This is a genomic window from Achromobacter seleniivolatilans, assembly GCF_030864005.1.
Lineage (GTDB): Bacteria > Pseudomonadota > Gammaproteobacteria > Burkholderiales > Burkholderiaceae_B > Achromobacter > Achromobacter seleniivolatilans.
In genome coordinates this window covers 3,716,880-3,943,068 of the sequence record NZ_CP132976.1, presented here as the reverse complement: position 1 = coordinate 3,943,068, position 226,189 = coordinate 3,716,880, and the positions used below count along the sequence as shown (strand labels likewise).

The window sequence follows — 226,189 nt, the reverse complement described above, 5'->3', positions numbered from 1 at the left end:
CACGCGTTCAATCTCTTGACCCAGCCAGGCGTGATTGATGACCACGTCGCGGATGCCGGCGGACGCCAGGCGTTCCAGATGCCAGACGATCAGCGGCTTGCCGCCGACCTCCAGCAATGGCTTGGGACACCGGTCTGTCAGCGGCCGCATCCGTTCGCCGCGGCCAGCGGCAAGAATCATGGCTTGCATCAGAACGTGTATCCGACGCTGACCTGGCGGTCGTCCAGCTTGTCCAGCAAGCGCAGCAGGGGCGTGAAGACGCTGTAGCGCTGGGCCACCTGGCGCACGTAACCGTTCACCCGCGGCATGTGGGCCAGGTAGTGCGCTTTGCCGTCACGATGGTTCAGCCGGGCAAAGACGCCCAGGATGCGCAGGTTGCGTTGCAGGCCCATCCACTCATAGGCTCGGTGGAAGTCGGCAAAATCGGCGTCGACGGGCAGGCCGGCAGTGCGCGCCATGTCCCAGTAACGGATGGCCCAGTCCAGTTGCTGGGGCTCTTCCCAAGTGGTGCGCGCGTCGGTAACCAATGACGCCAAGTCATAGGTAATGGGGCCGGCCAGCGCATCCTGAAAGTCGATGATGCCCGGATTGGGACCGAATCGCGGCTGGTCGCAAACCATCAGATTGGGCGAGTGGAAGTCGCGGTGCACCAGCACCTGCGCCTGGCCCCCATTGCTGGCCGACAGCAGCGCGAAGATCTTTTCCAGCGCGTTGGCGGTTTTGTCATCGAGTGTCACGCCATGGTGCTTTTGCACGTACCACTCGGGGAACAGCTTGAGCTCATCGGCCAGCCGGCCCGTATCGTAGGACGCCAAGCCAGCGGTGGATGCCTGTTGCAAGCGGACCAGCGCGGCCAGCGCTTCGCGGTACAAGGTTTGCAGCTGGCTGTCTTCCAGGCCAGTCTGAATGCGCTGGTAGTAGGTCTGCTCGCCCAGGTCGGACAGCAGCAGCAGGCCCAGACCCAGATCCTGCTCGAGCACTTCCGGGACGTTGAGACCGGCGTCAGCCAGCAACTGGCCCACGTGCAGGAAGGGACGGCAGTCTTCGTGGGCGGGGGGCGCGTCCATGACAATCAGGGTGCGCTCACCGGCGTCCAGTCTGAAATACCGGCGGAAACTGGCGTCGGCGGAAGCCGGGCGCAAGGTGTCGACGGACAGGTTCAGCGAGGCTGGCAGGCTTTCCAGCCAGTTGCGAATCTGCTCCAGGCGGGGGTCGTGATCGTTTTTCAAGGAAGATCCGTGTCGGAAGGGCAATATTGCTGAAATTTACGCTCGGCGCACATAAGGCTGGGCGTCTGGCGCGGCTTCTCTATAATACCGGCTCGTTTCAGTTAGCATTGGCCCTTCTTGGGCGCCGATGTCTGGTTTCCCCCATCGTCATAAAGGGCAGTTTTCACTCGTGCGCAAGGTTCGGTGGTTGATCCTCTCTGCTGTCAGCGTCGCCGCCGGAGCCGTTCAGGCTCAAGGCAGCCAGGGTTCGACTCCCGCTGCGTCTTCGTCGTCGGTTACCGCGGCGCCTGTGCTGCGTACGTCGCCTGGTTTGCGGCTGCACCGGTTGCCCGATGGCAGCATCCCTGCCTATATGGAAGCGGACAGCATTGAGGGCGACCCGGAATCCGACCTGACCCTGACAGGCAGCGCGCAAGTGCGCCGCATCGATGGCGTGATCAAGGGCGATCGCATCAACTACCGCAAGGACACCGGCGCCGTCGACGTAGAGGGCAGTGCCCGCATGATGCGCGACGGCACCTTGGTGACCGGTCCGACTGCCAAGTTCAACGTCGACAAGTATTCGGGCGAGATCGAAAAGCCAAATTTCTGGATGGGCGCCACAGGCGGGTTTGCCGTGGCCGACCATGCCGACATATTCAGCAAGTCGCAAATGCGGCTGCATACGGTGACGTACAGCGGTTGCGCGTGCGAGAAACCGTCCTGGTACATCAAGGCCAATACCGTCGATATCGACTTCGACGAGAACGAAGGCGTGGCGCGCAATGGCGTGCTGTACTTCAAGGATGTGCCGATCCTGGCATCGCCCTATATGACGTTTCCGGTCAAGAAAGAGCGCAAGTCGGGCTTTCTGATGCCGACGTACGGCACGACCAGCCAGGGCGGATTCGACTTTTCGTTGCCGTACTACCTGAATCTGGCGCCTAACTACGATTTGACGGTTCAGCCGCGCTACTTTTCCAAGCGTGGCACGCAGTTGGGCGGGGAGTTCCGCTATATCGGCCAGGGCTACGGCGGCATCATGGATGCCACTTTCCTGCCGCATGACAACGTCACCGGAGAAGACCGCTGGATGTACTGGTGGCGTCACCAGCAGACATTTTCCAATGGTTTCTACGCGGACTGGGATCTGGCCAAGGTCTCGGACGACAACTACTTCCGCGATATTTCCCAGCTGGGCCTGAATCAGGCGTCAACCACCTATCTGCCGCAGCGCGGCCGCGTGGGTTGGGGCTCCACTTACTGGAGCACGTACGCACAGGTCTACAAGTACCAGACCTTGCAGGATCCGGATGCGCCGTTGGTGCCGCCCTATGACAAGGAACCCGAACTCTACCTGCGCGGCGCGCGCTACGACTGGAATGGTTTCGATGCGGACTGGACGTCGACCGCAGTGCGGTTCCGCCGCCCTATCTTTGGCGCCACGCGCTATCCGGACGGCGATCGTCTGCAGAGTTATCCGACGGTGTCTTATCCGATCGTCCGGCCGGGCTGGTTCATCATCCCCAAGGCGGGCGTTAATTACACCCAATACCAGACGAAATGGTATGGGGTGGATGCATTAGGTCTGAACGGCGGCTCGGCAGATGGCCTGCCGGGTTCGCAGTCGCGTACGGTCCCCATCATGTCGTTGGATGCCGGGATGGTCTTTGAGCGTGATACGTCCTTGTTCGGCAAGGCGTCCACGCAGACTCTGGAACCGCGCCTGTACTACCTGCGCGTGCCGTACCGTGATCAGTCCAAGCTGCCTATCTACGACACCTCTTTGTCGGATTTCAGCTTTTCTCAGGCATTTGAAGAGAACATTTACACCGGGGGCTGGGATCGCATCTCGAATGCGAATCAGCTGACGGCCGCGTTGACGACGCGTTGGCTGGACGCCAATACCGGTTTCGAGCGTATGTCTCTGGCCGTCGCCCAGCGCTTGTACTTTGCCGACCAGCAAGTCACGCTGCCCGGCGAAACGCCGCGTGAAAACGTGCGTTCCGACTTTCTGGTGGGCGCTAGTGCAGCGTTGACGGACACGCTGAGCACCGATGTGGCGGCTCAGTACAACCCATATGACAACAACTGGGCGCGCGGATTGGTCAGCGCGCGCTGGTCGCCTCAGCGCCTGACGACCGTGGCTGTGTCTTATCGTTATCAGCGTGACCCCCCGGCAGGGGTTGCCTATCAGCCGCAAGGCCAGAACCAGGTTAGCCTGGCGGTGCAATGGCCGTTTACCAAACGTTGGTACGGCGTTGGCCGCGTGGACTATTCCTTGCGCAATGGGCCGTCCAGTACGGTTGCCAATACGATAGATTCCCCCCGCGTCACGCAGGCCATTGCCGGCCTGGAGTACAAGGGTGATTGCTGCTGGGTTGGCCGTGTGGTCTACCAGCGCTATGCCGTATCGGCGGCGGACACGAACTCCGCAGTGTTCTTCCAGCTTGAGCTGACGGGCCTGGGTTCCCTGGGAACCGATCCGATGAATCTGCTGAACAGAAGTATCCCCGGTTACTCGAACATCACCCCGCCTGTTCCGACCGGGACCACATTTGAAAGGTATGAATGATGCGTAGGTTGCACTCTTTGCGCCGCCTCTCTGGCAGTGCGCTGTTGCTGGCTCTTTGCGCCGCCTTGCCCGCCGCGCATGCGGCAGAGCAGAGCACCCGTGGCGCGAACAACGGCGCCAAGGCCGCTCCCGCCGCGCAGCAGAAAGCGCCGCCCGCAGCAAAGGGCGAGCAGTTTGTCGATGGTATTGCGGCCGTTGTGGATAAAGACGTGATCACGCTGCGCGAGCTGCGCGACGCGTCCAACCGGATTGCTGCGGAACTGAAGTCGCGTGGCATTCAGGTGCCTGATGATCAGACGTTGCAGCATCAGGTATTGCAGCGCTTGATCATGGAACGCGTGCAGCGTCACGAAGCGGATCGTCTGGGCATCCGGGTTGATGATGCGCAGGTTGATCAGGCGATTCAGACCATTGCCGGCCGCAACAAGATCAGCGTGGCGCAATTGCGCCAGGAAATTGAAAAATCGGGCACCCAATGGGATGCCTACCGCAAGTCGTTGCGCGATGAGATCCGTTCGGATCGTTTGCGTCAGCGCGCGGTGGATTCCACGATTGTCATTTCCGATGCCGAAGTCGATGCGTTCCTGAAAGACCAGCGCCGCAATCCGGCGTTCGCTGCGTCCCCGCAAGCCGGGCAGCAGCCGCAGGCGCAACCTGAGCCAGTCCCCGAGCAAGCTCAGGCCCCCTCGGGTCCGACGCTGTACGCGTTGGCTCAGATCCTGGTGCGTGTGCCGGAAGGCTCATCGCCGGAACAGCTGGCCGCATTGCGCAAGAAGGCGGAAGGTATTTTGGCCCGCGCGAAGAGCGGCGCTGATTTCGCCAGCCTGGCGGCGGCATCTTCGGACGGCCCGGAAGCGTTGCAAGGCGGCATGATGGGCGTGCGTCCGTTGGAAGGCTGGCCCGATCTGTTCGTCAAGTCCATCAGCAATTTGGAAAAGGGTCAGGTCACCAACCTGATTCAGAGCGGCAATGGTTTCCACATCATCAAGGTGATGGATAAAGGCACGGCGCAGCCGGCCCCCAACCGGACCGCGCGTGCTCCTGCCCCGGCCCCCGCGCCGCAGCCCGCCGCTCGTCCGCAACCGGCGCAAGCGCAGCAAGGACCTGTCGAAGTGATGCAGACGCGTGCGCGTCACATCCTGATCAAGACATCGACGGTCATGAGCGATGAAACGGCGCGTCAACGCCTGGAGCAGGTGCGCCAGCGTCTGGTCAGCGGCGGCGCCAAGTTTGAAGATATGGCGCGTCAATATTCGCAGGACTCGACCGCGCCGCAAGGCGGCGAATTGGGATGGTTGAACCCAGGTGAAACCGTGCCGCCTTTCGAAGCGGCCATGAACGCGTTGAAGCCGGGCGAAATCAGCCAGCCGGTGCAGTCGCCCTTTGGTTGGCACTTGATTGAAGTTGAAGAGCGCCGTCAGCATGACGCCACGGACGATCTGGCCCGCATGAAGGCGCGTCAGATTCTGTTCGAACGCCGTGCCCAGCCTGCTTTTGAAGATTGGCTCGATCAGTTGCGCGCTCAAGCGTACGTCGACAACCGTCTTGAAAAACAGCAGAAAATCCAGCAGAACAACCGCTAAACGCATTACAGGCTTTTCATGTCTCAACACCAGGCGCGCAAGCGCTTTGGCCAGAACTTCCTGACCGACGACGGCGTCGTCGAGTCCATCGTCCGGGCGATTGCCCCCGCCCGTGACGATGCCGTGGTCGAGATTGGCCCGGGTTTGTCTGCGCTTACCCGGCCGCTGCTCGAGCGTCTGGATCACCTGACCGCCGTTGAAATCGATCGCGATCTGGCAGCACGTCTGCGCAAGCAGTTCGACGCCAGCCGCCTGACTGTGATCGAAGCCGACGCGTTGACGGTCGATTTTTCTCAGTTTGGCAGTGCGTTGCGTGTGGTGGGCAACCTGCCCTACAACATCTCCAGCCCGTTGCTGTTCCACCTGACTGCGTGGGCGGATCATGTACGCGACCAGCATTTCATGCTGCAACGCGAAGTGATCGACCGCATGGTGGCGAAGCCGGGTTCCGGTGACTTCAGCCGCTTGTCGGTGATGCTGCAATCGCGTTATCGCATGCAGAAGCTGTTCGACGTGCCGCCGGAAGCTTTTGATCCGCCGCCCAAGGTCGTGTCCGCGATTGTGCGCATGGTGCCGTTGCCGGCTGACCGCCTGCGTCCGAAGAGCGACCGAGCATTTGAAACGGTGGTCGCACGCGCATTTTCACAACGCCGCAAGATGTTGCGCCGTGTGCTTGCCGACTGGGCCGCACAAGTGCCCTGGGAAGCTCTGGACATCGCACCGACCGCGCGTGCGGAAGATATCTCGGTAGACCGCTATATCCACTTGTCGGATGCGCTGGTCGAAGCGGGTGTCTTGCAGACCACCGCCTGACGAGCGCACGGGCTCTCTGCCAGCAGAGCCCCCCTTACAACATGCGTTTTTGTGCGCTCATCCAGAGTTGCATCACATCGCGCGCGCGATCGGACAAGAGCCGTTCTGCGTCCGTCAGCGCCTGTTGCAGCGTAATCGGTCCAGGCGCCAGACTGAACGCGGCGCTGATGCCGCACGCGTGCAGGGCTTCGTAGCCGGGGCCCAGTGAACCCGCCAGTGCAACGACAGGAACGCCCGCGCGTTGCGCGATGCGGGCCACGCCTGCTGGCGTCTTGCCCCGCAATGTCTGCGCGTCTATGCGGCCTTCGCCAGTGAATACCAAGGTGGCGCCTTCGATAGCCGCTGCGAGGCCGCCCAATTCCGCCACGATGTCTACACCCGGCCGGAAATGCGCTTGCAGAAATGCCTTGGCGGCAAAGCCCAGGCCTCCCGCAGCACCCGCACCGGGTTCATTGCGGTGGTCGGCGCCCAGATGCTGCGCGCAGATATCCGCAAAATGCCCCAGCATCTGATCCAGCGCCAACACTTGTTCCGGTGATGCCCCTTTTTGCGGGCCAAACACGTGCGATGCGCCTTCAGGACCACACAAAGGGTTGTCCACATCTGAAGCAATGTCGATGCGGATGTTGGCCAGGCGCGGATCGAGTCCGCGCGTGTCGATACTGGCAAGCGCATCCAACGCGCCACCGCCGGGCGGCAAGCTGCGGCCGTCTGCATCAAGCAGCCGCACGCCAAGTGCCGTCAGCATGCCGGCGCCGCCGTCGTTGGTGGCCGATCCGCCCAAGCCCAAAATAATGCGCGTGGCCCCTGAGTTGACTGCGGCCAATATCAATTCCCCGACACCGTGGCTGCTGGCGCGCATCGGATCGCGCTTGGATGGCGAGATCAGTTCCAGACCCGCCGCCGCAGCCATTTCGATGACGGCCGTGCCGTCTTCCAATAAGCCCCAGATGGCATCCACCTTGTGGCCTAGCGCGTCGTTCACGGTCAACTGCCGTTCCTTGCCGCCGGTTGCGGCCAACACAGCTTCAACCGTGCCTTCGCCGCCATCGGCCATGGGAACGCACACGGTGTGGGCGCCGGGGCAGGCAGCCTTGACGCCGCGCGCAATAGCCGCCGCCGCATCGGGCGCGGACACGCTTTCTTTGAAAGAGTCGGGAGCGATGACGATTTTCACGGGTTCTGATGGGCTCGTTGCGGGTCGTTGTGTTGCTCATAATACCCGCGTGGACGCAGGCGGCGTACCATAACGCTTTCGTTGTTTTTGCGAGAGTGGACCGTCATGCCTGTATTGCGCCGCACCAAAATTGTCGCCACCCTGGGCCCTTCGACTTCGACGCCTGAACGCATCGAAGCCCTGATCCGCGCCGGGCTGGATGTTGCCCGGCTGAACTTCTCGCATGGCAGCGCGGACGATCACCGCGAGCGCGCCCGTCTGGTGCGCGAAATTGCAGCGCGCCAAGGCCGCTTCGTCGCCATCATGGGCGACTTGCAAGGCCCCAAGATTCGTATCGCCCGTTTCACCGACAAGCTGGTGCAGTTGCAGGTCGGCCAGCCGTTCACGCTGTCGCGCGTGCATCCGAAAGATGCTGGCACCGCCAGCATTGTTGGTATCGATTACCCCGAGCTTGTGACGGATTGCCGCGTGGGCGACGAGCTGCTGCTCGATGATGGCCGCGTGGTGCTGGTCGTGGATCGCGTTGAAGGCGATGAAGTCCACACCACGGTGACGGTCGGCGGGCCGCTGTCGAACAACAAGGGCATCAATCGCCGTGGCGGCGGTTTGTCCGCACCCAGCTTGACTGACAAGGATCGTGTCGACATCAAGCTGGCCGCGGAAATGGAATTGGATTTTGTTGCGGTGTCGTTCCCGCGTTATGGCAGCGATATCGACGAGGCCCGCACGTTGCTGGCCGCAGCCGGCAGCCAGGCATGGATCATCGCCAAGATCGAACGTGCGGAAGCGGTGGCCGATGACGAGGCGCTGGATTCGCTGATCCGCGCTAGTGACGGCGTCATGGTGGCGCGCGGCGACCTGGGCGTGGAAGTGGGCGATGCGGAGCTGGTGGGTATCCAGAAGCGCATCATCCAGCACGCCCGCACGCTGAATAAAGTGGTGATCACCGCAACGCAGATGATGGAGTCCATGATCTCCAGCCCGATGCCGACGCGCGCCGAAGTATCGGACGTGGCGAATGCCGTGCTGGACTACACCGACGCCGTCATGCTGTCCGCGGAAAGCGCGTCGGGCCAGTATCCGGTCGAAACCGTGCAAGCGATGGCACGCGTTTGCCTGGGCGCTGAAAAGCACCCGACGTCGACGGTGTCGCATCACCGCATGGGCGAAACCTTTACGCGGTGCGACGAGACGATCGCCTTGGCGGCCATGTACGCCGCCAATCACTTCCCGGGGGTAAAGGCCATCATCGCGCTGACCGAAAGCGGCCATACGCCGTTGATCATGTCGCGTATCCGTTCCGGTGTGCCGATCTACTGCTACAGCCCCCACAGCCTGACGCAGAATCGAGTGGCGATGTTCCGCGGCGTCTACACGATTCCGTTTGCGCCGTCGGACTATGAGCCTGCGGACCTGAGCAATGCCGCTATTGATGAACTGCGCAAGCGCAATCTGGTGCAGGCTGGCGATTGGGTGATTCTGACCAAGGGCGACTTCTATCGCGACAGCGGCGGCACCAACGGCATGAAAGTATTGTTGGTGGATTGATCCGGCGGGTCATGCGGGGCGCTTGCCCCGCATGACTGCCATAAGTGTTCAGCCAAAGAACCAGTAGCACACGGCGATCGCGGCCAGCACGCCGGCCAGATCGGCGATCAGCGCGCAGCCCACCGCGTGGCGCGCCCGCAGTATTCCCACCGATCCGAAGTACACCGCCAGCACATAGAAGGTGGTTTCGGTGCTGCCTTGCACAACCGCCGCCAGCAGCGCGGGGAAGCTGTCCACGCCAAAGTGCGTCATGGTTTCCAGCATCAGTGCGCGCGCCGCGCTGCCCGAGAATGGTTTGACCAGAGCGGTAGGCAAAGCATCCACAAAGCGCGTGTCCCAGCCTGCGTGATTCGCGGCCCAGCGGATGCCGTCCAGCAAGAAATCCAGCGCGCCTGATGCTCGCAAGACGCCCACGGCGCACAGCATGGCCACCAGATACGGCAGCAGGCTCTTGGCGATGTCGAAGCCTTCCTTGGCGCCTTCGATGAAGGCTTCGTACACCGGCACTTTTTTCCAGGCGCCTGCGATCAAAAACGCCAGCAGTATGCCGAACAAAGTCAGGTTGCCCATGAGCGACGACAGGGTCGCGATGGCCGCTGCCGACATGCTGGCCAGCAGCGCCATGAACCCGCCCATGATCAGCGCCACGCCGCCCAGCCACAGCATGATGACCGGGTCTGCCAGCCGCAGCCGCTGGCAAGCAGCGACCGCAAGAAAGCCTGCCAGCGTCGACGCGCTGGTGGCCAGCAGGATAGGCAGGAACACCAGGGTGGGATCGGCCGCGCCCTGTTGCGCGCGAAACATGAACAGCGTGACGGGCAGCAGCGTCAGCGACGACGCATTCAGCACCAGAAACAGAATCTGCGCGTTGCTGGCGGTATCGGGAGTGGGGTTCAGCGATTGCAACTCGCGCATGGCGCGCAAGCCGATAGGCGTGGCGGCGTTATCCAGCCCCAAGCCATTGGCCGCAAAATTCAGGGTGATCAGGCCGATGGCAGGGTGATTGCGCGGCACCTCAGGCATCAGCCGTGCAAACAGCGGCCCCAGCACGTAGGCCAATTTTTCGACAAGCCCTGCGCGTTCCGCAATGCGTAGAAAGCCCAGCCACAGGGTCAGGGTACCAAACAGCAGCACCATCACTTCCACGGACACCCGCGCCATGTCGAACAGGCTGGCGACCATCAGGCGGAAAACGTCGGGCTCACCCAGGGCCAGCCAGCGGGTCAGCGCGGCCACGGCAGCGGTAAGGAAAAAGCCCAGCCAGAGTTTGTTCAGCATGCGAAAAGTGCCCGGATAGCGGTTGATTGCGCACCAGCGCGGCGACGCTCATTGTCGCAGAGTCGGCACTCTCCGGTTTGGCCCGCAGGGGTCAATTCTGGTACTTTGATCCGATACGCCCTGTGGCCATAACAGTGAGGGGAACTCATGGATTTCAATGCCTGGCGCCGGCGCCGCATCTCGGAACCCGCATACCGCTGGGCACGCAACGCCTTGCCCGCCATGTCGGCCACGGAGCGCGATGCCATCGAGGCCGGAGACACCTGGTGGGATGCCGATCTTTTCACCGGAAATCCCGACTGGAGAAAGCTGCTGGATGTTCCGGCCGCCACGCTTACCCGGGAAGAGCAGGCCTTTATCGATGGCCCCGTGGCGCGCTTGTGCGCCATGCTGGATGAATGGGATATCACCTGGAACCGGCGCGACTTGCCGCCCGAGGTCTGGTCGTTTCTGAAGTCGCAGCGGTTTTTCGGCATGATCATTCCGCGCCGCTACGGCGGCCTCGGGTTTTCACCCTATGCGCACTCGGAAGTCGTGCGCCGGATTTCTGCGTATTCCGTCACCGCTGGCGTGACCGTGATGGTGCCCAATTCATTGGGGCCGGGTGAATTGCTGATGCAGTTCGGCACGCCCGCGCAACGTGACTACTGGCTGCCGCGGCTGGCCGATGGGCGCGAGATTCCGTGCTTTGGCCTCACCAGCCCAGAGGCCGGTTCCGATGCCGCGTCCATGGTGGATACCGGCGTCGTGTGCCGCCAAGTGGTTGATGGCCGGGAATTGATCGGTATTCGGCTGAATTGGCACAAGCGATACATCACGCTGGGCCCGGTAGCGACGGTGCTGGGGCTGGCGTTCAAGATGTCTGACCCCGACGGTATTTTGGGCGGTGCTAAAGATATCGGTATTTCGGTGGCTCTGGTGCCGACCGAGGCGCCGGGCGTGGAAATCGGGCGCCGCCATCTTCCTGCCATGCAGGCTTTTCAGAACGGTCCCAACCGCGGCCAGGATGTCTTCGTGCCGCTGGATGCGCTGATCGGCGGCGCCGACCGCGCAGGTCAGGGCTGGCAGATGCTGATGAGCGCGCTGGCCGCGGGCCGCGGGATTTCGCTGCCCTCGTTGTCGGCAGCTGCGGCCGTGATGTGCGCGCATACGACAGGCATGTACGCCCGCGTGCGTGAGCAATTCGGCATTCCCATCGGAAAATTCGAAGGGGTGCAGGAACAACTGGCCAGCCTGGCCGGCAATGCGTACCTGGTGGAAGCGGCGCGCAGGTTGACGTGCGCTGCACTGAATCAGGACGTGAAGCCGGCGGTGGTGTCCGGCATCATGAAATATCACGCCACGGAGCGTATGCGTACCTCGGTCAACGAGGCGATGGACGTGCATGCCGGGCGCGGCGTGATCGACGGGCCCAGCAATTATCTGGGCGCGCTGTATCGCGCGGTGCCCATCGCCATCACGGTTGAAGGCGCCAATATCCTGACGCGCAACCTGATCATCTTCGGACAGGGCGCGATCCGCGCCCATCCTTATCTGATGCCGGAAATGATGGCGCTGGCCAATCCGGATGAAGAGCGGGGCATGGAGGTCTTCCACGATGTGTTCTGGCGCCATTTGCGCCATGCAGGCAAGAACACGTTGCGTGCGATCGGCCGCGCCTGGACGGGCGGCATGTTGGCGCCCGCGCCATCTTCCGGGCCCACGGCGGGCCACTACCGGCGTCTGGGCCGTTATTCGTCTGCGTTTGCGCTGCTGGCCGATGCCACGCTGGCGCAGCTGGGAGGCGGCCTGAAGCGGCGCGAGATGATTTCGGCGCGGCTGGGTGACATTCTGTCCGAGCTGTATCTGCTGTCGGCGGTGTTGAAGCGCTGGGAAGACGAAGGTCGCAAGCACGACGATCTGCCGTTGGTGCATTGGTGCATGGCCAAGGGTTACGCCACGATCGAGAACCGCATCGATCAAGTGCTGCGCAATCTGCCCGGGCGTGTGCTGGCCTGGGGCTTGCGGGCCGCTATCTTGCCGCTGCGTCTGGCCAAAGGTCCGGGCGACGCCTTGACGAGGGAATGCGCCGAACTGTTGCTGAAACCGTCACCGACCCATGTGCGGCTTGCGGCCGACTTGCATCGTGAGCCGGCCAGTGAACCGCTGGCCGGCGTTGTGCCGGGTGATCAACCTGTCAGGGACGATCCATTGGCGCGCGATCCGCTCGCACTGCTGACGCGCGCGTTTGCGCTGGTGGATGCCGTGCAACCTATCCGCGACCGGTTGCGGCAATCAGGCGTGCGCGACTGGCGTGAAGCCCACCAGCGCGGCGCAATCACGGACACGCAGGCCGAGCAGCTGCAAGCTGCCGAGGCCATCGTGTCGCGGGTCTTGCAAGTGGATGATTTCGCGCCGGAAACGTTGTCGCCACAAGCCGCGCAAGCGGCCTATGCAAGGGCGGCGGCGGATCAGGACGCTTAGTCGTCCTGGTTCGGGTCCATGCCGGGGAACAGGATTTCCGTGAAACCGAATTTCGTGAAATCCTGGATGCGCGACGGATAAAGGCGTCCGATGAGGTGGTCGCACTCATGCTGCACGACGCGGGCGTGAAACCCTTCCGCTTCACGCTCGACGAGCTTGCCGTAGGGATCGCGGCCGCTATAGCGGATGTGACGGTAGCGCGGCACCTGGCCTCGCAGGCCCGGCACCGACAGGCAGCCTTCCCAGCCGTCTTCCATCTCGTCCGACAGCGGCGTGATGACCGGATTGCAAAGTATCGTTTGCGGCACGGCGGGCGCGTCGGGATAGCGCTCGTTGCGGTCGAAGCCGAAGATCACCAGTTGCAGGTCCACGCCGATCTGCGGGGCGGCGAGCCCCACGCCTTGCGCCGCCGCCATGGTTTCAAACATGTCTTCGATCAAGGCGTGCAGCTCGGGAGTGTCGAACTGCGCAACCGGCGGCGCCACGCGCAGTAAGCGCGGGTCGCCCATTTTCAAGATGGTGTGGATCATGATTTCAAAGAATCAGTCTTGGCGATCTTTCTTCTGGATGAATTCGATCTTGTAACCGTCGGGATCTTCGACGAACGCAATCACCGTCTTGCCGTGCTTCATCGGGCCGGCTTCGCGGGTCACTTTGCCGCCGCGTTCCTTGACCTTGTCACAGGCTTCGTAGGCGTTGTCGACTTCCAGGGCGATGTGGCCGTAGCCGGTGCCCAAGTCGTATTTGTCGGTGTCCCAGTTGTGGGTCAGCTCGATGACGGCGCCTTCGGACTCATCGTGGTAACCCACGAAAGCCAGCGTGAATTTGCCGTCGGGGTAGTCGTTGCGGCGCAGGACGCGCATGCCGAGCACGTTCGTGTAGAAGTCGATGGACTTGTCGAGGTTGCCGACTCGCAGCATGGTGTGGAGCATACGCATGGATGTTTTCCTTAAGCGATAAGAGGTTGGGGAAAGAACCGAGGGGCGCCGGTGCGTTCCCGGGTGATGCCGATGTCTCGCAGCGCGCCGCCCATGGCGTCGACCGCTAGCTGCATCTGTTCAGCGCCAAAGGCGCCGATACAGCCGACTCGGAACGTGGGAGGTTCGGTGTTGTAGAAGTTGCTGAGTACATAGCCGCGGCGCTTGAGCGCGTCTACGAATAGTTGCAGGTTCCAGGTCGGCGCATCCGGCGCATGGACATTGACGACGATGGGGCCTTGCAGCGCGGGTGGCAGGTACGGGGTCAAGCCCAGTTCACTGACGCCATCATAAAGCGTGCGCATGTTGGCGGTGTAACGGGCCAGGCGCGCTTGCCGGCCTTCTTGCCAGAACAGGTCCAGCGCCACGGCCAGCGCGGCCAGGGTGGGCGCAGGGGGCGTGAATCGCGGTCCCGCGTTCGGGACCAGCGTGTGCTGATAGATATCGGACAGGTCCAGCGACCAGCTGCCGGCGTTGCCGCGATTGGCCTCAAGGCTGTCTACCCTGGCCACGACGAAGGCCGCGCCCGGCAAGCCTTCCAGACATTTGTTGGCGGTCAGCACCACGGCGTCAACCGCGGGCAGCGTACTCAAATCCAGCGGCAGCGCGCCGAATGCGGAAACCGCGTCGACAATCACGCGCCGGCCCAGCGCGTGGGCAATGCGTGCCAACTCAGGCACGTCGTGGCAGATGCCGCTACCCGTTTCGCTGTAGACCAGCGCCAGGTGCGTCAGCGTGGGGTCTTGTTCCAGCGCGGCGGCGACGGCTTGTGGATCCACGCGTTCGGTGGCGCCCACAAACAGCGGCACGGCAACGCGGCCCGCGTCCCCTGCCAGCTTTTGCAAGCGGGCGGCATAGGCGCCCGTGGACGGCGCCAACAAGCGGCCGCCCGGAGGCACAAACGTGCGGATGGCGGCTTCCACCGCGAAGTGGCCGCAACCGGGCAGCGCCAGTGCAGTGTGTTCGCCCGCCACTCCTTGCGCCACGCGCAGCACGCTATCGCAGACCTGCCGGTAGGTCTCGCGGAAATCGTTGTCCCATGGCGCATAGTCTTGCGCCATGGCGGCCTTCACCCGCGCATCGGTCGTGACCGGGCCCGGAATCAGCAGCAACATTTTTTGTCTCCGATGCGCCTCAGAACTGAGGCAGGGAAGCAGGGTCGTGACGCCGCAGGATATTTTTGGCGTCTTCGAAGTCAGGCAGGATCTGGCCCACTTCGCGCCAGAAGTCCTGACTGTGGTTCATCTCGCGCAGATGAGCAAGCTCGTGCGCGATGACGTAATCAATAATGCCGGGCGCGAAATGAACCAGACGCCAGTTCAGCATGATGTTGCCGTCGCTGGTGCACGATCCCCAGCGGGTGGCGGCCGACGACAAGCGCCAGCGGCGGATCTTTAAGCCGCTGATCTGCAAAAAGTGCGCCAGCCGGGCGCCAAACCAGGCGCCTGCACGTTGCTGCAACCAGGCTTGCGCCGAGTCGCGGATGCGGCTTTGGTCTGCTGAAGAGGGTAGCGCCAGCCATAAGGTGTCGCCGTCTTCCGGCGCATCGGCATCGCCTGACAGGTAGGTTTGACGGCTGTCGCCGCCTACGCCGATAAGAATACGTTTGCCCAGATACGGCAATTCGCCGCCCGCCTGCCAGCGAGTATGGGCCATGGCCAGCTGCTGTTTGCGGGCGTACCACTCACGCAGTTTGGCCAGAATCCAACGGGACTTTTCGCGTACGGCATCGTCAATTTGCGTCAGCGTGACCCAGTTGGGCGCGGTAACGCGCAAGCCGTCGTCCGTGATCACAAAGCCGATGCTGCGCCGGCGCGACCGCAGCAGGACGAAGCCGATAGGCTGCTGCTCGGTCGCGACCTCGCGCCAGCGCGCGCCTTCCGGCAGGGGGTCGGGACACGGCGTTGGAACCAGCGATGATGCGTTGGGGGACAGCGTCAGCAGCGGATCGCGCACTGAGGCGGCGTCTGGTGAGGTGTCGGGAAAGAGATTGGCCGGTTCGACCGGCTGCGGGGCGTCCGTCTGGGCAGCGGGGGGCTTGGGCGCCGGCCGGGTCGGGGCGGGCGCTTTCGGCGAGACGACTAGCGGCGACGCGCCCTTGGGCGCGTCGTCTTCTTGCACGCCGAACAACAGTTCGAGCTGATCAGTGCTGGACATACCTTTCAGGGTTGAGACGCCGCATTTCCCCTTCGATCCAGTCCTGAACCTTTTGATTCAGTTCTTCGGGGGAGAGACCCTTGGATTCTATCGCGGGACCGATCGACAGGGTGACCATGCCGGGATATTTCACAAAAGCATTGCGCCGCCAGCATTCGCCGGCGTTATGCGCCACAGGAATGACAGCCGCGCCCGTGCGCGAGGCCAGCAGCGCGCCGCCCATCTTGAAGCGCGCCGTCTTGCCCGGCGGCACGCGGGTGCCTTCGGGAAACAGCAGCGGCCAGCGGCCCTCATCAAGACGCGTCTGGCCTTGCTTGACCACTTGCTCAAAGGCGTCGCGCCCCTTAGCGCGGTCGATGGCGATCATGCGCAGCAGCGCCAGGCCCCAACCGAAGAACGGCACCATGTGCAGCTCTTTCTTGTAGACAAAACAAACTTCGCGCGGCATGTAGGCCGGGAAGAACAGCGTTTCCCAGGCGGATTGGTGCTTGGACAACACTACCGCGGGGCCGTCGGGCAGGTTTTCCCAGCCCTTGACCTGCCAGCGGATACCGCAGAAAACCTTGGCGCCCCAGACGGCCAGCCGTGGCCAGCCCACCGTCAGTTTGTAGCGCCAGTGCAGCGGCAGCGGCGCCCACAGGATGCAGGCAAAGGCGTAAGGGATGACCGTGATGGCCAGAAACAGAAAGTACAGCAGCGAGCGTAGCCGGGCCATCGAATCAATTGTCCTGAAGCAGGGCGTCGGCCACGGCCGACAGGTTTTCGCACACACGCGTGTTGTCGGGCAAGCCGCCCTTGGCCAGTGTTTTCTTGCCGTTGCCGGTTTCCACCAGCCAGGGCGAGCAGCCAACGGAGGACGACGCTTGCAAATCGCGCAGTGAATCGCCGACAGCGGGCACGCCCGTCAGGTCGATGTCGTAGCGATGGCCGATCTGTTCAAACATGCCGGGCCGGGGCTTGCGGCAGCTGCAGTTGTCATCCGGACCGTGCGGGCACAGGAACACGGCGTCGATATTGCCGCCCACGGCGGCCAGCTCGCGCCGCATCTTGGTGTGGATGGCGGTCAGCGTGTCCATATCGAACAGGCCGCGGGCCAGGCCAGACTGGTTGGTGGCAACCACCACCTTCCAGCCTGCCTGCGTCAGCCGTGCGATGGCTTGCAGGCTGCCGGGCAGCGCAATCCATTCGTCGGGATTCTTGACGAACGCATCGCTGTCCTGATTGATGACGCCGTCACGGTCTAGGATGATCAGTTTCACTGGGCTAGCCTGGAGATGTCAGCCACTTGGTTCATCAGGCCATGCAACTGGCCCAGCAGGGCCAGACGGTTGGCGCGCACGGCCGGGTCTTCGGCCATGACCATGATGTCGGCAAAGAAGGCGTCCACCGGTTCGCGTGCCTGCGCCAGCGTGGTAAGGCTGCCGGCGAAGTCGCCAGCAGCAAGCTGGGCCTCGGCCTGCGGACGCAGCGCGGCCACTGCGGCGGCCAGCGCCTTTTCGGCGGGTTCCACCAGCGCGGCGTCGTTCACCGCGCCGATCTCGCCTTCGGCTTTTTTCAGCAGGTTGCCGATACGCTTGTTGGCGGCAGCCAGGCTGGCGGCTTCGGGCAGTTGGGCGAAGGCGGCGGCGGCGCGCACGCGTTCCGCGACTTGATGCAGGGGCGGCGTCAGCGCAATGACGGCTTCTACCGCGTTGCGGTCGAATTCGTTGATGAGCTGATTGCGATAGCGCTCATAAATGAAGGTGCGCACTTCAGACAGGGTGTCACCGGGGATCTTGCCGGCGGGGAAGGTGCCCGCGGTCAAGTCCAGCAATCCGTTCAAGGACAGGGGGCCGTCCTGGCTGATCTTCAGCCAGCCGCCTGCGGCGAGCTGTTCAAAGGCGCTGATCAGACCCAACGCCGCACGGCGCAGACCGAAGGGGTCGCGTTCGCCCGTGGGCGCCTGACCAATGGCCCAGATGCCGACCAGCGTTTCCACGCGTTCAGCGATGAACAGGATGGCGGCGGTGAGCGTGTCTTTCGTAACCGGAGTGTCGTAGCGGTTGCGGTACTGGCTGCGCAGCGCTTGCACGACACTGTCGGGTTCGCCGTCACCGGCCGCGTAGTACGCGCCCATGATGCCTTGCAGCTCGGGGAATTCGCCGACCATGTTCGAACCCAGGTCGGCCTTGGCCAGCATGGCGGCCCGGTCAGCAGCGGAGGCGTCGCCGCCCAATTGTTCTGCTACGCCGCGCGCAATGGCGCGCACGCGCTCCACGCGCTCAAGCTGGGTGCCCAGCTTGTTGTGATAAACGATGGAACCCAATTGCTCGACACGCGCGGCAAGCGGCGTCTTGCGGTCGGTTTCGAAGAAGAATTGAGCATCGGCCAGGCGCGGGCGCACGACGCGCTGATTGCCTTCCACGATATGCACCGGATTGTCCGTGTGCATATTGCTCACGATCAGGAATCGGTGCGTCAGGCGGCCGGTGGCCGGATCGAACAGCGGGAAGTACTTCTGGTTCAGACGCATGGTCAGAATCAGGCATTCCTGCGGCACTTGCAGGAACTGCTCTTCGAACTGGCCCAAGTACACGGTGGGGTGTTCGACCAGCGCGGTCACTTCGTCCAGCAGCGCGGTGACTTCCGGGTCATCGCCCAGCGTGGCAGACAGGCGGCCAGCATGGTCCAGCAACTGGCGCTGGATCTCGTCACGGCGGCCTTCGAAAGACGCCATGACACGGCCCTTGTCAGCCAGGGTCGCGACGTAGGAGTCAGCGTCGGCAAACGACACCGTGCCCGTGCTCATGAAGCGGTGGCCCAGCGTATCGCGGCCGGCGGTAAGGCCCAGCGCAGACACGGGCACTACATCGGCGCCAAACAGGGCGACCAGACCGTGGGCCGGGCGCACAAACTTGACGGTGGTGACGCCGTCGGCCAATTGGTAACGCATGACCTTGGGAATCGGCAGGCTGTTGATCGCCGTGTCGATGCCTTCTTGCAGACCCGTGGCCAGTTGCGCGCCGGCGGCAGTGCCGCGGGCAACCAGGTAGTCCTGCTTGCCATCGGATTCGCGGTCCAGGGTGGACAGGTCGATGTTTTCCAGGCCCTTGGCCGCCAGTTTCTTCTGGAGCGCGGGCGTGGCCTTGCCGTCTTCGGTCAGGCCGATCTTTACCGGCATCAGCTTTTCGGCATAGGGCTGGTCGGGCGCCTGCGCCAGCACGGCGGACAGGTGCACGGCCAGGCGGCGCGGCGTGGAATACGCCGTCACGGCGCAGCCCTCGGCCAGCAGGCCGTGGCGTTCCAGGGTTGAGCGCACGCCTTCAGCGTAGGCCTGTCCCAGCTTTTGCAGCGCCTTGGGCGGGAGTTCTTCGGTCAGCAGTTCGACCAGCAGCGGGCGGATGTTCGTCGTCATTTATGCAGCCTCCCCGGCGGCCTTGGCGCGGCCCAGCATGGGAAAGCCCAGTCGTTCGCGGGAATCGTAATAGGCCTGGGCGACAGTGCGCGACAGGTTGCGGATGCGGCCAATATAGGCAGCGCGTTCGGTGACGCTGATGGCGCCCCGGGCGTCCAGCATGTTGAAGGTGTGCGCGGCTTTCAGCGCGGCCTCGTAGGCCGGCAGCGCCAGCGGCACATCCATCAGGCGCTTGGCCTCGGCTTCGTAGTCATTGAAGTGCGAAAACAGCATTTCCGCCGACGAGTGCTCGAAGTTATAGGTGGATTGTTCCACCTCGTTCTGGTGGAACACGTCGCGATACAGCACGCGGTTGCCGTTGGCGCCTTCGGTCCAGACCAGGTCATAGACGCTTTCGACGTCTTGCAGGTACATGGCCAGGCGTTCCAGGCCATAGGTGATTTCGCCGGTGGTGGGCGTGCAGTCCAGCCCGCCTACTTGCTGGAAGTAAGTGAACTGCGTGACTTCCATGCCGTTCAACCAGACTTCCCAGCCCAGGCCCCAGGCGCCCAGCGTGGGGTTTTCCCAGTCGTCTTCGACAAAGCGGATGTCGTGCTGCGTGGGGTCGATGCCCAGCGCTTTCAGAGATCCGATGTACAGGTCCAGGATTTCCGGGGGCGCGGGCTTCAGCACCACTTGGTACTGGTAGTAGTGCTGCATGCGGTTGGGGTTTTCGCCGTAGCGGCCATCCTTGGGCCGGCGCGAGGGCTGCACATAGGCGGCGCGCCACGGCTCCGGGCCGATCGCCCGCAGGAACGTCGCGGTGTGCGAGGTGCCGGCGCCGACTTCCATGTCGTAGGGTTGCAGCAGGGCGCAACCCTGCTTGTCCCAGTATTCCTGGAGCGTAAGGATGATTTGCTGAAAGGTGAGCATAGGATTCTTGGAATTCGGCCGCCGGGCAAGGCTTGCCCTGAGCGTGGGAAACCCAGCATTTTAACTGGCCCGCGCCTGTCCTGTTTCCGAAGGGCCGGTTGGCGGTTACATCTATGTTTTCAAGGTAGCGCTCTGGGGCTGCCAGTGTGCCCCAGGTGGACGCCCGCGCAGCCCCGGGGCTGCACCTGTAAACCAATGATCGTATGATCTTGGGTTGAGCCCCAAGTCTTATATAAAACCCGGAACATGATTCCGAGAAATCCCGGAAGGAGCAGTCCCCATGTCTGACCTGATTACGGTAGAAGTCACCGACGGCATCCAGATCATCACGATCAACCGTCCCGAGGCCAAGAACGCCATCAACCTGGAAACCGCAGTGGCCATGGCTGCCGCGCTGGACCAGCTGGATAGCCGCGACGACGTTCGCATCGGCATCCTGACGGGCGGTGGCGGCACGTTTTCGTCGGGCATGGATCTGAAGGCTTTCGCTAAATCGGGACAGCGTCCTTACGTGGAAGGCCGTGGTTTTGCCGGCTTGAACGAAAAACCGCCCAAGAAGCCGCTGATCGCAGCCGTCGAAGGCTACGCCCTGGCTGGCGGGTGCGAAATGGCCCTGGCTTCCGACCTGATCGTGGCCGCCAGCAATGCCAAGTTCGGTCTGCCTGAAGTCAAGCGCGGCCTGGTCGCCGGTGCGGGCGGTTTGCTGCGATTGCCGCGCCGCCTGCCGTACCACATCGCCATGGAAGTGATTCTGACGGGCGAAATGCTCACTGCCGAGCGCGCCTATTCCTTCGGTCTGGTCAACCGCCTGACCGAGCCGGGCGGCGCGCTGGCTGGCGCGCTGGAGCTGGCGCGCGCTATCGTCGAAAATGGCCCCATGGCCGTGCAAACGGCCAAGAGCATCGTGGCGCAGGCTGGCGATTGGGACCAGGAAGGCATGTTCGACCGCCAGCGCCCGCTGATTGCCCATATCTTTACGTCGGCCGATGCCAAGGAAGGCGCGACCGCCTTTGCCGAGAAGCGCAAGCCTGTCTGGCAAGGCAAATAATGGTTATCCGCTTGCCGCACTTGCTGCGCAAGCGTGCTGCGTTCCCGCGGCAAAAGAGTCTTTTTCCCGCGGCTGGCCGTGACGGCCAGCCGCAGTTCACATTTTCCATCCAGACCGTAAATCGCCATGTCCGTCATCATTAAAGAAGAAGACCTGATCCAGTCGATAGCCGATGGCATTCAGTTCATCAGCTATTACCATCCCGTTGACTACATCCGCCACTTGGCGCGCGCCTATGAGCGTGAGGAAAGCCCCGCCGCGCGTGATGCGATGGCGCAGATTCTGACGAATTCGCGCATGTGCGCCGAAGGCAAGCGTCCTTTGTGCCAAGACACCGGCATCGTCAACGTCTTCTTGAAGATCGGCATGAGCGTGCGCTTTGACACCAAGCGCACCCTGCAAGAACTCTGTGACGAAGGCGTGCGCCGTGGTTACCTGAACCCGGACAATCCCCTGCGCGCTTCCGTGCTGGATGATCCGCTGTTTGCGCGCAAGAACACGCGCGACAACACGCCCTGTATCCTGCACGTCGAGCTTGTCCAAGGTGACAAGGTCGACGTGCAAATCGCTTCCAAGGGCGGCGGTTCGGAAAACAAAACCAAGTTCGCCATGCTCAACCCCAGCGATTCGCTGGTGGACTGGGTGCTCAAGACCGTCCCGACGATGGGCGCTGGCTGGTGCCCCCCGGGCATGCTGGGCATAGGCGTCGGCGGCACCGCTGAAAAAGCCATGCTGATGGCCAAGCAGTCGTTGATGGAAGACATCGATATGTACGAACTGCTGGCCCGTGGCCCGCAAAACAAGCTGGAAGAGCTGCGTATCGAACTGTACGAAAAGGTCAACGCGCTGGGTATTGGCGCGCAGGGCCTGGGCGGCCTGACCACCGTGCTGGATATCAAGATCAGCACCTTCCCGACGCACGCCGCTTCCAAGCCCGTTGCGATGATCCCGAACTGTGCCGCCACGCGCCACGCGCACTTCGAGCTCGACGGCTCGGGCCCCGCTCGCCTGGACCCGCCGTCCTTGTCCGAGTGGCCGGAAGTGCATTGGGCCCCGGACTACAACAAGTCCAAGCAAGTCGACCTGAACACGCTGACAAAGGAAGAAGTCGCCAGCTGGAAGCCGGGCCAGACCCTGTTGCTGTCGGGCAAGATGTTGACGGGCCGCGATGCCGCGCACAAGCGCATCCAGGACATGTTGGCCAAGGGCGAGCCGTTGCCGGTGGACTTCACCAACCGCGTGATCTATTACGTGGGCCCGGTGGACCCGGTGGGCGACGAAGTGGTCGGCCCCGCAGGCCCCACCACCGCCACCCGCATGGACAAGTTCACCGACATGATGCTGGAGCAAACCGGCCTGATTTCGATGATCGGCAAGTCCGAGCGCGGCCCGGTCGCCATCGAATCCATCAAGAAGCACGGCTCGGCCTATCTGATGGCAGTCGGCGGCGCAGCCTATCTGGTGTCCAAGGCCATTCGCGGCGCCAAGGTGCTGGGTTTTGCAGATCTGGGCATGGAAGCCATCTATGAGTTCGATGTGAAAGACATGCCGGTGACCGTGGCGGTGGATGCCCAGGGCATCTCGGTCCATACGACCGGTCCGAAGGAATGGCAGGCCAAGATCGGCAAGATTCCGGTCGCTGTGGCGTAAAGCGCGAACGCAGTCTCTGCGTTGAAGATAAATCGGCCGCTGAATTCAGCGGCCGATTTCTTTTAGCACGGGCCTGATATGCGTGCCGGTGCGCGCGCATTTTCCGTGGATAGGCAGCGATCCCGCATTGGCTGATGCCGCCAGTCTCGCGTTGAATGGACGGATGGCGCAAGGCTATCCGTCCTGGCCGTGGCGTGTGGCGTTGCAAGGTCAGCTTGCTGCGAAGACCGGCTCCGGCATCCGCGCTTCCAGTACTTGCAGCACATTACGAGCCGCGCCCACGCCCATCTTCACATAAGCGTCCTGCGTGACTCCGCCTACATGCGGACTCAGGATCACTCCTGGCTGGCCCTGGAACACATGCTGGGATGGCGGCGGTTCCTGCTGGAAGCTATCCAGGCCCGCGCAGGCCACTTTGCCGCTGCGTACGGCGGCCAGCAGATCGGCTTCGTTGATCAAACCGCCGCGCGCGGTGTTGACCAGCAACACGCCGTTGCGGCATTGCGCCAACGTGGCGGCGTTGATCAATTCCTTGTTGGTGTCCGTCAGCGGGCAGTGCAACGACACCGCATCCGCTTCGGCCCAAAGGCGAGGCAGCTCAACAGATTCTATCCACGGCGGAACATTGTTGGCGTAGGGGTCATGGCCGATCACTCGCATGTCCATGGCGTGCGCAATGGTTGCCACCCGCAGGCCGATGGCGCCCAGCCCGATGAGGCCCAGGCAACGTCCCGCGAGTTCGATGCTTTTGTGCGTGGCCTTGTCCCAATGGCCGGCGTGCATGCGCGCATCCAACGGCACGACAGACTTGGCGCAGGCCAATAGCAGTGCAATCGCATGTTCTGCCACCGCCGCCGCATTGGCGCCGCTAGCGGCTTTCACTGCGATGCCGCGAGTCTGCGCGGCATCGCTATCGATGGTGTCGATGCCGCTGCCGTGTTTGGAAATCACCCGCAGCGACCGGGCTGCGTTGATGACAGCAGCGCTGACCCTGCCGTACCGCACGATCAACGCCACGGGATCATGTACGCGCACCAGGGCCAGCAGGTCATCCTCGGTTGGCCTGGCGCCTGCAAAGACCAGGTGATAGTGCTGCAACATGCGTACGGCTTCGTCTGCGAGGTCGGCGCCGGTCACGAGTACAACGGGTTTGGCTGCAAGATTCATAGCGCTTCTCCTGCTTGCAGCACGCCTGCCGCACGCAGCGCATCGGCCAGCCAGGGCGCGCCCAGTTTGCCCGCTTTGATTTCTGCGATGCGGCGGGCTTCGGCATCCACTTTTTGCTGGGCCAGCGCAAGGACCTCTTCAACATTTTCACGTGGCACCACCACGACTCCGTCGGCGTCGCCCACCACCAGATCGCCCGGGTTCACCGTGACGCCCGCCAGCGATACCGGCCAGTTGACGCGGCCGGGCAAGCCCTTGGTCGGCCCATTGGGATTGGTGCCTACCGAGAAAACGGGAAAGCCGCTTTCGATGATTTCCAGCGAGTCGCGCACGGCGGCGTCGACGACAAAGCCAGCCAATCCGCTCGCTTGCGCCTGCGTCGTCATGATGGTGCCGCAGAGCGCTGCCGTGCGGTCGCCTTTGCCTTCGACGACGATGACGTCGCCCGGTTGGGCCAACGCCAAGGCGGCATGAAACATCAGGTTGTCGCCAGGGCGCAGTTCCACCGTAAAGGCGGGGCCGGCCACTTTCATGCCGGGTGACAGCGGGGCAATACGGCCGCCCAGCGCGCCGCGGCGGCCGCCGACGTCGGCCAGGATAGCGGCCTGAAACTGACTGGCCGCTTTGACCTGTTCGGGGCTGACGCGTTGAATGTCGCGGCGGATGGCGGGCAAGGATTTTTCACTCATGGTGACGTTCCGGAAGATAGGTAAGAAAAGGGGGCTGAGTTCAGTCGATCTTTGCGCCCGACTGCTTCACGATGCCGGCCCACAACGCGTGGTCTTTGGTCAGGCGTTCGGTGAATTCCTGCGGTGTGCCACCCAGAACCTCGCCACCTTCAGTGCGGATTTTTTCCTGATATTCGGGGCTGGCCATAGCTTTGTTGGCCGCGACATTCAAGGCCTGGATGATGGCAGGCGGCGTGCCTGCGGGCGCCATCAATCCAAACCAGGTATTGGCGTCAAAGCCCGCATAACCCGCTTCGCTGACGGTGGGCACTTCGGGCAATTCGGCGACCCGTTTGCCGGAGGTCACGGCCAGCGCGCGCAGCTTGCCGGTGCGGATCTGGCCCAATGCAGTGGGAATCGATGCCATGAACAAGTGCACCTGCCCGCCGAACAAATCGTTGAACGCCTGATTGGAGCCCTTGTAGGGAATATGTTGCAGCTTGATGCCGGCAGCCTGTTGCAGCAGTTCGGCCGTCAGGTGCGCAACGGTGCCGTTGCCGGGGGATGCAAAGTTCAGCTCGCCGGGGTGCGCCTTGGCTTGTTTGACGACGTCATCGAGCGATTGGTAAGGCGAGTTTGATGCCACGACCAGCACTAGCGGAGCGGTCGCGACGAGCGCAACAGGCGCGAGATCCTTGGATGGGTTGTACGAAAGCTTGGAGTACAGCGAAGGATTGATCGCCAGGTTGCTGGTCTGACCCAACACCAGCGTGTAGCCGTCCGGCGCGGATTTCACGGCGGTCTCCACCCCCAGGTTGCCGCCTGCGCCCGGCCGGTTTTCGGCTACCAGGTTCCAACCGGACGTCTTGTTCAACGCCACGCCCAGCTCGCGGGCAATGATGTCGGTGCCGCCTCCGGGCGGGAACGGAACGATCAGGCGAATGGGGCGGTCGGGAAAGGTCTGTGCCAGTGCGCTGGCGCCAACTATCAGGCCAGCCGCAAGGAATGCGGCGCGTGCAAGCAGTTTCATTCTTGTCTCCAATCTTATGGGTGTTCTTGATTTGCCGGTCCGGCTGGTGCGGATCTTGGTGGCGGGGTCCACTATAGGAAGCCGTTTCACTGCATACAATGTCGTTTCGTCTGATGAAATGCAGACCGGCTAATGAAACGGGGGCAGCCCATGAAAAAGCAGACTGAATCCACGTCCGAATCGACTGAAACCCGGGAGTCCGGCGGCGTGATTGCCGTCGCGCGGGCAATGCGTTTACTGGAGGCGTTTCAGGTGGACGATGCGTTTGTGTCGCTGGCGGAACTGAGCCGGCGCGCGGGCATGCACAAGACGACAACGCTGCGCATCGCGCGCACCTTGGCCGAAGCCCGCTATCTGGTGCAAAGGTTTGAGGATGGCGCTTGGCGTCTGGGCCCGGCCACGGGGTGGCTCGGCGCGCGTTATCAGGCCTCGTTCGACATCAACAATGAAATCGAACCGACCTTGCTTGCGCTGACGCGAGAGACCGGCGAGAGCACATCATTCTTTGTCCGCGAAGGTGACGTCCGAACCTGTCTGGCGCGGGTGGAAGGCCCAAAGGCCATCCGTCATCACATCCGGGTGGGCGAAGTGCTGCCGCTGGAAAAGGGGTCTCCCGGGCGCGTTCTGCTGGCGTTTTCAGGCGAAGCGGGCGAACCCTACGAGACCATTCGCCGCGATGGTTTTTATATTTCGATTGGCGAGCGCGAGCCCGAGATCGCCAGTGTGTCGGCGCCCGTCTTTGGCACGAACTGGCGCCTTTTGGGCGTGTTGAGCGTGTCCGGACCCGCTGGCCGGCTATCGCAAGCCAAGCTGCGGGCCTATGCCAAACTCGTCAACCAGAAAGCCAGCCAGTTGTCGTATGCGCTAAGCGGCGGCGCGCAGCGCCATGCGCCCATGCGGACGCAATGGCACCCTACGCTTTGAAAGCCGCAATGGCTTCCGCGGATTTTCCAAGCACATCGCGCAGCACCTCTTCAGTGTGCTCGCCCAATAGGGGCGGCGCACGCCGGTAGACCACGGGCGACGCCGAGAAGCGCAGCGGACTGGCTGTCACGGGCGCCAGACCGCCTGATGGGTGCGGCAAGTCGCGCCGCAGCTGCCTGGCTTGTGACTGCGGATGCGCGAACGCCTGAGCAATGTTGTTGATGGGGCCGCAAGGCACGCCCACGGCTTCAAGCTTGGCGATCCAGTCATCGCGTTTGCCGGCTTGCATGATTTCGGTCAGGATGCCGATCAGCAATTCACGGTTCGTGACGCGCAAGCGGTTGGTGGCAAAGCGCGGGTCATCGCCCAGCTCCGGCACGCCGATGGCGCGGCAGTAAGCGCGGTACTGGGATTCATTGCCGGTGGCGACGATCAGATGGCCGTCGCTGGCGGCGAACACTTGGTAGGGCACCACGTTTTGATGCGCATTGCCGGCACGCGTGGGCGCCACGCCCGAGTTGAAATAATTGGAGTTCTGGTTGGCCAGCAGCGCCACGTGGCTATCCAGCAGGGCGATATCCAGATGTTGCCCCAGGCCGCTGCGATGGCGCTCTTGCAGCGCCGCCAGCACGGCAACCGTGGCGTACATGCCCGTGACGATATCGGTAACCGCCACGCCCGCTTTTTGAGGGCCGCCGCCAGGCAGATCGTCGCGTTCGCCGGTGATGCTCATCAGGCCGCCCATGCCTTGAATCATGAAGTCATAGCCGGGGTGTTTCGCGAACGGACCATCCTGCCCGAAGCCGGTAACCGAACAATAAATCAGCCGAGGATTGATGGCTCGCAGGCTGTCGTAGTCCAGCCCGTATTGGGCCAGTCCGCCAACTTTGAAGTTCTCAACCAGAATGTCGCTCACGGCCGCGAGTTCACGAATCAGCGCCGCGCCTTCCGTCGAGGCCATATCGGCTTCGACCGAACGCTTGTTGCGATTGGCGCTGAGATAGTAGGCGGACTCGTTGGTGTCCTGGCCGTTTCCATCCTTGAGAAACGGCGGACCCCAGGCACGCGTGTCGTCGCCCACGCGCGGCCGTTCGATCTTGATGACATCGGCGCCCAGGTCGGCCAGGTTCTGCGTGCACCAGGGGCCAGCCAGAATGCGCGACAGATCCAGCACGCGGATGCCCTCAAGAGGAGGCGGCCGCGTCATGATTGCACCGTGGCGGTGCCGTGGCTCATGACCACGATGTTGCGTTCTTTGGCCCGTGCAATAAAGCGGATTTGGCCATCGGGCATACGCCACATGTCGCATTGCAACGTCTCGCCGGGATACACCGGCGCAGAGAATCGTGTGTTCAAGCTGGTCAGGCGCGACGCGTCGTAGCCGCAGAAACTCTTCACGATGGCATGCGCCGCCACGCCATACGAGCACAGCCCGTGCAGAATAGGGCGCGGATAACCCGCCTTGTGCGCGACGTCGGGGTCGGCGTGCAGCGGGTTGCGATCCGCGCTTAATCGGTACAACAGCGCGGCGCTGGCCGGCACGCGCAGTTCGCAGCGCAGTTGCGGCTCGCCGTTAGGTGCGGCAGGCAGCGCTTCGGGGCTGGCATCGCCTTGTCCGAAACCGCCGTCGCCCCGGCAAAACGTGCTTTGCTGCAACGTCGCCAGGCAGGCTCCGTCTTCATCATGCAATGTGCGTTCGGTGACGATGATGGCCCCTTTGTCCGCACCCTTGTCCACGACGTGCGTATTGCGGATTTTTCCGGTGACGACACCCGCTGTTGGCAACGGGGCGTGCACGGTCAGGCGTTGCTCGCCATGCACAACCTTCACCCAATCAATGCCTGCCGCCGGTTCCCGCACCCAGAAGCCGGGATAGCCAAGCACGACGCTCATGGTGGGAAACGATTGAAGGTCCTTTTCAAACACATAGCGCAATTGGCCGGCGTCTTCGGGGTCTTGTCCCAAGCCTATGCCCAGTGCGTACAGCATGGTGTCTTTTTGGTCGTAGCGCTGACGCACATCGTCAAAGCGCCAGTTCTTCACAGTGGCGTAGTCCAATGGCATGGCGGTCTCAGATGGGGTCCCAGTCGATCACGTCGGGCGAGCGTTCCAGCGCATAGAAGTGCTTGCGCATGGCGGGCACGGCAATCTCGGCGATGCGTTCGGGCGTCCAGCCTTCGCTGTGATGCACGGTGCGCAGCGGGCGCGGCTGGCTCATCAGCATGATCTCGTTGGCGCGCACCGCGAAGATCTGCGCGGTGATTTCGCTGGCGGCATCGCTGGCCAGATAGACCGCCATCGGCGCGACCTTGCCGGCTTCCATCTTCTTCAGCTTTTCTACGCGGGCGCGCTCTTCGTCTGTTTCTGCCGGGATGGAACTGGTCATGCGGCTCCAGGCAAACGGCGCGATGCAGTTGGACCGCACGTTATAACGCGCCATGTCCAGCGCAATGGACTTGGACAGGGCCACGATGCCAAGCTTGGCCGCTGCGTAGTTGGCCTGCCCGAAGTTGCCGATGAGACCCGAGGTTGATGTCATGTGCACGAAGGCGCCGGACTCCTGCTCGCGGAAATAGGGCGCTGCGGCGCGGCTCATGAAGAACGAACCGTTCAGATGCACGTCGATCACCTGACGCCATTCTTCTTCGCTCATTTTGTGAAAGACGCGATCACGCAAATTGCCGGCGTTGTTGATGACGGCATCAATGCGGCCAAACGCAGCAATCGCCGTTTCCACCACGCGGCTGGCGCTGTCGTAGGCCGCCACGCTGTCCGTGTTGGCAACGGCCAATCCGCCAGCGGAAACGATTTCTTGCACGACAGCTTGCGCCGGGCCTTCAGCACCGCCTTCGCCGGTCAGCGATACGCCGATATCGTTCACGACCACCTTGGCGCCAGCCTGCGCCATGGCCAGCGCAATGCTGCGGCCGATACCGCCGCCCGCGCCCGTGACGATCACTACCTTTCCGGAAACGATGCCGCTCATTGCTTTGACTCCTGTGCCGAGGCGCGCGCGCCGCGTATGAAAAACAGTTCCGCATCAACCAGTATGGTTTGCGGGGATGCACCATGGTAGATTCGACTCGGCATTCGAAGAATTCAAAATTAGAAATGCCCCCCTTCTGCGTGGTGGAACATGAGACATGATTTGACTGACCTGCGTTTATTCGTAAACGTGGGTGAAACCCTCAATTTGACCCGTGCTGCCGAGCGCACTTTCTTGTCCTTGCCTGCGGCCAGCGCCCGGGTGAAGAACATGGAAGAAGCCTTCAAGGCGCGCTTGCTGATACGGCTGGCGACAGGTGTTGCGCTGACTCCGGCGGGCGAGGTTCTGCTGAAACATGCCAATGCAGTTTTCCGGCAGCTGGAGTGCTTGAATGCTGATCTTCAGCCCTATGCCAGTGGTTTGAAGGGGCGCTTGAGATTGCTGGCCAACACAACGGCCACCAACTCGTTCCTGGCCGATGCGCTGTCCACGTTCCTGGCGGAAAACCCTGATGTGGACGTGGAACTCGAAGAGAAAATCTCGGGCGATATCGTGATCGCGATTCGCGCAGGCGCCGGAGATCTCGGCCTGGTGGCGGGCAATATCGATGTCGAAGGATTGGACGTCACGCCGCTGTTTCGCGATGAACTCACCGTGGTGACCGCACTGGATCATCCCTTGGCAGCATCTGCATCCGCGCATTTCGTGGATTTGGTGGATGCCTATCAGTTCGTTGGCATTCATCCCAATAGCGCAATTCAGACTTTTCTTGAAGACATTGCCAGCGGTTTGGGTAAGCGTATCTGCCAGCGAGTCCACGTAGGCAGCTTTGAAGCCGTGTGCCGCATGGTGGAAGCGGGCGCGGGCATTGCTGTCGTGCCACGCGCTTGCGCGGCGCGCTATAGCCGGCCCAATGCGCTGCATGTGCTGAAACTGGAAGACTCGTGGGCGCTGCGCGATCGTTTGCTTTGCCGTCAGCGGGGCCGCGATTTGCCCAGTTTTGCCGAGTGCTTCATCGAACACGTGCAGCGCGCAGCGCGCGGACAGTGACGCAGCGGCAGGAAAAAACTGTCCGGTCAGCGAACTTGGCGCGGGCACGAAGAGGGGCTTTTGAAAATGTGTAGCGGCGAATCCGGCGGCACGGCAAATAATAAAAAAAAGCGGCAGGTAGAAGTTCTGAAAGCTTGACCGCGAATAACACCAAGATTCAGGAGACTGCCGTGATTGATCCTCAACGCCGCCGCGTTATTGCGGGGCTGGGCGCTGCCTGCGCCACTGCCGTATTGCCCTCGTTGTTGCCTTCCGTTGCCCGGGCCGCCACATGGCCCGGCCACGCCGTAACCTTCATCGTGCCGTTTCCGGCTGGCGGGCCGGTAGATACCACTGCGCGATTCACGACACAACCTTTGGGCCATCTATGGTCGGTGCCCACCGTCGTGGACAACCGGTCGGGCGCAGGCGGCATCGTGGGCGCGCAGTTCGCCGCGAAAGCCGAGCCCGATGGCTACAACTTCTTCTTTGCCTCCATCCATCACGCAGTGCTGCCCAGCCTGCGCGACAACCTGACCTACGACATCAGCCGCGATTTCGTGCCGGTGGGCATGGCGGCAGTGTTCCCTATCGTGCTGGTGGTCAATCCATCGCTACCCGTGAACTCGGTCGGCGAACTCATCGCGTACGCGAAGGCAAACCCGGGCAAGCTGTCGTTTGGTTCGTCAGGCACCGGTGGCGGCACGCATCTGGCTGGCGAGCTTTTCAACGCGATGGCCGGCGTAAAGATCCAGCACATTCCTTATCGAGGCAGTGCGCCTGCGATGCAGGATTTGCTGGGCGGGCAGGTTCAAGTCATGTTTGCAGATGGCCCGTCTGCCGTGCCGCACCTGAAGTCCGGCAAGGTGCGCGCGCTGGGCGTGGGCAACCCGGCAAGATCCGGCATGCTGCCTGATGTTCCAACCATTGCGGAGTCCGGCGTGCCGGGTTACGAGGCGTATTCGTGGAGCGGCTTGATGGCTCCGAAGGGCACGCCAGCGGCGATCGTCAGCCGCATGAATGCGGACCTGGTGAAGGTGCTGTCAGATCCGGCGACGGCCAAGGGTTTGCTTGCGGCGGGCGCGGAACCCAAGCCAGGGACCGCAGAAGAATTCGGCGCATTCGTGCAGGCGGAAATCGAGAAGTGGCGCGGTGTGATCAAGAAGGCGGATATCAAATTGGAGTGACGGCGAAAGCGTCGATGGGAGGTCTGCGCGGGTCAACCCGCGCAGCCTGCCCGCCGCCGCAATCAACGTATCCCGCTCCTTATCGCAGCACGCTTTCCCGAGCGCGGAAATATTCGGATTCCAGCTGCGCTACCAAGGTCTCTATATCCAGTATCTCTTGCGTCGCGCCAACGCCTTGGCCCGCGCTCCAGACATCTTTCCACGCCTTCGGCCTGGAATTCTTATCCATATTCGGCGCTGGCGCCTCGCCGTTCTTCGCAAGCGCCACCGGGTCCAGGCCGGCCGAGACCACGCTTGCAGACAGATAGTTTGCAGGTACGCCCGAGAAATACGGCGTGTAGACCACATCCGCGGCCTGTGCCTGCAACACCATCTCGCGGTATGCGTCGCCTGCCAGCGACTCCTGGGTAGCAATGAAGCGGGTGCCCATGTAGGCGAAGTCGCAGCCAAGAACCTGGGCGGCCAGAATGTCTTTGCCGTGGCTGATACAGCCCGACAGCGCTAGCGGGCCGTCATAGAACGCGCGGATTTCGTTGACCAGTGCGATCGGGTTGATCTGGCCGGCATGGCCGCCTGCGCCTGCTGCAACCAGAATCAAACCATCTACGCCGGCTTCCAGGGCGCGCTTGGCATGCCGCACGTTTGTCACGTCGTGATAGACCTGGCCGCCATAGGGATGTACGGCTTTCACGACGGCTTCGGGCGCGTGCAGCGACGTGATGATCAGCGGCACGCGGCGCTCGGCGCAGATGGCCAGGTCGCCTTCCCAGCGGGGATTGCTGGGATGAATGATCAGGTTGACGCCGTAGGGCGCCACTGTCGCTTTGGGGTCGGCCTGGCGTTTCGCTGCCAGGCCTTCTTCAATGCGGGTGATCCAGTCGTTCAACTGTTCTTGCGGGCGTGCATTCAATGAAGGGAATGTTCCGATGATCCCCGCTGCGCATTGCGCAACCACCAGTTCCGGGCCAGAGACCAGGAACATCGGTGCACCGATGATGGGAAGGCGGGTTTGAGCATGCAGCGCTAGCGGGGGATTCATCGTGTAACTCCGGTAGTTTTCAGTTGGCCTGGATATTGGCGCTTTGAATGACGTCCGACCACAAAGCGTATTCGCGGTCGATACGGGATTGCAGGGCGGTGGAGTCGCCCGTATTAATGGTGTAGCCGCCATCCGCCATGGCTTGGCGGAAGGCGGGGTCTTTGGTGACCTCGCCCAGGGCTCGGGTCAAACGGCTGGAGACAGCATCAGGCAGCTTCTTTGGCCCCACCAGCGCGTACCAGCCGACAACTTCGTAGTCCTTCATGCCGGCTTCCATCATGGTCGGCACATCCGGCAGTTCCGGGTTTCGTGTCTTGGATGTCACCGCCAGCGCGCGCGCCTTGCCGCTCTTGATGAACGGGATGGCGGTGCTGGTGATGTCGAACATGAATGTCACTTTGCCGCTGATGACGTCCATCATGGCGGGTGAGTTGCCGCGGTAGGGAACGTGCAGCATTGATGCGTCAGCCTGCTTCTTCAGCAATTCGGCCGACAAGTGGTTGGATGCGCCAATGCCGGCGGACCCGAACGACACCGCGTCGGGCCGCGCGCGCGCATAACTGACGAGTTCGCCAACGTTTTTGGCGGGGATCTGCGGGCCGATCACCAGCACGTTGGCATAGTCCACGACCAGACCGATCAGCGAGAAGTCCTTGCGCGGGTCGAACAGCGTGCTGCGTTGAACCAGCGGCGACATGGTCAGTGTGGGGCTGGCGGCAAAACCAAGAACGTAGCCATCGGGCGCGGCCTTGACGGTGGCGTCGGAGGCGATCATGCCGCTGGCGCCAGCGCGATTTTCGACAACAACGGTCTGGCCCAGTTTGTCGCCCAGATACTTGGCGAATACGCGGGCCGTCGTGTCCACAGGGCCGCCTGGGGCGTAACCCACCAGCAGACGAATGGGGCGTTCAGGGTAGGCTTCCGCCCAGGCGCTTTGCGCAGTGGCTATTGCTGCCACGGCGGATGCCGCGGCGAACAGATTTTTGATGTTCACGCTCAAGTCTCCTTGTGTATAAGAGGCGGGTCGTGGAGCGGAACCGAAGGCCCGCGCCTACGCCAGCCTTTCTTTCAGCGGTTGCTTCAGGATTTTTCCGCTGACGGTGGTGGGAATCGTCTCAATGGGAATGATCTGGGCTGGCCGCTTGTAGGGCGCCAGTTGCGCCCGCAAATGCAGCATCAGCAGGTGGGTATCAATCGTGGCCCCGGGCAGCGGCTCGACGAAGGCGATGACCTCTTCGTTCTGGTCCGGGGTGTTGCGCCCGACCACGGCAGACAGGCGCACGCCGGGAAAGGCATTGATGACAGATTCGACTTCAATCGGATAGACGTTGAAGCCTGAACGAATGATCAGATCTTTGGACCGGCCCGCGATGAACAGCGCGCCGCTTTGATCTACAAAGCCGATATCGCCAGTATTGAGCCAGCCCCCAGGCAGGATTGCTTGAGCGGTCTGTTCAGGACTGCGGTAGTAACCCAGCATGACGCCAGGGCCGCGGATCAGGATGTCTCCGCGTTCGCCTGGCGTGGGTGCGCCGTTGTCAGGACTGCCGATGCGAAACTCCACGCCGTCCACCGCATACCCAGCGGAACAATCGTCGCGGGGCGCGTCGATATCCGTGATGAACATGGACCCCGCATATTCCGTGATGCCATAGCCATGGTGCATCGGCACGCCAAAGTAGCGCTCGGCATCGCGCTTGAGTGTGGGGTCCAGTGCCGCCCCGCCCGTGTACACGTAGCGCAGCGCGGGCGCGGCGAGGCTTGCGCGCGGCGGCGCCACGGCCATCATGCGGCTGAACATGGTGGGCACGCCCTGCAAGATGCTGACGCCGGGATGCGCCAGGGCCTTGAAGGCGTCCTCTGCGTCAAACCGGCTGCGCAGCACGAGACTGGCGCCCGCATACACCGTTGCCATCAACACCGTAGCGATGCCGAAGATGTGGGACATGGGCAAGGCGGCGTAGCCGATATCGTGCGGCGTCAGGCGCCGGGACGCGGCAGAGACTCGCGCAAAATGCAGCAGCCCCCGGTGCGGCACCAGCACGCCCTTGGGCGCGCCCGTCGTGCCGGATGTGTAGATCACCGTAGCGACTTCAGCGGCGTGGCTGCCGGTGTCGGCTTGCGTGGGGCGCTCTGCCCGCGCTGCTTGCACGCCAGGGCCCCAGACGGCGGGGTCCGCGTCCAGGGCGCCAGCTGCGTCAGCATGCGTGGCCGCCGCCGGCGAGATGCCTGTGGTGTACAGCAGCAGTTCAGGCTGCGCGTGCTGGCGGATGTTGTCTACCTCGCGCTCCGACAGGCGCGCGTTGACGCCGACCAGCCATGCGCCCGCCATGCTGCATCCGAACAAGGCCGCGATCATCGCCGCACAGTTTTCACCCGCCATCATGACGCGGTGGCCAGGCTGTATGCCCTGGTCACCCAGCCAGCCCGCCACGGCCTGCACGCGCTGCCACAGTTGCGCGTAGGTCAGGATGCCTCCGCCTTCTTCGTACAGACAGATAGCGTTAGGTTGGCGCTGCGCTTGCAACGCCAGAACTTCGTGGATGCGGGTGATGGGGGCTGCGTGCGACATCGGTGTTGCCATGCGGTTCAAAGAGTGGCCTGGGTTCCCAGGATTGCGGTCGATTGGCTGGACAGCGTTCCGCCGTTGCCATGCACCAATGCCAATTGCGCGCCGGAGACCTGCCGTGCTTCGCATTCGCCGCGCAATTGCCGGACAGCTTCGATCATGATGAAGACGCCATACATGCCGGGATGCACACAGCACAGACCGCCGCCATTGGTGTTGACCGGCAGCCTGCCGCCAGGGGCGATGCCGCCGTTCGCGATGAAGTCCTTGCTTTCGCCTTTGCCGCAAAAGCCCAGGTCTTCCAGGAACAGCAGGGTATTGATCGTGAAGGCGTCGTAGAGCTCGACCACGTCAATGTCCTCTGGCTTCAGACCCGCCATTTCAAAGGCGCGCTTGCCGGATTCGGCGGCTGCCGTCACGGTCAGGTCTTCCATGGACGATATTTGCCGGTTCCATACCGCAGTGGCGTTGCCCAGCACGTAAACGGGCGGACGCGGCAGATCGCGCGCACGATCGGCGCGCACCAGCACATAGGCGCCCGCGCCGTCAGTGACCAGGCAGCAGTCGCGCACGCTTAAAGGGTCAGACACCATGCGGGCCGACAAAATCTGGTCCAGCGTGGCGGGGTCGCGCAGTTGAGCCTCGGGGTTCAACTGAGCCCATTGGTTGGCGGCCAGCGCAACTTGCGCCAGATGTTCGCGGCGCGTGCCGTACTGATGCATGTGCCGGGCCGCCGCTAACGCATAAGACGACAAAGGGCTTAACGGGTCGTAAGGCGTTTCATACGGTTGAGGATCGAACTGCTTGCGCACCCGGCCGACTTCTGCGCGGCTTAACGTGGACGTGCGCTGCGTGCTGCCATAGCAAACCAGCACGGCATTGCACTGACCCGATGCCAAGGCGTGCAGCGCGGGCATCAAGTGCGCCACGAAGCTTGAGCCGCCCAGCATCGTGCTGTCGATGAAGGTGGGGCGAATGCCCAGATGTTCGATCACCGGCATCGCCCACATGGGCGCGGCGACGCTGGCCGTGCAGATGCCGTCGATGTCGCGCATGGTGAGACCGGCATCGGCCACGGCGCGCTGCGCCGCCTGCACCAGTATTTCCATTTCCGTAAAGCCCGCGGCCTGTCCCAAACCGGCATGCCCCACGCCCGCCACCGCGACCGCGCCGCGCAAATCATTCAGCGTCATGGCGCCTCCTTGTTGGGAACGAAGACCACGAGGCCTTGGCCATTTTGTTGTGTTACTTGGGCGCGCACGGCCATGCCGATGCGTACATCGGCGGCCGCAATGCCTTCCACGCGGCTCATGAGCCTGACGCCTTCTTGCAGGTCGATCAGTGCCACGTTGTAGTCGCCGCCTGCCTCGGGCTTGCGGCGCACGACGGTGGTGGAATAGACGGTGCCGCGCCCGTCGGGTGTCGTCCAGCCGAGTTTGTCAGCGCCGCAATGCGGGCAGATCATGCGGGGATAGAACACGGCGCGGTCACAGCCTGTGCAGTGCTGGATAAGAAAGCGGCCCTCGTCGAGCGCCTGGCGGTATTGCGCCTCGACGCCCTGCGGCACGCTTTCCTTGTGATCGGAAACAGTCATGGTGCGATGGGATTCCAGTGGATGACGGATGCTAGTGTCGGCACTGGCGCTGGCTTCGGCCATTCTTCATTGCTGAAGCTGGCCTTTTGCGGACCCGTAGTGGTCTTCTTCGCCCTACATCCTGCGCGAAGCCAGTCTTCGGAATAGGCAGATTGTCCGGCGATCGGCGCCGTGGCTAGATACCGGTCAAAGGAGGTAGACCATGAACCTGACCTGGACGCCAGAAGAGCGCCAATTCCGCGACGAGGTGCGCGCATTCGCCACCGCCAAGCTGCCGGCCGATATCCGCAATAAGGTATTGCAGCATCAGCGCTTGGAACGGGACGACTACGTGCGCTGGCACAACATCCTGGCTGATCAAGGCTGGGGCGCGCCCAACTGGCCGGTGGAACATGGCGGAACCGGCTGGAACGCGTTGCAGCGGCTGATCTTCGAGGTCGAGTGCTTCAAGGCGGGCGCGCCGCGTCTGCTTCCTTTTGGTCTGTCGATGATCGGACCGGTGCTGATGAAGTACGCCAGCGCCGAACAACAGGCGCGGCTGCTGCCCCGCATTCCACGAGTGGAAGACTGGTGGTGCCAGGGCTACTCCGAACCCGGCTCCGGATCGGATCTGGCGTCGCTCAAGACTCGCGCGGAACGCGATGGCGATGACTACGTCGTCAATGGCCAGAAGACCTGGACCACGCTGGCGCAGTACGCCGACTGGATGTTCTGCCTGGTGCGCACGGACCCCGATGCGCGCGCGCAGCGCGGCATCTCGATGCTGCTGCTGGATATGCGCTCGCCGGGCGTCACGGTACGCCCCATCCGTACGCTGGACGGCGGCCATGACGTGAACGAGGTCTGGCTGGAAAACGTGCGCGTGCCGGCGGCCAATCTGGTGGGCGAAGAGAATCAGGGCTGGACCTACGCAAAGTATCTGCTGGGCCATGAACGCACCGGTATCGCCGGGCTGGGCCATTGCCACCGCGAACTGGGCATCTTGAAAGACATGGCGTCGCGTGCGGTGTCGCATGGCAAACCCTTGCTGTCGGATAGCCGTTTTTGCGACCGCATCTCGCGGATCGAAGTCGACATCATGGCGCTTGAAATGCTGCTGTTGCGCGTGGCGTCCAGCAACGACGGCACACCTGGTCCCGAGGCCTCGGTGCTGAAGATTCGCGGGTCCGAGATCCAGCAAGATCTGGCCATGCTGCAAATGGAGATTGCAGGTCCGGATGCCTGGCCCTACGACCCGGATTGGCTGGAGGCGGACGCCGGTTTTCACGGGCCGGGGCCCGAGATGGCGGCGGCGTCTGGCGCAGGCTATGCCGACATGCGCAAGACCTCGATCTACGGCGGCACGACCGAAGTGCAGAAGGGCATCATCGCCCGCCTGGTGTTGGGTCTGTAGGCAGGCTTCACGCGCAATCTGTAAGGAATACGCATGGATTTCATCTATACCGAAGAACAGCGCATGCTGGCCGACAGCCTGCGGCGTCTGGTCGACCAGTCTTGGACGTATGCCCAGCGGCGTGCCCGTCAGGCCACCGGCAAGCTGGACGCCAAGGCTTGGGGCGCATTGGCCGAGCTGGGGGTGCTGGGCCTGACCATCTCACAGGATTTCGGCGGATTTGGCGAAGTGCCCGCCAGCTTGTTGCCCGTGCATGTTGAGCTGGGGCGCGGCTTGGTCTCCGAGCCGGTGATCCCTAGCGCGGTCATGGGCGCAGCGTTGATTGATGCTTGTGACGACGCGGCGCGCGGACGTTGGTTGCCAGACATTGCATCCGGTGAATCCATCGTCAGCGTGGCCTACCAAGAACCTGGCCGCCGCTACGACACGGCCCCCCAGGATTGCAGAGCCGCCAAGACCGCCGAAGGCTGGCGGCTGAATGGGGCGAAACATCTGGTCTGGCACGGCGCTGCCGCTACGACGTGGCTGGTCAGCGCACGTGGTCCGGACGGGCAGACGTTGTTGCTGGCCGTACCAGCGGGAACGGCGGGCGTCGACGTCACCGACACCCCCACGCTGGATGGCGCGCGTTGCGCCCGGCTGGATCTGGATGGCGTCACGCTGCCTGCCGATGCCTTGCTGGCGGAAGGCGGCGTGGCAGACCATGCACTGGAACAAGCCTTGCGCTGGGGGACGGCAGCGCTGTGCTCGCATGCGGCAGGCGCGATGGAACGGCTGCTGGAAATCACGGTTGAATACCTGAAAACCCGTAAACAGTTCGGCCAGCCGTTGGCGTCGTTCCAGGCTTTGCAGCATCGTCTGGCCGAGATGCTGGTGGCAAAGGAATTGGCGCTGTCGATGGCGTATGTGGCGGTGGCGGCCTTGACGGAAACGGATGCCGTGCAGGCCCGCCGCATGATCGCGTCCGCCAAGCTGGAAGCTGCACGCGCCGGCCGCCAGGTAGCGCAGTTGGCTGTGCAACTGCACGGCGGCATGGGCATGACGGATGAATTGGACGTGGGGGATTACTTCAAGCGCTTGACCATCGTGGATCAGTTGCTGGGCGACACGGCCGAGCAACTGGCCGTATTGCAGGAGCTGTCATGAATGCCACGCTGACTCCCTCTGCCAACGGCGTTGCCAGCAGCGCTGATTACACGCAGATCCGTTTCACGCTGGAAAACGGCGTAGGCGTCATCACGCTGAACCGGCCTGAACGACTGAACAGTTTTACCGAGGTGATGCACGCCGAGCTGGCGCGCGCGCTGGATGCCATGGAGGCAGATGCGGGGCTGCGAGGCTTGGTCATCACTGGCGCCGGGCGCGGTTTTTGCGCAGGGCAGGACTTAAGCGAACGCAAACCCGCCACGGATGGATCGCGCCGCGACCTGAGCTTGATTCTAGAGAAATGCTATCGGCCCTTGATCAATCGTCTACGGGCCTTGCCCGTGCCAGTCGTGTGTGTGATGAATGGCGTGGCGGCAGGCGCGGGCGCCAGTCTGGTGCTGGCCTGCGATGTGGTGTTTGCGGTGGAGTCCGCAAAATTCTTGCAGGCCTTCAGCAAGATCGGCCTGTTGCCGGACGCGGGCGGGACGTGGTTTTTGCCCAGGCTGGTCGGATCGGCCCGGGCAATGGGGGCTGCGTTGTTCGGAGAACCTCTCAGCGCCGCGCAGGCGGAAGCCTGGGGACTGATCTGGCGCGCGGTGCCGGACGCCGCCCTGGCGGATACGCTGGCGTCGGTCCAGGCCACCCTGGCGGCAGGCCCCACGCGGGCTTATGCCGCGACCAAGGCGGCGCTGCATGCGTCCAGCGGCAATACGCTGGCGCAGCAATTCGATCTGGAATGCCAGTTACAGCGAGAGCTGGGCTACACCGACGATTACCTGGAAGGCATGCGGGCGTTTGCGGAAAAACGCCCGCCCGCATTTACCGGCACATGACGGATGGGTATCAAGGCGCCCGAGGCACCTGGATCTGTTCGATGAGTTCACGGGCGCAACCTGGCAGGGCGTCGATATCGCGCACCAGCAGTTTGCGTTCGCGCACCACCCAGGGCTCGTCCAGTTCGACCACGCGCAGCTTGTTGGCGTCCGAGCCATACCGGCGGGCGGCGGAGTCGGGAATGACGCCGATGCCGACGCCCGCCTGCACCATGCGGCAGATGGAGTCGAAGCTGTACAGCTGGATACGCTGGGGCAAGCGTTGGCCCCCGCGTTCCAGCTGGTCGCGCAAGAAAGCGACCAGTGTCGATCCTTCATGCATGGTGATGAACGGATAGCGCACGGCGTCCACCAGCTTGACCTTGTCCTGGTCTTGCAGGGGATGGCCGTTCGGCACCACCAGCACCAGCCGGTCGGTGCTGAAGTGGATGGTCTGCAGGTCGGGCGCGTCGACCGGGCCGGCCACGATGCCCAGGTCGGTGGTGCCGTCCAGGACGCCGCGCACGATATCGCGCGTCAGGCGTTCTTGCAGGTCCACCGTGACGCCGGGGTGCCCCGACAGGAACTGCGCCAGGATGTCCGGCATGAATTCGGTGACTGCCGTGGTGTTGGCAAAGATCCGGATGTGGCCCGCGTCGCCGTCGGCTTGCTCTTGGAAATCATGCTTCAGGTGATCTACCTGCCGCATGATGACCCGGGCGTGCTGCAGCAGCCGTTGGCCGGCGGGCGTGATTTCTACGCCCCGGCTGTCGCGGTAGAGCAGCCGGGAGTTGAGCTGGTTTTCAAGCGCCTTGATCCGCACGCTGACGGCAGCCAGGGACAGGTGGGCCCGTTTGGCCGCCTGCGTCAGGCTGGGGGATTCAGCGATATGGATGAACAGGCGTAGGTCGGCAAGGTCGAAGTGCATGGCCCCTATAGTACGGCGCGCAGCGCCGGGGGTGGGCGTGAGCAGTTGATTCAGGCACAGCAAACCCCGCCTTGAGCAAAAACGAATTCACAACGGGGACAGCTTGCGGGCATCCTTGCAACTGAGAAAACCCCACCAAAGGATATCGGCATGACTTCTACAGATCCGGCAGCATGGATCGGCAGCGGCGAACGCAAGGCGGACGCCATGGACCCCGGCCATGCCGCCCGCATCGCGGCCACGCTGGGGGGCGCCGCGCCTGCTCAGGGCGATGCCTTGCCGCCCTTATGGCAGTGGGCGTTCTTCATCAGCACGGTGGGGATGGACGGGTTGGGGACGGATGGCCACCCCTCGCGAGGCGGTTTTTTGCCGCCCGCTCAGGACCGCAACCGCATGTGGGCGGGCGGGCGGGTGGAATTCCGCCAGCCGCTCAAGGTAGGCGTGCCCGCCGAACGCGTGTCCTCCGTGATCGACGTCAAGGAGAAAACGGGGCGTACGGGGGCGTTGCTGTTCGTGACCGTACAGCATGAATACCGCCAAGCGGGCGAGATCGTCATCCACGAAGAACAGGACATCGTCTACCGCCAGCCCTCGCCTCCCAAGCTCACGGGCAGCGAACCTGCACCGCAGGCCGAGTGGCGAGACACCGTCGAACCGTCCCCTGTGCTGCTGTTCCGCTATTCCGCCGTGACCTTCAATGGCCACCGCATTCATTACGACCACCCCTACGTGACGGGCACCGAAGGTTATCCCGGTCTGGTGGTTCATGGCCCGCTGATCGCCACGGAAATGGTTGCCGCATTCACGCGCGCCCATCCCAAGGCGCGCCTGACGCACCTGTCTTATCGCGGACTGCGTCCGCTGGTCTCGCCCACGCCTTTCCAGGTGGCCGGCCGCTTGACCGAGCCGGGCGTCGCCCAGCTCTGGGCCGAGCAGGACGGCACGCTGGCCCATCAAGCTGAATTGAGGTTTACCCAATGAGCACGCAGGCATCCCGCCCGCTGGACGGCATTACCGTCGTCAGCCTGGAACACGCTATCGCCGCCCCTTTTTGCACTCGCCAGTTGGCGGACATGGGCGCGCGCGTCATCAAGATTGAACGCCCGGGCACGGGCGACTTTGCGCGGGGCTACGACGAGCGCGTGCGCGGCCTGTCTTCGCACTTCGTCTGGACCAACCGTTCCAAGGAAAGCCTGACCCTGGACCTGAAGCGCGATGAAGCCGGCGACATCATGGAACGCCTGCTGGAGTCCGCCGACGTGCTGGTGCAGAACCTGGCGCCAGGCGCCGCGGCACGCTTGGGCCTGTCGTTTGATGCCCTGCACGAAAAATATCCCCGTCTGATCGTCTGCGATATCTCGGGTTATGGCGAAGGCGGCCCCTACCAGGACAAGAAAGCCTACGACCTGCTGATTCAGAGCGAAAGCGGTTTTCTGTCTGTCTCCGGCACTAAGGATGACCCGGTCAAAGCCGGGTGTTCGATCGCGGATATTGCGGCGGGCATGTATGCCTATTCCGCGATCCTGAACGCCTTGCTGCTGCGCCAGCGTACCGGGCTGGGCAGCCGGCTGGACGTGTCCATGCTGGAAAGCATGGTCGAGTGGATGGGTTTCCCGATGTACTACGCGTTTGAAGGCGCCGCGCCTCCTGTGCGCGCGGGCGCCGCCCATGCGTCCATCTATCCCTATGGCCCGTTTCCCGTGGGGGACGGTTCAACCATCATGCTGGGCCTGCAAAACGAACGCGAATGGCGCGTGTTTTGCGCTCAGGTGCTGCGTCAGGCCGATTTGGCGGAAGACCCCCGCTTTATTTCAAACTCGCAGCGCACGGCCAATCGCGATGCGCTGCGCGATTTGATCGTGGCGGCGTTTGCCGGCCTGTCCATTGCGCAGGTCACAGAGCGGCTGGAAGACGCGCAGATCGCCAACGCCCGCGTGAACGATATGGCGGGCGTATGGGCGCATCCGCAGTTGCAGGCGCGCGGCCGTTGGAGCCAGGTGGACAGCCCCGCAGGCCAGATCCCCGCCTTGTTGCCCCCCGCCAGCAGTAACGCTTTTTCGCCACGCATGGCCGCCGTGCCTGCCGTAGGCCAGAATACTGACGCGGTGCTAGCATCATTGGGATACGCGCCGGATCAGGTGGCGCAATTCCATGTTTCGGAGGTCGTGTGACGCATCCCGTCGTTCGTAGCGCCCTGTTCGTGCCGGCCTCCAGGGCCGAGCGTATCCCCAAGGCCCTGGCTGCGGGGGCGGACACCGTCATCGTCGATCTGGAGGACGCGGTGGAGCATCTGGCCAAGGCGTCGGCCCGTGAATCGCTATGCGACTTTCTGGGAACGCATGGCGAGGCTCGTCTGTGGGTGCGTATCAACGATGCGTCTACGTCGTGGCACGACGATGATCTGAAAGCCTGCCGGGGCAAGCGCGGCGTCACCGGCATTCTGCTGCCCAAGGCTGAAAGCCTGGCGCAGGTTCGGCACGTGGCGCAGACCGGCCTGCCTGTCATCCCCATTTTGGAAACTGCTGCCGGGCTGCTCAATGCTGCCGAGATTGCCTCGACCCCGGGCGTTTCGCGTCTGGCCTTTGGCAGTCTGGATTATGGGCTGGACATGGGGCTGACACCCGATACCCCGGGCGCGGAAACCGTGCTGGATCATGCTCGCGTGCAAGTGTTGCTGCATACGCGGGCGGCAGGTCTGGCGCCCGCGCTGGACGGTGTTTTTCCCGGTGTGCACGATCAAGCTGGACTGGCTGCGGCCGCTGGCCGGGCGCAGCAGATGGGATTTGGCGGCATGCTCTGCATACATCCGACCCAGGTCGCCGTGATTCATGCGGCGTTCGTTCCGGCGCGGCAAGAGCTGGAATGGGCTAGGCGGGTCATTGCCGCCCATCGTGAAACCGCGGCAGGCACCTTCATGCTGGAAGGCAAAATGGTGGACGCGCCCGTCATTGCGCGTGCCCGGCTGGTATTGGCGCAAGCCGGCGAATCGGCAAACACACCCGATGCCTTGGTCAAAACACCCGGAAAGCCGGTGAACTCGTAAGATGGGTGCGGCGCGAGCCGCCGCCAAGGGCGCCACCCCAAATCGCGCCTGACCCATCAGGCAACGCCCGCAGCATCAGGCTTTCCCAAAAAATTCCGCCAGCGCTGACGGCCCGCAACCTTCCCCTTCGGCCGTCGCCCCAGTCCCCTCCCGTTCGCCTATCCTCTCGCTATTGCGACTCACCCAGACAGGCACTCACATGAGCGACGCGCTCTTCATCGGACATACCTACATCGACGTCACCATATTGGCTGACGAATGGCCTACGGGCGACGAGAAGAGCGTGGCGCGGGACTACGCCGTCTCGTTCGGCGGCAACGCTGTCACGGCGGCATTTGCGTGCGGGAAGTTGGGCACGCCGCCCGATCTGATCTGTTCGCTCGCCCCCGATTGGCTGGGCCATATGTACACGGACATGGCGGCAGCGCACGGTGTGACGCTGCATGCGCGCCACGTGCGCCGTTCATCCTTGTCCTTCATCATGCCCAACCATGGCAAACGCGCCATCGTGCGGGCGCGTGATGTGGACTACCTGAATGATTTTCCGCGCCTGGATGTCACCGGCTATCGCGCGTTGCATCTGGACGGCCATCAGCCCGACGCCGCTTTGCACTACGCGCGGGCCTGCCGTCAGGCGGGCGTACTGACGTCCTTGGACGGCGGCGGCGTGCGTGAAAACACCGATGAACTGCTGCGTTATATCGATGTGGCCGTGTGCGCGGAGCGCATGTGCGAACAGCTGGAACTGACGCCTGAAGGTTTGTTGGATCTGTTGAAAGCGCGAGGCTGCCGTATCGGCGCGGTCACGATGGGCGAGCGCGGCATGCTTTGGTATGACGAAACCGGGCGGGTCGATATCTTGCCGTCGCTGGACGTGCCGGGCAGCCGGATTGTGGATACTTCAGGCGCGGGCGACGTCTTCCACGGCGCCTATGTGTGGTCCTACCTGAATCGGCCGGAACAACCCTGGGTGGAACACTTCACCTTTGCGCGGGCGGCGTCCGCCCACAAGATCCAGCATCTGGGTAACGAAGCGGGTTTGCCGCAGGTGGAAGACGTGGAACGCGCAATGATGACGTTCGGGGTGAAGGGCGGGTGATGGGGCTGTGGCATAGAGGCTGATGGAGAAAACACATCGCGCTTAGCCACACATCCTGAAAGCGTTGCTACGAAACAATCCGCTCTATCGGCTGATCGTGAATCCCGGTGATCCAGTCATGCAGCCGCTTACCCTGCAAGACCATGCCGGATTCCAGATCCTGCAACGGCAGCAGCACGAAGGCGCGCAGGTGCATGCGGGGGTGGGGCAGGATCAGACGTTCGTGGTCCAGCTGCGTATCGCCGTACAACAGCAAATCCAGGTCCAGCGTACGCGGGGCATTCTTGAACGGACGCTGGCGGCCATGCTGGTTTTCCAGCGCTTGCAGCACGTCCAGCAAGGCCAGCGGTGCAAGCGTGGTGTCTAACGCGGCCACGGCATTCACGAAATCCGGGCCGGTCGCGTCAACTGGCGCGCTGCGGTAGAACGGCGACGCAGTGACCGCCATGACGCCCGCAGTGCCTTGCAGTTCGTCCAGCACGCGGCGCAAGGTGGCCGCGCTGTCGCCCAGGTTGGCGCCCAAGCCGATATAGGCGCGGACTGGCGTGGGCGACATGGATTACTCGGCGCTGGGCGCGGCGCCGCGAGGCGACGAGCGGCGCGGGCGGCGGCGCTTGCGCGGGGCCGATGCTGCGGGAGCCGAGTCGCCGGCTTCGCGCGGCAGACGGGATACTTCTTCGATCATGTCGGCGCGGGTGACGTCGTCGGCATTGGCCAGATCCATCCACCATTGCGCCAGCACGCTGTCGAACTCGCCGGCGGCGGCACGCAGTTGCAGGAAGTCGCAGGCGGCGCGGAAACGCGGCTGTTCGATCATGCGGAAAATGGTTTTGCCCATGCGGCGCTCAAAACGCGGCTGCATGAACCAGATTTCGCGCATGTCGGACGAGAAGCGCCGTTGGATCGCGAGTTTTTCGGTTTGCTCGTCCAGGACGGAATCGGCAGCCTGCGATAGCGCGGGAATGGTGTGCTCGCCTTGGGCGCGCAACTGTTTCCAGCGCACATCAACTTGCTGCCACAGCAGTGCGGCAAACAGGAAGCTGGGGCTGATGGTCTTGCCGGCACGCACGCGGGCATCGGTGCGTTCCAGCGCCAATTCCACGAAATGCTCTCCGCCTGGCTGCTCCAGCACCACGTCCAGCAAGGGCAGCAGGCCGTTATGCAGGCCATCTGCGCGCAACTGCCGCAGGCAATCCATGGCATGGCCGCAGGTCAGCAGCTTGAGCATTTCGTCGAACAGGCGCGAGGCCGGCACGTTTTCAATCAGCTCGGCCATCGTGCTGATCGGCTGGCGCGTGGCCGGGTCGATCGTGCCATTGAGCTTGGCGGCGAAACGCACGGCGCGCAGCATCCGCACCGGGTCTTCGCGGTAACGCTTGACCGGGTCGCCAATGATGCGGACCTGGCGCTTTTTCAGATCGGCCACGCCATTGTGGTAGTCAATGACTTCCTCGTTGTGCGGGTCGTAATACAGCGCATTCATGGTGAAGTCGCGGCGTTTGGCGTCTTCTTCCTGTGAACCGAATACGTTGTCGCGCAGAATGCGGCCGTGCTCGTCGGTTTCCTGGTCTTCCGAGGCCGGAGCGCGGAAGGTCGAGGTTTCGATGATTTCCTGGCCGAACACCACGTGCACCAGCTGGAAGCGGCGGCCGATGATGCGGGCGCGGCGAAACAGCGGGCGGATCTGCTCGGGCGTGGCGTTGGTGGCCACGTCAAAGTCCTTGGGTTCCAGCCCCACGATCAGGTCACGCACCGCGCCGCCGACGATATAGCCTTCGTAGCCATGTTGGCGCAGAACTTCGCAGACCTTGATGGCGTGGCGCGAAACGTTACGGCGATCAATGCCGTGCTTGTCGCGCCCTATGCGCAACGGCCCCTTGGGTGTCGGCGCGAACAGTCGGCCAACGAATTTTTTTATGGTGTCAGTGATCATTTAGGACTTCGAATCTTCCATGTGGTCGAACAAGTCGATCACTTGCCAGCCGCGTTCCTGGGCAATATTGCGCAGGGTAGGACTGGGGTTGGCGGCGATCGGGCGGGTCACCTTCTCGAGCAGCGGTACATCATTGACCGAATCGCTATAGAAAAACGATTCGGGGAAATCCGCAAGCCCCAAACCCATGCCGGCCAGCCAATCGTTCACCCGCACGACCTTGCCCTCCTTGAAACTGGGCGTGCCCAGAATGCGGCCGGTATAGCGGCCGCGCAGGTATTCGGCGTCCGTGGCCACCAGATGCGGCACGCCGAAGGCGCGGGCAATGGGGGCGGTGACAAAGCTGTTGGTGGCCGTGACGATGGCGCACAGGTCGCCGGCATCAAGGTGGGACTCCACCAGCTCGCGCGCGGCGGGGGTGATGGACGGACGGATCACTTCACGCATGAACGCTTCGTGCCAATCCGCCAGATCGTGAGGCGTATGGGCGGCCAGCAGACCGAGCATGAACTCGGCAGCTTGTTCGGCGGTGAGTTCGCCACGGTTGTAGCGGTCCATCAGGTCGTCGTTCTGGCGGCGGGCTTCGGCGGGGTCGCCTGCACGGCCTGTGCGTGCCAGATAGTCGGCCCATTGATAGTCGCTATCCAGCGGCAGCAGGGTGTGATCCAGGTCGAACAGGGCGAGACGTCGGGAAGTCATGAGCGTTGTGAATCAGGATCTGCGAGCATGGCCCGCAGCAATGGCAGGGTGATAGGACGGCCGGTGGCCAGGGAATAGCGGTCCAGCGCGTCAAGCAGCGCGGCCAGTTTTCGGATGTCGCGCTCGTGGTGAGTCAGCATCCAATTAATGATTTCAGGCGCCAGGTGCATGCCGCGCTCGGAGGCCTGGGCGGACAGCGCGGCCAGCTTGTCGGCGTCCGACAGCGGGTCCAGGCGGAAGACCAGGTCCCAGCCCAGCCGGGTGCGCAGATCTTCACGCAGCGGCATCGACAGCGGGGCCCGGTCGCCCGACAGCGCCAGCGCAAAGGCGCGGCCCGTGGCGGCAGACTCACGCCAGCGGTTATACAGGGCAAATAAGGCAGCCTGACGGCTGTCGTCCATGCGGTGCACGTCGTCCACGGCCACGAACTTGGGCATGGGCGACTTTGAATCGGCTTCAGCCAGGCGGCGCAGCATCGTTTCGCCGTTGGCGTTGTCAATGAAGACGGCGTCGGGCCGCGCGGTCAGGGCGCGCAGCAGATGGGTGCGCCCGCAGCCCGCCGCGCCCCAGATGTACAAGGCGCGGCCCGGGTTGAGCGCGCGCACGGCTGCCAGCGCTTCCCCGTTGGGGCCGGCGATATAGTTGTTCAGCGATGGCGCTGGCGCGGGAAGAACGTCGAGCAGCAGCTGGCGGTTCATGAGAGGTTATCAATCAGGCTTGTTCGGAACTTCCAAAAACCCTCGCGCGGACAGGCCCGCGCGGGTTCTCGCAGCGGCACGCAAAACGGGTGTAGAGGTGCCGGAAAAGCCAAAAAACAGGGCAGGTTACGGCTTTAGTTGCCAGAAACTGGCAAAATCAATACCGGCCAACCCAACACTTTAAACCACCTGGGGGGATAGTGTCGCGTCCGAGCGCTTTGCCTGGCTTGGGTTTGCGCCCTATTTACCCCTCGGATGGCGCTGCTGGTCCCAGCCGCTTTCGCAGCGCCGGGCCGTGCCCAACCCTGCTCAGGCCCGCAACAACGTAAAATGCAGGGCATTCCACCCCAATTCCCAGCAATTGTTACATACCCCACGGCATTTCTCATGACGAATCAACCTAAAGCTCCCTTGACCTACCGCGATGCCGGTGTCGACATCGACGCAGGCGACGCCCTGGTCGACCGTATCAAACCCCTCGCTGCGCGCACCATGCGCCCCGGGGTGCTGGCCGGTATCGGCGGTTTTGGCGCTTTGTTCGAAGTGCCGAAGAAGTACAACGAACCCGTGCTGGTGTCGGGCACCGACGGCGTGGGCACCAAGCTGCGCCTGGCTTTTGATTGGAACCGCCACGACACCGTGGGTATCGATCTGGTCGCCATGAGCGTGAACGACATCCTGGTGCAGGGCGCCGAACCCCTGTTCTTCCTGGACTACTTTGCCTGCGGCAAGTTGTCGGTGGATACAGCGGCGTCGGTGGTGGGCGGCATTGCCAAGGGCTGCGAACTGTCGGGCTGCGCGCTGATCGGCGGCGAAACCGCCGAAATGCCCGGCATGTACCCGGAGGGCGAATACGATCTGGCCGGCTTTGCAGTGGGCGCGGTGGAAAAGGCCGCGATCATCGATGGCAAGTCGATCAAACCGGGCGACGTGGTGTTGGGCCTGGCGTCCAGCGGCGCGCATTCAAACGGCTACTCGCTCGTGCGCAAGATTCTGGAACGCGCGGGCGCCAAGCCCACCGACGACTTCCACGGCCAGCCGCTGGTTGATGTCGTGATGGCGCCGACCCGCATCTACGTGAAGCAAGTGCTGGCCGCGCTGGCCAAGCATGGCACCAGCATCAAGGGCCTGGCCCACATCACCGGCGGCGGTCTGCTGGACAACGTGCCGCGCATCCTGCAAGCCGGCCTGTCGGCCAAGCTGAACCGCGACGGCTGGGAAATGCCCAAGCTGTTCCAGTGGCTGCAAGAGCAGGGCGGCGTGGAAGACACTGAAATGCACCGCGTCTTCAACTGCGGCATCGGCATGGTGCTGGTGGTGGACGCGGGGCAGGCCGATGCCATCGCTGCGACGCTGCGCGAGCAAGGCGAAACCGTCAACAAGATCGGCGAAATCGTCGAGCAGACAGAAGGCATGGCGCAGACCTTCGTGGTGTAAATCCACCCGGTTTGCTGGAAGCAAAATGCCCGCCATTGATTGGCGGGCATTTTTCATTGCGATTGAGCTTCTGTCTTGTGGACGCTGCGGAAAATTAGGATGCGTCCTATTGTGAGGGCAGGGTGGCTTTGGTGAAATCAATGGCACCCTCGGCGTTCGTAATACGGTCGCCGCCATCCTGATTGCCGACCCCCGCTCGATGTCCGAGCCGCGAGTCGCGCCTGCTACACAATCCATCAAATGAATCCTAAATCTGTACGGCTGACCCTTGCTCTCGTCGTTTTTCTGATCGCTCATTTTCAGTTCGGACTGGTCGACGACAAGATCGCCTTCTATATTTTTCTTGTTGTGCTGTCGGTGGGCGCGTTGTGGGAAATGGGCAAGATCTTCCTGAAGTGGAAACTCAAGCGCACCATCCCTGAATTCGATCTGAGCAAGTTGAAAAATCCTGCTCCGAAATTCGCGCTTCGCGCAGCGTCAGAGCGCTTCTCGGCCGCGGCTGAATCGCTCTACATGGTGACGGAAACCACGGGCGCGACTGGAGACTGCTACGTCAATTCGCTCGAAATCCTGAACTTTGACGATAAGGAAGCCAAGAAAATCCTGGGTTACAGCATGGAGTCTTCGTGGGATATCACCAGCGGCGCCACGGCCATGCTGCAAATCGACCACCTGCTGACGTCCGCAACCGAGGGCGCGCACCTGACGCTTGGCGATGTGCATGACAATGAAACGTTGCAACGCTTTCGCGACTATCTGGCCAGCCATCAATCAGCGGCGCTGCCGCAAGGCAATGAAGTCGTTACGGCCTTTGACCTTATCCGGGCATCCTGGCTGGCGCGCGCCTCGTTTTCCTGCGGCCATCTGACCGAGAACGAGGCCCAGGGTTATCTGGCCACGACCGGCATGCTCATCCAGCAGCAGTTCAGTTCATGGCGTGAATTGGCGGCGTCTTATTTGATTGGGTATTTGGCCTGGAATGGCGGCCTGGATGATGCGTTAAGCAGCGTCATGAAGGAATACTCGGCCAAAGAGCGGGTGCTGGGCGTGAATCTCGTGCTTGGCAACGAGGCAAGCCCGATTTTCAACCGCCCGTTTTCCTGAAACGGCATGCTGCGGCGCGGGCCGCGCTAAGACCGGCCCGCTAACGCCACCGCGACGGCATCTATGGTTTGCGCCACGGCATCGGCGGCCAGGCAGTCCACAATGACCCGGTCTGGCTGGGCGCGTAGCCAAGTGATCTGGCGCTTGGCGAGTTGGCGCGTCGCGGCGATACCCTGTTCGCGGGCGGTATCCAGATCGACCTCGCCATCCAGGTGCGCCCACATCTGGCGATACCCCACGCAACGAACGGATGGCAGCCCTGGGTGCAGATCAGGCCGTGCGCGCAGGCCACGCACCTCGTCTATCAGGCCGCGGGCTAGCATGGCATCAAAGCGTTGTTCGATGCGCGCATGCAGCGCTGCGCGGTCAGAGGGTTCCAGGCTGATGGTCAGGTACTGATTGTCGTTGTCGTCGGGCTTGCGCTGGTCACGTTGCAAAAGCGCCGACATGGGCTGACCCGTCAACTGGCATATTTCAAGCGCGCGCTGGATGCGCTGGCTGTCGTTGGGCGCCAGCCTGGCGGCGGTCGCCGGGTCCAGCAGCGCCAGCTCGGCATGCAGCGCTGGCCAGCCTTGGATGGCGGCACGCGCTTCCAACTCGGCTCGCAAGGCCGGATCGGCCTGGGGCAGGTCGTCCAGGCCATCACGCAGCGCCTTGTAGTACATCATGGTGCCGCCTGCCAGCAGGGGAATGCGCCCGCGCGAGCGGATGTCGTCGATCAGACGGAGCGTATCGGCGCGAAATTCTGCCGCCGAATACGACTGCGCGGGATCACGAATATCCAGCAGATGCTGGGGCACTTGCGCCTGCTCTTTTAGCGAAGGCTTGGCGGTGCCGATGTCCATGCCGCGATAAATCGTGGCGGAATCGACGTTGATGATTTCCATCGGCCAGCGCTCGGCCAGCGCCAGTGTGGATGCGCTTTTGCCAGCGGCGGTGGGGCCGGCCAGACAGATGACCGGCGGCGAAACAGGGGGCAGGGAAGACGACAAACTTATTGCCCGCGTAGAAAGAGCTTGTCGATATCCGACACGGACCACTGCACCCAGGTCGGGCGGCCGTGGTTGCATTGATCGGCGCGCTCGGTGGCCTCCATTTGGCGCAGCAAGCCATTCATCTCTTCGAGAGTGAGCTTGCGGTTGGCGCGTACGGAACCATGGCAGGCCATGGTGGACAGCAGTTCGTTGCGTTGTTCGGTCAACAGGCGCGACACACCCACGGCGCCAAGGTCGCGCAATACGGCGCGGGCCAGGGTTTCGATGTCGCCACGCGCCAGGATGGCGGGCACGGAACGCACGGCTACCGAGGTGGGCCCGGACGGGCGCATCTCAAAACCCAGGTCGCTGAGTTGCTCTTCGAATTCTTCAACGATGGCCACGTCCTTTTCCTGCGCGTGGAACACCACAGGCACCAGCAGGTCCTGGCGCGGCAGGCTGCGGGCGTCCAGCGCCTGCTTCAACTGTTCGTAGACAACGCGTTCATGAGCCGCGTGCATGTCTACCAGCACCATGCCGCGGCGGTTTTGCGCCAGGATGTAGATGCCGTGCAGTTGCGCCAGCGCCATGCCCAAGGGGTGTTCTTCATCGGCGGGCAGGCTGGCGGCCGGCGAGGGTTCGCGCAGCGGCGTGGTCTTGGCCGCCGCATCGTCGCTTAACGGGCGATAAAGCGATTGCCAGTCCGCGGCGGGGATGCCGGCGGGCTCGGCGTGCAAGCGGAACGGCACCTGGGTATGCGTGCGCTGCGGGGCCGGCGACGGACGCAGGCCGTAAGGCGCCGCGCTACCGGTATAACCTGGGCGTGGAGCAGCGGCTGACGGAGCTGCGCCCACGCTCTGCGTGGGGTAGGCGGGCGCGTGTTGCGAAGCGTCCGTCTGGGCCGTGCCAGACTCTTGCCCTGCGGCGGCATCCGAGGCGGTGGCGCGCGCCACCGTTTCAAATCCGCCGTCTTCGGCATCGTCTTGGCCCGCGGGCGTGACTGCGGACGAACCGCCTGTCTGTGCCAGCGTCTGGCCGACGGCGTGCGACACAAAGCGGTGCACGGCGCCGCTGTCGCGGAACCGGACTTCATGTTTGGCCGGATGCACGTTCACGTCCACGGCAGCCGGGTCAATATCCAGGAACAGCACATAGGCGGGCTGGCGGTCACCATGCAGCACATCGGCGTAGGCGGCGCGCAGCGCATGGCTGACCGTGCGGTCGCGCACGTAGCGGCCATTGACGTACAGGTACTGGCGGTCGGCCCGTGCGCGCGCGGCGGTCGGGCGGGTAATCATGCCGGCCAGACTGACGGCGCCCACCGAATGCGAAAGCAGCAGGCCGTGTTCGGCGAATTCCGCGCCCAGCACATCGCGGATGCGTTGGGGCGGTTCGGCGGGCAGCCATTGGCGTTGCGCCCGGTCATGATGGAACAGGCGGAAGGCGATTTGCGGATGCGCCAGGGCAATGCGTTCCATGGCGTCGACGCAGTGACCGAATTCCGTGGCTTCGGAACGCAGGAACTTGCGGCGGGCGGGCACGGCGTCGAACAGTTGGCGCACGTCCACGGTGGTGCCGGGGGGGCCGGATGCGGGGCTGACCTGCATGCTGCCCGCGTCGATCTGCCAGGCGTGCTCACCGTCCCGGGTGCGGGAAATGATCGTGACCTGGGCCACGGACGAAATCGACGCCAGCGCTTCGCCACGAAATCCCATGGACGCTACCGACTCCAGCTCATTCAATGACCGGATCTTGCTGGTGGCGTGGCGGGCCAGCGCCAGTGGCAGTTCCTCAGGCGGAATGCCGCCGCCGTCGTCGGTGACGGCAATGCGCCGGATACCGCCGCCTTCCAGCCGTACCTCGATGGCACGGCCGCCCGCGTCGATCGCGTTTTCAAGGATTTCCTTGAGCACGGAGGCGGGCCGCTCGATCACTTCGCCAGCGGCGATCTGGCTGATGAGCAGGTCTGGAAGCGCAAGAATGGAACGGCGTTCGGTCATTAGGCTCGAGTCTGATGTAGCTGTGTGGATGATTTTAGCGTCATGACCCGGTGGGCTATAGTCTGGGGCGATTCGTACCCTTCAGAACCAGGATTGCTTCAATGCTTGAATTTTTCGATATGGTGCTGCACATCGACAAGACGCTGGGCGTCTGGGTCGAGCAGTATGGCGTGTGGGTGTACCTGGTGCTGTTTCTGATCGTGTTCGCAGAAACCGGCCTGGTGGTGCTGCCCTTTCTGCCGGGGGATTCGCTGCTGTTCATCGCCGGCGCGTTCGGTGCCACGGGCCATATCGATCCTATTCTGATGGCCGTGCTGCTGATTGTTGCTGCCATCACGGGGAACTCGCTGAACTACATGATAGGCCGCTATATCGGGCCACGTGTGTTCTCGATGAATCTGCGCTTTCTGGACAGAGGCGCGCTGATGCGTACCCATGCTTTCTATGAAAAGCATGGCGGCAAGACGATCGTCATGTCGCGTTTTATTCCTGTTGTCCGCACGTTTGCGCCGTTTGTCGCGGGCGTTGCCGATATGTCGGTGGCGCGATTCCAGATGTTCAACATCCTGGGCGCGCTGTTCTGGGTGATCAGCCTGGTGGGCGCCGGTTATTTCTTTGGCAATATTCCGCTGGTGCGCGAACACCTGAACACCATCGTGCTGCTGGGCCTGGCCGCAGCCGTCGTCCCCGTGGTGGGGGCAGCAGTGTTCAAGCTGATCAAATCGCGGCGTGCGTAGACAGGTGAGGCGCGAGGGTTCCTAAAGGAACCCGCCCTTCCCACGCGTGTAAACGATGAGCGCTACATCCGTTCTGCGGGTGTAGCGCTCATTCGTTTTACCAATCAGCTGACGTCGAGGCGGGCGAGCGGCGGGTTGGCGGTGAAATAACGCTGGATGCCGGTCATCATGGCCTGGGCCAGCTTGTCCTGGTGAGCCTGGCTTTTCAACAGCGCCTCTTCCTGGGGGTTGCTGATGAAGGCGGTTTCGACCAGCACCGACGGGATGTCCGGCGCTTTCAGCACGGCAAAGCCGGCTTGTTCGACACTGTTTTTATGCAGCCGGTTGATCTTTCTGATTTCGTCCAGGAAGGCGTTGCCCACCTTCAGAGAATCATTGATCTGCGCGGTAGTGGACAGGTCCAACAGCACCTTGGCCACCTGGCGGTCGTGGCTGCCCAGGTTGACGCCGCCGATCAAGTCGGCCGCGTTTTCCTTATCGGCCATCCAGCGCGCCTGGGCGCTGGTGGCGCCGCGTTGAGACAGCGCGAACACCGATGAGCCGTTGGCCGAAGGTTTGACCCAGGCGTCGGCGTGAATGGAAATAAACAGGTCCGCATGCACGCGGCGGGCTTTCTGCACGCGCACATGTAGCGGCACGAAGTAGTCGTCGTCGCGGGTCAGGTAGGCGCGCATGAACGGCTGGCTATCGATCAGCGCCTTAAGACGCCGGGCAATGCGCAGCACCACGTCTTTTTCACGCAAGCCGCTGCTGCCGATGGCGCCCGGATCTTCACCGCCGTGGCCGGGGTCAAGCGCGATGGTCAGCATGCGCTGTTTGCCGCGGCCAGCCGTGGCTGGCGGTTGTTTGGGCGCGGTGGGCAGCGGGGGCGCGGGTTGCTGGCCGCGTACCCGCGGGGGCTCCGGAGGGTCGGCGCGGGTTGCCGGGTTGCGCTGGATGTCTTCCAGAATGCGCGCCAGCGGATCATCCGCGTCGGGACCGCTTTTGTTCAGGATGGCAATCAGCGGGTCCTGGGCGATCTTGGGATACAAGTCCAGCACCAGCCGGTACTGATAGTCGGCCACGGGCTTGAGCGTGAACACCTGGGGCGCCACGGGCTGCTTCAGGTCGAACACCAGCCGCACCACATTCGGGCGGTTTTGCGCCACGCGCAGGCTTTGGATGTAGGGATCGTCCGGGCGGACCTTGGACACCAGATCGTTCAAGGCCGCGCTGATCGTCAGCCCTTCGATATCCACCACCAGCCGGTGGGGGTTTTCAAGCGTGAACTGTTCAGCCTTCAGCTCGCTATCGAGCTCAAGCGTGACCCGGGTGTATTCGTCGGCCGGCCAGGTACGAACGGCCAGAATCGTTGCCGCCTGCGCCAGGCGCGGCAGTACCGGCAGGACGAGCAGGGTGGCAGCAACGCTGATCAGGCGGCGCCGGGTGGCGCCTGCCGAGGGAAGGGCGCCGTCTTGGGCGGGGGGGGGACAATCGCGTTCAACCATGTTTGTCCTCGAGCGGTATGCGCGGTCAGGGTGGCGTTGCGTCCCTCGCCTTCATAGGCCAGGGAAACCAGCAGGTCGGGAGGGGGCAAAAGGCCCTCGGCTCGCTCCGGCCATTCGATCAATACGACCGCATCTTCGCGCAGTAAATCTCGAAATCCTGCGTCCAACCATTCGCGCGCGTCACTAAATCTATAAAAATCAAGATGATAGAAGTATAAGTTAGAAACTTTATAGGATTCAAGCAGTGCGTAGCTAGGGCTTTTGATTCGGCCTGTGATGCCGCATTCCCGCAACAATGCCCTGGTGAAGGCCGTCTTTCCTGCGCCGAGGTCCCCTTGAAGGTGGATACAAGCGCCTGTCGGGCCGGTTTGGCCCGTGGAAACCAGCGGGGCAAGCTGCCGCGCCAAGCTTTCCGTGGCGGCTTCGTCGGGCAGGTGCAAGGTCAGGCTGCAAAGAGGGGCGGACATGGCGCTGGGCGAGTGGTAAAAAACGGTGGAGGGAATACGGATTTCTGCAATTATAGGAATGCGGGTTTCTGCTAACCTTATAAGTGATTGCTATTCTCAATATGTCGTGACGGCGGACGCCGCCGGCCGCGACTGACGCCGCCACGGAGTTGTACGCGCCATGAAGACCCGCATCGAAAAAGACACGTTTGGGCCGATCGAAGTCCCCGAGGATCACCTCTGGGGCGCCCAAACGCAACGTTCGCTGCATTTTTTCGCGATTTCCACCGAGAAGATGCCTGTACCCCTGGTCAACGCCATGGCGCGTCTGAAGCGCGCAGCGGCCAAGGTCAATGCCGATCTGGGCGAACTTGATCCCAAAATCGCCGACGGCATCATCCGCGCGGCCGACGAAGTCATCGACGGCAAATGGCCCAATGAGTTCCCGCTGTCCGTGTGGCAGACGGGTTCGGGCACGCAAAGCAATATGAACATGAACGAGGTGCTGGCCAATCGCGCTTCGGAGATTTTGGGCGGTGTGCGCGGCGAAGAGCGCAAGGTGCACCCGAATGACCACGTCAACCGCGGCCAGTCGTCCAATGACACCTTCCCGACTGCCATGCACGTGGCTGCCGCGGTCGAGGTCGAGCACCACCTGCTGCCGTCGCTCAAGGCGCTGCGCGCAACCTTTGCAGCCAAGAGCGCCGAGTTCTACGACATCGTGAAGATCGGCCGCACGCACTTGCAAGACGCGACGCCGCTGACCCTGGGCCAGGAACTGTCCGGTTATGTCGCCCAGCTGGATCTGGCGGAGCAGCAAATCCGCGCGACCTTGCCCGGCCTGCATCAACTGGCCATTGGCGGTACGGCGGTGGGCACGGGTCTAAACGCGCACCCGCAATTCAGCGTCAAGGTATCGGCTGATCTGGCGCACGCCACCGGCACGGCCTTCGTGTCGGCGCCGAACAAATTCCAGGCCCTGGCCTCGCACGAAGCGCTGCTGTTTGCGCACGGCGCACTGAAGTCTCTGGCAGCCGGCCTGATGAAGATCGCCAACGACGTGCGCTGGCTGTCCAGCGGTCCGCGTTCGGGTCTGGGCGAAATCAGCATTCCCGAGAACGAACCGGGCAGCTCGATCATGCCGGGCAAGGTGAATCCGACCCAGTGCGAAGCCATCACGATGCTGGCCGCGCAAGTGCTGGGCAATGACGTGGCAATCAATATCGGCGGCGCCAGCGGCAACTTTGAATTGAACGTGTTCAAGCCGCTGGTGATCCACAACTTCCTGCAATCGGTGCGTTTGCTGACGGATGGCATGGCCAGCTTCAACGAGCATTGCGCCGCGGGCATCGAACCGAATCACGAGCGCATCGCTGAACTGGTGGACCGTTCGCTGATGCTGGTGACAGCGTTGAATCCGCATATCGGCTACGACAAGGCCGCGCAGATTGCCAAGAAGGCGCACAAGGAAGGGTTGTCGCTGAAGGAATCGGCGCTGGCGCTGGGTTATGTGACCGACGCGCAATTCGCCGAGTGGGTCGTGCCGGGATCAATGACCAACGCCCATAAGCCGTCGTAATTTACGGCGCTGACGGTGAAATGGCCGCCCCTGTGGGTGGCCATTTTTCTTTGGCTGTCAGACGTGGCCGGTGAACAGCAGCCACATCGGAATCGTGACCGCTGAAAACAACGTGCCCAAAGAAATCAGAACGGCCACCATGCGGCCGTCGCCGCCCATGCGCATCGCCAGCACGTAGGCGGCGGACGCGGTGGGCAGCGCCGCGAACAGCAGCAGCATCTGCGCTTCCAGCGGCGGCAGGTTCAGCAAATGCGCCACCAGCAATGCCACGGCGGGCAGCGCAATGAGCTTGACTGCCAGCATCCACGCGATCAGCGACCCATAGCCCTTGCCGCCTTCCCACGCCAAACTGGCCCCCACGCAAAGAATGCCCAGCGCGATGGCGGCCGCGCCCAGCCGGACCAGCACGGTGTCGACGGGGCCGGGCAAATGCAGGCCAGCCAGATTGCAGGCCAGACCGGCCAGCGTGGAGATCACCAGCGGGTTGCGCGCCAGTTCGCGCAACAGATTGCCGCCGCTGTGCCGCGCCAGGCCATAGACCGCGGCCACATTGGCCATGGGTACCGCGAAGCCGATAATCAGCGCCATCACCGTCTGGCCTTGTGCGCCCGCCAGACTGGCTGATAGCGCCAGCCCGATATAAGTGTTGAAGCGGAAGCCGCATTGGGCAGAAGACGCCAGGCCCAGCGAGGACGGCCGCAGCACCAGTCCGGCAAGCCAGGCCATCGCTACGCCTGCCGCCACAACGGCCGCCGTTGCCTGCAACAACATGGCCGCATTGCCTGCCGTGATCGGCGTACGCAGAATGGATTGAAACAGCAACGCAGGGAACAGCACGAAGTACACAAGGCGCTCGGTGCCCGCAAAAAATTCACGCGTGAAACCCAGCTTGTGACGCAGCGCCCAACCCAGCGCAACCAGCATGAAATCAGGGAAAACCAGAAGGGCAACCGACATGTCTCAGGAGTGTTTTTGTAGAGCGTTGGCCGGGGATCGGCGCGCCTATGCGGGTGTAAGCATTTGCTGCTATTCTCCGTCATTCCGGCGGGCGCGTCTGCCACAAGCAACCTATAAACGCAGTGCGATTCACACTGTACAGATGCAATGCGCCCCCACCGTTATCTGCTGGCCCGTCTACAGACGCGACCATCTCAAAACGGTCCGTTTACATACGGGCTCGCAATCTTGGAGGAAACACACCTATGAATAAAGTTCGCTCCCTGGCCGTGGCTATCGCCGTGGCAACCGGCGCCGCCGGCACGCTTGGCGCCTCGGTCGCGCATGCTGCCGACAAGTACCCCAGCAAACCCATCCGCGTGATCGTTCCGTTCGCGCCCGGCGGTTCCACCGACATCATCGCGCGTCTGGTGACGCAGCGCATGAGCCAGGAACTTGGCCAGCCGATGGTTGTGGAAAACAAGGGCGGTGCGGGTGGCGCGATTGGCGCATCCGAAGCCGCGCGCGCGGATGCCGACGGCTACACGCTGTCCATCGCTACCGTGTCGACGATGGCTGTGAACCCGGCTTGCCGTCCGAAGGATCTGCCGTACGATCCGATCAAGGACTTCCAGCCGGTCACCAACTTCGCCAACACCGCCAACGTGGTGGCAGTGAATCCGAAGTTTCCGGCCAAGGACTTCAAGGGCTTCATCGAAGAACTGAAGAAGAATCCCGGCAAGTACTCGTATGGCAGCTCGGGCACTTGCGGCGTGCTGCACTTGATGGGCGAATCGTTCAAGATGGCCACGGGCACGGATATTGTGCACGTGCCCTACAAGGGCTCTGGCCCGGCCGTGGCGGATGCCGTCGGCGGCCAGATCGAAATCCTGTTCGACAACCTGCCGTCGTCGATGCCGCAAATCCAGGCGGGCAAGCTGCGCGCCATGGCCATTGCATGGCCTGACGAAATTGCGGCAGTCAAGGGCGTTCCGACGTTCAAGGAAGCTGGTTTCCCGGTGCTGAACCAGCCCGTCTGGTACGGTCTGCTGGCCCCCAAGGGCACGCCGATGGAAGTCGTGAACAAGCTGCGTGACGCTGCTGTCGTGGCCTTGAAGGACCCGAAGGTCATCAAGGCGCTGGACGACCAGGGCTCGGCTCCGTCGGGCAACACGCCGGAAGAGTTCGCCAAGGAAATCAAAGAGCAGTTTGATTGGGCGCAAGACGTCGTGAAGAAGCAGAACATCAAGCTGGATTGATGCTGCGCGGGGCAGGCCCTCACGCCTGCTTCTGCTGCTAAGTATTCAGGGGCGCCTTCGGGCGCCCCTTATCGTTTGGCGCGTCTGGCGCGCTCAGGTCATGTCTGCCAGCGCCGCCAGGCGTGTGTCGCAAGCGGCGCGCAGCCGGTCGATCAGGTCACGATGCAAGGCGGACAACGGATCTTGATTGCGGACCATGATGCTGAGTGGCACGCGCAACGCGGGTTCCAGACGGCGCAAGACCATGCCTGGCCGCAGCATGGCCTGCGCAGTAATGGCGTCGACGATGGCGTCGCCGCAACCGGCATCCACCAGCGCGCAGGCTACATAGTGGGTCTGCACCTGAATGGCGACGTCCGGCGTCAGCCCTTGCGCATCCAGCGCCAGCTGCAATAGCGCCCCGGACGCATCGCCGGCGTCCAGCACGATCAGCGTATTGCCAGACAGTGTTTGCAGTTCCGACAAGCGCATGGCGCCGGATGCAGGCTTGCGGCTGAGATAGACCAGCTCCGTATGGCCCAGGCCGATGCGGGTCAGGCCGGGATAGTCGTTCGTGTCGAAAGTGACGGCCAGGTCCAGTTCGCGCGTAAGCAGCCCCTGCACCAGTTCCGCGCTGTGATGGGTGTGGATATCGAATGTGATGCCAGGTTGCGCATCACGGCTGTCTCGGATGACGCCTGGCAACAGCCCCAGCCCGAGGGCAGGGGCGCAGCCCAGGCGCAGATGCGCGTTGGGCCGGTCTCGCAGGCTGGCGGCCAACCTGCGCACACTGTTCAAGTCCTGATTCAGGCGCGCGACTTCGGGCGTCAGGATCTCGGCCTCGTGCGTCGCGACCAGCCGGCCTTTGACACGTTCAAATAGCTTAAAGCCCAATTGGGTTTCGGCATGCGCGAGCAGTTTGCTGGCGGCGGGCTGCGAGATATGCAGCGCGGCGGCCGCCTCGGTCAATGAACCGGTACGGCGGATCGCTTCGAAGATCTCGATATGGCGCAGGCGCATGACTCGTCGGATGGCTAGGTCTAAACCGCGATTCTATGTCGGATGGGCGCCGGGGCACGAGCCAGCGGCGGCAAGACAGTGGCAGGCCGCTTGACTATCATGGACGTCTGCCGGCATGCCGGCGCTACTTTGGAGCTGACCATGCGCGCCTGCCGGCCCGTTGCCGCCTTCCTGCTTGCTGTCTTGATGGCTACGGCGCCCGCCGCATGGCCGCGGTCTTTCCGCGCGGCCGAAGACCAGAACCCCGAGGCTGCCAGCGGTGTCCGCGCGCGTGAAGTGGTCCGAGCTCAGCATTACATGATGGTGTCTGCCAACCCGCTGGCGACGCAGGCAGGCGACGAGATGCTAAGCCGGGGCGGCAGCGTGGTCGACGCCGCAATTGCGACTCAACTGGTACTGAATCTGGTCGAACCCCAATCCTCTGGAATCGGCGGTGGCGCGTTCATGGTGATGTATTCGGCCAAGACCGGACGCATCCAAACCTACGACAGCCGCGAGACCGCGCCCGCCGCCGCCCGTCCTGATCGCTTTCTGGATGCGCACGGCAAACCGGTGCCATTTGCGCAGGCAGTCAATAACGGGATGTCTGTGGGCGTGCCGGGCCTGTTGCGGGGTCTGGAACTAGCGCACAAGGACGGGGGCGTGCTGCCTTGGGCCGATCTGTTCCAGCCGGCGATACGCTTGGCTGAACAAGGTTTTGCCGTCTCGCCGCGTTTGCACACGCTGCTGGCCGGCAACAAGGCGCTGCCCAAGCAGCCTGCCGCCGCCGCTTATTTCTACGCGCCGGATGGCGCGCCGTGGCCAGTGGGGCATGTACTGAAGAATCCGGAATTCGCACGCACCTTGCGCGCCGTGGCCGAAGAGGGCGCTGACGCGTTCTACCAAGGCGGCATCGCACGCGATATTGTCGCCGCCGTGCATGGACACGCCACGCCTGGCGACCTGAGCCTGGCTGATCTGGCGGGTTACCGCGCGAAGACGCGCGAGCCCGTCTGTGGCGCCTATCGGGGTTATCAGTTGTGCGGCATGGCGCCGCCCAGCAGCGGGCCTATCGCCGTGTTGCAGATCTTGGGCGAGCTCGAGCAGTTCCCCATGGCTTCATATGCGCCCGGTTCGCTGCAAGCCGTGCACTACTTTTCCGAAGCGGGCCGGCTGGCTTTTGCGGATCGAGACTTTTACGTAGCGGACCCGGATTTCGTGCAGGTGCCTGTGCGCGCCATGTTGGACCCGGCCTACCTGCGCAAGCGGGGCGCCTTGATCCAGGCCGACCGCAGCATGAAGGTAGCACTGCCCGGAGACCCGGAAGGCAAGCTGCTGTCGCTGGGCCGTGACAATGCGCTGGAATTGCCGTCCACGAGTCATCTGGTGGCGGTGGATGATCAGGGTAATGCGTTGACCATGACGACCACGATTGAAAGCGAATTCGGCAGCAAGATCTTCGTGCGCGGATTTCTGCTGAATAACGAAATGACGGACTTTTCATCATCGTTCAAAGATCCCGAAGGCCGGCTTGTCGCCAATCGCATTGAACCGGGCAAGCGGCCGCGCAGCGCCATGGCGCCAATGATCGTGCTGCGCGATGGCAAGCCCTACATGCTGGTGGGCTCGCCCGGCGGAAGCGCCATCATCAACTACGTCGCCAAGACGCTTGTGGGTGTTCTGGACTGGGGGCTGGATATTCAGACGGCGATTTCGCTGCCCAACATGGGCAGTCGCAATAAAGACACCGAGCTTGAGAAAGGCACAGCGCTGGAAGCCTTGGCGCCCGCGCTTGAACGCATGGGGCACCCGGTGCACATCACCGAGTTTCCCAGCGGCATTCACGGCATCGTCATCGATGATCAGGGCCTGCAAGGCGGCGTGGACCCGCGCCGCGAAGGTCTGGCCAAGGGCGGCTGATAACACCTTTTCCAACGGGTTTTACTCTTGCGGCGGGCCCTTTGGCGAACCGTCAAAAAAAGCCCGGCGTGAGCCGGGCGAGAGACTACGCGTAGCGTCATTCTTGATGGGATAGCGGCGCCAGCGCAGGAGGTAATTTGCGCAACGATGCCGGGGTTCGAGACAGCTTGATCGGGGAACCCACGCCTCGGTATTCGCCGTGTTCAAGCACCATGCCGCGATGCTTGGTGTGCGGATGCGCCAAGGCCTGATCCACGGTCTGCACCGCAGCTGCCGGAACGCCTGCGCGCAGCAAACGGTCGGACAGCGCGGCGGCATCCTGATCTGCCAACAGTGCAGACAGATCATCACGTAATGCTTGGCGGTGTTGCAGGCGGTCCGCGTTGGAGGCGTAACGCGTGTCCGTCGCCATGGCTGGCGCGTTGAGCGTTTGCGCCAGCAGCGCGAATTGCCGGTTGTTGCCGACGGCCAGAAAGATCGGGCCGCTGGCAGTCGGCAGCGTTTCGTAAGGGGCGATGTTCGGATGCGCGTTGCCGCTGCGCTTGGGCACGTTGCCGCTGTAGAAATAGTTGGCGGCATGCGGATGCAACAACGACAGCGCGCAGTCGTATAGCGTGATATCCAGGAATTGCCCCAAACCGCTGCGGCCGCGTTCGTTCAATGCCAGCAGAATGGCAACAGCTGCGTTCAAGCCCGTCACCATGTCTACCACCGGCAGTCCCACACGTGTGGCATCGCCGTCGGCGTCGCCGTTCACACTCATCAATCCGCACATGGCTTGCGCGCAGGCGTCATAACCGGGCAGTCCCCCTAGCGGACCGTCTGATCCAAAGCCGCTGACGCGGCAGTGGATCAGCTTGGGAAAGGCCTCGTTCAAGGCGTCATAACCCAAGCCCCATTTTTCCAGCGTGCCTGGCTTGAAGTTCTCGACCAGCACGTCGGCATCCGCCAACAAGTGGCGCAGCAACTCTTGGCCCGATGGCTGCGACAGGTCTAGGGTCATGCCTTCTTTGTTGCGATTGACGCCAATGAAGTAGGACGCCGTGTCGCCCAGAAAGGGCGGGCCCCAGCCCCGGGTTTCGTCGCCGCCGGGCGGCTCGATCTTCAGTACGTCGGCGCCGTGATCGGCCAGAATCTGCGTGCAATAAGGACCGCCCAGAACGCGGGACAGATCGATCACTTTGCATCCGGCCAGGGCGCCGGCATTCGGTAGGGTTGGGGCCATGTGGGATTCAGCTTCAGTCAATGGAAACGTTGGCGCTGGTGATGAGGTCGCGCCATTTGGGCACTTCAGCGGTGATGAAAGTGGCCAAGCCCTGCGGGGTTTGGTCTTGGGCTTCGACAATGCCCTGCATGCGCAAGGTCTGCTCGACGGTAGGGTCGGAAAGCGCAGTCTTGAAGGCCTGATTCAAGGTGTTCACGATATCGTCCGGAGTGCCTTTGGGCGCGACGATGCCGAAGAAGACGCTAACGTCATAACCCTTCAGTCCCTGCTCCGACAAGGTCGGCAGGTCGGGCAGGGCGTCGGAGCGCTGGGCGCTGGCCAGGCCGATGGCGCGCAGCTTGCCCGCCTTGATGTAAGGCAGCGCGGTCAGGATGTCGGTGAAGGACATCGATACCTGTCCGCCCAACAAGTCGTTCAACGCCGGCCCCGTGCCCTTGTACGGAATGTGCATGATCTTGGTGTCGGCCATGCGGTTGAACAGAATGCCCGCCAGATGGGACGAGGCGCCGTTGCCGGACGAGGCGTAGCTGAGCCTGTCGGGGTTCTTCTTTGCGTAGGCGATCAGTTCCTGCGCATTGTTCGCTGGTACCGACGGGTTCACGACCAGGATATTGGGCAGATGGCCGATGCGGATGATCGGCGCGAAGCTGGTTTCGGGGTTGTAGTTCTGCTTCTTGTACAGACTGACATTGATCGCCAGCGGGCCCGACGTGCCGAACAACATGGTGTAGCCGTCGGGCTTGGCCGACGCCACGTATTCCGATCCGATATTGCCGCCTGCGCCGCTGCGATTTTCAACAATGACGTTCTGCTTCAAGGGCTCACGCAGTTTTTCGGCCAGCCGCCGCGCCAACGCGTCGGTGGGACCGCCGGGCGGGAAGGGCACGACCAGCGTGATGGGACGCGCCGTGGGATAGGCATCGGCGGCCATGGCGGACGACGCGGGGGCTGCAATGACGGCGGCTGCGAGCAGCAGGGGGGCAAAAAAGGGCTTCATGTTTGTCTCCTGTAGGGATGCGCCGGCTGTGCCGCCGGCGTTCTTTATCGCTGCGCTGCGCTCTGATAAAAACGTCTTCGTCAGAGGCAGTCAGCGTGTTTAGCGGCGCTTCTTACAGCGCGTACTGCAAGATGGTCTGGCAGGCCGCGCTTTCGTCTTCGGGGATGGCGAAGGGGTCGCGTGGCGCAAGGCGGTGGATCAGCACCTGATCGGCCAGCACAGCCCGGCTTTCCAGCCCGGCGCCTGTGGCTTCCCATCGCAGCGCGGCCATGGACACCGCGTGGTACAGCAGCGAGGCCGCCTGCCGCGCCAGTTCGGCGTGATCGTTTTGGGCCGCATGGTCGGCCAGCGCAAAGGTCTTGTCCAGCGCCTCTGCCTGTAGCGCGGCCAATGCCGGGGCGCAAGGCGCGCCTTCCGTCAGCAGGCGTTCGATGTGCGCCCGTAGCGCTGGCAGCGAGTTTTCTTTCTTGATGGCGCGCAGCACGTCCAGCGCCACAATGTTGCTGGTGCCTTCCCAGATAGAACCCAGATGCGCGTCGCGCACCAGACGGGGTTCGGTCCATTCTTCGATGTAGCCGCAGCCGCCGCGTACTTCCATGGCGTCGCCCGTTACCTTGCGGGCGTCGCGGCAGGCGCGGAATTTGATCAGCGGGGTCAGGATGCGGGCCAGCGCGGGATCGGCCGCGCCGTGGTCGGCATCGGCCAAGGCGCGCGCCGTTTGGAACATGACGCTGCGAGCCTGCTCTGCCCAGACGGTCATCTTGACCAGTTGGCGCCGCATCAGCGGCATATCGATCAGGCGTTTGCCGAAGGCGCGGCGGTGTTGCGACACGTAGATGGCTTCCGTGACCGCACGGCGCATCAGGCCGGCGGCACGCATGCCGTTGGACAGGCGCGAGTTGTTGATCATGTCGGCCATATGCTTGAAGCCGCGGCCGCGTTCGCCAACCAGCCAAGCCACGGCGCCTTCCAGCCGGATTTCACCGCTTGCCATCGACCGCGTGCCCAGCTTGTCTTTAAGACGCAGGATGCGGTAGTGGTTGTGTGTGCCATCGGCCAGGTCGCGCGGCAGCAGAAAGAGCGATACGCCTTTCAGGCCCGCTTGCGGTTCACTGCGAGCCAGCACCATGGCAAAACCCGCGTCCGGGTTCGAGCAGAACCATTTGTCGCCGTGGATAAGCCAGGTGCCGTCGCTTTGGGCTTCGGCGGTGACTTCGGTGGCGCTGACGTCCGAACCCGCGCCTTGTTCCGTCATGAACATGGCGCCTTGGCGCAGCGTATCGAAATCCTGGGACGTGACTTGCGGCAAAACGCGTTCGACCAGCGCCGGGTCACCGAACTTGCGCAGGGTGCGTGCCAGCGAATCAGTCATGCTGACCGGGCAGCACAGGCCAAATTCCGCCTGCACGAAAAGGTGGCTGAGCGCGTATTTCGCTGCTGCGGGCATGGGCTCGGGCCAGCCCAATACTCCGCCGCGATGGGATAGCGCTGCAAGGCCGAATTCGCTGTACGCCAGGCGTTCCAGTTCAACGTAGGCCGGGTGTTTGTCGACGCGGGACTCGTCCGTACCGGCCCGGCTGCGCACCGACAACGTGGGCGGATGCTTGTCCGCCGTCGCAGCAAGTGCGTCCATCGCGCCGCCAGCAAGTCCGCCCAGCCGTTCCAGATGCGGCAACAGGTGAGCGTGCAGTGCGGGGGGCAGATAGCGCTGGCTCAGGGCCGCCGCGTACGGATCGGCGTTGAACAAATTCAGCCCGCGGGAGTCTGGAACCGTTGTGACGGCGGGGGCAATAGTCTTGACGGGGGTATCCATGGCGGCATCCTGCACAAAACGGGGAAGATGGGCCGATGGTGCTAGAGTCGATTAATCTATACAAATACCGTTTCCGTGTAGAACTATCCATAAAAAATATAGATCGTGGGAGGGAACCTTGGACTTGGACCCGCGCTTGCTGCGTTATTTCATCGCCGTGGCCGAAGAACGCCACTTCAGCCGGGCCGCGATACGCCTGCACATATCGCAACCGCCGCTCAGCTATGCCATCCGGCAGCTTGAGGACAATGTGGGAGCCCGGTTGTTGGCCCGTACCAGCCGGCATGTAGAGCTGACCGACGCTGGTCATGTGCTCTACCGGGAGGCGCTGACCCTGCTGCGTCAGGCTGAAGAGGTCCGCACCCTGGTGCAACGGGTGGATTCCGGGCTGCACGGCAGGTTGCGCATAGGATTTGTGGGGTCGATGCTGTATCGGGGTTTGCCGGCGCTGCTCACGGCCATGCGGACCACGCTGCCCGACGTTGAACACGTACTGACCGAATTGAATTCCCACGATCAGATTGAGTCGGTTCGCCGTGGCGAACTGGACCTGGGTTTTATCCACGCGAATCCCGTTCCGGAAGGCGTGCTGGCGCGCGATCTGATGGCCGAACCGTTCGTGGTCTGCCTGCCCGAATCGCATCCGCTGGCGGGGCAGGAATCACTGAGCCTGACGGATCTGGCCGAGGATGATTTTGTGTTTTTTGCGCGCGCGGCGTCGCCCAGCTATTACGAAACGGTGTTATCGATGTGCGTGTCGGCAGGGTTCATGCCCGTCATCCGGCACGAAGTGCGGCATTGGCTGAGCGTGGCGTCCCTGGTGTCGCAAGGCTTGGGGGTGTCTATCGTACCGGCGTGCCTGTCGCGCAGCGGCTTGGCGGGCACCCGTTTTATCGCCTTCGAACATGAGGCCCGTTCGGTCAGCCAGGCGATCTGGCCCACGTTGGCGCGATCGCCCCTGCAGGACAAGGCGGTGGCGCTGGTGGCGCGGCAATTTCCGTCCAGCGCCCCGCCGGTGAGCATGTCTGGCGGGGCGGGTTGAGCATCAGCGGAACACAACCGTCTTGTTGCGGTTCAGCAGAATGCGGTGTTCGACATGGCTGCGAACGGCGCGCGAGAGCACCAGCGATTCGATGTCGCTGCCGACCTGGGTCAGATCTTGCGCGGTCATCGTGTGGTCCACGCGTTCGATGTCCTGGTCAATGATCGGGCCTTCGTCCAGATCCGACGTGACGTAGTGAGCAGTGGCGCCAATGATCTTCACGCCGCGCGCATGCGCCTGGTGATAGGGGCGCGCGCCCTTGAAGCTGGGCAGGAAGCTGTGGTGGATGTTGATGGCGCGGCCATTGAGCGCGCGGCACATATCCGCCGACAGGATCTGCATGTAGCGGGCCAGCACCACCAGGTCAGTGTTGGACTGCTCGACGATGGCCAGCACCTGTTGTTCTTGTTCCGCCTTGGTTTCCGCCGTGACGGGCAGGTAGTGAAACGGGATGCCATAGGACGCCGCCAGGCTGGCGTAGTCGTTATGGTTGGACACGATGGCGGCGACTTCGGCGTGCAAATGCCCGCTATGGACGCGGAACAGCAGGTCGTTCAAGCAATGGCCTTGCTTGCTGACCATGATCAAAAGGCGTTCCTTGCGGCGCGCATCATGCAGCTTGAGCTCCATGCCGTATTCCCCGGACATCGCGTCCAGGCGGGCGCGCAGGTCATCGGCAGCCACGCTGACGGGTAGGTCAAAGTGAACACGCAGGAAGAAGCGGCCCGTCTCTTCGTCGCCGAACTGCTGGGAATCCAGGATGTTGCAACCCAATTCAAACAACAGGCCGCTGACGCGGTAGACGATGCCCGTGCGGTCGGGGCAGGACAGGGTCAAGATGTAGTCGTTGTGCTGCATGGTGCGGGAATGGGCTGAATTAAGAAAAATTAGAGGCGGGATCAGGCTGCCAGCCGCGCCAGGGTCTCTTCGGCCAACGCCAGGCTGGAGGTCAGCCCGGGCGATTCGATGCCAAACAGATTGACCAGGCCGGCCACGCCGTGAACGCCGGGGCCGGCGATGACGAAGTCGGCGGCAGGTTCGTGCGGGCCGGAGATCTTGGGGCGGATGCCAGTGTAGCCGGGCGCCAGCGCATCGTCGGGCAAGGCAGGCCAGTAGCTGCGGACCGCTGCGTAGAACACGTCGGCGCGGGCCGGGTCCAGCGTGTAGTCCTCGGTGCCGACCCATTCGGTGTCGGGACCGAACTTGGCTTGTCCGCCCAGGTCCAGCGTCAGATGCACGCCCAGGCCAGCATGTTGCGGCACGGGGTAGATCAGGCGGGAAAACGGTGCGCGGCCAGACAGCGTGAAATAGCTGCCTTTGCACAAATAATCGGTGGGGATGCTTGCAGGCGGCACGCCGTCAATGCGGCGGGCCAAGGCCGGCGCCTGCAGTCCTGCCGAATTGATCAACACATTGCAAGTCAGTTGCATTGCTTCGTCGCCGCCGAATTGCAGCTCAAAGCCGCCTTCGGGGCGCACGCGGCCGGACACCAGCGGCGTATGGAATACGCATTGGGCGCCCGCGTTTTCGGCGTCGCCCTGAAACGACAGCATCAGCGCGTGGCTGTCTACGATGCCGGTGGACGGCGATACCAGCGCTGCCGTGCATTGCAGCGCGGGCTCCAGGCGCATGGCTTCTTCGCCGGAAATGTATTGCAGGTCATCCACGCCATTGGCGCGGGCACGCTGGGCGATGCCTTCCAGCTGAGTGGCTTGCTCGCGGTCGGTGGCTACGATCAGCTTGCCCAGCCGTTTGTGCGGCACGGCGCGCTCGGCGCAGTACGAATACAGCAGATGCTTGCCACGCACGCACAGGCGGGCCTTGAGGCTGCCCGCGGGGTAATAGATGCCAGCGTGTATGACTTCAGAGTTGCGTGAGCTGGTGCCCGTGCCGATGGCCTCGGTGGCTTCCGCTACCAGGACCTCGCGGCCGGATTGCGCCAGGGCGCGCGCAATCGCCAGGCCGACGACGCCCGCGCCGATGACGACGCAATCAACGTCCACGCTCATGAGGCTTTCCTTTCGGAGGGGGCGCCCGCCGGGGTCAGGTCGAAACCGCCCGCGTGGAAAACCAGCGGCGGTACGTTGCTATGGCCGCAGCGTTCCACTTCGCCCACCATGATGATGTGATCGCCTTCCACGTAACGGCTGCGGTTGCGGCATTCAAACCACGCGGCGCAGTGGCCATCCAGCATCGGCGTGCCGCCCGGCGCGTGGTGTACGGTCAGGCCGGCGTAGCGGTCGGGCGTCTTGCCCGTGGCGAAACGGCGCGCCAGCGCGATCTGGTCGGCGCCCAGTACGTTGACGACGTAGCGTTCGCACTGCTCGAAAGCCTCAAGCGAGGACGACGTCCGCGCCAGGCTCCACAGCACCAGCGGCGGATTGAGCGAGACTGAATTAAAGGAGCTGACCGTCAGCCCGATGGGCGCGCCATCAAGGCCGGCGGTCGTCACGACCGTTACGCCTGTGGCGTAACGGCCCAGCGCGGTGCGGAAAAAAGCGGCGTCAAAATCAGGGGAGGAGGCGGGCATGCAGTAGCTTAATTCGAGCGGGCGCGCAGGGCGCCCGGCATCACGGCGACAGCCGTTCAATTTTCCAGGCTGGGCCGTCCGCGACATAACGCAGGCGGTCATGCAGGCGTGATGGCCTGCCTTGCCAGAATTCGATGGCCGTGGGCTTCAGGCGGTAACCGCCCCAGTGCGGCGGACGCGGCGGCTGTTCGCCGAAACGTTCGCGGAATTCCTGCTCACGGGCTTCCAGCGCTTCACGGGTGATGGGCTGGCTTTGGGGCGAAGCCCAGGCGCCGATACGCGAGCCGGCGGGCCGGCTGTGGTAATAGGCGTCAGACTCTTCAGCCGCGACTTTTTCGACCACGCCTTCGATCCGGACCTGACGCTCCAGCGGCTGCCAGAAGAACAACAGGCAGGCACGGGGCTCGGCCACGAGGTCATGGCCCTTACGGGATTCGTAATTGGTGAAGAACGTGAAGCCTTGCTCGTCAAAGCCCTTGATCAGGACAATGCGGGCGCTGGGCTGGCCGTTTTCGTCCACCGTGGCCAGGGTCATGGCGTTGGGTTCGGGCACCTTGGCGGCCAAGGCTTCATCAAACCAGCGCGTGAATTGCTGGAACGGCGAGGCCGCAGCCTGGGTTTCCAGCAGGACGTTCTTTTCGTAGCTTTGACGCAGATCAGAGACGGACATGGGGCGTGGGGGTCAGCGTTGATAACAGGGAGTTTATACCGCTTGGGCTATTGCTCCCTTATTGACCCCGCTCAGGTCTCAAGCAAGTTTTCCGCATTGAGGCGGGCGGCGGGTGTTACGCGCTTTCCGGCAGGGGCCGCTCGTCCTGTTCCAGCAGGCGCGCAATGGCGTCCAGCCGGGCGTCATGGATGCCGGCGGCGCGCAGCGCTTGGGCGGTTTGCACCACGTAATCCGTGCAGGGGCCATAGCGGCCGGCGGCTCGGCGCACGATTTCCAGCAGTTCGGGTTCGGGCAGCGCGCGGATATAGGCCGGGTTGTCGCGGTTCATGATGAAGACCAGCGCGCGGACGGTGCCGGCATCAGTCGTGCAGTTGACCCAGCGGGGCAGGTACGCGCCCGTGGACATCTCGCGTTCCCAGAGCGCAGGGAAATAATTGGGGACCTGGCTGCCGGCCAGACGGTAGACCACGCCCCGGCACGAGCCGCCGCGGTCCAGGCCAAATACCAGGCCCGGGCATTCCGGCGTGCCGCGGTTGACGCGAGACCACAGGCACAGCGCCCGGTGGTGGCCGCGCAGGGTTGCCAGCCGACGCTCCATGAAGTCGAAATCGGGGCGCCAGATCAGCGAGCCGTAGCCAAATACCCATACGTCTTCACCCGATTGCCAGTGTTGCAGGGCCTCGTTCAGCGAAGCTTGTCTTTCCTCTTGCGTCCAGAGGCGAAAAGGCAGGCTGGCGCCGGCAATGCCAGCAGCGGGAGGAGAGGACTGCATATTCACGACTACGGTTTCCGGTCTGTATCGAGCGGGGGGTTACGGTTGGCCCAACCACCGGCCATCAGCGCCAGGGAGTAGGCCCAGAACAATGGGGCAACACCAATTACCGCACCGAGCGCGCCGAAGGTCAACGGCAGAGACACTTGCGAGCCATTGATCAGCGCCATCCGCAAACCCACGGCCTCGGCGGCGCGGCCCGGTGGTGAATGCTGGTGCAGCAGGGATAGCATACTTGGTTGGCAGCACCCCAACGCAAGTCCCAGAATGAAAGACAGCACGATCAGGATGGTAACGTCGGTGAACAGCGGGTAAAGCATGAAATCGATGGCGGCCGTGGCCATGGCCACTCGCACCAAAGTCCAGGATCGAACCCGGCGCATGATCAGCGGCAATACCAGGCGGATGACGAAAGTTGCCGCCGCGAAGGACGCAAGAATGATGCCGATCGTGGTTGCCGACAGGCCAATGGCTACGCCAAAAATGGGTACGACGAACAAATGCGTGTCCCAGGCGCCGGACAGAATGGTGTTGACCATCAGAATCCGGCGTAAGGCCGGCACGGCCAACAGCTCCGTCACGCGCCGGCGCTCGGCCTCCTTGGCCCCCGACAACTGCGAATCCACGGCCTTCAATTGGTGCCGCATGGCATACAAGCCGATGCCTGACAGCAGGGGTCCCAGCGCGAGCAGCCCGAAAGCGGTGCGCGTGCCCAGGTGGTCAATCGCCAGACCGGCAATCAGCGGCCCAGAAAATCCAGAGCCCGCCAGCGCCAGCGACATGAACGAGAAGTTGCGCAAACGCTGGACTGGCTCCGCGTGACCCAGCAAGTCCTGAGTCGCTACCTGATGCAGCATGAAACCGATGCCGATGCAGCAAGACGCAATCAACAAGGCGGTCTGTGTCTGGAAGATAAAGGGCAAAGCCGTGCCGATAGCGACCAATGTCGTCCCGATAACGAGAGGACGCACAATGCCGACTCGATCCACCCAGCGGCCCGCACGTACCGAGAACAGCATCGGCAACACGGCGAACACCGCGACCAGCGTGCCTACTTTGAACGTGGACAGGCCCATTTGCAGCGCTGTCAGAGAAACGGTGATCCGTCCCCCCGTCAGCGCCACATGATTCATCATTGCCAGCAGGCACAAAAGCACCGCCCCGGAAAATTCCGGGGAACTGGAAGGCGAGGAGGGGGATCTGTTGGAGGTAGACACGGCTTAACTGCATTCATTCTGTGCGTATCGTCGCCCTATGTCGAGGCGAGGTTATTTTGCAGTGCCGCAAATTGTTTCAGTCTGTGGTGACAAGATAGGCGCCATCTACCGGCCAAGTCGTGTGCTTACGGCGCAAGATGGCGGCACGTTCGCCGAAGGTCGGCATATAGGGGTTCTACCGGTGCGCCATAAGCGTTGTATCGTTCTCGCAACGGAACAATTCCATAGTGCTTGACTGTCATTCGCTGCTTTACTGTTTTTCACCGTTTAGCGACACATTGGCCATCGATTGGCCAAGCGGCCCGATTAGGATGGGCAGCTACTTCGCAATACTGGCCGCGGGCACTGCCCGCGTTCCCCTAAGATCAGGTTCAATGAAAAAGTCCCGCAGTAAGTTCAAGCGCAATGCGCTTATCGCCGTCGTTTTCCTGATAGCCGTATTTGGTGTGCGCGCCGCCTTTTTCTCCGCGCCGCCGCCGCCAACCTTTGCGGTGGCCGAGGTCACCCGGGCGAATCTTGAAGACAGCGTTTTGGCCAGCGGCACGATAGACGCCATTGAGCGCGTCAGCGTGGGCGCACAGGCAACCGGGCAGTTGAAGTCTCTGAAAGTGGCGCTGGGCGACCGGGTCAAGAAAGGGCAACTGGTGGCCGAGATCGACGACCTGACCCAGCAGAACGAACTGCGCAATGCCGAGGCGGCCTTGCAAACCCGGCGCGCCGAACGGGCTGCCAAGGTCGCCATGCTGAAGCAAGCCGAGCTGGCCTTCAAGCGTCAGCGTCAGATGTTGGCGGCCGATGCCAGCTCGCGTGAATCGTACGAAAGCGCCGAGGCCACGTTAGGCGTGACCCGTGCGGAAATTGCCTCGCTGGACGCGCAGATCGCCCAGGCCGAGATCCAGGTCGATACCGCCCGCGTCAATCTTGGCTACACGCGCATCGTTTCACCCATCGACGGTATGGTCGTGGCGGTGGTGACCAAGGAAGGCCAGACGGTCAACGCGATTCAAAGCGCGCCCACGATCATCAAAGTGGCCCAGGTGGATACGATGACGATCAAGGCCCAGATATCCGAGGCGGATGTGACTCGCGTCACGACGGGCCTGCCCGTGTACTTCACGATTCTGGGCGAACCGGATCAACGCTATCACGCCACATTGCGTGCGGTGGAACCGGCGCCGGATTCCATCCAGAAGGACGACGCCACGTCGTCGCTGACTTCCTCTGGCAGTACGTCGACGACAGCCGCGGTTTACTACAACGGCTTGTTCGACGTGCCCAATCCCGACGAAAAGCTGCGCATCTCCATGACCGCCCAGGTCTTTATTGTGCTGGGCGAAGCCAAGGACGCGGTGGTGGTCCCGGCATCGGCGCTGGGCAAGCGCGGCGAAGACGGACGTTATGCGGTGCGGGTAGTGCAAAAGGACAATAAGACCGAGGTGCGGCACGTCAAGATTGGCATGAACAACAACGTCCAGGCACAGGTGCTGGAAGGGCTGGAGGTGGGCGAGCGGGTCGTGTCGGCGGATTCCGCGCCGGCGGCCTTCGCGGCGCCGGGGGCCTGACATGAGCGGGCCTCTTATCTCGCTTGCCGGGGTGCGCCGCGAGTTTCCCGCGGGTGAGCAAACTATCGCCGTGTTGAAGGACGTCAACCTCACTATCGAGGCGGGCGAAATGGTCGCCATCGTGGGGGCATCGGGGTCGGGCAAGTCCACCCTGATGAACATCCTGGGCTGCCTGGACCGCCCCACGCGCGGCGATTACCGGGTCAGCGGCCGCAGCACGGGCGAGCTGAATCCCGACGAGCTGGCCGAGCTGCGCCGCGAGCATTTCGGATTTATCTTCCAGCGTTACCACCTGCTGTCCGATTTGACGGCGCAGGGCAACGTCGAGGTGCCGGCCGTGTACGCGGGTAAGCGCCGCGAGGAACGCCTTGAACGCGCCCAGGATCTGCTCAAGCGCCTGGGGCTGGCCGACCGCTCCGGGCACCGCCCGGGCCAGTTGTCCGGCGGCCAGCAGCAGCGCGTTAGTATTGCGCGCGCACTGATGAACGGCGGCGACATCATTCTGGCGGACGAACCGACGGGAGCGCTTGACACGCATACCGGTCAGGAAGTGCTGCGCATTCTGGAAGAGCTGAATGCGGCGGGCCACACCATCATCATCGTGACCCACGATATGAATGTGGCGCGCCACGCGCAGCGCATCATCGAGATCAGCGATGGCGAGATCGTCGCCGACAAGCGCAATCCCGATGCGCCGCGGCTGGAGATCACGCGTGATGAGCCGCCTGCTTTACCGAAGCGGCCAGCCTGGCAATCGTATCTGGATCGTTGCGGCGAAGCCTTGCGCATGGCGCTGCTGGCCATGAACGCGCACCGGCTGCGCACGTCGCTGACCATGCTGGGCATCATCATCGGCATTGCGGCCGTGGTGTCGGTGGTGGCGCTGGGTGAGGGTTCGCGGCGCAAGATTCTGGAAGACATCAGCGCCATCGGCACCAATACCGTAGAGGTATTTCCTGGCAAGGACTTTGGCGACGAGAAGGCCGTCAACATACGTACGCTGGTCGCGGCCGACGCTGACGCGCTGGCCCGCGAATCCTACGTGGACAGCGTCACGCCGGAAGTTTCCACCAGCAATACGCTGCGCTATCGCAACGTGTCCGTGAATGGTTCGATCCAGGGCGTGGGCGAACAGTATTTCCGCGTGCGCGCCATCAAGCTGGCGCAGGGCAAATTCTTTGACGAAACCAGCGTAGTGCGCCGGGCGCAGGAGGTCGTGATTGACGACGGCACCCGGCGTGCCTTGTTCGGCACGCATACCGACGCGATCGGACAGGTGGTGTTTCTGGGATCAATGCCGGCGCGCGTGATCGGCGTGACAGAAAAAAAGGACACGGTATTTGGCAACAACGACTCCCTGAATGTCTGGATTCCGTACACGACGGCACTGTCGCGCGTGCTGGGCCAGCAGCATTTAAAGAGCATCACGGTGCGCGTCAACGATGCGACGCCGCCGGCCGCGGCCGAGCAAGCCATCGTGCGTGTACTGACGCGCCGGCACGTGGTGAAGGATTTCTTTGTCTTCAACACGGACGCGATTCGCAAGACCATCGAACGCACCACGGCGACGATGACCCTGCTGGTGTCCTTGATTGCGCTGATCTCGCTGATGGTGGGCGGCATTGGCGTCATGAACATCATGCTGGTGTCCGTGACCGAACGCACCCGCGAGATCGGCGTACGCATGGCGGTGGGCGCCCGGCGCAGCGACATCATGCAGCAGTTCCTGATCGAAGCCGTTCTGGTGTGCCTGATCGGCGGGGCGCTGGGCATCATCCTGTCGTTGGCCTTGGGTGTGCTGGTGTCCAAGGCTACGGGCGGTTCGTTCCAGATGATTTACTCCACGGCATCGATGGTGGCGGCATTTACGTGCTCGACCCTGATCGGTGTGCTTTTTGGCTATTTGCCGGCGCGCAATGCGGCGCGCCTAGATCCCGTCGAGGCGTTGGCCCGGGAATGAAGACGATGAAAGCGGTTTCCTTTATCTGCAAACCTGCCGCCCTGGCACTGCTGCTGGCGCTGGGCGGTTGCGGCAGTCTGCTGCGCTCCGACTACGAGCCGCCCCTGACCGAAGCGCCAGCCGCATGGAAATATGCGGCGCCGGGCAATGCCATGGCCCCGTTGGCTGACGGCGGCGCCTGGTGGCGCAACTTCAATGATCCTGTGCTGGACGGTTTGATTGACGCGGTGCTGGCGCGCAACAACGATCTTGCAGCTGCCGCGATCCGGGTACGCCGCGCGCAGTATCAAGCAGGCTTGTCAGAAGACAAGCTGATTCCGCAATTGGGCGGCGATGCCAACGTGACGCGCAACCGTAGCCTATACGGTGATCGCGCCATCGCCAGAACCAATGCGGCCGAGCTGACCGTCAGCTATGAAGTGGACCTATGGGGCAAGCTGTCGCGCCAGCGCGATGCCGCACAATGGGAGGCTCTGGCGACCGAGCAAGACCGCCAGAGCGCCGCGCTGTCGCTTGTAGGCACGACTGCCACTCTGTATTGGCAAACGGCCTTCATCAATCAGCGAATCGCCAGCAGCGAAGAAAGCATTGCCTATGCGCGCAAGACGCAGGATCTGGTGCGCGCACAATACGCAGCCGGGGGCGCCTCTGCGCTGGAACTGGCCGAAGCCGAGCAGACGGTGGCCAGTCAGCAGGCGGCGCACACGCTGCTGGTGCAACAGCGCGTGGAATATACGAACGCGCTGACGATACTGTTTGATGGTCCGCCCGACCGCAGCATGGCGGACCCCGCAAGGCTGCCGTCTTATCCGATGCCCGAGGCCCGCGCCGGCGTGCCTGCCGAACTACTGGGCCGCCGCCCGGATCTGCGAGCGGCGGAGCTGCGCTTGCGCGAGTCACTGGCTACGGTCGACGCCACCCGCGCCAGTTTTTATCCGCCCGTGACGTTGACGGGCGCGCTTGGCAGTTCCAGCCCGACGTTGTCGAATGTTCTGCAAAACCCGATCGCGTCTTTGGGCGTGGGATTGACGCTGCCGTTCCTGCAATGGACGCAGATGCAGCTGAACATCAAGATTTCCAAGGCTGACTACGAAGAGCGCGTAGTCAACTTCCGGCAGGCTTTGTATCAGGCAATGGCGGATGTTGAGAACGCATTGTCGAACCGGACGCAGTTGACGCTACAGGCAGAGCAATTGGATCTGTCTTTGCGCGCGGCGCGAGAGGCCGAGCGTTTGTACGAGGTCCGGTATCGAGCGGGAGCCGTGTCGTTGAAAGATTGGCTGGACGCGCAGGAGAAGCGCCGCACGGCGGAAATCGCCCGGGACGAAAATGGTCTGAATCGCTTGGTGAATCAGGTGACGGTCTACCGGGCGTTGGGGGGCGATGATCAGGTGGCGGGCGGCGCTTGAAAAACCGCCAGAACACTGCCGGTCCACGCTGCCATAAAATGCACCTATGAACTCCCCCGAACACCCCCCTGAATCCGCTGACCTGGACCGCCGCTTTGGCGGTTTGTCCCGTTTGTATGGCCCGGAAGCGCCCGCTCGCCTTCGAAACGCCCATGTGGCCGTGGCCGGCCTGGGCGGCGTGGGGTCATGGACGGTTGAAGCCTTGGCGCGTTGTGGCGTGGGGGCGCTGACGCTGATCGACCTGGATCACATTGCAGAATCCAACGTCAACCGGCAACTTCATGCGCTGACCTCCACCTTGGGTCAGTCCAAGGTGGATGCCATGGCGGAGCGGGTATTGGCAATCAATCCAGCATGCAGGCTGACCCGGGTTGACGATTTTGTTTCGCCCGAAAATGTGGCCGAGGTGCTGCCGGGGCCGTACACCGTGATCATCGATTGCACCGACCAGGCGGCGGCCAAGATTGCGATGATCTTGCATGCGCGGGCGATGGGCGTGCCAATGATGTTGTGCGGCGGCGCAGGGGGCAAGACAGATCCGTTGGCATTGCGCGCAGGCGATCTGTCGGCGGCGGTCAACGATGCCTTGTTGGCCAAGTTGCGCAACAAATTGCGCAAGGAGCATGGTTTTCCGCGGGCGTCCGATCAGAATGGCCGTGCGCTCAAGCGCGTGCCGAAGATGGGCATTCATGCGTTGTGGTTCGATCAGCCCGCCATCCTGCCCGATGCCTGGACCCGGCCGACTGAAGGCGAAGACGACCTGGGCGCGTCGGGCCTGGCCATCGCGCCGCAGGGGTTGTCTTGCGCGGGTTATGGCTCGGTTGTGACGGTGACAGCGGCCATGGGCATGGCCGCTGCGAACGAGGCGTTGAAGCTGGCGGTTTGAAGCGCAAGCGGCGTGGCGCCTAGACCTCCACGTACACCATTCCGTCCTTGATGCTGACGGGATAGACCGCCACGTTGTCGCGCAAGGGGGAGCAGAGTGCGCGGCCGTCGCGCACGTCGAAGCGGCCCTGATGCAGCGGGCATTCGATCTCGTGTCCCGTTAAAAATCCATCGCACAGCCGGGCATTGCCATGCGTACAGAGATTATCGGTGGCGTAAACCTGGCCTTCGACTCCGTATAGCGCAATCTCGCGGTCGCCTGCTTGCACCGCAATCACATCGTCTTCCGGCACGTCCGTCCGGGCGATGGTCTTGATCCATTGTGTAGTTGTCGTCATCGGGGTGGCTGCCTGGTCAGATGGGATAGATGAGCGAATTCGGAATCAGCTCGCTGTCGAAGATGCACAGACGCGATTCGAACTTAAGACCGTCCGGCGTGCGCCGCACGACATCCAAATAGCGGCCCACGTTGTAGACCGTGGTCAGCTGGCTGGGCTTGGTGCGGAACACCGCGTAATTGGCTTCGGATTCAATGCGGTCGCCGTCGGCGGCCAGAACACGCGGCGCGCCTACGACATGGCGCTGGTAGTAGGGGTCGTGGAAGATCGTGTCGGTAGCGCCATAAATGCGGTCTTTCAACATGCCGCGGCTTTCAAAGGCCATGGTTGCCAGCGGATAACCACGCTCGTGGTTTTCTCGCGGAAGCACCTTGTATACGCAGTCTTCCACGAAGAAGTCAGGCCATTTTTCCCATTCCTCGGCGTCCAGCGCGGCGGCGTAGTCGCTATACAGGCGGGTCAGCTGGTAGTAGAGCGGAAAGTCCACCATGTCAGGCCTCCATCACTTGGCGCCAATACGCGTACATGCCGCGGATCAGCGTTTCGGTCACCATGTGATCCGTTTGCTCGGCCGTCTTGCCGCCCAGTTCCGCAACACTGCGATGCCAGGGTTTTTGCTCAAAACCCGATTGCGAAAACTCGATCACCTCGCCGTCGTCAGCCGAGACAAAACCGGCGGGACCAAACAAGTTGGCCTGGCGCAGGCGGCGTCGCGTCATTTCCGGGCTGTCGTCGGCAAAGCCGAAGTGCGTCCAGACGAAGTCAAAGGCGTCATGGCCTACGGGTTGGATATGGCGGGTGGATAGCGAATTCACCTGCTGTTGGATGATGACGCTGGGAAACAGCGTCATCAGCACTGCGGTGGGGCCGTTCCACCAAGGCTCTTGCACGATATCCAGAAAGCGGTCGTCGTTCAGCGACATCTGTTCCTTGAAGCTGGAAACGCCGCTGGTGACCGATGCCTTGCCGCCCTGGCCGCGAGTGGAAATCATGGCGGCGTGACGGAAATGGCGATCCATCTTCAACTCGGACCGATTGTCTGCGCGCCACAATCCAAAGGTGACAAACCAGGTGTGCAGCAGTCCGGGGTGGTAAGGATCTTTGATGTTCTCTTGCATCAGTTTCCAGTTGCCCGGAATGCGCTGACGGCTATAGCCGTGGATCACCAGCTGGCGGCCGTCGAACACGCGGTCGAAATAATGCAGGATGTCCGGGCCCAGGTAGTCTTCCAGCGGCTCGACATCGTGGTCGAAAGACGCGAAGACCACGCCGTTTCTACAGGCAACGGCCAGCTTGGTCAGGCCATGGTCTTCAGTCTTGAAGTCTGGCGGCATGCCGCCATTGACCTTGCCGTCCTGCTTCACGCCGCGCCGAAAAGGCACGCCGATCAGGTTGCCTTGCAGGTCGTAGTTCCACTGGTGATACGGGCAGACGAATTCGCTGCGATTGCCCGAGCGCTCGCGGCAGAATTGCACGCCGCGATGCGCACACACGTTTTCCACCACGCGCACCTGCCCGTCGCTGTCGCGCACCACAATGACGGACCGTTCGCCCACTGTCGTGCGCTTGAAGTCCCCCGGGTTGGGGATCTCGGCCTCCAGACCCACATAACTCCAGTGCGCCTGGTAGAAAAAGCGTTCCAGCTCGCGCTGATGCAAGGCGGCATCCGTGTAGACCCCGAAAGGAATGCGGTGTGAGCCTTCTTCCGGCCAGCGCGGAACGAAGTGGATGGGATGGTCCGGACCGTTCATGGGCGGCCACCCTGACTACAGGGCGTGGCAATACGATGCATGCAATGGCGCATGACGGGTCTCCTTGTTCCATCTGGCCGCGTCACGGCCGGGCAGAGCCAGCGCGACATGGGCGCGGGCGTTTGTTGCATCATCAGGCAGGCTGTGGAATAAATAAATAGAATCTGCTTGATGACATAAATCACCAAAATCAATATTGGTGGAGACAAACGCATGAACCTGAAAGACGTAGACCTGAATCTGCTGGTCGTCTTCAATGAGTTGCAAAAGCATGGCCGGGTGTCGGCCGTAGCGCAGAGCCTGGGCATTTCGCAACCCGGGGTCAGCAATGCGCTGGGCCGGTTGCGCAAGCTGCTGGGCGATGAGTTGTTTCTGCGCACGTCGCGCGGGATGGTGCCCACGCCTTACGCCGAGGCGCTGGCGCAACCTATCGCCGATGCGCTGGGCGCGTTGCACAGCACATTGAACGCCCGGAGCTCATTCGATCCGGCGCACAGCGCGCGTGCGTTTGTGATTGGCGTGAACGACGTGGGCGAAACCTACTTTCTGCCGCGCCTGATGCGGGCGCTGGATGACGCCGCGCCCGGCGTCACCATTCGCACGGTGCGCACCACGTCCATCGATGTGCGGGACGAGATGGAGCGCGGCCGCATGGACCTGGCCATGGGATTTCTACCGGGTTTGAAAAGCGGCTTTTTTCAGCGCCGGCTGTTCCGCCAGCCGTATGTGTGCATTTTCAGAAAGGACCACCCGCTGGCGCAGTCAGGCGTGTCTGCCAAACAGTTCCGCGTGGCCGAACATGTGGCGATCGTGTCGGAAGGCACGGGCCATGGCGTAGTAGACGAGGTAATAGAACGGGCCGGCATCCGCCGCCGCTTGCGGCTGACGGTGCCGCACTTCATGGCGGTGGGGCCGGTGCTGCAAGCCACCGACATGATCGCGGTGGTGCCACAGCGTTTTGCGGACTGCGCCTGTAAGCCCTTTGGGCTGGCGACCGCTCCGTGTCCGGTGAAGATTCCGGAATCGGTCATCAATGTGTTCTGGCATGCCCGCAACCACCGCGAACCCGCCAATCAATGGTTGCGGCAGGTCGTGGTGGACGAGTTCGCGGACCAGTAACCGCGGGTCAGGTTTCCCGCAGGTTGACCGGGAACCAGCCGCGCAGCGCGTTGGACAGGCGAATCTCGTCCGCAGCGTGCAAGTCGGCTAACGTCAGCACCCGTTCAGTGACGTGATCCAGGTCCAGCAGCTCGCTGCGTTGCACGCCAGGCAGGCAGCCGCTGTCCACGGGCGGGGTGTACCAGTCGCCGTCCAGGCGCAGATAGACATTGCTGCGGCTGCCTTCGCACAGTTCGCCGCGCTCGTTCAGGTAGAGCAGATCAAAGATATGCGGGTGAGCGGGCAGCCATTCGATCGTCTTGGTGTACCAGGGCCGATGCGTGGTTTTGAAGCGCAAGAGGGGTTCGGATGAGCGCAGGGCCTCGGGGGCGAGCATGACTTCCTGGTGCGCGGGCAAGGGCGGCAACATCGCGGTCTGGATATGCCGGCTGCCATCTCGCGCAACCAGCAGGCGCAGCCGGTGCGGGCCAGGCGTGGTCAGCCCCATCGCGGCAATCAGGATGTCGCCCTGCACGTCACGGCCGCCCCAGACATAACCGAGCGCTTTGCAAGACGCCTCCAGGCGCTTGAGATGGCGCGCCAGCAGCGGCACATTGCCTTCGGCATCGACCAGGATGGTCTCGATCAATTCGGGTTGCATGGGACTCTCCTGGGGTTGATGCTGCGGGACCGCGTTCTATGCTACTACCGCCGGCCGGGGATGGCGAAGGGCTTGGGTCAGGCGCGCAGGATTCGAGCCTTCCAGTGGCATTCCTGCCATTCTTCGGCGGGGTTTGAATCATGCACGATGCCGCCGCCGACGCTGTAGACGCCGTGGCCGGATTGGTCTAGCACCAGCGTGCGGATCGCGACGTTCAATGAGAAGTCGCCGTCCGGCGCCAGCCAGCCTACGCTGCCGCAGTACAGGCCGCGAGGCGCGGTTTCCATTTGGCGGATGCGGCGCATGGCGGCCACTTTGGGCGCGCCGGTAATGGAACCGCAGGGAAACAGCGCACGCAGTACGTCTTCCAGGCTGGCGTCCTCTGCCCGGGCCGACACCGTGGATGTCATGGTCCAGACGGTGGGGTAGCGTTCCAGCGAGAACAGCGCATCGACCTGGACCGAGCCTGGCTGGGCCAGCCGGCCCAGGTCGTTGCGCAGCAGATCCACGATCATCAGGTTTTCAGCGCGGTTTTTTTCGCTGGCCAGCAATTCCTGGCCCAGACGCTCGTCTTCGATCGGGTCCGGATGCCGCGGCGCGGTGCCTTTCATGGGGCGCGTCGTCAGACGCGGACCCTCGCGCCTGACAAAAAGCTCGGGTGAAAAAGACAGCACCGTCCGCGCGCCATCCTGGATGAATGCGCCGTGGGCCACAGGATTGCGGGCGGCAATGCGGCGATAGAGCGTGGCGGCATCGCCCTGGTATTGCAGATCCAGCGGTTGGGTGAAATTGACTTGATACAGCTCACCGTCACCGATCAACCCGCGAATGGCGTCGATCTGGCGCACATAGTCCGCCTCGGTCATGCGCGGGGCTGGGAGGCTGATGGCGGCGGGCGCGCAGCCGGCGTCCGGCGCGTCCCAAGGGGCTTCGTCGACTTTGCGCTCGAACACCAGCGCGGTCAGGCGGGCTTTGCCGTCATCGCGCGGCGGTGCCCAGGGTCCGGCGGGGGCAGGCTGCGTAGCTTCGGGCAACAACCACTCGCCCAGTTCGTAATCCAGCAACAGGGCGACCCAACGCCCCTGTTGCCGCGCGGCCTCAATTGCGGCCAACGCGGGCGCAACTTCCGAGGCGGCGCGCGCTTCGATCCGGGAGCAGAACCCCTCGAATCGCAGCGCGCGGCCCGCCAGCCGGTCTTCAAAACGACATTCCATGCTTATTGCTGCGGTTGATGTGCCAGGAATTCCGTCAGGACGCGCCCCGTGTGGGAGTGGTCAGCCAGGGTCATCACATGTTCCGGCGAGCCTTCGGCAACCAGCTGGCCGCCGCCCGTGCCGCCTTCGGGGCCCAGGTCCAGCAGCCAGTCGGCTTCGGCGATGACGTCCAGATTATGCTCGATCACAACGACGGTGTTGCCGGCTTCCACCAGACGGTGCAGCACATGGATCAGTTTTTCGACGTCAGCCATCGACAAACCCACGGTCGGTTCATCCAGCACGTACAGCGTGTGCGGGATGCGCGACGCGCGGCCGGTCTTGATCAATCCGTCGGTCAGGCGGGCCTTGGACAGCTCGGTTACCAGCTTGATGCGCTGGGCCTCGCCGCCCGACAGCGTGGGTGACGGCTGGCCCAGCGTCAGATAACCCAGGCCCACATCCTGCATCAGCTGCAAGGGTCGGTGAATCTTCGGGTGCGCCGCGAAGTAGCCAATGGCGTCGTCCACTTCCATGGACAGCAGCTCGCCGGCATTCTTGCCGCGCATCTGGATGCTGAGGGTGTCGTTGTTAAAGCGCGCGCCATTGCAGGCATCGCACGGCACCTTCACATCCGGCAGGAAGTTCATTTCGATGGTGCGCATGCCCTGGCCTTCGCAGATCGGGCAGCGTCCGTCGCCGGTGTTAAATGAGAAGCGCGCTGCCGTCCAGCCGCGCATGCGGGATTCCCGGGTGTCGGCAAATTGCTTGCGCACGTCATCCCAGAAGCCCACATAGGTGGCGGGGCACGAACGCGGCGTTTTGCCGATGGGGGTCTGGTCCACTTCCAGCACGCGGTCGATGGCTTCCCAGCCCTTGATGCTTTCGCAACCTGCCCAGCCCGGCGCCTTGCCTTGCGAGACGGCCTGCGACAGATTATCCAGCAGCACTTCACGCGCCAGGGTGGATTTTCCGGACCCGGACACGCCCGTCACCACACTCAAGCGCCCAACCGGGAACTTGGCGTCCACGCTGCGCAGATTGTGCAGACGGGCGCCACGGATCTCGATCATGGGGGTGTCGGCTTCGACCGCACGGCGTCCTTGCAGCGGATGTTGCAGCGGCGTTTTCAGGTAGCGGCCGGTGATGGATTCGGGGGCGTCCATCAGGTCTTGCACGGTGCCTTCAGCCACAACGCGGCCGCCTCGGATGCCCGCGCCGGGTCCGATGTCGATCACGTGCGAGGCGCGGCGGATCGTGTCTTCGTCATGTTCCACCACCACCAGCGTGTTGCCGTTTTCTTCCAGGCGGGCCAGCGCATTCAGCAGAATGCGGTTGTCGCGCGGGTGCAGGCCGATGGTGGGTTCGTCCAGCACGTAGCACACGCCCTGCAGGTTGGAACCCAGCTGCGCGGCCAGACGGATGCGCTGCGCTTCGCCGCCCGACAACGTGGGCGCGGCGCGGTCCAGGGCCAGATAATTCAGCCCCACTTCCTGCATGAAATTCAGGCGGCCTCGAATCTCCGTCAGGATGTCGCGGGCAATCTCGCCTTCGCGGCCGCGCGCCACCAGGCCAGTAAAGAAGGTGTGCGCGTCAGACACCGGCAGGGACGCCAGTTCGGCAATGGATTTGTCGCGCCACCGCACGGCGCGCGCGACGCGGTTCAGCCGTTGGCCATCGCACTGCGTGCATGCCTTGGCCTCGCCTTCATACCAGGCGTTCCAAGCGGTTTCTTCGCCGGTCTGCTCTTCGTCAAAGCCTTGCAATTGCAGGCCCGTGCCGAAGCAGCCCGTGCACCAGCCATGCTTGGAGTTGTACGAGAACAGGCGGGGGTCAGGTTCCGGAAAGCTGGTGCCGCAAGACGGGCAGGCGCGCTTGACCGAAAAGTGCTGTTGCTGCAATTCGCTGTTCAGCGCTTCGTGCAGTTTGTTCACCGGCCACACGACAGACATCACGCCCTGGCCATTTTCCAGCGCGCTCTTGACTGCGGCGCGCAGACCGGCCTCGTTGGCGGGGTCAACGACCACATCCGCCACCGGCAGTTCGATGGTGTGTTCTTTGTAGCGGTCCAGGCGCGGCCACGGCGCCACAGGAATGAACTCGCCATCCACGCGCAGATGCGAGTGGCCTTTGGAACCGGCCCACTTGGCCAGATCCGTGTAATAACCCTTGCGGGCCGTGACCAGCGGGGCCAGCAGGCCGATGTGTACGCCCTTGTGATCGCGCAGCAGGCGCGCCACGATCTGATCCGTGTTCTGCGGTTCTACTGCCACGTTGCAGTCCGGGCAGTATTGCGTGCCCAGCTTCACGTAGAGCAAACGCAGGAAATGATGGATTTCGGTCATGGTGGCCACGGTGGACTTGCGGCCTCCGCGGCTGGTGCGCTGTTCAATGGCGACCGTCGGCGGGATGCCGAAGATGGCGTCCACATCCGGCTTGCCCGCCGGCTGCACGATGGCGCGCGCGTACGCGTTCAGCGATTCCAGATAGCGGCGCTGCCCTTCGTTGAACAGAATATCGAAGGCCAGCGTGGACTTGCCCGAACCTGATACGCCCGTGATCACCGTGAACTTGTCGTGCGGAATTTCCACACTGATGTTCTTCAGGTTGTGTTCGCGCGCATTGCGGATTTCGATCGCCTTATTGCCTTGGCGGCGCGCACGCATCAGCGATTGCAGCGGGGTACCGGCGTCCGTGTCTGCGGTGGTGCCGTTGTACGTGGCGTCCGGTTCGGCGATGCGCGCCGTCAGGCCGGCCTGTTCAACTTCTTGCGCGTCGATGTCGCTCGTGACCACCACATCGGCGGGCAGAATGCTGACTTCGTAGTCGCGCAGCGCCGCGCCCGTGTGAGACTTGGGGTTGTCCATCAAATCTTGCGGCGTACCCACGCCCAGCACCAGACCGCCGGCATCTCCGCCGTCCGGGCCCAGATCGATCAGCCAGTCGGCTGCGCGGATGACGTCCAGATTGTGTTCGATGACCAGCAGCGTGTGGCCGGCGGCCAGCAGCTTGCGGAACGCGCGCATCAGCCGCGCCACGTCGTCGAAGTGCAGACCCGTGGTGGGTTCGTCGAACAGGAACAGGCTGCCCTTTTTGGCAACCTTGGCGGTGGAAATGCCGCTGCGCGCCGCTTCGGCCAGATGCCCGGCCAGTTTCAGGCGCTGCGCCTCGCCGCCCGACAGCGTCGGCACGGGCTGGCCCAGCCGCACATATTCCAGGCCCACATCGGCCAACGGGGCGAGGCCCGTTTGTACATCGCGCAGGCCCTTGAAGAAGTCCAGCGCTTCGCTCACCGTCATGGCCAGCACTTCGTCGATGGATGCGCTCTTGCCCAGATGTTCGACACGCACTTCCAGCACTTCGGGGCGGAAACGCTTGCCGTCGCAGTCCGGGCAGCGCAGGTACACGTCGGACAAGAACTGCATTTCCACGTGTTCAAAACCGGTGCCGCCGCAAGTCGGGCAGCGGCCGTCGCCACCGTTAAAACTGAACGTGCCGGCCGTGTAGGCGCGTTCGCGCGCAAGCGGGGCCTGAGCGAACAGCTTGCGGATGGCGTCAAAAGCGCCCACATAGCTGGCAGGGTTGGACCGCGCCGTCTTGCCGATAGGCGTCTGGTCCACCATGACGACGTCGGCGATCTGCTCGGCGCCCAGCAGGCGGTCGAACGCGCCCGGCGTTTCCGACGGCTTGCCCTTTTGCTTGAGCAGCGCGGGATACAGCACGTCTTGCACCAACGTGGATTTGCCCGAGCCGGACACGCCGGTCACGCAGACCAGCCTGCCCAACGGCAGTTCAACAGACACGTTCTTCAAATTGTGCGCATTCACGCCTTCCAGCAGCAGGCGCGGCGTGTTGGCGGCCACCGGCATGGGGCGAGGGGCTTCCACGCGCTGACGGCCGCCAAGATAGTCGCCCGTCAAGGTGTTGGCCGCGCGCAGTTGCGCAGGCGTGCCGTCAAAGACGATATAGCCGCCGCGTTCGCCAGGGCCGGGGCCGATATCGATGATGCGGTCGGCGGCCACCATGACCTGCGGATCGTGCTCCACCACGACCAGCGTGTTGCCGGCGTTGCGCAGCCGGTGCATGACTTCCACCACGCGATGCATGTCGCGAGGGTGCAGGCCAATCGAAGGTTCGTCGAGCACGAACAAGGTGTTCACCAGAGAGGTGCCCAGGGCCGTGGTCAGGTTGATCCGTTGCACTTCGCCGCCGGACAGCGTGCGACTCTGGCGGTCCAGCGTCAGATAACCCAAGCCCACGTCGCACAGAAACTTGAGCCGCGCGCGGACTTCCGTCATCAGCAGATCAGTGGCCGCGTCCAACGCGCCCGTGAATGACAGCTCGTCGAAGAAGCGCCGCACCCGTTCAATGGGCAGCAACATCACATCATGGATAGAGAGTCCGCCCAACGTGTTCAGCTGATCACGCGACCAGTTGGCGCCGACGGGCATGAAGCGCTTGTAGCGGCCATCTTCGGGCGGCAATACGGTGTCGGCTTCTTCTTTGGTGCCCAGGCGCCACAGCAACGCATCCGGTTTCAGGCGCGCGCCGTTGCAGGTGGGGCAGGGCGTATAGCTGCGGTATTTCGACAGCAGCACGCGCACGTGCATCTTGTAGGCCTTGGTTTCCAGCCAGTCGAAAAAGCGCTGCACGCCGTACCACTGGTGTTTCCAGGCGTCGTTTCCGCCCTTCCAGTCGGGCGTGCCGTACAGCACCCAGCGCTTGTGCTCTTCGCTCATCGCCTTCCAGGGCACGCCCAGCGGCACACCCGCGCGCGGGGCGTACTTTTGCAGCTCGTCCTGGCATTCCTTATAAGACGGCGTGGTCCAGGGCTTGATGGCCCCTTCAAGCAAGGTCTTGTTTTCGTCCGGGATGACCAGACCGAAGTCGATACCGATCACGCGGCCGAAGCCGCGGCAGGCTTCGCAGGCGCCCAGCGGTGAGTTGAACGAAAAGCTGCTGGGCAGCGGGTCGGTGTATTCGATATTGCAGTCGGCGCAGTGCAGGCGGTCGCTGTATTTCCAGATGCGCGAATTTTCACCTTCGTCGTTCATTACGTAGACGGCCAGGTGCCCGGCGCCCATGCGCAGCGCGGTGTCCAGCGCTTCCATTACGCGTTCGCGTTCGGTGCCGGCAAAACGGAAGCGGTCTTGAATGACGTGCAGAATGCGGCGCTCTTCGGCGGCGTCCTTGGCTGCTTTGCCTTTCTTGGCGCCCTTGGCGCCTTTGGCTGCGGTCGCGCGCGGGACGGCGGTTTCTTCGGCGTGCACGCGGGTGTAACCCTGCTGCTCGAGAAAGCCGCGCACTTCGTCTTCGGTGAAGTTGGCGGGCACGGCGATGGGAAACGTCACAACAAGACGCGGGTCGCCTGCGAAGGCGGCGCGTTCGGCCAGCGATTGATAGATGGAATCGGGCGTGTCGCGCCGCACCACCTTGCCGCAGCCACGGCAATACAGCCGTGCGCCGCGCGCGAACAATAATTTCAGGTGATCGTTCAGCTCGGTCATCGTGCCGACCGTGCTGCGCGAGCTGCGCACCGGATTGGTCTGGTCGATGGCGATGGCCGGCAGGATGCCTTCAATGCGGTCCACCTGCGGCTTGTCCATGCGGTCCAGGAACTGGCGCGCATAAGGCGAGAAGGTTTCCACGTACCGCCGCTGGCCCTCGGCGTACAGCGTGTCAAAGGCCAGCGAACTTTTGCCGGACCCTGATACGCCGGTCACGACGACCAACTCGCCAGTGGCGATGGTCAGATCCAGGTTCTTGAGATTGTTCTGGCGTGCGCCAACGATGCGAATTTGGGAGCTCATGGACGGTATCGTAGCCTGAGGATAGAGGCCTGCCCGAGCGACAACCGATCGCTGGTTCCGAGCGCGGCGATATGGAATAATTGCCTATATTGTGAGTCGCCTGTCCATAATATGGACAAACATAGGCTGACTAGCTGTACAAATAAACAGTATCGCAGATTCGTCTGATTTTCGCGCTAGCCGTCTTGCGCATTCTGCGAGTTCATTGCTACGGGTTCATTGTTCAAGGCTGATTGCCGTTAGTTGGGGACGTTCTTGCTGGAAACCAAGGTCGCGGGCGCTGCGGCGTTTGCCAAATTCATGACGGTGTTGCAGGCGGTGGCCGACGCTCCGGAACCGCCTACGGCGGCGCTGCTTGCGCGTAGCTGCGGTTACCCCCGTCCTACCGTGTACCGCATTGTGGCGGCGCTGGCCGAGCAAGGCATGGTGGCGGAAAGCGGCGGTGTTTACCGCCTGGGTACGCGCCTGATGTCGCTGGCCAGCCGGGCGTGGTCGCAATTCGACCTGCGCGCGGCCCTGGCGCCTGAACTTCAAACGCTGCGCGACGCTACCGGTGAAACCGTGCATCTGGCGGTACCGGCCGGCACTGAAATGATCTACATCGACAAACTCGAAAGCCCCGGCCCCGTCCGTATGGTGTCGCGGGTGGGTTCTTCGGTAGCGCTGCATTCCAGCGCGGTGGGCAAAGCCTATCTGGCCGCTTTGGACGAGCCCGCCCGCGAACGCCTGTTGCGCGGTTTGCCGCTGGACGCCCGTATGCCGGGCACGGTGACCAGCCTGCCCGCCTTGCGCGCGGTGCTGGCTGAAGCCGTGGCGCGGGGTTACGCCATGGACAACGAAGAAAATGAAGCCGGCATCGTCTGCTACGGCGTGGCGTTGTGCGACGCGGCTGGCCGGCCCGTGGCGGGCGTCAGCGTCAGCACGCTGCTGTTCCGGCGGCGCGACGATCCCCAAACCGCCTATATCGAACCTTTGCTGCGGCTGCGTGATGCCGCCGCAGCCAAACTTGCCGTCCTGCCGGTATCGTCCGGCGGCGTCTGACCGTCAGCCTCAGAGGAATTCCATGACCGCATCCGCTGCTCCCATCGCCTCCAAGCTTTCCGCCCTGCTGGCGGCCCGGGTCGTTCCCGTGTTGCGCTACACCGACGCGGCCACTGCCGCCTATGCCGCCGAAGTCGCCGTGGCGGCCGGTTGCACCACGCTGGAACTGACCTGGACGATTCCCGGCGTTACAGACTTGGTGCGTGCCCTGCGCGACAAGCACGGCGCCAGTCTGCTGCTGGGCGTGGGCACGGTGCTGGACGAAAGCCAGGCGCGTGAAGCGCTGGTGGCTGGCGCCGATTTCCTGGTGTCCCCGGCGCTAGCCACGGATATCGTCGATATGGCGCATGCCGCTGGGGCCTTGTGCCTGCTGGGCGCGTTCACGCCCACCGAAGTGCTGGCGGCCCGGCGCGCCGGCGTCGACGTGGTGAAGGTATTCCCCGCTGATACGGGCGGCCCCAAGCATCTGGCCGCGCTGAAGTCCGTTTACCCCGACACCATCTTCTGCCCCACAGGCGGCATTACCCAGGAAAACATGGGCACGTATTTCGCGGCGGGCGCGGGGCTGGTCGGCATCGGCAGCAATCTCTATGACAAGGCGGCATTTGCCGCGCGTGATACCGCCGCGCTGGTCGCGCAGATCACCCGCACCCGCGAGGCCGCCCATGGCTGATTTCGACATCGTCGCGCTGGGTGAGCCCCTGGTGGAGCTGAATCAGACCAGCAAAGACCAGCAGCAATACTTGCAAGGCTTTGGGGGCGATACGTCCAACGCGGTCATCGCCGCGGCTCGCCAGGGCGCGCGCTGCGCCTATCTGACCCGGGTGGGCAATGATGCGTTCGGCGCCCAATTTCTGGACTTATGGAAGTCTGAGGGCGTGGACACCTCGGGCGTGCAGGTGGACGACGATGCTCACACGGGGCTGTATTTTGTGCAGCACGGCCCCGACGGCCACGCGTTCAGCTATCTGCGCCGAGGCTCGGCCGCCAGTCTGATGACGCCCGCCACGTTGCACAGCGGTCTGATTGAACGCGCGAAATTCCTGCATGTGTCAGGCATCAGCATGGCGATCAGCACCAGCGCTTGCGACACGGTATTTGCTGCCATCGACCGCGCCCGGGCTGCGGGAACCCAGATCAGCCTGGATTCCAACCTGCGGCTGCGCTTGTGGCCGGTAGACCGCGCCCGCGCCATTTTGCGCGAGACCATGCGCGCTGCCGACCTGTTTCTGCCCAGCATGGATGACATGCAGCATTTGACGGGCAATGATGATCCGGAACGCACACTGGACTGGATACGGGATAGCGGCGCGGGGGGCGTGGTGGTGCTGAAGCTGGGCAAAGACGGTTCAATCATTGACGATGGCCGGACCCGTGTCGCCGTCGGCGCGCTGCGTGTAGACGCGGTAGATGCCACGGGCGCTGGGGATTGCTTCGCGGGCAGCCTGTTGGCGCGCCGCTGCCTGGGCGACTCCTGGGAGGATGCCGTGCGCTACGCCAATGTGGCGGCAGCGTTGTCCACGCTGGGTTACGGCGCGGTAGATCCGCTGCCGCGTGCCGAACAGGTGCAGGAACGCTTGAAAAACACGGCTGCTGGCACATAGGCGTGGAATAAAGCGGGTCTGGCGCGGCACGCAGGCGCGCTGGGGACTATGATGGGTCAATCTGTCCCGCATTATTGCCTCGCGTCGGCTGTTGGGTAGAGCAGGTCTCTTTTCCCTGCCTTTGGCGCGGTCTTTGGATTTCAGGCTAAAATGCCAAGTTATCCGAATTTTTCCGCCAGCCCGAATTCCGGTTGTGCGGTCACCTTTTTTCCGCAAATTCAACAGGAGAATCAACATGGCTGAACGCAAACGCGTGCGTCGTAACACCCTGGAACGCCGTTGCTTGGGCAAGGCTTTCAAGCGCTTGTTCGTCAAGTCGCCCAAGGGTGTTTTCAAGATGCTGGAAAAGATCAAGCGCGTCTAATTGACGTGTGGCCGGGGTTCGCCCAGGCCTGATCTGAAAAATCCCCGCAAGGCGCAAGCCTTTAAGCGGGGATTTTTCTTTGGCGGGGATTTTTCTTTAGTGGGCGGGCAATGGCTTACGGGTTTTGCGTGGAACCCATCAGGCAGGCTGCGCCGGCCCGAGCTTAGGCAGGATGAAATCCATGAAAGCCCGCGTTTTTGCCGGTTGGATGCTCGACGGATACACCACGTAGATCGAGATCGGGTCCACCGACCAGCCCGGCAGCACGCGCTTGAGCGAATTGCGCTTGATGATGGGGTCCAGCGCCTGACAGTGCGGCATGCGTGTGATGGCCAGATCCAGACCGGCCAGGGTGCCCGCAATGCTCATGTTGTTGGCCGCCAGATGGCCGCTGACCGGCACGCGTTCGCTGTGAGCGCCTTTGTGCAGGGTCCAGTGCGAATGCGCGTCGTCGATCGTGGTGCGCAGGCATTGATGCTGCGTTAAATCAGACGGTGTCTTGGGTTCGCCGTGGCGCTCAAGGTAGCGGTCGGACGCATACAGATAGTTGTCCAGAGACACCAGTTCCTGCACCACCGTGCCATTGCTGCGCGTAAGGGCCGTGCCGGCGGCATTGCCGTTGCCGGTATCGATGTCGGACAGCGGATAGTCGGTATTACGTCCAAAGCGCAGCACCACATCGAACGGCGTGCCTTGCGCGTCGGACGCGGTCATCATGCTCAGGTCAAATTCGCACTCGACTTCCGGGTAACGGTCGGTGAAGTCATTGATGGTTTCCGGCAGCAGCCAGATGGCCAGGCTGTAGGGCATGGATACCCGCAGGTTGCCGGACGGGCCGCCCGATAGCGACTGCAATTGTTCGTGCGCCAGCCGCGCTTCGTCAATCAGGCCCTGACAGCGGCGCATATAGGCCGCGCCAGCTTCGGTCAGGTCCAGCCGCCGCGTATTGCGGTTGATCAGCCGCAAACCAATGGCGCGCTCCAATTCGTTGATGCGGCGCGACAGCGTAGACGTGGGCATGTCCAGGGCGCGCGCCGCCAGGCTGAAGCTCTTGCGCTTGGCAACCTCTACGAACAAGGCAATGTCATTGAGCTGAACAGTCGAGGCTTCCATATACATTCCGAATTTGGCCGCCCGAGTTTACGCCACTACCGCTGGCGGTCCATGCCCGGAAATCGCTGCCGCGAGGCAAAAAAAGCACGTCTTGTCAGATTTGATTGCAAATTTGAATGCCATGCCATCGGTTAGCACAGGCATATCCCCTACACTTCAGGCGAAAACATAAAGACCAAGACCGCAGCGGTTGCATGAAGATCGCAAAGGGGCAAAGCAGGCATGACCGATACACCAGTCTTTTTCACCGTTCTGACGCCCACCTATAACCGGGCGGGCACGTTGCACCGGGTGTACGAATCTCTTTCCCAGCAAACATTCAGAGATTTTGAATGGGTGGTGGTGGACGATGGTTCCACCGACAATACCCACGAATCCATACTGGATTGGCAGACTCGCGCCGATTTTCCGATCCGCTATGTCTGGCAGAACAACCAGCACAAGAAGACGGCCTTCAATCGCGGCGTGCGCGAAGCGCAAGGCCAGATGATTGTCGGGCTGGACAGCGACGACGAAATGCCGCCGGATGCGTTGGCCACGTTCAAAGACGCCTGGGACAGCATTCCGCCGGGCCGGCGTGACTCCTATGTTGCGATAACCGGTCTGTGCGCGCGGCCTGACGGCAGCATCGTGGGCGACCGCTATCCGCAAGACGTGTTCGACAGCACGGCCGTCGACGTCTATTTCCGCTACCGCATCAAAGGCGAGAAATTCGGCTGTATGCGCACTGACATCCTTCGGAAGTATCCCTTCCCGGAAGATGTGGCGGGTTTTGTGCCGGAAAGCCTGGTCTGGTGGGCGATAGCGCGCGCAGGCTACCTGAGCCGTTTCATCAATCGCGTGGTGCGTACCTATCACGACACGCCGGGCGGTTTGAGCCAGGGCGCAGTGTCCGTGGCCAGCAATGCTCAAGGCCTTTATCTGCTGGCTTGGGACATGCTGCAACACCACCTGGAATTCTTCCGCTACCGGCCGCGTGAATTCATCATGGCTGCGGCCCGCTACACGCGCTTCCGGTTGCACCTGAAGCATTCCGGCGTGCCAACCGCTGTGCAGGCCTACAAGCTGACCAACCCTATGGCGACCTTCATGGTCGCGGCCATGTGGCCGTTGGGGTATGCGCTGTATCGCCGCGACAGGCGGCGCGGCGTGGCCTGACGCGCGCTGCGCGGCAGGCCAGGTCTGAATCTGCGGTTTACACGGGCGCCGCTGCCGGCGCTCCGTGCCCCAGTCCCAAATACACCTCGACCACACGCGGGTCCACCGCCACTTCGGGCGCGGGGCCTTCCAGCGTTACGGCGCCCGTCTCCAGCACATAGGCGTAGTCGGCCACTTGCAGCGCCGCCCGTGCGTTTTGTTCGATGAGCAGGATGGACACGCCCATATCGCGCAGGCGCGCCACGATGCGGAACACCTCGCGCACAATGCGCGGGGCCAGCCCCAGGCTGGGTTCATCCAGCATCAGCAGCCGGGGTTTGGCCATCAGCGCGCGGCCCACAGCCAGCATCTGGCGTTCACCGCCGGATAAGGTGCCGGCCAGTTGGGCGTGGCGTTCTTTCAGACGCGGAAAGAGTTCGTAGACCTCGGCCAAGGTTTTGTCCTGGTCGCGCACGCCGGTACGAAAGCGATGAAATGCGCCCAGCATCAAGTTGTCTTGTACCGTCATTTCGGCAAAGAGCTCGCGCTTTTCGGGCACAAGATTCATACCCGCGGCGACCATTTCTTCGATCTCGGCATGTTCCTGCTGCTTGCCGCCAAACACGATCTGGCCGCTTGACGGCAGCACGCCCATGATGGCGGACAGCAGGGTGGTTTTGCCGGCGCCATTCGGGCCGATCACGGTCACGATCTGGCCTTCGCCCACTTTCAGGCTGACGCCCGAGATGGCCTCGACCTTGTCGTAGGCCACGCGCAGGTCGCGTACTTCCAGCAGTGTCGCGCTCATCATTCGTCCACTCCGCCCAGATAGGCTTCCAGCACTGCGGGGTTGTGTTGAATCTCTGCGGGTAGGCCTTCAGCGATTTTCTCGCCGAAGTCCATCACCACAACGCGATCCACCAGCCCCATCACGAAGTCCATGTCGTGCTCAACCAGCAGAATTGCCATGCCTTCTGCACGCAGCTTCTTCAGCAGCTCGGCCAGCTCGCATTTTTCCTGATATCGCAACCCGGCCGCCGGTTCGTCCAGCAGCAGGATGCAGGGATCGGACGCCAGTGCGCGCGCAATCTCCAGAATGCGCTGCTGGCCCAAGGCCAGCGAACCGGCTTCATCATGCAGATGTTTGCCCAGGCCAACGCGTTCAACCTGACGGGCCGCTTCGGCCAAGAGACGCGCTTCTTCGGGGCGGTCCAGGCGCCAAGCTGCGGGCATGACTCCCCGGTGCCCTCGCAAGTGCGCGCCGATGGCCACGTTTTCCAGCACGCTCATGCGGCCCAGCAGGCGCACGTGCTGGAAGGTGCGCGACAGGCCCAGCCGCGCAATATTGCGCGCGCCGGAACCTGCCACGGGTTGTCCCAGCAGTGTCACGGTCCCCGACGTGGGTGTGTCTACGCCGGAGATCTGGTTGAACATCGTGCTCTTGCCGGCGCCATTGGGGCCGATCAGCGCCAGGATTTCGCCGGCACGGATTTCCAGGTTCATGGCGTTGTTGGCCACCAGCCCGCCGAACTTGCGTGTCACGTCCACAGCCTTCAGCACTACCTCGCCGCGCGGCGGCATGGGTTTTTTGGGCAGAGGCTCGGCGTCCATGTCCAGTTTGCGCGCTTGCTTCTTGACTGGAATCCAGCGGGTCAGCACCGGCCACAAGCCGCTGCGGGCGCGATGCAGCAGCAGCACCATGCCGAAGCCAAACACAATGACTTCGAAGTTGCCGGTTTGGCCCAGCACCTTGGGCAGCCAGTCTTGCAGCCATTGCTTGAGCACGGTGAATACGCCCGCGCCGACGAGCGCGCCCCAGACCTGACCCGCGCCGCCGATGACGGTCATGAACAGGTATTCGATGCCCATTTGCAGGCCGAACGGATTGGGGTTCACAAACCGCTGCATGTGCGCGTACAGCCAGCCCGACGCGCATGCCTGCAACGCGGCGATGACGAAGATCACCATCCGCGAACGCGCAGTGTTCACGCCCATGGATTCGGCCATGACGCGGCCGCCCTTGAGCGCCCTGATGGCGCGGCCTTCACGGGAGTCCAGCAGGTTCTGCGTGGACCATACCGCGATCAGCAGAAACGCCCAGATCAGGTAATAAATGTGGCCGCCCTGGTTCAGCGACCAGCCGAACAGACTGATGGCTGGAATATCCGGGATGCCCGTGTGGCCGCCCAGGCCTTCCATGGAGCCGAACGCGAAGTAGAGCGACAGGCCCCAGGCAATGGTGCCCAGCGGCAGAAAATGGCCTGATAGTTTCAAGGTGATCGCGCCCAGCAGGTACGCAATCACAAGCGTCAGCGCCAGGCCAGCCAGTAAAGTCAGCCACGGCGATGTGCCCAGCCACGCCAGCCACGACGGCAGCGTGTCGGCGCGTGTGGTCAGGATCGCGGTGGTGTAGGCGCCCACGCCTACAAAGGCGGCTTGCCCAAAGCTCGTCAGCCCGCCCACGCCCGTCAGCAGAACCAGACCGAGCGCTACCAGTGCATAAAGACCGATGTAGTTCAGCAGCGTGACGTAGAAAGGCGGCAGGGCCAATGGACCCAGCGCCAGCAGCGCCAGGAATGCGAAGAGGATATAGCGCGGGTTCATTCGTCTTCTTCCTCGACGTGATGGCTTTTCAGCGAGCGCCAGAGCAGCACGGGGATGATCAGCGTAAACACAATGATTTCTTTGTAGGCGCTGGCCCAGAATGACGAAAAAGCTTCGATCAGGCCGACCAGAATGGCACCCGCGGCTGCCAGCGGATAACTGACCAGACCGCCGATGATGGCGCCCACAAACCCTTTCAGGCTGACCATGAATCCCGAATCAAAATACATGGTGGTAATGGGCGCGATCAAAATTCCAGATACCGTGCCGATCAGCGCCGCTAGAAAGAACGTGGCTCGGCCGGCGAAAATGGGGGAAATGCCCATCAACCGCGCGCCCAGCCGGTTGAAAGCGGCAGCGCGCAAGGCCTTGCCGTACATGGAGCGTTCAAAGAACTGATAAAGCACCACGATCAGCACGGCTGACACGGCCACCACCCACAGCGCCTGGCTGTTGATGTTGATGGGGCCGAGCGCCAAGCTGGCGTCGCTGAACGGCGCAGTGCGGGCGCCCTCGGCGCCGAATGCCAGCAGACCCAACCCTACCAGCGCCAGGTGTACGGCGATGGAAACGATCAGCAGCACCAGCGTCGATGCCGACGCGATGGGCTGGTAGAACAATCGATACAGCTGCGGGCCCATGGGCACCACCAGCAACAAGGTCAACAGCGCCTGCACGGCCATCGGCAATTGCGCCAGCGGCAGTTTGTAGAGCAGGGCGGCAATTACCAGCGGGTAGATGACCTTGGCCGCGATACGCCACAGACCGCGCGCGCGGCCGGGTCGTTTGGCGCGCGCAATCAGGTCGGCGGCGGCTTCGGCCAGTGCAAAGGCCAGCAGCAGCCAGACCAGCAGCACCGGACGTCCAGCCTGGATGGCGGCCATGGTCAGCGCGCCAAAGGCGACGAATTCACCCTGGGGGATGAACAGCACACGGGTAACGGTAAAGACCAGCAGGATCGACAACGCCAAGAGCGCGTAAATGGCGCCGTTGGTGATGCCGTCCTGTCCAAGAATCAGGGCGATCTGAGCATTCATGCGAAATTCCGACAGAGACGGGAAACGCTGGACCGGCAAAGCGCCGGTCCACGTCACGCGAACGGCTGATGCCGCCCGCGTGACGTTCACGGCTTTACTTGACCAGCGTCCAGTTGCCGTCCTTGACGGTGATGAGTTCACGGCCGCGGTCGTCGAACCCGCTATGGTCGGCTGCGCTCATGTTGTAGACGCCTTGGGTGCCGACCAGCTCCTTGGTTTGTTCCAGCGCATCGCGCAAGGCGCTGCGGAACTCCTTGGTGCCCGGTTTGCCGGCCTTCTCGGCCAGCGGCACGGCCTTTTCCAGCAGCAGGCCCGCGTCATAGACGTTGGCGCCGAAGGTGGCGGGCTTGGAACCGTTGAGCTTTTCGTAGGCGGCGATGTAGTCGGTCGCGACCTTCTTGGACGGATTGCTGTCCGGCATTTCCGGCAGCACCAGCATCAGGCTGGCTGCCAGCACGGTGCCTTCGACCTTCTTGCCGCCCAGCTTCAGGAAGTCGGGCAGGGCTGCGCCGTGGGTCTGATAGAACTTGCCCTTGTAGCCCTGATCGAACAACGTGGTTTGCGGCAACACGCTCGCAGCGCCAGGGGCGGCGACGAGCACGGCGTCCGGCTTGGCGGCCAGAATCTTCAGCGCCTGGCCCGTGACCGAGCTGTCAAAGCGCAGATAGCGTTCATTGGCAGTGACCTTGATGCCCTTTTCGGTAGCCAGCGCCGTGAACACCTTGGACCAGTTTTCGCCGTACGGATCATTCAGGCCGATGAATCCCACCGTCTTGATGCCGGTCTTGACCATGTGATCCACCAGAGCGCGAGCAATGATGTCGTCGTTCTGCGTGGTCTTGAACACCCACTTTTTCTGTTCGTTCATGGGCAGCACGACCGCTGCCGTGCCTACGGGCGCCAGCATCGGCACACCGGCTTCGGCGGCAAACTGAATCACGCCCATGGCGTTGGGCGAACCCGACGGGCCGATCAGCGCGTCCACGTTTTGTTCCGAGATCAGCTTCTTGAACGCCGTGACCGAGTTGGTGGAATCGCTGGCGTCATCCAGCGAAATGTATTCCACCGTCAGGTCGCCGATCTTCTTGGGCAGAAGCGGCACGGTGTTCTTTTGCGGAATCCCGACCAGCGCGGTGGGGCCGGTGGACGAGGTCACGACACCAACCTTGACCTGGGCCAGGGCGGGCAGAGCGAACAGAGCGGCGACGGCGGCGGCCGCGGCCAGGGGGAGTTTCTTCGACAGCATGGCAAAACCTCCGGATAGGGGGCAGAGTGGGAGTGCGGCTGGAAAGCGGAGAAAACAGGGAACTGCGCAGGGAACAGCGGGAATTACTTGTTGCTTAAAATTTATATAAGGCAAGGATCAGCACTGTAGACCCGGTCCCCTGTGCTTACCTATCCGTCAAAACCCGAAGCGGGCGGATCAATCCCGGTCAGATGGTGATGGAGCTGACGCTGGCGCCGCCACAGACAAACAGGGTCTGCCCGGTGACGAAGCTGTTGGCAGGATCGGAGAAGAACATGACAGCGCGCGCCACATCGTCCGAACGGCCCAGGCGCTTGACCGGGATGCCGTTGGCCAATTGCTTTTCGCGTTCGCTGCCCGGTTCAATGACTTCGTAGAACATATCCGTCTGGATCGGCCCGGGGGCCACCACGTTGACCGTGATGCCGTAGGGTGCAAGTTCCAGAGACCACGTACGGGCCATGCCGACCATGCCGGCCTTGGTGGCCGAATAGGCGGTGCGCGTGGGCAGCCCCAGCGCGCCCCGGGACGACATCATGACGATGCGGCCAAACTGGCGTTCCTGCATGCCGGGCAACGCTGCCTGGACCAGACTGATCGCCGCGCCCAGGTGGATTTGCGTCAGGCCATGCAGTTCTTCCTGCGTGACTTGCGGCAGCAGGTTGGGCCAGATGACTCCCGCGTTGTGGATAACGTGGCTGATCGGAAACCGCGCTGCGGCCTCCGCGCCAGCCTGGGCGGTGGCGTTCGCATCCAGCAGGTCGACCTGCATATTGTGCAGGCGCGGGTGGCTGAAGTCGGCTGCGCGCCGCGCCATCGAAATCACCTCGTACCCCGCTTCCAGCATGCTGCGGCAGATTTCTGCGCCGATGCCGGCGCTGCCGCCGGTGACAAGCGCAACATTCGTATGCGTCATGGTTTCCCCTGTTCGTGGTTATCGTGGGGCCGCTCAGGCCTTGGGCGCCAGCGCCAGCACGCGCAAGGGGCTGCCCGAACCGCTGCGGATCTTCAGCGGCGCCGAAAAAATTACCGCGCCGGTGGGTGGCAACTGATCCAGATTGGTCAGGCACTGCAAGCCGTAGCGGTTGTTGCCGTGCATGTAGTAGTGGCAGGGGTAGGGCGGGTTCAGGTGGTGGGCCTGGCCGGCATCGGTGCCGACGGATTCGGTTCCAAAGCCATGCACGTCGCGTTCCTTGATCAGCCACGGCACTACATCGGCGTCGGGTCCGGGCGAGTGCGCGCCGTCGTCCTGCATGTTCAGGTATTCGGCGGGCTTGGCGCGCTTGGACCAGTCGGTGCGCATCAGCACCCAGGAACGGGCAGGGATGCGGCCGTGCTGCTCTTCCCACTTCTTTACGAAATCGATGGTCAGCAGGAAGTCGGGGTTGTCGCGGGCTTCGGCCGAACAGTCGATAACGCAGGCGCTGGCAATGAAGGCATCGATGGGAATGGTGTCCACCGTGTTGTCGGGCAGGTCCTTGCCCGTCACCCAGTGGGCGGGCGCATCGAAGTGCGTGCCCGTGTGTTCCGAGCACGAGAAGTTGTTCCAATACCAAGCCGGGCCGCGCTCGTCATAGCGCGAGATTTCCTCGATGCGGAACGGCCAGGCTTGGCCGAACTCGGGAGGCAGCACGATAGTGGGAAATTCCGGTGTCAGCGTTTCGGTCAGGTCTACCAGACCGATGCGTCCGGACACGAGTTCCGACATGAATTGGGCAAGAATGTTCTGGCTCATGCTGTTGCTCCTCTTGGTTCGTATGTATGCGGAATCGGGCCGTCAGGCGCCCAGTTCCCGTTCCAGTCCCTTGGGGTTTTCCGCCAATCTGGCGCGGAACTCCTGCGCGGCGTCGCCCACGTAGACGTCTTCGATCCCGTCTTTCAGCGCGCGCACGATGGCGGCGGCAATCGCCGCAGGCGCGACCCGTGGGGGCGGGGTGAGCTGTTCCCATTCATGGTCGACCGGGCCGGGGAACACGTTCACCACCCGCACGCCCGCGCTGCGCATCTCGGCGCGCAGGCATTGGGCCAGCGACAGGGCGGCGGCCTTGGATGCCGACCACATGCCGCGCGACGGCAGGTTCATGTGCGCGTAAATCGACAGCACGTTGACCCAGGCGGTAGCGCTGTTCACGCCGTCCGCAGCGCGGCCGCACAGCGCCGGACCGAAGCTCTGGGCCAGACGCATCAGCCCCAGCACGTTCACGTCCATGGCGTCGCGGGCGGTGTTTACGTCCTTGCGGTTCAGCAGACCGCCTTCGCGTTCAAGGTCCGCCGTGTTCACCAGGATCTCGACCATGCCGCCAATGGATGCCGCCACGCGTTCGACGGAATCAGTGTCGGTCACGTTCAGCGTCACCGTTTGCACACGCGGATCGGCCGCCAGCGCATCAAAGGCCGCATCGCGCTTCCAGGCTTGCGGATCACCCAGGAATACCGTGGGGCAACCGGCATCCAACAGGGCGCGCGCAACCGCGAGGCCCACGGCCGACTTACCGTCCGTGACCAGCGCACGGCGAAACTTTGGATCGCACGAGGTCTCGCGCAGCGTCTTGTCGTCTTCCATATTCGGCGTATTCCTTTCAGGCAGGGCGATCATGACGGCTTGGCCGCTACGGTCCAGTTTCAGTGTCAGACGTACGCGTGCGCGATCCGTGCAGTCCTGGTGGATGTGCGCCACGACAGAGGGGCCAGCATCCATGCGTACCGTGCCCACTCGCCAGGGCAGGCGTTCGCGGAAGTACAGATCGTTGCTGTGATGCAAGGTGGTGCTGACCAGCAGCACGCCGCAAGGATCGGCGGCGCGCCAGGGCAAGTGTTCGGACAGGCAGTGGCCGCAGACTTCGCGGGGGGGATACTGCACGGCGCCGCAATCGGCGCAGGTTTGCAAGTCGAAGCGGCCTTCGGCGGCAGCGGCAGTCAGCCCCAAGGCGCTGCGGCTGCGCCAGCCGGGCGGCAGCGTAGGCTGCCGGGTACGCGCAACCGGGTTCTTGCGGGGCGGTTTGGCTAGCGGCTCGGTCATGCGTCGCTCCTTGCCAGAATGGCGGCGGCGGTGCACAGCCCCCGGTCGTAATTGATCATGCCAAAACCGCTGACCATGCCTACGCGAGCATCCGCGACCTGCGTGCCGCCGGCGGTGCCGCTCAGTTGGCGCAACGCTTCGATCAGGCCCAGATAGCCGCCTGCGGCGCCAGCTTGGCCTACCGACAACTGGCCACCGTTGGTGTTGAAGGGAAAGCTGCCGTCCACCGTGAAGGTGTTGTTCCGCACGAAGTCCGGCGCGCTGCCTTTTTCGCAGAAACCCAAGTCTTCGATCTGCATCAGGTTGATGACGGGGTAATCGTCATAGGCCTGCAGGAAGTCCATGTCAGCGGGGGCGGCGTTGGCTTGGCCATACAGTTCGTCCACATCCATGGTCCAGCCGCCGCGTGTCTGGATGGGGTCGTCGATCCAGGCGTTGTGGCGTTCGATGGTGGACAGAATGCGGGCGTAGGGCAGCTTCAGCGCCCGCGCCCGGTCTTCGCTCATGACCAGGAACCCGTCGGCGCCCGCGCAAGGCATCACGCAGTCGAACAAATGGATCGGGTCGGTGATGACGCGGGCATCCAGGTACTGGGCGAGTGTCAGCGGCTTTTTCATGAGCGCATGGGGATAGCGCAGGGCGTTGTCGCGCTGCGCTACGCACAGTTTTCCGAAGTCTTCCCGCGTGGCGCCGGTGGTTCGCATGTAGTTCGCGGTCAACAGCGCGAAACTGGCGTTGGGGCCGCCCGCGCCATAGGGGTAGACAGCGTCCTGCGCAAAACGCGAAAACTGGCTGACCGTGTTGCGGAACGAGTCCACGTGGTTGGTGTCGCCTGCAATGCAGGCCACGATATTCGCATCGCCTGCCTGCACGGCGCGGGCGGCACGGCGTAGCGCGGCAACGCCGCTGGCGCCGCCCATGGGAATGTGGTCCAGCCAGCGCGGGCTCATGCCCAGGTGCTGGACCAGTCCCACGGCGGTATCCGGCGCCAGGGTGAAGCTGGACACGCACAGGCCGTCTACGTCCGTCTTCGCCACGCCCGACTGCCGGATCAGCGCGCCCAGCGCGCGGCCCAGCCACCAGTGGGCGGCGTGTGTCGAATAGCGCTCGTAGGGAATGGTGACGGGCAAGGCCGCCACAACGCCGTCGTAAGCTTTTCGCGTCATCGCGCTGGCTCCTGGCGTTTCTTCATGGAATTGGTATCCACGCAGCGAGCCGTGCCGGGCAGGGTTGGTGCCAGCGTCTTCATCTCGCCGCGCTGAATCTTGTTGGTGGTGGTCAGCGGCAGGCTATCCACGAAGGCGACATAACCTGGCGCCTTGTAATAGGCCAGCTGTTCCAGGCTCCATTGGACGATGCTGCGCGCGGCCTCGGCCAGGCCAGCGTCATCAGCGGGCAGGGTTTCCGCCACCACGCAGGCCAGGACCTCGTCCCCGCGCACGGGATCGGGCACGGCGGCCACGGCCACGGCTTTCACGAGCGGATGCTGCATCAGCACGCTTTCCACTTCCACGGCCGAAATGTTCTCGCCGCTGCGGCGGATCACGTTCTTTTTACGGTCGACAAAGCGCAGGGCGCCATCGGCTTCGCGGCGCACGATGTCGCCCGTATGGAACCAGCCGTCCTGCCAGGCTTCGTTGGTGGCGGCTTCATCTTTCAGGTAACCGGCAAAGAAGCCGTAGCGCGGATCGTCCCCCGCATGGCGCACGAGCAGTTCGCCGTGTTCGCCGGCGGCGGCGGGCGCGCCTGCGTCCGTCACGATACGCACGTCCACATCGTCTTCTTCGCGGCCGAAGCTGCTGGTGCCAATGTAGCGGGGTTCCTGATTGGCGATGATGACGGCGCCCGCGCCGGTCTCTGTCATGGCCCAGGCTTCCAGCAAGGGGAAGCCGAAACGTTCTTCAAATGGCGCATGCAGCTTGCGGTCCACACCTGCGCCAAAACCAAAGCGGATGGCGGGTTGCCGGTCGCCATCGGATGCAGGCGTTTTCATCAAAATGGCGGGCATTACGCCCAGATAATGCAGCACAGTGGCGCCGGACTCCCGCACGCTGTTCCACCAGGTTTTGGGGTGGAAGCGGTCCAGCGGGATCAGGCAGCCGCCTGTCAGCATCATCGCCATGGCCGAATACGCCATGGCATTCATATGCACCAGCGGCAGCGGCGTCAGCATCCGCTCCTGGCCGGGTCGCAGTGCTGCCAGGCCGCCAATACGGGCGTACCAGCCGCCTGCGTGCAAAAAATAGCGATTGGGCAAGATGCAGCCCTTGGGTCGTCCGGTGGTGCCGGACGTATAGAGCAGGGCGCATTCGGTCAGCTCATCAGGCAGGACGCCGGCCAGCGGTGCGGGCGACGGCGCAGCAGGCGGCGCATCGTCCGGCCCCATGACGCGCAAGCTGCGGCCTGCGCGTGCAGCGGCGGCCAGCAGGTCCGCATGGCGTTCGGGCAACGCCACGGCCAGCGCAATCTCCGAGTGGCCGGTCAGGTATTCCAGTTCCGCGGCACGCAGGTCGGGATTGATCGGCACGACAGATACGCCCAACGCGTTCAGTGCAAACCAGTGCAGAAAAAAGGCCGGGCGGTTTTCCAGCAGCAGCCCGGCGCGGTGGCCGTGGCCGTAACCCGCGCTGGCATAAGCGGCGCGCAGTGTCTCGATGGCGTCAGCCGCCTGGGCGTAGGATGTCTCGCCCGCCGCTATGCCATAGACGTTGGCGGTTTCGGGCAGGATGCACAGAAAGGGCTGGGCGCCGTGACGGGACGCGGTGTCGAGAAAAGCCTGATGGACGGTGGTGCTCACAAGCCGCTCCTACATGAACAATTGAATGTTGCCGAAGGCGGCGTCGCAGTTGACCAGGTCAACGCGCTTCAAACGGATGCGCAATGCGCCGTCCTGTTCGACCAGGTGGTGCGTGGTCCAGCCGGCGAACAACGTCTGCGCGTCCTGCCGGGTTTCAACGTAATGGAAGGCGGTGCGCACCACGTGGCGGCCCTCGGCAGGCGCCGATTCAGGGTGATCGCGTTCCACCGTGGGCGCTTGCAGCAGATGATGGCAGCGGCTTTTCGGCTGCTGCGAAAACGTGCGCTGGCCAGCCAGCCGTTCCACGCGTACGCGCAGCAGGAGCTTGTCTTCGTACATCAGCGACGCATGCAGCTTGGCGTCTGTCTGGCCATGAGCCAGCGGCATCCAGTAGTACCCGTCTTCGGTGTACAGATTCAGCCAGTCTTCAAAGCGCAGCTCGTCCAGCAAGCGCGCTTCGGCGTAGACAAAATCGATCAACTCGCGGTCGCTTGCGCTCATACCGACTCCGATCCGGTCATGTAGCGGCCCCATGCGCGGTACTGGTTGCGCATCTGCCATTCATTGGTGCCATTGGTGGTGACGTTCTTCTGGCCGATTTCGTCAGGCGAATACAGCCGGCCCACGTTCACCCAATCCCGCGCGCGGGAGTTCAGCCCGTCTTGCGCGCGCTCGTACATTTCCAGATCGTCATGGCCAACCACCGAGGTCGGGGCGTTGATCAGCCGGTTGTACATCAGCGTGCGTTCCAGCAGCAGGTCGGGCGCACCCACCAGGCGGAAGGTCCACGACTCGACCAAGGTGCGGTCAGCAGCGATGGGTTTGAAGATACGCAGCGTTTGAATCGGACCCTTGACCATGATGTTGGGGAAGTACACCGTGTTGTGGCGCACATCGCCCAGAATCTGCTTGGCGCGTTCTTCGCCATAGGCCGACACCATCGATTCCCAATAACCCGGCACGCCGGAGTACGACGCGTGTATGGAGTCCGACACGCCGGTATGCCCGTGGCCGTTTTCCCACACGCGGATGCCCATGTTTTCGAAGAACTCATAGGGCGAGATAAAGGGCGCAAACAGTTCGACGGCCATCGGTTTTGGCGTGCCGTCCGGCGCTTGTTCCCAGACCTTCACGGCGGTGCCTGCCGATGATTCGTGCGCCACCATCGGATGACAGGTGTCGGTCTGGTTGTCGACCAGCATCTTCCAGTTGCAGCGGTGCATGTAGCGCAATACGCCGCCCGCCACTTCCAGCCGGCCTTCTGGCGAGCGGTCCACCATGTTGTCCAGCGTGGACAGGGATTCGCCAAAGAAGTCCTCGAACGACTGGCCTTCCGGGTTCAGACGGCAGAACACGAAACCCCGATGGTTCTTCACGTCTTTGACGGCAGCCATGCCCTGGCTGGCTTCGCAGTTTTCCAGGCCGGTGTTTTCGTAGCCTTTCTTCAGCGGTATCGACAGCAGGCTGCCATCGGTCTTGAACGTCCAGGCGTGATACGGGCAACGGAAGAACTTGCCTGTGTTGCCGCAGGCTTCGCCCGCTACCATCGTGCCTTTGTGCGGGCAGCGGTTGTGCAGCACGCGCACGCTTTTATCGCTGTGGCGCACCATCACCACGGGCTGGTTGCCGACGGTGGTGGTGATGTAATCGCCCGAATTCGGCACCTGGCTGTCGTGGCCGACAAATACCCAGGTATTGGCGTAGAGCCGTTCCATTTCCAGGTCGAACAGTTCCTGGTCTATGAACAGATCCTTGTGCACCTCGGTATCGCGCAGCAGGGCGCGGATGGCGTCGGGGTTGTCGCGGTATTTGGCCATGGTCGCTTCCTTGTCGTGTGGGCCGCCGGCCTTACAGGTCCAGCACCAGGCGCGCCGACTTCGCGCGCGAGATGCAAATCTGAATGATCTTGCCGCTGGCCTTTTCGGTGTCCGAAAGGTAGTAGTCGCGATGGTCGGGTTCGCCTTCCAATACCGTGGCCTGACAGACGCCGCATTCGCCGCGCTTGCAGTCAAACATCGGATCGCAACCTTCTTCTTCCATGACGTCAACGATGGTCTTGTCAGCCGGGATGGTGAGCGTGCGGCCGGATTGGCGCAGTTCGACTTCAAACGGCTGGTCGCCGGCTTGCGGAGCAGCTGTGACGAAGAGCTCGAAATGCACGTGTGCATCAGGCCAATGCGCGGCCTTGGCGTTTTGTATGACGGCGTCAATCAGGCCCTTGGGTCCGCACACGTACAGGTGCTGCCGGGGCGACGCCGATTTCAGCAGCGCTTGCAGGTCAAAACGGCAGGACGGATCATCGTCGGCATGCAGGGTCAGATTGCCGCCCGCCAGGGCTTCCAATTCGGGCACGAAGGCCAGTTGATCTTTGCTGCGGCCGCAGTAGTGCAGGTGGAATGCGCGTCCGGCCGCTGCAAGGGCGGCAGCCATGGATGCCACGGGCGTGATGCCGATGCCACCCGCGATGAGCACGACAGGCTCGTCGCCAGCTGGCGACTCATGCAAGGGAAAATCGTTCTTTGGGCCTTCGACAGTCAGCGAGTCGCCCACTGCCAGCGCGTGCATGTGGCGTGATCCGCCTTGGCTGTTTTCCTCCAGCCGCACGCCCAGCCGATATTCCGTGGGTTGGGCGAACAGCCCGGCCTCGGGCGCGAGTTGCACCAGGGAATAGCAGCGCGGATCGTGCAAGCCCGGCACCGTAACCTTTACGTGCGCACCGGGGCCAAAGGCGGGCAAGGGGCCGCCATCTTCGCGCGCCAGGCGCAACGAGCGGATCAGGGGGGATTCTTGCCGGACTTCCCGGACGATCAGTTTCAGTGTCTGCACGGCGTTTGTCTCTGTCGGTAATCGGATCAGGCGGCCAGCTTGTCAGCCAGCTGGCGCTCCATCGGTCCGCATTTTTCGTTGGCCAGCGCGGTGTTGCGCAGTTCGCGCAGCGTGGCGGCGGCATCCGGCCGGCCTGCCAACTGAGCGGCTGCGGCGATCAACTGGCGGTATTTGCCGCCACCGCGCACATGCGTGTCGCTATAACCCTTGACCAGGCGGCGGCAATTGACGGTTTCGACTGCCAGCGCGTAGTCCTGCGGCGTCAGGCGGGCGATCAGGTCCAGCCAGTGTTCCAGCCCGTCCATTTCAATCTTGTGGCGCAGCGTGCTGCGGCGAAACCGCCGCATGCCCGCCAGCGTGTACAGCATCAGAAAACCGCCCAGCGTGCCGCTTTGCATACGGCGCCCCTTGCCCAGCCGGCGTTCAACAAAGCCGCTGAATGTTTTGGAGCTTTCCAGCCAACGGCCCAGCCCGGAGGGCAAGGTGCCGCAGATCTCTTCCAGCCGCGGGTGCATGAATTCGGTCAGGTACACCAGCTGGTCCGGACGCGCGCCGACTTCCTGGCGCACCCGGTCAAAACGAGTGCCGCGTGTTTTCAGATCGGCCACGCGGATTACATCGTCATAGGCCATGGCCGTGGCTACGTAGCGCGCGGCGGCACAGGTCAGCGCCCATTGCTGCGCGTCGCCACCGTGTTGCGCGTCCAGGTCGCGCAGCGTCTTCATGCGGCGCAAATAGTCTTGGGCATAGGCCGCATCCTGGAACTCAAGCTGGCGGCGCACGCCTGCGGTCAGCATGGGCTGCGCACAGGCGGGAAAGTCGCGTTTGATCGTATCCAGCAAGGCCTGCGTATGTGGGGATGCGGCGCGGTCGGGCGTCGCTGGCACCGGCCGGGTCAGGTCGATGTCTTCAGGTTGCGCAGGCGCCTGATCGGCGGCGTCGAAACCCAGCGCGAAAGCGCGCAGGCTGGCGTCTACGCCCAGACCCGCGCGCCGCACCGTGGCTTCGAAGTCTTCGCGGGTAAAGGGCAGCGCGCCGCTGCCGGCCACTGCACCGAACAGGCTGGCACTGATGACGCTGCCCGCACGATCTGCCAAATCTTGCAGGTCGAAACACAGAAAGCGCTTGGCGGCGGCGCGGCCCGCTTCCAGCACTTTGTTCGGGTCCGCGATGCCATTGCCCGGCGCGGATTTTTCGCTGACGGCGTAGCTGCGGTGAGACGACGTCAACAACACGGTGCGTTCGGGCGTGACGAGTCCGCGCTGGATGGCGCGGCCCCCTTCCATCAGTTCGGCTGCCACCACAAGGTCTACGTCGCCGGGCGTGGGCATCAGCGCCAGCGCGGGCGGACGGCCTGCACGCTGTACATCCGCTTCGGGCAGCAGTTCCAGGTAGTAGATGGTGGCGCCGGTGCGCTGCGCGACGCCGGGCACGGATGTGGTTTGCGCCCACCATCCGGCATGTTCAGCCATGTCGACGATCCAGTCGGCCAAGACGCCGCCGCCTTGGCCGCCCATGGCCAGAATGGCGATTTTTATCGGGTTGCCGTGTTGCATTGCCACCGGGTGCATGAACGTTGTCCTTTACAGCGCGTATTGAGTCAGGCGCGCCGCGCGGCGGCGTTGCAGATAACCGATCACGGCCCCGCGCACTCTCGCCAGGAAGCGGTCGCTGCCGGTCGGGTTGTGCACGATGTCGGCGCGGTAGAACGATGGGCACAACACGGCCGCGTGCGCGACTTCGCCGCAATTGCCGCAGCCCACGCAGCTGCTTTCCACATGCGCCACGGGGTCTTCTTTCAAGGGGTCGCCGCTGTCCTTGACGGTCAGGGACGGACAGCCGGACAAGCGGATGCAAGCGTGGTCGCCCGTGCAGACGTCGGGGTCGACACCGAAGCGTTCCTTCACCATACGGCGGCCTTCTTTGACGGCTTTGTTGAACAGCGGCTTGATGCGGCGCTGCTTGTTCAACATACATTCGGATTGCGCGATGATGACCTTCGGACCCTTGATGTCGGTGGTCAGCGCCTCTTCGATGGTGGCGCGAACTTTGGCGACGTCATAGGTGCGGTCCAAGGTGCGCACCCATTTCACACCCACGCCGCGCACGGCCTGGTCGATGGGATTGTTGGTGGAGCGGTCCGGGTTGTCGGCCCGGGATGACAGGATGTCTTGCCCGCCAGTCGCGGACGCGTAGAAGTTGTCCACGATGACGATGACGCCGTCGTATTTGTTGAACACCGCATTGCCTATGCCGGACGACAAACCGTTATGCCAGAAGCCGCCGTCGCCCATGATGGAAATCGGCCGTTTGGCAGCGGGCACGTTGAAGGCCGCGGCGCTGGATGCGCCCAGGCCATACCCCATGGTGGTCGCGCCCAGATTGAAGGGCGGCAGGATTGAGAAAAGGTGACAGCCGATGTCACAGGAAATATGGTGCTGGCCCAGCGTTTCCTGCGCCAGCGTCAGCGCGGAAAAAATGGGCCGTTCCGGACAGCCCGTACAGAAGCCGGCGGGACGGGGCGGCACAACCGCCGCCAGCCCTTCGACCTGCTTGTGAAACGTGATGGGCTGTTCGGTGGCGCGTACGGGCGCGGCAGGCTTGGGCCGCGAGACTTCCGTGATCTCCAGCTGTTTGGCAGGCGTAGATGTCGCGGCTTGCGCGTCTACGGCCACGGCGGGATGCGTTTGCAGGGACTCGGGGCGTTGCTGCTTCAGGAATTCGCGCAGGCCGTCGCGCATGACTTGCGTGGTGTATTCGCCCGCCATCGGCAGCACATCTTTGCCAGACAGGTGCGTCGTGACGCCCGCCTTGCGCAACACCGCGTGCAGGTTTTGTTCGATGTAATCGGGCTGGCCTTCTTCCAGCAGCAGCACGGCGCGTTTGTCGCGGCAGAAGCTGATGACCTCGTCTTCAATGACGGGGTAGGTCACGTTCATGACGTACAACGGAATGCGGCTGTTGCCGAAGTTATCGGCCAGCCCCAGCAACTGCAACGCGCGGATGACGCCGTTGTACAGGCCGCCTTGCAGGATCAGCCCGATGTCGGTCTGGTCGCCGTCGAAGTGTTCGTTGAGCTTATGTTCCTTGATATAGCGGATGGCGGCGGGCCAGCGTTCCTTGATCTTTTCCTGTTCGTGCAGGAACGACGCGGGCGGAAGCACAATGCGGCTGGTGTCGCGCGCCGGATTTTCCAGCGCTTCGGCCAGCGAGAACGCAGGCCGTTTATTTTCTTTGGCGATGAAGCGGCCATGCACATGACAGCCGCGAATGCGCAGTTGCAGCATCACCGGCGTCTTGCTGGCTTCGGACAGTTCAAAGCCGTCTTCCACTGCCTTGACCATGCTTTCCAGATTGGGGCGCGGGTCCAGCAGCCAGATCTGCGACTTCATCGCGAACGCATGCGAGCGTTCCTGCATGATGGACGAGCCTTCGCCATAGTCTTCGCCCACGATGACAAGCGCGCCGCCGGTGACGCCGCCCGACGCCAGATTGGCCAGCGCGTCGGAGGCGACGTTGGTGCCCACGGTGGACTTCCAGGTGACGGCGCCTCGAATGGGGTACATGACGGAAGCCGCCAGGGTGGCAGCTGCGGTGGCTTCGGATGCGCTGGCCTCGAAGTGCACGCCCAGCTCTTGCAGGATCTCGTTGGCGTCGGCCAGCACGTCCATCAGGTGCGAAATCGGCGAGCCCTGATAACCCGCGACATATCCCACGCCCGATTGCAGCAGCGCTTTCGTGACGGCAAGAATGCCCTCGCCACGGAACTCTTCGCCCGCGCCGATCCGCAACTGCTGGACTTCTTTCTTGAAAGACCTTTCAGCCATCTCGAACTCCTGGTCGGGCCGGTATTCGGCGCCTCAAGCGTTGCTGCGTAGCAGCATCATCACGTCATGAAAATTCCGTCTTAAAAATACTTTAGGAGTCAACGTTTTAGCTGTCAACAAAAAAGATGAAATTTCATGGAAATCAAAAAATATCACTTAAAAACAAGGGTGTATATACTGGTTGTCCTGTAGGGTCGCGCCGTAATTGCGGCGCTGTTATGGTGCAAAAACGGGTTGCGATTCGGGGTATACCCTGTGCTGCGCAACAGCATTGCGGCACGTCATGGCGCACGTTTGCGCCGTCGTGGTGCAATGCGCTTTCGGGCCATGGGCCCTTCTAGAATTCCGGTGCGTGGGAGCAAAGCAACATGCGGTTGGACAAGCAGCGGGACACTCTTCTTACCGGGCGGGGCACGGCGGGGCCGCGCTTTGTTGACGGCTATCTGGCTTACCTGCTGGCGCAGGCCAGCCAGCGCATCTCGGCCGAATTCCATTTGCAGGTCAAGGCGGCGGGTCTGTCCGTCACGGAATGGCGAGTGCTGGCCAGTCTTGAAGGCAGTCCGGGTGAGACCATCGGCACGCTTGCCGTGCTGGCCATCACCAAGCAGCCCACCCTTAGCAAGGTGGTGCAACGCATGGAAGCCGACGGCCTGGTGGCGCGCACCGGCGTGCGGGCGGACCGCCGTCAGACGCGGGTGTGCATCACCGCCAAAGGCACGCACCTGATTGCGGCTTTGTGCGAACAGGCTTTGCAGCATCAGAAAGCGGTGCTGGCACCGTTCGGCGAAGAAAAGGCCGCGCTGCTGATTCAGATGCTGGATGTGCTGATGACAGAGCACGTGCCGCTCGAACTGCCCATCGACACTGACGACTAGGCCGTTGCAGGGACGCACTCGAACATTGTTCGGTTCAATTATTTTGTTACAAGCATATGCGTCCCTTTTTGTTTTCCCTCTGTGAAAACTCCCTCCGGTACGCATAAACCCTGAATTGACGCGGGTCTGGCGGGTAGGCAATATCGCGCCGGTATTCAGACTAATGTCAGGAGTTAACCCTTATGCGCCGCACTTTGATTGCTATCGCGATCGCCGCCGCCGTGGCCGTGCCCTCGATCGGGCAAGCCAAGTCCTTCCGCTGGGCTGCCCAGGGCGACATCCTTACCTTTGATCCGCATTCGCAGAACGAAGGCATGACGATTGCCGCCAACAGCTACATCTATGAACCGCTGGTCGACTACGACAAGTCGTTCAAGGTGGTGCCGCGTCTGGCGACGGAATGGGAACAGCTGTCGCCCACGCTGTACCGCTTCAAGCTGCGCCCGGGTGTGAAGTTCCATGATGGCGCCGCTTTCACGGCGGATGACGTGGTGTTCTCGATTCACCGCGCCATGGCTCCTACGTCGAACTACAAGGCTTACACCACCGGCATCAAAGAAGCCCGCAAGATTGACGACCTGACGGTTGAAGTCGAGACCTCGGCGCCCAATCCCGTGCTGCTGCGCCAACTGACCAACGTGTTCATCATGAACAAGGCCTGGTCGGAAAAGAACAACATTGCCAAGCCACAGGACTACGTCAACAAAGAAGAGACCTACGGCGCCCGCAATACCAACGGCACCGGTCCCTACAAGCTGAAGACGCGCGAAGTGGACGTACGCACGGTCTTTGAAGAAAACAAAGACTGGTGGAACAAGGCCGGCAAGGTCGGCAACGTGACCGAAGTGGTGTTCACGCCGATCAAGCAGAACGCCACGCGTACGGCGGCCTTGCTGTCGGGCGAGATCGATTTTGTGCTGGACCCCGCCGCCCAGGATCTGGAGCGCCTGCGCCAGTCGCAAAAGGTGGTGGAAGGCAACGAATACCGCACCATCTACCTGGGTCTGGATCAAAAGCGTCCGGAACTGCAGTACTCCAACATCAAGGGCAAGAACCCGTTCCAGGACATCCGCGTGCGTGAAGCGCTGTATCGCGCCATCGACGTAGACGCCATCAAGCGCGCCGTAATGCGCGGCCTGTCCGCGCCCACCGGCACGATGATCGCGCCGCAGGTGCATGGCTGGGCGGAGTCCGTGCACAAGCGCGTGCCCTACGATCCCGAGAAGTCGCGCGCCCTGCTGAAAGAAGCTGGCTACGACGGCACGCTGAACTTCACGCTGGACTGCCCGAACAACCGCTACATCAACGACGAAGCCATCTGTCAGGCCGTGGTTGGCATGTGGGCCAAGGTTGGCGTGAAGGCCACGATGAACGCCATGCCGCGTTCCACGTACTTCCCGAAGGTGCAGTCGTTTGACACCAGCGCCTACCTGTTCGGCTGGGGCGTGCCCACGTTCGACGCCATGTACAGCCTGCAAAACCTGATCCGTACCAAGGGTGAAGGCGCCGACGGTATGTACAACCTGGGCGGCTACAGCAACAAGGAACTGGATGTGATCATCGATCGCATCAAGACCGAAACGGACCCCGCCAAGCGCGACGCCGACATCATCACCGTGCTGCAAGGGCACGCCAAGGATTTCGGCCACATCCCGCTGCATGACCAGGTCATCCCCTGGGCGATGCGCAAGAACGTCACGGTTATCCACCGTGCGGACAATCGCCTCGTTGCCGATTGGGTCAAGGTTGACTGATCCTGGCTAACCAAACGGCGTGGGGCCTATCCGGCCTCCGCCGTTTAGCTTTTTTTCCGCCGCGCCGTCCCTAAGCAAAAAAGGCTCTGGGGTGGCAGCAAGCGCGCTGTGCGTGCGCGGCGTGGGGTATTTCCATCTATGTTTGCTTATATACTGCGCCGCCTGTTGCAGGCCGTAGCGGTGATGCTCACCGTCGCGCTACTGGCCTTTGTGCTTTTTCAATACGTCGGCGATCCTGTCACCATCATGCTGGGACAGGACGCCACCGATGCCGAACGCATCGAGTTGCGTGAACGGTTGGGGCTGAACGAGCCCGCCATTGTTCAATTCGGCCATTTCGTGGCCAATGCCGCGCAGGGTAATTTCGGCATCTCCCTGCGCCAGAGCGAACCGGTATCCACCCTGCTGAAGTCGCGTTTGCCCGCCACGCTGGAGCTGTCCATGGTGGCGGCCTTGCTGGCGCTGGTGGTCGGCGTGCCGTTGGGCGTGTATACCGCGCTCAAGCGCAATAGTCTGGTGTCCCAGCTGTTGCTGGCGGGTTCGTTGCTGGGGGTGTCCCTGCCCACGTTCCTGATCGGCATTCTGCTGATTCTGGTGTTCTCCGTGCAACTGGGCTGGCTGCCCAGTTATGGGCGGGGAGAAACGGTCAGCGTGGGGTGGTGGTCGTCGGGCTTATTCACCGCCACTGGCTGGAAACACCTGATCCTGCCTTCCATCACGCTGTCCTTGTTCCAGATGACGCTGGTGCTGCGGCTGGTGCGTTCCGAGATGCTGGAAGTGCTGCGTTCCGACTACATCAAATTTGCGCGCGCTCGCGGTTTGAAGCGCCGCGCCATCCACTTTGGGCACGCGCTGAAGAACACGATGGTGCCGGTCATCACCATTACCGGGCTGCAACTGGGCGGCATCATTGCTTTTGCCATCGTCACTGAAACCGTATTCCAGTGGCCGGGCATGGGCCTGCTGTTCATCCAGGCGGTGCAATTCGCCGACGTGCCGGTCATGGCCGCGTACCTGTGCCTGATCGCGCTGGTGTTCGTGGTGATCAACCTGATCGTCGATCTTCTGTATTTTGTCGTGGACCCGCGCTTGCGTTCGGGGATGACTCGCGGCGGGGGGGCTCACTGATGCGCGCCGTACTGAAACGCTGGTGGGACAGCGACATTGCCTGGGCCTGGCGCCGTGCGCCGGTGGCCATTGTGGCGACCCTGCTTCTGGCCACCTTGCTGATCGGCTCCTTCGGGGCCGGTTGGGTGGCGCCGCACAATCCGTTCGACCTGACGACGGTGGAACTGCTGGATGCCTTGCTGCCGCCCGCCTGGGAGGCCAATGGCCAGCAGACCTATCTGTTAGGCACAGACAGCCAGGGCCGCGACTTGTATTCGGCCATTCTGTATGGCACCCGGGTGTCGTTGCTGATTGGTCTGGCGTCTGTCGTGCTGTCGATGTTGATCGGCATCGTGCTGGGCTTGATCTCGGGGTACGCAGGGGGGCGGGTGGATGCGTTCATCATGCGCGTCGCGGACGTGCAACTGTCATTTCCGGCCATCCTGATCGCGCTCTTGATCGATGGGGTCGCGCGTGCCGCCGTGCCGCGGGAAATGCACGAGCTGATCGCGTTTCCTGTTCTGATCGGCGCGATCGCGCTGGCGGGCTGGCCGCAATACGCTCGCACAGTGCGCGGTTCCACCCTGGTGGAAAAGAACCGTGAGTACGTGCAGGCCGCGCGCGTGATCGGCGTGTCCTCGCCCGTCATCATGTTCCGCCATGTGCTGCCGAACGTGCTGGGGCCGGTGCTGGTGTTGGCCACGGTGCACCTGGCTACCGCCATCATCACCGAAGCGACCTTGTCGTTCCTGGGTGTGGGGGTGCCGCCGACGGCGCCGTCGCTGGGGACGCTGATCCGCATCGGCAATGACTTCCTGTTTTCCGGAGAATGGTGGATCACCATTTTCCCCGGCGCGGCGCTGGTGCTGCTGGTGCTGTCCGTCAACCTTCTGGGTGACTGGCTGCGCGATGCGCTCAACCCGCGGCTGAATTGAGGTAACCATGAGCGCACTTCTAGAAGTCCGCAATCTGCGCGTGGAGTTTCCCACCCGCCGCGGCACGCTACGCGCCCTGGACGATGTGTCCTTTTCGATTCAGGCTGGTGAAGTCCTGGGCGTTGTGGGGGAATCGGGCGCCGGAAAATCGCTGACCGGCGCTTCCATCATCGGCTTGCTGGAGCCGCCCGGGCGCATCGCTGCGGGCGAGATCCTGCTGGCTGGCCGCCGCATCGACAATCTGCCCGACGAGCAGATGCGCCGCGTGCGCGGCCGCGAGATCGGCGCGGTGTTCCAGGACCCGCTGACATCCTTGAACCCCTTGTACACGGTGGGCCGGCAGTTGGCGGAAACCATCGTGACGCACCTGGACATGACGTGGTCGCAGGCGCGCAACCGCGCCGTGGAGTTGCTGGCGTCCACCGGTATTCCAGCGGCGCGCGAGCGCATCGACCACTATCCGCACCAGTTCTCGGGCGGCATGCGGCAACGCGTGGTGATCGCACTGGCTCTGGCTGCCGAACCCAAGCTGGTCGTGGCGGATGAGCCGACGACTGCGCTGGATGTTTCCATCCAGGCGCAGATCATCGAATTGCTCAAGCGCCTGTGCCGCGAACACGGCACTGCGGTGATGCTGATCACGCACGATATGGGCGTGATTGCTGAAACTGCCGATCGTGTGGCCGTGATGTATGCGGGCCGGGTCGCCGAGATCGGTCCGGTGGCGGATGTGATTCACAAGCCGCGTCATCCGTATACGTCGGGGTTGATGGGTTCGATTCCATCGCTGGATGGCCATACGGAACGGCTGGTGCAGATCGACGGCAGCATGCCGCGGCTCAATGCCATTCCACCGGGCTGTGCCTTCAATCCGCGCTGCGCCCAGCGCCTGCCGCGTTGCGCGACGGAGCGCCCTGAGCTGTTGTCCGCGGGCACGTCCCGCGCGGCCTGTTGGCTGCATGACAACGGAAATTCTCCCATGCCACTCCCGGCAGGCGGGTCAACTTCGCCTCAAGGGGAAGCGTTCGGTTCGGGACTGCCCGGCGGCAAAAGATCAGAGGAGGCCGTATGAGCACGCCCTTAGTTGAAGTGAAGGACGCGGCGCGCTGGTTTGACGTGTCGCCGCCGTGGTTGGAACGCAAGCTGGCCGGCAAGCCGAAGGTGATGCTGCGGGCAGTGGACGGCGTGTCGTTTGAGATTGCACGGGGCGAAACCCTTGCACTGGTGGGCGAGTCGGGCTGTGGAAAATCCACGGTGGCGCGGATGCTGGTGGGTTTGTACGGCCTGACGCGCGGCGATATCCGCTTTGACGGTCAACCGCTGTCGCGCATGTCGGAACCCGGCGGCCGCGCCCTGCGCAAACGCTTGCAGATGATTTTTCAAGATCCCTACGCCAGCTTGAATCCGCGCTGGCGCGTGGGCCGCATCATTGCGGAGCCAATGCTGACGCATACGAAAATGACGGCGGACGAGCGCGTGGCTCGGGTCAGCGAACTTCTTAAACAGGTAGGTCTGGACCCGGCGGACCAGGGCCGTTATCCCCATCAGTTTTCCGGCGGTCAGCGCCAGCGTATTTCGATTGCGCGGGCATTGGCGGTGAATCCGGAATTCCTGGTTTGCGATGAACCGACGTCGGCGCTGGATGTATCGGTGCAGGCGCAGGTGCTGAATCTGATGAAGGATCTGCAACGCGAGCTGGGGCTGACGTATCTGTTCATCTCCCACAACCTGGCAGTCGTGCATCACGTGGCCGATCGGGTGGGGGTGATGTACCTGGGGCGCATGGTGGAAGTGGCGCCGCGAGACGAGTTGTTTGCGCGGCCGCGGCATCCGTATACGCGGATGCTGTTGGAGGCCATTCCGGATATCAACGGGGCAGGCAAGCCGCGCACAGCCGTGGCGGGAGAAGTGCCCAACCCCCTGAATCCGCCGTCAGGATGTACGTTTCACCCGCGCTGCCCGCATGCGGATGATCGTTGCCGGGCTGAGGCGCCAGTGGCGATGCTGGCGGGAGTGTCGGTGGTGGCATGCCATGCCGTGCAGGAGGGGCGAATCTCGGTTTGATGGGTTGCGCGCTGCACCCATCGTACGTCCTGCATCAATGACGCGGCTCGTCCACCGAGTCGTAAGGCGTGTCGTCGTCTTCGTCATCTTCTTCTTCGTCTTCCGCCTCTTCTTCGCGCGGGTCCGCTTGCGGTTCTTCAGTCAGGGCGAAGGGCAGGACGTCTTCCAAGCTGTCGGACCAGGCGGATTCTTCTCCGTCGTGGTCTAGCTTGATGAAGCGTTCACCTTCGTTCAGCGAGATTTGAACGGCCCAAAGATAAAGGCAGTCATAGGTGTCGTCGTCGGCGTGAGGCAAACCGCCGCGGTTGCCCAGGATGCGGGCGCCGGGGCCGCCGAGCTGGACGTGAGTTTGTTCTTCGTCGGCCGTGGCGTTTTCGTCGATGGGGACGCCGTAGGTGACCCATTCGGTCCCTTCGTCGCCCAAAATCACTTCGGCCAGTACGGGCTTGCCCAGATAGGCGCTAAGCGCGTCGGCGGTCTTGGCCAGCATGTCCAGCTCGGAAGCGCTGAAGTGGGTCACGGAGGCGGGGGGTGTAGCAGAGGCGGACATGAGGGTTCCAGGGCGCGATAAAGCCGCGACGGCACGGCAAATACATAAAGTCAGACGCTATTGTCGCCCGATCGGCGTTGCAACGCATCGGACGCTTGGATGACGCGATTACCAGAGGATCAAGACACCGGCTGCATGCCGCGTTTGCGCGCGCTGTCAGGCGATTCGCCGGTCAGGCGCTGGAACATGGCAATGAAAGCGGATGGCGTGCTGTAGCCCAGGTCGCGAGCCACGGTTTGCACGGAATGGCCAGCATCCAGCAGGCCTAGCGCCGAGACGACACGCAGGCGTTGACGCCATTCGTTGAACGACATGCCCAGGTGCTGCTGGCAGTAGCGCAGCAAGGTGCGCTCGGTAATGCCGGCCGTAGCGGCCCAGTGCGTGGCGCCCCGTTTGTCGCCGGGGTTGCGTTGCAGCGCCGATAGAACGGGAGCCAGCACCGTGTCGGAGGTTGATGGCAGATAGCTTGCGTAGGCGCGCGCCTGGCGGATCTGGTCGATGACGACTTGGGCCATGCGCCGGTCTTCCGGGGTAGCCGGATAGCGGATGCCGCGCCGTTCGAAGTCGGCCAGAATCGTACGCATGACTGGGCTGATCTCCAGCGTGCAAGGCTTATCCGGCATGCCGTCGCAGGCCGCCGCAGGCACGCCGATGCAGGCATAGTGCACATCGCCCTCGTTCTGGCAGCAGTGCTCGACATGCGGCGGTATCCAGATGGCGTACTGCGGCGGCGACAAATAGGTCACGCCGCCGATACCAATTTCCATCATGCCGGACAACGCAAAATTCAGCTCTGCCCATGGCGAGCTGTGCCGGTCCATGACCGATTTAGGCGTGAAGTGCAGGATGCGGCAGGCTAGCGGGTAGGGCAGGTGGCCGGCCAGGATCGGCGCCGAGTCGGCAAATTCCATGTCGGAAGTCCGTGCGAATGTGTCTGTTTTTCATTATATACAGCGTGTCAGACACAACCTACACTTGCCGCCTGATTCTTTCTGGCACTTTCGCTCATGACGCGCGCTGACACTCCGCATTCTCCTGCCCGCTATCTGCTGTTTCCGCTGCTGGCTGCGCTGATCTGGTCGGTCAACATGATCGTGACCAAAATGGCCGCAGGCGTGATCTCGCCCGCAGTCATCGGCTTTTACCGCTGGGCGCTGGCTGGCGCGCTGCTCACGCCGTTCGCGCTGCCGGGCGTGTGGGCGCAGCGCCGCCTGATCGTGCCTTATTTGCCGAAGTTCGCGGTGTTGGGCGGTCTGGGCATGGCGCTGTATCAGGGGCTGGCCTACGTGGCGGCATCCACCACCACAGCGACCAATATGGGCATCATCACGGCCATGATTCCGCTGTTGACCATCGCAGTGGGCACGGTCGTCCTGCGCCAGCGGCCCACGCTGATGGCGATGCTGGGCGGCCTGTTGTCGCTGGCGGGTCTGGCATTGTTGATCGGTGAAGGCGACCCGTCGCGCCTGCTGTCGGTGGGAGCGAATCCCGGCGACCTGCTGATGGGCCTGGCCGCGCTGGCTTACGCGCTATATGGCGTGCTGCTGCGCCGCTGGGGGCTGCCGGTGGGGCCGTGGCAGTCGCTTTATGTGCAAGTGGGCTTTGGCGTGCTTTTCCAGCTGCCGGCCTTTCTGATGGCGGCGCCGTCGCCGTTGAACGCAGAGAATGTGCCGCTCGTCCTGTATGCCGCCGTGTTTCCGTCCCTGTTTGCGCCCTTTCTCTGGATGCAGGGGGTAAAACACCTGGGACCCAACCGCGCGAGCATTTTCCTGAATCTGATGCCCGTGGGCACGGTGGCGATTGCGTCGGTGTTCCTGGACGAAAAGCCCCATGTTTTCCACATCGTGGGCGGCGCGCTGGCGTTGGCCGGCGTGATGCTGGCGCAGATGCGCACCCCGCGTTTCGGCCGCGCTAAAACTGCTGGATAAGGGCGCCAAGACGGCTGTCAGATCCATCGGGACGGCGGGCAACCGCCTTTGCCGCGCGCCTGTCAGAGTTCCGGCCTACAATCAATGGTTTATCAGCTTTCTTACCCTGTGAGCCCATGGCCCAATACGTCTACACCATGAACCGCGTCGGCAAGATCGTGCCGCCCAAGCGGCAGATCCTGCGTGACATCTCGCTTTCGTTTTTTCCTGGCGCCAAGATCGGCGTGCTGGGCCTGAACGGCTCGGGCAAGTCCACGCTGCTGAAAATCATGGCTGGCGTCGACAAAGAGATCGAAGGCGAAGCCATCCCCATGCCGGGGCTGAACATCGGTTACCTGCCGCAGGAACCGCAGCTGAACCCCGAGCACACGGTGCGCCAGTCGGTTGAAGAGGGCCTGGGCGCCGTCGTCACCGCCAAGAAGCGCCTGGACGAGGTCTATGCGGCCTACGCCGAGCCGGACGCCGACTTTGACGCGCTGGCTGCCGAACAAGCCGAACTGGAAGCGATCATCTCCGCCGCCGCTTCCAGCGGTTCGGACGATATCGAACACCAGATGGAAATCGCCGCCGATGCGCTGCGCCTGCCGCCTTGGGAGGCCACCGTCGGCAACCTGTCCGGTGGTGAAAAGCGCCGCGTGGCATTGTGCCGCCTGTTGCTGTCCAAGCCCGACATGCTGCTGCTGGACGAACCGACCAACCACTTGGACGCCGAAAGCGTGGAATGGCTGGAACAGTTCCTGCACAAGTTCCCCGGCACCGTGGTTGCCGTCACCCACGATCGTTACTTCCTGGACAACGCGGCCGAGTGGATTCTGGAACTGGACCGTGGTTATGGCATTCCCTGGAAGGGCAACTACAGCTCGTGGCTGGAACAAAAAGAAGACCGCCTGAAGCAGGAAGAGTCCTCGGAATCTGCCCGCCAGAAGACCATCAAGAAGGAACTGGAGTGGGTGCGTCAGAACCCGAAGGGCCGTCAGGCCAAGGCCAAGGCGCGTCTGGCCCGCTTCGAAGAACTGTCGTCCTACGAATACCAGAAGCGCAACGAAACCCAGGAAATCTTCATTCCTGTGGGCGAGCGCCTGGGCAACGAAGCCATTGAATTCAATAACGTCAGCAAGGCCTATGGCGATCGCCTGCTGATCGACAACCTGTCCTTCAAGGTGCCGCCGGGCGCCATCGTTGGCATCATCGGCCCTAACGGCGCCGGTAAGTCGACGCTGTTCCGCATGATTGCGGGCCGCGAGCAGCCGGATTCGGGCGAGGTCATCATTGGCCAGACCGTCAAGCTGGCATATGTGGACCAGTCGCGCGATGCGCTGGAAGACAAGAAGACGGTGTTTGATGCGGTGGCAGACGGCGCCGACATCCTGACCGTTGGCAAGTTTGAAATGTCGTCGCGCGCCTATCTGGGCCGCTTCAACTTCAAGGGCGGCGATCAGAACAAGGTCGTGGGTCAGTTGTCGGGCGGTGAACGTGGCCGCCTGCACATGGCCAAGACGCTGATCGCCGGCGGCAACGTGTTGCTGCTGGATGAACCGTCAAACGACTTGGACGTGGAAACGCTGCGCGCGCTGGAAGATGCGTTGCTGGAGTTCCCCGGCAGCGTCATGGTCATCAGCCACGATCGCTGGTTCCTGGACCGTATCGCTACGCACATCCTGGCCTTTGAAGGCGATTCGCAAGCGGTGTTCTTTGACGGCAACTACCAAGAGTACGAAGCCGACAAGAAGCGCCGTCTGGGCGAAGAGGGCGCCAAGCCCAAGCGCCTGCGCTACAAGGCGTTGAAGTAAGCGTCAGCCAGTAAAGAGTCTGAGAAATCCCGGCCAATGCGCCGGGATTTTTTTTGGGCTGTGAGAATCAGCAGATGTATGAAAAGAGGTGTTTTTTGATTCATCTTCTGTTGCGAGGCAAACATGCGGACGACTGTGACGCTGGACGATGACTTGCTTGAAAAGGCGCGCGCCTACACCGGTATCCAAGAGGTATCGACACTGGTGCAGCAAGCGCTGATCACTCTGGTGCGAAAAGAGGCCGCCAAGCGGCTGGCGAAGCAGGGCGGCAGTTCGTTTCCATTGACGCTGACTCCCAGGCGGCAAACGGAGACCGCCAATGATCCTGGTTGATACGTCGATCTGGATTGATCACCGGGTACGCTGAAGCAGCTGCCGCAAATAGCCAGGGTTCGCCATGACGAGGCGCTGCATTTACGTTGAGCCGCCGCTATATCATTAAGTTTGCAGCGAAGGGTTTGCGCCCCTCGCTCTCGACTATTTCCATCCGCAGGATTGCCGGAGATTTCCTCATGCTGCTGCACGCCTCCGATTCCACCTTTCTCATCGTCGATATGCAGGGCAGGTTGATGCCCGTCATTCACGATGGCGAAGCCGTGTTGAATACCGCCCACAAACTCGCGCAGGCGGCCCGCCTGCTGGATGTGCCCGTCATCGCCACCGAACATCACAGCAAGATGCTTGGCGTTACCGTGGAGCCGCTGCGCGAGATCGTGCAGTCCACGTTCCAGAAGATGCATTTCTCGTCCGCTCGCGAACCCGGTTTTGAAGCGTGGCTGCCGGCCGCGCGCAAAACCATTCTGGTGGCGGGCTGCGAGGCCCACATCTGCGTGCTGCAAACCGTTATTGGCCTGGCGGACATGGGCTACAACGCGGTGCTGGTGTCGGATGCGGCAGGTTCACGCAAACCGTCTGATCATCACGCGGCATTGCGTCGCGCGCGTGCGCATGGTGCAGAGATCGTGACGTCCGAGATGGCAATATTTGAATGGATGGAGACTTGCGAGCACCAGCGATTCCGCGACGTGTTACGTCTGGTCAAATAGCGGCGGCCGCCTGCAACATTGTCCCGGGGAGATGAAAAGATTCACTCTCCGTTTGACACAATTCCTGGGTAAACCTAACACCCCCAGCATGAATATTTTGAGATCCTGAAAGCTCTAAACCCATATGGGGACCGCTCGCTCGCATCAAGTCCATTGGTGCGGCCCCGGGTACAAGAATAGGAGTCTCACCATGAAAATCGCATCGCTTTCCAAAATCTGTATTGCACTTGTAATGACCGCCGCCATGGCCGGCTGCTCTTCCTGGGACGGCATGAGCCATCGCCAAAAGAGCACCGTGGGTGGCGCCGCGTTGGGCGGTGTCGCTGGCGCCGTGATCACTAACGGCGGGATTCTGGGTACGGTGGGCGGAGCAGCGATCGGTGGGGTGATCGGCGATCAGGTCGGCAAACGCTGAGCCGCATCGTCAAAAGCAAACGCCTGGCATCGCCAGGCGTTTTTTTATCGTCAAGCGCAAGTCAATCGCGCTGGCGCGCCAGCGCGATTGACGAGATCAGGGCGCTTCGTTTTGCGGCATTTCGATCTTCACTTCCAACACTTCCAGCGTGTCCTGACGTTCCAGGTGCACCTTGATGTCTTCGGGGTTGATCTTCACGTACTTTGAAATGACGGCGATAAGTTCCTGCTGCAACTGCGGCAGGTAGTCGGGCGAGTCGCCGCGGCCCCGCTCGTGGGCCAGGATGATCTGCAACCGTTCTTTGGCAACGGAGGCGGAAGATTTCTTTTGACCAAGCAGAAACGACAGGAAGGACATTGCTTACTTGCCTCCGAACAGGCGTTTCAGGAAACCGGGCTTTTCGTAATCGGTAAAGCGCAGGGCCTTGTCTTCGCCAAGGTAACGGGCCACGACGTCCTTGTAGGCCTCGGAAACGTCGGTCTCTTTCAGGTGAATGGCCGGCAGGCCTTGGTTGGACGCTTGCAGCACAGCTTCCGACTCGGGGATGACGCCGATCAGCTTGATGCGCAGGATGTCTTCGATATCGCCCAGCGACAGCATTTCGCCTTCGACCACGCGCTTGGGGTTGTAGCGCGTGAGCAGCAGGAATTCCTTGACCGGCTCGGCGCCGTCCACGGCACGCTTGGACTTGGCGGCCAGGATGCCCAGGATGCGGTCCGAGTCGCGCACGGAGGACACTTCCGGGTTGGTCACGACCAACGCGTCGTCGGCGAAGTAGGCTGCCATCAGCGCGCCCGTTTCGATACCGGCGGGCGAGTCGCAGATGATGTATTCGAAACCCATTTCCTTCAGGTCATTGATGACCTTCTCCACGCCTTCCTGCGTCAGCGCGTCTTTATCGCGCGTTTGCGAGGCGGGCAGGATGAACAGGTTTTCAAGCTGCTTGTCCTTGATCAGCGCCTGGTTGAGGGTGGCTTCGCCCTGGATCACATTGACGAAGTCGTACACCACGCGACGCTCGCAGCCCATGATGAGGTCGAGATTGCGCAGGCCGACATCGAAGTCGATGACAGCGGTCTTGTGGCCCCGCATCGCGAGGCCCGCGGAAAAACTGGCGCTCGTCGTGGTTTTACCCACGCCGCCTTTGCCGGAAGTCACCACAACAATGCGTGTCATGACGATCAAACCCTTATGTTCGAATAAATCGCGTTATCGTAAAGCAAAAAGCCCTTGTAAGGCTTCTTACATAATGTGTTGAGACGTGCGCGGCGCTAGTAGACGCCGCCCAGGTTTTTCAGGCCTTCAGGGCCTCGATCCGCAAAGTGTCGCCATCCAGGCGGACCAATGCGGCCTGATTCTGCAAGCTGCGGTCCAGCTTGTCTTCCACCACCCGGTACACCCCGGCAACCGCCAGCAATTCGGCGTCCAGATGCGTGGTGAAAATGCGTGCGGACGTATCGCCGCGCGCACCGGCCATGGCCTTGCCGCGCAAGGGGCCGTAAATATGGATGTTGCCGTCGGCGATGACTTCCGCCCCTTGGCTGACCATGCCGATCACGACCAGATCCGTGTGGCGCGCGTAGACGCGCTGGCCCGAACGCAACGGCTTGGTAATGACCAGCGCTGAAGAGGAGTGCGGAGCAGCTTGCGTCGGGCTGGGCGCCGACGTGGTGCTGCTGGCTTCGCGCGCTGGCATCGGCTCGGTCTTGCTTGCGGCCGCGCCGGCCTTGGCCGTAACTGGCTTTTCGGTTTCCGCATCGGCTGCCGATGTGTCGGTCGGGGCCAACGCGGTTTCAACCGCCGCTGCAGGCACCGAGGGCACGGGTGTCGACACATCATTCGGCGGGGCCGTGTCGACCACGGGGACGGGCCGTGCGGCGGGCGTGGACAGCTCAACCGGCGTCAAGCCTGCCGCGCGTGCGGCCTCCAGGTTGGCGCCTTCGGCCACGACGCCGATGGGGGGCAGATTGTGTTCGCGCAAGGCGGCGACCAGCGCCGCCCAATCGATCTTCTCGTCCACACGGCTGGCGTCGATGACGACGGGCTCGTTCTCGAAGAAGCTGCCGGCGTCCGCCATGCGCTTGGCGAGCGCGGCGTTCAGGCGTTCAGGGTCGGCGCTGTGCAGAACCACCCGGATGGCATACAGGGTGGCGCTTTTGAAGTCCAGGGCTAGGGATTCAGTATTCATCTTGATATAGGCTGGCGGCTCGCGGGTCTGGAGGACGCGCGTTCAACCGGCTGCGGATTGTCGGGGATGATAACCCGCCCAGCCCGGTTGCAAGACCTTGATCACCAGGTGTGTCCGCCCCGTCTTCGCAGCGGATGGCGCGCTGTTCACCGTACGGGCACAAAAAAAGCGCCCAAGGGCGCTTTTCTCGCGTAGCCAGAGCCGGTCAGCCCTGTGTCCACGAATCGCGCAGGGTCACGGTGCGGTTCAGCACTGGGGCGTCTGCGGTGGATTCTTTCAGGTCAGCCGTGAAATAACCCAGGCGTTCGAACTGCCATGCGGCGCCCGGCGTGGCGACAGTGCCCGGTTCCAGCCAGGCCGTGACGGTCTGCTTGGAGTTCGGGTTCAGGCAGGTCAGGAAGTCCTTGTCGCCGCCATCCGGCCGCGCATCAGCGAACAGGCGGTCGTACAGGTGGATCTGGGCGGGTATCGCGTGGGCGGCGCTGACCCAGGTGATATTGCCCTTCACCTTGACGCTGTCGGCGCCCGGCGTGCCGCTCTTGGTATCCGGCAGGTACTCGGCCTGCACTTCAACCACTTCGCCTGCGTCGTTCTTGGTGAACCCTGTGCAGCGCACGACATAACCGTACTTCAGGCGCACGGTGTTGCCGGGGAACAGGCGGAAATATTTCTTGGGCGCTTCCTCGCGGAAGTCGTCGCGCTCAATCCAGAGCTCGCGCGACAGCGGGAATTCGCGCACGCCGGCTTCCGGGTTGTGCGGATTACGCGGCGCGGTGCAGGCTTCGGTCTGGCCTTCCGGGTAATTGGTGATCACCAGCTTGATCGGGTCCAGCACAGCAACCGAGCGGTCGGCGATCGGGTCCAGATCGTCGCGCACGGCTTGTTCCAGCAGGCTGTAGTCGATGCGCGAATCGGACTTGGACACGGCGGTGCGGTCGCAGAACAGGCGGATCGAGGCCGGCGTGTAGCCGCGGCGGCGCAGACCGAAGATCGTCGGCATGCGGGGATCGTCCCAGCCGTCGACGTGGCCTTCGCGCACCAGTTGCAGCAGCTTGCGCTTGCTGGTCACGATATAGCTCAGGTTCAGGCGGGCGAATTCATACTGATGGGGCAACGGTTGAGCCAGCTTGCCCAGTTCGGCCAGGCGCGTCAGTATCCAATCGTAGAACGGGCGCTGGTCTTCGAATTCAAGCGTGCAGACGCTGTGCGTGATGCCTTCCAGCGCGTCTTCCACGGGGTGCGCCCAGCTGTACATCGGGTAGATGCACCATTGGTTGCCCGTGCGGTGGTGAGTGGCATGGCGAACGCGGTACATGACCGGGTCGCGCAAATTGATGTTGGGCGAAGCCATGTTGATCTTCGCTCGCAGCACCAGGCTGCCGTCCGGGTGCTTGCCGTCGCGCATTTCGCGCAGCAGCGTGATCGACTCAGCCGCCGGGCGGTTGCGCCAGGGCGAGTCGTTGCCGGGTTCGGTCAAGGTGCCGCGGTTGGCGCGGATCTCGTCAGGGCTTTGCTCGTCAACGTAGGCGTGGCCAGCTTCCACCAGCGCCTCGGCGAACTCGTACATGTAGCCAAAGTAATCACTGGCGAAATACAGGTTTTCCTGGCCATTGGCGGCTTTCCAGTCAAAACCCAGCCAGCGTACGGCCTCGATGATGGCGTCGACGTATTCCTGGTCTTCTTTCTCGGGGTTGGTGTCGTCAAAGCGCAGGTGACAGACACCGCCGAAATCGCGCGCCAGGCCAAAGTTCACGCAAATGCTCTTGGCGTGACCAATGTGCAGGTAACCGTTGGGTTCCGGCGGGAAGCGGGTGCGGATACGGGCCGGGTCCGGCTCCCCCTGCTGTTGCACGGCGGCCGGGCCAGGCTTGCCCGCCCAACGTTTGCCCTGGAAGCGGTTGGCTTCAAGGTCGTCCTGGACGATGTTTAGCAGGAAATTGGATGCGGCTGGGGTCGGCGTCGTGGCGGTGGTCATTCTTGAAAGAATAGGAAAAAGCGGCGACAAAGCGTCAATTTTGCCACGTTCCGCAGGCGAGGCCTTTTCCGAGCCCCTGCAACCGGTTTCAAACTGCCCCCACAGCCTTGTAACTGGCTCTACACTACGGGCCATTATGGATATCTCCACTCTATCTCTGGCCCGTGCGCAGTTCGTGGCCAGCCTGAGCTTTCTGGCGCTTTTTCTGGCCGTTTCCCTGGCGCTTGCCTGGATTCTGCTGTTTTTCAAGATACGCGCGCGCTGGTCGGGCCGCAGCGGCTGGACGGCGGCTTACCGCTTCTGGGTGCGCATCTTTGCGCTGGCTTTCGTGCTGACCCTGGCAGCCAGCGTGCCGGTCCTGATCCAGTTGGGCAGCCTGTGGTCCGGGCTGATGGACAAGATCGGCAATGTGGCCGGCCCGTTGCTGGGCTACGGCATCCTGTCGGTCTTCATCCTGAAATCGTGTTTTCTGGGCGTCATGCTGTTCGGCCAGCGCCGGGTGTCCGACGGCGCGCATACGCTGGCGGTGCTGATGGTAGCCGTGGGCCAGTTGGTGGCGGTGTTCTGGGTGCTGGCTTTGCAGTCCTGGATGCAGACCCCGGACGGCGCCGTGCTGGTCGATGGGCGCTATCAGGTCTATGACTGGGTGGCCGTGGTGCTGAACCCGTCAGTGGGCTGGCGGATGGCCGTGGTGGCCGTTGGCGCGGCTCTGGCCGCTTCGTTTCTGATGATGGGCGTCACCGCCTTGCAGGCGCTGCGCCGCCCGCTGGGCGATGGCGAACGCAATTCCTTCAAGACCGCGCTGGTGATTGCCGTGGTGGCGGCTTTTCTGCAGGTGCCTGTCGCAACTGGCGCTGGCCAGATGATGGCCAAGCTGCAACCGGCCAAGGCCGCCGCTGCGGCGGGCTTTTGGGAAAGCGGCGCTGAACCGCAGTTGGTGCTTTTCGGCTGGCCAGACGCTCGCGCCCATACCAACGTGAATGATCTGACCTTCCGCAACGCCGGGGGCATGTGGCTGCATCGCAATCCGGACGGCACCTATCAAGGCCTGGACAAGTACTCGGGCATGCTGCCGCCGGTAGCGCTGACCTTCTGGTCGCTGCGTGTGGCGGTGGGGCTGGGCCTGTTGATGCTGGTGGTGGCGTGCATCACATTCCTGCGCACCTTCCGGCGCGGGCTGGATTTGTCGACGCTGCCGAAATGGTGGCATCGCATGCTGTGCAGCATGATGTTCTCGGGCGGTATCGCCGTGGTGGCGAGCTGGTGGGTGTCCATCATTGGCCTGCAGCCGTTTGCGGTGAACGGCACCATCACGCAATCCGAGGTGCTGGGTCCCACGGCTTCCAGCACTTTGCTGTACGGGCTGCTCGGCTACGGCGTGTTGTATGCGTTGTTGCTGGCCGCGTTTGCCGGCATGCTGTTTCACGCGGCCCGGTACGGTGTCGTGCCCGTGCGCAAACTGGGCGGGGGTACGCCATGATCGCCATGTTGGCGGCCTCGCAAGGGCTGAGTCCCGATGATCCTTCCTTCTGGATGCCGCTGGCGTTCATGGGCCTGCTGTTCGTGGTGATCGCCGCGGGCATGGTGCTGGATGGCTTTGACTTGGGCGTGGGTATTCTGTTGCAGCTGGCGCCTGAGCACGAACGCGGCCGCATGATGTCGCTCTTAAGTCCCTGGCGCGACGCGAACGAATTCTGGCTGCTCTTGGGCATGGGCTTGTTTGCGGCGGCCTTTCCGTTTGCCTGGGGAGCGGTGCTGGGCAAGCTTTACGGCCCGCTGACCTTCATGGTGCTGGGCGTCGTGCTGCGCAGCGTGTCGTTTGAATTCCGCATTCGCGCGCGCAACGAAATGAAGCCGCGCTGGATATTCGCGTTCTGGGCCGGATCAATCATCACCGCCTTCGGCCAAGGCATGTTGCTGGGGCGGATTGCAACCGGCTACCAATCCGACGCGGGCTATGGCTGGTTCGCTATGTTCGTGGGCTTGTGCGCGGTGGCCGCCTACGTGCTGCTGGGCGCATCGTGGCTGGTGATGCGGGTCGATGGCGATCTGCAACGCCGCGCCGCCAACTGGGCCCGCCACGCCATCCGCTGGACGGCCGTGGGCATGGTGGCGATTGCCGTGACGCTGGGGCTGGCCAATGCCGGTATCTTCTACAAATGGAGCAACATCGCGCACCTGAGCCTGGCCGCTACGGTCTGGGTCTTGATGCTGGCGGGTTTTGTTGCCGCTGAAATGGTGCTTGCCCGCTTGCCGGGCAAGGCGGACCGCTTCAGCTGGCTGCCGTTCGTGCTGTGTGTGGCCTTGTTTCTGCTGATGTTGAGCGGACTGGCCTACAGCCTGTTCCCCTACTTGATTCTGGACGACATGACCTTGTGGGATGGCGCAGGCGCGCTGAGTTCGATGCGCCTGGTGCTGGCCGGAGCCGTCGTGGGTATCCCCGTGGTGCTGGTGTTCAACATCCTGGCATACCGGTCCGTCTTCGGAAAAGAACGCGCCCCCGTGCCGCTACTGCCGCCGCCTTCGGCGTAATGCCTTGACGGCGCGGCGGCCGTGGGATGGTGTACCTACAGTACCGGTCTGGCGACGCGTTGCAGGATTTCTTCGCCGTAGGCTTCCAGCTTGCGTGCGCCCACGCCGCTGATGTGGCTTAACGCATCCATCGAATCTGGCTGGGCCAGCGCGATTTCGCGCAGCGTCGCGTCATGGAAGATGACGTAGGCCGGCACCCCATGGCTCTTGGCGACTTCGCCGCGCCACGCGCGCAGCGCTTCGAACACAGGCTGCAATTCGGAGGGCAGGTCGATGGCGGCCGGTTTGGGGCGGCCGCTGCTGGTCTTGCCCGCGCGTGTTTTCTTTTCGGATTCCCTGCGCAGCATCAATTGCCGTTCGCCCTTGAGCACGGCCCGGCTGCCTTCGGTTAACGCCAGGGTGCCGAACCCTTCGTTGTCCACCGTCAGCAGGCCCTGCGCCAGCAATTGGCGCAACACGCCGCGCCAGGCGGTATCGCTCAGATCTTCACCCACGCCAAACACGCTCAGCGTTTCATGGCCATGCTGTTTGGTGCGGTCTGTGACCTTGCCGCGCAGAATGTCGATGATGTGGCCCGCGCCGTAACGCTGGCCGCGTTCTTTCCACAAGCGGTAGACGGCCGACAGCACTTTTTGCGCGGCCACGGTGCCGTCCCAGGCTTGCGGCGGTTCCAGACAGACATCGCAGTTGCCGCAAGCCGTGATCTGCTGGCCGAAATAAGCCAGCAGGCGCACGCGGCGGCATTCCACGGTTTCACACAGCCCCAGCATGGCGTCCAACTGCTGGCCAAGGCGGCGGCGGTAGGATTCGTCTCCGGGAGACTCGTCGATCATGCGGCGTTGCTGCACCACGTCTTGCAGGCCATAGGCCAGCCAGGCCGTGGCGGGCTGCCCGTCGCGGCCGGCGCGGCCGGTTTCCTGGTAATAACCTTCAACGGACTTGGGCAGGTCGATGTGGGCGACAAAGCGCACATCGGGCTTGTCGATGCCCATGCCAAAGGCAATGGTGGCCACCATGACCACGCCATCTTCCCGCAAGAAGCGGGACTGGTTGGCGGCACGCACCTGCGGGCTGAGTCCCGCGTGGTACGGCATGGCGTCGATGCCTTGATTGCACAGGAATTCAGCGGTTTCTTCGACACGGGCGCGCGACAGGCCGTACACCACGCCGGATTCGCCATCGTGTTCAGTGCGGATCATCTCCAGCAACTGCTTGCGCACTTCGTTCTTTTCGATGATGCGGTAGCGGATGTTGGGGCGGTCGAAGCTGGACACGAAGTGACGCGCGTCGTCCAGCGACAGCCGCTGGGCGATTTCGGTGCGTGTGTCAGCCGTGGCTGTGGCCGTCAGCGCAATGCGCGGCACATCCGGCCAGCGCTCGTGCAACATGGACAGGCCCAGATACTCCGGGCGGAAGTCGTGACCCCATTGGGATACGCAATGCGCTTCATCAATGGCGAACAGGGCAATGCGGCCGCGCTCCAGCAGTTGCAGGCAGCGGTCGGTCAGCAGGCGTTCGGGGGCGACATACAGCAAGTCCAGCTCGCCCGCCAGGAACGCCTGTTCGACGTCGCGGGCCACGCGCCAGTCTTGCGTGGAGTTCAGGAATGCCGCGCGTACGCCAAGTTCGGTCAGCGCGTCTACCTGGTCCTGCATCAGCGCAATCAGCGGCGACACGACGATGCCGGTGCCTTCCCGGACCAGTGACGGAATCTGATAGCACAGCGATTTGCCGCCGCCAGTGGGCATGAGGACCAGCGCGTCGCCGCCGTCGATCACCTGTTCGACAATGGCTTGCTGGTCGCCGCGGAAGGATTCGTAACCGAAAACGCGCTGCAATACGCCGAGGGCGCGCGCGTCAGACATGGGGGTAGGCCGGAAGCATCATGGCGGGGATTTTAAGCCGCAAATCCCCAGGTCCCCTTTTGGCGGGATATTTCTGTCCGTATGACGGTCCCGCTACCAGCTGAACCAGGTGCCCCGCATGAACGTATCGACCGGCATGCTCAGGTTGGCGCGCCACTCGTAATTGCCCGAGATGATGTCCCGGTCCGCACCCACCGCCAGTTTCACCTTGGGCGCCACAAACATGCTGTGCGTCAGGCCGACCCGCTGCTCGGCCAGGGTCGAACCCTCATGCAGCCCGGAATAGGTGCCGCTAAGGGTGCCCCAGCCCGTGATGGGCACGCCGGCAGTCAGTGTGTTGCGAGTTTGCGGCACGGACGCGACGCCGCCCGAATAGGTCGATAAATCTCCAAAGCCCGCCCCAATCTGCTCATTGGTGTAGCCCAGGTTCACGGTGTCGGCCACATCGACGTTATAGCCAATGCGATAACGCCAGGCATTGGCCGCATCAAACGAGCTTTGTGTGGCGCCAGCCTGGAAGGTGCCGTAGTCGCCGGCTGCATAGGTGGTACCCATGCCCCGCGTGGTGAGGGACGGCGCGCTCTGCATCTGCCCTTCCAGCGTCAGGGCCGGTGTCAGGCCATAACGCACGGCCCCGCTGCCCACTGACGCGCCATAGTCCACGGCGCCCGAGTTGGCCGCGGGGTCCATATTGTTGAGCTTGCCCAGCGACGACGAATAGCCAAAGCTGCCTTCTGGCACGGTCGCGCCGGAACCTGCCCAGTTTGATATCTGCAATCCGCCCACGGGCGCGCTGCTGCCCCAGGTTGGGGCGTTGGCCGTGATATTGCCGATGGACACAGACGGGCCAGCGGTATTGCGATAGACCCAGTTGCGGCTGCCGCCGTAGCGCAAGCCGTCCTGGCCACTGACGGAAGCAAACCAGGGCCGGGTTGGGCGGGACACGCCGGATATCACCACGACGGGAACGCGGGGCAGGTCACCGTTTTCCAGTGCAAAATCGTAGTCAGGCGCGGGCTCTTCAGCCTGGCTTGCCGCCTGCTCGCAGCCCAAAGGCGCAGAATCCGCAGACCCGGACAAGGCTACGCCTGTGCCCGGGATCAAATCCGCCGCGCTGTTCTCTGTGCCCTGCAAGCTGGTATCGATAGCCGGTTCCGCCGCTTGCAGATCGCAGGGGGCGGGGTCCAGCGGCACGGCGCGGGATTCGATAGAGGGGGCAGGGCGCACCGGTAGCGGTTGCACCGGGGAAAGCACACCGATACCGCGCGCCATGCGTACCGCTCCGCCCGAAGGCGGAGAGGCAGAATTTAGGGGCGAAATCGGTGTGTCGGCAAGAGCGGGGGCAAGCGGGCTGCTTATGCCTGCCACGAGCGCCGTATGCAACAGCCGTTTGCGCCAGTTAGCGGGGGCGACCATAGAAACCAGTGTATATAGGGGACGCCGACGTAGCTGTAAACGATTTTTAGTAAACCGGACGAGCGGCAAAATCGGTTGATATTTTAGGGCCTGTCCCCACTCCGCAGACAGCGGGTACCAAAACCGTAGGAAATGACAGGCATCATCGTGCAACAGGTGTATTTCAGTTGATTTCTTGCCTCTTGCGGCGGGACGCGCCGCGCCGCACTATGACAGCCATGGACAATTCCCACACCAAGCTGCTGGTCGTAGACGACGATCCTGCCCTGCGCCAACTGCTGGCCGACTACCTGAATCGGCATGGCTACGACACCTTGCTGGCGCCGGACGCCACCGATTTGTCGTCCCGCATCACTCGTTACGCCCCGGATCTGCTCGTGCTTGACCGCATGCTGCCGGGCGGCGATGGCGCCGATGCCTGCCGCCGCCTGCGAGAACAGGGCGAAGACATTCCCGTTATCTTGCTGACCGCCCGCGATGAAGCCGTAGACCGCATCATCGGTTTGGAAGCCGGCGCGGACGATTACGTGGGCAAGCCCTTCGACCCGCGCGAGCTGCTGGCCCGCATCGAGGCCGTGCTGCGCCGCAAGCGCGGCCCCTCCGCGCTGACCAAAGATGCCCCGGTCACGTTCGGGCCCTTCCTGTTTGATCCCTCCACGCGCCAGCTGTCTCGCGAAGGCACTGTCGTCAAACTGACAGGCGGCGAAATCAATCTGCTGGAAGCGTTGGTGCGCAACGCCGGCAAGCCGCTGTCCCGCGAACGCCTGCTGGCGCTGGCGCGCGATGACGACGCCGGCGAACGCAACGATCGCGCCATCGACATCGCCATTCTGCGCCTGCGCCGCGTCATTGAAGACGATCCCAAACAGCCGCGCTGGATACAGACCGTCTGGGGCATCGGTTACCGGTTTTCCCCCTGATGCGTTTTTCCGCTGGTTTTCTGGTGCCGCGGTCGTTACGGGCGCGACTGATCCTGCTGATCTTGGGTTCCGTTCTGCTGACCCAGGCGGCTACTTTGGTCACGGTCTCGTATTTCCGGCACAAATTCATGGAAGATGTGGGGATCGGTTATATCGTCACCACCATCCGCACCCTGCGCGCCGCGGTGTCCCAGATACCTGCCGAAGATCGCGCCGATTTCGTGCGCTCTGCCTCGCAGAACCAATGGCGCCTATGGTCGCGCGTGCTGCCGGCTGAAGCGAAGTTGCAGCGGTTCAATGGCCGCCGTCCTCCGCCTCCGCCACGCGCGGCACAACGCCCGCCTCCTCCCCCGCCATCGGATGCCCGGCCGGGCGATCTCCCCGGCCCGCCGCCGCCACCGCCAGAAGTGCGAGGCGACGACCATGGCGCCGACGGAATGCGTGACGATCAGCGTACCGCCGAAGAACGCGATACCGATCGGGCGCGCGAAGAGCACATACGCCGCTATAAGCCTGAGCCGGATGACATCCGCCGCGACCTGCGGGTGCTGGTGCAGCAGCTGAATGAGCGCTTGAACGACGGCACCCGGGTGGCGCTGTCGCGTGGCCCCGCGCCAGAAATATTCATCTCGCTGGCGCCCAATTCCGCCAGCGAAGACGCGCCGCGTCTGCGTGAGTGGCTGGTGATTCCGCTGGACCGCCTTGATCCGCCCGTGGCGACGCCGTTCATCGCCGCCTGGCTCGGCGGGTTGGGGCTCTTGCTGTTGTTGGCAGTTGGGTTTTCCTGGCATATCACGCGTCCCATTACCCGGTTGGCCGACGCGGCCGACCGCCTGGCCGCCGGACAACCACAACGTGTCGAACCCTCTGGCCCGCACGAAACCCGGGCTCTGGGCGAGCGCTTCAACGCCATGCTGGATGCTTTGGCGGAATCGGATTCGGTGCGCCGCACGTTGCTGTCGGGACTGCCGCACGATCTGAAAGGGCCGTTGTCGCGCATGTGGCTGCGTATCGAGATGGCTGACGATTCCAAGCTGAAGGAAGGGCTGCGTACCGATCTGCAGGACATGCAGCACATGGTGGACCAGTTCATCGGCTTTGTGCGCGGCACGGACCCTGCAGCCTACCGATATGCCCCCATGTTGTTGTCCGACTGGCTGACCGAGCGGGTCGGCGCTTGGCAGGGCGCGGGCACCGATATCCACCTGACCGCGGCCGAAGACGACACCACGATGGTGGTGCAGGCGGATGCCGTGGCGCTGGGCCGTTTGCTGGACAACCTGATTGGAAACGCCCTGAATCATGGGGCGCCCCCGGTGGAGGTAAATTTGCGCCGGGAAGACCGCTACGCCGTTCTGGATGTGGCGGATCACGGCCCCGGCATCGTGCCCGAACGCCGTCAGGAGGCCCTGCGGCCCTTCAGCCGGCTGGACGATGCACGCACGCGCACGGGCAGCGTGGGGCTGGGGCTGGCCCTGGCGGAAGCCATTGCCCGCGCCCATGGCGGATCGCTGGAGCTGCTTCAAGCGGAGTCTGGCGGCTTGCGGGTGCGAGTAAAGCTTCCGCTGTCTGAGACGGCTTAGGGGCAGGGGCTGTATTGGGCAAGGCTTGTTGGGCGGGGTCGCCTGGATAGGTCCCCCTCGGCGGGCCCCCCTAGCCGGGCGCCCCTCGGCGGGCCCCCCTTACGGTACGATGCATCCTGCTTCGTCTTTTGTCGTATCCGCACCATGGCCATTCAGTCCGATTCCCTGTCTTCCCGTCCCGACGCCCCGCGCATTGTGGCGCCGCAGCCGGTATCGCCCAATGAAGAATCGATTGAACGCGCCCTGCGGCCCAAGGCGCTGGGCGAATACGTCGGCCAGCAGCGTGCCCGTGAACAGCTGGAAATCTTCATTGCCGCCGCCAGAAACCGGGGTGAGTCTCTGGATCACGTTCTGTTGTTTGGCCCCCCCGGCCTGGGCAAGACCACACTGGCGCACATCATTGCGCACGAGATGGGGGTGCAACTGCGTCAGACGTCGGGTCCCGTGCTGGAACGCCCGGGCGATCTGGCCGCCTTGCTGACCAACCTGGAAAAGAACGACGTCCTGTTCATTGACGAAATCCATCGCCTGTCGCCCGTGGTCGAGGAAATTCTGTACCCGGCGCTGGAAGATTTTCAGATCGACATCCTGATCGGTGAAGGCCCGGCCGCGCGCAGCGTAAAGCTGGACCTGCAACCCTTCACTTTGGTGGGCGCCACCACACGTGCAGGCATGCTGACCAATCCGCTGCGTGATCGTTTTGGCATCGTGTCGCGGCTGGAGTTCTACAACGCCACCGACCTGGGCCACATCGTGACGCGTAGCGCCGGCCTGCTCCACGCCGCCATCACACCGGACGGCGCGGGCGAAATCGCGCGCCGCGCCCGTGGCACGCCGCGTATCGCCAACCGCCTGCTGCGCCGCGTGCGTGACTATGCCGAAGTCAAGGCCAGCGGCACTATTGATGCAGACGTTGCTGGCCGTGCGCTGGCCATGCTGGAAGTCGACCCGCAAGGGCTGGACCTGATGGACCGCAAGCTGCTCGAGGCCATCATCCACAAATTCGATGGCGGACCCGTAGGCGTGGACAGCTTGGCCGCTGCTATTGGCGAAGAGCGCGACACCATCGAAGACGTGATCGAACCCTACCTGATTCAGCACGGCTACCTGCAACGCACGCCGCGCGGCCGGACCGCTACGCAGACCACTTGGCGTCATCTCGGCCTGACCCCGCCTGCCGGCACAACGGGCGCAAGCGCCGATCTCTTCTGCAAGTAATCAGGCAAGTCCGCCATCAGCGGGGGCGCGCAAACTGCGCGGCGGGTTTATGATCCCAGGGTTTCGACCTCCCCGCGATCAAAGGACCGGATTCCCATGCTGCCTGACTTGCCTACTTATGATGATGTCGTCCGCGCCAGCGAGCGCTTGGCCGGCAACGCCCATCGCACGCCCGTCTTGACCTCTACGACGGCCGATGCCATCAGCGGCGCATCGGTTTTCTTCAAGTGCGAGAATTTTCAGCGCATGGGCGCGTTCAAATTCCGGGGCGGCTACAACGCCATTGCGCGTCTGACGCCCGAACAGCGCGCTGCCGGTGTGGTGACTTTTTCATCGGGCAATCACGCGCAAGCCATTGCGCTGGCGTCCAAGCTGCAAGGCGTGCAGGCCACCATCATCATGCCGCTGGACGCGCCTGCGGCCAAACGCGCCGCCACAGAAGGTTACGGCGGCAAGATCGTCACCTATGACCGCTATACCGAAGACCGCGAAGTCATTGCCCAGCGTATTCACGCGGAAACCGGCGCTACGCTGATTCCACCCTACGATCACGAAGACGTGATCACAGGCCAAGGCACGGCGGCCAAAGAGTTGTTTGAGGAAGTTGGCGAACTGGACTACCTGTTCGTCTGCTTGGGCGGCGGGGGGCTGTTGTCCGGCTCCGCCTTGTCGGCATTTGCGCTCAGTCCGCGTTGTCTGGTCTACGGCGTCGAGCCGGAAGCCGGCAATGATGGCCAGCAATCGTTGCGTAAGGGTGAAATCGTCCGAATTCCAGCCCCCAAAACGTTGGCCGATGGCGCTGCCACGACCCATCTGGGCAACCTGACCTTTCCGCTCATCCAGAAGTATGTGCGCGACATCGTCACCGTGACTGACGCGCAATTGATCACCACCATGAAGTTCTTCGCCGAACGCATGAAGATGGTGGTCGAACCCACGGGTTGCCTGGGAGCCGCGGCAGTCATGCAGAACGTGGTGCCGGTGCGTGGCGCGCGGGTTGGCGTCATTATCAGCGGCGGTAATGTCGATCTTCCGGCCTACGGCAAGCTGCTGGCGTCTTGATCTTCAATCTGCGGTCCGCAAGTCGCATAAGACAGCGGACCGCAGATGCGCGCTTGCGGTAGTTGTCAGCGCAAGGCATTATCGGGATTGAATCCTGACGAACAGGGGCTGCTACATGCGTATCCTTGTCATCGGCGGCACTGGCTTTATCGGCCGTCATCTTATCGCCCGGTTGTCCGGCGATCTGCACCAGTTCATCGTACCTACCCGCCTCTTGGCGCGGGGCAGTGAACTGCAAGTTTTTCCCACGGTCACCCTGATCCAGACCGACATCCACGATGACGCCGCGCTGGACCGCCTGGTGCAGGGGTGCGACGTGGTCGTCAATCTGGTGGGCATCCTGCACGGCAACTCCGGTCAGCCGTATGGTTCAGATTTTGCGCGTGCCCACGTGCACCTGCCGCAGCGTATCGCGCAGGCGTGCCGGCGGCATGGCGTCCGCCGTCTGTTGCACGTGAGCGCCTTGGGCGCAGACTCCAAGGGCGACAGCATGTACCAGCGCTCCAAGGGTGATGGCGAGGCCGCCATCCAGAACGAATTTCATGCCGGCAACGAAGGCGGGTGGACCATCTTCCGGCCCTCCGTCATCTTCGGACCTGACGACAAATTCACCAATATGTTCGCCACTCTGGCACGCTGGCTGCCCGTGCTGCCGCTGGCGGGCGCGCACGTGCGCATGCAGCCGGTCTATGTGGGCGACGTGGTGTCCGCCATGGTGTCCGCATTGGGCAACTCACACACTTGCGGCAAGACGTATGAGCTGGGCGGACCGCAGATCTACACGCTGGGCGAAATTGCGCGGCTCTGCGCCGCATGGAGCGGCCACCCTCGTCCGGTAATCAACATGCCGATGGGCGTCGGGCGCATGCAGGCCCGGCTGTTCGAATGCATGCCCGGCGAACCCCTGATGTCGCGCGACAATCTGGATTCCCTGCGCCGCGACAACATCTGCACGGGGCCTATCGCGCCGGAGCTTCACGTGGTTCCAACGGGCTTGGAAGCCGTCGCCCCCCGCTACTTGTGATGGGTTTGGCGCAGGATGTCATCGCGCAAAACCCCTCAAGCAACGGTGGGGTTCCATGCCTGGGGCGAATGGACTAGCGCACCAGCGCCTTCAGCGCCTGCTTGATGCCGTCGGACACGCCTACGCCTTCCGGCAAGGTCTTCAGCGCCGACAACGATTCCTTGTCGGAGTATCCCAGCGCCAGCAGCGCGTTCAGAATGTCGGACTGGTTATCGGGCGTGGCGTGTGAGGACGCGCCAATATCCGCGCCCAGCTTGCCGCGCATTTCCAGCAGCAGGCGTTCGGCGGTTTTCTTGCCGATGCCCGGAACGCGCGTCAGGCGGCCGGATTCTTGCAAGGTAATGGCCTGGGCCAGATCCGCCACCGACAGACCCGACAGCACCGACAAGGCGGTGCGGGCGCCGATGCCGCTGACCTTGATCAGCGCGCGAAACGTGCTGCGTTCGCTGGCAGACGCAAAGCCATACAGAATGTGAGCGTCCTCGCGCACCGTCAGGTGCGTATACAACGTGACGCGGGCGCCCGTTTCCGGCAGCGAATACAGCGTGCTCATGGGCACGTCGATGTCATAGCCCAGACCGCCCACGTCCACACAGATGGTGGGCGGCAGTTTTTCGATCAGGGTTCCGGTAATGCGTCCGATCATGGTGATGAAGGCCTGGTAATGGTGAAGCCGCTGATTGCGCGGCGAATCCGGGGATTCTATACGGGCAGGGGCAGCATCGGGGCGTGGGACGGCAATGCGGCGCGATGCCGCTCGGAATGCGCGAAGAAAGCGATCAGCCGATCAGGCGGCCGTTGCGTATCCGCGTCTTGCCGCTCATGCGCAGCGAGGTGCCCAGGCGTTCCAGTTTTTCCTGCATCGGGCCGACATGGGCATGGCAGATGGCGCAAGCCAGCGCATCGGCCGAGTCGGCGGCAGGTTTTCCGTCCAGTGCCAGCAGGTGCTGCACCATCATCTGCACCTGCTCCTTGGCAGCGCGTCCGGTGCCCACCACGGCCTTTTTGATCTGCAAGGCGGTGTACTCGTGCACCGCCAGAGAACTGTCGGCCAGTGCGCACAACGCCGCGCCGCGCGCCTGACCCAAGAGCAGGGTGGACGCGGGATTGGTATTCAAAAAGATGATTTCCAGCGCGGCCACGTCGGGTTGCGTGTCGCGGGCCACCTGGCGCAGATTGTCCAGAATGACCTTCAAGCGTTCGGCCAGGGTAAGGGCCGGCGGGACCACAATGGTCCCGCTGGCCACATACCGCAGCCGCGGGCCGTCGACATCGATCACACCAAAGCCGGTGCGGCGCAAACCAGGATCAATGCCGAGGACGCGCATCAGTGACGGAAGTGACGGGTGCCGGTCAGCACCATGGCGATGCCATGCTCGTCGGCCGCTGCAATGACTTCATCGTCGCGCATGCTGCCGCCCGGCTGGATGACGCAGGTCGCGCCCGCAGCCACCACCACGTCCAGACCGTCGCGGAACGGGAAGAACGCATCCGACGCCACTGCCGAACCCTTGAGCGTCAGTCCAGCGTTTTCCGCCTTGATGGACGCAATGCGGGCCGAGTCGATACGGCTCATCTGGCCGGCGCCCACACCGAGAGTCATGCCGCCGCCCACGAACACGATGGCGTTGGACTTGACGTACTTGGCGACCTTCCAGGCGAACGTCAGGTCGTTCATTTCCTGCTCGGTCGGCTGGCGCTTGCTGACCACCTTGAGCGCATCACGCGGCACGTTGTAGGCGTCCGGGCTTTGCACCAGCCAGCCGCCGCCCACGCGCTTGATGTCAAAGGCGTTCTGGCCCGTGCCCTGCGGCACTTCCAGCACGCGCACGTTCTTCTTGGCTGCCAGGATGGCCAGCGCGGCGCCGTCATAGGCCGGGGCCAGCAGCACTTCCAGGAACTGCGAGCTCACGGCTTCGGCCGTAGCGGCGTCCACCGGACGGTTGAAGGCGATGATGCCGCCAAACGCCGACGTGGGATCGGTCTTGAAGGCTTGCTGATACGCGCCCAGCGTGTCGGCCGCTACGGCAACGCCGCAGGGGTTGGCATGCTTGACGATGACACACGCCGGCACGTCGAAGCTGCGCGCGCATTCCCATGCGGCGTCGGCGTCGGCGATGTTGTTGTAGGACAGTTCCTTGCCCTGCAACTGGCGATAGTTGCCCAACAGGCCGGCCGAACGTTGCGAGTCGACGTAGAAGGCGGCGGTCTGGTGCGGGTTTTCGCCGTAGCGCAGCGCCTGTTGCTGCTTGACCTGCACGGTCAGGGTGCCCGGCCATTCGGTGCGGGCCGGCACGGCTTCCTGCGCGGGCTCGGCTTCGGTCAGGCTGGTCAGATAGGCAGCGATGGCGCCATCATAGGCAGCCGTGTGCGCATAGACCTTGGAGGCCAGCGCCAGGCGCAGGCCGTACGAGGTGCTGCCGCCCTTGTCCATTTCCGTCAGCACGCGGGAATAATCGACCGGGTCGATCACAACCGTCACGCCGCCAGCTTCGGTGCCGTGGTTCTTGGCAGCGGCGCGCAGCATGGCCGGGCCGCCGATGTCGATGTTTTCCACGGCGTCAGCGAACGTGCAGTCCGGCTTGGCGACAGTTTCACGGAACGGATACAGGTTGACCACCAGCATGTCGATACGATCGATACCGGCCGCCTTGATCGTGTCCATGTGTTCGGCGCTGTCACGGCGGGCCAGCAGGCCGCCGTGAATTTTCGGGTGCAGCGTCTTGACGCGGCCATCCAGAATTTCCGGCGAACCGGTGTGGGCAGCCACTTCGGTGACGGTCAGGCCGGAGTCGGCCAGCAACTTGGCGGTGCCGCCAGTCGACAGCAGACGCACGCCACGCGCGGCCAGCGCGCGGGCAAATTCAACGATGCCGGTCTTGTCGGACACCGAAAGCAGGGCGGTTTCGATTTTCATGGTGGGGGACGGGAGTCAGGCGCGAAGCCTTTCTCGTTCAGGTCAGGATGGGAAATCTGAAATAGGGGCGGGCGGCGCCGAATCCGGGCCGCCCACGCGACAAAAGCTATACCTGGATATTGTGCGCGAGCAACTTCTTGCGCAAGGTGTTGCGAGTGATGCCCAGCATTTCCGATGCCCGCGACTGGTTGCCGCCCGACCGTTCCAGCGCTACTTCGAGCACGGGGCGCTCTACACAGCGCATCACCATGTCCCACATATCGTGGGGCTCGGATTCACCCAAGTCGTCGAAATAGCGCTCCAGGCTGGCGCGCACGCATTCTTCCAGGACATCTTTCTTGCTCATTTTGAGTACAGATATTTTTATGTTGGTGTTGAGGCGGTTATGCCGCCAGCAGGGCTTCTGCGACCGGCGCCGGGTTGGGCTCGCCGTCGCGCGAGATGATGTCGAACCATTCCGACACCGCCCGCCACTGGTCGCGGGTGTTGTCGATCAGGTTCATGCGGGCGCAGAACAAATCCGCGCCCGGCAGGCTGTCTAGATACCAGCCTATATGCTTGCGCGCCGTGCGTACGCCGGTGTGCTCGCCATAAAACTGATAGTGGTCGTCCAGATGTTCAAGCAGCAGCTCGCGCATTTCCCTGTAAGAGGGAGGGGCCAGTGTTTCGCCCGTGCGCAGGTAGTGGTCGACTTCGCGGAAAATCCAGGGGCGGCCTTGGGCTGCCCGGCCGATCATGACCGCGTCGGCGCCAGTGTAATCCAGGACGCGCCGGGCTTTTTCAGGCGAGTCGATATCCCCGTTGGCAATCACGGGAATGGTCAGCTCGGCCTTGACGGCGCGGATAGTGTCATATTCCGCCTCGCCCGTATAGAGGTCAGCGCGAGTACGGCCATGCAAAGTCAGGGCGGCGATGCCGGCGTTTTCCGCCAGTTTTGCCACGCGCAGCGCGTTGCGGCTCTCGCGGTCCCACCCGGTGCGGGTCTTCAGCGTGACCGGCACATTCAATGGGGCGCAGGCAGAAACGACGGCATCCAGAATGCGCACGATCAGGTCTTCATGGCGCAGCAACGCCGACCCGGAGGCCACGTTGCACACTTTTTTGACCGGGCAGCCCATATTGATGTCGATAATCCGGGCGCCTTTGTTGGCGTTGAACACAGCCGCCTCGGCCATCATGGCGGGGTCAGCGCCCGCAATTTGCACCGAAATGGGGGCAATCTCGCCGTCGTGGTTCAAACGGCGCGAGGTCTTGACGCTATCCCACAGTTTTGGATTGCTGGCGGCCATTTCCGACACGGCATAACCCGCCCCCAACTTTTTGCAAAGTTGGCGGAAAGGTCGGTCCGTCACGCCCGCCATGGGCGCGACAAGAACATTGTTGGGAAGGGTCCACTGGCCTATGTGCATGGTCACATTTTAACCGGCTCGATCGAACCCCCGTTTTCAGCTGGAAACAGCTTGGTAACAAGTGGGGACGAAAACCGTCGATAGCGGCCCGTTTCTGGGGCCGGAACACACCAGAATCAGGCCCGAAAGCCTTGCAGCAGATGTTGCGCAAGCGGGGCGCGCAGGGGCGATGCCAGATCCATCCCCAATAACGCCAGTCCGCAAGCATGTTCCACGGGCGCCAGTCCCGTTGAAAATACGCGGGGCATCAGGTCGGTCAGTCCGGCCGTGATGATCCGGTCGATGTATCGTGCTTGCGCGAAGTCCGCCAGCAACGGCGCCGGACTGGTTTCTGGCCGGGTCAGCCAGCCGGCCAGCGCCTGGGACAGCCGGGCCGCGTCGCGCAGGCCCAGGTTCAAGCCCTGGCCAGCCACGGGATGCAGCGTCTGGGCGGCGTTGCCGATGGCGGCGACGCGGCCTTGGACCTGTGCCCGGCGCGCGGACAGCGCCAACGGAAAGACATGGCGCGGCGCATGACTGGACAGTCTGCCCAGACGATCGCCAAAAGCGTCGGACAGCGCCTTCGAGAACGCCGCGTTGTCCAGCGCGGCCAGTTCGGCTGCCCGGTCCGGGGCGCTGCACCAGACGACTGAATAAGCGTCCGGTGTCTGCGGGTGCGGCAGCAATGCCAACGGACCTTCGGCGGTAAAGCGCTCCCAGGCCCAGCCGCGGCGAGGCAAAGTGGCATGGGCGGTGGTCAGCACGGCGTGCTGGTCGTAGTCGCGGCGCACATCGGTGCCGCCCGCGCCGTCCGATTGCACGGCGACCTGGCACAGCAGAGTCGCGTCGCCTTGCTGAATGCGCACGCCGTCCGCGTCCTGACGCTCCACCCGGGCTGGCGGGCCGGACAGGACGGTGACCCCACAGGCGGCCACGCATTCATCAAGCCGGGCATGCAGCCCCGAATAGCCGACCACGCTGCCCAGTTGCGGCACGCCAAAGTCGGTGTGTTGAATGATGGTGCGGCCCAGGCGGCCGCGCTGCGACACATGGATGTTGCGGATGTCGGCCGAACGCTCCGGCCAGGCATGCAATGATTCCAGCAGCACCCGGCTGCCGTGGTTCATGGCCAGCACGCGCGGATCGGCGGCAGGCACGGCGGCCGCTGGCGTGACCGGAGCGGGGGCGCTGCCCGCCAGCAGCGCAATGCGGGCCGGGTCCGGCGCCACGCGCGCCAACATCAAGGCCAGCACGCGGCCCACAGGGCCGGCGCCAAGAATCGCAATGTCGTAAGCGGATGCAGTCATGCCGGGATTTTAACCGTCCACTACAATTCGGGGCATCCGCCGCGGCTTGGCGCCCAGCTCCCTTTTCCGGTTGATTGATATGACGCAGGTTCAGGCCTCACCATCGCTGCCCGCCGTATCCGCCCGCAGCCCGCGCACCAAGGTTGCGGTGGGGCTGCTGGCCTGTTTGTTCGGCGCGGTGGGCGCGCACTGGTGGTATTTGGGCCGCCGCCATGCCTGGCTGATTACCGCCCTGGCGCTGGTCTGCCTGTTCTGCGCGTTCCGCTTTTACCCCATCTGGTACGACAACCCTGCTTTTTTCCTGATCTTCATTCCGATGATTGACGGGTTCATCGAAAGCGCGGTGTTCTCGCTCATGCCGGACGAAAAATTCGACCGCCTATACAACCCCGGTCTGGGCCGCCCGTCCGACACGGGCTGGGGCCCGGTCCTGGTGGCCATTTTGGCCTGCCTGGTCGGGGCCATTGTTTCCATGTTCGCCATTGCGATGGTGGTGGTCTACGTCTGGGTGGCCATGGGCTGGCTGGACGGCCTGGTGTTGTAAGCCGCGCGGCTTACTCGCGCATCAGGGCCTCGATTTCGCTGGCCTGTACCGGAACGCCCCGCGTGATCAGCTCGCAGCCTTCATCCGTGACCAGCGCGTCGTCCTCGGTCCGGATGCCTATGTTCCAGTAAGCCTCAGGCACGTCGTCCGCGGGCCGCACATAAATGCCGGGTTCGATGGTCAGCATCATTCCCCGTTCCAATTTGCGCCACGGCCGGTCGACGCCGTTGGCAGGGCCGGGCTGGCGATAGTCGCCCACATCGTGCACGTCCAACCCCAGCCAATGACCGGTGCGGTGCATGTAGAAGCGGCTGTAGTCACCGGATTCCAGTACGCCGTCCAACGAACCCTTCAATAATTTCAAGTCCAGCATGCCTTGCGCCAGCACGCGCAGCGCGGCTTCGTGGCCGTCGTTGAATCCGCGGCCGGGCGCGGTGGCTTGCGCCGCCGCTTCTTGCGCCGCGACGGTCAGGTCGTACAGCGCACGCTGCGGCCCGCTGTAGCGGCCGTTGACGGGAAAGGTCCGCGTGATGTCGCTGGCGTAGCTGTCGACTTCGCAACCTGCGTCAATCAGGACCAGATCGCCATCGCGCAGCACGGCCTCGCCTGCCGGGTAGTGCAACACACAGGCATTGGCGCCTGCGGCCACAATGCTGTTGTAGGCGACCGCTTGCGCGCCGTGGCGGCGGAATTCGTACAGCAGCTCGGCCTCAAGCTCGTACTCGTGCATGCCCGCGCGGGCCACTCGCATGGCGCGCGCATGGGCGCCGGCGGAAATCTTCGCTGCGCGGCGCATCGCGGCAATCTCCGCCGCGTCTTTGATAAGCCGCATATCCGCCAGCAGCGGGCGTATGTCCTGTTGGCGCGTAGGCGGCGCATGGCCTGCACGGCTGGCGTCCCGCGCTGCTGCCAGCCAGCGGTGCAGCCGGCCGTCGGTGCGCTTGTCGCCGGCCAAGGGGGCGTAAAGCGTAGGGTGGTCCATCATCAGCGCGGGCATCAATTCATCCAGCGCATCGATCGGGTGGGCGTCGTCAAAGCCGAAATATTCGGCAGCCGCCTCCGGGCCGAAGCGCTTGCCTTCCCAGATTTCGTGTTCGATATGGCGTGGCCGGCAGAAAAGCAGCGCGCGGTCGGTGGCGCCGGCGATCAGCACCAGCCATGCCCCGGGCTCGGTAAATCCAGTCAAGTAGAAGAAATCGCTGTCGTGCCGGTACGGATATTCCGCATCGCGATTGCGGATGGCTTCCTGAGCGGTGGGCAGGATGGCAATGCCGCCGCCATCGGCGCGCATGCGATCCATCAGGCGTTGCCGGCGTGCGGCAAAGGGGGCAATGTCGGCGGGAGGCAGGCTCATGGCGGGCTGGGGGCATAACCCCGCGAAAGATAGGGATGCTGGCTACTTTACCCTGCTACTTCCCGGAAACAACAGCCTGCGGGATTCATTGGACGGTAATGGAAGCGCTGCTACAATCGCGGCTCTGTCATTGGGGAGTAGCCATCCTTTGCCCCCAAAGGAGTTAGCGTCAACAGACTTGGTGGTTCGGGGCCGCGTAGCGGTTTTCAGAACTCCATGGCGCTAACGGTTTCCATGCAAGCGGCCCGCCCGCCGCATGGATCAGCCAGGCGAGACCTTTGGCCGCATTGCGTTCACCCTAGCCGGGCGAGCCGTGATGTCGCGCCAATTGGTTTCTGCTCGTCCGGCTGCGTCTATATGTTTCTCACCCTGTTTCTGTTTTTCCTGTCCGCGGCAGTGATTTACTTCGCCTGCGAATTCTTCGTCAACGGCGTTGAATGGGTCGGGCATCGCTTCCATTTGGGCGCCACCGCCACCGGCACCGTGCTCGCCGCGTTTGGCACGGCATTGCCAGAAAGCGCAGTGACCTTCATGGCGGTCTTCTTTGGCGAGACCCCTGAACAGAAAGACATTGGCGTGGGGGCGGCCATGGGCGGCCCCTTGGTATTGGCGACGCTGGCTTACGCGGTAGTGGGCCTGGCGCTCTGGCGCGCTCGCCGCGGTCAAACCACTTCAGCCAACTGTATTAACGCGGACCAGCGCCGGCTGGCCCGCGACCAAGCCTGGTTCATGGGCATCTTCGTCTTCAAGGTGGGTCTAGGGCTGCTGGCCTTTGCCTGGAAACCCTGGCTGGGCATTCTGTTCCTGGCCACCTATGGCCTGTACGTCAAGCGCGAACTGAGCAATGACGAGGAAGCGACGGACAGCGAAGATCTGGAGCCGCTCAAACTGCGCCCGCGGGACGGCAATCCATCCATGTTCTGGGCGGCCACGCAGACGATTCTGGCGCTGGTTGTGATCGCGGGCGCCTCGCACGTGTTCGTGAATCAGATCGAAGTGCTGGGCGTAGCCATGGGAGCCTCGCCCCACGTTGCCGCGCTGTTGTTGGCGCCGGTGGCGACTGAGCTGCCCGAAATCATGAATGCGCTGATTTGGGTGCGCCAGGGCAAAGAGCGCTTGGCGCTGGCCAATATTTCTGGCGCGATGATGATCCAGGCCACCATCCCCAGTGCTCTGGGAATCTTCATGACGCCCTGGCTGCTGGATGCGCCCCTGCTGGCGGCCGGTCTGATCACGATGTTGTCGATCGGCCTGTTGTGGTTGCGTTTCCGCCAGTCGGTCATGAGCGTGCCCGCCTTGTCGGCGGTCGGTGGACTGTATGCCTTGTTCGCGGCGTACCTGGGCTGGCATTTCTACGCCTGATGTCCAGGCAGTCGTAGCGTGATGCCGCAAGACCCGAGGGTCTTGCGGCTTTTTACCTACATATTGTGTGGTGTTTGCCGATTTAAATCGAAAGGCACCTTGTTCATCAGTAGAAACCCGCGTACACTTCGCCCGTTATCCATCCCAGGAGCAGTCTTCGTGAATACCGATTCCGGCGAAAGTAGTCGATCTTGCATCGACATCGCTGTCTGACAGGAACACGCAGAGCTCCATCTGCCGCATCCTGTCATACAGGTTGCGGCATATCCCAAGCCCCGGACTTACCTCCAGGCAATAGCGCAGGCCTTCGGCCTGCCGGGACATCCCCCAACATAATCCGCCAGAACCGCCGCTAGCCGCAGCGTCAGCGTTCGTGCACGTTTTGTGTCCGCCCGCCATGCGCCGCGCCGGCGTGCGCGCGTACTCGTGATTACGCTCCCCATTCTTGCAATGGAGGTCGTTATGCGTTTCTTCGACTTGTTCCTACGCCGCGCCGGCGTGGACCGCGCCACCGCTATGGGCCGCCGCCGCGGCACCTCGCGTTTGACGGTCATTTGCCCGCGCGACGAATTGGGAGCCTTGCGCAAGCAGATCTGTCTGGACTTCGGCGCCGCTGGCCTGGATGTCTCGCAAGTACAGATCGACCAAGGTCAAGACCCGAGCATGGCGTCGGCTTGCATCACCGTCAATTGCCCCCCGGAACTGCGGGCCGAATTGATGTCGCAAGCGCGCCGCCTGAGCGCCAACCCCGCTGTGCGTCACGTACATTTCGGCGCGCAAACCGCCGCGATGGCCTGAATCCAGCCATCCCTCCCAGGAGAGATCATGCCTAGTGCCTTAGACCCCGAGCCTCGATCGCGCCCCGTGTGCGGCGCCGGTATGCCTGCCTGACCTGTTTGCTCCCTGCGAGTCGACAGGCCGGACAGTCATTCCGGCCTTGACGGACTCCGCAGCATTGAATCACCGGCCCGGCCCACCCTCTGTGCGCCTCTCCCGCCGGTTCTGATTTCTCCGCTAGCTCCCCTTCCGTTTTCCGCACCCGGCGCGCCATCGACGCGACCTGGACACCGCCTGGACACCGGCAACATTGCCCCGGTGCTTGCGCACGCCTGTACGTGGCGGACTGACGGCTTTCCCGCGAAAGTCGCGGCCCTCTGCTGCCCGCGCGCAGCCCTAGGGCGGGTCGTCCGTGTCTCCAACAACAACACAAAAAAAACCGGAGCACTCCGATGTTTACCTTTCTGAAATCATTCTTCTCGTCCGCGGCGGGACTGCGGCGTTCGGGACGCCACTTCCGCCGCTCCCCCATTCTGGAACAAGGCGACGGCGCTGCCGCATCTTCGGCCGCCGCTACTGATGCATCGCGCCGCGCCAACCGCCGCATGCTGGACACGTCGCGTATGGGGCTGGATGCCTTGTTCGCACGCTTCGGCAGCGGCCGGGGCGGGTTGTCCCAATCCCAGGCCGAAGCTTCCCGTGAGCGCCACGGCGCCAACGAGGTGGATCACGAAAAGCCGCTGTCCTGGTATTTGCACCTGTGGATGTCGTACCGCAATCCCTTCAACCTGTTGCTCACGGTTCTGGCGTCCCTGTCATGGCTGACCGATGTGCATATGGCCGAGCCGGACGAGCAGTCCTGGACGGCGGTTGTGATCATCGGGTCCATGGTCGTGATTTCCACCGTGCTGCGCTTTGTGCAAGAGCTGCGTTCAAACCGGGCCGCCGAGGCGCTGAAGGCCATGGTGCAAAACACGGCCACCGTGTTGCGCAGCGATGCGCAGGCGCCTGTTGCGGGCGATGGCCGGCGAGTCTTGGGCAAACCCCTGCATGATTCGGGGTCGCATCAGCTGGAAGTGCCTTTGGCGAAACTGGTGCCTGGGGACGTCGTCCTGCTGTCCGCCGGCGACATGATTCCCGCCGACTGCCGCATTTTGAATGCCAAGGATCTGTTCGTCGCGCAAGCTGCGCTGACTGGCGAATCCTTGCCGGTTGAAAAGTTCGCCATCCAACACGTCGAAACCGAGAACGCACTGGAATTGGAGAACATGGCGTTCATGGGAACCAACGTGGTCAGCGGTTCCGGCAGCGCCCTGGTGGTGGCGACCGGCGCAAACACGTATTTCGGGCAATTGGCGGGCCGTGTCACGCAAAGCACGCGCGCTCCTACGCAATTCCAGACCGGCATTAATCGCGTGAGCTGGATTCTGATCCGCTTTATGCTGGTCATGGCACCGGTCGTCATGCTGATCAACGGTCTCACCAAAGGCGATTGGCTGGAGGCGTTGCTGTTCGCGCTCGCCGTCGCTGTTGGCCTGACCCCCGAAATGCTGCCCATGATCGTCACAGCGACGCTTGCCAAGGGTGCTTTGCGCATGTCGCAGCGAAAAGTGGTCGTCAAGCGTCTGGATGCCATCCAGAACCTGGGCGCCATGAATGTGCTCTGCACGGATAAAACGGGCACGCTGACGCAGGATCGAATCGTGCTGGAGCGTCACACTGACGTCTACGGCACAAGCAGCGATGATGTGCTGGCCTATGCTTACCTGAATAGCTATTACCAGACAGGGTTGAAGAACCTGCTGGACGTCGCGGTGTTGCAACACGCCGAAATCGAGCGCAGTCTTGACCTGGCCTCGAAGTACCGCAAGGTCGACGAGATTCCTTTCGATTTTTCGCGTCGCCGTATGTCGGTGGTGGTGAATGAAACCGAGAATGGCCGCGATCACCATGAACTGATTTGCAAGGGCGCGCTCGAAGAAATGTTGTCTGCATGCACGCGTTTGCGTGTGGGCAGCGAGGTGCATTTGTTGACCGATGCACGGCGGGCCGACATTCGCCGAGTCACGGCGGAATTGAACCGGGATGGCTTGCGTGTCATCGCAGTGGGTGTCAAGGAAATGCCGCCCACGCAAGAGACCTATGGCGTAGCGGATGAATCCGACCTGGTGTTGGTGGGTTACATCGCGTTCCTGGATCCTCCGAAGGAATCCACCGGCCCTGCGCTGGCGGCCCTGAAAGCGTCGGGTATCGAAGTCAAGGTGTTGACGGGCGACGTGGAATTGGTGACGCAAAAGGTCTGCCGCGAAGTGGACTTCGACGTGCGCAAGGTTTACCTGGGCGCCGAGATCGAAGCGATGGACGATGCCCAATTGGCCATTGCCGTGCGCGAAGCCAACGTATTCGCGCGGCTGACCCCGGCTCACAAGGAGCGCATTGTGCGCAGCTTGCGTGCACAAGGTAATACGGTGGGATTCATGGGGGACGGCATCAACGACGCCCCCGCCTTGCGGGCTGCCGATGTGGGAATTTCGGTGGATTCCGCAGTGGACATTTCGAAGGAGGCTGCCGATATCATCCTGCTGGAAAAGAGCCTGATGGTGCTGGAAGAAGGCGTAATCGAAGGCCGCAAGACCTTCTGCAATATGCTTAAGTACTTGAAGATGACGGCCAGCTCGAACTTCGGCAACGTCTTCTCGGTGTTGGTTGCCAGCGCTTTCCTGCCCTTCCTGCCGATGTTGCCTATCCATCTGCTGCTGCAGAATTTGATGTACGACATTTCGCAAACGGCAATTCCGTTTGACAATGTTGACGAAGACCTCCTGAAAAAGCCGCAGCAATGGGACCCGGAAGGTCTGGGCCGATTCATGGTTTTCTTTGGTCCGATCAGTTCTATATTCGACATCGCGACGTACGCGCTCATGTGGTACGTCTTCCAGGCTAACGCTCCCGAACACCAGACGTTGTTCCAGTCCGGCTGGTTCGTCGAGGGCTTGTTGTCGCAGACCTTGATCGTGCATATGATCCGCACGCGCCGTATTCCTTTCTTGCAAAGCCGCGCGGCATGGCCGTTGATGGTCATGACCCTGATGGTTGTGGTGGCGGGTCTGGTTCTGCCGTTCTCGCCTCTCGCTGAGTACTTCCACCTGCAAGCCTTGCCGTGGAGCTACTTCCCCTGGCTGGTAGGTATTTTGTTGAGCTACTGCGTCCTGACGCAGCTGCTCAAGGGTATCTGGGTACGCCGCTACGGCTGGCAATAGGTCTATGCACTGAGCGGCGGGCGATCAGCCCGCCGCCATTGTGGGAGAACAATATGAGATTTGCATTTTGTGCCGGTCTGTTGGGCAGCGCGTTGGGCCTGCCGGGCGCGGTATTGGCGGCTGATGACGGCTTCGGTGTACAGCTGTACGGCGTGGTGGATGTGGGTGTCGCCGTGACAAACGTGTCCGGACAGGGCAGCCATAGCGGTTTGCTTGACGGGGGCCTGACGGATTCTCTTTGGGGGCTGCAAGGCGCCGAGGATCTGGGCGGCGGCTGGCGTACGCGCTTTCAGTTGGAAAGCGGGTTTGATGCTTCCAGCGGCAAGACCGCTGAAGATAATCGTCTGTTCAATTACGGCGCCTGGGTCGGCCTGAGCCACGGTAATTATGGCGACCTGCGCTTGGGCCGCCAATACACCGTGGGCAAGACCTACGGCAACGAACTGGAAATCGCGTCCTGGAAGGACATGGGCATGGGCGCCACCTTCAAGGCGTCCGACAACTATCAGTTCAGCAACACCGTCAACTACTACTCGCCGACGTGGAATGGATTTCAGGCGGCGGCGGGTTATTCCTTCGATGCTGATGACCGCAACCAGTTCCGCACCAACCAGAACAACCGGGCGGTGAGCTTGGGGCTGAAATATGAAAGCGGCCCCTTGCTGGCGGTGGCGACCTGGGATCAGCTGCGGCTGGCCGATGCGCCTGATGGTGTCCAAGGCCGTCCCAAAGCGATTCAGCTGGGCGCTTCCTATGACTTCGAGGTGCTCAAGCTATCGCTGGCCTGGTCGCGTCAAAGCAACGGCTACGCCGGGCTGGACGGGGGCGACCCTGATGATCTGGGCCTGGGTCTGGGGCCATCGGCCTTCGCCCGTGGCGGCACGGTCAATGCCTGGCTGGTGGGCGTCAGCGCTCCCATGGGGCCGGGAACCGTGATGCTGCAATGGTCGCTGGCGCGTCCGGACTGGCAGTGGGACAACGGTATGACGGCGCGCAATGCGCAGGTTGTGACCTTGGGTTATACCTATGGTCTGTCCCCGCGCACGACGCTCTATGGCTTTGCCGGCTACGCGTCGAATTACACGCTGGACAACCAGTTTGACCCTGCCAATTCCCACACCACGCGTGTCGGGATGGGCATCTCGCACCGCTTCTAAGGGTTGTAGCGGCTGCGGGGCCACCGGAAGCCGGGGTCTACTACAATCGGCGGGTATCGGCGCATAGCGCCGGTCCTCGTCTACCCCCGGCGTTTATCGGATGGACCGTATGGATAGTCTTGAATGGCTCGTACCCTGGGAGTTCTCTCCCACGCTGGTTGCTTCCTTTGTGGTGGCGATCGTGCTGTTCGTGCGCGGCCAGCGAGTACACCATGTGACTATCGCGCGCCGCATTCTGTTCTGGACAGGGCTGGTGCTGCTGTATTTATCGATGCACACGCGGCTGGATTACTACGCCGAGCGCATGTTCTTCATCCACCGCATCCAGCACTTGGTCTTGCATCATCTGGGGCCGCTGCTGGTCATGGCCGCTTTCCCGGGGCAAGTCATGCGCGCCGGTCTGCCTATGTCGTGGCGCGTGCGGCTGCGTGATTTTCTGCGCACCGGCTCGGGCCGCGCTACGGTCGCTGTGTTGACGAACAAAATATTCGTACCGACGCTGTTCGTCTTCCTGGTGCTTGTCTGGCTGATTCCGTCGGTGCAGTTCTATTCCATGTTGGATTGGCGGCTGTACCGGCTGATGAACTGGTCGGTGGTGATCAGCGGTTTCATGTACTGGAACCTGATCCTGGACCGCCGCCCCGCGCCTCCCGCAGCGATGACGCCGGGTGGCCGGGTCATTTCCCCTGTACTGACGATGCTGCCGCAGATGGTGGCGGGCGCGGTCATCGCTTTTACTGAAAGCGATATCTATCCCTTGTTCGAACTGTGCGGCCGTGCGATTGCCATGTCGGCCCAGACGGATCAGACGATTGGCGGGCTGACCATGTGGATACCGGCTGCGCTGGTTGAAGTGATTGGTTTGATGGTGGCGCTGGGAACGCTGATGCGCCTGTCGGGTAAGGGGCGCTTGCGCAAGGCGGACCGCGATGCTCGCGCGCGAGCCAAGGCCCGCGCGGCGCTATCCGCCTAAATGCTTGCGGCCGCGCCTGCCGGTGGCAGCGCGGCCAGGCCGGCCTTATTCAGGCAGCAGGCCGTGATATTTCTTGCCCAGGGCCACCGTGGCCTGGAACATGCCCGCCTTATTGCCGCAGTCGTAGCGCACGCCGTCAAAGCGATGCGCAAACACGGCGCGTTCGCGCATCAATGATGCGATGCCGTCGGTCAGCTGGATTTCATTGCCCGCGCCCATCTTGGTGGATCGCAGGTGGTCAAAAATAGCAGCCTCAAGCACGTACCGGCCCACGACCGCCAGGGTCGAGGGTGCGGCATCCGGTTCAGGTTTTTCAACAATATGCGTGACGCGTTCCGTGCGGCCATCCGCGCGGGCTTCACCCTGGCGGGTAGCGACTATCCCGTATTTGCGGGTGTCTGCGCGCGGCACGTCCTGCACGCCCAGTACGCTTGCGTTCTGGGCAACGGCAATATCCACCAGTTGCTTGAGGCAGGGTGTGTCGGCGTCGATCAGGTCATCGGCAAGCAGCACGGCGAAAGGCTCATCGCCTACGGCTGGGGCGGCCGACAACACGGCGTGGCCCAGGCCCAGCGGGGCCGACTGACGGATGTAGAGGCAATTCACATGCGCAGGTAGAATGCCTCGCACCATTGCCAGCAGCTCGTGCTTACCTTTGCTTTCCAGGTCGGATTCCAGCTCGGGCGCGGAATCGAAGTGGTCTTCGATTGCGCGCTTGTTGCGTCCGGTCACAAAAATAAGGTCGGTGATGCCGGCGGCAACCGCTTCTTCCACGGCGTACTGAATCAATGGCTTGTCGACCACCGGCAGCATTTCCTTGGGCATCGCCTTGGTGGCGGGCAGGAAGCGAGTCCCCATGCCTGCGACGGGAAAAACAGCTTTACGGACGGGACGCATTGAGACCTCTTTGGGAGTATCGATGAAACATTTTAAGCTCATCGCTATCATAGGCTTATGAACCGCTGGAAAATGCCATCCATTTGCTCGATTGCGAAACAGAGCACGATCTTCGGCCTTTGCGCCACGCTGATCGCCCCTACTATTCCCGCAGCTGCGTGGGCGCAACCCGTCGGGTTGCCTTCGATGGGCGCAACCTCTGCCGCCGAGCTGTCGCCCATGCTGGAACGCAGCTTGGGCCAAGCCATCATGTCGCAGGGCCGGCGCGATCCGACCTATGTCGACGACCCTGAACTCAGTCAATACCTGACCACCATGGGCCGCAAGCTGGCGGCCTTTGCGCCCGGCGCCGTGCCTGAGGTGGAAATGTTCGGCGTGCGTGATCCTGAAATCAACGCTTTTGCCATGCCCGGCGGGTTTATCGGCGTCAATACCGGCCTGATCGTGTCGTCCGGCAGCGAATCCGAGCTGGCCGCCGTGCTGGCGCACGAAATCGGCCACGTGGTGCAGCGTCACATCGCGCGTGGCATGACCCAGCAAAGCCAAAATGGCATGTTGATGCTGGCCAGCCTGGCTGGCGCGCTGCTCGCGGCGTTGGCTGGCGGTGGCGGCAACCTGGCGATGGGTGTTGCGGCATTCGGACAGGCCGCAGCCATCAACCGCCAGCTGGGATTTTCCCGCGATGCGGAACGTGAGGCCGACCGCGCCGGTTTTCAGATGCTGACCAAAGCGGGATACGACGCCGAAGGCATGTCGCAGATGTTTTCTCGGCTGATGAATGCGTCGCGCTTGAACGAAGGGGCAGGGGGCGGCTCCTGGGCCAGCACCCACCCGTTGTCGATCGAGCGGATGTCAGATGTGCAGAACCGCGTGCGGTCCTTGCCGCCGTCCCGCCACGTGGATAGCGATGACTTTTGGTACGTGCGCGCCAAGATGCGGGTGGTGCAGGGGCGCGACGCCGTCAGCCTGCGGTCGGCAGGGCAGCAATTGCAGGACGAGGCCCAGGCCCTATCGGGTGTGCGTCAGTCCGCTGCCTATTACGGCCTGGCATTGCAGGCATTCCAGCGCAACAATCTGACCGAGGCAGACCGCCTGTGGAATCTGGCCTCTGCCAACGGCCGCAGCTCTGCCCAGTTGGCCAAGCTGAGCGTGGACATCGCGTTGGCCCGCAAGGACTATCCCCGCGCGCTGGAACTGGCCCAGGCTGCGACCAAACGCTGGCCGGAGCAGCGGGCGCTGGGCATAGCCTATGCGCAGGCGTTGCAAGCCATTGGCCGTCATGCCGAGGCGCAAGACTATCTTCGCGCCAAGATCAAGCAGTGGGGCGGTGACGAGCCCAGCCTGTACCAGATGCTGGCGCAAAGCGAAGAGCGCAACGGCAAGCCGGTGCAGGCCCGGCGGGATCTGGCGCGCTACTACGTCATGACCGGCGCATTCGCGGCAGCGGAATCGCAGTTGCAGCAGGCGCGCGGCTTGTCTACCGATTTCTACGAGCAATCGCAGATCGATGTGCAGATCAAGGAAGTGAAGGACAAGCTGGCGGAAGAACGTCAACTGCTCGAGCGCTTCAAGTCGGGCTGACGCCCTGAAGCGGCGGGTCTGGGGGCGCATCGCCCCCAGCAACCTACAAGCCTGTTTCGAAGAAGCGTCCCAGCCGCTGCGGCAGCCAGTTCAGGTGCGCCGGGAAAGCGCCCGTGGGAAAACCGGCATGCCCCCCATCACTGGGCTGATGCAACAGGATGCCAGGTGCGCAATCTTGGGGTTTGGGCAACGAGCTTGCCGGGATGAACGGGTCGTTGCGCGCGTTGAGCACCAGCGTCGGCACCGAGATTTTCGGCAGCCAAGGCTTGCTGGACGCACGCGTCCAGTAATCCAGTGCATTGCGGAAACCGTGCATGGGCGCGGTGTAGGTGTCGTCGAATTCGCGCAAATCATGCGCGTGCGCAATGCGCATCACGTCGATGGAGCCGGGAAAGCGATGCGCCTTTTCCAGCACTTTGTGCTTGAGCGTCTTCAGAAAATGGGCCGAGTACACGCGCCGGTTGAAGATGCCGGTGGATAAGGTTTTGCCGCAAGCGACCAGATCCAGCGGAACAGAAACCCCAGCGCAGGCGGTCAGCCAGCCAGTGTCTTCCTGGTGTTCACCCAGATATTTGAGCAGCGCGTTGCCGCCCAGCGAAACGCCTACGGCGTGCCAGCGGGCGTGGGGGATGCGGCTGCGTACGGTCTCGAGCAGGAAGCCGACTTCGGCCGAGTCGCCAGAGTAATAGGCGCGTGCCAGCCGGTTGGGCACGCCCGAGCAGCCCCGGAAGTGCGCAATCACGACTATCCAGCCGCGGGCGCGGAAATAGTGCGCAACAGACTGTGCATACCGGCTGTTGCTGCCGCCTTCCAGGCCATGGAACAGGATCAGCGCGGGCGTGTCAGGCGTATGCGGCAACGACTTCCAGTCCGCATCGGTCATCCACCGCGCAGCGGCTGTTTTGCCGTTGGCAACCGGTCCTTGTCCGCTGATGGACCCGCCATCAGCAGCCTTGTGCGGGAAAAGTCCCGGGCCCGTCCAGTCGAAATCCACGAAATCCGTATCCGGCGTTTCCACCCGGTCGCGTACGAACGCGATCCGGTGGTACTGCGCGAACAGGGACGCGTAAACCGTCTGGCTATCGCCTCCGGGCAACCAGGAGGGAACGGGGCAGGGCGATGTATCAAGACGAGCAGCGGCCAACTAAAGATCCACCCGATTCAATGCAGCATGTCGGGTACGTCGTGCAAGTCGAGCACGCCCGCTTCCGTGGGCGCCGGTGACGAATGGTGCATGACCATGCGCCAGCCGGTAGGGCCCTTGTGGTAGATGTTGGTTGCGTAGCAGTTTGCGAACTGCGTGCCTTCCCGTGTCCGCACGGCCACCTGTTCCACCAGCACGTGCACTGCGCACATCATGCTGAGCATGACCAGCGGGCGCAGCGGGCGAACATGGAGCGGGCCGTTGATCAGCACCTGTTGCCAGGACTCGTGCACCGCCGAGTGACCGACGATGCGCAGGCCTCCCGGGTGGATGCAGACGACCTCTTCGTCGTCGGCCCACACCTGCATCAGGCGCACGGTGTCCGCCTGTTCAAGGGCTTCGTAGAATGCGTGCTCGGCTTCTTCGGGTGTGGCAAACATGGCTGCTGGAATACGGTAGACGTTATGCGGCGAGAAGCTTAGTGCCCGTGGCCGTGCAGCACGGTGCCGGCCTTCAGGCGGTATTCAGCGCCACAATAAGCGCAACTGGCGGAGCCGGAGCGGGCCACGTCCAGGAAGACGCGGGGATGCATGCTCCAGAGCGGCGCCTTGGGGCCGGGACAGAACACGGGCAGGTCTTCGGCGCCGACCTCGATAACTTCGTGAGCGTGGGGGACGGCGGCCGGGGCAGCAGCGGTCATGGATATTCCTGAAAAAAGAACCGATAAACGGCAGGTTGGGGCAATGCGCGATCGCGTTATGAACGAGTCCGCGCGAATCAAACTTTACTTAGCCAGTGATGGTACTTCGGGTTGCGGCCATTCACCATGTCAAAAAACGCTTTCTGCAACTTCTCGGTGACAGGGCCGCGCTCACCAGTGCCAATCTGGCGGTTGTCGACCTCACGGATGGGCGTGACTTCCGCAGCGGTGCCGGTGAAAAAGGCCTCGTCTGCAATGTAGACGTCGTCGCGCGTCAGACGTTTGGTAACAACGCGCAAGCCGAAGTCGGCGGCCAGCGCATGGATGGTGCTGCGGGTGATGCCAGACAGGGCGGACGCGATTTCGGGTTCGCAGAGCACGCCGTCTTTGACGATGAAAAGATTTTCGCCGGCGCCTTCGGCCACAAAGCCTTCGGTGTCCAGCAGCAAGGCCTCGTCGTAGCCGTCTTGCAAGGCTTCGGTATTGGCCAGGATGGAATTGGCGTAGGTGGTGGCTACCTTGGCGCGCGGCATCGTGACATTCACGTGCTGGCGCGCATATGACGACACCTTGACCCGGATACCACGGGATAGCGCTTCTTCGCCCAGATAGGCGCCCCAGGGCCAGGCCGCGATGGCCACATGCACACGGGCGCCCTTAGGTGATACGCCCATTTTTTCGGGGCCGTAGAACACCAGGGGACGCAGGTAGCCGGACAACAACTTGTTTTCGCGCACGACCATACGTTGGGCCTCATTGATCGTATCGCGATCAAAAGGCATGGGGATCTGGTAAATATGCGCCGAATTGAACAGGCGGTTCGTGTGGTCTTCAAGGCGGAAGATGGCGGTGCCGATGTCGGTTTCGTAGGCGCGCAGGCCTTCAAAGACAGACAGGCCATAGTGCAGGGAGTGCGTCAGGACGTGCGTCGTCGCATCTCGCCATGGGACGAGCTTGCCGTCATACCAGATGAAACCGTCGCGGTCAGCCATCGACATGGTCTTCTCCACACAGAACGCGTCAACCTGCCGCGGCGCGTCAGATCTTTCGCGTTGGCCAAGAATCTTGAGGGGCATATTGTATCAAGCGGCGAGGTTACAATATGCGCCTATTCGCGCGCACTGGCGTGGTGCGTTCCGATCCGCGCATCGTGATTCCGGTGACCGAATGGCCCATCGTGCGGGTGGTCGTGTGTTTTCTTCCCCATAGAGTATTCATGTCGTCCTGTTCGAATCGCCAGAGGCCTGCCGTTGTCCTCTGAATCTGCGCTTCCTGAATCCGAAGACCCTGGCGTCGTCCGTCAGGAACGCCTGACTGCGTTCCGTGCGGGGGTGCACGCCATTGTGCCGGCCTTGATTGCCACGGCGACCTGGGGCCTTGTCACCGGCGTGGCAATGGTCAAGTCGGGGCTGACCGAGTCCATGGCGCTGGCCATGACCCTGCTGCTGTACGCCGGCTCGGCGCAATTGACCTCGCTGCCCTTGATCGCAACCGGGGCGCCCCTGTGGCTGATCTTTGCCGCCGGCTGCGTGGTGAATCTGCGCTTCATTATTTTTGGCGCGGCCTTGCACCCCTATTTCCGGCATCTGTCGTGGCCCAAACGCCTGGGCCTGGGCTACTTCACGACTGACATGGGTTTCGTGTTGTTCATGCCGCGCTTTGGCGATTCCGCCGAACGCGGCACGCGTGAGCAGCTCTGGTTCTTCTTGGGCGCCATCGGACCGGGCTGGTTCGTGTGGCAGACATCATCCATTGTCGGCATCTACCTGGGCACGATTGTCCCGGCAGCCTGGTCGCTGGATTTTGCTGCGGTGCTGGCGTTGCTGGCGATCACGGTGCCGCTGGCCAGCTCCAAGCCGATGCTGGTGTCCATGCTGGCCGCAGGCGTCGTCGCTTGGACCGGTCAGGTTCTGCCCTTGCGGCTTGGCTTGGCGGCGGCGGTCATCGCTGGCGTGGTGGCTGGCATGTGGGCTGAACGCTTCTTCAAGGCGCGCGCATGACGCTCTGGCCGTCCGAAATCTACGTCTATTCCGCCATTTTGCTGCTGGCGCTGTGCAGCGTGCTGACGCGCGCCGGCTTCATGCTGTTTGGCGATTACATTCCTCTGCCGGAAGGCGTCAGGCGCGCCTTGCGCTATGCGCCCGCGGCGGCGCTTACCGCCATTGTCGTGCCGGACCTGCTGCCCTGGAAGGCGGGATTGGGTCCTGTGTTCGACTACAAACTGGTTGCCGGGGTAGTCGCCATTCTGGTGTTTCTTCGAACCCGCAGCGCGGTGCTGGTGATCGTTGCCGGCATGATCATGTTGTGGGGTTTGCGCTGGTTGGCGGGCTGATCGTCCGTCTCTCGATCATAAATAGTCCGCCAGGTGGACGCTCTGAGTAGGCGTGGGGGGCGCATGTGCGCTACCTCCGGGGACTCTCGTACCCCCTAAGTACACATCGATTGACCGTGTGGTATGGCGGCTGAGCTAAAATTAGGTTATCCACAGCAATCCGGGCCTGGTACTGCCCTCATAAGTATCGAATCCAGAATGCGCCGACTGGCCTGCAAGGCAGGGTGCGGATTGGCCGCGAAATCCTTAGCGATTCGCGGCAGTTTGCGTGCCGTCGCGATGCGATCACGCGTATTCAGATTGCCTCGATGCGTATGTAGTGCAGTGCATGTAGCACTCTCGTTTTGTTCTTTTTCACTGGTCCCGGTATCTGCCAAACCCTGATGACTGAATCCAATCAATCCGTAGCACCCGCCGCCGACGCGCCCGCGCCGACGTTCACCGATTTTGGACTGCACCCCCTGCTGTTGCAGTCTATCGCCGAAACCGGCTACACCGTTCCGACGCCCATTCAGGCGCAAGCCATCCCTGTCGTGGTGGCGGGGCGCGACGTCATGGGCGCGGCTCAGACCGGCACGGGCAAGACGGCGGCATTCACGTTGCCGATCTTGCACCGCCTGATGGCGCTGGCCAACACCAGCGCATCGCCTGCCCGGCATCCGGTGCGCGCATTGATCCTGACGCCCACGCGTGAACTCGCAGATCAGGTGTTTGAGAGCGTCAAGCGCTACAGCAAGCAGACGCCGCTGCGTTCCGCCGTGGTGTTTGGCGGTGTGGATATCGGCCCTCAGAAAGAAGCGCTGCGCCGCGGTTGTGAAATCTTGGTCGCAACCCCTGGCCGCTTGCTGGATCACGTTGAACAAAAGAATGTGAATCTGAGCCAGGTCGGCATTCTGGTGCTGGACGAAGCGGACCGCATGCTGGATATGGGCTTTCTACCCGATCTGGAACGCATCATTCGTCTGTTGCCCGCGCAACGCCAGGGTCTGTTGTTCTCGGCCACGTTCAGCAACGAGATCCGCAAGCTCGGCCGCTCGTACCTGAACCAGCCAGTTGAAATCGAAGTTGCGGCACGCAATGCCACCGCCACCACGATTACGCAGATCGCCTACAAAATGCCGAGCGACGCCAAGCGCGCTGCCGTTGTGCATCTGGTGAAGTCGCGCGGCTTGAAGCAGGTCATCGTGTTCTCGAACACCAAGATCGGCACGGCTCGTCTGGCTCGTGAGCTGGAACGCGATGGCGTCAAGGCCGAATCGATCCACGGCGACAAAACCCAGGCTGACCGCATGAAGGCGCTGGAAGCCTTCAAGGCCGGTGAACTGGAAGTGCTGGTGGCCACCGATGTGGCCGCGCGCGGTCTGGATGTGGCTGGCGTGCCTTGCGTTATCAACTACGACCTGCCGTACAACGCCGAAGACTACGTGCACCGCATTGGCCGTACCGGCCGCGCGGGCGCATCGGGCGAGGCCATTGCCCTGTTCACGCCTGATGAAGAGCGCTTCCTGCTCGACATCGAAAAACTGATCAAGTGCGAAGTGCCGCGTGGCACGCTCGATTTGCCCGCTGACCTGGTCGCGCGCAGCACGCATCGCCGCAGCGAAGAACGCAGTGGCAGCAGTTCGTCGCCGCGTGAAAGCCGTGAGGGCCGTGACAGCAGCCGCGAAGGGCGCGACTCCCGTGGTGACCGCGGCCGCTCGTCGGATCGCCGCTCGGGCTACACGTCCAGCGGCCCGCGCCAGCCCGTCGATGATTTCTTCCTGAAGCCTTACGAGCCTTCGGCGTCTGCCTTGGCAGCCGAAGAGCAGGCGCCCGTCTCGACCGGTAATGCGTCATCGACGCCGAAGCGTCAGGTCGCTGTGTTGCTGGGCGGCAGCCGCAAGCCCTGAAAAGCAGCGGGTCCGCAGGTAGCGCGATTCGAGCGCTTTCTGCCCATGCAGTAAATTGAAAAACCCGCAATGCCAAGCTGGCCGTGCGGGTTTTTGTTTGGAAGCGGAGAGTGTCAGGCGGCTAGCAAGCGCGGCAGATCGGGTAAGGGGGTCGCGACCGCAGCGCTGGTTTCATCCACGCTTTCCAGCAGCCGTTCCAGGTGGCCGATGTGCGGCAACATAGGCCCGTAGAACACGACGCGTGAACCAATCTGAACCAGGAGCGTGGGGAAATTCTCGACGTCTTCGTCACCCAGCAACTCTGCGTGGTCCTCGATGTCGATCCAGGCGAACACGTGCTGGGGCAGGGCCGCTGCCAGCGCTTCCAGCTTAGGCTTGTATTGCTCGCAGGTGTCGCACCATGCCGCGCAGAAACAGGCTACCAGCCAAGGGCTGGGCGATGAACTCAGCCGCGCCCGCAGGGCGGCAAGGTCGGGTCCGGGTACCAGTAGAGACATGTGAGCAGATCAGGGCGTGTTTGACTATCATACCCGGGATGCCCACCCCTTATTTCTGCCCCAATGAACGCTTTGCGCACTGATTCCGCCACGCCGCCCAACGGACATGCCTCTGGCGCTGGAGCCGGCGCGGTCAGCGTGGGCCAGGCGTTCAAACGCGCCCTGGTGTCCCAATGCCATCCGACCATGCTGTTCGCGGTGCTGCTGCCATTTCTGATCGCCTTGGTCGGTGCCTTCCTGTTGCTGTGGTTGTTCTGGACGCCGTTGACTGACTGGTTGCGTGCAGAGGTCTCGCACTGGGATTTCGTGAACCGCATGGATGAATGGCTGGTTGCGGTGGGATTGTTCTCACTCAAAATCTACCTGATCCCCGTCATCGCCGCGGCCATCCTGCTGCCCGTTTCAGGCATTCTGGGATTGGCGATCGCAGCCGTCTTCGTGATGCCGCTGGTGCTGCGCCATGTTGGCCAGCGCGAATATGCCAGCGTGGGCCGCCGGGGCAAGTTTTCCACCGCCGTCAGTGTATGGAATGCCGTGTGGGTGTCCGCCGCGTTTGCGGTGGGCTGGCTGTTGACCCTGCCGTTATGGCTGGTGCCGCCCATGGCTATCGTGCTGTCGATCTTCTGGTGGGCCTTTGCTTTCTCGCGCATGATGCGCGTGGACGCCATCGTTGAACACGCCAGTCCCGCCGAGCGCAAACTGATTCTGGAGCGCAACAACGGTGGTTTCTGGACGATTGGTTTGATCTGTTCGCTATTGAACCTGTTGCCGCCCGCCTGGATTATCCTGCCGGTGTTCTCGGCGCTGGTCTATGCGCATTACGGACTGGAAGCGCTAAAGCGCTTGCGCCAGGAACGCGTCATTGACGTCTGACCGGCGTCTTCTCTCTTACCCTCTGGAATTGGACATGGCCGCAGAATCCGCCGCCCGCCGCATCGGCCTCATCATCGTTGGTGATGAAATCCTGTCGGGGCGCCGTCAGGACAAACATTTCTCCAAAGTCGTCGAGCTCTTGAGCGCGCGCGGCATGCAACTGAGTTGGGCCGAATTTCTGCCTGATGACCGCGACAGGCTGGCGGCGGCTTATCAGCGCAGCTTCGCCACCGGCGATGTGGTGTTTTCTTGTGGCGGCATCGGCGGCACGCCGGACGACCACACGCGTCAGGCTGCCGCTGCCGCCTTGGGTTTGCCGCTGGCTTTGCACCCCGAGGCCGAAACCGCCATTGCTCTGCGCACCGCCGAGATGGCTGCCAAGGGGCAGGGCACAGCCGACATGAGCGCCCCCGAGAACCAGCAACGTTTGCAGATGGGCGTGTTTCCAGAGGGTTGCGAGATTGTTCCGAACCCCTATAACCGCATTCCTGGTTTCTTCATCCGCGACCACACTTTCGTGCCCGGCTTTCCGGTAATGGCGTGGCCGATGTTGGAATGGACCCTGGATACTCGCTATCGTGCGCTGCAACATGTGCGCGCGCATGTGGAGCATTCCTTCCTGGTTTTCAGCATGCCGGAATCGCGCATCACACCGGCCATGGTCAGCGTGGAAACGCGTTGGCCCGACGTGCGCGCCTTCAGTTTGCCTAGCGTGGGCGAAGCCGGCGGCACCCCGCATATCGAGCTGGGCGTCAAGGGTGAACCGGCCGCAGCCGCAGAGGCGCTGGAGTTTTTGCGCGCCGAGGTGCTGCGCTTGGGCGGAAAACTGGCGCCGCCTGCCGCAACCTGACCGCCGACCTCAATAAACGGGTCCCGACCCCGTTTATTGAGGAAATACCGATTGCCAAACGGCCCGGTAAATTTCACAATACGGGAAAGAACTGTTTGCTGCGTTGCCGCAAGGCCGGTTTCTTTCGGCGTTGCGGCGCGAGCCCAATCCCCCTATGCCCCGTCTTACGCCCCCCCGCAATCCTTTGGACGCTGAAACAGAAGGCGCGTTACCCCATCCCATCGCCATTCAGGTCATCGACCGCGCAATGCGGCTGCTTGACGCCTTGGCTGCGCAACAAGAGCCGGTAACGCTCAAAGAACTGTCCGCGACCACCGGCCTGCATGCTTCTACCGCGCATCGCATCTTGAATGATCTGGTGGTAGGCCGTTATGTCGAGCGTGTCGATAACGGTCTTTACCAGTTGGGCATGCGTTTGCTGGAACTGGGTTCGCTCGTCAAGGGGCGTCTGAATGTACGTGAGGCCGCCATTTCGGCGATGCGATCGCTGCATAAGCTCACGGGTCAAACCATCAATCTGTCGGTCCAGCAAGGCGACGAGATCGTCTATATCGACCGCGCCTGGAGCGAGCGCTCAGGTATGCAGGTGGTGCGCGCGATCGGCGGCCGCGCGCCTTTGCATCTGACCTCCACGGGCAAGCTCTTCCTGTCCACCGGCGATACGCGTCAGGTCCGCGCCTATGCCTTGCGCACCGGCCTTGCTGGCCACACGCGCAACAGCCTGACGGATCTGGATCGCCTGGAACGTGAATTGGCGCTGGTGCGCCGCCACGGTTATGCGCGCGACAATGAAGAGCTGGAGCTGGGTGTGCGCTGCATTGCAGCTGGCATTTTCGACGATACCGGCAAGTTGGTCGCCGGCCTGTCGATCTCGGCCCCGGCTGAACGCTTGCAAGACGACTGGATCAAAGCATTGGTCGATACGGCCGCCAGTATTTCGGAAGCTTTAGGTTACGAACCATCGGTCTCGCCAGGTTTCAATGGGTTAGGGATGGCGGCGGAAGCTTTGCGTAGCTGAACGGCAGGCGCAAAAAAAGCCCCCGACGGGGCTTTTGGAAGCAGGGCGGGCGGTAGCCGCCCCTGACAACAGCGCCCCCTCGGGGGCGCTTTCTCATTACTGCTGTTCGACGCCAGCCTTCTTGAACAGCTCGGCCCACTGCGGCACTTGCTGCTTGACCTTGGCTTCCAGCCCTTGCGGGTTGGCTTCGGCAGTCAGGACGGTGGCGCCCAGTTGCTTCATGCGTTCCTGGAACTTCGGGTCAGCCAGGCCAGCCTGCAAGCTCTTGACGAGTTTGTCTACAACGGGCTTGGGCGTGCCCTTCGGCACCCACATGCCGTGCCAGATACCCACTTCAAAACCCTTGTAGCCGGATTCATCCATGGTGGGCAGCTTGGGCAGCGTGGGCACGCGCTGCAGGCTGGTAACGGCATAGGCCTTGACCTTGCCGCTTTCGATCTGCTGGGTGGTATTGGTGGTCTGGTCGCACATCAGATCCACCTGCTTGCCCAGCAGGTCATTCATGGCGGGCGCCGTTCCCTTGTAGGGAATCGTCAACAGCTGCACGCCCAGCGCTTCCACCAGCATGGTGCCGCACAGATGGCTGGCGGCGCCGATTCCGGCGTTGGCCAGCGACACCTTGTCCTTATTCTGTTTGACGTACTCCGCCAACTCCTTGATGTTGTTGGGCGGGAAGTCCGAGCGCGCAATGATGGTCATGGGCACGTCGACCACCAGGCCGATGGGCTCAAAGCTCTTGTACGGGTCGTATCCGGGATTCTTATACAGCGACGGAGCGGTGGAGAAGCCAGCGTGCATCAGCAGGACGGAATAGCCGTCCGGCTGGGCGCGAGCTACCTGGGTGGTACCGATGGTGCCACCGGCGCCGCCCTTGTTTTCGACCACGACCGTCTGGCCCAGAGTTTGCCGCATGGCTTCCGCTAGAGAGCGGGCGACGTTGTCCGTCGGGCCGCCAGCGGCGAACGGGACCACCATATTGATGGGGCGTTCCGGATAGTCCGCTTGAGCAGCGCCTGCTGCCAGCATGGCGCTGGCGGCGAGCAGGACCGAAAGCGTGCGGGGAATAAGGGTCATAAAGTCTCCAATTGCAGGGTTTTGCTTGCTGCGATTTTTTATTAACGGATGACTTGTCGTTAGTCGTTGTCTGTCATCAGCCTGAAAGCAGTTTAGAAAAGAATTGATACGCCGTCATGTCCGGTATTTCCCGAAGCAGTGCAAATTCTTGTGCAAGATCAAAGCCTGGGAACGTCATGCACCGATAAAGTGCAAATAGTTGTTGCGTTGCACAAAAACTGCTTGACAAGGATTTTCCCCGGTCTAGAATGTGAATTGTGCAGTGCATCAAACGGGCCGGCGGTAGCTTGTAGTACCAGTTTCCGCGCACGTTTCTATAGTTCGTCGCAGACAACCATCCTTACTTGCCGGATATACCGGCTACCCATAAAGGAGCAATTCTATGAGCGCAATTCCGCAACAAGTCCTGGACCGTCAGAAGGCCAGCATCAATACTTTCGTGGCAGCCCAATCCGCTGTCTTCGCTGGCTTCGAAAAGCTGGTTGAACTGAATCTGAAGGTCGTGCGCGCCACTCTGGACGAAGTCGCCCAGAAGTCGCAACTGGCCTCCGAAGTGAAAGACCCGCAAGAAGCTGCAGCGTTTGCCTCTGGCTTGCTGCAACCGGGCGCCGAAAAGGCCATGGCTTATACCAAGCACGTGTATGACATCGTTGCTGGCGTGCAAGGCAGCCTGGTCAAGCTGACCGAAGAACAGATCGCCGAAAGCCAGCAACAGCTGAGCGAAGCCGTCGATCATTTCTCGAAGAATGCTCCGGCCGGCTCCGAAAGCGCCGTTGCCCTGATCAAGTCCTCGCTGGCCACCGCGACCAGCGCCTACGATTCGGTCAGCAAGGCTGCCAAGCAGGCTGCTGAAGTCGCCGAGTCGAACCTGAATGCCGCCGCCAACGCGACCTTCAAGGCTGCAACGGATGCCGCCGATGCCGCTACCAAGGTTGCTAGCCGCAGCCGTCGCACCGCCTAAGTATTTGGCGCGCGATGCTGCGCAAATCGCAGTAATGTAGTACTGTTGAGAGACAGAGCAGAGCTGGAATTAGGGCCACCCATCGGGTGGCCCCTTTTTTTGCCTGTATTCAGAGGCAGTCGCCTAGCGTTGCGCCACGGCGCGCACGCACTCGCCAACCAGGGCGGGGCCGCGATAGATCAGGCCTGTGTATAACTGAACGGCATCAGCGCCCGCGGCCATTTTTTCCCGGGCCTGCTGACCCGACAGCACGCCGCCCACGCCGATGATGGCCAGGCTATTGCCCAACTGTTCCTTCAGGCGGCGAATCACCGCCAGCGACAACTCATGCACGGGTGCGCCAGACAGGCCGCCGGCTTCTTCCGCATGGGCCTGGCCCGCGACTGCATCGCGTGACAGCGTGGTGTTCGTGGCAATAACGCCGTCGATGCCATGGCGCGGCAAGGTGTCCGCAATGGCGTCGATCTGGTCCTGCGTCAAGTCGGGAGCAATCTTTACCGCCATGGGCACACGGCGCTGATACTGGTCTTCCAGCGCCCGGCGCTTGTCGGCCAGTTGCGCCAGCAGAGCCGACAATTCGTCGCCGCTTTGCAGCGCTCGCAGATTCTTGGTGTTGGGCGACGAGATATTGACCGTCACGTAGTCCGCATGGGGATACACGCCTTCCAGGCCGATCAGGTAGTCGTCGGCTGCGCGCTCAATGGGCGTATCCGCGTTCTTGCCGATGTTCAGGCCCAGGATGCCGCCTTGCTTGCGCCACTGGCTGCGCTGCACATTGGCCAGGAAAGCCTCCAGGCCTTGATTGTTGAAACCCAGCCGGTTGATCAGCGCATTGGCGCGTGGCAGGCGGAACATGCGCGGCTTGGGATTCCCGGGTTGCGCGCGTGGCGTGACGGTACCCACTTCAATGAAACCAAATCCCAGATTACCCAGCGCGTCGATATACGCGCCATTTTTGTCCAGGCCCGCCGCCAGCCCGATCGGGTTGGCCATCTGCATGCCCATCAGGGTGCAGGGCGCCTTGGGCTGCGCGTGCATGAGCTTGCGCGTAGCCCCGCATTCATAGGCGCGTTGCAAGCCCGACAGCGTAACTTCGTGGGCGGTTTCCGCATCCATGGCGAACAACGCCGGGCGGGCCAGGGGATAGGCGTGGAAGAGGATAGACATGGGGCAGAATTGTAGAGCGAATTCTGTCCGCTCTGCGCCGCCTTGGCGCGCCGCTGACGCTTGCGGCGATGGAAATCAGGGGGACGGAAGGTCTGCCTGATCGCGCCATTCGCCATCAAACAGGAACTGGGCCGGGTGAAAGCTGGACTTATAGGCCATCTTGCGGCTGTCAGCGATCCAATAGCCCAGGTACAGCCACGGCAGGTTCAGCGTGCGGCACTGTTCGATCTGCCACAGGATGCTGTAGGTGCCCAGGCTGCCTTCGATGTCGGGATCATAGAAGGTATAGACGGACGACAGGCCATCGTCCAGCACGTCGATGATAGACACCATCATCAGCGCCCCGTCGGCGTCGCGGAATTCAACCAGGCGCGTGTTGACACGGCTGGTCAGCAGAAATTGCGCATATTGCGTGCGGCTGTCTTCGTCCATGCCGCCGCCAGGGTGCCGGCCTTGCTGATAGCGCGTGTAGAGACGGTAATGTTCGGGCGACCAAGCCAACTCCGCCACAAAGGACTGCAAATTGCGGTGATCCCGCCACGCCCGGCGTTGGCTGCGGTTGGGCGCGAACTCTTGTGTGCCTACTCGTACGGGAACGCAGGCCTGGCAGGAATCGCAGTGGGGACGGTATGTGAATAGCCCGCTACGCCGAAAACCCTGCTCGACCAACTGGGAATACGTCCCCGCGTTGATCAGGTGTCCAGGCGCAGCGACCTGCGACCGGGCTTGGCGGCCCGGCAGGTAGCTGCACGGGTAGGGCGCGGTGGCATAGAACTGCAGCGTGGAGAAGGGAAGTTCTTTGAGCTTGCTCATCTGAAGTCGCGCGTCATGACGGTCGGGCCGTGACGGGGTGTCTACATATTAACGCCGAAGTTGGCGTCAAATGCGGCATCGGGTAACAGGCGGCCCGCGCTATCGAGTCTGCCGCGCGCCCATGGAATACCGGGCTGTGCCGTCGTCTGGCGCACATGCTGCAAGAAGCGCGCCCTGGAAATCGGACGCGCGCCCAGGCTGGCCAAATGATGGGTCTGCTGCTGGCAATCGATGCGTTCTACGCCTTGGGCGGCCAAGTAGCGCACCAGATAGGCCAGCGCGATCTTGGACGCGTTTGGCACTCGTGTGAACATCGATTCGCCAAAAAACATGCGTCCCAGGCTGATGCCGTACAGCCCGCCAGCCAGTTCGCCGTCGATCCAGGTTTCTATGCTGTGGACATAACCCGCCTGATGCCAAGCGGCATAGGCCTGCTGCATCGCGGTCGTAATCCAGGTGCCAGGTTGCCCGTCACGGGGCGCCGCGCAATGAGCCATTACCTGCGAGAAAACGGTATCGACCCGGACCTGTACGCGTGGGGTCGCATCGATCTCCTGGCTTGCGATCTGACGCAACAATTTACGCAGGGAATGAGACGGTGCAAAATCCTTGATGGCCAGCACCATGCGGGGGTCGGGGCTCCACCACAACACCGGCTCGCCCTCGGAATACCAAGGGAAGATGCCGCTGGAATAGGCCTGAATCAGGCGTTCCGGGGACAGATCAGCGCCCGCCGCAAGCAGGCCATCGGGTTCCGTCAGCGCAAATTCCGCGGGCGGAAACGGGGTGTCGACGGCAAGCCAGGGCAGCTTCAACGGTGGGATTCTAGGGTGTAGTGATGGGGACCGAAGACGCCTTGTTTGCGGTCTTCGAAGTAATGGCGCAAGGTCGTTGCCACGGTGCGAAACGCCAGGTTGTCCCAGGGGATATCGGCTTCGTCGTACCAGCGGGCCTCCAGGCTTTCGGGGCCGGGGTCCAGCTCCGGGCCGGTGGCCTGCGCCAGATAGAACACGTGCACCTGGTCGATCTGGGGCAGATCAATGATGGTGTAGAGCTCGCCCAACTGGATGCGGGCGCCGGATTCCTCCAGCGTTTCGCGCGCCGCGCCTTGCGCGGTGCTTTCACCCAGCTCCATGAAGCCCGCCGGCAGCGTCCAGGTGTTGTAACGGGGTTCGATCGCGCGCAAGCAGAGCAGTACGCGGTTTTCCCAGACCGGTACCGTGCCCACTACCAATCGCGGATTCTGATAGTGGATAGCGCCGCAGTGATCACAGATATCGCGCTCACGGTTGTCGCCTTCCGGTACGCGCCGATTGACGGGTGTGCCGCATTGGCTGCAGAAAAGCGATCGGCGGGGCGCGGGGAAGTATTCGATGGACGGTTTGGCGGTCATGGGTACGATTCTAACGGCTGCGGCGGGGACTGGCTTGCCGGCCGGGTTGGGCCGGGGCAGGGCTGCCGAAACGATCCTCCAGGTGTTCGACGAAAGATCGCACTTTGGGCGACAGGAAGCGCCGGTGCGGATAGATCGCATACATGGAGATGGGGGTATGGGCATAGTCGGCCAGCAGCGTGATCAGCCGGCCGGCGCGGATGTCGTCGCCTACTAAAAATTCGGGTTGCAAGATAATGCCGTGCCCGGCCAGCGAGGCGGTGCGCAGCACGTCGCCATTGTTGGCCCGCAATGCCGCGTTCACACGTACCAGGTGTGTCACGCCGTCTTTTTCGAAGTGCCATTCGTTGCCGGTGCTTGCATAGGCATAGTGCAGGCAGCGGTGCTGCTTCAGGTCATCAGGCGTGAGCGGCGTGCCGTGCTGCTTCAAATAGGCGGGGGCCGCGCAGACCAGCAACTGCTGGGGCGCTAGCGGCCGGGCCACCAGTGACGAGTCCAGCAGCGGCCCGATGCGAACCGCGACGTCGTAGCCGTCTTCCACCAAATCCACCACCCGGTCATTCAAATCCAGGTCTATGACGACATCGGGATAACGTTGCAGGTATTCGGCAATGGCGGGACCCAGATGCAAGATGCCAAACGATACCGGCGCACTGACGCGTAGCCGGCCGCTGGGGCGCTGGCCTTCTGCTTGTAGCGACAATTCCAGATCGGCCACTTCGGCCAGAATTGGGCGAACGCGCTCATAAAAGGCGCGTCCCGCGTCCGTCATGCTGAGTTTGCGCGTGGTGCGGTTCAGCAGCCGTACGCCGTACTTCTGCTCCAGATACGCGATTTGCCGTGTCACCACGGAACGGGCCTGGCCCATTTTGTCGGCCGCCGCCGCGAATGAGCCCAGTTCCACGACCTTGGCGTAGGTCTGCATAGCGGTATGGGTGTCCAAGATTGTTTCCTATCGAGGAACAATAATTTGCAATTCTGCATGTTTATCTTTGTTTTTGGAATCGCAAGAATAGCGTCCATGCAGAATCTTCCCGTCCTGGGCGATTCCCGTACCGCTCTAGGAGAGTGCAATGATTGATAACCGTACCGCGCCTTATGCTGCGCTGTTGCTCCGCGTGGCCCTTGGCGTCATGTTCCTGGCCCACGGCTTGACCAAGCTGCTTGTGTTCACGCTGCCGGGCACCGCGCAGTTCTTTGCCAAGATTGGTTTTGCGGGTTGGCTGGCATATCCCGTGACGTTTTTCGAAGTCGGCGCAGGCGTGCTGCTGATCCTGGGCATTGTGCCGCGTTGGGTTGCCGCCATTGCGGTCGTGCAACTGTTCGTGGCGTCGACCGTTCACTTCGGCAACGGCTGGGGCTTTGGCAACACCGGCGGCGGCTGGGAATATCCCATCTTCCTGACCGTGGCGGCCGCAGTGCTGGCTTTGCTGGGCGACGGCAAGTTCGCGCTGGTCAAGAGCGGCCGCGCCTGAGCACGGCGCACACGCGACTGATTACTGCGGCGGGCCGGGATTCGGATCGAAGCCCAGCCGCTGCGCGATGTCTTTCCGTGTGATGGTTTGCAGGGGCGCGGCCGGGTAGATATCCGGCCACGTCACCTGCAACGTTTCGTCTGCCGGCAACGGACCCAGGCTGTCCAGCAAGCTCGCGCCATTGCGGGTGGTCAGATTTTCCAGCAAGGCGGATAGATCGCGATCCAGCACAATGCCTGGGCCCAACGGCGTCATTGCATACAACTGCCCGGCGTCATCCAGCCACCAAGCGCTGACCGACGTCACAGCCTTCTCTGTATGGGTCAGCAATCCATGGCTGTCGTCGCTTAAGCGCAGCACATAGGGCGCAGCGTCCAATCGCAGGAACACGCGCTGGGGGCCGTTCTGGAAGTACCAGCGGCCCGCGTCATCGTGTTCGTAGTTGCGGTTGATGAAGTCCAGAATCTGGGTGTTGGTGATGGACTCGCCCGCGCCGCCGGCCGTGGCCTGGCCTTGCGGATGCAGGCGCCAGCGGCCTCGGCCATCCAGCGACAGCCAGCCGTACACCGCTGGCACGTCGGGCCAGCGGGCGATTGCGTCCTTCACCGATTGATCCATGGTCAGGGCCGGATGATGATCGTGGGCGGGGTGATGACAATGGCGGGCGCAGGCATGGGAACAAGCACTTGCTGGGGCATGCCATAGCCTTGGCGGTAGTCATCCCGGCACTTGCGCTTTTCCTGATATTCGCCGTTGCGCTTCCATTTGCGCTCGACCTTGCAAGCGCCGTCCCAGTACTTCTCTTTGTACTCCCGCCCATGGCGATGCTGATGCCGGTCGGAGTCCGCCTCAGCGGCGAGCGGCGCCAGCGACAATAGCGCAGCGGCTGACAGAGTCACTAAAGGGGAACAGGCGCGGGATTTCAGAATGGAGTGCATAGGATCGGCGTTAGTAGAAAACGGCGTCACCATAGCAATCATTCGATTGACCGGGCGTAGGGATGGGTAACCAGATGCAGGGGGAAAGCTGCTGGAGGCGCAAGCCGGAATCGAACCGACGTACACGGATTTGCAATCCGCTGCATGACCACTCTGCCATTGCGCCAGCACTTGCATGAAAAAAGGAAGCGCGGTGTTGGCCGTTGCTTCCTTTTTGTATTTGGAGCGGGAGACGAGTCTCGAACTCGCGACCTCAACCTTGGCAAGGTTGCGCTCTACCAACTGAGCTACTCCCGCGGGGGTACTGCTGAAATACTTTTGAGTTACTGCTGTTTTGGCGGGATCTCTATAAGAGGCCGTGTCCACCAAAGACAGCGATTATACACAGAAATCTGGGCTTGTGTAGCGCTGCGTGGGCAGAGGTGAGTGAAATAGTCACAATTTGACTGGAGAGTCACGCAGTCCAGTCGACGTCCTGACGCCGTTTGAGGAAAAGTGGTCTGCTTAAGAACGTAAATGTGGCATGAATAAGCAGTCCATTGTCTGCCTAGAATCAACGCCTTACCGCTGGCCCGCAGCCGGCGTATGCATTCTAGATAGGAAGTGATTCATGACCCATTTCACGTCCAGGCTTCGGCCCGCCGACTTCTTCCTGCCAACCGTTGCCGCACTGATTTCGGTGCTGGTCAACTATGGGGGCACGTTCGTTCTGGTATTTCAAGCCGCTGAACTTGGCCATCTGTCGCCCGCGCAGACGACGTCATGGGTGTGGGCAGTATCGGTTGGCGTTGGCATCACGGGGGCTTGGCTCAGTTTTCGCTACAAAGCGCCGATCATTACCGCCTGGTCTACTCCCGGCGCTGCCTTTCTGGTGACGGTCATGCCGTTCACCCCTTACGGTGAAGTGATTGGTGCATACATGATTTCCGCGCTGGGATTCATTTTGCTGGGATTGTCCGGCGCGTTTGAAAAATTGGTTCGCATGATCCCGGGCGGCATTGCGGCCGGCTTGTTGGCAGGCATCCTGCTTCAATTTGGAATCAACGCCTTTGGCGGCGCGAGCGTCGATCCGTTGCTGGTGATCGTGATGGTGGTTTCGTACGCGCTGCTCAAGCGCTTCACCTCGCGCTTCGCTGTCGTGGGAATTTTGTTGATCGGGCTGACATTGCTTGTCGTGCAAGGTCGAATCGACTTTTCGGCCATTCATCTAAGCGTGGCAACGCCGGTTTTCGAAATGCCCCGGTTCTCGTTGCAAGGCCTGCTGGGGGTAGCGTTGCCGCTATTCATCATTACGCTGACGGGGCAATACATGCCTGGCATGCTGGTGCTCCGGAATGATGGCTACACCACCAGCGCAAATCCTATCCTTACGGTGACGGGTTTGGGGTCCCTGATCATGGCGCCGTTTGGTTCGCACGCTTTCAACGTGGCGGCGATCACCGCAGCTATTTGCACGGGTAAGGACGCGCATGAAGATCCGCGTAAGCGATACATCGCTGGTCTGGCTTGCGGGCTGTTCTACGTGTTGGTGGGGACGTTTGGCGTGACATTGGCAACGCTGTTCATGGTGTTGCCCAAAGCGTTCATCACCACGCTAGCGGGCATTGCCTTGCTTGGCGCAATCGGCGGCAGCTTGGCCAATGCCATGGCCGATGCCCGAACCCGGGAGACCGCGCTGATCACTTTCCTGGCCACAGCTGCCAACGTCACAATGCTAGGCGTAGGCGGCGCCTTCTGGGGGCTGGTCGCCGGGCTTACCGCGCACGTCCTGATCCACGCGGGTCATCGCACGCTGATTGGCAGTGCGGCCAAGACATAAGAGGCCGCATCTTGCACACGCGTGTCTTGGCGCCTACTGGCTTAACGCACGCGACAAGCGCTGCATGGCCGTATCGATTTCAAAGTCGGTCAATGCGGCATAACCCAACAGCCAGCCGCTTTGCTTGACCGGGCCGGCGTACAGTCTGCTGAGTCCGGCCAATTGCACGCCTGCGGCCGCCGCTTGGCGGATGGTATTTTCCTCTGACCATCCGGGTGCCAGCAGGCACGGTATCTGCAGGCCGCCTTCTGGCCGGTACGCCGTGACGACACCGTTCAGATGTTTACTGACCGACGCCATCATGGCGTCCCGGCGGCTGGCGTACAGCTTTCGCATTGCACGGACATGCGAGTTGTAGTGGCCACCTTCCATGAAACTGGCCAGAGTCAGTTGAAGGATTTGCGGCGTGTGTCCGTCCATGATGCTGCGCGCATACGTGAATGCGCTGACCAGCGAAGGCGGCAAAACCATGTACCCCATCCTGAGACCGGGGTAGAGCGTTTTGCTAAAGGTGCCGACGTAGATGGTTCGTTGATGTTTGTCCAAGCCCTGCACACAAGCCGTGGGCAGGCCGTCGTAATGGAATTCGCTGTCGTAGTCGTCCTCGATGATCCACTTGCCGTTTTCCGCGGCCCAGCGTATCAGTTCCAGCCGGCGTTCAAGCGACAGCGTGACGCCGGTGGGGTACTGATGCGACGGCGTCACATACACGCAGTGCGCACCGCTGCGGTCGGCTCGCAATAAATCGGTGCGCAGACCCTGCGCATCCACATCAATGGGCACGACTCTGGCTTCGGCCGATTCAAAAGCCTTTCTGGCGCCGAAATATCCGGGGTTTTCCATCAAGATTGGCTTGCCGGCATCGGCCAGCAATTGCGCGCACAGAAACAAGGCTTGCCGGGTACTGCTCAATATCAGGATTTGCTCAGGGCTTGCCTTGGCCCCACGTTCCAGATTCAAGTATGCGGCGATGGCTTGCCGCAATGGTTCGGACCCCAGCGGGTCGCCGTGCAACAGCACCTGGCCGCGGTAGTCCTTTGCCGCCTGGCGTTGCAGCCGTTCCCAGGTGCTGGCCGGGAAGGTGCGAGTTTCCGGCAAACCTGTGGCAAATGCCCGAACCACCTGTTGATCCGAGACCCCGCGGGATTCGAAGATCATGCGGCCGCGCCGGCTCAAGCCTTCGCCAGCCGCCGTCTGGCCGCGCCCCTCGTCATGAGCCTGGACCCGTCTGCCCGCTGCGCCTCGCAGTTCAGCGCCCACGGTTCCAGACACATAGCTGCCGGACCCGCCCCGCCGGACGATGTAGCCGTCGCGCTGCAATTGCACGTAGGCGTTCTCCACCGTGTCACGTGCCATGCCCAGCGATGCCGCCAAGGTGCGGCTGGCGGGCAGTTTGATGCCAGGCCCAAGCGCACCGTCGAGTATCAACACGCGCAGCGCGCGCTGGATGCGCTGGTGTAGATCCAGGAATCGGAAGTCGGCATCGTTCAGCCGCATCTTCAACGTTTCCAGCTCGAACGTTTTCGCCATCGGTATTGGGTTATCAGGATGCAGGGGCTGGTCGCTAGGGGAAACCCCAGAGAGCCAGGATTTTAATATTTTTCTTATGCGGTTATTCCCGCAACAGCGTCAAGCTGAACCGCTTTTTTTGGACTCCATTGCGTGCACTTGGCCTGCGGCGCGGTAAGAGGAATGCGCCTTTGCTTTGTTTCGGAATGCCAATTGAATGGGAGACGGCCCGTACCATGGGTTTCGACATCACGTACCATCCGATCACCGAAAGTGAAATCCTCACTTGCTACTTCGACCTCATTGCCGACCCTTCGCTTCGGCAGAACGTCTACGACCGGTTCAATCTGACGCAAGATGATCGAGAACTCGTCAATTGCCGGCTGGACACAGACTTTACCGCTGAACCGTTCAATAGCGGCGTTGGCATGGCGCTGGCATCGGCAGCAGGTTTCTACCGGAAGTACTGGTACATACGGGGCGGCGCATTCAGCTTCATCCTGGAGGAATATCCTGAATTTGCAAGGTACTGCCGCAGCTGGGACCTTTTGCTTCCGAAAGGAAAATTCCCGGATCGCAGGCCGCATTTGCAGGCCAACTACATGGTGGGCTGCTATCTGAGCGAGGCGGGTGTATTAGCCTTGCGCGCGGATGCGAAGACCAACAAAGAAGTGCGGACCCTTCTGCACGAGCTTTTCTCGCACGGCCGTTTGCCGATCTTCATGCAGGCATTGGACTACGCCGCCGAAAACAAAACGGGCTTGATCGAAGCGTCTGAAATCGTGGAGCCTGATCCCTTTTCCCTGGAGAACAGCGGCTTCCGGTCCAATCCAGACAATTGCGATATGCAAGGCGTGTCGCTGTACGTCTCAGCGGCGACCGAGCAAGTCAGTCAGGCGATGGCGCAGCAGCAGAACGGGGCGGCGGCTCGGCCTGCCGGGTTTTGGCAATGGATAAAGCGTTGGTTTTGATCGCGATGCGGGCGAATCCCTCAGTCTCACGGTCACCCGCAATCTTCGGTAGCGCGCGTCTGGCGCTGTGCATCAAGAACGGCTGCGCCCCGCGCGAAACGCGTGCTCGTGACTTGCAGGCTGCCCGTGCGCTATCCGGCGTGTATACGGTCGGCAGCCGCCAAGATGACGCACGCATCCTTAAGGCAGCACGGGGCCGGTATTGAACCGGAGAACGCGCTTCCGTCTCCGTTCCCATGGCCAGTCAGGCGGCAAGCCCCTCCACACCTTGCCATAGGGCGCTAGATAGCTCTTTGATCACGGGATCTCTGAGCGCGTGCTGAGACTGATAAAGGACGATTTCCACTTTCGGAGGAGGTGGAAATCCTGCTGCCGCAGGATCCAAGGCAACAAGCCCGGCTCCAACGGAAGAGGGCAACAGTGCCGCGATTGCCGAGCCTGATCTGACCGCCGAAAGCAGCGCGGGCGTGCCATGGCTTTCCACGGCAATTCTCGAAGCAATCGCTGCCCCATCGAGCGTTGCTACGACTTGTTCTCTCCAGATGCAGGGCGCTCCATAGACTGCCAGAGGAAGAGGGCGCTGACGCGCATCAAAATCTGGCGACGCCGCCCAGACGAGTGGGACTGAAGCGACAGAGATTGGCTCTATATCCCCAAGTGGGGCGCGCAATCTGTCGCCGATGAGCATATCCACCTTGCCGGCCCTGAAGGCCTCCTCAGCCTGAGGGCCGGAGTCGAAGTTCAAATCGATCTTGATGGGGTCGAAGAGTCGTCTGATGCGTGCGAGCCCATGATCGAGTGCAGCGATCGATGACAGGTCCTCAATCATCCTAATCCGCCTTGGACGCTTGTCGATCGGCATCTTGTGTCGCGCCATGAACTCGTGCGCTTCGATACCCAGCGCCAGGATACGTTCGGCGTATGGCAAAAACTCCAGGCCACCGGTAGTCAGTGTCACGCCACGCGTGGTTCGGTTGAACAGCGGCTGATCCAGAATTTCTTCAAGACGCCGGATTTGCAACGTGACAGCGGCCTGGGTTCGTTTCATCGCAGCAGCGGCCTGGCCGAAGCTACCGCGCCGGGTCGCCTCTATGAAGGTTCTAAGCAAAATCTCATCTAAGACCGGCGCCATAAATAATCCTTATTAGTGCATTAACAAAATTGGGAGTTCTCTGTTTAACGCCGCGTTGCTAAATTGGCCTCATGGAAAATAAGTGGAGGTAGTTTATGAGTCCGTGGATTTATTTAATTGCAGCTGGGGCGCTAGAAGTCGTGTTTGCTACCAGTATGAAATACGCCGATGGTTTTTCCAAGCCGGTAGCGTCCGCCATAACACTGATCGCCGCGATTGGTAGCGTGGCCTTGCTGACAATGGCGCTCAAAGCAATTCCGCTGAGCGTCGGCTACATCGCCTGGATGGGTATCGGTGCGGTTGGGACGGTAGTTTTCGGCTTGGTTTTGTTTGGAGAGTCGATGACTCTTACAAAACTGCTCAGCCTCACGGTCATTGTCATCGGGGTGCTCGGCCTCAAGATCAGTGCGGACGCCTAAGGCCAAGCGTCTTACCCGCCGTAGTATTCACGGCACCTTAATTGATATTACACATCGTCCAGTCGCCTAGCTGCCCTTTAGAACAAGTTCGCAGCCTGTGTTACCTATTTTCAGATATTTCTCAACAGTGTTTTTTTGCATCGCCCATCAAATACCGTGGTGATGCGTGTGTTGTATCTGGCAGCCAGGCATTGGCAAAGGGAGATTGGGATGCCTATCGGAACAAATATCAATCAACCGGTGCTTCTTGGCGTGGAGAACACGCCGCTTATAGCAAACCATGAACAGAGGGAACACTTCGGGGAGCACATGACAATTGACGGCTATGGGGGAAGCCAGGCCAAACTGGATCATTCGTCCCATATCCTGCAAGGACTTTCCCTTCTTGTGGATCGGCTCGGCATGAAGCCCCTCGCCGAACCCGTCATCTACTACGCCAAGGGCAATGACAAAAAAGACCCTGGTGGATGGACCGGCATTCTTGCTATCGAAGAAAGCCACATCAGTATTCACACGTTTCCTGCCATCGGTTTTGTCACCGCAGATGTCTATACCTGCCGAAATGGCATGGCTCAGAGAGAAATCGTCGATTTTTTCAGAGAGCACTTTTCTCTGAAAGAAATTGAAGTCAACTTTCTGCGGCGCGGAATGCACTTCATGGCATTGGCGATGAGCCGAAGCTCCTTGGATGCCCAAAAGCAAAAGGTGGCAGCCAATGCGCAGCCATGATAACTCCCACAGTTCATTTCAGCGGTGGGGCGACGAGGAAAGAGCCGCTATCCTAAGTTGCGCGCAGAAGAGACGCCCATTCTTGACCGCATTGACCATTGTTCTGGTATTTGGCGGATATACGACGGGCATCCTCATAATCACCGTAAGTGAGATGTTCATCGCCACGCTCGGGGTCATTCCCCTCAGCATGTCCATGATTGCGGCATGGTATCTGAGCCATGAAGCTGCGCACCAACTGGTGCTGCGCGGGAAAAGGCTGAATAACGCGGTGGGCGAAAGCCTTTCGCTGATAAACGGCGGCTTCTATTTCCCATTCAAGGACTATCGAACCGATCATCTCCGCCACCATGCGGAAAATGTCGATCTGCTAGGCGTGGACATGAACGTACTGCTAGGGGACAAGCGCTCCTTGTTTCGCCGCATTGCCCTGCGCCTGGAATACTTTTACATCCCTATTTGCCATGACCTTATAAGGCTGGATGCCGTTGTAGATGCGGTAAGGGGCAACGGTAAAGCGAGGTTGCGGATCGTATTGTCTTTTGCTTTCGATGTGGTGTTCATTGCGCTACTGGCCGTTGTCTCTTGGTTTTCGCTGATTCCTTATTTACTTGCTCGTTGCGCCAAGATTCATTGCGTGAGGTTTGTGGATGCCTTTCAACATAGCTATCCCCAGCTTTCACCTTTGTCCCGGCATGCCGCGTCTGGGGTGGCATTCGAGCAGGCCAATACGTTTTCGTTTCCCGTAGCCCGAAAATTCAAGTTCCTGAACTGGCTTATTTTGAACTTCGGCTACCACAACGCTCATCACGCAGCTCCTGCCTGTCCGTGGTACCACCTTCCTGAACTAAACAGAATTCTCTTCGAGCATGACGCAGCCCAGGACGCCCTGCGAGAAAAATGGAACGTGATGGGAACGGTGAGCGTCGTTGAACTGGCCCTGGCATACCACCGAGGGCGCGTCAGGCGTATCACAGAGGGTTCGGCTGGCGAACCAATTTCAAATGGCAAGGATTTCTCTATTGCACATTTTGGCGGCGCTTTCACCGACAACTTGTTGGGATAGGAGCCAGTACAGAAGCATTGGCATAACCGAACAGTACGAGAACGAGATGAATGAGAATAGGAAAGCAGTACGCTCAATCCCGGTCATTGATGTTCAAGGGCTCAGGGTTAATCAGGGCATTTCATCAGACCTGGTAAGTCAGGTTGACCGCGCTTGCCGAGAGATCGGTTTCTTTTCCGTCGTCAATCATGGCATCGACGCGTCCACCATCGACTCCGTGCTGGCCCAAGCGAAGATCTTCTTCAATCAGCCGAAGCACTTGAAGGAGGAAATCGAGATCCACAAATCTCCGTACATGCGCGGGTACTTCAGCGAAGGCGCAGATAAATCAGACGGAGTGCTCGGTGACATCAAGGAGGGGTTCGACATGGCATCCGAGATTGCCCTCGAGGATGCGTACGTCAAGGCCAACCTGCCGTTCTACGGACCAAACGCCTGGCCAGCGTCAATGCCGCACTTCAGATCGGTGATGCTGGGTTACCACGCGCAGGCCCTCGATCTGGGGCGGCGCCTGCTGCGAGTGTTTGCTCTGGGTCTCGGTATGCCTGCTCACCACTTCGACGACAAGTTCGTCAAACCCATGGCTCAGTTGCGCGTGCTGCGCTATCCGCCGATCGAATATGCGGAAGGGCAGCCGATTGGTGCAGGAGAACATACTGATTTCGGGTGGATCACAATGATTGCACAGGATTCCGTTGGGGGCCTTGAGGTCAGGAACGCGGAACACGAGTGGATACCGGTGCCCCCAATCAAATCGGGCTTTGTGGTCAATATTGGCGACCTTATGTCCCGGTGGACAAACGACCACTACCCGGCAACTTTTCATCGCGTGGTGAATACCAGCAACAGAGAGCGGTACTCCGCTGCATTCTTCATGGACCCAGACTATTACGCATCTGTGGAATGCCTATCGAGTTGCGTGTCACCAGAGCGGCCTGCACGATATCCCCCCACCATTGCCGGCGAGTATATGGACCGCCGGTTTCTTGAAACCACCACATTCCGCGAAAGCCAAAACAACAGATAAGAGGTATTGGACATGCTGGAAAAAGGCTCGGTTGCATTCTATTTATCAGCTGCGGCGGCAATTGTCGGAACTGTTGGCTATCACATGCTGATGAAGAAGGTGCCCAGTGCCATCAATCCAATAGTTTCCTTGCTGGGAATATATGTCGCGATTATTGCGATTTCAGCGTTGTTTCTCCCGTTCGTCATGGGCAATGGCACTCTGGGCGAGAGCTTGCGTCAAATGACCGGAGTACAGGCCGGCATTGCCGTTTGCATCATATTGATGGAGATAGGATTTCTGCTGATGTACAGGAGCGGTTGGGATCTGAGCACAGGAAACGTGGTCACGGGGGCCATCGTGAATATTGCCTTGATCGTTGTAGGCGTTCTCATACTCCGTGAAGATCTATCTCTGCTGAACATGCTCGGAATTGCATTGTGCGTGGCTGGTGTATTTCTGATTGGCTACAAAAGCGCAGAGCCTGATCCGGTCGCCGCTTCAGCAATTCATGGCCATGCCCCCCCTGCGCAAGCCGCGCTACAAATCAAAAATAGTCGCCCTTCGGGGGAATGACTCAAGCCCCACGACGGGGATTGGACGAAGAGATGAGACGCCCCTTCTATGCCGCTTGCCTTGCTTTGGCATGCAGTTCAGTGAATGCCCAGGATCTTCCGTCAGGCATCCCCTTGGCGGAGACCCACAACGTCAGCACGCTGACCGACAACCCTCGCAGATTGTGGGTTCTTGATACGTCGTTTCCCGCGCCACAAGCAGCCAAGGTTTGGATCCTCGACGGTAACAGTGGCCAAGTCGAGGGCATGTTCAACATGGGGTATTGGCCAAATCTTGGGCTCTCGCCTGATAAGTTGGAAGTCTATTCCGTCGACAGTTTTTGGGAAAAGCACACACGCGGCGCCAGGCACGACTATCTGACTACCCGCAATATCCGAACGCTTGAGGTTACGAGCGAAGTTGAATTGCCCAAAGGCCGTGCGCTGATCGTCACCAATAAACCTAATTTTGACGTTACTCCGGATGGGAGATTTGGGCTTTCGTTCAATCTCGCGCCGGCAACCACTGTGAGCGTCATCGACCTGAACAAGAAGGCCTATCTCGGTGAAATTCCCATCCCTGGTTGCGGCCTCATCTTCGCCTCGGCACCAAGCAAATTCACGAGCGTCTGCTCCGATGGAACGCTGCAAACGGTCACCTTTGATATTCGCGGCGAGGCGATCAGCAGTACGACAGAACGAACCGAGGCGCCAGTCTTCGACGCCGAGCAAGACCCGGTGTTTGAGCACGCCGGCCTGGATCGGCGCAACAGCAAGATCTATCTGATTTCCTACGGAGGCAGAGTTGTCCCCATTGATCTCTCGGGTAGTGCTCCGAAGCCCGAACCGTCGTGGTCGTTGCAAGGAGACGCCGAGAAGGCGGCGCACTGGCGGCCTGGAGGATGGCAGATAGCGAGTTTCAATCCCGTCACGCAGCGGCTCTACGTTCTTATGCATCAGGGGAATGCATGGACCCACAAGGACCCGGCAACAGAACTCTGGGTCGTGGATGTCACCACGCGAAAGGTCGAGCAACGCCTCAGGCTTCAGGACAAGACGCTGTCCGTTGCCATCTCTCTTGACGCCGAACCGTTGCTCTACACCATCGCTGAATCCAACGACATCGTCATCTACAACACCATTGGGCAAGTCGTAGCGCGCCAGGAAAAGCTGGGGCTGTCACCACTTGTGCTCTATGTTTCCGGGGAGCATTGAATGATTGATCCTATTTTTCAGTACGCCTCCGCCTTCTTGTTGGCACTGGTGACCGGGTCTGCGGCTGCGTCGAAAGCCGGCCAACGGGACATCCTTGAAGGAGTGATTGCCAACTATCGGGTACTGCCCTCGATCTTGGTCCGCCCAACCGCATATGTTTTGCCGATTGTGGAATGTGCGATTTGCCTCGCCTTGCTGTTTCCCATGTCCCGGCATGTCGCCGCGGCCGCAGCACTCGTCCTGATCGGAATTTTCACTATCGCAATCGGCGTCAATCTTATTCGTGGCCGGACCTGGGTCGATTGCGGCTGTTTCAGCTCTACATTGCGGCAGCCGATCTCCTGGGGAGTGGTGGCACGCAACGCGTTCTTCATGATCGCAGCAACGCTCCCCTTGGTCAGCTCCAACGAGAGGGCGGTAGCGCTGGGAGATATAGCAGCCGCTGCGGTGATAGCGATGGCTCTATTTGTGCTCTCGCTCGCCTTCAGCCTCATTGCGCCAGGTCGTCCGGACCGCGATAGGAAAAAGTCTCATGCATTTGAGACTGTTCTACGCGCCAGGTAAACGCACTATGAACACGACCGCACTTACCGCTACCGTAGCGCTGCTCGGTGTCATCACACTTTTGTTGACTGTCATGGTGTTCGGCCTGGCTCGTCAGATTGGCATCTTGCATGAACGCATCGCGCCGATGGGCGCCATGGTCAATGATCGTGGCCCTGCAATTGGCGAATTGGCGCCAGTCATAACTGTCACCACCATAGATGGCCACACCGTGCAAACGGGCGGTCCTCAACCGGAAGACAAAGCCCAACTGGTGCTGTTTGTTTCTCCGAGCTGCCCCATCTGCAAAAAACTCCTGCCCTTGCTCGAATCCTTTGGCGCAAGTGAGCAGCTAAACGTCCTGCTTATTGGCGACGGCGACCCGGCCGAGCAAGCCAAGATGAGAAAGGCATTCGCGATCGAAGGCATTCCCTACGCGAACTCGGTCGAGATTGGCCAGACGTTCCGAGTCAGCAAGCTGCCTTATGCAGTCTTGATTGACGAGAGCGGCATCATTCGATCCAAGGGTTTGGTCAATAGCCGGGAACACCTGGAGAGTTTGGTGATTGCCAAGGAATCGGGCTACGGAACGATCCAGGACTACCTCATAGGCGAGGGTGGGGTTGCCCCACCGAAAGGCCACAAGGCCGTGCAACACTGAGGAACTCAAATGAAACGCATCATGAAATCTCTGGATGGCAACCTTGAGCGCTTGTTTCGTCGCACCGCGCAACGAACATCAAGGCGCGGCGCGCTTGCAAAAATAGGCGGGCTGCTGGCGGGAGCCGCAAGTGTGCCACTGTTGCCGGTGAGTCGAGCGGCCCAAGCGGCACCCGATCATGCTGCCCATGCATCTGATTTTTCCAAGACAGCGCAGACGGAGGATCCAACCGCGTGCAATTACTGGCGCTACTGCTCGACCGATGGCTACCTTTGCTCGTGTTGTGGAGGCACCGCGTCGAGCTGCCCTCCAGGAACGACTCCGTCTCTGACCTCATGGATTGGAAGCTGCATCAATCCAAGCGATGGAAAGACCTACCTCATCTCCTACCAGGATTGCTGCGGTCAAGATGCATGCGGGCGATGCGCTTGCCTGGGGCAGGAAGGAGAGATGCCGACGTATCGGCCACAGCTCAATAACAACATCATCTGGTGCTTTGGTTCGTCGAGTATGGTCTACCACTGCTCAAGCGCACTGTTGGTCGGCTTGGCGGAGTAGTTCCATGCTGCATTCGAGTCCTGCCATGCTCAGCGCTACTGCATTTTCGCTAGCGTGTCTGCTAGCCGCGCCTGCTTTGTCGGCGCGTGCCGAGCCAGTCCCAGCTGTCATTGAAAATGCGGCGGCAGCGCGCGACGTACCTGATTCATTGCTTCAAAACAGCTCGGCACCCTTGGCTCGTATCCTTGGGCCTGCACAGGACTATGCCAACAATTGCCAGGGTTGCCATGGTGCAAAGGGTGTTTCTGTAGCCGAGTTCCCGGCGCTGGCAAACCGAATAGGCTATTTTCCGCGTATTCCGGAAGGGCGCGACTATTTGATCCAAGTTCCCAACGTGGCGCTCTCGCAGCTGAGCAGCGCTCGCCTGGCCGAGCTGATGAACTGGATGCTGCAGATGTATAGCGCTGCACAACTTCCCCGCAGCTTTGAACCCTACACTGCGGCTGAAGTAGACCGCCTTCGCATCAGCCGGATCGACCCCGTTGCGGAGAGAGAAAGGATCATCGTTTTACTAATCGAGCGCGACCATCTTGACGCGCCAGAAACCCTCGCCCTCAGCCCTTTCCGAAACTACTGAACGATGACGCTGAACCGCCACCGCCGGGCGCTGTTGGCAGGATGCTCGGGTATTGGCGTGCTCGGGTTGGCAGGATTCTCGTGGAGCGGCTTGACGGAGTCCGGGCGGCGTCCGGAGTTACCGGCCCTGGTTGAAGCTCCCATCGTTCGATGCCAGCAAGGTCTGGCGACTGTCCAATTAAGTGCGGCGCCGCTTCAAAGCGCAATCGCAGGGAATATCCTCGGCTATTCAGGCTCCTATCCCGGGCCGCTGCTGCGATTGCGTGAACACGAGCGCGTGCGGATCAAGTTCCACAACCAGACAACCTCAGCCAGCAACCTGCACTTTCACGGCCTGTCCGTTACTCCCGGAGGAACGGGGGACAACCCGTGGATCGTCGTACCTCAGGGTGAACGATTTCATTATGAGTTCGATATACCGGCTGGTAACGCCGGGTTGCACTGGTACCACCCCCACTTGCATGGGCAGGTCGGCGTCAGCGCCCACATGCAAATGCGGGGATTGGTCGGTGCAGTCCTGATTGAGTCAACCGAACCCGACGCCTTACCTCCTTCAGACGATCGTGTCGTCGTTCTTCACGACATGGCGATTCGAGACAACCTGGTACGCGCCCCAAGCGCGGGTGATTGGATCGTTGGCTTGGAGGGCGCCAGATTGTTGGTCAACGGTGTCGAGCGGCCGAAAATCACCGCTCGCAAAACATGGTTGCGATTGCGGCTGGTCAATGCATCCAATGCACGCTACTGGCGCCTCGCGCCGTCCGATGGCGGCCCCATGTTCCTTATTGCTCAGGACGGTTCCCTTCTGACCGGACCGGAGGAAGCCAGCGAAATATTCCTTCCGCCAGGCGCGCGAGCCGAAGTCATGATCCCCGTCGGGGGTAGGCCTGACTTCTATCTGATGTATCGCCCGTATGCCCGAATGGGGGTTGTTCATACAGGCAACCTTCCCCTGATTCAGATTTGTTCCAGTGTGACCGAATCGCGTGTTGCCGCGTTGCCGGCACGCCTCTCCGACTGGCCGCCACTCGATCCCTCGGCAATCAGCCGGCGACGCGACATACCCATTGCGTTGATGAACATTTGTGGTCAGCCCTACAACAGTGCCAGGATCGACATTCAGGCGCAGGCGGGTACGACCGAGATCTGGACTGTCCGCAATGTCGACCTGATGGACCATCCGATGCATCTACACACCTGGCGATTCGAAGTCATCAGCCTGAACGGGGTTGCCACAAATCGGCGTGCTCGACTCGACACCTACAACCTGCGTCCGGGAGATAGCGCCGAACTTGCGATTCGGTTCGATGTGAACCGCGGAAAGTCCCTCTTCCACTGTCACATCGTCGAACATGCCGACCAAGGAATGATGGCGGTTGTCGAGGTCTAGATCCGCCAATTCCATTTCAGGATAGAGACATGACCAGAACGTTCCTCGTTGGGGTAGTAATGCTATTTATCGCCTTGCCTGCTGCCACGCAGGATCTGGCCAAAGCACGCGAAATCTATGCCGTATGCAGTTCATGTCACGGTGAAAATGGCCGAGCGACAACGGTGCCGCAATACCCGGTTATCGCAGGTCAGAACAGAGCCTATCTCAGCAATGCTCTCAAGGCCTATCGAGACGGCAAACGGCAAGGCACATACGCCTCAATGATGGCTGCCGCCACCAGAACGCTTACGGATGAAGAGATTTCGGCTCTGGCCGACTACATCGCTGCATTGAAGTAGCGCTCGTTAGGGGCGCTATCTCGTCGCTCCTGAATGAAGTCTCTGCGCCTGATGGCCAATCTGTTGTAACGCCTGGGCGATCGCGGCCGGATGCGCTTCAGTACCCCGACGCAGGGTGATGTCGAATGCAGCAACTATGTGCCCGGTACTGAGTTAGCCCTGCAAGCAGATACGGATGGCCAGGTGTACAGGTACACCTCGGTTGACGCACGAGCCGGTGCGGAACGCAGTTTCCCTGGGATCACGAACAGATGGTCGGTATGTCGCCCGCTGCCGCCCAGCGACAAGACACTTCAGCCCGCATCCGTATCGATGGACTAAAAAGTGCTGGCTGCTGCTGGATTACGGTGGGGCTTGCAGAAATGAAAAAGGGGCTTTCGCCCCTTATTTCAATGACCTGCAGAAGTCGATTGAACTCTGCAAATCTATATTTGGAGCGGGAGACGAGTCTCGAACTCGCGACCTCAACCTTGGCAAGGTTGCGCTCTACCAACTGAGCTACTCCCGCATTTCGCTTTGTGGCCATTTTCCAGCAATGCCTCATTTGATTCTGGTCATCTGAGTTTTGCACCTCCCGGATCAGCTTGATCGCGGGTTGAATTTGGCAAGCGAGGCGGAAGTATACCCAATTTTTTGAAAATTGCACGCAAGCGCGGCCGACACGCGCGTTTTCCTGCTGTCTGCCCGCGCGCCTGTGGCCCGCTTCGCGCTTGCCGCTTCTGCGCAACCTGGAGTTGAGGGCTGTGTGAATCAGATTTTTATTATTTGTTCACCGTCCCGGGGAAGGTAGCGTGTGGAAAAAAAAGGGGGGCTGATGCCGCCGCCTCTTACGCCGAACGCCGTCGTGCGAAATGCATGGCTCCCGGGAACGAGGATCTTGGCGCCTCTGCCCTTCTCAAGACCCCGCAACGGGTCTTTGCTTAAACAGCGGTAAAGACATTGATCACTCGAAATGGTGCGCAGACAGAAGTCTTGCGTCGTGGCGTCTGTCGTCCCTGTCCACCCATTGTGTGGACCTGCAACGTGCAGTTTCTTTGCCCTGAGTCACTCCTGATGCCGAAGGCACGCTTGCGTTCCCTTACGGCAGCAATTCGTCTTGCTCTTGCCTGGTTGTTATTGCCCAGTGCGGTGGCGGCTCAATCCTACGACCAGACGATAGACACGGATCAGAGCTCGACGGTGTTTCTGTCCAAACCGGGCACCACCGCGTTGATTGATACGGGCGTCAAGATCGCGCCGGCTTCAGGAGATGGGGTGGTAGTCAGATTTGGTGACTACTGGGAGATCACCAACCGCGGAACGATTCAGCCGGCAAGAGGCAATGGGATCTTTTTAGGAGGGAAGGATAACCGTGTTACCAACCTGCATGTCATCAGCGGTGGCAATCACGGTATTCAGGCGCCTAACGGCGGGACGGTGATCAACGGGCCTGTAGCGTCCATCTTTGGATATACGGGCCTTGCGGGTTCAGGGTCCCTGGCGCTGAACAACGCGGGCACGATCGAGGGCATCTACAACGGTGTCAATTTCTCAATATATGGTGACGAAATCTTCGCAAATATCGTCAACAGCGGCGCCATATTGGGCACGGGCGCAGGCATCTATCTGATCGGGGGCGGAGGCAATATTCGGAACCTGAATGGCGGGCGAATTTTCGCCGCGGGACCTGCAGGCGATGGCATATCAATGCTGGCTGGCGGCAACTCCATCACAAACGATGCGGGCGGAACCATTGAGGGTTCCCGCGTCGGTATTTCGGGTACCGATCTCAATACTCGAGTCAGCGTCATCAATTCTGGCGCTGTCGTTGGCGGCACAGGCGCCGGGGTCAGGTCCTTTGGCGGAGGACCCATTTCAAACCTTGCCGGCGGGAGCATTACGGGTTCCGGCGGAGTGGCCTATGTGCGCAGTTTGTATAGCGTGACCGATGTGCTTATCAACGGTGGCAATATTGCCGGCACCTACGATCGCTTTGTCGCGGGCAGTGGTTGGGACGCGGGCAACGGCACGGGCGTGTACGTCGGCGGCGCAAGCCAGCCAGGCGCAATCGTAAAAAACCTGGCAGGCGGTGTTGTCCAAGGCAGCGTGTACGGTATCTACAGCGGCGCTGCACGGTTTGCCGTCGATGCCGGCCCGGTCACCGTGAGCAACATGGGCACCATCCAGGGACACACGGGCATTTCGTTAAACGGCGCCAATGGCACGGTGATCAACCACGGCATCATCACGGGCAGCGGCGGCGCCGCTATCGAGTTCGATCAGAACGCGCCATACGCCAATTCATTGACGCTTGCCACCGGTTCGGTGCTTAACGGCAATGTGCAGGGCGGCGCCGGCACCAACGATCTGATCCTGCTGGGTATCAACAGCGAAGACCTCTCCAGGTTTCTCCAGATGCAGACCCTGTCGATGCAGGGCGAGGACTGGACTCTGACCGGCGATGGCGGCTTTGCGGCTCGCGCAACGGTTACCCGGGGCACGCTGCGAATCGATGGCAAATTGACGACGCCAATCACTACTGTTCAGCCGGGCGCGGAGCTGGCAGGCAGTGGCACGATCGCCGGCGATGTCGTGAACGCTGGCACGCTGGCTCCGGGCGGCTCAGGCAATCCGATCGGTACGCTGACGATCACCGGCGACCTTACGTTGGCCCAAGGTGCCGTCCTGGAGTATCAACTGGGCCAAGCCGAGAGGGCAGGTGGCGCATTGAATGATCTGATCAATGTCGGCGGCAACCTGACGCTGGACGGCACGCTGAATGTGTCGGTCGCGCCGGGCGGCACATACGGACCCGGCCTGTACCGGCTGCTCAATTACGACGGGGCTTTGACCAACAATGGTCTGGAGCTGGGCCGCATGCCTGAGGGCAGCGACAATACCTTGCTGACGACAATTCCAGGCCAGGTCAACCTGGTCAATCGCGCAGGGCTGCGTCTGACGTTTTGGGACGGCGACAGCGGTCCGAAGCACAACGGCGCGGTCGATGGCGGTGATGGGCGTTGGCACGGCGCGGCGAGTAATGACAATTGGACGAGCGTCAGCGGTGCCGTAAACGCTGCTTACGACAACGGCAGTTTTGCGACCTTTGCGGGCGTCCCGGGTGTCGTTGAGGTAGACAACAGCGGCGGCGGCATCGTGTCCTCGGGCATGCAGTTCGCCACTGACGGCTATCGGGTGCAAGGCGATCCGATCAGTTTGTCCTTGAGCAACAACATACTTCGAGTGGGTGATGGCTCGGCCGCTGGCGCACAGTTCCGCGCCACAATTGCCGCCCCGCTGGATGGGGCAGGCGGTATCGAAAAATCCGACCTGGGGACGCTGGTGCTGGAAGGCGCCAACGCCTACACCGGCAGCACGATCATTGCGGGCGGCGTCTTGCAAGCCGGGGCGGCGGACGTTTTTGCACAGAGCCACGATGTGGCCATCCACCGCGAGGGCACCTTGGACCTCAACGGTCATGACCAGACCGCCCGGCAATTGTCTGGCAGCGGATTGGTCCTTCTTGACGGCGCCACCCTGACCGCTGACAACGCGAGCTCTGCCCATAGCAGTGATTTCCAGGGTGTTTTCAGAGGCGCGGGGAGCTTGGTCAAGACTGGCGCCGGCATGCTGACGCTGGCGGGCAGCGAATCGCAAGTGGGGGCTGTCAATGTGCAGCAAGGCACGTTGCGGTTCGAGCATGGCGGGGCGTTTTCGATCACGGGCAATTACGTCACGCGGGCGGGCGCCAACACGGTGATCGGCGAAAAAGCGACCACGCTTTCGGTCGGAGGCAGCTTTGTCCAAGACAGCGGCGCCAGCCTGACCGTCACGCTTGGCGCATCCCCTGAAATTACCGCGCAGACTGCAACTCTGGATGGTCACCTTACCGTGACGGGGTTTGACGCCGGCAACCAGCCTGCGCGCGCAAGCGGCGTCCTGGGCCAGACCTACACGATGCTTAGCACTAGCGGCGGGATCAGCGGCGACTTCACCAGCAATTCCCTGCCTGACCTGGGTCCGGATTACTTGCCCGCCACGGGCGCCATTTCCGCTGACGGCAAGGACTACAACCTGGGCTTTCGTCTGGCCTGGACCGAGGGCGGGCAAGCCCTGGGCACAGGCACCTTCACCCTGGCAAAGAACACGGCGTTTGATGTGGACCTTGAACTGGGCGATCAGTCGGGCCCGTTCGCCAGCGATTGGGACGGCAGGAGTCTGGTTAAGGGAGGAGACGGCCTGCTGGTGCTTTCCAGTTCAGAGAACACCTATAGCGGCAGCACGTCCGTCAACGGCGGCACGCTCCAGGCAGGCACGGACAACGTCATTGCGCGCAGCAGCGATGTGATGATCAATTCAGGCGGAACATTCGATCTCAATGGCCATGACCAAACCGTCAACCGGCTTGCGGGCGCTGGCGAGATCGCTCTGGGTGACGCCCGGCTGACGGCCCGCAATGCCGCAGCCGAAGACAACTCGACGTTCAGCGGCCGCATCACCGGCCCCGGCAGCCTGACCAAGACAGGCGCGGGGACGCTGACGTTAAGCGGAGACACGGCATACCGTGGCGAAACTCATGTGCAAGGCGGTCAACTGGTGTTGGACGGCGTGCAAGGTGGCGCGCGCCTGCAAAGCGGCGTCACCGGCCAGCCCGGCAGCGAACTTGCGCTGAGAAATGGCGCGGTGCTGACCGGCACCGTCAATGTGCTGGATGTCAGCGTGGATGCGGCCAGCGCCTGGAACATGACGTCGAACCCGGCGGTCCGGCAGCTGCGCAACGCTGGCGCAATCGGGTTTGCGCAGCCGCCGTCGCCGATCTCTGCGGTCCGCACGTTGACCGTCAACGATCTGACCGGACAGGGCGGCATCATTAGTCTGTATGCGGGAATGGGCAAGGACGGCATGTCGGCTGATCATGTCGTGATTGATGGCGGCCAGGCAAGCGGGGTGTCGCGGTTGCAGATTCAGAACGCGGGTGGTCTGGGCGACCGGACCACAGGCGGCGGTATTCCGGTGGTTGTCACGGCCAACGGCGGCACAACCACCGCCGCGGCCTTTGAGCTGAGCGCTCCGGTCGTGGCCGGCCCCTATCGCTACAGCCTGCTGCGCGGCAGCAGCGAAGCGCCGGAAGACTGGTTCCTGGTCACGGGCGCAAGCGGCGGGGCAATCGACTATCGCGCCGAAACCTCCTTGTACAGCGCGCTGCCCACGCAGGCCTTGCGGTACGGCGATGCGGTAATGGGCAGCTTCCATGAGCGCCGTGGCGCCGGCGCTGACCTGGGGCTGGGCCAAGCCCGGCACGTATGGACGCGGGTCATGGGCCAGAATGACCGCAATCGCGGCGCCAGCAATGGCGTGCTGGGCCGCCGGGTGCGCGACGAAGCCAACATTGCCGCCTGGCAATTGGGCGGCGACCTCTATCTGGCGCCATCCGAAACGATGCAGACCCGGGTGGGTATGTACGGCGCAATAGGCCAAAGCCGCGGCACAGCCGATCACGTTGATGCTTGGGGGGGGCGCTCACGCGCCGGTACCAATAACTTCACCGGCTACAGCCTGGGGCTGTACCGGACCTGGCTGAACGGCCAGGGGAGCTACGTGGATGCGGTGGTCCAAGGCACCTACTACAACGTGAAGAGCCGTTCGGATACGGGCATGGCGTTGTCCACCAGCGGCTACGGGGCCTCGGCCTCGCTTGAGGCCGGGCGCCGCTACACGCTCGCGCCCGGCGTGCATCTGCAACCGCAGGCCCAAGTGACATACCAACATGTGAACCTGCGCAGCGCCTCGGATGCCGCCAGCCGCGTGAAATTCCCCAGCGTCGATACCGCAACACTGCGCGTGGGCGCACGCCTGTCCAAAGACCTGCAAGGCGGGGGGCGGGAGCCCGGTACGGCATGGAGCGGCATAGATGTGCTATATCGGGCGGGCAGCCGCACGCGAACGCGTTTCAGCACCTTGACCCAGGGCGACGAACAACTGAGCAATGATCTGCAAGGAACGTCCGTGCGCCTGCAAGCCGGAGTAGAAGGCCAGATACGTAGGAACGTGTCGCTCAATGCGCGTGTGGGCGTGGAGCGCGGGCTAAACGGTCCGGGCGTGACCAGCCTGAATGGGCAGGTCACGCTGCAGATCGCATTTTGAGCCGGTCCATTGCAAGACGGCGCCAGACATTGCCAGGCTCACTTGTAATAGATCTCCAACGTGGTTGCGGCGCTGAAATCACCTAGCTCGGCGGTATTGCTCATCCACACCAGTTGCGCCGTGAATGGCACAACGGTTGAATGAGCGCCAGGCGCTTTTACCAGTTCGAAGATGGAATTGAAGCCGGTTGGGATTTTGTTTGGTCCCCGGAATAATTTGATGCCGACGGATTTGTTGTTGGGAGGGACCAGGACCGTTGACTGAAAAACGGTGCCGGCCGTCGGTTTGAATGTAGCGTCAAGGCCATAGCCAGCACCGCAGGTGCGCGTAGCGGTAACCGTCAACGGCAGCTCTTTGATCGGTTTGTCGGGCTTCATGGCTGCGGCAGGGATTTGTCCAAAGTTCAGAACTCTGGGATTGATATTGATGGTTGAAGAGCAGCCTACGTGGCGTATCTTCAGTCCGGTCAAATACAGCCTGAGGTTCTTGTCATATATCGGATTCAGCCAATTTTCGCCATCGATCTGGGCGATAAAGTACTCGGGGGGGAAGGTGATTGGTCCACCTGGTTCCGTGCTTGGCGGGCTTTTTTTGGATAGAAATAAATTAAATCGGAGGGTGACGCGCCGCTGTTTATCTTTGCAACCCATAGGATCGTTGCAACCTGCAAAATCAGGAACGTCCAGCTTCACTTTGCACTCGTTCATCTGTGAGCAGCGCGTGTCTTTTCCGTTGATGCTTATTCCCAATTCGATATGCGGCCCAAGGAGCGGTCCGGTCGGATCGAAGGGGGTGAGGTAGAGATACACCGTTTCACGTTCCGCGACTTCAGATTGCCAGCACGAAAATGAGACGGCGAACTCGTCCGACCTCCATATCATCGATCCGTAGGGAAGATCGCTAGGTACGGCGACGGTTTGATTGACTTGCAGGTGATGCTCGAAGATGTCTCCGGCTTTCAGGCACGTTATTGCAAAGCTCCGTCCAGAAAACAGCAGCAGCATCGCCAGAATAATAAGGTTTGCAAACTTGTTCATTACGATTTCTTGAAAGGTCAGCTCTGACTACCTGGCTGCTTGGTTGATGAACGCCACCGCACGCGGATAGGCATGGCGCCGCTTGCCTACTCGCAAGCTACGGAAAGTCTGTCGTAGTAGCGGTCCGGCAATCGTTCTGGCAGGCTGTAATTCACCTGGCACAAGCCTTCTTGCCACCGCACGCTCAACTTGCCTGCATCCTGAGCCAGCAGCAGCAATGCTTGGCCGCTCTGATCGATCAAACCGACCTGCCGGGCGGCTTCATCTTCCACGGCAGCGCCGATGGGCAGCTTTCCGCCCGGCCAATGAAATCGCATTTGCACCCGCCGTCCTGACGTGCCTTTAAACGTTGCCGCGACTATCGCTCCACGCCTGGGCACAACCGTTTGAGTAATGGAGTCAAGCTCGGTGTCGGCGCCCATGCCGCTGACGTTCAATGCGATGGTGTTCATACGGTAAGGCTGCGCATTGGGATAGACGACATACGAGTTATATCCAACGGTGGGCAACCCCTCGCCGACACTGACGTCTTTCACGCCATCGACATGCACAAGCGCAAAGCTGTCGCCAACCTCTCGGGTCAGGTTGACGCCTCCGGCGTGTGCAACGATGGCGCCGGCCGCGCTCACGTTGTACGAATGGAAGTCGCGTCCGGTGCTAAATGATCCGCCCACTCGGGCCAACGGCAGCGCACTGCTCAGTCCGATCGAACCTGAGTTGTCGCCGTTTTCTCCGCGGCTGGCTTGCAGTGAGTAGTTGGTATGCTCCATCCCGGGCACATATCCGCTCAAGCCCGTGGTGCTGGCCGTTCCGCGGCTGCTTCTGGCGCCATTCATATACAGCGTTGGCGCGTAGCGATCACGGCCCAGCGGTATGGATAACGACAGCATGACGCGATTTTGGCTTTCGGATTTGCCATTCGTGTTGCGTACCTTAGATTGCTGAAAGTTGATGTTGTACGCAACGCGGCCCCAGTTGTTGCCATAACCTGCGCTGATGCTGGTGGAGTTCTGCGAGTTCCAGTAGTTCTCATGCGTGGAGTTAAGAAACACGCTGCCATACCGGGCATCCTTGCCCAAGGTTTGGTTGATCGTAAGGTCCAGGCGCGACCGCGAACGGTGGTCGCTCTGTTGCAGATTCCACCCGTCTTTTCGCGCTTGCACGTCATGGATGTGGTTCTCGAAGGTGCGAAACTTTTCTGTCGAATAGCGGTAGGCGGCCAGCGTGAATGTCGTGCTGGTTGCTGATAGCGTTTTAGAGTAAAGCGCACGCAGGCTCTGGCCCTTCAGCGTTTTCTTGGCCGCCTTGCTACGTGAATGCGTCAGGTCAAATGACAGCGCACCGATCGGGGTGTTGCCCCCGAAGCCCATGTTGATTGCCTGGTAACCGCTGGACGCCTGAACGCCGCCCACCAAGGACAGGTTTTCCGTCAAGCCATACACGCCCGAGACCGCGCCGAAAGTCGGCGTTGGCTGTTCGCTCGCCGTCGACTTGTACTGCCCGAGATCGGCGCTATACCGCAGCCGGCCGCGCTGTACCATCAACGGCAAGATGGAAAATGCCTGCCGAAAAATCTGCCGTCTGCCATCGGCTTCAATAACCGTGACGTCCATGTCGCCATTCGAGCCGTTCGGATAAATATCCGATATGGCGAACGGGCCAGGGGGCACGCTTACGGTAGTCAGCAGATAACCGTTCTGTCTGACCTCAACAGTGGCGTTGGTATCCGCCACGCCGCGGATGACAGGCGCAAAACCGCGTTCACTATCAGCCAGCATGGCTTCGTCAGAAGCCAGTTGGATACCGCGGAATCGCAGGCTGTTGAAGACGTCGGAGCCGCTATACAACTCCCCGGCCGAGAACTGGCTTTTCAAGCGCGTCACGTCATGCTGGGCAAACGTGCGATTGCTCATGAACTTTGTACTCGCGCCGTTTGACTGGGTCAGGTTCGATTCGTTGCGCAGCCGCCATCCGCCCAGATTCAGTCCATTTATCAGTCCCAGATATGAAGAACGGCTGGTCCTCCCGAGTGACGATGAAGCGAAGCTGTTCGCTCGATAATTGACAAAGCCCGCATTGACGCCGTGGTCCCACAGGCTCTCGTCAACAAAACCTCGGCGCCCGCGTTCCAAGAGCGCTTGCGGTATGTCGAAATGCATTTGCATCTGCGCAGCATCATAGAAAACGCGGGCATGTTCATCGAGCAGGTTCAGGTCAAAGCAAGGCCCAGCGCCTTGCTTTTCCATGGCATCCGTATAGGTCTTGACAATACCCAGACGAAGAATGAGGTCAGACGTAAGGCATGGTTTGGGCATGGAGCCGTCGGCCTTGATCAGTTGAACATCCTGCTTCCCAATGGCATCCCTGTTGATGAGAATGTCGAAGGGATAGGTGCCCGGAGGCAGGCCCCCTCCCGTATCCGAAAGCAGATTGCTCAATTCCACACTGGTGCCGCCGCGAAGCAGGCTGGCGTCGAACATTTGGGAAAATGAGTCCGCATCGGTTGCAAGCTGTTTGGCCGCACGGGCGTCAGCCATCAGCATGATCAGCACGCAACTGACATGCAGAATCAACCCTCGTAGACCAGAGATGGTACGAACCATGAAAACACCACAATGATGGCTAGAGCTTGCAGGCCCGGGGCGCTTTTCGTTCCCTCAACGAGGGAGGACTTTGCCTTGAGCAGGCTTGTCGCTGGATAGTTCGACGCGGTACTGCTCATGCGCCCCGAAGTCGTTTACCGAAGTAAATGAGATCGTGCTTTTTGCAGTCAGGCCGGATGCGGCGTCGCCTTTGGGCGCGACCGTTTGGGTTTGGCCGGGACCGAGTACAAACGAATCCGAGAGGGATTTTCCTTGGCTAGTGAGAGAAGCAATCGTCACGTGGAAAGCCGTTGGATTTGAGATGTGAAGCTGGCCGTTGGAGTAGCTCCAGGCAATATTCCGGGCGGCATCAAGTGCCTTGCCTGGAAGACCTGAAGGCCGGTAGAACACCTTGATGCGGTGTCGGACCGCAAGCTGCAAGATGCCGCTTTGCTGTGCCTTTTGAGGAATCTCTTGCACGTTTAACCAAAGCATCAACTCTTTGTTGGACGGGGCGCCCACGCCTTCGTACAAGATACGCACCCGTTGCTCACTGGCCGCCATGACCCGAACCAGCTGTGGTGTCAATGTGAAGTGCTTTGCGGCTTCTTCTTCATCGTGCGCCTCCAGCCAGGACTGAACGAGTATGTCGGCACCCATGTTCTGCACGCCGAAGGAAGCTTCATTTTTGCCGTCTTCGATGATCACGCGGGTGGTTTTCAGTGCAATGCTAGCGAGGGCGGATTGTGCCCCTAAGGACAGCATCGTTGCCACGCACCACAATACGATGCGAACCATAGTTTCCTAGCCTTAAAACGGTAGGCGGGCCGCGTGGCCCGCCTAGGGAAATAAAATCTGCTTGACTTAATCAGTTGTCAAAATGAAAGGCAGCGTTGCGTTAGCGATACCAGCGGTTGGATCGCCCGCGCCCTTTACATACGCTGCCCGGAAGCTGAGTTCGAAAGTGCCGCCGCCAGCCCCTACGCTTTGGGCGGCCGTCAGGAGCTTGCCGGTAGCCAAGTCGTAAGCGGTTAAGGAACCCATGGGGTAGACAGCAATGCCAACGTTTTGCGCGTAGCCGCCGCTAGGGTTGCCATTGTTGACACGCAGTACCTTATTGCTGTCGGTCAGTTGACTTCCGGGTGCTTGGAACTGCAGGTTCACCTCGGTCGCGTCCTTGTTCTCGCAGTGCACGGTGAACGTGGCACCCTCCGATGCGGAGCCCGAAAAAATAGGCGCGGCAGTCGTGCTGGTTTTTACGGTGCTTACAGTCACCGTTCCCATGTCGATCTTCACGGTGGTTGCATCGCCGGTCGGGCTGCTGACGTAACACGTTTGTGCAATGACGGTGCCTGTGAATTCGACGTTGCCGGCGCCTATGGTTGCCGCATTGGCGTTCGCCGCAGCCAAGGCCAATGTCAAGCCTGCGATTGCGGATATACGATGGGTCATGATGATTCTCACTAGTTGATTTAATACCGTAGAGCTCCGCCGCGTGCGTCTGTATTGGACGGCCGCATTATGAATAGTGGTTAGCGCAATAGCAGAGTTGGCGGACGGCACCGGAGCGGTGTGTATTCAAGCTGTTGATCAAGCGAAACAGCGTCAGGTCCGGCTGAGTGAAGATATCGGGTAGCCAATTCAATCAACATCAAATTTTTCTTATTTCTTGTCGATGCGCGTGCAGATAGAGTGTCTGACTACGTTGTTTTTCAACGATATTCCCGATTTCGCGAACGCCATGATGCCGATGGCATCACTTTGAACCACCCAATGATCACGATGTTTTTTCACTTGCCCGGTACGCGCGCCCCGGCCTGGTCTCACGCTGTGCGCTTTGCCAGGATTGCCTTTCGCACCGCTGGCCAGTTCTGCGCGTTTGCGGGACTTCGGGCGCTGCTGTTGCTGCTGGGAGCCGCAGGGCTGCCTCAACCTGCTTTCGCGCATCTGGATTTTGAAGGGATGAATCGATTCATCTTTCCTTCTGACGTGCAGCGGTTACCGGTGTTCATTACGAACCGCGGGCAAGATCCGACGCTACTGCAATCGACATTGGTGTGGGGGGATGGGCAGACGGCAGATCTGCCGCTTGCGTTGTCAAAGCCCCTGCAGGTTGTGCGGCCTGGGCAGAAGGGAGATATGGAAATCTTTTACGAAGGGCGGGGATTTCCTGACGACCGGGAAAGCTATTTGATGCTGAGTGTTCTGGACGTGCCCAAGCGGCCCCAGGAGGCCAATCTTGTGCAAATTGCCATTCAACATCACTTCAAGCTTTTTTTTCGGCCAGCGCTCAATATGACCACTGGCGAAGCGATCGCCAAGCTGACCTGGACTTTGCCGTCACAGGATTCCGCCGCGCTGTTGATCTCGAATCCGTCGCCTTACTACATCACGTTGAGTGACATAGCGCTGACTGATCAAGCGGGTCAGGCGTGCGGGACCATGATCGACCATGTCATGGTGGCGCCGTTTTCAGAGGCAGCCGTCACGGCTGCGGACTGTGGCAAGAAGATGAGTGGGGCGAGCTATCAGTACGTGAGTGATGACGGAACCCCGCGGGCCTATCGGGTCCGCCTGGAATTCGGCACAGCGAGCCCGGGAAGCCCCGCGATTTGAGATGCCGGGGGCAGGGGGTGGCCATGGTGCGGCAAGATGACTTTGCAAGAAGTCCGATTGGCCCAAACGAGCCGATTGGCCCAAACGAGCATCTGCGCTGGCGCTGAAATGAAAAAAGGGCCTAAAGGCCCTTGATTCAACGATGTGCAGCACCCAATAGTGCTCCACATCAAAATTTGGAGCGGGAGACGAGTCTCGAACTCGCGACCTCAACCTTGGCAAGGTTGCGCTCTACCAACTGAGCTACTCCCGCATTTCGTTGCGAATCCAGCGCCTGGATCTGACTGATCTTGGCTTGGATTTTTGCAAGCGAGGCAGAAGTATACCCAATTTTTAGAAAAATGCACGCGGGAGCTTGAAGACCCCTGCTTTTTGCCACGTTGATGCTCAAGACGCCAGCCCTCGTGAGGGCTGGTCCACGCTTGCCGGATGGGTCGTTCGCGTCTGCTCCGGCCGCCTGCGCCAGCCCATGCGCGCCAGGGTGCCATCGCGGACGACGAGGTGATGCCAGAGCGCGGCGGCCACATGCAAGGCCAGCAGACCATACAGCAGCCAACCCAGCACATCGTGGGCAAGCACCGACGCTGCGACAGTGCCGGAGTTCTCGCTTACCAGGCGCGGAAACTCTAGCGTCGTGAACGGCACCGGCACCGCGAGACCCTTGGCGTTAACGATGATCCATCCGATCAGGCATTCCGCCAGGACGAAACCATAGATTGCCAGGTGTACGGCGTGAGCACAGGTGTCTTGCACGCAGCGTGTGGCGCCTGGGGCGCGGCGCTGCGCTATCCGTACACCCGCACGGATCAGGGTGACCGCCAGTAACGCCATGCCGCAAGCAATGTGCGCAATCATCACCGCACGCATGCTCAGGGCGGTATAGGCCGTGATCAGATGGCGCAATTCGCCCGCCAGTATCAGGGCGATCATCAGGCTGGCGCTCAGCCAGTGCAGCGCGATCTGGCTGCGGGTATAGGCCGGGCTGGCCGGGGCGGCGGAGGCTGGATTCATGGGATTCCTTCTAGCGTGGCTTGGCCGCGCCGATAGGGCGTGACGCAAAGACAAAGAGGCGAGATTCAATCGCCGTGCACCGTCTCTCGCCAGCTTCCTCAACACATCTTTAAAACGTGTCCCGGCGCTGTTGATGATCTCTTTAGAAAGATTGAGGAGGCCCGGAGCGCGTGAAAGCATGCAGCCCTGCGTAGAGTCTTTCTGCGTTTGAAGGGCGCGGCGCAGCCTGCCCTGAAGTCCCGCTGTGGCACACGGTGCAGGTCTCTCTACACGCTTGACAACGGATTGCCGCAGGCCGGTGATCCCACCTACCGAAAACCGAAATCATGAAGACTCTTACCTTCCAACGCCGTCCTGGCTTGCAGCGGGGGTTCACCCTGCTGGAATTGCTGGTCGTTCTGCTGATCATTGCCTTGCTGGCGGGTTATGTCGGCCCCAAGCTGTTCTCCCAAGTTGACCGCGCCAAGGTGAAGGCGACGCAGGCGCAGATGAAAACGCTGGGCGACGCATTGACGCAATACAGGCTGGATGTGGGCAGCTACCCCAGCACTGAGCAGGGCTTGCAGGCCTTGGTCAAGCAGCCGCAAGGCGTGAGCAATTGGTACGGTCCTTACCTGGCCAAGGACGTGCCCGCCGACGCATGGGGACGCCCCTATCTGCTGAATGTGCCTGGCCGCAGCGCCGAAGCCGAAGTGGTGTCTTTTGGTGAAGAAGGCCGTGCGGGAGGCAGCGGTGAGCTGGTCTACGGCCTGTAAGGCCGTGCTGGCGGCCTGGGCCTGCCTGGCTTGCGCCGCTGCCCATGGCAACTGCTGGCGAGAAGCCGGCGGCCGCCATGGCGTTGATCCGTTGCTGCTTTATTCGATTGCCAAGGTCGAGTCATCACTGAATCCCAAAGCGGTCAATCACAACCGCAACGGCACCCAGGACATCGGCCTCATGCAGATCAACAGCATTCACCTGCCAGGGCTGGCGCAGCGCGGCATCACGCGGCAACAGTTGCTGGACGACCCTTGTTTATCGATTGAGGCGGGCGCAGAGATCCTGGCGGGTTTCATCAAACGCTTTGGCTATACGTGGCGCGCCGTGGGCGCCTATAACGCGGGCGGCGCGGACAATCGCGAAGACCTGCGCAAGCGATATGTCGGCCGAGTTTGGCAGCACTACCTGAAGTTGGCGCAGGTGCGTGAAGCGACGCGCCGCCAGGCGCAGTTGGTCCGGCAGTGACATGAACGCGTATCGGGTGAGTGTGCTCAGCCAGGGCGAGCTGCGGGTGCAGACGGTGCGTGCATCCAGCGAAAGTGCGGCGCGCGCGCAGATCGGCGATGCGCAGGGGATGGTGCTGGATGTGAAGCCGCTGGCGGAAAGCCGCCAGTTGAAAGCGGCGGGCAAGCGCGGGTTCTCGCTGGGCCTGCTATTGCAGGAACTATCCACGCTGCTGGAGGCCGGATTGGCCTTGATCGAAGCGCTTGAGGCATTGAGTGAGAAGGCGGGTCAGGGCAACAAAGCCCTTCAGTCGGCATTGGCGGGACTGTTGCGCGCGCTCTATCAAGGCCAGCCCTTGTCCAAGGCGATGCAGGCGCAGCCTGCGGTATTCCCCGCGCTGCTGGTGGCCACCGTTGCCTCGGCAGAAGGCAGTGGGCAATTGCCGGCAGTCCTCAAGCGCTATCAGTACTACGAGCTGCGCATCGAGAGCATTCGCAAGAAGGTAGTGGGCGCGCTGGTATACCCGCTGGTCGTCATTGCCGTGGGGTTTGCCATCCTGCTTTTCATGCTGTTTTTTGTGGTGCCGCGTTTTGCCGTGGTGTTCGAAAGCATGCGCGAATTGCCGGCTACCGCCGAGGCGATGTTGTGGTGGGCGCGGCTGGTGCAGTCGGACGGTGATCTATTGGGTGCGGGCATCGGCGCTGTGTTCGTTCTGGTGGCTTTGCTGTTGCGTACGCGGCAGGCAAAAAGCGCGTTGATGCGGCTGTTCTGGCGGCTGCCGAAATTGCGGGATGTGGGCAACCTGTTCGTGCTCGCCCGCTTCTATCGCACGGTTGGCTTGCTGATTGAAGGCGGGACGCCCGCTTTGCAGGCGTTGGAGCTGTCCGAGCGCATCTTGCCGCCAGCTTATGCAAGGCGGCTGGATCTGGCGCTGCAGGAGTTGCGCGCGGGACGCTCGGTGGCGGAGACGCTGGCGCGCCATGGTCTGACCACGGCGGTCGCCGAGCGCTTGCTGCGGGTGGGCGAACAGAGCGGAGACCTTGGCGGCATGTGTGAACGCATCGCGATGTTTCATGACGGCACGCTGGATCACGCGATCGAGGTCTTCGGAAAGGTATTCGAGCCTTTGCTGATGCTGGTGGTAGGCGGCCTGGTAGGCGCCATCGTGATCTTGCTTTACATGCCCATCTTTGAAATGGCTGGCAGCCTGGGGTAAGCGCAATGCGCGCAAACATCATTCATCAAGAGGATTCAGCGGTGGAAAACATGACGGTCGCGGGCGAGGCCTGGTGGCAGTGGCGCGAGCAGGCGACCGAGCAAAGCCTGTCGCTGGCCGACTATTTGAACGAAAGCCTGACGCGCCAGCCGCAGCTGTTGCCCGTGTTGTCGCAGGCGATGGGTATGACGGCCTTGGACGGGGATCAGGTCCGCCGCGCCGTCCCGCGCTTTGACGCGTTGCCGCTGACCGAGGCCATGAATTGCCGCGCGGCGCCCCTGGATGTGGACGGCGAGTTGTTGCTGGCCATGTCTGACCCGTTCTCGCGCACCGCGCGCCTGAAGTTGCAGGCAATGCTGGCAGGCCGCCGGGTGCGTTTTGCCCTGTGCCCGGCGGGCGTGGTGGATGAATGGTTGAAACAGGCCGAGGCCAATGAGCGCGTGCTGGACGGCGTGGCCGTGGACATGGCGGACGACACCTTGGCCAAGGCGGTCGAGTCGATTTCGCTGGCCTCGCTGGCCAAGGACGAAAGCCCCGTCATCCGGCTGGTCAACATGACGCTCTATGACGGTCTTCAAAGCCGCGCCAGCGACATACACCTGGAGTCCGACGAGAAAGGCCTGTTGATCCGCTACCGCATCGACGGGGTGATGTTGCGCATCCGGCAAGTGCCGGGACAGGTGACTGCCAACCAGGTGATGTCGCGCTTGAAAGTGCTGTCCAGCCTGGACATAGCCGAAAAGCGCGTGCCGCAGGACGGCCGGTTCAAGGTGGTGCTTCAGGGCAGGGAGGTCGATTTTCGCGTGTCGATCATGCCGGGAAACTACGGCGAGAACGCGGTGCTGCGCTTACTGGACCGGTCGCAGCGCGGCGGCACGCTCAGTCTGGATACGCTGGGATTTCCCGCCGACACCGCACGCCGCATACGCGCGCTGACGCAATTGCCGTATGGGCTGACGCTGATCACGGGTCCGACAGGCAGCGGCAAGTCCACCACGCTGTACGGCGCCTTGGCCGAATTGAATACTGGCGAAGAAAAACTGATCACCATCGAGGACCCGGTGGAGTATGAAATGGCCGGCATCCTGCAGATTCCGGTCAACGACAAGAAAGGGCTGACCTTCGCGCGGGGCCTGCGGTCGATCCTGCGCCATGACCCCGACACGATACTGGTGGGCGAAATCCGAGACGCTGAAACCGCCGCCATCGCGGTGCAGTCGGCGTTGACGGGGCACCGCGTGTTGTCGTCGGTGCATGCCAACGACGCGTTCAGCGTGATTGACCGTTTTCTGTACATGAGCGTCGAAGCCGCCACTTTTCTTGAGTCGCTCAACGGCGTGGTGTCGCAGCGGCTGGTTCGGCGCCTGTGCCCGCATTGCTCGCCTGCGCGGGATCGCGTGACGCAGGCTGGACCCGGATGCGAGGCCTGCCGCCACACCGGTTTTCTGGGCCGCATCGCGCTGGCGGAAGTGTTGCGCCTGGACAGCCGCATGAAGACGGCCCTGCTGGACAGGTCGCCCGAGCGCCGCCAGGAGGCGCTGGCGCATTGCGCCGACTATCAATCCCTGCGCGATGCCGCGCACGACGCCGTGGGTAGCGGCTTGACCACACATCAGGAGGTCTGCCGTGCAGTCGCTATGGAATGAGCAAGCGGTATTGATCGACGCGGATAACGTGACATTGCTGTCGCCTGAACGCGCGGCTGCCGCACGCCTGTCGTGCCGGCATGAGGGGAACCCTGCTGCAGCGGTGACGGCCCTGCTGGGAACCCTTAGCCTGCGCAGGCCGCAGTGGCGCAACCGTCTGCACGTCTGGCTGGGTTATCCGTGGGCGCATGCGCAGTTCTTGCCGTGGCAGGCGAACCTGCCCGTAGGCGCCGACCATTGGCGCGCCTATGCGCAGGCCCTGTTGCGCGAACGTGGCATCACCGCGGAACTTCGGATGCGTCTGAGTCCCGCGCGCCACGGCCGCGCCAGGCTGGCGTTTGCCGCCGACGCTACGCTGCTGGACACGCTGGAGCGCCAATTGCGCGAACAAGGATGGCGTCTGGGCGCATGCCGCGATCTGTTGTCCGCCACCCTGCTGCGCTATGGCCGGCGCGTGCGTGGTCCGGCTGGCGGGCTGGTGTTGGCCGAGCCTACGGCAATGACCTGCCTGTGGCATTCCGCACAGGGCTGGGATGACCTGGTAACGCTGGAAACTCCGCCGTGTCAATCGGCCGACGCGGCAATAGCCGCCGCCGAGGCGCTCTGCGGCAGACCTGCAACGCTCGCCTATGGCTGGGCTTCGGCGTGCAGCCAGCAACAGTTACCGCCGCCGCCGCAAGCGCAGTGGCTGGGTTTTCCACATCCGATGTTGGCGGTCAGATCGTGCGCCGTTTGAATTTCCACACACCGGATTTCGCCAAGCGCCAGGGGGTAAGCGTGTGGGCCATGCTCGCCGTCGGCCTGCTGCTCGCCGCCTGCCTGTTGAGCGCCTGGCGGCAATGGGGGCTGCTGGACTTGAGGGCGCAGGTGAATGCGTTGGAGGATCGTCTGGCCGAACAGCGCATGATGCAGGAGCGCGCATTGCGGCGCGTGCAGGCGCAATCGCCCGAAGAACGCAAGGTGCAAGCGCTGGTATTGGCGCAGAACACACAGGACCGTTTGCGTCCGGAGCTGTTGCACGCTATTGAGCAGGCTTGGTCGCCCCGGCTTGCCATCATGAGTCTGAAGCTGGAAGGCGCGGGGCAGGCCGCGAATCTGGAGATGTTGACCGCCGATCTGAAAGAGGTCTTTGCGTTCGTGGCGCGGCTAAACATTGAAGATAGCGGCGTGCGCGCGATGGTGCTGAGGCACAGCATCAGATCGGGGGACCCCAACCTGGCCACGCTGGCCAATGTCAAGGTGGAGAAGCGATGACACGGCCCTGGATGGCGGCCCTGCGCCGCTTGCGCGCTGAGGACCAGGCGTCCTGGCGGACGCGCTTGCGTTGGCATGTTCAGCACTACGTGGAATTGCTGGGCCGTGGCGGCGTGTTGGCGCTGGCGGCGTCCCTGATCGTGTTGGTGCATTGCGCGCTTGCGCTATGGCCGGAAAAGGATGAGCTGCTGCGCCGGCGTGTGGAACTGATCGCCGAACTGCATGCTTGCAGCCCATCTTTGGGCTCACCGGGCGCCGACATGGACACGCTGCGGGCGCAAATGCGTGTGGACCCGGATCAGCGCAAGCTGGCGGTGATGGAGCAGTTGCAGCTTTCCGGCCTGTTGCTGGTCGACATCCAGTATCTGGGAGAGGAAGCCGTGCAGGGCCGATTGCGGCGCACGGCTGTGGATATTTCTGCCGTGGGGTCCTATCAGGATCTGACCGCGGCTTTGCGCGAACTGACGGAAGAACCCTTGTTGCGCCTGGAGGCATTGGCGCTGGACAGACAGCAGCCCGAGAACATGCTGGTCAACATCAAGATGCGGCTAAGCATGCTGGGAGTTGTGTGATGACGTTTCGCATCTTGATCTTTCTGGCGTCATGGGCGTTGGCCGCTACAGCCGCAGCGTCGTCCACTGAACCCCGCGTGGACCTGTTTCCGTCCCAAAGCTGGAATTCGCTGCGAATGATGCTCACGGCGCAAGACGGCGGGCTGCCGGCGCAACCGGATTCGGCAGACCTGCCGACCACGGTGGCGACAGAGACGAAGGCGGAAACCGCGTTGCCGTTGCCGTTTCAGGCGGTGGGCGTATGGGTCGAGGCGGGTCAGCGCGTGGCCGTGCTGGAACGCCAGGGCCAAACCTTTCTGCTGTGCCAGCGTTGCCGCATTGGGACCGCGTTGCGGCCCGGGGCTCCGCTGATGGACGGCTACCAATTCAAGGAGCTGGCGCCAAAGAGCGCTGTGCTGCTCGACCCCCAGGGTCGGAAACTGAACATCGATCTGGCGCTGCCAGCGCAGTAGGCGCGTGCCCTGGCGGGCGCGGCCGGCTGCCGATTCAATTAAGGATGGTGAATCATGTACTACAAACCTGCCATGTTGGCGGTGACTATGAGCCTGCTGCTGGGCGGCTGCGCGGCGCCCGATGCACTCAAGAGAGCCTTGGGCGGCAAGCCGCCGCCAACGGCCGCCGAGCGTCTGGACGCGAACAAGGCGCGCCAGGCGCTGGCGCCAGACGATATCGAGATTAATAAAAGCGTGGTCAACGACGGTGTGGCGGTGGCGCGGGAGGTCCTGCAACGCGTGCGCGTGAAGATGGATAGCGGCGAGGAACAGGCGGCGCTAGACGACTTGCAGGCCTTGTTGGCCATCCAGCCGGGAAACATGCGAGCCCAGCAGCTCAAGGCGCAGCTGGAACAGCGGGTGCACCTGAAGCACGAGCTTGCGCTGGCGGAGAGCCTTCAGGACGATCATCCGGCCGAGGCCTTGTACAAGGTCAACCGCATTCTGCAAGAGCAGCCGGGATTCACGCAGGCCGAAACGCTGCGCAGCGCCTTGCAGCGCCGTGCCGCGGGCCGGAGCGCGGCGCGGCCGCGTCTGGCGGACGCCATGCGCAAACCCGTCACGCTGAATTTCAAGTCACAACCCATCGTGCAGATTCTTGACGCGATTTCGCAAGCGGCGGGGGTGGATTTTGTGCTGGACCCCGAGGTGCAGACCACGCTGCCAGCCAGCATCATGGCGCGGCAGACCACAGCCGAAGACGCGATCAATGTGCTGTTGCGCACGCATCAGCTGGAAAAGAAAGTGCTGGATCAACACAGCCTGCTGATTTATCCGGCGCGCGCCGACAAGGAAAAGGAATATCGCGAACTGATGGTGCGCGTGTTTTATCTGAATCAAGCCAACGCCAGCACCGTGCTGGCTGCGCTGCGGCAGATCAGCGCGCCCAAGAATGTGCATCTGGACGAGCGGACCAACGCGGTGCTGGTGCGCGACACGCCGGAGGTGCTGGCCGTGGCCGAACGGGTGGTGACCGCGCTGGACATCGCCCAATCGGAAGTCACCATGGATGTGCAGGTGCTGGAAGTCAACGCCAGTGATGAACTGGAAGTGGGAGTGGACTATCCCAGCGATCTGCGGTTTTCGATCCTGCCGCAGGGCGAGAGCGGCCGGGTCACCGTGGGCGACCTTCTGAATCTCAATCAAGGAAAAATTGGCGTGGGCAGCCGCAACGATCTGTCGGCAGCTTTAAACCTGTTGCAAAAGCGTGGCAAGACCAAGGTGCTGGCCAATCCGAAGATCCGCGTGCGGAACCTGGAAAAGGCCAGCATCAAGATCGGCGAAAAAGTGCCCGTGGTGACGACGACCAATGCCAATGGCGTGGTGACGGAATCCGTCAACTATCAGGATGTTGGCCTGATCTTGCAGGTGGAGCCCCGTGTCAGCCTGAACAACGAAGTGAGCGTCAAGGTCAGCATGGAAGTCAGCAACATCAAGGGCGAGGTCAAGACGGCGGGCGGCGGTATCGTCTATCCGATGAGCACGCGCAATGCCGAAACCGTGATGACCGCACGCGACGGTGAAACACAGGTGCTGGCCGGACTGGTCAATCAGCAGCAGACGCGCAGCAGCAGCGGCCTGCCGGGCCTGAGCGTGATGGGATGGCTGGGCAGTCTGTTTGGCGGGCAGAAGAAGACCGATCAGAACACCGAGATCGTTTTGCTGCTGACGCCGCATATCGAGCGCTCCATGGCCTTGCCATCGGCCGCCGATAGCTATTTTTCGTCAGGTACTGAATCGCGCGTCACGGTAATGCCCATGACGATGCAGACGCCTGCCGCCGCGCCCGCGCCCGCGCTGGATGCCGCGCTGGCCAAACCGCCGTACTGAGGCCCGTCATGCGCAAGCAATCGGGTTTCACGCTGATCGAGATGATGGCTGCTCTGACGCTGTTGGCCTTGCTGCTGAGTGTGGCGCTGCCGTTTTCCGGCTTGGTCAAGCGGCGAGCGCAAGAGCAGGAATTGCGGCACAGCCTGCAATTGATCCGCCACGCGATCGATGCGTATTACCAGGCCAGCATCGAAGGCCGGATCGACAAGTCGCTGGACCGCAGCGGATATCCGCCCGATCTGGACAGCCTGGTCAAGGGCGCTCAGGACAAGACCAATCCAAACGGCGGCAAGTTGTATTTCCTGCGCAGGCTGCCGGCCGATCCGATGTGCGAACGTTGTGAAGGGCGCGCCGCAGCGGATACCTGGGACACGCGCAGCTATGACAGTTCGGCGGATTCGTTTTCTTCTGGCCGGGACGTGTTTGACGTGCGTTCAAAAAGTCTTCGAGAGGGCATCAATGGCACGCGATACAAGGAATGGTAAGCGCGGTTGCGCCGGCTTTACCTTGATTGAACTGATGGCTGTCATGGCTATTGTGGGTGCGCTGATGTCGCTGGTTGCGCCGTCGTTCTTTAAAAGCAACGACCGGGCGCGCGAAACGGTGCTGCGCCACAACCTGGTGGCGATCCGCCACGCCATCGACGACTACCGCGCGGACCACGGCGGCAACCCGGACACGCTGGAAATCCTGGTGTCCGCGCGCTACCTGCGCGAGATGCCGCTGGACCCGGTGACGGGACGGCGCGATAGCTGGAAGGCGATGGCGGGTGAGGCCGGTGGCGTCAATGACGTTATCAGCGGGGCCAAGGGCAAGGGCCTGGATGGTCAGGACTATGCAAGCTGGTAGCGGCAGGCCCAGAGCCCGTCAGACGGGCGTCGCCTATCTGACGGTGCTGATGCTGGTGCTGGCGGTGGCAACCGGGCTATCGGCAATGGCCAGACCATGGGCCTTGCAGATGCAGCGCCAACAGGAATCAGAGCTGCTGTTTGCCGGGCAGCAATTCCAGCGGGCGCTGGCGTCTTATTACCGGTCCGGCACGGCGCCCGCCTACCCCAAGACGCTGGAGGCCTTGCTGAAGGATGACCGCGTGTCGTTCACTCGCCGGCATCTTCGCCGCATCTATGTGGACCCGATCACCGGGACCCGGGAGTGGGGCATCGTCAAATCGCCGGACGGCGGAATCATGGGGGTGTACAGCCTGTCGGAAAAAGCGCCGGTCAAGCAGGATGGTTTTCCAGGGGGCGTGGGAGACATGGCAGGGAAAGGCAGCTATCAGGATTGGAAGTTTGTGTTCATGGATAGGCCTTGATGGTCGGGGCTCTGACGGCCATTAATGCGTGGTTTTCAATTGTCAAGACGGATTTCTAATATTCGAAGATCGAAACATCTGATATTTCTTTAAGAAAGTTCTTATTGTTGCGGCTATTGCTTCGTGAAATCCTGCGCCTGGGGTAGTAAAGCGATTGCCGGAAATAATAAATTCCAGTCGGAAATTGCGCTTTGAAAAGAAGTAAACAGGAATGAATGTCGCAATTCTCGAAGACTCGCCTGCTCACGTAGAGTGGATTACCAAGCTATTGCTCAGTCGTGGCCACCAGCCATTTTCCCGCGCCGACGGCAACAGCTTCATTGCGCTGTTGCAGCAACAAAAGGTTGATGTGGTGTTGCTGGATTGGGAAGTCCCCGGCGCATCCGGACTGGCCGTGCTTAAGTGGGCGCGCAGCAACCTGGCGCCCTCCCTGCCCATCTTGATGGTGACGCAGCGCGACGACGAAGAAAGCATCGTCCTGGCGCTGAATCAGGGCGCGGATGACTATCTGCAAAAGCCCGTGCGTGAAGGCGAACTGCTGGCGCGCGTGGGCGCCCAGCTCAGGAAGTCGCAGCGCGGCGACGCCAGCACCCAGTCGTTTCAGGTTGGGCGTTTTCTCTTCAATCCTGAAGCCCAAACGCTGAACGTGGATGGGCGCGCGGTGAGTCTGTCGACGCGGGAGTTCAATCTGGCCGTGCTGTTGTTCCGCAATACCGGCCGCATCATGACCAAGGACGTGCTCAGTCAGCATATCTGGGGCGCGTCAGACCGGAAGTACGACGCGAGTCTGGCCACCTATGTGAGCAATCTGCGTTCTGCGCTGGGTTTGCGTGCGCACAGTGGTTATGTGATCGCCACCGTCTACAACTACGGCTACCGGCTGGAACGCCTGTCCTGAGTCCTGCGGTCCGGGCGCATCCCGGATTTGCGCCGCTTTGCTGGCGGCATTGCGCGCCCTGGTGCCATGGGTGCGGTTTTCATTCCAAGAGATCATGAAACGACTACTTCAGCCTTGCGCTCGCCTGGGCGCCAGAAGGAACGATGCCCTGCTGTTTTGCAATCTGGGCATTATTTTGCTGTGTTTCGCCATGCCCGGCGGCGACCGCCCATTAACCACGGCGGCGCCTGGCGTGTTGGCAGACTTCGGCATTTTGATTTGCCTGGCGCTGATCTGTGTGATGTCCGGACAGTCCCAAATGCGTATCCGTGCTCTTGCGGGACTGATCGGATTTTGGCTGCTGGCCGCGACGCTCGTGCTTACCGCGCGTCGTTGGGCCCCGCTTGTTGCTCCGGTCCTGGGTTGTGCGTTGGCGTACGCCTGCGTGGTCAAGTGGCGTACGGCGGCGGCCCAGGCGGCTCGGCTGGGCGCCATCACAAACTGGACGGAGGCAAACGCCAGTCCGGCTGAAGCAGCGGACGTGCCTGCTGTGCCACCTCAGGATTCAATTGCCGGCAGCGACCGTGAAGTCATGCTGCAAATGATGCACGACCTGCGTAGTCCGCTGTCGAGTATTTTGGCCATGATCGAAAAACAAAATCAGGAAACGGCGGAACCTCGGCATGAGGAGTTTGTGGATTCCGTGCGCGGTTTGGTTCAGCACAGCCTTTCGGTGGCGCAGGATTTCATGTTTCTGTCGCGCGTGGAGCGTTTGAACAAAGCGGCATTTTTGCCAGTGTCCCTACTGGACCTGAGCAGGGAAGCTGTGGATCAGATGCTGCCACTGGCCCAGCGCAAAAATATCAACATACGCATCCGGGGCCGGGTTGGCTCGGCGTGGATTGCTGGCGACTATTGCATGTTGCTGCGGGCGTTGATCAATCTGCTGGATAACGCGCTTAAATATTCCAATCCCTCGACGCAGATCACATTGACGGTGCAGCGCAAAGGAGACCTGGGTCGCATCAGCGTGGCGGACCAGGGCATAGGCATTCCGGATGAAGCGATCCCCAAGTTATGCGAGGCGTTTTATCAGGTGGGGCAGGACGCACTGCGTAGCAGTGAAGGCGTAGGCATGGGGCTTGCCCTGGTCAAGGCGGTATCCGAGTCGCACGGCGGTGTGGTCGGTGTGGAATCCCGTCCCGATGCCGGCAGCATTTTTTCATTATCTTTCCCCCTGATTTCTGTCGAATGCCACGAAAGTGAACGCGTCGATAGGCGCACTAAATATAAAGAAAGTCTGAATGCCATTATTTAAAAAAGCGCCTTTTAGGCGCTTTTTTTTAGACTGTGTTGAGAAAGGTTTTTGGGATTAAAGGCCGTTGGAATAATGGCGGCGCTTCACGGCTTCTGTCTTTTGATGGTGCTTGGAGCGTGCATTGGTAAATCCCCAAAAAAGGAAGTTTGATGACTAGCATTTCCCTACGCGGCGTAGCCGGCAAGCTGGCTTTGCCCGTTGCAGCCTTGACCCAGGCTGTCTTGATGGCCATGGCGCCGACGTCGGTGTCGGCCCACGGCTCGACGATCGATCCCCCCAGCCGCGAGTACGGTTGCAACACGCTGGATACGCCTTGGAACAACCCCAAGTTCAGCGGCTGCGGCAAAATCCGTGACCTGGCGGGCAGCTGGCAGTCCAACGCCATCCTGGGCGTGAAAAGCAACCACAAAGAATTCATTCGTGATGGCCTGCTGTGCGCAGGCGGCAAGGAAAGCTGGAAGGAGCTTGATGGCGACCACGAGTGGCCCACCACCGTTGTGACGCCGGACGCCAATGGCAACGCCCGCTTCAAGTACATGCAGACTGCTGGCCACCTGAGCTCGTACTTCAAGACCTATATCAGCAAGGACAGCTACGACCCGAAGCGCGGCCTGCGTTGGGATGACCTGGAACTGATCGGCGACACCGGCAAGCTGCCGCGTCCGGAAAACAACTCCATTACTCCGCTGGACGTCAAGATTCCCGCCCATTTCACGGGAAAGCGCGTGATTTACAGCGTGTGGCAACGTGACCCGGCCGACAACGCCGAAGGTTTCTACGCTTGCTCGAACGTGGAAGTGATGCCCGCCAACGTGCAATGGCAAGCCAGCGGCGCGCTGCAAGGCGGCCAGGTGGACACCGGTTCGAAGATCACCCTGCGCGTGTTCGATCTGACCCGGACCGGCGATCTGGAAAGCCACTCGATCACGGTCAAGGCCGGCGAGGAAAAGGCAGCTCAGTGGATGTTTGCACTGGCCAAGGAAGCCAACAACAAGTCGTCCGTTATCAAGGTCGGCAAGATGCAGCCCAACGGCCAAGTCGTGCCCCAGCAAAGCGACACCGACAACCAGGTCTACGGCCTGAACAAGAAGGTTGGTTTTGCGATTGATAACAAGCCTACCGATCCGGTCGATCCCCCGCCCGTTGAAGTGAACCCGCCCAAGGCGGACCTGACGGGTCCCGCAACTGCCAAGGCTGGTGAATCGGTTGCCTTGTCTGCCAAGGGTTCCAACGATGGCGGCGGCAAGCTGCAATATCAGTGGACCGTTCCGGCCGGCATCACCGCTTCGGCGCTGAACCAGGCTGACCTGCGCTTCACGGCTCCGAGCCTGACGCAGGACCAGTCGTTCACGTTCTCCGTCAAGGTGACGAATGAAAAGGGTTCGTCCAGCGCATCGCACTCGGTTCTGGTCTCGAAGGTTGAGCAGGGCGGCGGTGAGCCCGGCGACTACCCGGCCTACAAGGAAGGCACGGCCTACAAGGCAGGCGACAAGGTGTCCAATGCTGGCGGCAACTACGCGTGCAAGGCCTGGCCTTACACCGCATGGTGCGGCATGGCGGCAACGCACTACGCACCCGGCAAGGGCCTGAACTGGGCTCAAGCCTGGGACAAGATCAAGTAATACCGGTGATCCTGTTCAATAGCGGTAGTTCAATATCGCGTAAAAGCCGCGGGTCATAAGGCGGCGCTATGAAGTTCCTGATCCCTCGCACGGTTGTGCGGGGGATTTTTTTTCGGCTTGTTGGGCTTGGCACGCAGGTAGGCCAGTAGCGTTAATGGCTCGGCCAGCGGTCATGATGTGTCGCCGCCTGCGGCGATACGCAGGCGGTCACTGATCACTCAGGCAATTCAATTGATGATGAGCAGAAATGAAAAAAGGGCCCGAAGGCCCTTTCTCAAGGAATTGCAGAACAGAACGCGCTGCAATTCAAAATTTGGAGCGGGAGACGAGTCTCGAACTCGCGACCTCAACCTTGGCAAGGTTGCGCTCTACCAACTGAGCTACTCCCGCATGGGTCCTGCTTCAATACCGCAACAGAACCGCTTTTCTTATTCACTCTGATCAACTTGGTTATCGATGAGAGGTCATGCAACGTAGAATTTTGGGTATGGATTTTTTGATACGGCAATAAAGCCGTGTCGACCAATCCGAACCAGACTAATTCGTACCATTCACTCAATCAAGTAATATGAGTGAAGCCAGAAACTATAGCATAACTAGTAGCATCCATGTCAAATCTTTCCGCAACAGATAGCGCGCACGCCACGCTGAAACCTACGCCCCAAGACCTGAGTCACCTGAACACGCTGGGCCTGGCGGCCCACGCGGGGGCTTTCGTCACCTTGGACGACATCGCGCAGTTGCCGGCCTTGTCGGCGTTGGCGCAGCAGGCGGAGTCGTTGCTGGTGCTGGGCGGCGGCAGCAATCTGGTGCTGCCCGAGAGGGTGCCGGGATTGGTGGCGCGGGTGGCGTTCCATGGTGTGAGGCTGCTTGAGGCCCAGCCCGACGCTTGGCTGATCGAAGCGGCGGGCGGTGAAATTTGGCACAGGTTTGTCGAAACCTGTGTGAATAACGGCTGGGACGGCCTGGAGAACTTGGCACTGATACCGGGCACGGTGGGCGCCGCCCCGGTCCAGAATATTGGCGCCTACGGGGTGGAATTTGAGGAACGCTTCCACAGTTTGACCGCCTGGGACGTGTCAGCAGGCCGTTTTGTGGAAATGACTGCGGCCGATTGCCGCTACGCCTACCGCGACAGCGCGTTCAAGCACGACGCCCCTGGCCGCTGGGTCATCGTCAGCGTGCGGTTTGCGCTGCCACGTCCCTGGCGCCCCGTGCTGGCCTATCCCGATTTGCAGCGCCACCCTCGATTGGCCGACGGCGCCCCTGCGGCGCGTGACATCTTCGAAGCCGTCTGCGAGATCCGGCGCGCCAAATTGCCCGACCCGGCGGTGACGGGAAACGCAGGCAGTTTTTTCAAGAATCCCATCGTGACCGCGGCGGTGCGCGATGCTCTGGCCGAGCGGTATCCGGGCCTAGTGTCGTATGCGCAGCCAGACGGCCGCTACAAACTGGCAGCGGGCTGGCTGATCGATCAGTGCGGCTGGAAGGGCCGGACGCTGGGCGCCGCTGGCGTGCACGACCGCCAGGCGCTGGTGCTGGTCAACCGGGGCGGGGCCACCGCAGCGGACATCATGGGATTGGCCGCCGCGATCCAGGATGCGGTGGCGCAGCGTTATGGCGTGCGGCTGGAACCGGAACCCGTGGTGGTGTGAACGGCCGCCTCGTACGGACGAAAAAAAAGGAGCCCAAGGGTTCCTTTTTTCATGTCCGGGCGGTTTAGAGCCCCAGCACGGATTGCATGTCATACAAGCCGTTGTGCTTGTCATTCAGGAAGCGTGCCGCGCGCAGCGCGCCTTCTGCGTAAGTGGCGCGGCTGGCAGAGCGGTGTGTGATTTCAATCCGTTCGCCAATGCCGCAGAACGACACAGTGTGTTCGCCGACGATATCGCCGCCGCGCAGCACCGAGAAACCGATCGTGCCGGGTTTGCGCACGCCGGTGTCGCCATGGCGGCTCCAGGTGGCCACGTCAGGCAGGGCCACGTCCCAGGCTGAGGCAACCGTTTCGCCCATCTTGAGGGCTGTGCCCGAAGGGGCGTCAACCTTGTTGCGGTGGTGCGCTTCGAACACTTCGACGTCATAGCCGGAGTTCAGGATGCGTGCCGCCATGTCCAGCAGCTTGAGCGTGGCATTGACGCCGATGCTCATGTTGGGGGCGAACACGATGCCGGTCTTCTGGGCGGCGACTTCAATTGCGGCGCGGCCGTTGTCGTCAAAACCGGTCGTGCCGATGACAGCCTTGACACCGTGTTTCACGCACGCCTGCAGGTGTTCCAGCGTGCCTTCCGGGCGGGTGAAGTCGATCAGGCAGTCGGCCTGAGCCAGCGCGTTCACGTCGTCGGTGATGATGACGCCGGTCTGCTGACCGAGCGGGGCGCCTGCATCCTGTCCCAGGGCCGCAGAGCCCTTGCGATCCAGCGCAACGGCCAATTTCAGGTCCGTGGACTTCAGGATGGCGTCGATCAGCATCTGGCCCATACGGCCGCTGGCGCCGGCAATTGCAATACGCATGAAAAAAATCCTTGGGAGTTACCGGAGCGGTTCGGGCGCGTTGCCGGGTTGGCCGGGGTATTGGTTCAGCGGGCTGACCGGAGCGGCCGAATCGCGCTTGAGCAAGTCCTGTTCTTCTTTGATGCGAGCTTCGTCGCGGTCCAGACGCTTGTCGGCGTTCTCGTCGGCAGTCGGGCTGGGCGTATTCAACTGGTAGGGTTGCAGGTCAGGCTGCTTGTCGCCTTCCCAGCGGACCAGCCGGTCGTTTTCGAACCAGACCGTGAACTTGCGCTCTCGGGCTTCGCCATAGCCGGGCTTGTAGTAGTAAGGGTAATCCCAGCGGTTGGCGTGCAGGACGCTGGTCAACGTCGGGCTGCCCAGCGCGAAGCGCACTTGCTCGCGCGTCATGCCTGGCTGCAGCAGGGAGACCTGCTCTTGCGTGATCCAGTTTCCTTGCTGGACGCCGGCCTTGTAGGGGAAGCCCCACTTGTCTCCCGAGCAACCGGCAAGGGCGATGGCCAGGGCGGCGACGGCCAATCCGGTCTTCAGCGAGCGGGAGGGAATTCGTGCAATCATGGACACTACGCGCCCCTATTATTTGGAAGCAGACAAAACCGTTATCATAAAGGTTTCATAAGGATAGTTCTGCGGGGCGGCACGAATTCAGGGGAGCCGGCTCGCGGCGCACCCGATATCCTTGCCCATGCCCACGCGGACGGAGAGCGATTACACCATGAGCGACCAAAGCGAACTGAAGAACATGGGTTTGAAGGCGACATTTCCCCGCCTGAAAATTCTTGATATTTTCCGTAAATCCGACCAACGGCACCTGAGCGCCGAAGACGTCTACCGTGCGCTGATCGGCGAAAACGTCGAAATTGGCCTGGCAACGGTCTATCGCGTGCTGACGCAGTTCGAGCAAGCAGGCATTCTTGCCCGCAGCCAGTTCGACAGCGGCAAGGCGGTATTTGAGCTGAACGACGGCGATCACCACGATCACCTGATCTGCACGAATTGCGGCCGAGTGGTCGAGTTTTCGGACCCGGACATCGAAAAGCGCCAGCAAAAGATCGCCAAAGACAATGGCTTTGCGCTGGAAAGCCATGCGATGGTGCTTTACGGCATCTGCGGCAGCTGCCTGAAAGGCCGCTAATCCGCTAGCGTCCGCCCCACGGTCTGTGGCCGCGCTCGCTGCGGGCCAGTGAGATCTAAATCCCCTTCTATTAGAAGGGGATTTTTTTATGGTTGGGCGGTTTGTGTTCAGGCGGTGGTTTGGCCGAAACCTTCCAGCATCTCGCGCGCGTGTTCGCGCGTGGTGGCGGTCAGCTTGATGCCGCCCAGCATCCGCGCGATTTCTTCGACGCGGGCCGGCGCATCCAATTCTTCAATGCTGGAGCGCGTCGTACCGCGTGATTCCGCTTTGCTGACCAGGAACTGGTTGTTGGCGCAGGCGGCAACCTGCGGCAAGTGGGTGACGCACAGCACCTGATGACGTTCGCCGAGCTCGCGCAGCAGCTTGCCGACGGCTTCGGCCACGGCGCCGCCGACGCCGCTGTCGACCTCATCGAAGATCAGCGTGGGCACGCGTGCAGCCCGGCTGGCGATGACGGACAAGGCAAGCGAGATACGGGACAGTTCGCCGCCAGAGGCCACCTTTGCGAGCGGACGTGGCGTGGTGCCAGCATGCCCGGCCACCAGAAATTCAACTTGTTCATTGCCTTGGGCGGATGGCGCGCAAACGGCAAGCGTGGGCTCGAATTTGCCGCCCTGCATCGCAAGCGTTTGCATGGCCAGCGTGACTTGTTTGCCCAGGTCTTTCGCGATCTTGCGGCGGGCGTTCGTGAGCTTGGCAGCCACCGAGTCGTATTGTGTTTGCGCGGCCGTGGCTTGGGCGCGCAGCGCGTCGATGTCGCCCGCAGCTTGCAGCGCGGCCAGCTCGGCGTGCAGCGATTCGCGCAGTTCACATAGCGCGTCGGGTTCGGTGCGGAATTTGCGTGCCGTTTCGAATACCAGGCTCAAGCGCGCTTCGACATCGGCCAGGCGTTTGGGGTCCAGATCGACGCGGCTGACGTAATTGTTCAGGTCGGACACTGCCTCGCTGATCGCGATGCGGGCTGATTCCAGTTCGTCATACACCCCTTGCAAGCCGGGATCATGGCGCAGCAGTTGTTGGATGTGGTGATTGGCCGCCGTAATGCGGTGGTGCGCGGAATCACCGTCGCCATCCAGCGTCTCCATGATTTGAGATGCGCCGTCCAACAGCGACTGCGAATGCGACAGCCGCGTGTGTTCAGACTGTAGCGATTCCCATTCGTCCGGGCCCAGGTTCAACTGATCCAGCTCTTCAACCTGCCATTGCAGGCGATCACGCTCGGTAGCCAGGCTTTGCGCGTCTTTCTCGGCGGCTTCCAGTTGCCGTGCCAGCGCGCGCCATTGCTTCCAGGCTTGATTGACGGTCTGCCGCAAGTCGCTGTGGCCGCCGTGGGCGTCCAGCAAGTCGCGCTGGGCATCGGGGCGCATCAGGCTCTGGTGCGCGTGCTGGCCATGGATATCGACCAGGCTGTCGCCCAATTCGCGCAGTTGCGCCACGGTGGCGGGTGTGCCGTTGATGTAGGCGCGGCTGCGGCCCTGGGCATCGATCACGCGGCGCAGCGACAGATCGTCGTCGGCGTCTATTTCGCGTTCAATCAGCCAGGCGTGCAGCGATTTGGGAGTGTCGAATACCGCCGTGATGTCGGCGCGCGCCGCACCTTCGCGCAACATGCTGGCGTCGCCGCGTTCCCCCAGCGTCAGCGCCAGCGCATCCACAAGAATGGATTTGCCTGCGCCGGTCTCGCCGGAGAAGACGGTGAAGCCGGGGCCAAAATGGATCTCGGTGTGTTCGACGATGACGAAGTCGCGGATATGCAGGGTGCGCAGCATGGCTGGGGCGCTTACTACTCTACGTTGTCGGTGGCCTGGGGCATCAGATTCCAATGCAGCTTGCGGCGCAGGGTGGAAAAGAAGCTGTAGCCTTCGGGATGCACAAAGCGGATGGTGTACGGCGCGCGTTGCACGACGATGCGGTCGCCGGGTTGCAGGTCTGACCAGGTCTGCATGTCGAAATGCACGCTGGCGCCAACTTCGACGCGGCCCATGGCCGTCAGGGTCATGTTCAGAACGCCCGTGTCAGGAATCACGATAGGGCGGTTTGACAACGTTTGCGGCGCAACGGGCACCAGCACCATGGCATTCATGCCGGGATGCAGAATAGGACCGTTGGCAGACAAGGCGTAGGCGGTCGAGCCGGTCGGCGTGGCGATGATCAGGCCGTCGGCACGCTGCGTGTACATGAAGGCGCCGTCCAGTTCGACGCGAACTTCGATCATGCCGCCGCGGCCGGCGCGGTTCAGCACGACGTCGTTCAAGGCCGATGCGGAATACATTTTTTGGTCGCCGCGCCACACGCTGCCTTCCAGCAGCATGCGCTCTTCGATCTGGAAGCTGCCTTCCAGCACGCGCGCCAGTGCACCGTGCGCATCTTGCAGCGCGATGTCGGTAATGAATCCCAGCCGGCCATGGTTGATGCCAACAAGCGGCACGCCAAATGGCGCCAGGTGGCGCCCCGCGCCCAGCACGGTGCCATCGCCGCCCATCACAACGGCCAGCGATGCCGTCTGTCCGATCTCTTCGAGGGTGGCGACAGGATATTCAGTCAGCCCGGTATTGCGCGCGGTGTCCGCGTCGATGAGCACGTGCCGGCCCGCCTGCGTCAGCGCGTGCGCAAGTGCTCTTAGCGGAGTGTCCAGGCCGGTGTCCTGGTATCTGCCGATTAGGGCGACAGTAGGAAAGTGCATGGATGCGTGCAAATCAAAAGGCAAAAACCAAAATGCCGAAAATCTGCCCGGGATGGGCTGATTTGCCGATTATATGGGGCCGCATATCGGCTTGCGGGACAAAAATCGCCTTAATTGGAAAAGATTCCCTAAAATGCCTGTTATGGATGACCGCGCACGCGCACTACTGAAAGCGTTGATAGAACGCTACATCGCCGACGGGCAGCCTGTCGGCTCGCGGACGCTATCGAAAGTTTTTGACTTATCTCCGGCCACTATCCGCAATGTGATGGCTGACCTGGAAGAGTTGGGACTGATCCATAGCCCGCATACCTCCGCCGGCCGTGTTCCCACGCCGCGGGGCTACCGCATGTTCGTCGATTCCCTGCTGGCTGTGCAGTCGTACCAGCTGCAACCCCACAACATGAGCGAGATGCTGTCGGCCGCCGAACCCTCGCGCGCCGTGAATGCCGCTGCCGCGCTGTTGTCGAATCTGACGCAATTCGCAGGGGTGGTATTGACGCCCAAGCGGGCTCAGATATTCCGGCAGGTCGAATTCATCCGCTTGTCTGACAAACGCGTACTGCTGATCATCGTCACCCCAGAGGGCGATGTCCAGAACCGCATCCTGTTTGTGCAGCGCGATTACGTCGAAGCCGAATTGCTGGAAGCGGGCAATTTCTTCAACATGCACTTTGCGGGCAAATCGTTCAACGCGGTGCGCCAGACCCTGTCTACAGAGCTGGCCCAACTGCGCGAAGACATTTCGCGTTTGATGCAGGCCGCCGTTGAGGCCAGCGCGGAAGCGGCTGAAGATGGCGATGCCATGGTCATTTCCGGTGAGCGCAAGCTGCTGGACGTTACCGACATCGCGTCCGACATGGACCGTTTGCGCAAGATGTTCTCGCTGTTCGAAAAGAAGACTGACCTGCTGCAATTGTTGGATGTGTCCAGCCGCGCGCAGGGGGTACAGATCTACATTGGCGGCGATTCGCAGCTGGTGCCGATGGAAGACGTGTCGGTCATCACCGCGCCTTATGGCGTGGATGGCAAAGTGGTGGGCACGCTAGGCGTGATCGGCCCCACCCGCATGGCTTACGAGCGCGTCATCCCCATCGTGGATATCACGGCGCGCCTGTTGTCCAACGCACTTAGCCACAACCAGTAGTTCCATTCAAAGCTACATCCTCCTTGCGGAGGAAGGGGAGTTTTTGTGTTTCTTCGCTTGTTCAAGTACCTGTGGCCTGAACGCTATCTGCCGGAAACCGAGCAGGACGACCCTTTCAACGAAGACCCTCCGCCGCGCGGGGTGGGCAAGGTCGGTGTGCTGCTGGTGAACTTGGGCACCCCGGATACGCCGGGCAAGAAGGACATACGCAAATACTTGGGCGAGTTCCTGTCCGATCCCCGGGTGATCGAGATTCCGCGCTATCTGTGGAAGCCTATCTTGCACGGCCTGGTACTGACCCTGCGTCCCAAGAAGCTGGAACCGCGCTATGCCGGCGTGTGGATGAAGGAAGGCTCACCGCTGATGGTCTACAGCCGGCGCCAGGCTGACGGCGTGCGCGCCGCCCTTGATGCCGCCGGTCTCGATGCCGTTGTGGAATTGGGGATGCGCTACGGCAACCCGTCCATCCCCGACGCGATTACGCGGCTGCGGGCACAGGGGTGCGAGCGCATTCTTACGGTGCCGCTCTATCCGCAATATGCGGCCAGCACCACCGCCACGGTAGTGGATGCCGTGACCCGGCATGCAGGCCGCCTTCGGGACCAGCCTGAGCTGCGCTTCATCAAGCGGTTCTACGATGAACCCGCCTATCTGGACGCGCTGGCTGGCCGGATCGAGGCCTACTGGCAAGATCACGGCAAACCGCAAAAACTGGTGATGAGTTTCCACGGCCTGCCGCGCTACTCGATTGAATTGGGTGATCCGTATTACCGCGATTGCATGGAAACGGCGCGCCTGCTGTCCGAGCGGCTATCGCTGCCGCGCGAGCACATTGAAGTAACTTTCCAAAGCCGCTTTGGCACTGCCCGCTGGTTGGAGCCCTACACCGAACCCACCCTGAAGGCGCTTGCCGCGTCCGGCACCACCGAGGTCGACGTGGTGTGTCCGGGATTTGTGGCAGACTGTCTTGAAACCTTGGAAGAAATCAGTCTGGAATGTCGCGATGCCTTTATTGCATCAGGCGGCAAGCAGTTCCGATACATTCCGGCGATCAACGACGATCCCGTCTGGATCGCAGGATTGGCCAGGCTGGTGGAACGGCACTTGCAGGGGTGGTCCCGGGCTGCTCCCCAGGTAGACCGCCAGGACGCCCCCCAGTTAACGGACTTGAAGGAGAAGGCGCATGCACCATGATCCCAAGACGGGCAAGACAGCAAAAAAGGGGACGGTAAGCACCCCGGTTGATGAGGACCAGGTCGAGCATGACTTGGACGAGGCGCTGGCGGAAACCTTCCCGGCCAGCGACCCGATCGCCATCCGGTCTGAGCCGGACGAAGACGATTCCCGCGTGGACCGCGCCTTGAAAGAGAGCTTTCCGGCCAGTGATCCGGTTGCGCCCGCGCAGCCCCATAAAAAGTAATCGGCCGGGCCCGCGGGGGCGCTGTCAGGGAATATTCGTTATCCCGGGCTTGAAATAGGGGTATTGGCCCCCATTCA

General features: G+C 62.0%; 207 protein-coding genes, 5 tRNA genes and 1 riboswitch (1 of these 213 running past the window's edge). Of the genes, 103 read left to right on the top strand and 109 right to left on the bottom strand.

Translation table 11 applies throughout. The annotated features are described in order from the left end of the window. Positions 1 to 189, bottom strand: partial view of an N-acetylmuramate alpha-1-phosphate uridylyltransferase MurU gene (murU, locus tag RAS12_RS17750; protein WP_306937630.1) — the beginning only. It extends 498 nt beyond the left edge of the window; only the first 189 of its 687 coding nucleotides appear in the window; its start codon is at positions 187 to 189; its stop codon lies beyond the left edge, outside the window. Then, complete coding sequence (locus tag RAS12_RS17745; RefSeq protein WP_306937627.1) at positions 189 to 1,229, bottom strand: aminoglycoside phosphotransferase family protein; 1,041 nt, start codon at positions 1,227 to 1,229, stop codon at positions 189 to 191. The genes murU and RAS12_RS17745 overlap by 1 nt, the downstream gene beginning before the upstream one ends. Positions 1,230 to 1,398: 169 nt before the next feature. Here RAS12_RS17745 and RAS12_RS17740 point away from each other — a divergent pair, with 169 nt between their 5' ends. Genes RAS12_RS17740 through rsmA form a run of 3 tightly spaced genes read left to right on the top strand, consistent with a single transcriptional unit; the run spans position 1,399 to position 6,179 of the window. Further along, on the top strand, positions 1,399 to 3,783 hold the full coding sequence (locus RAS12_RS17740) for an LPS-assembly protein LptD (protein ID WP_306937625.1): 2,385 nt from the start codon (positions 1,399 to 1,401) through the stop codon (positions 3,781 to 3,783). Continuing rightward, positions 3,780 to 5,366, top strand: coding sequence for a peptidylprolyl isomerase (locus RAS12_RS17735; protein WP_306937622.1), 1,587 nt, complete (start codon positions 3,780 to 3,782; stop codon positions 5,364 to 5,366). Before RAS12_RS17740 ends, RAS12_RS17735 begins: the two co-directional genes overlap by 4 nt. Before the next feature lie 18 nt (positions 5,367 to 5,384). Continuing rightward, the gene (gene rsmA / locus RAS12_RS17730) at positions 5,385 to 6,179 is read left to right on the top strand and encodes a 16S rRNA (adenine(1518)-N(6)/adenine(1519)-N(6))-dimethyltransferase RsmA (protein WP_306937620.1); all 795 of its coding nucleotides are present in this window, start codon (positions 5,385 to 5,387) and stop codon (positions 6,177 to 6,179) included. A gap of 34 nt (positions 6,180 to 6,213) precedes the next feature. Here the strand turns inward: rsmA and RAS12_RS17725 are convergent, their stop codons facing one another. Then, positions 6,214 to 7,356, bottom strand: coding sequence for a glycerate kinase (locus RAS12_RS17725; protein ID WP_306937618.1), 1,143 nt, complete (start codon positions 7,354 to 7,356; stop codon positions 6,214 to 6,216). A 105-nt stretch (positions 7,357 to 7,461) separates the two neighbouring features. On the opposite strand from RAS12_RS17725, the gene pyk reads away from it, so the two are divergent. Then, positions 7,462 to 8,904 carry a pyruvate kinase gene (pyk, locus tag RAS12_RS17720; protein WP_306937616.1) on the top strand — a complete coding sequence of 481 codons (1,443 nt, stop codon included), beginning with the start codon at positions 7,462 to 7,464 and terminating at the stop codon, positions 8,902 to 8,904. Positions 8,905 to 8,952: 48 nt separating this feature from the next. Here pyk and RAS12_RS17715 read toward each other — a convergent pair whose 3' ends face one another. Further along, positions 8,953 to 10,182 carry a spore maturation protein gene (locus tag RAS12_RS17715; protein ID WP_306937614.1) on the bottom strand — a complete coding sequence of 410 codons (1,230 nt, stop codon included), beginning with the start codon at positions 10,180 to 10,182 and terminating at the stop codon, positions 8,953 to 8,955. A 147-nt stretch (positions 10,183 to 10,329) separates the two neighbouring features. On the opposite strand from RAS12_RS17715, the gene RAS12_RS17710 reads away from it, so the two are divergent. Further along, complete coding sequence (locus RAS12_RS17710; protein WP_306937611.1) at positions 10,330 to 12,645, top strand: acyl-CoA dehydrogenase; 2,316 nt, start codon at positions 10,330 to 10,332, stop codon at positions 12,643 to 12,645. On the opposite strand, the gene def is transcribed toward RAS12_RS17710, so the two are convergent. The 8 genes from def to glyQ are packed head-to-tail and all read right to left on the bottom strand — an operon-like array spanning position 12,642 to position 20,085. Next, the gene (gene def, locus RAS12_RS17705; protein ID WP_306937609.1) at positions 12,642 to 13,175 is read right to left on the bottom strand and encodes a peptide deformylase; all 534 of its coding nucleotides are present in this window, start codon (positions 13,173 to 13,175) and stop codon (positions 12,642 to 12,644) included. The genes RAS12_RS17710 and def overlap by 4 nt on opposite strands. Positions 13,176 to 13,187: 12 nt before the next feature. Then, on the bottom strand, positions 13,188 to 13,583 hold the full coding sequence (gloA, locus tag RAS12_RS17700; RefSeq protein WP_306937608.1) for a lactoylglutathione lyase: 396 nt from the start codon (positions 13,581 to 13,583) through the stop codon (positions 13,188 to 13,190). 11 nt (positions 13,584 to 13,594) lie between these two features. Beyond that, entirely contained in the window at positions 13,595 to 14,737 is a 1,143-nt protein-coding gene (locus RAS12_RS17695; protein ID WP_306937606.1) for a 2-aminoethylphosphonate--pyruvate transaminase, read from the bottom strand. 19 nt (positions 14,738 to 14,756) lie between these two features. Continuing rightward, on the bottom strand, positions 14,757 to 15,779 hold the full coding sequence (locus RAS12_RS17690) for a YgjP-like metallopeptidase domain-containing protein (protein WP_306937604.1): 1,023 nt from the start codon (positions 15,777 to 15,779) through the stop codon (positions 14,757 to 14,759). Beyond that, on the bottom strand, positions 15,766 to 16,494 hold the full coding sequence (locus tag RAS12_RS17685) for a lysophospholipid acyltransferase family protein (protein WP_306937602.1): 729 nt from the start codon (positions 16,492 to 16,494) through the stop codon (positions 15,766 to 15,768). Before RAS12_RS17685 ends, RAS12_RS17690 begins: the two co-directional genes overlap by 14 nt. A 4-nt stretch (positions 16,495 to 16,498) precedes the next feature. After that, the gene (gene gmhB, locus RAS12_RS17680) at positions 16,499 to 17,038 is read right to left on the bottom strand and encodes a D-glycero-beta-D-manno-heptose 1,7-bisphosphate 7-phosphatase (protein WP_306937600.1); all 540 of its coding nucleotides are present in this window, start codon (positions 17,036 to 17,038) and stop codon (positions 16,499 to 16,501) included. After that, the gene (gene glyS / locus RAS12_RS17675; protein WP_306937598.1) at positions 17,035 to 19,173 is read right to left on the bottom strand and encodes a glycine--tRNA ligase subunit beta; all 2,139 of its coding nucleotides are present in this window, start codon (positions 19,171 to 19,173) and stop codon (positions 17,035 to 17,037) included. Before glyS ends, gmhB begins: the two co-directional genes overlap by 4 nt. Then, complete coding sequence (gene glyQ, locus RAS12_RS17670; RefSeq protein WP_306937595.1) at positions 19,174 to 20,085, bottom strand: glycine--tRNA ligase subunit alpha; 912 nt, start codon at positions 20,083 to 20,085, stop codon at positions 19,174 to 19,176. It lies immediately after the preceding gene. A 280-nt stretch (positions 20,086 to 20,365) separates the two neighbouring features. On the opposite strand from glyQ, the gene RAS12_RS17665 reads away from it, so the two are divergent. Beyond that, a complete protein-coding gene (locus tag RAS12_RS17665; protein WP_306937592.1) occupies positions 20,366 to 21,133 on the top strand; it encodes a crotonase/enoyl-CoA hydratase family protein in 768 nt (255 codons plus the stop codon). 126 nt (positions 21,134 to 21,259) lie between these two features. Then, the gene (locus RAS12_RS17660; RefSeq protein ID WP_306937590.1) at positions 21,260 to 22,783 is read left to right on the top strand and encodes a fumarate hydratase; all 1,524 of its coding nucleotides are present in this window, start codon (positions 21,260 to 21,262) and stop codon (positions 22,781 to 22,783) included. A gap of 210 nt (positions 22,784 to 22,993) precedes the next feature. Here the strand turns inward: RAS12_RS17660 and RAS12_RS17655 are convergent, their stop codons facing one another. The 3 genes from RAS12_RS17655 to RAS12_RS17645 are packed head-to-tail and all read right to left on the bottom strand — an operon-like array spanning position 22,994 to position 25,648. Next, on the bottom strand, positions 22,994 to 23,950 hold the full coding sequence (locus tag RAS12_RS17655; RefSeq protein ID WP_306937588.1) for an NAD(P)-dependent oxidoreductase: 957 nt from the start codon (positions 23,948 to 23,950) through the stop codon (positions 22,994 to 22,996). Next, a complete protein-coding gene (locus tag RAS12_RS17650; protein WP_306937586.1) occupies positions 23,947 to 24,639 on the bottom strand; it encodes an RraA family protein in 693 nt (230 codons plus the stop codon). The genes RAS12_RS17655 and RAS12_RS17650 overlap by 4 nt, the downstream gene beginning before the upstream one ends. Positions 24,640 to 24,679: 40 nt before the next feature. Further along, on the bottom strand, positions 24,680 to 25,648 hold the full coding sequence (locus RAS12_RS17645; RefSeq protein ID WP_306937584.1) for a Bug family tripartite tricarboxylate transporter substrate binding protein: 969 nt from the start codon (positions 25,646 to 25,648) through the stop codon (positions 24,680 to 24,682). Positions 25,649 to 25,798: 150 nt separating this feature from the next. On the opposite strand from RAS12_RS17645, the gene RAS12_RS17640 reads away from it, so the two are divergent. Continuing rightward, a complete protein-coding gene (locus RAS12_RS17640; protein ID WP_306937582.1) occupies positions 25,799 to 26,572 on the top strand; it encodes an IclR family transcriptional regulator in 774 nt (257 codons plus the stop codon). Here the strand turns inward: RAS12_RS17640 and RAS12_RS17635 are convergent. The 3 genes from RAS12_RS17635 to RAS12_RS17625 are packed head-to-tail and all read right to left on the bottom strand — an operon-like array spanning position 26,562 to position 29,558. Continuing rightward, a complete protein-coding gene (locus RAS12_RS17635; RefSeq protein ID WP_306937580.1) occupies positions 26,562 to 27,779 on the bottom strand; it encodes a CaiB/BaiF CoA transferase family protein in 1,218 nt (405 codons plus the stop codon). The two genes, RAS12_RS17640 and RAS12_RS17635, sit on opposite strands and share 11 nt — an antisense overlap. Then, positions 27,776 to 28,636: a MaoC/PaaZ C-terminal domain-containing protein gene (locus RAS12_RS17630; protein ID WP_306937578.1), complete on the bottom strand. Its 861-nt coding sequence runs from the start codon at positions 28,634 to 28,636 to the stop codon at positions 27,776 to 27,778. The genes RAS12_RS17635 and RAS12_RS17630 overlap by 4 nt, the downstream gene beginning before the upstream one ends. Before the next feature lie 7 nt (positions 28,637 to 28,643). After that, positions 28,644 to 29,558: an SDR family NAD(P)-dependent oxidoreductase gene (locus RAS12_RS17625; protein ID WP_306937576.1), complete on the bottom strand. Its 915-nt coding sequence runs from the start codon at positions 29,556 to 29,558 to the stop codon at positions 28,644 to 28,646. Positions 29,559 to 29,708: 150 nt separating this feature from the next. On the opposite strand from RAS12_RS17625, the gene RAS12_RS17620 reads away from it, so the two are divergent. Beyond that, a complete protein-coding gene (locus RAS12_RS17620; RefSeq protein ID WP_306937574.1) occupies positions 29,709 to 30,608 on the top strand; it encodes a LysR family transcriptional regulator in 900 nt (299 codons plus the stop codon). Between the two features lie 170 nt (positions 30,609 to 30,778). Continuing rightward, positions 30,779 to 31,774, top strand: a complete 996-nt coding sequence (locus RAS12_RS17615; protein ID WP_306937572.1) for a Bug family tripartite tricarboxylate transporter substrate binding protein — start codon at positions 30,779 to 30,781, stop codon at positions 31,772 to 31,774. A 79-nt stretch (positions 31,775 to 31,853) separates the two neighbouring features. Here the strand turns inward: RAS12_RS17615 and RAS12_RS17610 are convergent, their stop codons facing one another. Genes RAS12_RS17610 through RAS12_RS17590 form a run of 5 tightly spaced genes read right to left on the bottom strand, consistent with a single transcriptional unit; the run spans position 31,854 to position 36,976 of the window. Continuing rightward, a complete protein-coding gene (locus RAS12_RS17610) occupies positions 31,854 to 32,813 on the bottom strand; it encodes an NAD(P)H-dependent flavin oxidoreductase (RefSeq protein ID WP_306937571.1) in 960 nt (319 codons plus the stop codon). 19 nt (positions 32,814 to 32,832) lie between these two features. Then, positions 32,833 to 33,807 (bottom strand): Bug family tripartite tricarboxylate transporter substrate binding protein, encoded by a 975-nt coding sequence (locus RAS12_RS17605; RefSeq protein WP_306937569.1) that lies wholly within the window; start codon positions 33,805 to 33,807, stop codon positions 32,833 to 32,835. Positions 33,808 to 33,864: 57 nt separating this feature from the next. Beyond that, positions 33,865 to 35,385 carry a class I adenylate-forming enzyme family protein gene (locus RAS12_RS17600; RefSeq protein ID WP_306937567.1) on the bottom strand — a complete coding sequence of 507 codons (1,521 nt, stop codon included), beginning with the start codon at positions 35,383 to 35,385 and terminating at the stop codon, positions 33,865 to 33,867. A 17-nt stretch (positions 35,386 to 35,402) separates the two neighbouring features. Beyond that, on the bottom strand, positions 35,403 to 36,575 hold the full coding sequence (locus tag RAS12_RS17595; RefSeq protein WP_306937565.1) for a thiolase family protein: 1,173 nt from the start codon (positions 36,573 to 36,575) through the stop codon (positions 35,403 to 35,405). Beyond that, complete coding sequence (locus RAS12_RS17590) at positions 36,572 to 36,976, bottom strand: Zn-ribbon domain-containing OB-fold protein (protein WP_306951498.1); 405 nt, start codon at positions 36,974 to 36,976, stop codon at positions 36,572 to 36,574. Before RAS12_RS17590 ends, RAS12_RS17595 begins: the two co-directional genes overlap by 4 nt. Before the next feature lie 202 nt (positions 36,977 to 37,178). Here RAS12_RS17590 and RAS12_RS17585 point away from each other — a divergent pair, with 202 nt between their 5' ends. From RAS12_RS17585 to paaG, 3 genes are read left to right on the top strand one after another with little or no spacing between them, the layout of a single operon-like run. Continuing rightward, the gene (locus tag RAS12_RS17585) at positions 37,179 to 38,369 is read left to right on the top strand and encodes an acyl-CoA dehydrogenase family protein (protein WP_306937563.1); all 1,191 of its coding nucleotides are present in this window, start codon (positions 37,179 to 37,181) and stop codon (positions 38,367 to 38,369) included. A 33-nt stretch (positions 38,370 to 38,402) separates the two neighbouring features. Next, complete coding sequence (locus RAS12_RS17580) at positions 38,403 to 39,515, top strand: acyl-CoA dehydrogenase family protein (RefSeq protein WP_306937562.1); 1,113 nt, start codon at positions 38,403 to 38,405, stop codon at positions 39,513 to 39,515. Further along, a complete protein-coding gene (paaG, locus tag RAS12_RS17575; RefSeq protein ID WP_306937560.1) occupies positions 39,512 to 40,348 on the top strand; it encodes a 2-(1,2-epoxy-1,2-dihydrophenyl)acetyl-CoA isomerase PaaG in 837 nt (278 codons plus the stop codon). Before RAS12_RS17580 ends, paaG begins: the two co-directional genes overlap by 4 nt. A 10-nt stretch (positions 40,349 to 40,358) precedes the next feature. On the opposite strand, the gene RAS12_RS17570 is transcribed toward paaG, so the two are convergent. Then, positions 40,359 to 41,255, bottom strand: coding sequence for a LysR family transcriptional regulator (locus RAS12_RS17570; protein WP_306937558.1), 897 nt, complete (start codon positions 41,253 to 41,255; stop codon positions 40,359 to 40,361). A gap of 150 nt (positions 41,256 to 41,405) precedes the next feature. Between RAS12_RS17570 and RAS12_RS17565 the strand changes: the two genes are divergently transcribed. The 4 genes from RAS12_RS17565 to RAS12_RS17550 all read left to right on the top strand — a co-directional run bounded on the left by RAS12_RS17565 (position 41,406) and on the right by RAS12_RS17550 (position 45,397). After that, positions 41,406 to 42,236, top strand: coding sequence for an HTD2 family dehydratase (locus tag RAS12_RS17565; RefSeq protein ID WP_306937556.1), 831 nt, complete (start codon positions 41,406 to 41,408; stop codon positions 42,234 to 42,236). Continuing rightward, entirely contained in the window at positions 42,233 to 43,426 is a 1,194-nt protein-coding gene (locus tag RAS12_RS17560; protein ID WP_306937554.1) for a CaiB/BaiF CoA transferase family protein, read from the top strand. The genes RAS12_RS17565 and RAS12_RS17560 overlap by 4 nt, the downstream gene beginning before the upstream one ends. Further along, positions 43,423 to 44,298, top strand: a complete 876-nt coding sequence (locus RAS12_RS17555) for an HpcH/HpaI aldolase/citrate lyase family protein (RefSeq protein ID WP_306937552.1) — start codon at positions 43,423 to 43,425, stop codon at positions 44,296 to 44,298. The genes RAS12_RS17560 and RAS12_RS17555 overlap by 4 nt, the downstream gene beginning before the upstream one ends. Positions 44,299 to 44,497: 199 nt before the next feature. After that, on the top strand, positions 44,498 to 45,397 hold the full coding sequence (locus tag RAS12_RS17550; RefSeq protein WP_306937550.1) for a sugar kinase: 900 nt from the start codon (positions 44,498 to 44,500) through the stop codon (positions 45,395 to 45,397). A 67-nt stretch (positions 45,398 to 45,464) separates the two neighbouring features. Here the strand turns inward: RAS12_RS17550 and RAS12_RS17545 are convergent, their stop codons facing one another. The 4 genes from RAS12_RS17545 to hda are packed head-to-tail and all read right to left on the bottom strand — an operon-like array spanning position 45,465 to position 48,727. Beyond that, entirely contained in the window at positions 45,465 to 45,953 is a 489-nt protein-coding gene (locus RAS12_RS17545; protein ID WP_306937548.1) for a 2-amino-4-hydroxy-6-hydroxymethyldihydropteridine diphosphokinase, read from the bottom strand. A 3-nt stretch (positions 45,954 to 45,956) separates the two neighbouring features. After that, positions 45,957 to 47,330, bottom strand: a complete 1,374-nt coding sequence (pcnB, locus tag RAS12_RS17540; RefSeq protein WP_306937545.1) for a polynucleotide adenylyltransferase PcnB — start codon at positions 47,328 to 47,330, stop codon at positions 45,957 to 45,959. Next, on the bottom strand, positions 47,331 to 48,029 hold the full coding sequence (locus tag RAS12_RS17535) for an HAD family hydrolase (protein ID WP_306937543.1): 699 nt from the start codon (positions 48,027 to 48,029) through the stop codon (positions 47,331 to 47,333). Beyond that, positions 48,026 to 48,727 (bottom strand): DnaA regulatory inactivator Hda, encoded by a 702-nt coding sequence (gene hda, locus RAS12_RS17530; protein ID WP_306937541.1) that lies wholly within the window; start codon positions 48,725 to 48,727, stop codon positions 48,026 to 48,028. The genes RAS12_RS17535 and hda overlap by 4 nt, the downstream gene beginning before the upstream one ends. A gap of 387 nt (positions 48,728 to 49,114) precedes the next feature. Between hda and purM the strand changes: the two genes are divergently transcribed. Next, a complete protein-coding gene (gene purM / locus RAS12_RS17525; RefSeq protein ID WP_306937539.1) occupies positions 49,115 to 50,164 on the top strand; it encodes a phosphoribosylformylglycinamidine cyclo-ligase in 1,050 nt (349 codons plus the stop codon). A 240-nt stretch (positions 50,165 to 50,404) separates the two neighbouring features. After that, positions 50,405 to 51,268 carry a DUF1266 domain-containing protein gene (locus RAS12_RS17520; RefSeq protein WP_306937537.1) on the top strand — a complete coding sequence of 288 codons (864 nt, stop codon included), beginning with the start codon at positions 50,405 to 50,407 and terminating at the stop codon, positions 51,266 to 51,268. A gap of 26 nt (positions 51,269 to 51,294) precedes the next feature. Here RAS12_RS17520 and miaA read toward each other — a convergent pair whose 3' ends face one another. Then, positions 51,295 to 52,260, bottom strand: a complete 966-nt coding sequence (miaA, locus tag RAS12_RS17515; protein WP_306937535.1) for a tRNA (adenosine(37)-N6)-dimethylallyltransferase MiaA — start codon at positions 52,258 to 52,260, stop codon at positions 51,295 to 51,297. Between the two features lie 2 nt (positions 52,261 to 52,262). Beyond that, positions 52,263 to 54,242: a DNA mismatch repair endonuclease MutL gene (gene mutL / locus RAS12_RS17510; protein WP_306937534.1), complete on the bottom strand. Its 1,980-nt coding sequence runs from the start codon at positions 54,240 to 54,242 to the stop codon at positions 52,263 to 52,265. 101 nt (positions 54,243 to 54,343) lie between these two features. Between mutL and RAS12_RS17505 the strand changes: the two genes are divergently transcribed. Then, positions 54,344 to 54,979, top strand: a complete 636-nt coding sequence (locus RAS12_RS17505) for a VTT domain-containing protein (RefSeq protein WP_306937531.1) — start codon at positions 54,344 to 54,346, stop codon at positions 54,977 to 54,979. Positions 54,980 to 55,083: 104 nt separating this feature from the next. On the opposite strand, the gene RAS12_RS17500 is transcribed toward RAS12_RS17505, so the two are convergent. Together RAS12_RS17500 and tsaE are read right to left on the bottom strand one after the other, a co-directional pair. Further along, positions 55,084 to 56,466, bottom strand: coding sequence for an N-acetylmuramoyl-L-alanine amidase (locus RAS12_RS17500; RefSeq protein WP_306937530.1), 1,383 nt, complete (start codon positions 56,464 to 56,466; stop codon positions 55,084 to 55,086). Next, positions 56,391 to 56,933 carry a tRNA (adenosine(37)-N6)-threonylcarbamoyltransferase complex ATPase subunit type 1 TsaE gene (gene tsaE / locus RAS12_RS17495; RefSeq protein ID WP_306937529.1) on the bottom strand — a complete coding sequence of 181 codons (543 nt, stop codon included), beginning with the start codon at positions 56,931 to 56,933 and terminating at the stop codon, positions 56,391 to 56,393. Before tsaE ends, RAS12_RS17500 begins: the two co-directional genes overlap by 76 nt. A 160-nt stretch (positions 56,934 to 57,093) precedes the next feature. Between tsaE and fumC the strand changes: the two genes are divergently transcribed. Then, positions 57,094 to 58,491: a class II fumarate hydratase gene (gene fumC, locus RAS12_RS17490; protein ID WP_306937526.1), complete on the top strand. Its 1,398-nt coding sequence runs from the start codon at positions 57,094 to 57,096 to the stop codon at positions 58,489 to 58,491. Positions 58,492 to 58,548: 57 nt separating this feature from the next. On the opposite strand, the gene RAS12_RS17485 is transcribed toward fumC, so the two are convergent. After that, complete coding sequence (locus RAS12_RS17485; protein WP_306937524.1) at positions 58,549 to 59,448, bottom strand: AEC family transporter; 900 nt, start codon at positions 59,446 to 59,448, stop codon at positions 58,549 to 58,551. A 245-nt stretch (positions 59,449 to 59,693) separates the two neighbouring features. Between RAS12_RS17485 and RAS12_RS17480 the strand changes: the two genes are divergently transcribed. After that, positions 59,694 to 60,686: a tripartite tricarboxylate transporter substrate binding protein BugE gene (locus RAS12_RS17480; protein WP_306937522.1), complete on the top strand. Its 993-nt coding sequence runs from the start codon at positions 59,694 to 59,696 to the stop codon at positions 60,684 to 60,686. Between the two features lie 93 nt (positions 60,687 to 60,779). Here the strand turns inward: RAS12_RS17480 and RAS12_RS17475 are convergent, their stop codons facing one another. Beyond that, positions 60,780 to 61,685, bottom strand: a complete 906-nt coding sequence (locus tag RAS12_RS17475; RefSeq protein WP_306937520.1) for a LysR family transcriptional regulator — start codon at positions 61,683 to 61,685, stop codon at positions 60,780 to 60,782. 141 nt (positions 61,686 to 61,826) lie between these two features. Here RAS12_RS17475 and ggt point away from each other — a divergent pair, with 141 nt between their 5' ends. After that, positions 61,827 to 63,584, top strand: a complete 1,758-nt coding sequence (ggt, locus tag RAS12_RS17470) for a gamma-glutamyltransferase (protein ID WP_306937518.1) — start codon at positions 61,827 to 61,829, stop codon at positions 63,582 to 63,584. Positions 63,585 to 63,681: 97 nt separating this feature from the next. On the opposite strand, the gene RAS12_RS17465 is transcribed toward ggt, so the two are convergent. The 3 genes from RAS12_RS17465 to RAS12_RS17455 form a co-directional block, all read right to left on the bottom strand. Then, positions 63,682 to 64,809: a CaiB/BaiF CoA transferase family protein gene (locus RAS12_RS17465; protein ID WP_306937517.1), complete on the bottom strand. Its 1,128-nt coding sequence runs from the start codon at positions 64,807 to 64,809 to the stop codon at positions 63,682 to 63,684. Positions 64,810 to 64,822: 13 nt separating this feature from the next. Further along, on the bottom strand, positions 64,823 to 65,806 hold the full coding sequence (locus RAS12_RS17460; RefSeq protein WP_306937515.1) for a Bug family tripartite tricarboxylate transporter substrate binding protein: 984 nt from the start codon (positions 65,804 to 65,806) through the stop codon (positions 64,823 to 64,825). Positions 65,807 to 65,918: 112 nt separating this feature from the next. Further along, positions 65,919 to 67,619, bottom strand: a complete 1,701-nt coding sequence (locus RAS12_RS17455) for an acyl-CoA dehydrogenase family protein (protein WP_306937513.1) — start codon at positions 67,617 to 67,619, stop codon at positions 65,919 to 65,921. A 118-nt stretch (positions 67,620 to 67,737) separates the two neighbouring features. Here RAS12_RS17455 and RAS12_RS17450 point away from each other — a divergent pair, with 118 nt between their 5' ends. Beyond that, positions 67,738 to 68,661: a LysR family transcriptional regulator gene (locus RAS12_RS17450; RefSeq protein WP_306937511.1), complete on the top strand. Its 924-nt coding sequence runs from the start codon at positions 67,738 to 67,740 to the stop codon at positions 68,659 to 68,661. Between the two features lie 3 nt (positions 68,662 to 68,664). Here the strand turns inward: RAS12_RS17450 and purU are convergent, their stop codons facing one another. The 6 genes from purU to RAS12_RS17420 all read right to left on the bottom strand — a co-directional run bounded on the left by purU (position 68,665) and on the right by RAS12_RS17420 (position 73,850). Next, positions 68,665 to 69,519, bottom strand: a complete 855-nt coding sequence (gene purU, locus RAS12_RS17445; RefSeq protein ID WP_306937510.1) for a formyltetrahydrofolate deformylase — start codon at positions 69,517 to 69,519, stop codon at positions 68,665 to 68,667. 41 nt (positions 69,520 to 69,560) lie between these two features. Next, positions 69,561 to 70,670 carry an L-2-hydroxyglutarate dehydrogenase LghO gene (gene lhgO / locus RAS12_RS17440; RefSeq protein WP_306937509.1) on the bottom strand — a complete coding sequence of 370 codons (1,110 nt, stop codon included), beginning with the start codon at positions 70,668 to 70,670 and terminating at the stop codon, positions 69,561 to 69,563. Next, the gene (locus RAS12_RS17435; RefSeq protein WP_306937508.1) at positions 70,667 to 71,191 is read right to left on the bottom strand and encodes a flavin reductase family protein; all 525 of its coding nucleotides are present in this window, start codon (positions 71,189 to 71,191) and stop codon (positions 70,667 to 70,669) included. Before RAS12_RS17435 ends, lhgO begins: the two co-directional genes overlap by 4 nt. Before the next feature lie 40 nt (positions 71,192 to 71,231). Beyond that, positions 71,232 to 71,861, bottom strand: a complete 630-nt coding sequence (gene pdxH, locus RAS12_RS17430) for a pyridoxamine 5'-phosphate oxidase (protein ID WP_306937506.1) — start codon at positions 71,859 to 71,861, stop codon at positions 71,232 to 71,234. A 115-nt stretch (positions 71,862 to 71,976) separates the two neighbouring features. Next, positions 71,977 to 72,639, bottom strand: coding sequence for a gamma-glutamylcyclotransferase (locus RAS12_RS17425; RefSeq protein WP_371321205.1), 663 nt, complete (start codon positions 72,637 to 72,639; stop codon positions 71,977 to 71,979). A 2-nt stretch (positions 72,640 to 72,641) separates the two neighbouring features. After that, the gene (locus RAS12_RS17420) at positions 72,642 to 73,850 is read right to left on the bottom strand and encodes an MFS transporter (protein WP_306937502.1); all 1,209 of its coding nucleotides are present in this window, start codon (positions 73,848 to 73,850) and stop codon (positions 72,642 to 72,644) included. 374 nt (positions 73,851 to 74,224) lie between these two features. Here RAS12_RS17420 and RAS12_RS17415 point away from each other — a divergent pair, with 374 nt between their 5' ends. Genes RAS12_RS17415 through RAS12_RS17400 form a run of 4 tightly spaced genes read left to right on the top strand, consistent with a single transcriptional unit; the run spans position 74,225 to position 79,667 of the window. Beyond that, a complete protein-coding gene (locus RAS12_RS17415; protein WP_306937499.1) occupies positions 74,225 to 75,412 on the top strand; it encodes an efflux RND transporter periplasmic adaptor subunit in 1,188 nt (395 codons plus the stop codon). Between the two features lies 1 nt (position 75,413). Next, on the top strand, positions 75,414 to 77,372 hold the full coding sequence (locus RAS12_RS17410) for a MacB family efflux pump subunit (RefSeq protein WP_306937497.1): 1,959 nt from the start codon (positions 75,414 to 75,416) through the stop codon (positions 77,370 to 77,372). A 5-nt stretch (positions 77,373 to 77,377) separates the two neighbouring features. Continuing rightward, positions 77,378 to 78,781 carry an efflux transporter outer membrane subunit gene (locus tag RAS12_RS17405; RefSeq protein ID WP_306937495.1) on the top strand — a complete coding sequence of 468 codons (1,404 nt, stop codon included), beginning with the start codon at positions 77,378 to 77,380 and terminating at the stop codon, positions 78,779 to 78,781. Between the two features lie 46 nt (positions 78,782 to 78,827). Then, positions 78,828 to 79,667, top strand: a complete 840-nt coding sequence (locus RAS12_RS17400; protein ID WP_306937494.1) for a tRNA threonylcarbamoyladenosine dehydratase — start codon at positions 78,828 to 78,830, stop codon at positions 79,665 to 79,667. Between the two features lie 19 nt (positions 79,668 to 79,686). Here RAS12_RS17400 and RAS12_RS17395 read toward each other — a convergent pair whose 3' ends face one another. Genes RAS12_RS17395 through RAS12_RS17385 form a run of 3 tightly spaced genes read right to left on the bottom strand, consistent with a single transcriptional unit; the run spans position 79,687 to position 81,755 of the window. Continuing rightward, a complete protein-coding gene (locus RAS12_RS17395; RefSeq protein WP_306937492.1) occupies positions 79,687 to 80,004 on the bottom strand; it encodes a non-heme iron oxygenase ferredoxin subunit in 318 nt (105 codons plus the stop codon). Positions 80,005 to 80,020: 16 nt separating this feature from the next. Continuing rightward, positions 80,021 to 80,494: an aromatic-ring-hydroxylating dioxygenase subunit beta gene (locus RAS12_RS17390; protein WP_306937490.1), complete on the bottom strand. Its 474-nt coding sequence runs from the start codon at positions 80,492 to 80,494 to the stop codon at positions 80,021 to 80,023. Position 80,495: 1 nt separating this feature from the next. Beyond that, positions 80,496 to 81,755, bottom strand: a complete 1,260-nt coding sequence (locus RAS12_RS17385; protein ID WP_306937488.1) for an aromatic ring-hydroxylating dioxygenase subunit alpha — start codon at positions 81,753 to 81,755, stop codon at positions 80,496 to 80,498. A 213-nt stretch (positions 81,756 to 81,968) separates the two neighbouring features. Here RAS12_RS17385 and RAS12_RS17380 point away from each other — a divergent pair, with 213 nt between their 5' ends. Next, the gene (locus tag RAS12_RS17380; RefSeq protein ID WP_306937487.1) at positions 81,969 to 82,874 is read left to right on the top strand and encodes a LysR family transcriptional regulator; all 906 of its coding nucleotides are present in this window, start codon (positions 81,969 to 81,971) and stop codon (positions 82,872 to 82,874) included. A gap of 7 nt (positions 82,875 to 82,881) precedes the next feature. Here the strand turns inward: RAS12_RS17380 and RAS12_RS17375 are convergent, their stop codons facing one another. From RAS12_RS17375 to uvrA, 3 genes are all read right to left on the bottom strand, one after another. Continuing rightward, a complete protein-coding gene (locus tag RAS12_RS17375) occupies positions 82,882 to 83,514 on the bottom strand; it encodes an aminotransferase class IV family protein (RefSeq protein ID WP_306937485.1) in 633 nt (210 codons plus the stop codon). Positions 83,515 to 83,591: 77 nt separating this feature from the next. After that, complete coding sequence (locus tag RAS12_RS17370; RefSeq protein ID WP_306937483.1) at positions 83,592 to 84,728, bottom strand: aminodeoxychorismate synthase component I; 1,137 nt, start codon at positions 84,726 to 84,728, stop codon at positions 83,592 to 83,594. 2 nt (positions 84,729 to 84,730) lie between these two features. After that, positions 84,731 to 90,517: an excinuclease ABC subunit UvrA gene (uvrA, locus tag RAS12_RS17365; RefSeq protein ID WP_306937481.1), complete on the bottom strand. Its 5,787-nt coding sequence runs from the start codon at positions 90,515 to 90,517 to the stop codon at positions 84,731 to 84,733. A gap of 255 nt (positions 90,518 to 90,772) precedes the next feature. Here uvrA and RAS12_RS17360 point away from each other — a divergent pair, with 255 nt between their 5' ends. From RAS12_RS17360 to RAS12_RS17345, 4 genes are all read left to right on the top strand, one after another. Further along, positions 90,773 to 91,558 (top strand): IclR family transcriptional regulator, encoded by a 786-nt coding sequence (locus RAS12_RS17360; protein ID WP_306937480.1) that lies wholly within the window; start codon positions 90,773 to 90,775, stop codon positions 91,556 to 91,558. A 22-nt stretch (positions 91,559 to 91,580) separates the two neighbouring features. Further along, a complete protein-coding gene (locus RAS12_RS17355; protein ID WP_306937478.1) occupies positions 91,581 to 92,231 on the top strand; it encodes a bifunctional 4-hydroxy-2-oxoglutarate aldolase/2-dehydro-3-deoxy-phosphogluconate aldolase in 651 nt (216 codons plus the stop codon). Next, positions 92,224 to 93,162, top strand: a complete 939-nt coding sequence (locus RAS12_RS17350; RefSeq protein WP_306937477.1) for a sugar kinase — start codon at positions 92,224 to 92,226, stop codon at positions 93,160 to 93,162. The genes RAS12_RS17355 and RAS12_RS17350 overlap by 8 nt, the downstream gene beginning before the upstream one ends. Positions 93,163 to 93,397: 235 nt before the next feature. Continuing rightward, positions 93,398 to 93,526 (top strand): hypothetical protein, encoded by a 129-nt coding sequence (locus RAS12_RS17345; RefSeq protein ID WP_006226408.1) that lies wholly within the window; start codon positions 93,398 to 93,400, stop codon positions 93,524 to 93,526. Between the two features lie 138 nt (positions 93,527 to 93,664). Here the strand turns inward: RAS12_RS17345 and RAS12_RS17340 are convergent, their stop codons facing one another. After that, positions 93,665 to 94,639, bottom strand: coding sequence for a LysR family transcriptional regulator (locus RAS12_RS17340; protein WP_306937475.1), 975 nt, complete (start codon positions 94,637 to 94,639; stop codon positions 93,665 to 93,667). Positions 94,640 to 94,861: 222 nt separating this feature from the next. Here RAS12_RS17340 and RAS12_RS17335 point away from each other — a divergent pair, with 222 nt between their 5' ends. Further along, a complete protein-coding gene (locus RAS12_RS17335; RefSeq protein WP_306937472.1) occupies positions 94,862 to 95,797 on the top strand; it encodes a glycosyltransferase family 2 protein in 936 nt (311 codons plus the stop codon). Positions 95,798 to 95,834: 37 nt separating this feature from the next. On the opposite strand, the gene RAS12_RS17330 is transcribed toward RAS12_RS17335, so the two are convergent. From RAS12_RS17330 to RAS12_RS17265, 14 genes are all read right to left on the bottom strand, one after another. Further along, positions 95,835 to 96,584 carry an ABC transporter ATP-binding protein gene (locus RAS12_RS17330; RefSeq protein ID WP_306951497.1) on the bottom strand — a complete coding sequence of 250 codons (750 nt, stop codon included), beginning with the start codon at positions 96,582 to 96,584 and terminating at the stop codon, positions 95,835 to 95,837. Next, a complete protein-coding gene (locus RAS12_RS17325; RefSeq protein ID WP_306937470.1) occupies positions 96,584 to 98,380 on the bottom strand; it encodes a branched-chain amino acid ABC transporter ATP-binding protein/permease in 1,797 nt (598 codons plus the stop codon). The genes RAS12_RS17330 and RAS12_RS17325 overlap by 1 nt, the downstream gene beginning before the upstream one ends. After that, positions 98,377 to 99,417, bottom strand: coding sequence for a branched-chain amino acid ABC transporter permease (locus RAS12_RS17320; protein WP_306937467.1), 1,041 nt, complete (start codon positions 99,415 to 99,417; stop codon positions 98,377 to 98,379). Before RAS12_RS17320 ends, RAS12_RS17325 begins: the two co-directional genes overlap by 4 nt. Positions 99,418 to 99,511: 94 nt before the next feature. Further along, positions 99,512 to 100,663 (bottom strand): ABC transporter substrate-binding protein, encoded by a 1,152-nt coding sequence (locus RAS12_RS17315; protein ID WP_306937465.1) that lies wholly within the window; start codon positions 100,661 to 100,663, stop codon positions 99,512 to 99,514. A 187-nt stretch (positions 100,664 to 100,850) separates the two neighbouring features. After that, positions 100,851 to 101,579 carry an SDR family NAD(P)-dependent oxidoreductase gene (locus tag RAS12_RS17310; protein ID WP_306937463.1) on the bottom strand — a complete coding sequence of 243 codons (729 nt, stop codon included), beginning with the start codon at positions 101,577 to 101,579 and terminating at the stop codon, positions 100,851 to 100,853. A gap of 33 nt (positions 101,580 to 101,612) precedes the next feature. Beyond that, entirely contained in the window at positions 101,613 to 102,398 is a 786-nt protein-coding gene (locus RAS12_RS17305; RefSeq protein WP_306937462.1) for a cyclase family protein, read from the bottom strand. Positions 102,399 to 102,440: 42 nt separating this feature from the next. Further along, on the bottom strand, positions 102,441 to 103,682 hold the full coding sequence (locus RAS12_RS17300; protein ID WP_306937460.1) for an SDR family NAD(P)-dependent oxidoreductase: 1,242 nt from the start codon (positions 103,680 to 103,682) through the stop codon (positions 102,441 to 102,443). After that, positions 103,679 to 104,848 (bottom strand): thiolase family protein, encoded by a 1,170-nt coding sequence (locus RAS12_RS17295; RefSeq protein ID WP_306937458.1) that lies wholly within the window; start codon positions 104,846 to 104,848, stop codon positions 103,679 to 103,681. Before RAS12_RS17295 ends, RAS12_RS17300 begins: the two co-directional genes overlap by 4 nt. After that, positions 104,845 to 106,479 (bottom strand): AMP-binding protein, encoded by a 1,635-nt coding sequence (locus tag RAS12_RS17290; protein WP_306937456.1) that lies wholly within the window; start codon positions 106,477 to 106,479, stop codon positions 104,845 to 104,847. Before RAS12_RS17290 ends, RAS12_RS17295 begins: the two co-directional genes overlap by 4 nt. 9 nt (positions 106,480 to 106,488) lie before the next feature. Then, positions 106,489 to 106,980, bottom strand: coding sequence for an aromatic-ring-hydroxylating dioxygenase subunit beta (locus RAS12_RS17285; protein WP_306937454.1), 492 nt, complete (start codon positions 106,978 to 106,980; stop codon positions 106,489 to 106,491). After that, positions 106,977 to 108,296, bottom strand: a complete 1,320-nt coding sequence (locus RAS12_RS17280) for an aromatic ring-hydroxylating dioxygenase subunit alpha (RefSeq protein WP_306937452.1) — start codon at positions 108,294 to 108,296, stop codon at positions 106,977 to 106,979. The genes RAS12_RS17285 and RAS12_RS17280 overlap by 4 nt, the downstream gene beginning before the upstream one ends. Before the next feature lie 31 nt (positions 108,297 to 108,327). Further along, entirely contained in the window at positions 108,328 to 109,305 is a 978-nt protein-coding gene (locus RAS12_RS17275; protein WP_306937450.1) for a PDR/VanB family oxidoreductase, read from the bottom strand. 26 nt (positions 109,306 to 109,331) lie between these two features. Continuing rightward, on the bottom strand, positions 109,332 to 110,876 hold the full coding sequence (locus RAS12_RS17270) for an indolepyruvate oxidoreductase subunit beta family protein (RefSeq protein ID WP_306937448.1): 1,545 nt from the start codon (positions 110,874 to 110,876) through the stop codon (positions 109,332 to 109,334). A 12-nt stretch (positions 110,877 to 110,888) separates the two neighbouring features. Further along, positions 110,889 to 113,132, bottom strand: coding sequence for a ferredoxin family protein (locus tag RAS12_RS17265; protein WP_306937446.1), 2,244 nt, complete (start codon positions 113,130 to 113,132; stop codon positions 110,889 to 110,891). Positions 113,133 to 113,500: 368 nt separating this feature from the next. On the opposite strand from RAS12_RS17265, the gene RAS12_RS17260 reads away from it, so the two are divergent. The 6 genes from RAS12_RS17260 to RAS12_RS17235 all read left to right on the top strand — a co-directional run bounded on the left by RAS12_RS17260 (position 113,501) and on the right by RAS12_RS17235 (position 119,867). Continuing rightward, entirely contained in the window at positions 113,501 to 114,007 is a 507-nt protein-coding gene (locus tag RAS12_RS17260) for a MarR family winged helix-turn-helix transcriptional regulator (RefSeq protein WP_306937444.1), read from the top strand. A 182-nt stretch (positions 114,008 to 114,189) separates the two neighbouring features. Beyond that, on the top strand, positions 114,190 to 115,761 hold the full coding sequence (locus RAS12_RS17255) for an ABC transporter substrate-binding protein (protein WP_306937442.1): 1,572 nt from the start codon (positions 114,190 to 114,192) through the stop codon (positions 115,759 to 115,761). Between the two features lie 138 nt (positions 115,762 to 115,899). Next, complete coding sequence (locus tag RAS12_RS17250; protein ID WP_306937440.1) at positions 115,900 to 116,889, top strand: ABC transporter permease; 990 nt, start codon at positions 115,900 to 115,902, stop codon at positions 116,887 to 116,889. Continuing rightward, positions 116,889 to 117,803, top strand: a complete 915-nt coding sequence (locus RAS12_RS17245) for an ABC transporter permease (protein WP_306937439.1) — start codon at positions 116,889 to 116,891, stop codon at positions 117,801 to 117,803. The genes RAS12_RS17250 and RAS12_RS17245 overlap by 1 nt, the downstream gene beginning before the upstream one ends. 7 nt (positions 117,804 to 117,810) lie before the next feature. Continuing rightward, positions 117,811 to 118,875 carry an ABC transporter ATP-binding protein gene (locus RAS12_RS17240; RefSeq protein ID WP_306937438.1) on the top strand — a complete coding sequence of 355 codons (1,065 nt, stop codon included), beginning with the start codon at positions 117,811 to 117,813 and terminating at the stop codon, positions 118,873 to 118,875. Continuing rightward, a complete protein-coding gene (locus RAS12_RS17235; protein WP_306937436.1) occupies positions 118,872 to 119,867 on the top strand; it encodes an ABC transporter ATP-binding protein in 996 nt (331 codons plus the stop codon). The genes RAS12_RS17240 and RAS12_RS17235 overlap by 4 nt, the downstream gene beginning before the upstream one ends. 34 nt (positions 119,868 to 119,901) lie before the next feature. Here the strand turns inward: RAS12_RS17235 and RAS12_RS17230 are convergent, their stop codons facing one another. Then, positions 119,902 to 120,417 (bottom strand): hypothetical protein, encoded by a 516-nt coding sequence (locus RAS12_RS17230; protein ID WP_306937435.1) that lies wholly within the window; start codon positions 120,415 to 120,417, stop codon positions 119,902 to 119,904. 119 nt (positions 120,418 to 120,536) lie between these two features. Beyond that, positions 120,537 to 121,328, bottom strand: a complete 792-nt coding sequence (locus RAS12_RS17225) for an AraC family transcriptional regulator (protein ID WP_306937433.1) — start codon at positions 121,326 to 121,328, stop codon at positions 120,537 to 120,539. A gap of 96 nt (positions 121,329 to 121,424) precedes the next feature. Here RAS12_RS17225 and RAS12_RS17220 point away from each other — a divergent pair, with 96 nt between their 5' ends. From RAS12_RS17220 to RAS12_RS17200, 5 genes are all read left to right on the top strand, one after another. Further along, entirely contained in the window at positions 121,425 to 122,345 is a 921-nt protein-coding gene (locus RAS12_RS17220) for a DMT family transporter (RefSeq protein WP_306937431.1), read from the top strand. Positions 122,346 to 122,461: 116 nt separating this feature from the next. Next, positions 122,462 to 124,135, top strand: coding sequence for an energy-dependent translational throttle protein EttA (ettA, locus tag RAS12_RS17215; protein ID WP_306937428.1), 1,674 nt, complete (start codon positions 122,462 to 122,464; stop codon positions 124,133 to 124,135). A 123-nt stretch (positions 124,136 to 124,258) separates the two neighbouring features. After that, the gene (locus RAS12_RS17210; protein WP_306937427.1) at positions 124,259 to 124,468 is read left to right on the top strand and encodes a type II toxin-antitoxin system VapB family antitoxin; all 210 of its coding nucleotides are present in this window, start codon (positions 124,259 to 124,261) and stop codon (positions 124,466 to 124,468) included. Between the two features lie 179 nt (positions 124,469 to 124,647). Beyond that, complete coding sequence (locus RAS12_RS17205; RefSeq protein ID WP_306937425.1) at positions 124,648 to 125,181, top strand: isochorismatase family protein; 534 nt, start codon at positions 124,648 to 124,650, stop codon at positions 125,179 to 125,181. A gap of 190 nt (positions 125,182 to 125,371) precedes the next feature. Further along, a complete protein-coding gene (locus RAS12_RS17200; RefSeq protein WP_306937423.1) occupies positions 125,372 to 125,596 on the top strand; it encodes a YMGG-like glycine zipper-containing protein in 225 nt (74 codons plus the stop codon). A 96-nt stretch (positions 125,597 to 125,692) separates the two neighbouring features. On the opposite strand, the gene minE is transcribed toward RAS12_RS17200, so the two are convergent. The 4 genes from minE to RAS12_RS17180 form a co-directional block, all read right to left on the bottom strand. Beyond that, positions 125,693 to 125,953, bottom strand: coding sequence for a cell division topological specificity factor MinE (minE, locus tag RAS12_RS17195; protein WP_006226437.1), 261 nt, complete (start codon positions 125,951 to 125,953; stop codon positions 125,693 to 125,695). Between the two features lie 3 nt (positions 125,954 to 125,956). After that, a complete protein-coding gene (gene minD / locus RAS12_RS17190; RefSeq protein WP_306937420.1) occupies positions 125,957 to 126,772 on the bottom strand; it encodes a septum site-determining protein MinD in 816 nt (271 codons plus the stop codon). Positions 126,773 to 126,890: 118 nt separating this feature from the next. Continuing rightward, entirely contained in the window at positions 126,891 to 127,784 is an 894-nt protein-coding gene (minC, locus tag RAS12_RS17185) for a septum site-determining protein MinC (protein ID WP_306937417.1), read from the bottom strand. Positions 127,785 to 127,989: 205 nt separating this feature from the next. Continuing rightward, the gene (locus tag RAS12_RS17180) at positions 127,990 to 129,759 is read right to left on the bottom strand and encodes a glutamine--tRNA ligase/YqeY domain fusion protein (RefSeq protein ID WP_306937416.1); all 1,770 of its coding nucleotides are present in this window, start codon (positions 129,757 to 129,759) and stop codon (positions 127,990 to 127,992) included. Positions 129,760 to 129,895: 136 nt separating this feature from the next. Here RAS12_RS17180 and RAS12_RS17175 point away from each other — a divergent pair, with 136 nt between their 5' ends. Together RAS12_RS17175 and RAS12_RS17170 are read left to right on the top strand one after the other, a co-directional pair. Next, positions 129,896 to 131,239, top strand: a complete 1,344-nt coding sequence (locus tag RAS12_RS17175; RefSeq protein WP_306937414.1) for a cytochrome ubiquinol oxidase subunit I — start codon at positions 129,896 to 129,898, stop codon at positions 131,237 to 131,239. Continuing rightward, the gene (locus tag RAS12_RS17170) at positions 131,236 to 132,291 is read left to right on the top strand and encodes a cytochrome d ubiquinol oxidase subunit II (protein WP_306937412.1); all 1,056 of its coding nucleotides are present in this window, start codon (positions 131,236 to 131,238) and stop codon (positions 132,289 to 132,291) included. The genes RAS12_RS17175 and RAS12_RS17170 overlap by 4 nt, the downstream gene beginning before the upstream one ends. A 35-nt stretch (positions 132,292 to 132,326) precedes the next feature. Here the strand turns inward: RAS12_RS17170 and recQ are convergent, their stop codons facing one another. Together recQ and RAS12_RS17160 are read right to left on the bottom strand one after the other, a co-directional pair. Beyond that, complete coding sequence (gene recQ / locus RAS12_RS17165) at positions 132,327 to 134,156, bottom strand: DNA helicase RecQ (RefSeq protein ID WP_306937411.1); 1,830 nt, start codon at positions 134,154 to 134,156, stop codon at positions 132,327 to 132,329. A 93-nt stretch (positions 134,157 to 134,249) separates the two neighbouring features. Beyond that, positions 134,250 to 135,539, bottom strand: coding sequence for a fimbrial protein (locus RAS12_RS17160; RefSeq protein ID WP_371321306.1), 1,290 nt, complete (start codon positions 135,537 to 135,539; stop codon positions 134,250 to 134,252). 251 nt (positions 135,540 to 135,790) lie between these two features. On the opposite strand from RAS12_RS17160, the gene RAS12_RS17155 reads away from it, so the two are divergent. The 5 genes from RAS12_RS17155 (at position 135,791) to RAS12_RS17135 (ending at position 141,379) form a co-directional block, all read left to right on the top strand. Further along, positions 135,791 to 136,492, top strand: a complete 702-nt coding sequence (locus RAS12_RS17155) for a response regulator (protein ID WP_306937409.1) — start codon at positions 135,791 to 135,793, stop codon at positions 136,490 to 136,492. Beyond that, entirely contained in the window at positions 136,492 to 138,075 is a 1,584-nt protein-coding gene (locus tag RAS12_RS17150) for a sensor histidine kinase (protein WP_306937408.1), read from the top strand. Before RAS12_RS17155 ends, RAS12_RS17150 begins: the two co-directional genes overlap by 1 nt. Positions 138,076 to 138,219: 144 nt before the next feature. Continuing rightward, the gene (ruvB, locus tag RAS12_RS17145) at positions 138,220 to 139,293 is read left to right on the top strand and encodes a Holliday junction branch migration DNA helicase RuvB (protein ID WP_306937406.1); all 1,074 of its coding nucleotides are present in this window, start codon (positions 138,220 to 138,222) and stop codon (positions 139,291 to 139,293) included. Between the two features lie 96 nt (positions 139,294 to 139,389). Then, entirely contained in the window at positions 139,390 to 140,355 is a 966-nt protein-coding gene (locus tag RAS12_RS17140) for a threo-3-hydroxy-L-aspartate ammonia-lyase (protein ID WP_306937404.1), read from the top strand. A 115-nt stretch (positions 140,356 to 140,470) separates the two neighbouring features. Next, entirely contained in the window at positions 140,471 to 141,379 is a 909-nt protein-coding gene (locus RAS12_RS17135) for a complex I NDUFA9 subunit family protein (protein ID WP_306937402.1), read from the top strand. A 73-nt stretch (positions 141,380 to 141,452) separates the two neighbouring features. On the opposite strand, the gene ruvA is transcribed toward RAS12_RS17135, so the two are convergent. The 6 genes from ruvA to RAS12_RS17105 form a co-directional block, all read right to left on the bottom strand. Continuing rightward, a complete protein-coding gene (gene ruvA, locus RAS12_RS17130) occupies positions 141,453 to 142,025 on the bottom strand; it encodes a Holliday junction branch migration protein RuvA (protein ID WP_306937400.1) in 573 nt (190 codons plus the stop codon). A gap of 133 nt (positions 142,026 to 142,158) precedes the next feature. After that, positions 142,159 to 142,707, bottom strand: a complete 549-nt coding sequence (ruvC, locus tag RAS12_RS17125) for a crossover junction endodeoxyribonuclease RuvC (protein ID WP_306937398.1) — start codon at positions 142,705 to 142,707, stop codon at positions 142,159 to 142,161. After that, positions 142,707 to 144,296, bottom strand: coding sequence for a bifunctional phosphoribosylaminoimidazolecarboxamide formyltransferase/IMP cyclohydrolase (purH, locus tag RAS12_RS17120; RefSeq protein WP_306937397.1), 1,590 nt, complete (start codon positions 144,294 to 144,296; stop codon positions 142,707 to 142,709). The genes ruvC and purH overlap by 1 nt, the downstream gene beginning before the upstream one ends. Before the next feature lie 106 nt (positions 144,297 to 144,402). Further along, positions 144,403 to 144,642: a helix-turn-helix domain-containing protein gene (locus RAS12_RS17115; RefSeq protein WP_306937395.1), complete on the bottom strand. Its 240-nt coding sequence runs from the start codon at positions 144,640 to 144,642 to the stop codon at positions 144,403 to 144,405. A 37-nt stretch (positions 144,643 to 144,679) separates the two neighbouring features. Beyond that, complete coding sequence (gene dusB, locus RAS12_RS17110) at positions 144,680 to 145,705, bottom strand: tRNA dihydrouridine synthase DusB (RefSeq protein WP_306951495.1); 1,026 nt, start codon at positions 145,703 to 145,705, stop codon at positions 144,680 to 144,682. 116 nt (positions 145,706 to 145,821) lie between these two features. After that, positions 145,822 to 146,991 carry a UbiH/UbiF/VisC/COQ6 family ubiquinone biosynthesis hydroxylase gene (locus RAS12_RS17105; protein ID WP_306937394.1) on the bottom strand — a complete coding sequence of 390 codons (1,170 nt, stop codon included), beginning with the start codon at positions 146,989 to 146,991 and terminating at the stop codon, positions 145,822 to 145,824. Between the two features lie 79 nt (positions 146,992 to 147,070). Here RAS12_RS17105 and RAS12_RS17100 point away from each other — a divergent pair, with 79 nt between their 5' ends. Further along, on the top strand, positions 147,071 to 147,535 hold the full coding sequence (locus RAS12_RS17100; RefSeq protein ID WP_306937393.1) for a TM2 domain-containing protein: 465 nt from the start codon (positions 147,071 to 147,073) through the stop codon (positions 147,533 to 147,535). Positions 147,536 to 147,545: 10 nt separating this feature from the next. On the opposite strand, the gene RAS12_RS17095 is transcribed toward RAS12_RS17100, so the two are convergent. Beyond that, a complete protein-coding gene (locus RAS12_RS17095; RefSeq protein WP_306937392.1) occupies positions 147,546 to 148,889 on the bottom strand; it encodes an aminopeptidase P N-terminal domain-containing protein in 1,344 nt (447 codons plus the stop codon). Positions 148,890 to 149,002: 113 nt separating this feature from the next. Then, positions 149,003 to 149,167: riboswitch (yybP-ykoY riboswitch) on the top strand. Positions 149,168 to 149,246: 79 nt separating this feature from the next. Between RAS12_RS17095 and RAS12_RS17090 the strand changes: the two genes are divergently transcribed. The 5 genes from RAS12_RS17090 to RAS12_RS17070 all read left to right on the top strand — a co-directional run bounded on the left by RAS12_RS17090 (position 149,247) and on the right by RAS12_RS17070 (position 156,418). Further along, positions 149,247 to 150,251, top strand: coding sequence for a sodium:calcium antiporter (locus RAS12_RS17090; protein WP_306937390.1), 1,005 nt, complete (start codon positions 149,247 to 149,249; stop codon positions 150,249 to 150,251). 462 nt (positions 150,252 to 150,713) lie between these two features. Then, a complete protein-coding gene (locus RAS12_RS17085) occupies positions 150,714 to 151,049 on the top strand; it encodes a hypothetical protein (protein ID WP_306937388.1) in 336 nt (111 codons plus the stop codon). Between the two features lie 431 nt (positions 151,050 to 151,480). Next, complete coding sequence (mgtA, locus tag RAS12_RS17080) at positions 151,481 to 154,288, top strand: magnesium-translocating P-type ATPase (RefSeq protein ID WP_306937387.1); 2,808 nt, start codon at positions 151,481 to 151,483, stop codon at positions 154,286 to 154,288. 53 nt (positions 154,289 to 154,341) lie between these two features. Further along, positions 154,342 to 155,445: a porin gene (locus tag RAS12_RS17075; RefSeq protein ID WP_306937385.1), complete on the top strand. Its 1,104-nt coding sequence runs from the start codon at positions 154,342 to 154,344 to the stop codon at positions 155,443 to 155,445. A 100-nt stretch (positions 155,446 to 155,545) separates the two neighbouring features. Then, a complete protein-coding gene (locus tag RAS12_RS17070) occupies positions 155,546 to 156,418 on the top strand; it encodes a cytochrome c oxidase assembly protein (protein ID WP_306937382.1) in 873 nt (290 codons plus the stop codon). A gap of 45 nt (positions 156,419 to 156,463) precedes the next feature. Here the strand turns inward: RAS12_RS17070 and galU are convergent, their stop codons facing one another. Continuing rightward, positions 156,464 to 157,315 carry a UTP--glucose-1-phosphate uridylyltransferase GalU gene (gene galU, locus RAS12_RS17065; RefSeq protein ID WP_306937380.1) on the bottom strand — a complete coding sequence of 284 codons (852 nt, stop codon included), beginning with the start codon at positions 157,313 to 157,315 and terminating at the stop codon, positions 156,464 to 156,466. 57 nt (positions 157,316 to 157,372) lie between these two features. On the opposite strand from galU, the gene RAS12_RS17060 reads away from it, so the two are divergent. Beyond that, entirely contained in the window at positions 157,373 to 158,896 is a 1,524-nt protein-coding gene (locus tag RAS12_RS17060; protein WP_306937378.1) for a M48 family metalloprotease, read from the top strand. A 43-nt stretch (positions 158,897 to 158,939) separates the two neighbouring features. Here the strand turns inward: RAS12_RS17060 and RAS12_RS17055 are convergent, their stop codons facing one another. From RAS12_RS17055 to RAS12_RS17040, 4 genes are all read right to left on the bottom strand, one after another. Next, positions 158,940 to 160,040, bottom strand: coding sequence for a YheT family hydrolase (locus RAS12_RS17055; protein ID WP_306937375.1), 1,101 nt, complete (start codon positions 160,038 to 160,040; stop codon positions 158,940 to 158,942). 17 nt (positions 160,041 to 160,057) lie between these two features. After that, entirely contained in the window at positions 160,058 to 160,480 is a 423-nt protein-coding gene (locus RAS12_RS17050; RefSeq protein WP_306937374.1) for a YybH family protein, read from the bottom strand. A 38-nt stretch (positions 160,481 to 160,518) separates the two neighbouring features. Continuing rightward, on the bottom strand, positions 160,519 to 160,740 hold the full coding sequence (locus tag RAS12_RS17045; protein WP_175177927.1) for a zinc-finger domain-containing protein: 222 nt from the start codon (positions 160,738 to 160,740) through the stop codon (positions 160,519 to 160,521). A gap of 77 nt (positions 160,741 to 160,817) precedes the next feature. Then, positions 160,818 to 161,738 (bottom strand): branched-chain amino acid transaminase, encoded by a 921-nt coding sequence (locus RAS12_RS17040; protein ID WP_306937371.1) that lies wholly within the window; start codon positions 161,736 to 161,738, stop codon positions 160,818 to 160,820. Positions 161,739 to 161,990: 252 nt separating this feature from the next. Between RAS12_RS17040 and RAS12_RS17035 the strand changes: the two genes are divergently transcribed. From RAS12_RS17035 to RAS12_RS17025, 3 genes are all read left to right on the top strand, one after another. Continuing rightward, positions 161,991 to 162,740 carry an AzlC family ABC transporter permease gene (locus RAS12_RS17035; protein ID WP_306937368.1) on the top strand — a complete coding sequence of 250 codons (750 nt, stop codon included), beginning with the start codon at positions 161,991 to 161,993 and terminating at the stop codon, positions 162,738 to 162,740. Beyond that, positions 162,737 to 163,072, top strand: coding sequence for an AzlD domain-containing protein (locus RAS12_RS17030; protein ID WP_306937366.1), 336 nt, complete (start codon positions 162,737 to 162,739; stop codon positions 163,070 to 163,072). Before RAS12_RS17035 ends, RAS12_RS17030 begins: the two co-directional genes overlap by 4 nt. A gap of 383 nt (positions 163,073 to 163,455) precedes the next feature. Continuing rightward, a complete protein-coding gene (locus RAS12_RS17025; RefSeq protein ID WP_306937364.1) occupies positions 163,456 to 164,961 on the top strand; it encodes a DEAD/DEAH box helicase in 1,506 nt (501 codons plus the stop codon). 113 nt (positions 164,962 to 165,074) lie between these two features. Here the strand turns inward: RAS12_RS17025 and RAS12_RS17020 are convergent, their stop codons facing one another. Then, complete coding sequence (locus tag RAS12_RS17020; RefSeq protein ID WP_306937363.1) at positions 165,075 to 165,458, bottom strand: thioredoxin family protein; 384 nt, start codon at positions 165,456 to 165,458, stop codon at positions 165,075 to 165,077. A 63-nt stretch (positions 165,459 to 165,521) separates the two neighbouring features. Between RAS12_RS17020 and RAS12_RS17015 the strand changes: the two genes are divergently transcribed. The 3 genes from RAS12_RS17015 (at position 165,522) to RAS12_RS17005 (ending at position 168,199) form a co-directional block, all read left to right on the top strand. Beyond that, positions 165,522 to 166,331, top strand: a complete 810-nt coding sequence (locus RAS12_RS17015; RefSeq protein ID WP_306937361.1) for an EI24 domain-containing protein — start codon at positions 165,522 to 165,524, stop codon at positions 166,329 to 166,331. Positions 166,332 to 166,365: 34 nt separating this feature from the next. After that, the gene (locus RAS12_RS17010; RefSeq protein ID WP_306937360.1) at positions 166,366 to 167,181 is read left to right on the top strand and encodes a competence/damage-inducible protein A; all 816 of its coding nucleotides are present in this window, start codon (positions 166,366 to 166,368) and stop codon (positions 167,179 to 167,181) included. 154 nt (positions 167,182 to 167,335) lie between these two features. Next, positions 167,336 to 168,199, top strand: coding sequence for an IclR family transcriptional regulator (locus tag RAS12_RS17005; protein ID WP_306937359.1), 864 nt, complete (start codon positions 167,336 to 167,338; stop codon positions 168,197 to 168,199). 96 nt (positions 168,200 to 168,295) lie between these two features. Here RAS12_RS17005 and RAS12_RS17000 read toward each other — a convergent pair whose 3' ends face one another. Continuing rightward, positions 168,296 to 169,273 carry a tripartite tricarboxylate transporter substrate binding protein BugD gene (locus tag RAS12_RS17000; protein WP_306937358.1) on the bottom strand — a complete coding sequence of 326 codons (978 nt, stop codon included), beginning with the start codon at positions 169,271 to 169,273 and terminating at the stop codon, positions 168,296 to 168,298. A gap of 382 nt (positions 169,274 to 169,655) precedes the next feature. Here RAS12_RS17000 and phaP point away from each other — a divergent pair, with 382 nt between their 5' ends. Beyond that, positions 169,656 to 170,234, top strand: a complete 579-nt coding sequence (phaP, locus tag RAS12_RS16995) for a TIGR01841 family phasin (RefSeq protein WP_306937357.1) — start codon at positions 169,656 to 169,658, stop codon at positions 170,232 to 170,234. Positions 170,235 to 170,357: 123 nt separating this feature from the next. On the opposite strand, the gene RAS12_RS16990 is transcribed toward phaP, so the two are convergent. The 5 genes from RAS12_RS16990 to RAS12_RS16970 form a co-directional block, all read right to left on the bottom strand. Then, the gene (locus RAS12_RS16990; RefSeq protein WP_306937356.1) at positions 170,358 to 171,401 is read right to left on the bottom strand and encodes a quinone-dependent dihydroorotate dehydrogenase; all 1,044 of its coding nucleotides are present in this window, start codon (positions 171,399 to 171,401) and stop codon (positions 170,358 to 170,360) included. Between the two features lie 75 nt (positions 171,402 to 171,476). Continuing rightward, positions 171,477 to 172,214, bottom strand: a complete 738-nt coding sequence (locus RAS12_RS16985; RefSeq protein WP_306937355.1) for an arginyltransferase — start codon at positions 172,212 to 172,214, stop codon at positions 171,477 to 171,479. A 41-nt stretch (positions 172,215 to 172,255) separates the two neighbouring features. Further along, entirely contained in the window at positions 172,256 to 173,029 is a 774-nt protein-coding gene (gene aat / locus RAS12_RS16980; protein ID WP_306937354.1) for a leucyl/phenylalanyl-tRNA--protein transferase, read from the bottom strand. Beyond that, the gene (locus RAS12_RS16975) at positions 173,026 to 173,607 is read right to left on the bottom strand and encodes an NUDIX hydrolase (RefSeq protein ID WP_306937353.1); all 582 of its coding nucleotides are present in this window, start codon (positions 173,605 to 173,607) and stop codon (positions 173,026 to 173,028) included. Before RAS12_RS16975 ends, aat begins: the two co-directional genes overlap by 4 nt. A 10-nt stretch (positions 173,608 to 173,617) precedes the next feature. Further along, the gene (locus tag RAS12_RS16970; RefSeq protein ID WP_306937352.1) at positions 173,618 to 174,550 is read right to left on the bottom strand and encodes a LysR family transcriptional regulator; all 933 of its coding nucleotides are present in this window, start codon (positions 174,548 to 174,550) and stop codon (positions 173,618 to 173,620) included. Positions 174,551 to 174,680: 130 nt separating this feature from the next. On the opposite strand from RAS12_RS16970, the gene RAS12_RS16965 reads away from it, so the two are divergent. Then, a complete protein-coding gene (locus tag RAS12_RS16965; RefSeq protein ID WP_306937350.1) occupies positions 174,681 to 175,082 on the top strand; it encodes a DoxX family protein in 402 nt (133 codons plus the stop codon). A gap of 21 nt (positions 175,083 to 175,103) precedes the next feature. On the opposite strand, the gene RAS12_RS16960 is transcribed toward RAS12_RS16965, so the two are convergent. The 4 genes from RAS12_RS16960 to RAS12_RS16945 all read right to left on the bottom strand — a co-directional run bounded on the left by RAS12_RS16960 (position 175,104) and on the right by RAS12_RS16945 (position 176,317). Then, on the bottom strand, positions 175,104 to 175,700 hold the full coding sequence (locus RAS12_RS16960; RefSeq protein ID WP_306937349.1) for a DUF2946 family protein: 597 nt from the start codon (positions 175,698 to 175,700) through the stop codon (positions 175,104 to 175,106). 2 nt (positions 175,701 to 175,702) lie between these two features. Then, on the bottom strand, positions 175,703 to 176,020 hold the full coding sequence (locus tag RAS12_RS16955; RefSeq protein WP_306937346.1) for a hypothetical protein: 318 nt from the start codon (positions 176,018 to 176,020) through the stop codon (positions 175,703 to 175,705). A gap of 92 nt (positions 176,021 to 176,112) precedes the next feature. After that, positions 176,113 to 176,186 (bottom strand) — tRNA-Cys (locus RAS12_RS16950). A gap of 55 nt (positions 176,187 to 176,241) precedes the next feature. Continuing rightward, positions 176,242 to 176,317: transfer RNA gene (locus tag RAS12_RS16945), tRNA-Gly, on the bottom strand. Positions 176,318 to 176,630: 313 nt separating this feature from the next. Between RAS12_RS16945 and RAS12_RS16940 the strand changes: the two genes are divergently transcribed. After that, entirely contained in the window at positions 176,631 to 177,839 is a 1,209-nt protein-coding gene (locus RAS12_RS16940) for a benzoate/H(+) symporter BenE family transporter (protein ID WP_306937344.1), read from the top strand. A 33-nt stretch (positions 177,840 to 177,872) separates the two neighbouring features. Here RAS12_RS16940 and pdxR read toward each other — a convergent pair whose 3' ends face one another. After that, the gene (pdxR, locus tag RAS12_RS16935) at positions 177,873 to 179,369 is read right to left on the bottom strand and encodes a MocR-like pyridoxine biosynthesis transcription factor PdxR (RefSeq protein ID WP_306937343.1); all 1,497 of its coding nucleotides are present in this window, start codon (positions 179,367 to 179,369) and stop codon (positions 177,873 to 177,875) included. Between the two features lie 215 nt (positions 179,370 to 179,584). Between pdxR and RAS12_RS16930 the strand changes: the two genes are divergently transcribed. Further along, entirely contained in the window at positions 179,585 to 180,319 is a 735-nt protein-coding gene (locus RAS12_RS16930) for a hypothetical protein (RefSeq protein WP_306937341.1), read from the top strand. Between the two features lie 244 nt (positions 180,320 to 180,563). Here RAS12_RS16930 and RAS12_RS16925 read toward each other — a convergent pair whose 3' ends face one another. Beyond that, positions 180,564 to 181,451: a LysR family transcriptional regulator gene (locus RAS12_RS16925; RefSeq protein WP_306937339.1), complete on the bottom strand. Its 888-nt coding sequence runs from the start codon at positions 181,449 to 181,451 to the stop codon at positions 180,564 to 180,566. A 95-nt stretch (positions 181,452 to 181,546) separates the two neighbouring features. Between RAS12_RS16925 and RAS12_RS16920 the strand changes: the two genes are divergently transcribed. The 12 genes from RAS12_RS16920 (at position 181,547) to RAS12_RS16865 (ending at position 190,509) form a co-directional block, all read left to right on the top strand. Then, positions 181,547 to 181,870, top strand: a complete 324-nt coding sequence (locus RAS12_RS16920) for a DMT family transporter (RefSeq protein ID WP_306937338.1) — start codon at positions 181,547 to 181,549, stop codon at positions 181,868 to 181,870. Between the two features lie 210 nt (positions 181,871 to 182,080). Continuing rightward, on the top strand, positions 182,081 to 182,599 hold the full coding sequence (speD, locus tag RAS12_RS16915; protein ID WP_306937337.1) for an S-adenosylmethionine decarboxylase: 519 nt from the start codon (positions 182,081 to 182,083) through the stop codon (positions 182,597 to 182,599). Positions 182,600 to 182,681: 82 nt separating this feature from the next. Beyond that, positions 182,682 to 183,665 carry a fatty acid desaturase family protein gene (locus RAS12_RS16910; RefSeq protein WP_306937336.1) on the top strand — a complete coding sequence of 328 codons (984 nt, stop codon included), beginning with the start codon at positions 182,682 to 182,684 and terminating at the stop codon, positions 183,663 to 183,665. A 46-nt stretch (positions 183,666 to 183,711) separates the two neighbouring features. Then, positions 183,712 to 184,692 carry an isopenicillin N synthase family dioxygenase gene (locus RAS12_RS16905; protein WP_306937334.1) on the top strand — a complete coding sequence of 327 codons (981 nt, stop codon included), beginning with the start codon at positions 183,712 to 183,714 and terminating at the stop codon, positions 184,690 to 184,692. Between the two features lie 12 nt (positions 184,693 to 184,704). Continuing rightward, a complete protein-coding gene (locus RAS12_RS16900) occupies positions 184,705 to 185,247 on the top strand; it encodes a DMT family transporter (RefSeq protein ID WP_306937333.1) in 543 nt (180 codons plus the stop codon). Between the two features lie 32 nt (positions 185,248 to 185,279). After that, on the top strand, positions 185,280 to 186,440 hold the full coding sequence (locus tag RAS12_RS16895) for an amine dehydrogenase large subunit (RefSeq protein WP_306937331.1): 1,161 nt from the start codon (positions 185,280 to 185,282) through the stop codon (positions 186,438 to 186,440). Beyond that, positions 186,441 to 187,004 (top strand): MauE/DoxX family redox-associated membrane protein, encoded by a 564-nt coding sequence (locus RAS12_RS16890; protein ID WP_306937330.1) that lies wholly within the window; start codon positions 186,441 to 186,443, stop codon positions 187,002 to 187,004. A 7-nt stretch (positions 187,005 to 187,011) separates the two neighbouring features. Continuing rightward, on the top strand, positions 187,012 to 187,644 hold the full coding sequence (gene mauD, locus RAS12_RS16885; RefSeq protein WP_306937328.1) for a methylamine dehydrogenase accessory protein MauD: 633 nt from the start codon (positions 187,012 to 187,014) through the stop codon (positions 187,642 to 187,644). A gap of 21 nt (positions 187,645 to 187,665) precedes the next feature. Continuing rightward, entirely contained in the window at positions 187,666 to 188,202 is a 537-nt protein-coding gene (gene mauA, locus RAS12_RS16880) for a methylamine dehydrogenase (amicyanin) small subunit (RefSeq protein ID WP_306951493.1), read from the top strand. A gap of 4 nt (positions 188,203 to 188,206) precedes the next feature. Next, on the top strand, positions 188,207 to 188,779 hold the full coding sequence (locus RAS12_RS16875) for a c-type cytochrome (RefSeq protein WP_306937326.1): 573 nt from the start codon (positions 188,207 to 188,209) through the stop codon (positions 188,777 to 188,779). 3 nt (positions 188,780 to 188,782) lie between these two features. Then, on the top strand, positions 188,783 to 190,168 hold the full coding sequence (locus RAS12_RS16870; protein WP_306937325.1) for a multicopper oxidase family protein: 1,386 nt from the start codon (positions 188,783 to 188,785) through the stop codon (positions 190,166 to 190,168). A gap of 29 nt (positions 190,169 to 190,197) precedes the next feature. Continuing rightward, positions 190,198 to 190,509: a c-type cytochrome gene (locus RAS12_RS16865; protein WP_306937323.1), complete on the top strand. Its 312-nt coding sequence runs from the start codon at positions 190,198 to 190,200 to the stop codon at positions 190,507 to 190,509. 432 nt (positions 190,510 to 190,941) lie between these two features. Here RAS12_RS16865 and RAS12_RS16860 read toward each other — a convergent pair. Further along, positions 190,942 to 191,017 (bottom strand) — tRNA-Gly (locus RAS12_RS16860). Between the two features lie 545 nt (positions 191,018 to 191,562). Here RAS12_RS16860 and RAS12_RS16855 point away from each other — a divergent pair. After that, a complete protein-coding gene (locus tag RAS12_RS16855) occupies positions 191,563 to 196,632 on the top strand; it encodes an autotransporter outer membrane beta-barrel domain-containing protein (protein ID WP_306937322.1) in 5,070 nt (1,689 codons plus the stop codon). A gap of 38 nt (positions 196,633 to 196,670) precedes the next feature. On the opposite strand, the gene RAS12_RS16850 is transcribed toward RAS12_RS16855, so the two are convergent. From RAS12_RS16850 to RAS12_RS16835, 4 genes are all read right to left on the bottom strand, one after another. Beyond that, entirely contained in the window at positions 196,671 to 197,669 is a 999-nt protein-coding gene (locus tag RAS12_RS16850) for a fimbrial protein (protein WP_306937320.1), read from the bottom strand. Positions 197,670 to 197,755: 86 nt separating this feature from the next. After that, the gene (locus RAS12_RS16845; protein WP_306937319.1) at positions 197,756 to 200,272 is read right to left on the bottom strand and encodes a fimbria/pilus outer membrane usher protein; all 2,517 of its coding nucleotides are present in this window, start codon (positions 200,270 to 200,272) and stop codon (positions 197,756 to 197,758) included. Positions 200,273 to 200,326: 54 nt separating this feature from the next. Beyond that, a complete protein-coding gene (locus RAS12_RS16840) occupies positions 200,327 to 201,049 on the bottom strand; it encodes a fimbrial biogenesis chaperone (protein ID WP_306937317.1) in 723 nt (240 codons plus the stop codon). Between the two features lie 66 nt (positions 201,050 to 201,115). Then, positions 201,116 to 201,673 (bottom strand): fimbrial protein, encoded by a 558-nt coding sequence (locus RAS12_RS16835; RefSeq protein ID WP_306937315.1) that lies wholly within the window; start codon positions 201,671 to 201,673, stop codon positions 201,116 to 201,118. Positions 201,674 to 201,943: 270 nt separating this feature from the next. Here RAS12_RS16835 and RAS12_RS16830 point away from each other — a divergent pair, with 270 nt between their 5' ends. After that, positions 201,944 to 202,867 carry a fimbrial biogenesis chaperone gene (locus tag RAS12_RS16830; RefSeq protein ID WP_306937313.1) on the top strand — a complete coding sequence of 308 codons (924 nt, stop codon included), beginning with the start codon at positions 201,944 to 201,946 and terminating at the stop codon, positions 202,865 to 202,867. A 177-nt stretch (positions 202,868 to 203,044) separates the two neighbouring features. On the opposite strand, the gene RAS12_RS16825 is transcribed toward RAS12_RS16830, so the two are convergent. Both RAS12_RS16825 and RAS12_RS16820 read right to left on the bottom strand, forming a co-directional pair. After that, a tRNA-Gly gene (locus tag RAS12_RS16825) sits at positions 203,045 to 203,120 on the bottom strand. Positions 203,121 to 203,254: 134 nt separating this feature from the next. After that, positions 203,255 to 203,878, bottom strand: coding sequence for a cytochrome b (locus RAS12_RS16820; protein WP_306937312.1), 624 nt, complete (start codon positions 203,876 to 203,878; stop codon positions 203,255 to 203,257). 326 nt (positions 203,879 to 204,204) lie between these two features. On the opposite strand from RAS12_RS16820, the gene gspG reads away from it, so the two are divergent. The 15 genes from gspG to RAS12_RS16745 all read left to right on the top strand — a co-directional run bounded on the left by gspG (position 204,205) and on the right by RAS12_RS16745 (position 217,219). After that, positions 204,205 to 204,633: a type II secretion system major pseudopilin GspG gene (gene gspG, locus RAS12_RS16815; RefSeq protein ID WP_306937310.1), complete on the top strand. Its 429-nt coding sequence runs from the start codon at positions 204,205 to 204,207 to the stop codon at positions 204,631 to 204,633. Beyond that, positions 204,611 to 205,102 (top strand): lytic transglycosylase domain-containing protein, encoded by a 492-nt coding sequence (locus tag RAS12_RS16810; RefSeq protein ID WP_371321204.1) that lies wholly within the window; start codon positions 204,611 to 204,613, stop codon positions 205,100 to 205,102. The genes gspG and RAS12_RS16810 overlap by 23 nt, the downstream gene beginning before the upstream one ends. 1 nt (position 205,103) lies before the next feature. Further along, entirely contained in the window at positions 205,104 to 206,297 is a 1,194-nt protein-coding gene (locus RAS12_RS16805; protein WP_306937308.1) for a type II secretion system F family protein, read from the top strand. A gap of 5 nt (positions 206,298 to 206,302) precedes the next feature. Beyond that, a complete protein-coding gene (locus RAS12_RS16800) occupies positions 206,303 to 207,943 on the top strand; it encodes a GspE/PulE family protein (RefSeq protein WP_306937307.1) in 1,641 nt (546 codons plus the stop codon). Next, positions 207,924 to 208,679, top strand: coding sequence for a hypothetical protein (locus RAS12_RS16795; protein WP_306937305.1), 756 nt, complete (start codon positions 207,924 to 207,926; stop codon positions 208,677 to 208,679). The genes RAS12_RS16800 and RAS12_RS16795 overlap by 20 nt, the downstream gene beginning before the upstream one ends. Then, complete coding sequence (locus RAS12_RS16790) at positions 208,667 to 209,197, top strand: hypothetical protein (protein WP_306937304.1); 531 nt, start codon at positions 208,667 to 208,669, stop codon at positions 209,195 to 209,197. Before RAS12_RS16795 ends, RAS12_RS16790 begins: the two co-directional genes overlap by 13 nt. Beyond that, complete coding sequence (locus RAS12_RS16785) at positions 209,194 to 209,769, top strand: hypothetical protein (protein ID WP_306937301.1); 576 nt, start codon at positions 209,194 to 209,196, stop codon at positions 209,767 to 209,769. The genes RAS12_RS16790 and RAS12_RS16785 overlap by 4 nt, the downstream gene beginning before the upstream one ends. Next, on the top strand, positions 209,769 to 210,221 hold the full coding sequence (locus RAS12_RS16780) for a hypothetical protein (RefSeq protein WP_306937300.1): 453 nt from the start codon (positions 209,769 to 209,771) through the stop codon (positions 210,219 to 210,221). The genes RAS12_RS16785 and RAS12_RS16780 overlap by 1 nt, the downstream gene beginning before the upstream one ends. 54 nt (positions 210,222 to 210,275) lie before the next feature. Beyond that, positions 210,276 to 212,090, top strand: a complete 1,815-nt coding sequence (locus tag RAS12_RS16775; protein WP_306937298.1) for a secretin GspD/PilQ domain-containing protein — start codon at positions 210,276 to 210,278, stop codon at positions 212,088 to 212,090. Positions 212,091 to 212,098: 8 nt separating this feature from the next. Further along, positions 212,099 to 212,575 (top strand): type II secretion system protein, encoded by a 477-nt coding sequence (locus RAS12_RS16770; protein ID WP_306937297.1) that lies wholly within the window; start codon positions 212,099 to 212,101, stop codon positions 212,573 to 212,575. Next, positions 212,550 to 212,939, top strand: coding sequence for a type II secretion system protein (locus RAS12_RS16765; RefSeq protein WP_306937296.1), 390 nt, complete (start codon positions 212,550 to 212,552; stop codon positions 212,937 to 212,939). The genes RAS12_RS16770 and RAS12_RS16765 overlap by 26 nt, the downstream gene beginning before the upstream one ends. Beyond that, positions 212,926 to 213,402, top strand: coding sequence for a type II secretion system protein (locus RAS12_RS16760; RefSeq protein WP_306937295.1), 477 nt, complete (start codon positions 212,926 to 212,928; stop codon positions 213,400 to 213,402). Before RAS12_RS16765 ends, RAS12_RS16760 begins: the two co-directional genes overlap by 14 nt. 211 nt (positions 213,403 to 213,613) lie before the next feature. Next, the gene (locus tag RAS12_RS16755) at positions 213,614 to 214,300 is read left to right on the top strand and encodes a response regulator transcription factor (RefSeq protein ID WP_306937294.1); all 687 of its coding nucleotides are present in this window, start codon (positions 213,614 to 213,616) and stop codon (positions 214,298 to 214,300) included. A 37-nt stretch (positions 214,301 to 214,337) separates the two neighbouring features. Beyond that, positions 214,338 to 215,597, top strand: coding sequence for a sensor histidine kinase (locus RAS12_RS16750; protein ID WP_306937292.1), 1,260 nt, complete (start codon positions 214,338 to 214,340; stop codon positions 215,595 to 215,597). 149 nt (positions 215,598 to 215,746) lie between these two features. After that, entirely contained in the window at positions 215,747 to 217,219 is a 1,473-nt protein-coding gene (locus tag RAS12_RS16745) for a lytic polysaccharide monooxygenase (protein ID WP_306937291.1), read from the top strand. Between the two features lie 314 nt (positions 217,220 to 217,533). Here RAS12_RS16745 and RAS12_RS16740 read toward each other — a convergent pair. Beyond that, positions 217,534 to 217,609 (bottom strand) — tRNA-Gly (locus tag RAS12_RS16740). A 218-nt stretch (positions 217,610 to 217,827) separates the two neighbouring features. Here RAS12_RS16740 and murB point away from each other — a divergent pair. Continuing rightward, on the top strand, positions 217,828 to 218,874 hold the full coding sequence (gene murB, locus RAS12_RS16735) for a UDP-N-acetylmuramate dehydrogenase (protein WP_306937290.1): 1,047 nt from the start codon (positions 217,828 to 217,830) through the stop codon (positions 218,872 to 218,874). Between the two features lie 64 nt (positions 218,875 to 218,938). Here murB and dapB read toward each other — a convergent pair whose 3' ends face one another. Beyond that, on the bottom strand, positions 218,939 to 219,730 hold the full coding sequence (gene dapB / locus RAS12_RS16730) for a 4-hydroxy-tetrahydrodipicolinate reductase (RefSeq protein WP_306937288.1): 792 nt from the start codon (positions 219,728 to 219,730) through the stop codon (positions 218,939 to 218,941). 18 nt (positions 219,731 to 219,748) lie between these two features. Beyond that, positions 219,749 to 220,285 (bottom strand): outer membrane protein assembly factor BamE, encoded by a 537-nt coding sequence (locus RAS12_RS16725; protein ID WP_306937286.1) that lies wholly within the window; start codon positions 220,283 to 220,285, stop codon positions 219,749 to 219,751. 157 nt (positions 220,286 to 220,442) lie between these two features. Here RAS12_RS16725 and fur point away from each other — a divergent pair, with 157 nt between their 5' ends. Next, complete coding sequence (gene fur / locus RAS12_RS16720) at positions 220,443 to 220,862, top strand: ferric iron uptake transcriptional regulator (protein WP_306937285.1); 420 nt, start codon at positions 220,443 to 220,445, stop codon at positions 220,860 to 220,862. 107 nt (positions 220,863 to 220,969) lie between these two features. On the opposite strand, the gene recN is transcribed toward fur, so the two are convergent. Both recN and RAS12_RS16710 read right to left on the bottom strand, forming a co-directional pair. Further along, a complete protein-coding gene (gene recN / locus RAS12_RS16715) occupies positions 220,970 to 222,631 on the bottom strand; it encodes a DNA repair protein RecN (RefSeq protein WP_306937283.1) in 1,662 nt (553 codons plus the stop codon). Between the two features lie 14 nt (positions 222,632 to 222,645). Then, positions 222,646 to 223,545: an NAD kinase gene (locus tag RAS12_RS16710; protein ID WP_306937282.1), complete on the bottom strand. Its 900-nt coding sequence runs from the start codon at positions 223,543 to 223,545 to the stop codon at positions 222,646 to 222,648. 142 nt (positions 223,546 to 223,687) lie between these two features. Between RAS12_RS16710 and hrcA the strand changes: the two genes are divergently transcribed. Genes hrcA through RAS12_RS16695 form a run of 3 tightly spaced genes read left to right on the top strand, consistent with a single transcriptional unit; the run spans position 223,688 to position 226,112 of the window. Continuing rightward, a complete protein-coding gene (hrcA, locus tag RAS12_RS16705; RefSeq protein ID WP_306951489.1) occupies positions 223,688 to 224,692 on the top strand; it encodes a heat-inducible transcriptional repressor HrcA in 1,005 nt (334 codons plus the stop codon). A gap of 45 nt (positions 224,693 to 224,737) precedes the next feature. Continuing rightward, complete coding sequence (hemH, locus tag RAS12_RS16700) at positions 224,738 to 225,886, top strand: ferrochelatase (RefSeq protein WP_306937280.1); 1,149 nt, start codon at positions 224,738 to 224,740, stop codon at positions 225,884 to 225,886. Then, a complete protein-coding gene (locus tag RAS12_RS16695) occupies positions 225,876 to 226,112 on the top strand; it encodes a hypothetical protein (RefSeq protein ID WP_306937279.1) in 237 nt (78 codons plus the stop codon). The genes hemH and RAS12_RS16695 overlap by 11 nt, the downstream gene beginning before the upstream one ends. Positions 226,113 to 226,189 lie beyond the last annotated feature (77 nt).

What these genes read in the sequence shown, in the direction of transcription:
- RAS12_RS17735 (WP_306937622.1), top strand. Translation starts at nt 3,780, where the DNA reads ATGATGCGTAGGTTGCACTCTTTGCGCCGCCTCTCTGGCAGTGCGCTG.
- rsmA (WP_306937620.1), top strand. Translation starts at nt 5,385, where the DNA reads ATGTCTCAACACCAGGCGCGCAAGCGCTTTGGCCAGAACTTCCTGACC.
- pyk (WP_306937616.1), top strand. Translation starts at nt 7,462, where the DNA reads ATGCCTGTATTGCGCCGCACCAAAATTGTCGCCACCCTGGGCCCTTCG.
- RAS12_RS17715 (WP_306937614.1), bottom strand. Translation starts at nt 10,182, where the DNA reads ATGCTGAACAAACTCTGGCTGGGCTTTTTCCTTACCGCTGCCGTGGCC.
- RAS12_RS17710 (WP_306937611.1), top strand. Translation starts at nt 10,330, where the DNA reads ATGGATTTCAATGCCTGGCGCCGGCGCCGCATCTCGGAACCCGCATAC.
- def (WP_306937609.1), bottom strand. Translation starts at nt 13,175, where the DNA reads ATGATCCACACCATCTTGAAAATGGGCGACCCGCGCTTACTGCGCGTG.
- gloA (WP_306937608.1), bottom strand. Translation starts at nt 13,583, where the DNA reads ATGCGTATGCTCCACACCATGCTGCGAGTCGGCAACCTCGACAAGTCC.
- RAS12_RS17695 (WP_306937606.1), bottom strand. Translation starts at nt 14,737, where the DNA reads ATGTTGCTGCTGATTCCGGGCCCGGTCACGACCGATGCGCGGGTGAAG.
- RAS12_RS17690 (WP_306937604.1), bottom strand. Translation starts at nt 15,779, where the DNA reads ATGTCCAGCACTGATCAGCTCGAACTGTTGTTCGGCGTGCAAGAAGAC.
- RAS12_RS17685 (WP_306937602.1), bottom strand. Translation starts at nt 16,494, where the DNA reads ATGGCCCGGCTACGCTCGCTGCTGTACTTTCTGTTTCTGGCCATCACG.
- glyS (WP_306937598.1), bottom strand. Translation starts at nt 19,173, where the DNA reads ATGACGACGAACATCCGCCCGCTGCTGGTCGAACTGCTGACCGAAGAA.
- glyQ (WP_306937595.1), bottom strand. Translation starts at nt 20,085, where the DNA reads ATGCTCACCTTTCAGCAAATCATCCTTACGCTCCAGGAATACTGGGAC.
- RAS12_RS17665 (WP_306937592.1), top strand. Translation starts at nt 20,366, where the DNA reads ATGTCTGACCTGATTACGGTAGAAGTCACCGACGGCATCCAGATCATC.
- RAS12_RS17660 (WP_306937590.1), top strand. Translation starts at nt 21,260, where the DNA reads ATGTCCGTCATCATTAAAGAAGAAGACCTGATCCAGTCGATAGCCGAT.
- RAS12_RS17655 (WP_306937588.1), bottom strand. Translation starts at nt 23,950, where the DNA reads ATGAATCTTGCAGCCAAACCCGTTGTACTCGTGACCGGCGCCGACCTC.
- RAS12_RS17650 (WP_306937586.1), bottom strand. Translation starts at nt 24,639, where the DNA reads ATGAGTGAAAAATCCTTGCCCGCCATCCGCCGCGACATTCAACGCGTC.
- RAS12_RS17645 (WP_306937584.1), bottom strand. Translation starts at nt 25,648, where the DNA reads ATGAAACTGCTTGCACGCGCCGCATTCCTTGCGGCTGGCCTGATAGTT.
- RAS12_RS17640 (WP_306937582.1), top strand. Translation starts at nt 25,799, where the DNA reads ATGAAAAAGCAGACTGAATCCACGTCCGAATCGACTGAAACCCGGGAG.
- RAS12_RS17635 (WP_306937580.1), bottom strand. Translation starts at nt 27,779, where the DNA reads ATGACGCGGCCGCCTCCTCTTGAGGGCATCCGCGTGCTGGATCTGTCG.
- RAS12_RS17630 (WP_306937578.1), bottom strand. Translation starts at nt 28,636, where the DNA reads ATGCCATTGGACTACGCCACTGTGAAGAACTGGCGCTTTGACGATGTG.
- RAS12_RS17625 (WP_306937576.1), bottom strand. Translation starts at nt 29,558, where the DNA reads ATGAGCGGCATCGTTTCCGGAAAGGTAGTGATCGTCACGGGCGCGGGC.
- RAS12_RS17620 (WP_306937574.1), top strand. Translation starts at nt 29,709, where the DNA reads ATGAGACATGATTTGACTGACCTGCGTTTATTCGTAAACGTGGGTGAA.
- RAS12_RS17610 (WP_306937571.1), bottom strand. Translation starts at nt 32,813, where the DNA reads ATGAATCCCCCGCTAGCGCTGCATGCTCAAACCCGCCTTCCCATCATC.
- RAS12_RS17600 (WP_306937567.1), bottom strand. Translation starts at nt 35,385, where the DNA reads ATGTCGCACGCAGCCCCCATCACCCGCATCCACGAAGTTCTGGCGTTG.
- RAS12_RS17595 (WP_306937565.1), bottom strand. Translation starts at nt 36,575, where the DNA reads ATGACGCTGAATGATTTGCGCGGCGCGGTCGCGGTGGCGGGCGTGGGG.
- RAS12_RS17590 (WP_306951498.1), bottom strand. Translation starts at nt 36,976, where the DNA reads ATGACTGTTTCCGATCACAAGGAAAGCGTGCCGCAGGGCGTCGAGGCG.
- RAS12_RS17585 (WP_306937563.1), top strand. Translation starts at nt 37,179, where the DNA reads ATGAACCTGACCTGGACGCCAGAAGAGCGCCAATTCCGCGACGAGGTG.
- RAS12_RS17580 (WP_306937562.1), top strand. Translation starts at nt 38,403, where the DNA reads ATGGATTTCATCTATACCGAAGAACAGCGCATGCTGGCCGACAGCCTG.
- paaG (WP_306937560.1), top strand. Translation starts at nt 39,512, where the DNA reads ATGAATGCCACGCTGACTCCCTCTGCCAACGGCGTTGCCAGCAGCGCT.
- RAS12_RS17570 (WP_306937558.1), bottom strand. Translation starts at nt 41,255, where the DNA reads ATGCACTTCGACCTTGCCGACCTACGCCTGTTCATCCATATCGCTGAA.
- RAS12_RS17565 (WP_306937556.1), top strand. Translation starts at nt 41,406, where the DNA reads ATGACTTCTACAGATCCGGCAGCATGGATCGGCAGCGGCGAACGCAAG.
- RAS12_RS17560 (WP_306937554.1), top strand. Translation starts at nt 42,233, where the DNA reads ATGAGCACGCAGGCATCCCGCCCGCTGGACGGCATTACCGTCGTCAGC.
- RAS12_RS17550 (WP_306937550.1), top strand. Translation starts at nt 44,498, where the DNA reads ATGAGCGACGCGCTCTTCATCGGACATACCTACATCGACGTCACCATA.
- RAS12_RS17545 (WP_306937548.1), bottom strand. Translation starts at nt 45,953, where the DNA reads ATGTCGCCCACGCCAGTCCGCGCCTATATCGGCTTGGGCGCCAACCTG.
- pcnB (WP_306937545.1), bottom strand. Translation starts at nt 47,330, where the DNA reads ATGATCACTGACACCATAAAAAAATTCGTTGGCCGACTGTTCGCGCCG.
- RAS12_RS17535 (WP_306937543.1), bottom strand. Translation starts at nt 48,029, where the DNA reads ATGACTTCCCGACGTCTCGCCCTGTTCGACCTGGATCACACCCTGCTG.
- hda (WP_306937541.1), bottom strand. Translation starts at nt 48,727, where the DNA reads ATGAACCGCCAGCTGCTGCTCGACGTTCTTCCCGCGCCAGCGCCATCG.
- purM (WP_306937539.1), top strand. Translation starts at nt 49,115, where the DNA reads ATGACGAATCAACCTAAAGCTCCCTTGACCTACCGCGATGCCGGTGTC.
- RAS12_RS17520 (WP_306937537.1), top strand. Translation starts at nt 50,405, where the DNA reads ATGAATCCTAAATCTGTACGGCTGACCCTTGCTCTCGTCGTTTTTCTG.
- mutL (WP_306937534.1), bottom strand. Translation starts at nt 54,242, where the DNA reads ATGACCGAACGCCGTTCCATTCTTGCGCTTCCAGACCTGCTCATCAGC.
- RAS12_RS17505 (WP_306937531.1), top strand. Translation starts at nt 54,344, where the DNA reads ATGCTTGAATTTTTCGATATGGTGCTGCACATCGACAAGACGCTGGGC.
- RAS12_RS17500 (WP_306937530.1), bottom strand. Translation starts at nt 56,466, where the DNA reads ATGGTTGAACGCGATTGTCCCCCCCCCGCCCAAGACGGCGCCCTTCCC.
- tsaE (WP_306937529.1), bottom strand. Translation starts at nt 56,933, where the DNA reads ATGTCCGCCCCTCTTTGCAGCCTGACCTTGCACCTGCCCGACGAAGCC.
- fumC (WP_306937526.1), top strand. Translation starts at nt 57,094, where the DNA reads ATGAAGACCCGCATCGAAAAAGACACGTTTGGGCCGATCGAAGTCCCC.
- RAS12_RS17485 (WP_306937524.1), bottom strand. Translation starts at nt 59,448, where the DNA reads ATGTCGGTTGCCCTTCTGGTTTTCCCTGATTTCATGCTGGTTGCGCTG.
- RAS12_RS17480 (WP_306937522.1), top strand. Translation starts at nt 59,694, where the DNA reads ATGAATAAAGTTCGCTCCCTGGCCGTGGCTATCGCCGTGGCAACCGGC.
- RAS12_RS17475 (WP_306937520.1), bottom strand. Translation starts at nt 61,685, where the DNA reads ATGCGCCTGCGCCATATCGAGATCTTCGAAGCGATCCGCCGTACCGGT.
- ggt (WP_306937518.1), top strand. Translation starts at nt 61,827, where the DNA reads ATGCGCGCCTGCCGGCCCGTTGCCGCCTTCCTGCTTGCTGTCTTGATG.
- RAS12_RS17465 (WP_306937517.1), bottom strand. Translation starts at nt 64,809, where the DNA reads ATGGCCCCAACCCTACCGAATGCCGGCGCCCTGGCCGGATGCAAAGTG.
- RAS12_RS17460 (WP_306937515.1), bottom strand. Translation starts at nt 65,806, where the DNA reads ATGAAGCCCTTTTTTGCCCCCCTGCTGCTCGCAGCCGCCGTCATTGCA.
- RAS12_RS17455 (WP_306937513.1), bottom strand. Translation starts at nt 67,619, where the DNA reads ATGGATACCCCCGTCAAGACTATTGCCCCCGCCGTCACAACGGTTCCA.
- purU (WP_306937510.1), bottom strand. Translation starts at nt 69,519, where the DNA reads ATGCAGCACAACGACTACATCTTGACCCTGTCCTGCCCCGACCGCACG.
- lhgO (WP_306937509.1), bottom strand. Translation starts at nt 70,670, where the DNA reads ATGAGCGTGGACGTTGATTGCGTCGTCATCGGCGCGGGCGTCGTCGGC.
- RAS12_RS17435 (WP_306937508.1), bottom strand. Translation starts at nt 71,191, where the DNA reads ATGCCCGCCTCCTCCCCTGATTTTGACGCCGCTTTTTTCCGCACCGCG.
- pdxH (WP_306937506.1), bottom strand. Translation starts at nt 71,861, where the DNA reads ATGTCCGTCTCTGATCTGCGTCAAAGCTACGAAAAGAACGTCCTGCTG.
- RAS12_RS17415 (WP_306937499.1), top strand. Translation starts at nt 74,225, where the DNA reads ATGAAAAAGTCCCGCAGTAAGTTCAAGCGCAATGCGCTTATCGCCGTC.
- RAS12_RS17410 (WP_306937497.1), top strand. Translation starts at nt 75,414, where the DNA reads ATGAGCGGGCCTCTTATCTCGCTTGCCGGGGTGCGCCGCGAGTTTCCC.
- RAS12_RS17405 (WP_306937495.1), top strand. Translation starts at nt 77,378, where the DNA reads ATGAAAGCGGTTTCCTTTATCTGCAAACCTGCCGCCCTGGCACTGCTG.
- RAS12_RS17400 (WP_306937494.1), top strand. Translation starts at nt 78,828, where the DNA reads ATGAACTCCCCCGAACACCCCCCTGAATCCGCTGACCTGGACCGCCGC.
- RAS12_RS17395 (WP_306937492.1), bottom strand. Translation starts at nt 80,004, where the DNA reads ATGACGACAACTACACAATGGATCAAGACCATCGCCCGGACGGACGTG.
- RAS12_RS17390 (WP_306937490.1), bottom strand. Translation starts at nt 80,494, where the DNA reads ATGGTGGACTTTCCGCTCTACTACCAGCTGACCCGCCTGTATAGCGAC.
- RAS12_RS17385 (WP_306937488.1), bottom strand. Translation starts at nt 81,755, where the DNA reads ATGAACGGTCCGGACCATCCCATCCACTTCGTTCCGCGCTGGCCGGAA.
- RAS12_RS17380 (WP_306937487.1), top strand. Translation starts at nt 81,969, where the DNA reads ATGAACCTGAAAGACGTAGACCTGAATCTGCTGGTCGTCTTCAATGAG.
- RAS12_RS17375 (WP_306937485.1), bottom strand. Translation starts at nt 83,514, where the DNA reads ATGCAACCCGAATTGATCGAGACCATCCTGGTCGATGCCGAAGGCAAT.
- RAS12_RS17370 (WP_306937483.1), bottom strand. Translation starts at nt 84,728, where the DNA reads ATGGAATGTCGTTTTGAAGACCGGCTGGCGGGCCGCGCGCTGCGATTC.
- uvrA (WP_306937481.1), bottom strand. Translation starts at nt 90,517, where the DNA reads ATGAGCTCCCAAATTCGCATCGTTGGCGCACGCCAGAACAATCTCAAG.
- RAS12_RS17355 (WP_306937478.1), top strand. Translation starts at nt 91,581, where the DNA reads ATGACCGCATCCGCTGCTCCCATCGCCTCCAAGCTTTCCGCCCTGCTG.
- RAS12_RS17350 (WP_306937477.1), top strand. Translation starts at nt 92,224, where the DNA reads ATGGCTGATTTCGACATCGTCGCGCTGGGTGAGCCCCTGGTGGAGCTG.
- RAS12_RS17345 (WP_006226408.1), top strand. Translation starts at nt 93,398, where the DNA reads ATGGCTGAACGCAAACGCGTGCGTCGTAACACCCTGGAACGCCGTTGC.
- RAS12_RS17340 (WP_306937475.1), bottom strand. Translation starts at nt 94,639, where the DNA reads ATGGAAGCCTCGACTGTTCAGCTCAATGACATTGCCTTGTTCGTAGAG.
- RAS12_RS17335 (WP_306937472.1), top strand. Translation starts at nt 94,862, where the DNA reads ATGACCGATACACCAGTCTTTTTCACCGTTCTGACGCCCACCTATAAC.
- RAS12_RS17330 (WP_306951497.1), bottom strand. Translation starts at nt 96,584, where the DNA reads ATGAGCGCGACACTGCTGGAAGTACGCGACCTGCGCGTGGCCTACGAC.
- RAS12_RS17325 (WP_306937470.1), bottom strand. Translation starts at nt 98,380, where the DNA reads ATGAACCCGCGCTATATCCTCTTCGCATTCCTGGCGCTGCTGGCGCTG.
- RAS12_RS17320 (WP_306937467.1), bottom strand. Translation starts at nt 99,417, where the DNA reads ATGAATGCTCAGATCGCCCTGATTCTTGGACAGGACGGCATCACCAAC.
- RAS12_RS17315 (WP_306937465.1), bottom strand. Translation starts at nt 100,663, where the DNA reads ATGCTGTCGAAGAAACTCCCCCTGGCCGCGGCCGCCGCCGTCGCCGCT.
- RAS12_RS17310 (WP_306937463.1), bottom strand. Translation starts at nt 101,579, where the DNA reads ATGACGCATACGAATGTTGCGCTTGTCACCGGCGGCAGCGCCGGCATC.
- RAS12_RS17305 (WP_306937462.1), bottom strand. Translation starts at nt 102,398, where the DNA reads ATGAGCCAGAACATTCTTGCCCAATTCATGTCGGAACTCGTGTCCGGA.
- RAS12_RS17300 (WP_306937460.1), bottom strand. Translation starts at nt 103,682, where the DNA reads ATGACCGAGCCGCTAGCCAAACCGCCCCGCAAGAACCCGGTTGCGCGT.
- RAS12_RS17295 (WP_306937458.1), bottom strand. Translation starts at nt 104,848, where the DNA reads ATGACGCGAAAAGCTTACGACGGCGTTGTGGCGGCCTTGCCCGTCACC.
- RAS12_RS17285 (WP_306937454.1), bottom strand. Translation starts at nt 106,980, where the DNA reads ATGAGCGCAAGCGACCGCGAGTTGATCGATTTTGTCTACGCCGAAGCG.
- RAS12_RS17280 (WP_306937452.1), bottom strand. Translation starts at nt 108,296, where the DNA reads ATGGCCAAATACCGCGACAACCCCGACGCCATCCGCGCCCTGCTGCGC.
- RAS12_RS17270 (WP_306937448.1), bottom strand. Translation starts at nt 110,876, where the DNA reads ATGCACCCGGTGGCAATGCAACACGGCAACCCGATAAAAATCGCCATT.
- RAS12_RS17265 (WP_306937446.1), bottom strand. Translation starts at nt 113,132, where the DNA reads ATGGCTGAAAGGTCTTTCAAGAAAGAAGTCCAGCAGTTGCGGATCGGC.
- RAS12_RS17260 (WP_306937444.1), top strand. Translation starts at nt 113,501, where the DNA reads ATGCGGTTGGACAAGCAGCGGGACACTCTTCTTACCGGGCGGGGCACG.
- RAS12_RS17255 (WP_306937442.1), top strand. Translation starts at nt 114,190, where the DNA reads ATGCGCCGCACTTTGATTGCTATCGCGATCGCCGCCGCCGTGGCCGTG.
- RAS12_RS17250 (WP_306937440.1), top strand. Translation starts at nt 115,900, where the DNA reads ATGTTTGCTTATATACTGCGCCGCCTGTTGCAGGCCGTAGCGGTGATG.
- RAS12_RS17245 (WP_306937439.1), top strand. Translation starts at nt 116,889, where the DNA reads ATGCGCGCCGTACTGAAACGCTGGTGGGACAGCGACATTGCCTGGGCC.
- RAS12_RS17240 (WP_306937438.1), top strand. Translation starts at nt 117,811, where the DNA reads ATGAGCGCACTTCTAGAAGTCCGCAATCTGCGCGTGGAGTTTCCCACC.
- RAS12_RS17235 (WP_306937436.1), top strand. Translation starts at nt 118,872, where the DNA reads ATGAGCACGCCCTTAGTTGAAGTGAAGGACGCGGCGCGCTGGTTTGAC.
- RAS12_RS17230 (WP_306937435.1), bottom strand. Translation starts at nt 120,417, where the DNA reads ATGTCCGCCTCTGCTACACCCCCCGCCTCCGTGACCCACTTCAGCGCT.
- RAS12_RS17225 (WP_306937433.1), bottom strand. Translation starts at nt 121,328, where the DNA reads ATGGAATTTGCCGACTCGGCGCCGATCCTGGCCGGCCACCTGCCCTAC.
- RAS12_RS17220 (WP_306937431.1), top strand. Translation starts at nt 121,425, where the DNA reads ATGACGCGCGCTGACACTCCGCATTCTCCTGCCCGCTATCTGCTGTTT.
- ettA (WP_306937428.1), top strand. Translation starts at nt 122,462, where the DNA reads ATGGCCCAATACGTCTACACCATGAACCGCGTCGGCAAGATCGTGCCG.
- RAS12_RS17210 (WP_306937427.1), top strand. Translation starts at nt 124,259, where the DNA reads ATGCGGACGACTGTGACGCTGGACGATGACTTGCTTGAAAAGGCGCGC.
- RAS12_RS17205 (WP_306937425.1), top strand. Translation starts at nt 124,648, where the DNA reads ATGCTGCTGCACGCCTCCGATTCCACCTTTCTCATCGTCGATATGCAG.
- RAS12_RS17200 (WP_306937423.1), top strand. Translation starts at nt 125,372, where the DNA reads ATGAAAATCGCATCGCTTTCCAAAATCTGTATTGCACTTGTAATGACC.
- minE (WP_006226437.1), bottom strand. Translation starts at nt 125,953, where the DNA reads ATGTCCTTCCTGTCGTTTCTGCTTGGTCAAAAGAAATCTTCCGCCTCC.
- minD (WP_306937420.1), bottom strand. Translation starts at nt 126,772, where the DNA reads ATGACACGCATTGTTGTGGTGACTTCCGGCAAAGGCGGCGTGGGTAAA.
- minC (WP_306937417.1), bottom strand. Translation starts at nt 127,784, where the DNA reads ATGAATACTGAATCCCTAGCCCTGGACTTCAAAAGCGCCACCCTGTAT.
- RAS12_RS17180 (WP_306937416.1), bottom strand. Translation starts at nt 129,759, where the DNA reads ATGACCACCGCCACGACGCCGACCCCAGCCGCATCCAATTTCCTGCTA.
- RAS12_RS17175 (WP_306937414.1), top strand. Translation starts at nt 129,896, where the DNA reads ATGGATATCTCCACTCTATCTCTGGCCCGTGCGCAGTTCGTGGCCAGC.
- RAS12_RS17170 (WP_306937412.1), top strand. Translation starts at nt 131,236, where the DNA reads ATGATCGCCATGTTGGCGGCCTCGCAAGGGCTGAGTCCCGATGATCCT.
- recQ (WP_306937411.1), bottom strand. Translation starts at nt 134,156, where the DNA reads ATGTCTGACGCGCGCGCCCTCGGCGTATTGCAGCGCGTTTTCGGTTAC.
- RAS12_RS17155 (WP_306937409.1), top strand. Translation starts at nt 135,791, where the DNA reads ATGGACAATTCCCACACCAAGCTGCTGGTCGTAGACGACGATCCTGCC.
- RAS12_RS17150 (WP_306937408.1), top strand. Translation starts at nt 136,492, where the DNA reads ATGCGTTTTTCCGCTGGTTTTCTGGTGCCGCGGTCGTTACGGGCGCGA.
- ruvB (WP_306937406.1), top strand. Translation starts at nt 138,220, where the DNA reads ATGGCCATTCAGTCCGATTCCCTGTCTTCCCGTCCCGACGCCCCGCGC.
- RAS12_RS17140 (WP_306937404.1), top strand. Translation starts at nt 139,390, where the DNA reads ATGCTGCCTGACTTGCCTACTTATGATGATGTCGTCCGCGCCAGCGAG.
- RAS12_RS17135 (WP_306937402.1), top strand. Translation starts at nt 140,471, where the DNA reads ATGCGTATCCTTGTCATCGGCGGCACTGGCTTTATCGGCCGTCATCTT.
- ruvA (WP_306937400.1), bottom strand. Translation starts at nt 142,025, where the DNA reads ATGATCGGACGCATTACCGGAACCCTGATCGAAAAACTGCCGCCCACC.
- ruvC (WP_306937398.1), bottom strand. Translation starts at nt 142,707, where the DNA reads ATGCGCGTCCTCGGCATTGATCCTGGTTTGCGCCGCACCGGCTTTGGT.
- purH (WP_306937397.1), bottom strand. Translation starts at nt 144,296, where the DNA reads ATGAAAATCGAAACCGCCCTGCTTTCGGTGTCCGACAAGACCGGCATC.
- RAS12_RS17115 (WP_306937395.1), bottom strand. Translation starts at nt 144,642, where the DNA reads ATGAGCAAGAAAGATGTCCTGGAAGAATGCGTGCGCGCCAGCCTGGAG.
- dusB (WP_306951495.1), bottom strand. Translation starts at nt 145,705, where the DNA reads ATGCACATAGGCCAGTGGACCCTTCCCAACAATGTTCTTGTCGCGCCC.
- RAS12_RS17105 (WP_306937394.1), bottom strand. Translation starts at nt 146,991, where the DNA reads ATGACTGCATCCGCTTACGACATTGCGATTCTTGGCGCCGGCCCTGTG.
- RAS12_RS17100 (WP_306937393.1), top strand. Translation starts at nt 147,071, where the DNA reads ATGACGCAGGTTCAGGCCTCACCATCGCTGCCCGCCGTATCCGCCCGC.
- RAS12_RS17095 (WP_306937392.1), bottom strand. Translation starts at nt 148,889, where the DNA reads ATGAGCCTGCCTCCCGCCGACATTGCCCCCTTTGCCGCACGCCGGCAA.
- RAS12_RS17090 (WP_306937390.1), top strand. Translation starts at nt 149,247, where the DNA reads ATGTTTCTCACCCTGTTTCTGTTTTTCCTGTCCGCGGCAGTGATTTAC.
- RAS12_RS17085 (WP_306937388.1), top strand. Translation starts at nt 150,714, where the DNA reads ATGCGTTTCTTCGACTTGTTCCTACGCCGCGCCGGCGTGGACCGCGCC.
- mgtA (WP_306937387.1), top strand. Translation starts at nt 151,481, where the DNA reads ATGTTTACCTTTCTGAAATCATTCTTCTCGTCCGCGGCGGGACTGCGG.
- RAS12_RS17075 (WP_306937385.1), top strand. Translation starts at nt 154,342, where the DNA reads ATGAGATTTGCATTTTGTGCCGGTCTGTTGGGCAGCGCGTTGGGCCTG.
- RAS12_RS17070 (WP_306937382.1), top strand. Translation starts at nt 155,546, where the DNA reads ATGGACCGTATGGATAGTCTTGAATGGCTCGTACCCTGGGAGTTCTCT.
- galU (WP_306937380.1), bottom strand. Translation starts at nt 157,315, where the DNA reads ATGCGTCCCGTCCGTAAAGCTGTTTTTCCCGTCGCAGGCATGGGGACT.
- RAS12_RS17060 (WP_306937378.1), top strand. Translation starts at nt 157,373, where the DNA reads ATGAACCGCTGGAAAATGCCATCCATTTGCTCGATTGCGAAACAGAGC.
- RAS12_RS17050 (WP_306937374.1), bottom strand. Translation starts at nt 160,480, where the DNA reads ATGTTTGCCACACCCGAAGAAGCCGAGCACGCATTCTACGAAGCCCTT.
- RAS12_RS17045 (WP_175177927.1), bottom strand. Translation starts at nt 160,740, where the DNA reads ATGACCGCTGCTGCCCCGGCCGCCGTCCCCCACGCTCACGAAGTTATC.
- RAS12_RS17040 (WP_306937371.1), bottom strand. Translation starts at nt 161,738, where the DNA reads ATGTCGATGGCTGACCGCGACGGTTTCATCTGGTATGACGGCAAGCTC.
- RAS12_RS17030 (WP_306937366.1), top strand. Translation starts at nt 162,737, where the DNA reads ATGACGCTCTGGCCGTCCGAAATCTACGTCTATTCCGCCATTTTGCTG.
- RAS12_RS17025 (WP_306937364.1), top strand. Translation starts at nt 163,456, where the DNA reads ATGACTGAATCCAATCAATCCGTAGCACCCGCCGCCGACGCGCCCGCG.
- RAS12_RS17020 (WP_306937363.1), bottom strand. Translation starts at nt 165,458, where the DNA reads ATGTCTCTACTGGTACCCGGACCCGACCTTGCCGCCCTGCGGGCGCGG.
- RAS12_RS17015 (WP_306937361.1), top strand. Translation starts at nt 165,522, where the DNA reads ATGAACGCTTTGCGCACTGATTCCGCCACGCCGCCCAACGGACATGCC.
- RAS12_RS17010 (WP_306937360.1), top strand. Translation starts at nt 166,366, where the DNA reads ATGGCCGCAGAATCCGCCGCCCGCCGCATCGGCCTCATCATCGTTGGT.
- RAS12_RS17005 (WP_306937359.1), top strand. Translation starts at nt 167,336, where the DNA reads ATGCCCCGTCTTACGCCCCCCCGCAATCCTTTGGACGCTGAAACAGAA.
- RAS12_RS17000 (WP_306937358.1), bottom strand. Translation starts at nt 169,273, where the DNA reads ATGACCCTTATTCCCCGCACGCTTTCGGTCCTGCTCGCCGCCAGCGCC.
- phaP (WP_306937357.1), top strand. Translation starts at nt 169,656, where the DNA reads ATGAGCGCAATTCCGCAACAAGTCCTGGACCGTCAGAAGGCCAGCATC.
- RAS12_RS16990 (WP_306937356.1), bottom strand. Translation starts at nt 171,401, where the DNA reads ATGTCTATCCTCTTCCACGCCTATCCCCTGGCCCGCCCGGCGTTGTTC.
- RAS12_RS16985 (WP_306937355.1), bottom strand. Translation starts at nt 172,214, where the DNA reads ATGAGCAAGCTCAAAGAACTTCCCTTCTCCACGCTGCAGTTCTATGCC.
- RAS12_RS16975 (WP_306937353.1), bottom strand. Translation starts at nt 173,607, where the DNA reads ATGACCGCCAAACCGTCCATCGAATACTTCCCCGCGCCCCGCCGATCG.
- RAS12_RS16965 (WP_306937350.1), top strand. Translation starts at nt 174,681, where the DNA reads ATGATTGATAACCGTACCGCGCCTTATGCTGCGCTGTTGCTCCGCGTG.
- RAS12_RS16960 (WP_306937349.1), bottom strand. Translation starts at nt 175,700, where the DNA reads ATGGATCAATCGGTGAAGGACGCAATCGCCCGCTGGCCCGACGTGCCA.
- RAS12_RS16955 (WP_306937346.1), bottom strand. Translation starts at nt 176,020, where the DNA reads ATGCACTCCATTCTGAAATCCCGCGCCTGTTCCCCTTTAGTGACTCTG.
- RAS12_RS16940 (WP_306937344.1), top strand. Translation starts at nt 176,631, where the DNA reads ATGACCCATTTCACGTCCAGGCTTCGGCCCGCCGACTTCTTCCTGCCA.
- pdxR (WP_306937343.1), bottom strand. Translation starts at nt 179,369, where the DNA reads ATGGCGAAAACGTTCGAGCTGGAAACGTTGAAGATGCGGCTGAACGAT.
- RAS12_RS16930 (WP_306937341.1), top strand. Translation starts at nt 179,585, where the DNA reads ATGGGTTTCGACATCACGTACCATCCGATCACCGAAAGTGAAATCCTC.
- RAS12_RS16925 (WP_306937339.1), bottom strand. Translation starts at nt 181,451, where the DNA reads ATGGCGCCGGTCTTAGATGAGATTTTGCTTAGAACCTTCATAGAGGCG.
- RAS12_RS16920 (WP_306937338.1), top strand. Translation starts at nt 181,547, where the DNA reads ATGAGTCCGTGGATTTATTTAATTGCAGCTGGGGCGCTAGAAGTCGTG.
- speD (WP_306937337.1), top strand. Translation starts at nt 182,081, where the DNA reads ATGCCTATCGGAACAAATATCAATCAACCGGTGCTTCTTGGCGTGGAG.
- RAS12_RS16905 (WP_306937334.1), top strand. Translation starts at nt 183,712, where the DNA reads ATGAATGAGAATAGGAAAGCAGTACGCTCAATCCCGGTCATTGATGTT.
- RAS12_RS16900 (WP_306937333.1), top strand. Translation starts at nt 184,705, where the DNA reads ATGCTGGAAAAAGGCTCGGTTGCATTCTATTTATCAGCTGCGGCGGCA.
- RAS12_RS16895 (WP_306937331.1), top strand. Translation starts at nt 185,280, where the DNA reads ATGAGACGCCCCTTCTATGCCGCTTGCCTTGCTTTGGCATGCAGTTCA.
- RAS12_RS16890 (WP_306937330.1), top strand. Translation starts at nt 186,441, where the DNA reads ATGATTGATCCTATTTTTCAGTACGCCTCCGCCTTCTTGTTGGCACTG.
- mauD (WP_306937328.1), top strand. Translation starts at nt 187,012, where the DNA reads ATGAACACGACCGCACTTACCGCTACCGTAGCGCTGCTCGGTGTCATC.
- mauA (WP_306951493.1), top strand. Translation starts at nt 187,666, where the DNA reads ATGAAATCTCTGGATGGCAACCTTGAGCGCTTGTTTCGTCGCACCGCG.
- RAS12_RS16875 (WP_306937326.1), top strand. Translation starts at nt 188,207, where the DNA reads ATGCTGCATTCGAGTCCTGCCATGCTCAGCGCTACTGCATTTTCGCTA.
- RAS12_RS16870 (WP_306937325.1), top strand. Translation starts at nt 188,783, where the DNA reads ATGACGCTGAACCGCCACCGCCGGGCGCTGTTGGCAGGATGCTCGGGT.
- RAS12_RS16865 (WP_306937323.1), top strand. Translation starts at nt 190,198, where the DNA reads ATGACCAGAACGTTCCTCGTTGGGGTAGTAATGCTATTTATCGCCTTG.
- RAS12_RS16855 (WP_306937322.1), top strand. Translation starts at nt 191,563, where the DNA reads ATGCCGAAGGCACGCTTGCGTTCCCTTACGGCAGCAATTCGTCTTGCT.
- RAS12_RS16850 (WP_306937320.1), bottom strand. Translation starts at nt 197,669, where the DNA reads ATGAACAAGTTTGCAAACCTTATTATTCTGGCGATGCTGCTGCTGTTT.
- RAS12_RS16845 (WP_306937319.1), bottom strand. Translation starts at nt 200,272, where the DNA reads ATGGTTCGTACCATCTCTGGTCTACGAGGGTTGATTCTGCATGTCAGT.
- RAS12_RS16840 (WP_306937317.1), bottom strand. Translation starts at nt 201,049, where the DNA reads ATGGTTCGCATCGTATTGTGGTGCGTGGCAACGATGCTGTCCTTAGGG.
- RAS12_RS16820 (WP_306937312.1), bottom strand. Translation starts at nt 203,878, where the DNA reads ATGAATCCAGCCTCCGCCGCCCCGGCCAGCCCGGCCTATACCCGCAGC.
- gspG (WP_306937310.1), top strand. Translation starts at nt 204,205, where the DNA reads ATGAAGACTCTTACCTTCCAACGCCGTCCTGGCTTGCAGCGGGGGTTC.
- RAS12_RS16805 (WP_306937308.1), top strand. Translation starts at nt 205,104, where the DNA reads ATGAACGCGTATCGGGTGAGTGTGCTCAGCCAGGGCGAGCTGCGGGTG.
- RAS12_RS16800 (WP_306937307.1), top strand. Translation starts at nt 206,303, where the DNA reads ATGCGCGCAAACATCATTCATCAAGAGGATTCAGCGGTGGAAAACATG.
- RAS12_RS16785 (WP_306937301.1), top strand. Translation starts at nt 209,194, where the DNA reads ATGACACGGCCCTGGATGGCGGCCCTGCGCCGCTTGCGCGCTGAGGAC.
- RAS12_RS16780 (WP_306937300.1), top strand. Translation starts at nt 209,769, where the DNA reads ATGACGTTTCGCATCTTGATCTTTCTGGCGTCATGGGCGTTGGCCGCT.
- RAS12_RS16775 (WP_306937298.1), top strand. Translation starts at nt 210,276, where the DNA reads ATGTACTACAAACCTGCCATGTTGGCGGTGACTATGAGCCTGCTGCTG.
- RAS12_RS16770 (WP_306937297.1), top strand. Translation starts at nt 212,099, where the DNA reads ATGCGCAAGCAATCGGGTTTCACGCTGATCGAGATGATGGCTGCTCTG.
- RAS12_RS16765 (WP_306937296.1), top strand. Translation starts at nt 212,550, where the DNA reads ATGGCACGCGATACAAGGAATGGTAAGCGCGGTTGCGCCGGCTTTACC.
- RAS12_RS16760 (WP_306937295.1), top strand. Translation starts at nt 212,926, where the DNA reads ATGCAAGCTGGTAGCGGCAGGCCCAGAGCCCGTCAGACGGGCGTCGCC.
- RAS12_RS16755 (WP_306937294.1), top strand. Translation starts at nt 213,614, where the DNA reads ATGAATGTCGCAATTCTCGAAGACTCGCCTGCTCACGTAGAGTGGATT.
- RAS12_RS16745 (WP_306937291.1), top strand. Translation starts at nt 215,747, where the DNA reads ATGACTAGCATTTCCCTACGCGGCGTAGCCGGCAAGCTGGCTTTGCCC.
- murB (WP_306937290.1), top strand. Translation starts at nt 217,828, where the DNA reads ATGTCAAATCTTTCCGCAACAGATAGCGCGCACGCCACGCTGAAACCT.
- dapB (WP_306937288.1), bottom strand. Translation starts at nt 219,730, where the DNA reads ATGCGTATTGCAATTGCCGGCGCCAGCGGCCGTATGGGCCAGATGCTG.
- RAS12_RS16725 (WP_306937286.1), bottom strand. Translation starts at nt 220,285, where the DNA reads ATGATTGCACGAATTCCCTCCCGCTCGCTGAAGACCGGATTGGCCGTC.
- fur (WP_306937285.1), top strand. Translation starts at nt 220,443, where the DNA reads ATGAGCGACCAAAGCGAACTGAAGAACATGGGTTTGAAGGCGACATTT.
- recN (WP_306937283.1), bottom strand. Translation starts at nt 222,631, where the DNA reads ATGCTGCGCACCCTGCATATCCGCGACTTCGTCATCGTCGAACACACC.
- RAS12_RS16710 (WP_306937282.1), bottom strand. Translation starts at nt 223,545, where the DNA reads ATGCACTTTCCTACTGTCGCCCTAATCGGCAGATACCAGGACACCGGC.
- hrcA (WP_306951489.1), top strand. Translation starts at nt 223,688, where the DNA reads ATGGATGACCGCGCACGCGCACTACTGAAAGCGTTGATAGAACGCTAC.
- RAS12_RS16695 (WP_306937279.1), top strand. Translation starts at nt 225,876, where the DNA reads ATGCACCATGATCCCAAGACGGGCAAGACAGCAAAAAAGGGGACGGTA.